This window comes from Halomonas sp. R57-5 (assembly GCF_900070345.1).
Classification (GTDB): domain Bacteria; phylum Pseudomonadota; class Gammaproteobacteria; order Pseudomonadales; family Halomonadaceae; genus Vreelandella; species Vreelandella ventosae_B.
On the sequence record NZ_LN813019.1, the window covers coordinates 1,498,690 to 1,729,375 of the forward strand.

214 protein-coding genes, 5 tRNA genes, 1 pseudogene and 2 riboswitches (1 of these 222 cut by a window edge) are annotated in these 230,686 nt (G+C 53.1%); of the genes and pseudogenes, 118 read left to right on the plus strand and 102 right to left on the minus strand.

The features are described 5' to 3' along the window. Positions 1-177 precede the first annotated feature (177 nt). Together msrA and HALO_RS06765 are read right to left on the minus strand one after the other, a co-directional pair. Positions 178-816: a peptide-methionine (S)-S-oxide reductase MsrA gene (gene msrA / locus HALO_RS06760; RefSeq protein WP_050713218.1), complete on the minus strand. Its 639-nt coding sequence runs from the start codon at positions 814-816 to the stop codon at positions 178-180. A 94-nt stretch (positions 817-910) separates the two neighbouring features. Next, positions 911-1,843, minus strand: a complete 933-nt coding sequence (locus tag HALO_RS06765; RefSeq protein WP_050713219.1) for a LysR family transcriptional regulator — start codon at positions 1,841-1,843, stop codon at positions 911-913. 152 nt (positions 1,844-1,995) lie between these two features. Between HALO_RS06765 and HALO_RS06770 the strand changes: the two genes are divergently transcribed. From HALO_RS06770 to HALO_RS06815, 10 genes are all read left to right on the plus strand, one after another. After that, positions 1,996-3,507, plus strand: a complete 1,512-nt coding sequence (locus HALO_RS06770) for a CoA-acylating methylmalonate-semialdehyde dehydrogenase (RefSeq protein ID WP_050713220.1) — start codon at positions 1,996-1,998, stop codon at positions 3,505-3,507. 26 nt (positions 3,508-3,533) lie between these two features. After that, on the plus strand, positions 3,534-5,204 hold the full coding sequence (locus HALO_RS06775) for a GMC family oxidoreductase (RefSeq protein WP_035584884.1): 1,671 nt from the start codon (positions 3,534-3,536) through the stop codon (positions 5,202-5,204). Positions 5,205-5,435: 231 nt separating this feature from the next. After that, positions 5,436-5,642 (plus strand): cold-shock protein, encoded by a 207-nt coding sequence (locus HALO_RS06780; RefSeq protein ID WP_022522448.1) that lies wholly within the window; start codon positions 5,436-5,438, stop codon positions 5,640-5,642. A gap of 266 nt (positions 5,643-5,908) precedes the next feature. After that, positions 5,909-7,678, plus strand: coding sequence for an SLC13 family permease (locus HALO_RS06785; RefSeq protein ID WP_035584881.1), 1,770 nt, complete (start codon positions 5,909-5,911; stop codon positions 7,676-7,678). A 90-nt stretch (positions 7,679-7,768) separates the two neighbouring features. Then, positions 7,769-8,434, plus strand: a complete 666-nt coding sequence (locus HALO_RS06790) for an alpha/beta hydrolase (protein WP_035584878.1) — start codon at positions 7,769-7,771, stop codon at positions 8,432-8,434. A gap of 46 nt (positions 8,435-8,480) precedes the next feature. After that, positions 8,481-9,179, plus strand: a complete 699-nt coding sequence (locus tag HALO_RS06795; RefSeq protein WP_081899173.1) for a hydrogenase subunit MbhD domain-containing protein — start codon at positions 8,481-8,483, stop codon at positions 9,177-9,179. Next, positions 9,176-10,666 carry a complex I subunit 5 family protein gene (locus tag HALO_RS06800; protein ID WP_035584875.1) on the plus strand — a complete coding sequence of 497 codons (1,491 nt, stop codon included), beginning with the start codon at positions 9,176-9,178 and terminating at the stop codon, positions 10,664-10,666. The genes HALO_RS06795 and HALO_RS06800 overlap by 4 nt, the downstream gene beginning before the upstream one ends. Beyond that, on the plus strand, positions 10,663-12,168 hold the full coding sequence (locus HALO_RS06805) for a complex I subunit 5 family protein (protein ID WP_050713221.1): 1,506 nt from the start codon (positions 10,663-10,665) through the stop codon (positions 12,166-12,168). The genes HALO_RS06800 and HALO_RS06805 overlap by 4 nt, the downstream gene beginning before the upstream one ends. Next, positions 12,165-13,937 (plus strand): complex I subunit 5 family protein, encoded by a 1,773-nt coding sequence (locus HALO_RS06810; protein WP_050713222.1) that lies wholly within the window; start codon positions 12,165-12,167, stop codon positions 13,935-13,937. The genes HALO_RS06805 and HALO_RS06810 overlap by 4 nt, the downstream gene beginning before the upstream one ends. A gap of 36 nt (positions 13,938-13,973) precedes the next feature. Beyond that, the gene (locus HALO_RS06815; RefSeq protein ID WP_050713223.1) at positions 13,974-14,960 is read left to right on the plus strand and encodes a YihY/virulence factor BrkB family protein; all 987 of its coding nucleotides are present in this window, start codon (positions 13,974-13,976) and stop codon (positions 14,958-14,960) included. Between the two features lie 50 nt (positions 14,961-15,010). Here HALO_RS06815 and HALO_RS06820 read toward each other — a convergent pair whose 3' ends face one another. After that, positions 15,011-16,420: a PhoH family protein gene (locus tag HALO_RS06820; protein ID WP_035584865.1), complete on the minus strand. Its 1,410-nt coding sequence runs from the start codon at positions 16,418-16,420 to the stop codon at positions 15,011-15,013. Positions 16,421-16,636: 216 nt separating this feature from the next. Further along, positions 16,637-17,506 (minus strand): LysR family transcriptional regulator, encoded by an 870-nt coding sequence (locus HALO_RS06825; RefSeq protein ID WP_050713224.1) that lies wholly within the window; start codon positions 17,504-17,506, stop codon positions 16,637-16,639. Between the two features lie 115 nt (positions 17,507-17,621). Between HALO_RS06825 and HALO_RS06830 the strand changes: the two genes are divergently transcribed. Continuing rightward, positions 17,622-18,488, plus strand: coding sequence for a cation diffusion facilitator family transporter (locus HALO_RS06830; RefSeq protein ID WP_035584861.1), 867 nt, complete (start codon positions 17,622-17,624; stop codon positions 18,486-18,488). A 101-nt stretch (positions 18,489-18,589) separates the two neighbouring features. Further along, positions 18,590-18,862 carry a hypothetical protein gene (locus HALO_RS06835; protein WP_022522459.1) on the plus strand — a complete coding sequence of 91 codons (273 nt, stop codon included), beginning with the start codon at positions 18,590-18,592 and terminating at the stop codon, positions 18,860-18,862. Positions 18,863-18,924: 62 nt separating this feature from the next. Here the strand turns inward: HALO_RS06835 and HALO_RS06840 are convergent, their stop codons facing one another. Beyond that, positions 18,925-19,110 carry a DUF3008 family protein gene (locus HALO_RS06840; protein WP_035584858.1) on the minus strand — a complete coding sequence of 62 codons (186 nt, stop codon included), beginning with the start codon at positions 19,108-19,110 and terminating at the stop codon, positions 18,925-18,927. Between the two features lie 235 nt (positions 19,111-19,345). Here HALO_RS06840 and ybaK point away from each other — a divergent pair, with 235 nt between their 5' ends. The 3 genes from ybaK to HALO_RS06855 all read left to right on the plus strand — a co-directional run bounded on the left by ybaK (position 19,346) and on the right by HALO_RS06855 (position 22,218). Then, on the plus strand, positions 19,346-19,813 hold the full coding sequence (gene ybaK, locus HALO_RS06845) for a Cys-tRNA(Pro) deacylase (RefSeq protein ID WP_035584855.1): 468 nt from the start codon (positions 19,346-19,348) through the stop codon (positions 19,811-19,813). A 95-nt stretch (positions 19,814-19,908) separates the two neighbouring features. Then, positions 19,909-21,306, plus strand: a complete 1,398-nt coding sequence (dbpA, locus tag HALO_RS06850; protein ID WP_035584852.1) for an ATP-dependent RNA helicase DbpA — start codon at positions 19,909-19,911, stop codon at positions 21,304-21,306. A gap of 33 nt (positions 21,307-21,339) precedes the next feature. Further along, the gene (locus tag HALO_RS06855; RefSeq protein WP_035584849.1) at positions 21,340-22,218 is read left to right on the plus strand and encodes a PA4780 family RIO1-like protein kinase; all 879 of its coding nucleotides are present in this window, start codon (positions 21,340-21,342) and stop codon (positions 22,216-22,218) included. Here the strand turns inward: HALO_RS06855 and tkt are convergent. Then, positions 22,215-24,206: a transketolase gene (gene tkt / locus HALO_RS06860; protein ID WP_035584846.1), complete on the minus strand. Its 1,992-nt coding sequence runs from the start codon at positions 24,204-24,206 to the stop codon at positions 22,215-22,217. The two genes, HALO_RS06855 and tkt, sit on opposite strands and share 4 nt — an antisense overlap. 39 nt (positions 24,207-24,245) lie before the next feature. Beyond that, positions 24,246-25,193, minus strand: a complete 948-nt coding sequence (gene tal, locus HALO_RS06865; RefSeq protein ID WP_035584843.1) for a transaldolase — start codon at positions 25,191-25,193, stop codon at positions 24,246-24,248. Positions 25,194-25,550: 357 nt separating this feature from the next. On the opposite strand from tal, the gene HALO_RS06870 reads away from it, so the two are divergent. From HALO_RS06870 to HALO_RS06910, 9 genes are all read left to right on the plus strand, one after another. Beyond that, the gene (locus HALO_RS06870) at positions 25,551-26,024 is read left to right on the plus strand and encodes an RpiB/LacA/LacB family sugar-phosphate isomerase (RefSeq protein WP_035584840.1); all 474 of its coding nucleotides are present in this window, start codon (positions 25,551-25,553) and stop codon (positions 26,022-26,024) included. A 93-nt stretch (positions 26,025-26,117) separates the two neighbouring features. Further along, positions 26,118-27,848, plus strand: a complete 1,731-nt coding sequence (locus tag HALO_RS06875; RefSeq protein WP_035584837.1) for a dihydroxyacetone kinase family protein — start codon at positions 26,118-26,120, stop codon at positions 27,846-27,848. 38 nt (positions 27,849-27,886) lie between these two features. After that, positions 27,887-28,855, plus strand: coding sequence for a sugar-binding transcriptional regulator (locus tag HALO_RS06880; RefSeq protein ID WP_231896817.1), 969 nt, complete (start codon positions 27,887-27,889; stop codon positions 28,853-28,855). Positions 28,856-29,288: 433 nt separating this feature from the next. Beyond that, a complete protein-coding gene (locus HALO_RS06885; RefSeq protein WP_035584834.1) occupies positions 29,289-30,395 on the plus strand; it encodes an MDR/zinc-dependent alcohol dehydrogenase-like family protein in 1,107 nt (368 codons plus the stop codon). A 58-nt stretch (positions 30,396-30,453) separates the two neighbouring features. Then, the gene (locus HALO_RS06890) at positions 30,454-31,098 is read left to right on the plus strand and encodes a DUF2291 family protein (RefSeq protein ID WP_035584831.1); all 645 of its coding nucleotides are present in this window, start codon (positions 30,454-30,456) and stop codon (positions 31,096-31,098) included. A gap of 9 nt (positions 31,099-31,107) precedes the next feature. Next, positions 31,108-32,655 carry a sugar ABC transporter ATP-binding protein gene (locus HALO_RS06895; RefSeq protein WP_035584828.1) on the plus strand — a complete coding sequence of 516 codons (1,548 nt, stop codon included), beginning with the start codon at positions 31,108-31,110 and terminating at the stop codon, positions 32,653-32,655. A 25-nt stretch (positions 32,656-32,680) separates the two neighbouring features. Further along, positions 32,681-33,793, plus strand: a complete 1,113-nt coding sequence (locus HALO_RS06900) for an ABC transporter permease (protein WP_035584825.1) — start codon at positions 32,681-32,683, stop codon at positions 33,791-33,793. Between the two features lie 78 nt (positions 33,794-33,871). Next, entirely contained in the window at positions 33,872-34,828 is a 957-nt protein-coding gene (locus tag HALO_RS06905; protein ID WP_035584822.1) for a D-ribose ABC transporter substrate-binding protein, read from the plus strand. Between the two features lie 117 nt (positions 34,829-34,945). Further along, the gene (locus HALO_RS06910) at positions 34,946-35,857 is read left to right on the plus strand and encodes a ribokinase (protein WP_035584820.1); all 912 of its coding nucleotides are present in this window, start codon (positions 34,946-34,948) and stop codon (positions 35,855-35,857) included. A 119-nt stretch (positions 35,858-35,976) separates the two neighbouring features. Here HALO_RS06910 and HALO_RS06915 read toward each other — a convergent pair whose 3' ends face one another. Next, entirely contained in the window at positions 35,977-36,453 is a 477-nt protein-coding gene (locus tag HALO_RS06915) for a 6,7-dimethyl-8-ribityllumazine synthase (RefSeq protein WP_035584817.1), read from the minus strand. Positions 36,454-36,550: 97 nt separating this feature from the next. Further along, positions 36,551-36,715: riboswitch (FMN riboswitch) on the minus strand. Between the two features lie 197 nt (positions 36,716-36,912). On the opposite strand from HALO_RS06915, the gene HALO_RS06920 reads away from it, so the two are divergent. The 3 genes from HALO_RS06920 to HALO_RS06930 all read left to right on the plus strand — a co-directional run bounded on the left by HALO_RS06920 (position 36,913) and on the right by HALO_RS06930 (position 40,991). Continuing rightward, complete coding sequence (locus HALO_RS06920) at positions 36,913-37,956, plus strand: AbrB family transcriptional regulator (RefSeq protein ID WP_035584814.1); 1,044 nt, start codon at positions 36,913-36,915, stop codon at positions 37,954-37,956. Positions 37,957-38,042: 86 nt separating this feature from the next. After that, a complete protein-coding gene (locus HALO_RS06925) occupies positions 38,043-39,941 on the plus strand; it encodes an ABC transporter ATP-binding protein (protein ID WP_035584811.1) in 1,899 nt (632 codons plus the stop codon). A 42-nt stretch (positions 39,942-39,983) separates the two neighbouring features. Further along, positions 39,984-40,991, plus strand: coding sequence for a zinc-dependent alcohol dehydrogenase family protein (locus HALO_RS06930; protein WP_035584808.1), 1,008 nt, complete (start codon positions 39,984-39,986; stop codon positions 40,989-40,991). Between the two features lie 98 nt (positions 40,992-41,089). Here the strand turns inward: HALO_RS06930 and HALO_RS06935 are convergent, their stop codons facing one another. Beyond that, on the minus strand, positions 41,090-41,356 hold the full coding sequence (locus tag HALO_RS06935) for a hypothetical protein (RefSeq protein WP_035584805.1): 267 nt from the start codon (positions 41,354-41,356) through the stop codon (positions 41,090-41,092). Positions 41,357-41,530: 174 nt separating this feature from the next. On the opposite strand from HALO_RS06935, the gene HALO_RS06940 reads away from it, so the two are divergent. Together HALO_RS06940 and HALO_RS06945 are read left to right on the plus strand one after the other, a co-directional pair. Continuing rightward, the gene (locus tag HALO_RS06940) at positions 41,531-42,679 is read left to right on the plus strand and encodes a hypothetical protein (protein ID WP_035584802.1); all 1,149 of its coding nucleotides are present in this window, start codon (positions 41,531-41,533) and stop codon (positions 42,677-42,679) included. Positions 42,680-42,718: 39 nt separating this feature from the next. After that, positions 42,719-43,555 (plus strand): mechanosensitive ion channel family protein, encoded by an 837-nt coding sequence (locus HALO_RS06945; RefSeq protein ID WP_035584799.1) that lies wholly within the window; start codon positions 42,719-42,721, stop codon positions 43,553-43,555. A 6-nt stretch (positions 43,556-43,561) separates the two neighbouring features. Here HALO_RS06945 and HALO_RS06950 read toward each other — a convergent pair whose 3' ends face one another. Then, positions 43,562-44,296: a YebC/PmpR family DNA-binding transcriptional regulator gene (locus HALO_RS06950; RefSeq protein WP_035584796.1), complete on the minus strand. Its 735-nt coding sequence runs from the start codon at positions 44,294-44,296 to the stop codon at positions 43,562-43,564. A 221-nt stretch (positions 44,297-44,517) separates the two neighbouring features. Between HALO_RS06950 and HALO_RS06955 the strand changes: the two genes are divergently transcribed. Continuing rightward, a complete protein-coding gene (locus HALO_RS06955) occupies positions 44,518-45,135 on the plus strand; it encodes a LysE family translocator (protein ID WP_172821660.1) in 618 nt (205 codons plus the stop codon). Positions 45,136-45,420: 285 nt separating this feature from the next. Further along, positions 45,421-46,581 (plus strand): tyrosine-type recombinase/integrase, encoded by a 1,161-nt coding sequence (locus HALO_RS06960; protein WP_050713226.1) that lies wholly within the window; start codon positions 45,421-45,423, stop codon positions 46,579-46,581. A gap of 102 nt (positions 46,582-46,683) precedes the next feature. On the opposite strand, the gene HALO_RS06965 is transcribed toward HALO_RS06960, so the two are convergent. Further along, positions 46,684-46,869 (minus strand): helix-turn-helix transcriptional regulator, encoded by a 186-nt coding sequence (locus HALO_RS06965; protein WP_050713227.1) that lies wholly within the window; start codon positions 46,867-46,869, stop codon positions 46,684-46,686. Between the two features lie 186 nt (positions 46,870-47,055). Here HALO_RS06965 and HALO_RS06970 point away from each other — a divergent pair, with 186 nt between their 5' ends. The 4 genes from HALO_RS06970 (at position 47,056) to HALO_RS23305 (ending at position 50,552) form a co-directional block, all read left to right on the plus strand. Beyond that, the gene (locus tag HALO_RS06970; RefSeq protein WP_157693154.1) at positions 47,056-47,538 is read left to right on the plus strand and encodes a crossover junction endodeoxyribonuclease RuvC; all 483 of its coding nucleotides are present in this window, start codon (positions 47,056-47,058) and stop codon (positions 47,536-47,538) included. 52 nt (positions 47,539-47,590) lie between these two features. Then, complete coding sequence (locus tag HALO_RS06975; RefSeq protein ID WP_050713229.1) at positions 47,591-47,974, plus strand: histone-like nucleoid-structuring protein, MvaT/MvaU family; 384 nt, start codon at positions 47,591-47,593, stop codon at positions 47,972-47,974. Between the two features lie 61 nt (positions 47,975-48,035). Beyond that, complete coding sequence (locus tag HALO_RS06980; RefSeq protein WP_157693155.1) at positions 48,036-48,746, plus strand: hypothetical protein; 711 nt, start codon at positions 48,036-48,038, stop codon at positions 48,744-48,746. Between the two features lie 30 nt (positions 48,747-48,776). Continuing rightward, a complete protein-coding gene (locus HALO_RS23305; protein ID WP_197671980.1) occupies positions 48,777-50,552 on the plus strand; it encodes a hypothetical protein in 1,776 nt (591 codons plus the stop codon). Between the two features lie 276 nt (positions 50,553-50,828). Here the strand turns inward: HALO_RS23305 and HALO_RS06990 are convergent, their stop codons facing one another. Beyond that, complete coding sequence (locus HALO_RS06990; protein WP_157693156.1) at positions 50,829-51,611, minus strand: hypothetical protein; 783 nt, start codon at positions 51,609-51,611, stop codon at positions 50,829-50,831. Positions 51,612-53,041: 1,430 nt separating this feature from the next. Between HALO_RS06990 and HALO_RS06995 the strand changes: the two genes are divergently transcribed. The 5 genes from HALO_RS06995 to HALO_RS07015 all read left to right on the plus strand — a co-directional run bounded on the left by HALO_RS06995 (position 53,042) and on the right by HALO_RS07015 (position 59,138). Beyond that, a complete protein-coding gene (locus HALO_RS06995) occupies positions 53,042-55,021 on the plus strand; it encodes a hypothetical protein (RefSeq protein ID WP_050713232.1) in 1,980 nt (659 codons plus the stop codon). After that, complete coding sequence (locus HALO_RS07000) at positions 55,021-55,746, plus strand: OmpA/MotB family protein (protein WP_050713233.1); 726 nt, start codon at positions 55,021-55,023, stop codon at positions 55,744-55,746. The genes HALO_RS06995 and HALO_RS07000 overlap by 1 nt, the downstream gene beginning before the upstream one ends. After that, positions 55,743-56,918 (plus strand): HNH endonuclease, encoded by a 1,176-nt coding sequence (locus HALO_RS07005; RefSeq protein ID WP_050713234.1) that lies wholly within the window; start codon positions 55,743-55,745, stop codon positions 56,916-56,918. The genes HALO_RS07000 and HALO_RS07005 overlap by 4 nt, the downstream gene beginning before the upstream one ends. A gap of 469 nt (positions 56,919-57,387) precedes the next feature. Then, positions 57,388-58,233, plus strand: coding sequence for a restriction endonuclease (locus tag HALO_RS07010; RefSeq protein ID WP_050713235.1), 846 nt, complete (start codon positions 57,388-57,390; stop codon positions 58,231-58,233). A 242-nt stretch (positions 58,234-58,475) separates the two neighbouring features. Beyond that, on the plus strand, positions 58,476-59,138 hold the full coding sequence (locus HALO_RS07015) for a recombinase family protein (protein ID WP_231896818.1): 663 nt from the start codon (positions 58,476-58,478) through the stop codon (positions 59,136-59,138). 321 nt (positions 59,139-59,459) lie between these two features. Here the strand turns inward: HALO_RS07015 and HALO_RS07020 are convergent, their stop codons facing one another. Beyond that, positions 59,460-62,033: a bifunctional diguanylate cyclase/phosphodiesterase gene (locus HALO_RS07020; RefSeq protein WP_050713236.1), complete on the minus strand. Its 2,574-nt coding sequence runs from the start codon at positions 62,031-62,033 to the stop codon at positions 59,460-59,462. 331 nt (positions 62,034-62,364) lie between these two features. Here HALO_RS07020 and HALO_RS07025 point away from each other — a divergent pair, with 331 nt between their 5' ends. After that, on the plus strand, positions 62,365-64,005 hold the full coding sequence (locus HALO_RS07025) for a PilZ domain-containing protein (protein ID WP_231896819.1): 1,641 nt from the start codon (positions 62,365-62,367) through the stop codon (positions 64,003-64,005). Positions 64,006-64,452: 447 nt separating this feature from the next. Here the strand turns inward: HALO_RS07025 and HALO_RS07030 are convergent, their stop codons facing one another. From HALO_RS07030 to HALO_RS23060, 7 genes are all read right to left on the minus strand, one after another. Further along, complete coding sequence (locus tag HALO_RS07030) at positions 64,453-65,703, minus strand: vWA domain-containing protein (protein WP_050713238.1); 1,251 nt, start codon at positions 65,701-65,703, stop codon at positions 64,453-64,455. Beyond that, positions 65,700-66,887 carry an AAA family ATPase gene (locus HALO_RS07035; RefSeq protein WP_050713239.1) on the minus strand — a complete coding sequence of 396 codons (1,188 nt, stop codon included), beginning with the start codon at positions 66,885-66,887 and terminating at the stop codon, positions 65,700-65,702. Before HALO_RS07035 ends, HALO_RS07030 begins: the two co-directional genes overlap by 4 nt. Positions 66,888-66,964: 77 nt before the next feature. Next, a complete protein-coding gene (locus tag HALO_RS23050) occupies positions 66,965-68,701 on the minus strand; it encodes a hypothetical protein (protein WP_157693157.1) in 1,737 nt (578 codons plus the stop codon). Between the two features lie 73 nt (positions 68,702-68,774). Next, complete coding sequence (locus HALO_RS23055; RefSeq protein ID WP_157693158.1) at positions 68,775-69,083, minus strand: hypothetical protein; 309 nt, start codon at positions 69,081-69,083, stop codon at positions 68,775-68,777. Between the two features lie 161 nt (positions 69,084-69,244). Further along, positions 69,245-70,750 carry a hypothetical protein gene (locus tag HALO_RS07045; protein ID WP_050713241.1) on the minus strand — a complete coding sequence of 502 codons (1,506 nt, stop codon included), beginning with the start codon at positions 70,748-70,750 and terminating at the stop codon, positions 69,245-69,247. A gap of 2,089 nt (positions 70,751-72,839) precedes the next feature. Then, the gene (locus HALO_RS23605) at positions 72,840-74,531 is read right to left on the minus strand and encodes a methyl-accepting chemotaxis protein (protein ID WP_050713243.1); all 1,692 of its coding nucleotides are present in this window, start codon (positions 74,529-74,531) and stop codon (positions 72,840-72,842) included. Between the two features lie 80 nt (positions 74,532-74,611). Further along, on the minus strand, positions 74,612-74,878 hold the full coding sequence (locus tag HALO_RS23060) for a hypothetical protein (protein ID WP_157693159.1): 267 nt from the start codon (positions 74,876-74,878) through the stop codon (positions 74,612-74,614). A gap of 237 nt (positions 74,879-75,115) precedes the next feature. Between HALO_RS23060 and HALO_RS07060 the strand changes: the two genes are divergently transcribed. Further along, a complete protein-coding gene (locus HALO_RS07060; protein WP_050713244.1) occupies positions 75,116-75,607 on the plus strand; it encodes a glutathione peroxidase in 492 nt (163 codons plus the stop codon). 20 nt (positions 75,608-75,627) lie between these two features. On the opposite strand, the gene HALO_RS07065 is transcribed toward HALO_RS07060, so the two are convergent. Then, complete coding sequence (locus HALO_RS07065) at positions 75,628-76,014, minus strand: DUF7079 family protein (RefSeq protein ID WP_050713245.1); 387 nt, start codon at positions 76,012-76,014, stop codon at positions 75,628-75,630. A gap of 319 nt (positions 76,015-76,333) precedes the next feature. On the opposite strand from HALO_RS07065, the gene fabV reads away from it, so the two are divergent. The 3 genes from fabV (at position 76,334) to HALO_RS07080 (ending at position 78,981) form a co-directional block, all read left to right on the plus strand. Continuing rightward, positions 76,334-77,545 carry an enoyl-ACP reductase FabV gene (gene fabV / locus HALO_RS07070; protein ID WP_035585703.1) on the plus strand — a complete coding sequence of 404 codons (1,212 nt, stop codon included), beginning with the start codon at positions 76,334-76,336 and terminating at the stop codon, positions 77,543-77,545. A 55-nt stretch (positions 77,546-77,600) separates the two neighbouring features. Continuing rightward, positions 77,601-77,816: a hypothetical protein gene (locus tag HALO_RS07075; protein WP_035584784.1), complete on the plus strand. Its 216-nt coding sequence runs from the start codon at positions 77,601-77,603 to the stop codon at positions 77,814-77,816. A 187-nt stretch (positions 77,817-78,003) separates the two neighbouring features. After that, positions 78,004-78,981, plus strand: coding sequence for a GlxA family transcriptional regulator (locus tag HALO_RS07080; RefSeq protein WP_172821661.1), 978 nt, complete (start codon positions 78,004-78,006; stop codon positions 78,979-78,981). A 19-nt stretch (positions 78,982-79,000) separates the two neighbouring features. Here HALO_RS07080 and HALO_RS07085 read toward each other — a convergent pair whose 3' ends face one another. From HALO_RS07085 to HALO_RS07095, 3 genes are all read right to left on the minus strand, one after another. Next, complete coding sequence (locus HALO_RS07085; protein ID WP_050713246.1) at positions 79,001-79,795, minus strand: SDR family NAD(P)-dependent oxidoreductase; 795 nt, start codon at positions 79,793-79,795, stop codon at positions 79,001-79,003. Between the two features lie 285 nt (positions 79,796-80,080). After that, positions 80,081-80,401, minus strand: coding sequence for an antibiotic biosynthesis monooxygenase family protein (locus tag HALO_RS07090; RefSeq protein ID WP_050713247.1), 321 nt, complete (start codon positions 80,399-80,401; stop codon positions 80,081-80,083). A 92-nt stretch (positions 80,402-80,493) separates the two neighbouring features. Beyond that, on the minus strand, positions 80,494-81,534 hold the full coding sequence (locus HALO_RS07095) for a C45 family autoproteolytic acyltransferase/hydolase (protein ID WP_050713248.1): 1,041 nt from the start codon (positions 81,532-81,534) through the stop codon (positions 80,494-80,496). A 399-nt stretch (positions 81,535-81,933) separates the two neighbouring features. Here HALO_RS07095 and HALO_RS07100 point away from each other — a divergent pair, with 399 nt between their 5' ends. The 9 genes from HALO_RS07100 to HALO_RS07140 all read left to right on the plus strand — a co-directional run bounded on the left by HALO_RS07100 (position 81,934) and on the right by HALO_RS07140 (position 90,773). Then, positions 81,934-83,148: an aspartate aminotransferase family protein gene (locus HALO_RS07100; protein WP_035584771.1), complete on the plus strand. Its 1,215-nt coding sequence runs from the start codon at positions 81,934-81,936 to the stop codon at positions 83,146-83,148. A gap of 50 nt (positions 83,149-83,198) precedes the next feature. Next, a complete protein-coding gene (locus tag HALO_RS07105) occupies positions 83,199-84,263 on the plus strand; it encodes an arginine N-succinyltransferase (protein ID WP_050713249.1) in 1,065 nt (354 codons plus the stop codon). After that, a complete protein-coding gene (gene astA, locus HALO_RS07110; protein ID WP_035584765.1) occupies positions 84,263-85,294 on the plus strand; it encodes an arginine N-succinyltransferase in 1,032 nt (343 codons plus the stop codon). The genes HALO_RS07105 and astA overlap by 1 nt, the downstream gene beginning before the upstream one ends. Positions 85,295-85,316: 22 nt before the next feature. Next, positions 85,317-86,789: a succinylglutamate-semialdehyde dehydrogenase gene (gene astD, locus HALO_RS07115; RefSeq protein WP_035584763.1), complete on the plus strand. Its 1,473-nt coding sequence runs from the start codon at positions 85,317-85,319 to the stop codon at positions 86,787-86,789. Continuing rightward, complete coding sequence (astB, locus tag HALO_RS07120) at positions 86,786-88,153, plus strand: N-succinylarginine dihydrolase (RefSeq protein WP_035584761.1); 1,368 nt, start codon at positions 86,786-86,788, stop codon at positions 88,151-88,153. Before astD ends, astB begins: the two co-directional genes overlap by 4 nt. 163 nt (positions 88,154-88,316) lie before the next feature. Then, positions 88,317-89,216, plus strand: a complete 900-nt coding sequence (locus HALO_RS07125; protein ID WP_050713250.1) for an alpha/beta hydrolase — start codon at positions 88,317-88,319, stop codon at positions 89,214-89,216. Positions 89,217-89,290: 74 nt separating this feature from the next. Then, on the plus strand, positions 89,291-89,755 hold the full coding sequence (locus HALO_RS07130) for a GNAT family N-acetyltransferase (RefSeq protein ID WP_035584759.1): 465 nt from the start codon (positions 89,291-89,293) through the stop codon (positions 89,753-89,755). Between the two features lie 63 nt (positions 89,756-89,818). After that, positions 89,819-90,322 (plus strand): DUF523 domain-containing protein, encoded by a 504-nt coding sequence (locus HALO_RS07135; RefSeq protein ID WP_081899184.1) that lies wholly within the window; start codon positions 89,819-89,821, stop codon positions 90,320-90,322. A 25-nt stretch (positions 90,323-90,347) separates the two neighbouring features. After that, positions 90,348-90,773 carry a GNAT family N-acetyltransferase gene (locus tag HALO_RS07140; RefSeq protein ID WP_035584752.1) on the plus strand — a complete coding sequence of 142 codons (426 nt, stop codon included), beginning with the start codon at positions 90,348-90,350 and terminating at the stop codon, positions 90,771-90,773. A gap of 36 nt (positions 90,774-90,809) precedes the next feature. Here HALO_RS07140 and HALO_RS07145 read toward each other — a convergent pair whose 3' ends face one another. Continuing rightward, the gene (locus tag HALO_RS07145) at positions 90,810-91,193 is read right to left on the minus strand and encodes a winged helix-turn-helix transcriptional regulator (protein WP_231896842.1); all 384 of its coding nucleotides are present in this window, start codon (positions 91,191-91,193) and stop codon (positions 90,810-90,812) included. A gap of 168 nt (positions 91,194-91,361) precedes the next feature. Here HALO_RS07145 and HALO_RS07150 point away from each other — a divergent pair, with 168 nt between their 5' ends. Then, positions 91,362-92,573: a YbfB/YjiJ family MFS transporter gene (locus HALO_RS07150; protein WP_035584746.1), complete on the plus strand. Its 1,212-nt coding sequence runs from the start codon at positions 91,362-91,364 to the stop codon at positions 92,571-92,573. Between the two features lie 83 nt (positions 92,574-92,656). Here the strand turns inward: HALO_RS07150 and HALO_RS07155 are convergent, their stop codons facing one another. Beyond that, positions 92,657-93,586: a DMT family transporter gene (locus HALO_RS07155; RefSeq protein ID WP_035584743.1), complete on the minus strand. Its 930-nt coding sequence runs from the start codon at positions 93,584-93,586 to the stop codon at positions 92,657-92,659. Between the two features lie 98 nt (positions 93,587-93,684). Between HALO_RS07155 and HALO_RS07160 the strand changes: the two genes are divergently transcribed. After that, positions 93,685-94,173 (plus strand): MarR family winged helix-turn-helix transcriptional regulator, encoded by a 489-nt coding sequence (locus tag HALO_RS07160; protein ID WP_035584739.1) that lies wholly within the window; start codon positions 93,685-93,687, stop codon positions 94,171-94,173. Positions 94,174-94,222: 49 nt separating this feature from the next. Here HALO_RS07160 and HALO_RS07165 read toward each other — a convergent pair whose 3' ends face one another. Further along, positions 94,223-95,107 carry a LysR family transcriptional regulator gene (locus HALO_RS07165; RefSeq protein WP_035584736.1) on the minus strand — a complete coding sequence of 295 codons (885 nt, stop codon included), beginning with the start codon at positions 95,105-95,107 and terminating at the stop codon, positions 94,223-94,225. A gap of 88 nt (positions 95,108-95,195) precedes the next feature. Between HALO_RS07165 and HALO_RS07170 the strand changes: the two genes are divergently transcribed. Then, on the plus strand, positions 95,196-95,951 hold the full coding sequence (locus tag HALO_RS07170) for an NAD(P)H-dependent oxidoreductase (protein ID WP_035584732.1): 756 nt from the start codon (positions 95,196-95,198) through the stop codon (positions 95,949-95,951). A gap of 58 nt (positions 95,952-96,009) precedes the next feature. Continuing rightward, positions 96,010-96,687 carry a 5,6-dimethylbenzimidazole synthase gene (bluB, locus tag HALO_RS07175; RefSeq protein WP_035584729.1) on the plus strand — a complete coding sequence of 226 codons (678 nt, stop codon included), beginning with the start codon at positions 96,010-96,012 and terminating at the stop codon, positions 96,685-96,687. Between the two features lie 8 nt (positions 96,688-96,695). Here the strand turns inward: bluB and HALO_RS07180 are convergent, their stop codons facing one another. Then, entirely contained in the window at positions 96,696-98,216 is a 1,521-nt protein-coding gene (locus tag HALO_RS07180) for a sensor domain-containing diguanylate cyclase (protein ID WP_035584726.1), read from the minus strand. Between the two features lie 115 nt (positions 98,217-98,331). Beyond that, positions 98,332-99,315, minus strand: a complete 984-nt coding sequence (locus HALO_RS07185; RefSeq protein WP_035584723.1) for a helix-turn-helix transcriptional regulator — start codon at positions 99,313-99,315, stop codon at positions 98,332-98,334. Positions 99,316-99,463: 148 nt separating this feature from the next. Between HALO_RS07185 and HALO_RS07190 the strand changes: the two genes are divergently transcribed. The 7 genes from HALO_RS07190 (at position 99,464) to HALO_RS07220 (ending at position 106,545) form a co-directional block, all read left to right on the plus strand. Beyond that, a complete protein-coding gene (locus HALO_RS07190; protein WP_035584720.1) occupies positions 99,464-100,099 on the plus strand; it encodes a glutathione S-transferase family protein in 636 nt (211 codons plus the stop codon). Positions 100,100-100,299: 200 nt separating this feature from the next. Then, a complete protein-coding gene (locus HALO_RS07195) occupies positions 100,300-100,785 on the plus strand; it encodes a GNAT family N-acetyltransferase (RefSeq protein WP_035584716.1) in 486 nt (161 codons plus the stop codon). Positions 100,786-100,794: 9 nt separating this feature from the next. Beyond that, positions 100,795-101,706, plus strand: a complete 912-nt coding sequence (locus tag HALO_RS07200; RefSeq protein WP_035584713.1) for a LysR family transcriptional regulator — start codon at positions 100,795-100,797, stop codon at positions 101,704-101,706. Positions 101,707-101,888: 182 nt separating this feature from the next. Further along, entirely contained in the window at positions 101,889-103,298 is a 1,410-nt protein-coding gene (locus HALO_RS07205; RefSeq protein ID WP_035584710.1) for an amidase, read from the plus strand. Positions 103,299-103,405: 107 nt separating this feature from the next. Continuing rightward, positions 103,406-103,633, plus strand: a complete 228-nt coding sequence (locus HALO_RS07210; protein WP_035584707.1) for a hypothetical protein — start codon at positions 103,406-103,408, stop codon at positions 103,631-103,633. Beyond that, positions 103,626-105,107, plus strand: a complete 1,482-nt coding sequence (locus HALO_RS07215; RefSeq protein ID WP_050713251.1) for a sodium:solute symporter family protein — start codon at positions 103,626-103,628, stop codon at positions 105,105-105,107. Before HALO_RS07210 ends, HALO_RS07215 begins: the two co-directional genes overlap by 8 nt. 115 nt (positions 105,108-105,222) lie before the next feature. Continuing rightward, positions 105,223-106,545, plus strand: a complete 1,323-nt coding sequence (locus HALO_RS07220) for a DUF2252 domain-containing protein (protein WP_035584702.1) — start codon at positions 105,223-105,225, stop codon at positions 106,543-106,545. A 21-nt stretch (positions 106,546-106,566) separates the two neighbouring features. Here the strand turns inward: HALO_RS07220 and HALO_RS07225 are convergent, their stop codons facing one another. The 3 genes from HALO_RS07225 to HALO_RS07235 all read right to left on the minus strand — a co-directional run bounded on the left by HALO_RS07225 (position 106,567) and on the right by HALO_RS07235 (position 110,160). Next, entirely contained in the window at positions 106,567-108,366 is a 1,800-nt protein-coding gene (locus HALO_RS07225; protein ID WP_050713252.1) for a GGDEF domain-containing protein, read from the minus strand. 250 nt (positions 108,367-108,616) lie between these two features. After that, on the minus strand, positions 108,617-109,663 hold the full coding sequence (locus HALO_RS07230; protein ID WP_050713253.1) for an SPFH domain-containing protein: 1,047 nt from the start codon (positions 109,661-109,663) through the stop codon (positions 108,617-108,619). A 2-nt stretch (positions 109,664-109,665) separates the two neighbouring features. After that, the gene (locus HALO_RS07235; RefSeq protein WP_035584693.1) at positions 109,666-110,160 is read right to left on the minus strand and encodes an NfeD family protein; all 495 of its coding nucleotides are present in this window, start codon (positions 110,158-110,160) and stop codon (positions 109,666-109,668) included. Positions 110,161-110,368: 208 nt separating this feature from the next. On the opposite strand from HALO_RS07235, the gene copM reads away from it, so the two are divergent. Then, entirely contained in the window at positions 110,369-110,716 is a 348-nt protein-coding gene (gene copM / locus HALO_RS23465) for a CopM family metallochaperone (protein WP_231896820.1), read from the plus strand. A gap of 165 nt (positions 110,717-110,881) precedes the next feature. On the opposite strand, the gene HALO_RS07245 is transcribed toward copM, so the two are convergent. From HALO_RS07245 to HALO_RS07325, 18 genes are all read right to left on the minus strand, one after another. Then, positions 110,882-111,847 (minus strand): tetratricopeptide repeat protein, encoded by a 966-nt coding sequence (locus HALO_RS07245; protein ID WP_035585697.1) that lies wholly within the window; start codon positions 111,845-111,847, stop codon positions 110,882-110,884. A 681-nt stretch (positions 111,848-112,528) separates the two neighbouring features. Continuing rightward, positions 112,529-113,227 (minus strand): hypothetical protein, encoded by a 699-nt coding sequence (locus tag HALO_RS07255; protein ID WP_035584684.1) that lies wholly within the window; start codon positions 113,225-113,227, stop codon positions 112,529-112,531. 113 nt (positions 113,228-113,340) lie between these two features. Then, positions 113,341-113,502: a hypothetical protein gene (locus HALO_RS23065; RefSeq protein WP_157693160.1), complete on the minus strand. Its 162-nt coding sequence runs from the start codon at positions 113,500-113,502 to the stop codon at positions 113,341-113,343. A 116-nt stretch (positions 113,503-113,618) separates the two neighbouring features. Next, positions 113,619-113,909 carry a hypothetical protein gene (locus HALO_RS07260; protein ID WP_050713255.1) on the minus strand — a complete coding sequence of 97 codons (291 nt, stop codon included), beginning with the start codon at positions 113,907-113,909 and terminating at the stop codon, positions 113,619-113,621. Between the two features lie 21 nt (positions 113,910-113,930). Beyond that, the gene (locus HALO_RS07265) at positions 113,931-114,560 is read right to left on the minus strand and encodes a tetratricopeptide repeat protein (RefSeq protein ID WP_172821662.1); all 630 of its coding nucleotides are present in this window, start codon (positions 114,558-114,560) and stop codon (positions 113,931-113,933) included. Positions 114,561-114,622: 62 nt separating this feature from the next. Then, positions 114,623-115,618: a tetratricopeptide repeat protein gene (locus tag HALO_RS07270; protein ID WP_157693162.1), complete on the minus strand. Its 996-nt coding sequence runs from the start codon at positions 115,616-115,618 to the stop codon at positions 114,623-114,625. Positions 115,619-115,779: 161 nt separating this feature from the next. Beyond that, positions 115,780-116,769, minus strand: a complete 990-nt coding sequence (locus tag HALO_RS07275) for a hypothetical protein (RefSeq protein ID WP_050713257.1) — start codon at positions 116,767-116,769, stop codon at positions 115,780-115,782. Further along, entirely contained in the window at positions 116,762-117,304 is a 543-nt protein-coding gene (locus tag HALO_RS23470; RefSeq protein WP_050713258.1) for a hypothetical protein, read from the minus strand. The genes HALO_RS07275 and HALO_RS23470 overlap by 8 nt, the downstream gene beginning before the upstream one ends. A 117-nt stretch (positions 117,305-117,421) precedes the next feature. After that, a complete protein-coding gene (locus HALO_RS07285) occupies positions 117,422-117,874 on the minus strand; it encodes a hypothetical protein (RefSeq protein WP_152561166.1) in 453 nt (150 codons plus the stop codon). Next, positions 117,816-118,415 (minus strand): hypothetical protein, encoded by a 600-nt coding sequence (locus tag HALO_RS23070; protein WP_152561165.1) that lies wholly within the window; start codon positions 118,413-118,415, stop codon positions 117,816-117,818. The genes HALO_RS07285 and HALO_RS23070 overlap by 59 nt, the downstream gene beginning before the upstream one ends. 327 nt (positions 118,416-118,742) lie before the next feature. Continuing rightward, on the minus strand, positions 118,743-118,937 hold the full coding sequence (locus HALO_RS23075) for a hypothetical protein (RefSeq protein WP_152561164.1): 195 nt from the start codon (positions 118,935-118,937) through the stop codon (positions 118,743-118,745). Between the two features lie 117 nt (positions 118,938-119,054). Next, on the minus strand, positions 119,055-119,675 hold the full coding sequence (locus HALO_RS07295) for a hypothetical protein (RefSeq protein ID WP_050713261.1): 621 nt from the start codon (positions 119,673-119,675) through the stop codon (positions 119,055-119,057). Further along, positions 119,672-120,046, minus strand: a complete 375-nt coding sequence (locus HALO_RS07300) for a hypothetical protein (protein WP_035584671.1) — start codon at positions 120,044-120,046, stop codon at positions 119,672-119,674. Before HALO_RS07300 ends, HALO_RS07295 begins: the two co-directional genes overlap by 4 nt. After that, the gene (locus HALO_RS23475; RefSeq protein WP_035584667.1) at positions 120,039-120,581 is read right to left on the minus strand and encodes a hypothetical protein; all 543 of its coding nucleotides are present in this window, start codon (positions 120,579-120,581) and stop codon (positions 120,039-120,041) included. The genes HALO_RS07300 and HALO_RS23475 overlap by 8 nt, the downstream gene beginning before the upstream one ends. 123 nt (positions 120,582-120,704) lie before the next feature. Further along, complete coding sequence (locus HALO_RS07310) at positions 120,705-121,700, minus strand: hypothetical protein (RefSeq protein ID WP_050713262.1); 996 nt, start codon at positions 121,698-121,700, stop codon at positions 120,705-120,707. Then, positions 121,693-125,244 carry a toxin VasX gene (locus HALO_RS23480; protein ID WP_035584662.1) on the minus strand — a complete coding sequence of 1,184 codons (3,552 nt, stop codon included), beginning with the start codon at positions 125,242-125,244 and terminating at the stop codon, positions 121,693-121,695. Before HALO_RS23480 ends, HALO_RS07310 begins: the two co-directional genes overlap by 8 nt. Continuing rightward, the gene (locus HALO_RS07320) at positions 125,241-125,999 is read right to left on the minus strand and encodes a DUF4123 domain-containing protein (protein ID WP_050713263.1); all 759 of its coding nucleotides are present in this window, start codon (positions 125,997-125,999) and stop codon (positions 125,241-125,243) included. Before HALO_RS07320 ends, HALO_RS23480 begins: the two co-directional genes overlap by 4 nt. Then, positions 125,999-128,101: a type VI secretion system Vgr family protein gene (locus HALO_RS07325; RefSeq protein WP_050713264.1), complete on the minus strand. Its 2,103-nt coding sequence runs from the start codon at positions 128,099-128,101 to the stop codon at positions 125,999-126,001. The genes HALO_RS07320 and HALO_RS07325 overlap by 1 nt, the downstream gene beginning before the upstream one ends. 240 nt (positions 128,102-128,341) lie before the next feature. On the opposite strand from HALO_RS07325, the gene HALO_RS07330 reads away from it, so the two are divergent. Next, entirely contained in the window at positions 128,342-129,055 is a 714-nt protein-coding gene (locus tag HALO_RS07330; RefSeq protein WP_081899170.1) for a trimeric intracellular cation channel family protein, read from the plus strand. Positions 129,056-129,247: 192 nt separating this feature from the next. Here the strand turns inward: HALO_RS07330 and HALO_RS07335 are convergent, their stop codons facing one another. Next, on the minus strand, positions 129,248-132,232 hold the full coding sequence (locus tag HALO_RS07335) for a hypothetical protein (protein ID WP_035584656.1): 2,985 nt from the start codon (positions 132,230-132,232) through the stop codon (positions 129,248-129,250). 109 nt (positions 132,233-132,341) lie between these two features. Here HALO_RS07335 and HALO_RS07340 point away from each other — a divergent pair, with 109 nt between their 5' ends. After that, entirely contained in the window at positions 132,342-133,049 is a 708-nt protein-coding gene (locus HALO_RS07340) for a DUF3581 family protein (RefSeq protein WP_035584651.1), read from the plus strand. Here the strand turns inward: HALO_RS07340 and HALO_RS07345 are convergent. From HALO_RS07345 to HALO_RS07355, 3 genes are all read right to left on the minus strand, one after another. Beyond that, a complete protein-coding gene (locus HALO_RS07345; RefSeq protein WP_035584649.1) occupies positions 133,046-133,939 on the minus strand; it encodes a transglutaminase family protein in 894 nt (297 codons plus the stop codon). The genes HALO_RS07340 and HALO_RS07345 overlap by 4 nt on opposite strands. Beyond that, entirely contained in the window at positions 133,936-136,365 is a 2,430-nt protein-coding gene (locus tag HALO_RS07350) for a circularly permuted type 2 ATP-grasp protein (protein ID WP_050713265.1), read from the minus strand. The genes HALO_RS07345 and HALO_RS07350 overlap by 4 nt, the downstream gene beginning before the upstream one ends. Positions 136,366-136,427: 62 nt before the next feature. Beyond that, the gene (locus tag HALO_RS07355; RefSeq protein ID WP_035584645.1) at positions 136,428-139,778 is read right to left on the minus strand and encodes a transglutaminase family protein; all 3,351 of its coding nucleotides are present in this window, start codon (positions 139,776-139,778) and stop codon (positions 136,428-136,430) included. A 377-nt stretch (positions 139,779-140,155) separates the two neighbouring features. Here HALO_RS07355 and HALO_RS07360 point away from each other — a divergent pair, with 377 nt between their 5' ends. Then, positions 140,156-141,637: a circularly permuted type 2 ATP-grasp protein gene (locus HALO_RS07360; RefSeq protein WP_035584641.1), complete on the plus strand. Its 1,482-nt coding sequence runs from the start codon at positions 140,156-140,158 to the stop codon at positions 141,635-141,637. Between the two features lie 4 nt (positions 141,638-141,641). Continuing rightward, positions 141,642-142,652 carry an alpha-E domain-containing protein gene (locus tag HALO_RS07365; protein ID WP_035584638.1) on the plus strand — a complete coding sequence of 337 codons (1,011 nt, stop codon included), beginning with the start codon at positions 141,642-141,644 and terminating at the stop codon, positions 142,650-142,652. On the opposite strand, the gene HALO_RS07370 is transcribed toward HALO_RS07365, so the two are convergent. Beyond that, the gene (locus HALO_RS07370; RefSeq protein WP_050713266.1) at positions 142,649-143,719 is read right to left on the minus strand and encodes a zinc-binding metallopeptidase family protein; all 1,071 of its coding nucleotides are present in this window, start codon (positions 143,717-143,719) and stop codon (positions 142,649-142,651) included. The two genes, HALO_RS07365 and HALO_RS07370, sit on opposite strands and share 4 nt — an antisense overlap. Before the next feature lie 277 nt (positions 143,720-143,996). Here HALO_RS07370 and HALO_RS07375 point away from each other — a divergent pair, with 277 nt between their 5' ends. Then, positions 143,997-145,496 carry a CoA-acylating methylmalonate-semialdehyde dehydrogenase gene (locus HALO_RS07375; protein ID WP_035584631.1) on the plus strand — a complete coding sequence of 500 codons (1,500 nt, stop codon included), beginning with the start codon at positions 143,997-143,999 and terminating at the stop codon, positions 145,494-145,496. 70 nt (positions 145,497-145,566) lie between these two features. On the opposite strand, the gene HALO_RS07380 is transcribed toward HALO_RS07375, so the two are convergent. After that, complete coding sequence (locus HALO_RS07380) at positions 145,567-146,259, minus strand: hypothetical protein (protein WP_035584628.1); 693 nt, start codon at positions 146,257-146,259, stop codon at positions 145,567-145,569. 180 nt (positions 146,260-146,439) lie between these two features. Here HALO_RS07380 and HALO_RS07385 point away from each other — a divergent pair, with 180 nt between their 5' ends. The 7 genes from HALO_RS07385 to HALO_RS07415 all read left to right on the plus strand — a co-directional run bounded on the left by HALO_RS07385 (position 146,440) and on the right by HALO_RS07415 (position 154,096). Continuing rightward, entirely contained in the window at positions 146,440-147,042 is a 603-nt protein-coding gene (locus tag HALO_RS07385; RefSeq protein WP_035584625.1) for a peroxidase-related enzyme, read from the plus strand. Positions 147,043-147,118: 76 nt separating this feature from the next. Continuing rightward, positions 147,119-147,226, plus strand: a riboswitch (TPP riboswitch). Next, a complete protein-coding gene (locus HALO_RS07390) occupies positions 147,216-148,589 on the plus strand; it encodes a sodium:solute symporter (RefSeq protein WP_050713267.1) in 1,374 nt (457 codons plus the stop codon). It overlaps the preceding riboswitch by 11 nt. 71 nt (positions 148,590-148,660) lie before the next feature. Continuing rightward, the gene (locus tag HALO_RS07395) at positions 148,661-150,085 is read left to right on the plus strand and encodes a sensor domain-containing diguanylate cyclase (RefSeq protein ID WP_035584619.1); all 1,425 of its coding nucleotides are present in this window, start codon (positions 148,661-148,663) and stop codon (positions 150,083-150,085) included. Positions 150,086-150,110: 25 nt separating this feature from the next. Beyond that, on the plus strand, positions 150,111-151,079 hold the full coding sequence (gene corA / locus HALO_RS07400) for a magnesium/cobalt transporter CorA (RefSeq protein WP_035584616.1): 969 nt from the start codon (positions 150,111-150,113) through the stop codon (positions 151,077-151,079). Positions 151,080-151,218: 139 nt separating this feature from the next. After that, on the plus strand, positions 151,219-151,797 hold the full coding sequence (locus tag HALO_RS07405; RefSeq protein WP_035584612.1) for an NnrU family protein: 579 nt from the start codon (positions 151,219-151,221) through the stop codon (positions 151,795-151,797). 44 nt (positions 151,798-151,841) lie between these two features. Continuing rightward, positions 151,842-153,032 carry a zinc-binding dehydrogenase gene (locus HALO_RS07410; protein ID WP_035584608.1) on the plus strand — a complete coding sequence of 397 codons (1,191 nt, stop codon included), beginning with the start codon at positions 151,842-151,844 and terminating at the stop codon, positions 153,030-153,032. Beyond that, a complete protein-coding gene (locus HALO_RS07415) occupies positions 153,032-154,096 on the plus strand; it encodes a proline racemase family protein (protein ID WP_172821663.1) in 1,065 nt (354 codons plus the stop codon). Before HALO_RS07410 ends, HALO_RS07415 begins: the two co-directional genes overlap by 1 nt. On the opposite strand, the gene HALO_RS07420 is transcribed toward HALO_RS07415, so the two are convergent. The 3 genes from HALO_RS07420 to HALO_RS07430 all read right to left on the minus strand — a co-directional run bounded on the left by HALO_RS07420 (position 154,063) and on the right by HALO_RS07430 (position 155,787). Then, entirely contained in the window at positions 154,063-154,338 is a 276-nt protein-coding gene (locus HALO_RS07420) for a DUF1289 domain-containing protein (protein WP_035584604.1), read from the minus strand. The genes HALO_RS07415 and HALO_RS07420 overlap by 34 nt on opposite strands. Further along, entirely contained in the window at positions 154,338-154,754 is a 417-nt protein-coding gene (gene arfB, locus HALO_RS07425; RefSeq protein ID WP_035584601.1) for an alternative ribosome rescue aminoacyl-tRNA hydrolase ArfB, read from the minus strand. Before arfB ends, HALO_RS07420 begins: the two co-directional genes overlap by 1 nt. Positions 154,755-154,839: 85 nt before the next feature. Next, on the minus strand, positions 154,840-155,787 hold the full coding sequence (locus HALO_RS07430; protein ID WP_035584598.1) for a D-2-hydroxyacid dehydrogenase family protein: 948 nt from the start codon (positions 155,785-155,787) through the stop codon (positions 154,840-154,842). 109 nt (positions 155,788-155,896) lie between these two features. On the opposite strand from HALO_RS07430, the gene HALO_RS07435 reads away from it, so the two are divergent. The 5 genes from HALO_RS07435 (at position 155,897) to HALO_RS07455 (ending at position 161,272) form a co-directional block, all read left to right on the plus strand. Continuing rightward, positions 155,897-156,511, plus strand: coding sequence for a flavin reductase family protein (locus tag HALO_RS07435; protein ID WP_035584595.1), 615 nt, complete (start codon positions 155,897-155,899; stop codon positions 156,509-156,511). A 223-nt stretch (positions 156,512-156,734) separates the two neighbouring features. Next, positions 156,735-157,934 (plus strand): ABC transporter substrate-binding protein, encoded by a 1,200-nt coding sequence (locus HALO_RS07440; RefSeq protein ID WP_035584592.1) that lies wholly within the window; start codon positions 156,735-156,737, stop codon positions 157,932-157,934. A gap of 59 nt (positions 157,935-157,993) precedes the next feature. Beyond that, on the plus strand, positions 157,994-160,093 hold the full coding sequence (locus tag HALO_RS07445) for a methyl-accepting chemotaxis protein (protein ID WP_035584589.1): 2,100 nt from the start codon (positions 157,994-157,996) through the stop codon (positions 160,091-160,093). A 115-nt stretch (positions 160,094-160,208) separates the two neighbouring features. Continuing rightward, the gene (locus tag HALO_RS07450; protein ID WP_035584586.1) at positions 160,209-160,778 is read left to right on the plus strand and encodes a DJ-1/PfpI family protein; all 570 of its coding nucleotides are present in this window, start codon (positions 160,209-160,211) and stop codon (positions 160,776-160,778) included. Positions 160,779-160,909: 131 nt separating this feature from the next. Then, positions 160,910-161,272, plus strand: a complete 363-nt coding sequence (locus HALO_RS07455) for a ribbon-helix-helix domain-containing protein (protein WP_035584583.1) — start codon at positions 160,910-160,912, stop codon at positions 161,270-161,272. A 10-nt stretch (positions 161,273-161,282) separates the two neighbouring features. On the opposite strand, the gene HALO_RS07460 is transcribed toward HALO_RS07455, so the two are convergent. After that, positions 161,283-162,050 (minus strand): DUF1499 domain-containing protein, encoded by a 768-nt coding sequence (locus tag HALO_RS07460; RefSeq protein WP_035584580.1) that lies wholly within the window; start codon positions 162,048-162,050, stop codon positions 161,283-161,285. A 126-nt stretch (positions 162,051-162,176) separates the two neighbouring features. Here HALO_RS07460 and HALO_RS07465 point away from each other — a divergent pair, with 126 nt between their 5' ends. Then, positions 162,177-162,509: a hypothetical protein gene (locus HALO_RS07465; protein ID WP_035584577.1), complete on the plus strand. Its 333-nt coding sequence runs from the start codon at positions 162,177-162,179 to the stop codon at positions 162,507-162,509. Positions 162,510-162,532: 23 nt separating this feature from the next. Here the strand turns inward: HALO_RS07465 and HALO_RS07470 are convergent, their stop codons facing one another. Next, a complete protein-coding gene (locus tag HALO_RS07470; protein ID WP_035584574.1) occupies positions 162,533-162,766 on the minus strand; it encodes a DUF3820 family protein in 234 nt (77 codons plus the stop codon). Positions 162,767-162,916: 150 nt separating this feature from the next. Here HALO_RS07470 and mqo point away from each other — a divergent pair, with 150 nt between their 5' ends. After that, positions 162,917-164,596 carry a malate dehydrogenase (quinone) gene (mqo, locus tag HALO_RS07475; protein ID WP_050713268.1) on the plus strand — a complete coding sequence of 560 codons (1,680 nt, stop codon included), beginning with the start codon at positions 162,917-162,919 and terminating at the stop codon, positions 164,594-164,596. Positions 164,597-164,695: 99 nt separating this feature from the next. Here the strand turns inward: mqo and HALO_RS07480 are convergent, their stop codons facing one another. Beyond that, the gene (locus HALO_RS07480; protein ID WP_035584568.1) at positions 164,696-165,574 is read right to left on the minus strand and encodes a LysR family transcriptional regulator; all 879 of its coding nucleotides are present in this window, start codon (positions 165,572-165,574) and stop codon (positions 164,696-164,698) included. 133 nt (positions 165,575-165,707) lie between these two features. On the opposite strand from HALO_RS07480, the gene HALO_RS07485 reads away from it, so the two are divergent. Then, positions 165,708-166,133 carry a VOC family protein gene (locus HALO_RS07485; protein ID WP_035584565.1) on the plus strand — a complete coding sequence of 142 codons (426 nt, stop codon included), beginning with the start codon at positions 165,708-165,710 and terminating at the stop codon, positions 166,131-166,133. 18 nt (positions 166,134-166,151) lie between these two features. Here the strand turns inward: HALO_RS07485 and HALO_RS07490 are convergent, their stop codons facing one another. Then, complete coding sequence (locus HALO_RS07490) at positions 166,152-167,045, minus strand: AraC family transcriptional regulator (protein WP_050713269.1); 894 nt, start codon at positions 167,043-167,045, stop codon at positions 166,152-166,154. A gap of 221 nt (positions 167,046-167,266) precedes the next feature. On the opposite strand from HALO_RS07490, the gene HALO_RS07495 reads away from it, so the two are divergent. Continuing rightward, positions 167,267-168,328 (plus strand): NAD(P)-dependent alcohol dehydrogenase, encoded by a 1,062-nt coding sequence (locus tag HALO_RS07495; RefSeq protein WP_035584559.1) that lies wholly within the window; start codon positions 167,267-167,269, stop codon positions 168,326-168,328. A gap of 111 nt (positions 168,329-168,439) precedes the next feature. On the opposite strand, the gene lnt is transcribed toward HALO_RS07495, so the two are convergent. The 5 genes from lnt to miaB form a co-directional block, all read right to left on the minus strand. Beyond that, complete coding sequence (gene lnt / locus HALO_RS07500; RefSeq protein ID WP_035584556.1) at positions 168,440-169,921, minus strand: apolipoprotein N-acyltransferase; 1,482 nt, start codon at positions 169,919-169,921, stop codon at positions 168,440-168,442. 64 nt (positions 169,922-169,985) lie between these two features. Next, the gene (locus tag HALO_RS07505; RefSeq protein ID WP_050713270.1) at positions 169,986-170,885 is read right to left on the minus strand and encodes an HlyC/CorC family transporter; all 900 of its coding nucleotides are present in this window, start codon (positions 170,883-170,885) and stop codon (positions 169,986-169,988) included. Positions 170,886-171,007: 122 nt separating this feature from the next. Beyond that, complete coding sequence (ybeY, locus tag HALO_RS07510) at positions 171,008-171,484, minus strand: rRNA maturation RNase YbeY (RefSeq protein ID WP_035585681.1); 477 nt, start codon at positions 171,482-171,484, stop codon at positions 171,008-171,010. Positions 171,485-171,507: 23 nt separating this feature from the next. After that, positions 171,508-172,587, minus strand: a complete 1,080-nt coding sequence (locus tag HALO_RS07515; RefSeq protein ID WP_050713271.1) for a PhoH family protein — start codon at positions 172,585-172,587, stop codon at positions 171,508-171,510. An 85-nt stretch (positions 172,588-172,672) separates the two neighbouring features. Beyond that, positions 172,673-174,016, minus strand: coding sequence for a tRNA (N6-isopentenyl adenosine(37)-C2)-methylthiotransferase MiaB (gene miaB, locus HALO_RS07520; RefSeq protein WP_050713272.1), 1,344 nt, complete (start codon positions 174,014-174,016; stop codon positions 172,673-172,675). A gap of 198 nt (positions 174,017-174,214) precedes the next feature. Between miaB and HALO_RS07525 the strand changes: the two genes are divergently transcribed. The 4 genes from HALO_RS07525 (at position 174,215) to HALO_RS07540 (ending at position 175,086) form a co-directional block, all read left to right on the plus strand. Further along, positions 174,215-174,290: transfer RNA gene (locus tag HALO_RS07525), tRNA-Asn, on the plus strand. 53 nt (positions 174,291-174,343) lie between these two features. Then, positions 174,344-174,419, plus strand: a tRNA-Asn gene (locus HALO_RS07530). A 62-nt stretch (positions 174,420-174,481) separates the two neighbouring features. Further along, positions 174,482-174,557: transfer RNA gene (locus HALO_RS07535), tRNA-Asn, on the plus strand. Between the two features lie 163 nt (positions 174,558-174,720). After that, the gene (locus HALO_RS07540) at positions 174,721-175,086 is read left to right on the plus strand and encodes a metalloregulator ArsR/SmtB family transcription factor (protein ID WP_035584546.1); all 366 of its coding nucleotides are present in this window, start codon (positions 174,721-174,723) and stop codon (positions 175,084-175,086) included. 85 nt (positions 175,087-175,171) lie between these two features. Here the strand turns inward: HALO_RS07540 and HALO_RS07545 are convergent, their stop codons facing one another. Beyond that, complete coding sequence (locus tag HALO_RS07545) at positions 175,172-177,283, minus strand: carboxy terminal-processing peptidase (RefSeq protein WP_035584544.1); 2,112 nt, start codon at positions 177,281-177,283, stop codon at positions 175,172-175,174. A 138-nt stretch (positions 177,284-177,421) separates the two neighbouring features. On the opposite strand from HALO_RS07545, the gene HALO_RS07550 reads away from it, so the two are divergent. After that, entirely contained in the window at positions 177,422-178,741 is a 1,320-nt protein-coding gene (locus HALO_RS07550; RefSeq protein WP_050713273.1) for a M18 family aminopeptidase, read from the plus strand. A gap of 89 nt (positions 178,742-178,830) precedes the next feature. Here HALO_RS07550 and HALO_RS07555 read toward each other — a convergent pair. From HALO_RS07555 to HALO_RS07595, 9 genes are all read right to left on the minus strand, one after another. Further along, positions 178,831-178,907 (minus strand) — tRNA-Met (locus HALO_RS07555). Between the two features lie 76 nt (positions 178,908-178,983). Beyond that, positions 178,984-180,075: a redox-regulated ATPase YchF gene (gene ychF, locus HALO_RS07560; RefSeq protein WP_035584541.1), complete on the minus strand. Its 1,092-nt coding sequence runs from the start codon at positions 180,073-180,075 to the stop codon at positions 178,984-178,986. Between the two features lie 77 nt (positions 180,076-180,152). After that, entirely contained in the window at positions 180,153-180,752 is a 600-nt protein-coding gene (pth, locus tag HALO_RS07565; RefSeq protein ID WP_035584538.1) for an aminoacyl-tRNA hydrolase, read from the minus strand. A gap of 173 nt (positions 180,753-180,925) precedes the next feature. Continuing rightward, entirely contained in the window at positions 180,926-181,567 is a 642-nt protein-coding gene (locus HALO_RS07570; protein WP_050713274.1) for a 50S ribosomal protein L25/general stress protein Ctc, read from the minus strand. Between the two features lie 96 nt (positions 181,568-181,663). Next, the gene (locus HALO_RS07575; protein WP_009287569.1) at positions 181,664-182,605 is read right to left on the minus strand and encodes a ribose-phosphate pyrophosphokinase; all 942 of its coding nucleotides are present in this window, start codon (positions 182,603-182,605) and stop codon (positions 181,664-181,666) included. Between the two features lie 58 nt (positions 182,606-182,663). Continuing rightward, positions 182,664-182,738, minus strand: a tRNA-Gln gene (locus HALO_RS07580). A 115-nt stretch (positions 182,739-182,853) separates the two neighbouring features. Continuing rightward, positions 182,854-183,708, minus strand: coding sequence for a 4-(cytidine 5'-diphospho)-2-C-methyl-D-erythritol kinase (ispE, locus tag HALO_RS07585; protein WP_035584533.1), 855 nt, complete (start codon positions 183,706-183,708; stop codon positions 182,854-182,856). Positions 183,709-183,722: 14 nt separating this feature from the next. Next, positions 183,723-184,382 carry a lipoprotein insertase outer membrane protein LolB gene (gene lolB, locus HALO_RS07590; RefSeq protein ID WP_035584530.1) on the minus strand — a complete coding sequence of 220 codons (660 nt, stop codon included), beginning with the start codon at positions 184,380-184,382 and terminating at the stop codon, positions 183,723-183,725. A gap of 60 nt (positions 184,383-184,442) precedes the next feature. Continuing rightward, complete coding sequence (locus HALO_RS07595) at positions 184,443-186,206, minus strand: tetratricopeptide repeat protein (protein ID WP_172821664.1); 1,764 nt, start codon at positions 186,204-186,206, stop codon at positions 184,443-184,445. Positions 186,207-186,551: 345 nt separating this feature from the next. Between HALO_RS07595 and hemA the strand changes: the two genes are divergently transcribed. Genes hemA through HALO_RS07620 form a run of 5 tightly spaced genes read left to right on the plus strand, consistent with a single transcriptional unit; the run spans position 186,552 to position 191,092 of the window. Continuing rightward, positions 186,552-187,865: a glutamyl-tRNA reductase gene (gene hemA, locus HALO_RS07600; RefSeq protein WP_035584527.1), complete on the plus strand. Its 1,314-nt coding sequence runs from the start codon at positions 186,552-186,554 to the stop codon at positions 187,863-187,865. After that, positions 187,862-188,950: a peptide chain release factor 1 gene (gene prfA / locus HALO_RS07605; protein WP_050713276.1), complete on the plus strand. Its 1,089-nt coding sequence runs from the start codon at positions 187,862-187,864 to the stop codon at positions 188,948-188,950. Before hemA ends, prfA begins: the two co-directional genes overlap by 4 nt. Beyond that, positions 188,950-189,798, plus strand: a complete 849-nt coding sequence (gene prmC, locus HALO_RS07610; protein WP_035584521.1) for a peptide chain release factor N(5)-glutamine methyltransferase — start codon at positions 188,950-188,952, stop codon at positions 189,796-189,798. The genes prfA and prmC overlap by 1 nt, the downstream gene beginning before the upstream one ends. A gap of 33 nt (positions 189,799-189,831) precedes the next feature. Continuing rightward, complete coding sequence (locus HALO_RS07615) at positions 189,832-190,332, plus strand: Lrp/AsnC ligand binding domain-containing protein (protein ID WP_035584519.1); 501 nt, start codon at positions 189,832-189,834, stop codon at positions 190,330-190,332. A gap of 4 nt (positions 190,333-190,336) precedes the next feature. Beyond that, entirely contained in the window at positions 190,337-191,092 is a 756-nt protein-coding gene (locus HALO_RS07620; RefSeq protein WP_050713277.1) for a HesA/MoeB/ThiF family protein, read from the plus strand. 16 nt (positions 191,093-191,108) lie between these two features. On the opposite strand, the gene HALO_RS07625 is transcribed toward HALO_RS07620, so the two are convergent. Then, the gene (locus HALO_RS07625) at positions 191,109-191,675 is read right to left on the minus strand and encodes a bactofilin family protein (RefSeq protein ID WP_092490820.1); all 567 of its coding nucleotides are present in this window, start codon (positions 191,673-191,675) and stop codon (positions 191,109-191,111) included. 194 nt (positions 191,676-191,869) lie between these two features. Here HALO_RS07625 and HALO_RS07630 point away from each other — a divergent pair, with 194 nt between their 5' ends. Both HALO_RS07630 and HALO_RS07635 read left to right on the plus strand, forming a co-directional pair. After that, the gene (locus tag HALO_RS07630; protein ID WP_050713278.1) at positions 191,870-192,439 is read left to right on the plus strand and encodes a bactofilin family protein; all 570 of its coding nucleotides are present in this window, start codon (positions 191,870-191,872) and stop codon (positions 192,437-192,439) included. 128 nt (positions 192,440-192,567) lie between these two features. Continuing rightward, on the plus strand, positions 192,568-194,250 hold the full coding sequence (locus HALO_RS07635) for a methyl-accepting chemotaxis protein (protein WP_035584509.1): 1,683 nt from the start codon (positions 192,568-192,570) through the stop codon (positions 194,248-194,250). An 80-nt stretch (positions 194,251-194,330) separates the two neighbouring features. Here HALO_RS07635 and HALO_RS07640 read toward each other — a convergent pair whose 3' ends face one another. Then, on the minus strand, positions 194,331-195,098 hold the full coding sequence (locus HALO_RS07640) for a class I SAM-dependent methyltransferase (RefSeq protein ID WP_035584507.1): 768 nt from the start codon (positions 195,096-195,098) through the stop codon (positions 194,331-194,333). 315 nt (positions 195,099-195,413) lie between these two features. Between HALO_RS07640 and nfsA the strand changes: the two genes are divergently transcribed. The 3 genes from nfsA (at position 195,414) to HALO_RS07655 (ending at position 197,985) form a co-directional block, all read left to right on the plus strand. Further along, positions 195,414-196,145, plus strand: a complete 732-nt coding sequence (gene nfsA / locus HALO_RS07645) for an oxygen-insensitive NADPH nitroreductase (protein WP_035584505.1) — start codon at positions 195,414-195,416, stop codon at positions 196,143-196,145. Between the two features lie 97 nt (positions 196,146-196,242). After that, positions 196,243-197,208 carry a zinc-binding metallopeptidase family protein gene (locus HALO_RS07650; protein ID WP_035584502.1) on the plus strand — a complete coding sequence of 322 codons (966 nt, stop codon included), beginning with the start codon at positions 196,243-196,245 and terminating at the stop codon, positions 197,206-197,208. A 132-nt stretch (positions 197,209-197,340) separates the two neighbouring features. Then, positions 197,341-197,985, plus strand: a complete 645-nt coding sequence (locus HALO_RS07655; RefSeq protein WP_050713279.1) for a hypothetical protein — start codon at positions 197,341-197,343, stop codon at positions 197,983-197,985. A 25-nt stretch (positions 197,986-198,010) separates the two neighbouring features. On the opposite strand, the gene HALO_RS07660 is transcribed toward HALO_RS07655, so the two are convergent. The 4 genes from HALO_RS07660 to HALO_RS07675 form a co-directional block, all read right to left on the minus strand. Beyond that, positions 198,011-198,817 carry a PEP-CTERM/exosortase system-associated acyltransferase gene (locus HALO_RS07660; RefSeq protein ID WP_035584497.1) on the minus strand — a complete coding sequence of 269 codons (807 nt, stop codon included), beginning with the start codon at positions 198,815-198,817 and terminating at the stop codon, positions 198,011-198,013. 70 nt (positions 198,818-198,887) lie between these two features. Then, positions 198,888-201,722 carry a bifunctional diguanylate cyclase/phosphodiesterase gene (locus HALO_RS07665; protein ID WP_050713280.1) on the minus strand — a complete coding sequence of 945 codons (2,835 nt, stop codon included), beginning with the start codon at positions 201,720-201,722 and terminating at the stop codon, positions 198,888-198,890. A gap of 34 nt (positions 201,723-201,756) precedes the next feature. After that, on the minus strand, positions 201,757-202,980 hold the full coding sequence (locus HALO_RS07670) for a hypothetical protein (RefSeq protein ID WP_197671982.1): 1,224 nt from the start codon (positions 202,978-202,980) through the stop codon (positions 201,757-201,759). Beyond that, on the minus strand, positions 202,949-203,422 hold the full coding sequence (locus HALO_RS07675; protein ID WP_197671983.1) for a hypothetical protein: 474 nt from the start codon (positions 203,420-203,422) through the stop codon (positions 202,949-202,951). Before HALO_RS07675 ends, HALO_RS07670 begins: the two co-directional genes overlap by 32 nt. Before the next feature lie 349 nt (positions 203,423-203,771). Between HALO_RS07675 and HALO_RS07680 the strand changes: the two genes are divergently transcribed. Then, positions 203,772-204,680: a dihydrodipicolinate synthase family protein gene (locus tag HALO_RS07680; RefSeq protein WP_035584488.1), complete on the plus strand. Its 909-nt coding sequence runs from the start codon at positions 203,772-203,774 to the stop codon at positions 204,678-204,680. A gap of 58 nt (positions 204,681-204,738) precedes the next feature. Here HALO_RS07680 and HALO_RS07685 read toward each other — a convergent pair whose 3' ends face one another. After that, the gene (locus HALO_RS07685) at positions 204,739-205,674 is read right to left on the minus strand and encodes a glycerophosphodiester phosphodiesterase family protein (protein ID WP_035584485.1); all 936 of its coding nucleotides are present in this window, start codon (positions 205,672-205,674) and stop codon (positions 204,739-204,741) included. Positions 205,675-205,823: 149 nt separating this feature from the next. Further along, positions 205,824-206,366 (minus strand): adenylate kinase, encoded by a 543-nt coding sequence (locus tag HALO_RS07690; protein ID WP_035584482.1) that lies wholly within the window; start codon positions 206,364-206,366, stop codon positions 205,824-205,826. 120 nt (positions 206,367-206,486) lie between these two features. On the opposite strand from HALO_RS07690, the gene HALO_RS23485 reads away from it, so the two are divergent. The 3 genes from HALO_RS23485 to HALO_RS07705 all read left to right on the plus strand — a co-directional run bounded on the left by HALO_RS23485 (position 206,487) and on the right by HALO_RS07705 (position 208,213). Continuing rightward, positions 206,487-206,621, plus strand: coding sequence for a PQQ-dependent sugar dehydrogenase (locus tag HALO_RS23485; protein ID WP_231896821.1), 135 nt, complete (start codon positions 206,487-206,489; stop codon positions 206,619-206,621). Positions 206,622-206,799: 178 nt separating this feature from the next. Beyond that, positions 206,800-207,489: a VIT1/CCC1 transporter family protein gene (locus tag HALO_RS07700; protein WP_035584480.1), complete on the plus strand. Its 690-nt coding sequence runs from the start codon at positions 206,800-206,802 to the stop codon at positions 207,487-207,489. A 94-nt stretch (positions 207,490-207,583) separates the two neighbouring features. After that, a complete protein-coding gene (locus HALO_RS07705; protein ID WP_050713281.1) occupies positions 207,584-208,213 on the plus strand; it encodes an SDR family oxidoreductase in 630 nt (209 codons plus the stop codon). A 15-nt stretch (positions 208,214-208,228) separates the two neighbouring features. On the opposite strand, the gene HALO_RS07710 is transcribed toward HALO_RS07705, so the two are convergent. Continuing rightward, positions 208,229-209,212, minus strand: coding sequence for an aldo/keto reductase (locus tag HALO_RS07710; protein WP_035584474.1), 984 nt, complete (start codon positions 209,210-209,212; stop codon positions 208,229-208,231). Between the two features lie 106 nt (positions 209,213-209,318). Here HALO_RS07710 and HALO_RS07715 point away from each other — a divergent pair, with 106 nt between their 5' ends. Further along, entirely contained in the window at positions 209,319-210,260 is a 942-nt protein-coding gene (locus HALO_RS07715; protein WP_050713282.1) for a LysR family transcriptional regulator, read from the plus strand. A 41-nt stretch (positions 210,261-210,301) separates the two neighbouring features. Next, complete coding sequence (locus tag HALO_RS07720) at positions 210,302-210,901, plus strand: class I SAM-dependent methyltransferase (RefSeq protein ID WP_035584468.1); 600 nt, start codon at positions 210,302-210,304, stop codon at positions 210,899-210,901. A 28-nt stretch (positions 210,902-210,929) separates the two neighbouring features. Here HALO_RS07720 and HALO_RS07725 read toward each other — a convergent pair whose 3' ends face one another. The 3 genes from HALO_RS07725 to HALO_RS07735 form a co-directional block, all read right to left on the minus strand. After that, the gene (locus tag HALO_RS07725; protein ID WP_022522593.1) at positions 210,930-211,202 is read right to left on the minus strand and encodes a Txe/YoeB family addiction module toxin; all 273 of its coding nucleotides are present in this window, start codon (positions 211,200-211,202) and stop codon (positions 210,930-210,932) included. Further along, positions 211,183-211,455, minus strand: coding sequence for a type II toxin-antitoxin system Phd/YefM family antitoxin (locus HALO_RS07730; RefSeq protein ID WP_035584465.1), 273 nt, complete (start codon positions 211,453-211,455; stop codon positions 211,183-211,185). The genes HALO_RS07725 and HALO_RS07730 overlap by 20 nt, the downstream gene beginning before the upstream one ends. Positions 211,456-211,638: 183 nt before the next feature. Continuing rightward, positions 211,639-212,409 carry an NAD(P)H-dependent oxidoreductase gene (locus tag HALO_RS07735; RefSeq protein ID WP_035584462.1) on the minus strand — a complete coding sequence of 257 codons (771 nt, stop codon included), beginning with the start codon at positions 212,407-212,409 and terminating at the stop codon, positions 211,639-211,641. A 131-nt stretch (positions 212,410-212,540) separates the two neighbouring features. On the opposite strand from HALO_RS07735, the gene HALO_RS07740 reads away from it, so the two are divergent. After that, a complete protein-coding gene (locus HALO_RS07740; protein ID WP_231896822.1) occupies positions 212,541-213,413 on the plus strand; it encodes a LysR family transcriptional regulator in 873 nt (290 codons plus the stop codon). A 7-nt stretch (positions 213,414-213,420) separates the two neighbouring features. Here the strand turns inward: HALO_RS07740 and HALO_RS07745 are convergent, their stop codons facing one another. Then, complete coding sequence (locus HALO_RS07745; protein WP_035584456.1) at positions 213,421-214,335, minus strand: LysR family transcriptional regulator; 915 nt, start codon at positions 214,333-214,335, stop codon at positions 213,421-213,423. Between the two features lie 106 nt (positions 214,336-214,441). Between HALO_RS07745 and trpB the strand changes: the two genes are divergently transcribed. The 4 genes from trpB (at position 214,442) to HALO_RS07765 (ending at position 218,197) form a co-directional block, all read left to right on the plus strand. Then, positions 214,442-215,671 (plus strand): tryptophan synthase subunit beta, encoded by a 1,230-nt coding sequence (trpB, locus tag HALO_RS07750; RefSeq protein ID WP_050713283.1) that lies wholly within the window; start codon positions 214,442-214,444, stop codon positions 215,669-215,671. 44 nt (positions 215,672-215,715) lie between these two features. Continuing rightward, positions 215,716-216,555 (plus strand): tryptophan synthase subunit alpha, encoded by an 840-nt coding sequence (gene trpA / locus HALO_RS07755; RefSeq protein ID WP_050714138.1) that lies wholly within the window; start codon positions 215,716-215,718, stop codon positions 216,553-216,555. A 170-nt stretch (positions 216,556-216,725) separates the two neighbouring features. Continuing rightward, positions 216,726-217,346, plus strand: coding sequence for a LysE family translocator (locus tag HALO_RS07760; protein ID WP_035584450.1), 621 nt, complete (start codon positions 216,726-216,728; stop codon positions 217,344-217,346). 59 nt (positions 217,347-217,405) lie between these two features. Continuing rightward, on the plus strand, positions 217,406-218,197 hold the full coding sequence (locus tag HALO_RS07765) for a carbon-nitrogen hydrolase family protein (protein WP_050713284.1): 792 nt from the start codon (positions 217,406-217,408) through the stop codon (positions 218,195-218,197). Positions 218,198-218,207: 10 nt separating this feature from the next. On the opposite strand, the gene HALO_RS07770 is transcribed toward HALO_RS07765, so the two are convergent. Both HALO_RS07770 and HALO_RS07775 read right to left on the minus strand, forming a co-directional pair. Beyond that, positions 218,208-218,555 carry an antibiotic biosynthesis monooxygenase family protein gene (locus HALO_RS07770; RefSeq protein WP_035584443.1) on the minus strand — a complete coding sequence of 116 codons (348 nt, stop codon included), beginning with the start codon at positions 218,553-218,555 and terminating at the stop codon, positions 218,208-218,210. Further along, entirely contained in the window at positions 218,552-218,899 is a 348-nt protein-coding gene (locus tag HALO_RS07775) for an NIPSNAP family protein (RefSeq protein WP_035584440.1), read from the minus strand. Before HALO_RS07775 ends, HALO_RS07770 begins: the two co-directional genes overlap by 4 nt. A gap of 74 nt (positions 218,900-218,973) precedes the next feature. On the opposite strand from HALO_RS07775, the gene HALO_RS07780 reads away from it, so the two are divergent. From HALO_RS07780 to HALO_RS07790, 3 genes are read left to right on the plus strand one after another with little or no spacing between them, the layout of a single operon-like run. After that, positions 218,974-219,699: an ArsR/SmtB family transcription factor gene (locus HALO_RS07780; RefSeq protein ID WP_035584438.1), complete on the plus strand. Its 726-nt coding sequence runs from the start codon at positions 218,974-218,976 to the stop codon at positions 219,697-219,699. 24 nt (positions 219,700-219,723) lie between these two features. Then, positions 219,724-220,044 (plus strand): hypothetical protein, encoded by a 321-nt coding sequence (locus HALO_RS07785; protein ID WP_035584434.1) that lies wholly within the window; start codon positions 219,724-219,726, stop codon positions 220,042-220,044. A gap of 43 nt (positions 220,045-220,087) precedes the next feature. Then, positions 220,088-220,447 (plus strand): VOC family protein, encoded by a 360-nt coding sequence (locus HALO_RS07790; RefSeq protein WP_035584432.1) that lies wholly within the window; start codon positions 220,088-220,090, stop codon positions 220,445-220,447. A 13-nt stretch (positions 220,448-220,460) separates the two neighbouring features. Here the strand turns inward: HALO_RS07790 and HALO_RS07795 are convergent, their stop codons facing one another. From HALO_RS07795 to HALO_RS07830, 8 genes are all read right to left on the minus strand, one after another. Further along, the gene (locus tag HALO_RS07795; protein WP_035584429.1) at positions 220,461-221,075 is read right to left on the minus strand and encodes a LysE family translocator; all 615 of its coding nucleotides are present in this window, start codon (positions 221,073-221,075) and stop codon (positions 220,461-220,463) included. 37 nt (positions 221,076-221,112) lie between these two features. Then, a complete protein-coding gene (locus tag HALO_RS07800; protein ID WP_035584426.1) occupies positions 221,113-221,943 on the minus strand; it encodes a helix-turn-helix transcriptional regulator in 831 nt (276 codons plus the stop codon). A gap of 102 nt (positions 221,944-222,045) precedes the next feature. After that, positions 222,046-222,819, minus strand: coding sequence for an ABC transporter permease (locus HALO_RS07805; protein ID WP_197671984.1), 774 nt, complete (start codon positions 222,817-222,819; stop codon positions 222,046-222,048). A gap of 11 nt (positions 222,820-222,830) precedes the next feature. After that, positions 222,831-223,730, minus strand: coding sequence for an ABC transporter permease (locus HALO_RS07810; RefSeq protein ID WP_231896823.1), 900 nt, complete (start codon positions 223,728-223,730; stop codon positions 222,831-222,833). Positions 223,731-223,799: 69 nt separating this feature from the next. Next, entirely contained in the window at positions 223,800-224,855 is a 1,056-nt protein-coding gene (locus HALO_RS07815) for an ABC transporter substrate-binding protein (RefSeq protein WP_231896824.1), read from the minus strand. A 39-nt stretch (positions 224,856-224,894) separates the two neighbouring features. Beyond that, positions 224,895-226,202: an NAD(P)/FAD-dependent oxidoreductase gene (locus HALO_RS07820; RefSeq protein WP_050713285.1), complete on the minus strand. Its 1,308-nt coding sequence runs from the start codon at positions 226,200-226,202 to the stop codon at positions 224,895-224,897. 1 nt (position 226,203) lies between these two features. Then, complete coding sequence (locus tag HALO_RS07825) at positions 226,204-226,902, minus strand: HAD-IA family hydrolase (protein WP_035584416.1); 699 nt, start codon at positions 226,900-226,902, stop codon at positions 226,204-226,206. A 38-nt stretch (positions 226,903-226,940) separates the two neighbouring features. Continuing rightward, on the minus strand, positions 226,941-228,050 hold the full coding sequence (locus HALO_RS07830) for an ABC transporter ATP-binding protein (protein ID WP_035584413.1): 1,110 nt from the start codon (positions 228,048-228,050) through the stop codon (positions 226,941-226,943). A gap of 110 nt (positions 228,051-228,160) precedes the next feature. Between HALO_RS07830 and HALO_RS07835 the strand changes: the two genes are divergently transcribed. Further along, the gene (locus tag HALO_RS07835; protein WP_035584410.1) at positions 228,161-229,120 is read left to right on the plus strand and encodes a LysR family transcriptional regulator; all 960 of its coding nucleotides are present in this window, start codon (positions 228,161-228,163) and stop codon (positions 229,118-229,120) included. A gap of 182 nt (positions 229,121-229,302) precedes the next feature. Continuing rightward, positions 229,303-230,580 (plus strand): DUF3541 domain-containing protein, encoded by a 1,278-nt coding sequence (locus HALO_RS07840; RefSeq protein ID WP_081899166.1) that lies wholly within the window; start codon positions 229,303-229,305, stop codon positions 230,578-230,580. Here HALO_RS07840 and HALO_RS23715 read toward each other — a convergent pair. After that, positions 230,512-230,686: pseudogene (locus HALO_RS23715) on the minus strand (SDR family oxidoreductase) (it continues 598 nt past the right edge of the window). The gene HALO_RS07840 and the pseudogene HALO_RS23715 overlap by 69 nt on opposite strands.

Here is a 230,686-nt window from a genome sequence, read left to right on the forward strand (position 1 = left end):
ATCTATAGATCAACGTTTGGGTCAAAGCGTCCAGCTCCTGGGCGCTTAGTCGACCGGTCTACTTTTAATGTGCAGTCACTCTAGTACAAAATGAGCGTGTTTGCATAATAGCTGTGTTTATTTTCAGGCAACGTGCTAAGCAATCAGTTCCATGATGAAAGCGAATAAGATGCTTTGCTACTCAAACGTAGGCCCGCCGGCTTCTTCGCCCCATACTTCTTCCAGGCGACCGTCGCGACCACAGCTGTAGCGGTAGAACTTATAACGCACGGGGTTCTTTTGATAATAGTCCTGGTGGTACTCCTCGGCAGGCCAGAAGGTGGTGGCCGGTACTATTTGGGTGGCAACGTCTCGGKCAAAGCGTGCCTCCATTTCCGCTTTGGACGCTTCGGCAAGTTCACGCTGCTCGTCATTGTGATAAAAGATCGCCGAACGGTACTGATCGCCCACGTCGCAGAACTGACGGTCGACCGCAAAGGGGTCGATGTTGCGCCAGAAGATTTCTAAGAGCTGCTCGTAGCTGATCTGCTCGGAGTCGTATTCGATTTGCACGACTTCAGCATGGCCAGTACCACCCTTGGAGATATCTTCGTAGCTGGGGTTCTCTAGCTCGCCGCCGATATAGCCGGAAATGGTGGCACTGACGCCGGGTTGGGTGTCGTAAGGAGGTTCCATGCACCAGAAGCAGCCCCCGGCAAACGTCGCTTCTGCATTGGCCTGCTCTTGAGACGACTGGGCTTGGAGTGACGCACTGGCGAGGCCTGCAACTGCCATGATACTGAGCGTTAAGGGGCGCAAAAGCGGAAGTCGGGTCATTGTAGGCACTCCAGTGGTGGTAGCGAGTCATTGCGTGCTGTTGAGCCGATTAGTGGCATCAAGCGCGATTTCCTTACAGCCATTCTGTTACAAGCTAGCCGGGTCGATGTGGCCATACCTCATCCAGTGTACTCAGCGCTGCATTTACCGGAGGCTCGTTGGCGCTTTCGTGTCGCCAAATAAAGCTTAATGCACAGGGCAGTCGAATGTTGTCGGCCACGGCTAGGCCACTCTCCTGGCGTTCGGTCATCGCTAGAGCGTCCCGGGCCAGGCTTAGGCCGACACCTGCGCGCACTAGGTCAAGCATGCAGGCCTCCTGGTCAACCTGGGCCACCCGATTGGGTACTGCGCCGCTTGGTCCAAGCGCCTGTTTTAATAGCCGATGGTGGGCGGAATTTTGGGGCGTGACAATCCACGGCAGCGTGGCCAGGTGCTCCCAGCGGGTATCGATAAGCCGGTTTTCCCAGCCCGCGGGGGCAACCACATGGTAGTGAAAATGCGTTAGCTCTCGCCAAGCCAGCGCCTCATGCCCTTTGCCAGGGGTGAGCCCAGAGGCTAGACCAGGACCTTCGCCGGGCGGCGCTAAATAAAAACCGACATCTAAATTGCCCTGTTCAATGCGGTTAAGCACGCTGCCGCTCATGCCATGGTGCAGCTCGGTTTCTAACTGGGGCGCGCGGGCCATTAAGCGGCTTAAAAAGGCGCCCAGGCGGAGAAATTCGGGGTCGACGATGGTGCCGATTGAGAGCTTGCCGCGCAGCGTGCTGTGTAATGTCCCGGCGGTTTGCTCAAACGCCTGGGCGCTGGCCAGGGCTTTTTCGGCGGCGGGCMGCAGCGCATGGCCATCGGCCGTCAACGCAAGGCCCTGAGGACGGCGGCTAAACAGCGTGAGGCCTAAATTCGCCTGCAGCTGCTTCAACTTTAGGCTAATGGCTGGTTGGGTCAGGTGTAGCTGCTCGGCGGCGCGTGACACGCTGCCCGTTCGTGCAACGGCCACGAAGGCGCGCAGGGTGGCGTACTCTTGCATGATTAGCCTCAAATACTTGTCGTGATATTAGCAGAGCTTATAACTGGCTTTTAAATAACTCAATTGATCCGTTCGCAGTGCCCAGTAGGCTAGGCTGAAGGTAAGCTCTTTGCACACGCTCTCAACATGCGTTCTTAAAACAGGTACTCCTCATGACAACAACAGCGATTCAACACTTTATTAATGGCCAGGTCAGCGCTGGAGAATCTTCTCMCTCTCAGGATGTATTCAACCCCGCCACCGGCCGTGTTACCGGTCATGTATCGCTGGCTTCCCCGGCGGACGTCAATACCGCGGTAGAGGCCGCCCAAGCCGCTTTTCCCGCCTGGGCTGATACCCCACCCATCCGACGCGCCCGGGTGATGTTCAAGTTTTTAGAGCTGTTAAACGCCCATAAAGATGAGCTAGCCGAAGCGATTACCAAAGAGCACGGCAAGGTGTTCACCGACGCCCAGGGTGAAGTGGCCCGCGGTATCGATATTGTCGAATTTGCCTGTGGAATTCCGCAGCTGTTAAAGGGTGACTACACCGAGCAGGTGAGTACCGGGATTGATAATTGGACGATGCGCCAGCCGTTAGGCGTCGTGGCTGGTATAACGCCATTTAATTTCCCAGCCATGGTGCCGATGTGGATGTTCCCGCTGGCAATTGCGGCGGGGAATACGTTTATTTTGAAGCCAAGCCCCCTTGATCCCAGTGCTTCGCTGCTGATGGCTGACTTGCTAAAGCAGGCAGGCCTGCCCGATGGCGTGTTTAACGTTGTGCAGGGTGATAAAGACTCCGTGGAAGCGCTCATCGACCACCCGCATGTTAAGGCGCTGTCGTTTGTGGGCTCCACGCCGATTGCCAACCTGATCTACGAGCGCGGCGCCCGCAACGGCAAGCGTATTCAAGCCTTGGGCGGGGCCAAAAATCATATGGTAGTGATGCCGGATGCGCATTTGGATAAAGCCGTCGATGCGCTGATTGGCGCTGCCTACGGCTCTGCCGGTGAGCGCTGCATGGCGATTAGCGTGGCGGTGCTGGTCGGTGATGTGGCGGATAAAGTTGTCCCAGCATTGGCTGAACGGGCCAAAGCGCTAAAAGTAAAAGATGGCATGCAGCTGGATGCGGAAATGGGCCCCATTGTGACCCGTGAGGCTCATCAGCGGATTACCGGCTATATCGAAAAAGGCGTGGCTGAAGGCGCTGAACTGGTGGTCGATGGTCGTACCTTTGACGCCTCTACGGCGGGGGAGGAGTGCGCCGAAGGGTTCTGGATGGGCGGCACGCTGTTCGACAATGTCACTCCCGAGATGACGATCTACAAAGAGGAAATTTTTGGCCCGGTACTGGTCTGTGTGCGGGTGCCGGATATCGCCACGGCCATTCAGTTGATTAACGATCATGAATTCGGTAACGGCGTAAGCTGCTTTACCGAAAGCGGTACGGTGGCGCGGGAGTTTGGCCGCCGTATTCAGGTCGGCATGGTGGGTATCAATGTGCCCATTCCGGTGCCCATGGCGTGGCACGGCTTTGGCGGCTGGAAGCGCTCAATGTTTGGTGATACCCACGCCTATGGCGAAGAGGGCGTGCGTTTCTACACCAAGCAGAAATCGATTATGCAGCGCTGGTCGGACTCGATTGATGCCGGGGCTGAATTTGTAATGCCCACTGCGAAGTAACGCCCACACGTTACCGGAGCCGACTAATGTCAGAACCCACCAATAACAATTTCGACTATATCGTGATTGGCGCAGGCACCGCGGGGTGCCTGCTGGCTAATCGTTTGAGCGCCAATCCCAATAATAAGGTGCTGCTGATAGAGGCGGGCGGTCGCGATAACTACCACTGGATTCATATCCCGGTGGGCTATCTCTACTGCATAAATAACCCACGCACCGACTGGCTATTTCGCACCGAGCCAGATAAAGGGCTCAATGGCCGTTCGCTGCTCTACCCGCGGGGGAAAACCCTGGGCGGCTGCTCCAGCATCAACGGTATGATCTATATGCGCGGCCAAGCGCGTGACTATGATCACTGGGCGGAAGTCACCGGCGAAGATGCCTGGCGTTGGGAGAACTGCCTACCCGACTTTATCAAACATGAAGACCACTACCGTCTGGACGAGGGCGGCGATGCAGACGCAAAACACCGCGATTTCCACGGCCACGGTGGCGAGTGGCGGATCGAAAAGCAGCGACTCAAGTGGCAGGTGCTGGATGATTTCGCCGAAGCTGCCGTGCAGGCGGGCATCCCGCGTACCGACGATTTTAACCGCGGCTCTAATGAGGGCGTGGCCTACTTTGAGGTCAATCAGCGCTCGGGCTGGCGCTGGAATACCGCCAAAGCGTTTTTACGACCCGCGCTGAAACGCGGCAACCTCACGCTATGGCACTCTACCCAGGTCAATCGGCTGCTCTTTGAGCAAGCGGAAGCACTACGCTGCACGGGTGTAGAGGTAGAGCGAGGGGGCAAAACCCAACATGCTATTTTGACCAAGGAGGGGGGCAATGCAGAAGTGGTGCTCTGCGCCGGCGCTATTGGTACGCCACATCTACTTCAGCTTTCCGGTGTGGGGCCCGCAGAGACGCTGCGAGAGCATGGCGTTGAGGTCGTGCATGAGCTGCCGGGCGTCGGCGAGAATTTGCAGGATCACCTGCAGATTCGTTCGATATATCGGATTACTAATGGCAAAACCCTCAATGCCATGGCCAGCACGCTGTGGGGTAAAGCGGGCATTGGCCTTGAGTACCTGCTTAAGCGCTCTGGGCCGATGAGCATGGCGCCTTCGCAGTTAGGAGCTTTTACCCGCAGTACGCAGGATCAGCCGCACCCCAATATTGAGTACCACGTTCAGCCGCTAAGCCTGGAAGCCTTTGGCCAGCCGCTGCACCCGTACCCAGCGATTACCGCCAGCGTATGCAATTTGAATCCTACCAGCCGTGGCACCGTGCGGCTTAAAAGCAGTGACCCACGCCAGGCACCGGCGATTTCTCCCAATTACCTGAGTACTCCTGAAGATCGCAAGGTGGCCGCGGATTCTCTACGGGTGACGAGGCGTATCGCCGGGCAGCCTGCGTTTGCCAAATACGCGCCGGAAGAGGTCAAGCCCGGCGTCGAGTACCAAAGCGACGATGAGCTGGCCCGGCTGGCCGGTGATATTGGCACGACGATATTCCACCCAGTGGGCACCGCGAGAATGGGCCGTGAGGATGATGCCATGGCAGTGGTCGACGCACGGCTGCGAGTGCGCGGCGTTAGAGGACTGCGGGTGGCTGATGCGAGCATTATGCCAACCATCACCAGCGGCAACACGAACTCGCCCACGCTGATGATTGCGGAAAAGGCCGCGGGTTGGATGCTGGCTGAGCGTCGTTAGCTGCCTAGGTTGCAGGCAATGGCTAGTGGCAAGAGCTATTAACTCGCGTTTTATGGGGGGTGTTGACGGAGGAGGGTGGTTAAGCGCAAAATAAAGCCAGTTGGTTAGCAAGTCGAACGTTGTCAGCAGTATAGAAGCGCCTCTAGCGTTAAATCTGGTGAAAGTCTCTTGTTATACCCACTGCAATTCGGGTATTTCCCGGTTTAATTAGCAACATCGAGGATTTCGATCATGGCAACTGGTACCGTTAAGTGGTTCAACGACACTAAAGGTTTCGGCTTCATTTCTCCTGACGACAATGGCGACGATCTGTTCGCGCATTTCTCTGAAATTCAGGCAGAAGGCTTCAAATCCCTGCAAGACGGCCAGAAGGTTTCCTTCGACGTCACCCAGGGTAAAAAAGGCCTTCAGGCTTCTAACATCAAAGTAGAAGGTTAATTCCTTTACTAAGGTGTTAACAATCACCGCCTAGCGTTGATTGACCAGAAAACCCCGCCGAGCGCGGGGTTTTCGCTTTTTAGGTTTTGTAACCTAAACTTAGCTCACCTCACACCTCACACCTCACACCTCACACCTCACACCTCACACCTCACACCTCACACCATATTCCATTTAGATCTTTAAATGTTTCTAAAAATAACTTTTTAGAATATAGGATTGGCTTCACAATACCGCCATGCTTATTTGTTAAGGATGTCGTGGTTATGTCGCTGGATGCTTGGATAGCGGTAGGGGTGGTACTCACCATCTTCCCGTTAATGGCCTTTTCACGCCTGGGGCCGGACATTATCTTGTTGGGCGCGGTTATTGTGCTAATGACGCTGGGGGTGATTGACCCCCAGCAGGCGCTAGGGGGCTTCTCCAATAGCGGCCTGTTTACCGTGGCGTTTATGTATGTGCTGGTGGCCAGCATTCGTGAAACCGGCGGCATCGACCTGATCATTCGCTATGTGCTCAAACGGCCCAAAAGCGAGCGGGGCGCGCTGGTTCGCCTGTTGCTGCCGGTGGCTTCGCTTAGCGGCTTTGTCAATAATACCCCCGTCGTTGCTACCTATATTCCCGCGGTCATGAGCTGGAGCCGTCGGCTACGCTTGTCTCCCCAGCGGTTGCTGATGCCGCTCAGCTTCGCCTCTATCCTCGGCGGCACCATCACGCTCTTTGGTACCAGCACTAACCTAGTGGTACATGGACTGCTGCTGGAGCGCTACCCGGAGCTTGGCATGGGCCTGTTGGATTTGGCCTGGGTAGGTGTTCCCGTAGCAATCGCAGGTCTTGCTTATCTAGTCTTGTTAGGGCCACGTCTGTTGCCCGCTAGGGAAGGACTGGCCAATGCGTTTGCCAACCCACGCGAATTCACTATCGAAATGGAAGTCGACCCGGCAGGCGTGTTGGTGGATCGTACCGTCGAAGAGGCGGGACTACGCCACCTGCAGGAGTTGTTTCTGGTTGAGATTGAGCGTGCAGGCAACGTGGTTAGCGTTGTTGGGCCGGGCGAGCAGCTCAAAGGCGGCGACCGGTTGGTGTTTGCAGGCACCTCTGATGCGGCAGTGGAGTTGCAGCAAATCCGCGGTTTGATCCCTTCCCGAGACGGCACTTCCAGTTTGGAGAAGGAGTTTAAAGAGCGTCGCTTGGTTGAGGCGGTGGTCTCCAACCAGTGCCAGTTTATTGGCCAGCGAATTCGCGATGGCCACTTTAGGACTTTGTATGGAGCCGCAGTGCTGGCGATCTGCCGTGGCGGTGAACGGGTTAAGGGCAATCTGGGGCAGGTGCGGCTGCAGCCCGCCGATGTGCTGCTGCTTGAAGCGCGGCCCCCGTTTATTGAGCGGCACCGCCAGTCACGGGACTTTTTGCTGATTAGTGAACTCAATGGCGCGGCGCGGCCGATTCATGAAAAAGCGCCGCTAGCGTGGGGCCTGCTGTTAGGTGCCGTGCTACTTGCCACCTTCGGTGTGCTGAGCATGCTCAACGCTGCCATGTTAGGGGCGGCATTGGCGCTACTAACGGGCTGCTGTTCGGTGGGCGCTGCCAAGCGTGACCTGGATACCCAGGTGCTGCTCACCATTGCGGCCTCCTTTGGGGTGGGGGCGGCGCTGCAGAGTTCCGGCGCTGCCGGGGTGATCGGCGGTGGGGTGTTGACCCTGGTGGCGGGTAATCCACTGCTGCTGTTAATAGGCACTTACTGCGTGGTTGCGCTGCTGACCGAACTGGTTACCAATAACGCAGCGGCGGTGATTATTTTCCCGGTGGTGATGAGTGCCTCGGAAAGCTTGGGCGTTAGCCCAATGCCCTATGTGGTGGCCGTCATGTTTGCCGCCTCGGCGAGCTTTTTAACCCCCATCGGCTATCAAACCAATTTGATGGTGTATGGCCCTGGGGGTTACCGGGTGAGCGATTTTCTGCGCCTGGGCAGTGGATTAAATATACTGACGGGCGCGATAGCGCTGGTATTAATTCCCCTGGTATGGCCTTTTTAAGTGGGCTGTGACTATTTTAGGCGCTCTCCCGCTCGCTGTTAACGCGGGTTTGCGCTAGGGTGACGCTTTTTGCATAAGGAATACGACGTTATGACTGCTCCTGGCGAACTGATTATTGAACCGAAAGATGGTCAACCCGCCGATGCCTGTGTGTTCATTATTCACGGCTTAGGTGCGGATGGGCACGATTTTGAACCGCTTGTGCCCGCACTGGCGCTGCCCAAAGATTCCCACGTGCGTTTTATCATGCCCCATGCGCCACGCCTGCCGGTGACGATTAATGGCGGCATGGTGATGCCCGCTTGGTACGATATTCTCGCCATGGATTTGGGGCGTCGGGTCGATGAGGTTCAACTCAAGAAATCCGCTGAGCGCATCCAAGCGCTGATTCAAGAGCAGATTGACCAGGGTATCGATAGCCAGCGCATTATTGTCGCGGGCTTTTCGCAAGGTGGCGCGGTTGCCTACCACGCCGCGCTGACTTTTCCCGCGCAGCTGGGTGGCTTGTTAGCCATGTCGACCTACTTCGCGACCGCCGACAATATCGATCTTGCAGAAGCTAATCGTCAGATTCCTGTGGAAGTTCAGCACGGTAACTTTGACCCCATTGTGCCTGAAAGCCTGGGTCGCAGCGGCGCCGACCGCTTAAAAGAGATGGGCTACGCGGTCAACTACCGCCAATACCCCATGGCCCATGCGCTCTGCCCCCAGCAGGTCAATGATATCGGCAAGTGGTTGGGTTCTCGCCTAAACTAAGCGCCTCCTCCTATTCGTGACCGATGCAAGGATGTAGCGAAAACGAATGATAGCTTTCTTTGATGCGATGAAACCTCTTGAAGCAATGGAAATGCTGCTGGCGCTATGCCTAACGGTGGCGGCGCTAGTGTGCCTGTTTGATCGCCACTTGCTGCGCGCCTGCTGCTTTTTTGTCGCCTTTGCAGCGGCAATGACGCTGGCTTGGTGGCGGCTAGAGGCTCCCTGGCTCGCCGCTGCCGAACTCGTGTTGGGCGTTGTGCTAACAGGAGCCTGTTTTTTTTATGCCCTGGGCCACGTTTCGCCGGGTGTTTCATCCCCTCTAGAGCGCGATAGATTTAGCGAGCCCTGGTCGCGGGTGGCGATGCGCGTGGCGTTGGCGCTGGCCTGGTTTGTCATGGTCGGTGCCGCAATCCGCTATGTCATCGCTGACATGGCGTATTCACCTTCAGAGCATCCACTGCTGCTGGCGGGGGTGGTGATTGCCGCTAGTGCATTGGGAGCTTTTGCACTACACCGTCATTTGCTGCGCCGTTTGCTGGCGTTCAATATTCTCGGCTCGGGGGTATTTATGCTGCTGGCGGGTGTGGCGGGCACCTCGGCGGCGGCTCAGGCGTTAATTAGCGTCGGGCTGTTGGTCGCCTGGCTGGGGACGATGCTGGGGGCGCTGCTAATTCGACAGCTTTTGCACCTGGAAGGGGTCGAGGCCTTAGGGCCTGACGGTAAGCCCAAGGAGGGCGCCAAATGATTTGGCGCTTTGGCCTTTTCGAGAGCACCTTTGAACCTCTTGCTAGTACCCATTGGGCGCTGTTAGCTGCGCTTGGCTTGCCGCTACTACTGGGCATGCTGGCGGCACTCTTTCCTCCTAAGCGGGCATGGCCTGTGGCGCTGGCTAGCCTGCCAGTTCTGGCGTCCGGGTGGATGCTGTTATCTGCTTATGACCAGGCGGGTCTGCTCCGCTGGCAGTGGGAAATAGCCGGTGTTCACTTATCGCTACGCTTAAACGGACTAAGCGTGCTGCTGCTGTTAATGACCCAAGTGATCGGCGTTGCCGCAGCGCTCTATACACCGGGATATCTGCGCTTAAGCGAAACCGGGCCATTGGCACGCTGGCTGTGGCCGCTGATGGGCGTTGTACTGAGTGCGTTGTCGTTAATTTGGCTGGCCACCGATCTGTTGACCCTTTATGCCGGGCTGGAGCTAATGGGGCTGGCGGCGGTTGGCATGCTGATGCTATCGGGCAAAGTGCCCGCACTCGTGGCGGGAATGCGCTATTTGCTGTTGGCGCTGGTGGGTTCTCTTACCTATCTACTCGGGGTCGCGTTGATTTTAGGTCACTGGGGTCGATTGGATCTGCAGGGCTTGGCTGATGTGGTAGAGCCTGGGCCGGTGGCGTGGTTCGCCGCCGCACTGATTGGCGCTGGGCTGGCCTTAAAAGCCGCGCTATTTCCGCTGCATGCCTGGTTGACCCCGGTGCACGAAAATGCCTGGACGCCCGTGAGCGCGCTGCATGCCGCGCTGGTGATCAAGGCGTCGCTATTTATACTGCTGCAGCTGTGGAGCATTCTGCTACCTGAAACCTTCTACGCCCCGCGTGTTATCGCCTGGCTAGGCCTACTGGCGATTGTATGGGGCGGGTTACTGGCCTGGCGTACTGATTCACTTAAAACCCTGGTGGCTTCGTCCACCGTGGCCCAGTTGGGGTATCTCATGGTGGCTTTTCCGCTGCTGCTGGGGCCCGATATTGCGCCGCTGCCCCGGGCGTTAGCCTGGGAGGGGTTTTGGCTGCAGCTAATGGGCCACGCCTTTGCCAAAGCCGCCATGTTTATGGCCGCAGGCAACCTGATACTGGCCACCGGGGAGAGCACGCTCAAAGGCCTGGCCGGTACCAGCCGCCGTTTGCCACTGTCGCTATTGGTGTTTGGCATCGCCTCCATCACCCTGATGGGCCTTCCGCCCAGTGCGGGCTTCACGGCTAAATGGATGCTGCTTCAGGCGATGATCATCACCCAGCAGTGGTGGGCGGTGGCGGCGTTATTAACCGGTACGCTACTCACTGCTGCCTATGTGTTTCGCATGTTTCGCTACTCCTTTGATGAGACAGCCCCACGGCATCGTTATCAACCCTTGGCGCCGGGCATGGATCTGATTGCACTAACGCTTGCTCTGATTGCGTTCGCCCTGGGGCTATTGGCGCATTTCCCTTTGGAATTGATGCACGGAGGTAGCCCATGAATGCCGCCTGGTTACCGATGACTGCTCTGGCCACTTCGCTACTGGTGGTGGTGATTATCTTTGCGCTGCCGGAAGACGCCCGGCGGCTGCGCACGACGATTAACCTAGCGGCGGCGGTGGTTAAAATTGTTCTGGTCGCCCTGATGGTCAGGCGGGTAGCCGCGGGACATGAGGATATTTTTAGCTTTCAGGTAGTAGGGGGCGTTGATTTTGTCCTGCGCAGCGATGCGCTAGGGGTGATGTTCGCCGGGTTATCGTCGCTGCTTTGGCTATGCACCACGGTGTATGCCATCGGTTACTTGGAAGGTTCGGCCAACCGGAAGCGCTTTTTTGGCTTTTTTAGTCTCTGCGTGGCGAGCACGATCGGCATTGCCCTCGCCGATAACCTGTTTACCTTTCTGGTTTTCTACGAAATGTTGACGCTCTCCACCTACCCGCTGGTGGTTCACAAGGGGACGCAGCAAGCCCTCAATGCGGGGCGCGTCTATTTGCGCTATACGCTAACAGCCGGTGTGGTGCTGCTATTGGGGGCCGTGCTGCTGTATAGCCTGACCGGGGATCAATCGTTCTCTTCAGAAGAAGGTCTGGGCGACTATTTGAACGATCACCGTGGCTTGCTGACGCTGATTTTTGCCCTATTAGTCGGTGGGCTTGCGGTAAAGGCGGCTATGGTGCCGCTACACGGTTGGTTACCCAGGGCGATGGTGGCGCCCGCACCGGTGAGTGCACTGCTGCACGCGGTAGCGGTGGTGAAGGCGGGCGCGTTTGGCATTTTGCGGGTGGTTTACGACCTGTTTGGCATTGAGCTGAGCGTGGAGCTGGGCGTTATCACCGCGTTAGCGGTAGCGGCCTCGATTACGATTATCTATGGCTCGTTAAGGGCGATTGCTCAAGAGGAGCTCAAACCACGCCTCGCGTTCTCCACGATTAGCCAGGTCTCCTACGTCATTCTCGGCATCGGCTTATTCGGCCCGTTTGGCACCGTCGGCGCCTTGGCGCACTTGCTGCATCAGGGCTTAATGAAGGTCACGCTGTTCTTCTGTGCGGGTAACTATGCCGAAGAGCTGGGGATTCATCGCATCGATGAAATGGACGGTGCTGGTAAGCGTATGCCGTTGACCAGCATCGCGTTTACTATCGGCGCGTTTGGCATGATTGGCCTTCCTCCCGTTGCGGGGTTTATTACCAAGTGGTACCTCGGCGTTGGCGCGATTCAGGCCGAGATGTACTGGGTCGTCGCCGTGCTAGTGGCGAGCAGTACCCTCAACGCCATGTACTTTTTACCCATTGTGCACCTCTTATGGTTCCGTTCAGGGCCCGCCCATGGCAAAGGCAGTTGGCCCAAAGAGCAGCGTCTAGGCCGTTTTGAAACCCATAGTTGGCTGCTGTTACCAATGATGTTTACCGCCTTGGTGAGTTTGGGGGCCGGGCTATTTGCCGGGCTCCCCTTTAGCCCCTTGGATTGGGCGGCTCGGGTAGCCAACGGGGAGTATCTACCATGATGACCATGCTGCTCGCCCTGGCGCTACTTTGGCCGCTGGTCGTCATCGGTTGGACGCTATGGGGCGCCTACCGCGCTCCGGCTGCTTGTCAGAGCTATTTTTCAGCACTATGGCTAAGCGCCGCTTGGCCCGCGCTGCTGCTAGCCTACGGCGGTGAAGCGCAGTGGACGATGGATGCCTGGATGCTGGGCGGCGAATGGGCGCTTAACTCGCTAAGCCGCCCTTGGCTTGCGTTTACCGCGCTGCTCTGGGGGTTGGCAGCCATCCACGCGAGGGGCTATTTTGCGACGGAACAGGCGAAGGCCCAGGAGGGGGATCAGGATACTCAGCGACGCCTGTTGCGTTTAGCGCTGCTTTGGCCGCTGACACTGCTCGGCAACGTACTGCTGATTATTGCCCAGGATATTGCCAGTTTCTATCTAGGCTTTGCGCTGATGACCTTCGCCGCCTACGCCCTGGTGGTGCATAGCGGAACTGAGGAGGCACGACTGGGGGCCAAGGCTTATTTGATGTTAGCCGTGGTGGGGGAAGGACTCATTATAGGCGGCTTTCTATGGGCAGCCGGCGAAGCTGACACATTAACGCTGCAAGGCCTGCGTGAAGGCATTTTGGTTGCAGAACAAGGTGCATGGATGGCCGCCCTGCTGTGCTTGGGCTTTGGCGTGAAAGCAGGTGTTATTGGCTTGCACGTATGGCTACCGTTAGCCCACCCGGTGGCTCCGGCCCCGGCCAGTGCAGTGCTGAGCGGGGCGATGATTAAGGCGGGACTGCTGGGCTGGATCAGTGTGCTGCCGCTAGGGAGTGAACAGGTTTCGGCCTCATTAGCTCAGTTTGGCCGCATTATGTTAATTGCAGGGCTGTCGGCGGCGTTTGGCGCCGCGCTGTATGGGGTTTTTCAGCGCCACCCTAAAGCGGTGTTGGCATACTCCAGCATCAGCCAGATGGGCATGATGACCGCGCTAGTGGCCATGGGGTTAGTCGCGCCAGCGGTATGGCCGCTGCTATGGCCAGGCTTGGTACTATTTGCCGCCCATCACGCGCTGGCCAAAGGTTCGCTGTTTATGGGCACCAGTATCAGCGAGCACTTGCCGCGCTGGCCGCTGCCGTTGGTTTGGGCGTTGCTGGCCCTGCCGGGTATCTCGTTGGCGGGCGCCATTGGTGCGGGCCTGATCAGCAAGTGGGGCGTGAAGAGTCCGCTGTACGAAATGCACCATGAGTCCTTGATCAAGCTGCTCAGCTGGGCGGCTGTTGGCACGGCGGCACTCGTGAGTGTTGCCCTTTGGCGTCAGTGGCAGCAGCGTCATAAGGGGGGCAGTAACCGCGAGCAGTGGGGCGCCTGGTTAGTCGCCATCGCCGCAGCGCTGTTAACACCGCTGTGGCTTCCACTTCCAGCAGGCAGCATCGAGATACCCCCGCTGAAAGAGTGGCTGGGCATCATGTGGCCCTTTCCGGTCGGGGTGCTGTTCGCCGCGGTGGGTTGGTTATTAACGCGCCCGCTGAAGGGAAAATCACTCCCCGCCGGCGACCTATGGTGGATCTACGCGGGTATTGTAGGCGCTGTGCTGGTGCCATTACGTCAGGTTGGCGACTGCTGCACCCAGATGAAAGCGACAAGCGTGGCGACCGCGCAAAAAACCGAAGAAACGTTGATGGGGCATTTAACGCGGCTGTTGTCTGCTGAGTCCTGGTTGCGTCACCATGCCAGTGGTTTGATGATGGKGCTTGCCGTATTGCTTGCGGCGCTACTGATGTGGGAAGGCCAGCGATGAGACGACTGTGTGGAATGTGCTTGTCAGGAGCCTGCTATGGGTAAGCTCCCTCGCGGTCGCCGCGCGCAGGTACCTGGTGATATACCCCAACGGGGGTGGCACGATATTGCCTGGCGGGTAGTACGCGCCGCGCGCCGTAACCGCCTTACTATGCTGGCCGCCGGTGTGGCTTTCTACGCCTTACTGGCGCTGTTCCCCACCATTGCGGCGGTCATTTCACTCTGGGGATTACTGTTTGACCCTTATGAAGCTGGCCAGCAGCTGTACGAAATCAGTCGTTTTATGCCACCGGATGCTGCCGAATTAATCGATAAGCAGGCCCAGCAGGTAGTTGAGAGWGCGGAGTCAGGTAGCTTTCTGGGTGCTCTAGCCGGGTTGCTGATTGCCATGTTTATCGCTTCCAAAGGGGTGGCGGTATTAGTCATAGGACTGAACGTGGTGTACGGCGAAAGCGAAAAACGCAGCCTGTTACACCGCAGTACGGTATTGGTATCACTGACCTTTGGCTTGATTTTTATGACCCTGGTGTCGCTGGCTTTCATTGCCATCGTGCCGGTGGTCGTCAACGCCCTGGCGATTGACCCACCGCTGAATAAGATCCTGCAGTGGCTGCGCTGGCCCGCATTATTGTTCATGATGAGTATGCTGATTGCGTTGCTGTACCGCTACGCGCCTTATCGGCGTTCGGCCCAGTGGAGTTGGTTAAGCTATGGCACGCTGCTGGCAACGGTGATGTGGCTGTTAGGTTCCGGTGGGCTTTCGCTTTATGTGCGCTACTTCTCTACCTTTAGTGAGCTTTACGGCTCCCTGGGTGCTGTGGTGGCGCTGATGATCTGGTTCTGGTTGTCTGCCTTTGTAGTGCTGTTTGGTGCGGAAGTTAACTGTGAGATGGAGCGCCAGACCTTCAACGACACCACCATTGGAGAGGCGCGCCCGTTAGGTGAGCGTGAAGCATTTGCCGCGGACACTATTGGTGCCCCCCGGTCATTGAAAGACTCAGCAGGAAGCAATGAGACTGAATAATCCCCCCACCCTTTGTTAGCGGTGGGAGGCGGTTGGTTTTAAAAGCAGGTCTAAAGCAGCTCTTCCGCCGCTAGGGCCAAGCGCGAGCGCTCGACGCTTTTCAAGGTGATATGCCCAGCGTGAGGCCAATCGCGGAAGCGCTCAACTACGGCGGCCATGCCGCAGGTGTTGGCAGTGAGGTAGGGAGTGTCAATCTGCCCGACGTTGCCCAGGCAGACAATTTTTGTATTGCGCCCCGCCCGTGTCACCAGCGATTTAAGCTGTTTGGGGGTGAAGTTCTGTGCCTCATCAATGATTAAAAAGGTGTCGTTTAGGGTGCGACCACGCATAAAGCTCGGCGAACGGATTTGCACCCGCGAGCCAATCAACTGCCGCGTGGCGCCGTTATCCCAGCTTGATTCTCCCTCCTCGTTGCGCAGCAGGTTATCCATATTGTCGTGGAAGGCACCCATCCACGGTGACATTTTCTCCTCCTCGGTGCCGGGTAGAAAACCAATGTCTTCGCCCATGGGGATTGGCGCGCGGGTAAACACAATGCGTTCAAACAGTTTGGCGTCCAGGGTTTGCTGAAAGGCCGCGGCCAGGGTCATAAAGGTCTTACCCGTACCGGCATTACCGGCGATGGTGACCAGATCAATATCGGGATCCATGAGGAGGTTTAGCGTGAAGTTTTGTCGACTGTCATGGGCGTGAACACCCCACACGCCGGAGTGATGGCGGTAGTTCGTCAGCAGCTGAAGACGCGCTGAAGAGGGGCCCAGTTCACGAACGATCGCTTCGAACTCCGCCCCGTTTTCGCTATCCGAGACCAGCATGCCTACGTGCCAGTGGCGGGGCATATTGCCAGTGAGTTGGTAGAAAGTGTGGTGATCAAGTCGTTCTACGGTGACGTCAACATTCAACGTTTCCCATAATGAAGCGCCATGCTGGCCTGCGGAGGCGTAGACCTGTGCGCCCTCAATCATGGCGTCACTGTCGGAGAAAGCGCGGTCGTTGAGATAATCTTCCACCGGTACTTTCAGCGCAGCGGCTTTAACGCGCAGGTTAATGTCTTTGGTGATCAGAATGACCGAGGCGTCGGGACGTTCTTCGCGTAGGCGACAGGTCTCCGCCAGTATGCGGTTATCGGGGCTATCGTCGAGGGAATCAAACAGCTTTAAATCGTTATAACATAAAAAGTGCAGGCGTCCTGTGTCGCCACTGAGTCGGGGAATCGGAATGCCGCGTTGGATCTCATCAAAGGTGACTTGGCTGGTAAGGTCGGAGAGCGTACGGCTGATTTGGCGAGCCGTGCGGGCAATTTCACGTACACCATTTTTGTGCTTATCAAGTTCCTCCAGGACGGTCATGGGGATAACGACGTCGTGCTCATCGAAGTGGTAGAGCGCGGTGGGGTCATGAATCAGGACATTGGTGTCCAACACATACAGCCGAGTGGCTTTCTTATCGAGTCGTACCATCGTTGGAATCACTCCTTGGTTGACGGCAACTTCGACACTGGCAGGTGCGTATTACGTCTGGATGACACTTACCAGTGTTCCTCACGTGGCGTGTCCTGGCGTCTCCTTATTTAGCTCTTTTTAATAGCGTGGAAGGCTTTGGCGTTTTTTTCCACAAAAAAGATTTCAACGATATGTCAGCAAGTCCTGAGTATTAGCCTGGTACTCGCCCGGGTATCAGTTCTGGGAAGCTAAGAAGTGCGCCACCTTGTTTAATAAGGCGGTGGCCACCACGCCACGATTATTGCTCTCCACATAGCGGTAATAGTGGCTGTCTAGCACTAGATCGTGATTTAGCATGCAGAGCGTGCCTGCCTCTAGGGCGCCTTTGACCAGCGGGKAGGGCAGCAGCGCCCAGCCGGTAGCGTTGATAACGGCATCGCGAATCACCTCAAACATGGTCAGCCCAAGGTAATTACCTGAAAACAGCGCTTCGCTGATCAGTTTGTCGTCCTGTACATGGGTTAAACACACTTGAGTGTACTGGGCCAAGTCGTCGCGATTAACGCTGGGGAGGCGGCTTAGCGGGTGATGGGGCGCTGCCACTAGCCGCATACTGACGGGGGCCAGATTGGCGGCGTTGGCGTCGATACCTTCAGCGGTATACAGCCCAAAGGCAATATCCACCGTTTGGCGCTGCACAAACTGGGTGTGCTCCTGGGGTGGCACCAAGTACACCGAAATCGCGGTTAACGGAAACTGCTGTTTTAAATCATGCATCACCTGGCGCCAAAACACCTCGGGGAGAGCGTCATCACGGGCAATGCCGAGTTGGCTTTCAACGCCCTGCAAGTGTTGGTGGCAGTGTTTCTTGATCCGGCTGGCGCTGGTGAGKAAACGGTAGCAGTCGGGAAGCACGCTATCGCCTACGGCGGTCAGCGKTAGGCTGTTGCCCGAGCGCTCAAATAGCGCCACGCCCAAGCTGTCCTCCAGCGCATTGACGGCAGCACTTAGCGTGCTCCGTTTTAAGCCGGTATGCCGTGCAGCGGCAGCAAAGGAGCCATGCTCGGTAACATCAATAAAAGCCTGTACCTGTTCAGCGCGCATAGTCGCCTCGTTTAATGCGTTGAGCGCCAGTTAACTTGGCGCTGAGCGATTCGTGATTGTCATAACTCTTCTCTATTATGGCGCACAATTCGCCTAACGTGATGGAGTTATCCGCGTGACCCCCTTTGTTGCCGAGCGCCGTGCGCTAAGATTTTCAGCTATTTCAGCCAGCCTGTTTGCGTTTACCGGGCTGGTGCTAGGGCTGACCAGCGGTTCCATAACGATTCTTTTTGACAGCGGTTACTCGCTGCTGAGCCTGGTGCTGGCGTCGCTATCGTTATTTGCGCTTAAGCAGGCGCGTAAACCTGCAGACGATCACTACCCCTTTGGGCGGCTGACGGTGGAGCCGCTTGCGGTGCTGCTCAAAGGCGTAGTGATCGCGATGGTGTGTATCGTTTCGCTGGTTTCGGCTTTGTGGAGCCTGCTTGACGGCGGGCGACTGGTCACGCTGGATTTGGCGCTGATGTTTGGCGTGGTCAACGTAACCGGCTGTTTATTAACCTGGTGGTGGCTGGCGCGATACGCTCGGGTGGCCCGCTCGTCGCTACTTGCCGCCGAGCTGCGCCAGTGGCAGATGGATACCTGGCTGAGCGCCGCCGTTATGCTGGGGTTTGGGCTTACCTGGCTGTTAACCCAATCGCCCTGGGCCAGCTACGCACGCTTTGCTGACCCTGTCATGGTGCTCATCATTGCAGGCTACTTCCTCCCGATGCCGATTCGTATGGTGAAAGGAGCGCTACGTGAGCTGATGTTTGGCGGCTCATGCAGCAGCGTGCGGCAAGAAGTGGTGGAGGATGTTGCCGATTATGACGTCACCGCTGACGATGTTCGCCTGGCCCAAGTGGGTAGTTTCCTGATGGTCGATATCCAGCTCGACAAGCAGCAGTTCAACGACGCTCAAGAGATTGTCGATAGTGTCGAGCAGCGTTGTAAGCGGCTAAACCTTCGCCCTATTACCAGTCTTACCTTAGTCGCTGGCTGAGGCGGGTGAAAAAAGATTGACGTTCTGTTAAAGGCAGTGCTATTTAGCGCTACCGACAATAGGTGTCGGCTTAATAGTGCTACGTTGAGGGTTGTAAAAACATGCCACTGCGCCGCTGTTTACCCGTACTGCTACTGACCGCACTGGTCGCTGGCTGTGCAAGTTCTACCATTGCGCCAAGCTATACCACCGACAATCCTGATGTTATGCGGATTGGCGGAGAGCGCCCGGCTAACCGCGATGCGAGCGTTGAAAGCGCTGGATCTTTCTGCCTTGAAACCGCCGAACGCTGGAATGAGCATGGCCGTACGCCGGATGGCCAAACGCTATGGGCAAAAGACACCCTGCGTAAAGTGGTGCCTTGCAAGCAGTAGTCKTTAGCAAAACCAAAACCGCCAGCTTCGCTAAGCTGGCGGTTTTATATCAAAAGGGATAGTTAATCCTGTTTCTTTTCCGGTTTGCCTTTGCGCTTTGTACTCGCGAAATCTTCTAGCTCCTCCTCGCTCATGGAGTCATACATCTCTTTAGACGAACCATAAAGTTCACTGGGCTTGGTTTCCCCGCGCTTAGCGGAAAGCGCTGCCCCTGCCGCTTTTTGTTGCGCTTTAGAGGTTGCTGGCATTGCTGATCTCCTTTCGGTTAGCTTCCTTTTACCTACTGCACTATTGAGTATTGCACGGTTGAGCATTTCACTTTTGAGCATAGTAGCTGGAACGCAGCTTTCCAGAAGCATCAATCAAACCTTCCACATGTGCCAATCAGTTGACTTCCATTTGCCTGTCGCGTTATTAACCTACCGGTCGAAGTGTGCCACTCAGTAACGTCATCGTATCAATGCTGTTAACGAAGAGAACGCCATGACTCCAGCTATTAATGGTGCAAAACACGCAGGCATAGCCTTCCAAATCCATGAGTACCACCACGATGCCACCGCGCACTCCTATGGGTTAGAGGCAGCTGAAAAACTGGGCGTCGCGGTGGAGCAGGTATTTAAAACCTTAGTGGTGAAGCTGGATGGTAAGCAGCTGGCAGTCGGTATTGTGCCCGTCACAGGGCAGCTAAACCTAAAGCAGATCGCCAAAGTCGCTGGGGCCAAAAAAGCGACCATGGCAGAGCCGTCGGAAGTGGAGCGCACGACCGGCTATGTGCTCGGTGGTGTTAGCCCACTGGGGCAGAAAAAGCGCTTGGCCACCTTTATTGATCACTCCGCCGAGGCTTTCGCCAGTATCTATGTCAGCGCCGGGCGACGCGGGCTTGAAATTGAGCTGGCGCCTGGGGATTTAGCCACGCTGACTCAGGCAACTTTTGTACCGCTGGCAGCGTGATGGCGATGTGATGGCGGCGCAGTTTGAGGCACTTTCTGGTATGGTGCTTCACATTATAGGTTTGCGGGGCAATACGGCCCCTTCAGGAATTTTCTGTGTCCGACACTTCTTTTGCATCTCTGGCGCTTCCAGCAGCGCTACTGACGAATCTAGACACCCTTGGCTACCACGAAATGTCGCCGGTGCAGGCGGAGAGTCTGCCGCCCATGCTGGCCGGGCGCGATGTGCTGGCCCAGGCGAAAACCGGCTCAGGCAAAACCGCGGCATTTGGTTTAGCGCTGTTAGCTAAGCTGAAAGTGGAGAGCTTCGCGGTACAGGGCTTGGTGCTTTGCCCCACCCGAGAACTCGCTGACCAAGTGGCTGAAGAGCTGCGCCGCTTGGCTCGCGGTATGGCCAATGTGAAAATACTCACGCTCTGCGGCGGCGCGCCTTTTGGCCCGCAGCTCGGCTCTTTAGAGCATGGTGCACACATTGTGGTCGGCACGCCGGGGCGTATCGACGAGCATTTACGCAAAGGTTCGCTCACCCTGGATGCGCTTTCCATACTGGTGTTGGATGAAGCGGATCGCATGCTGGACATGGGCTTCCAGGCAACCATCGATGACATCATTGCCGATACCCCAACTGACCGCCAAACGCTGCTGTTCAGCGCAACTTTCCCGGACGAGCAATCATCGGGCGGGCTAACCGCGATGACCCGCGGCATTTTGCGCAATCCGGTGACGGTCAAAATCGCCGAGGTTCACGACGCCAGCACTATCCAACAGCACTTTTATAGCGTCGCCAATGAAGAGGCGCGATTCGATGCTTTACGCCAACTTCTGCTGGTCTATCGACCCGCCACCAGCGTGGTGTTCTGCAACACCAAACGCGAAACCCAGGCAGTGGCCGAACAGCTGACTGATGCTGGGTTTAGCGCCGTGGCGCTCAATGGCGATCTTGAGCAGAAAGACCGTGACCGTATACTGATTCTGTTTTCCAACCAGAGTGCCTCTATTCTGGTGGCCACGGACGTTGCCGCCCGGGGCTTGGATATCGCCCAGCTAGATGCCGTGTTTAACTACCAAATTGCTCGCGAGCTTGATGTGCACGTACATAGGGTTGGGCGCACCGGCCGTGCTGGCGCTAGTGGCATTGCCTGTACGCTAGTCACCCCGAAAGAGAGCTACCGGCTGGAGCGGCTGGAAGGGTTGCTGGAGCAGGCGATTAAAACGGAACCTTTGCCCAAACCCCAGCACTCGGTACCGTTTGAGCCGCTAATGGCGACGCTGCAACTCGCGGGCGGAAAAAAGGATAAACTGCGGCCGGGTGATATTCTGGGGGCGCTGACCGGTGAAGGTGGGCTGCGCGGTGAGCAAGTGGGTAAAATCAAAGTGCTCGCCCGCAGTGCCTATGTGGCCGTGGAGCGCAATGTGATCCAGCAAGCTCAGGCCAAACTCGAGCGTGATAAATTAAAAGGGCGGGCTTTCCGTGTTCGCCGTATCCGTTATTGAACGCGTACCAAAGAGGAGCCGACGCAGCTAACCATGAAAATCCCTAAGCGATTACAGCCGCTGGTCGATGATGGCATGATCGACGAGGTGCTGGTGCAGTTAATGAGTGGTAAAGAGGCGCAGGTCTACGTAGTGCGCTGCGGTGAGGAAGTGCGCTGCGCCAAGGTGTTTAAAGAGGCCAAACAGCGCAGCTTTAAACAGGCCGTTCAGTATCAAGAAGGGCGTAAAGAGCGCAATAGCCGCCGTTCACGGGCGATGGCCAAAAAAACCCGTTACGGCCAGAAAGAGCAGGAGCAGGCGTGGCTGAATGCCGAAGTCGACGCGCTCTATCGCCTTGCCTCGGCGGGTGTTCGTGTGCCCGAGCCCCACGGTTTTGTCGACGGCGTACTGCTGATGGAGATGATCAGCGACGCCGAGGGCAACGTCGCGCCGCGCTTGGACGAAGTCACGCTTACCCCAGAGCAGGCCGAGACCTACTACGCCAAGGTTATTCAGGACGTGGTTAAAATGCTCTGCGCAGGCCTGATTCACGGCGATCTGTCGGAATTTAACGTGCTGGTCGATGCCTCTGGCCCGGTGATTATCGATCTGCCTCAGGCGGTTGATGCTGCCGGCAATAACAGCGCGGCAGCGATGCTGTATCGCGATGTGGATAACATGCGCAACTACTTCGGCCAGTTCGCACCAGAGCTTCTCTCTACCGAATATGGCAGAGAGATGTGGGCGTTATATGAAACCGGTGAGCTGCACCCAGATAGTAAGCTCACCGGCCACTTCGATGCCGATACTCATATTGCCAACGTCGATGAGTTGATGGAAGTCATCGACGATGCCAAAGAGGAAGAGGCGGAACGCCAAGCGCGTATGCGCGATGACGACGATGATGATGGCGAGATTCCGCAGCCTTACTAATCCAGTAGCTCATTGGCCTGGTTGACGATGTTCTCGACGGTAAAGCCGAAGTGCTTGAACAGATCCCCCGCCGGGGCGGATTCGCCGTAGGTGGTCATGCCGATCACACGGCCTTCCAGGCCCACATACTTGTACCAGTAGTCGGCGTGGGCGGCTTCGATGGCGATACGCTTGGTGACCGCTTTGGGCAGTACGCTTTCGCGGTACTCCGCGTCCTGGCCGTTAAAGCGGTAGGCTGACGGCATCGAGACTACCCGCACCGCTTTGCCCTGCTGCTCAAGCTCGGCGGCGGCGTCCATCGCCAGGGCGACTTCTGAACCGGTGGCAATCAGAATCAGCTCGGGCGTCCCTTCGCTATCTTTCAGGACATACGCCCCGTTTTGAATCGATGCCAGCTGCGCTTTGGTGCGCTGCTGATGGGGCAGATTCTGGCGAGAGAGTACCAACGCCGTGGGGCCCGAGTGACGCTTAATAGCCGCATCCCAGGAGGCTGCTGTTTCCACCGCATCACAAGGGCGCCAGGTATTGAGGTTAGGCGTGGTGCGCAGGCTGGTCAGTTGCTCAATGGGCTGGTGAGTCGGCCCATCTTCCCCCAAGCCAATGGAGTCGTGGGTAAATACGTAAATCACCTGCTGGCCCATCAACGACGCCATACGGATCGAGTTACGCATGTACTCCATAAAGATCAGGAAGGTCGCGCCGTAAGGTACCAGGCCGCCGTGTAGGGCGATGCCGTTCATAACCGCCCCCATGCCAAACTCACGCACACCGTAGTGCAGGTAGTTGCCGCTGGCATCTTCTGGGGTGATCGCTTTGGCGCCTTTCCAGAAGGTCAGGTTAGACGGCGCCAGATCGGCACTGCCGCCCAGCAGTTCCGGCATTTGCGGGCCAATGGCATTTAACACTTCAAAGGAGGCTTTACGCGAGGCAATGGTCTCGCCGCGCTCTTGGGCCTGCTCAATCAAGGCTTCGGTGGGCAGTTCCGTCGGCAGCTGGCGCTTCATGCGGCGGGTAAATTCCCGCGCTTCCGTGGGGAAGGCCTCTGCGTAACGAGCAAAGCGCTCCTCCCACTTCTGCTGGGCTGCTTTGCCAGCGTTGCGGGCATCCCAGGCCGAGTAAATCGGCTCGGGGATATGGAAGGGCGCGTGGGGCCAGTCGAGCTGGGTGCGTGCCAGCGCCACTTCGTCATCGCCTAGGGGCGCACCGTGGGCGTCCTCTTTGCCCTGCTTGTTGGGCGCACCAAAGCCGATAATGGTTTTGCAGATAATCAGGCTCGGCTTATCGTCGTGGCTCTTGGCCAGCTCAATCGCGGCTTTCACCTCTTCAGGCTTGTGACCATCCACATTGGGCACCACGTGCCAGCCGTAAGCTTCAAACCGCTTGGCGGTATCGTCGGTAAACCAGCCTTCCACTTCGCCATCGATAGAGATGCCGTTATCGTCGTATACAGTGATCAGCTTACCCAATTGCTGGGTACCGGCCAGGGAGGCTGCTTCGTGGGAGATACCTTCCATTAAGCAGCCGTCACCTACAAAGCACCAGGTGTGATGGTCAACGATGGTGTGGCCGGGGCGGTTGAACTGCGCCGCCATGGTTTTTTCCGCGATGGCAAAGCCCACGGCATTGGCAAAACCCTGACCCAGTGGGCCAGTGGTGGTTTCAATGCCGGGCGCGTAGCCGAATTCCGGGTGGCCCGCGGTGGGCGAATGCAGCTGGCGGAAATTCTGCAGCTGTTCCAGGCTTAGCTCGTAGCCACTGAGGTGGAGCAGGGAGTACAGCAGCATGGAGCCGTGGCCATTGGAGAGCACAAAGCGGTCACGATCGGCCCACTTGGGGTCTTCGGGGTTGTGCTTGAGGTAGTCATTCCATAGCACCTCGGCGATATCAGCCATTCCCATGGGGGCGCCAGGGTGGCCGGACTTGGCCTTCTGAACGGCATCCATGGAGAGGGCGCGAATGGCATTAGCCAGCTCAAAACGGTTATTCATAGCAGTGATACCTTAGTTGTTATATTGAGTAGCGTGTCGTTAGGCGCGAGCAGTCAAGCGTTGAGCAATCAGCGACTCTAATGTTTGTTGGTCGCTGGCGAAGCGTCGGATCCCGTCAGCCAGCAGCTCGTTGGCCATTGCATCTTGGTTATGCTGCCAACGAAAGCCAGCTTCTGATAGCGGTTTGCATGGTTCAGGGGTGACAGGTGTCTGTTGGATTTTTGAGGCCACCTTTCCCTCCATGCTATTAAGCTCCTCTAGCAGTGCGGGAGAGATGGTCAGGCGATGGCAACCTGCCAACGCTAAGACCTGATCGGTGGTACGAAAACTCGCCCCCATAACGACTGTGTCGTAACTACCAGCGGCAGCCCTCTCGCAAATCCCTTTTACAAATAGCACGCCAGGATCTTCTTCTGGAGTGAACTGCTTACCTGTTGTCTTTTGGTACCAATCGCTAACGCGGCCAACGAAGGGGGAAATCAGATACACCCCTGCATCAAAGCAGGCCTGCGCCTGAGCATCGCTGAACAAGAGCGTTAAGTTGCAGTTGATACCTTCCCGCTCTAGTTGCTCAGCCGCACGGATCCCCTCCCAGGTAGACGCGAGCTTGATCAGCACACGGTTGCGGTTAATCCCCTGTTTTTCGTAGCGCTCAATCAACTCGTAGGCCTTGTGGATACTCGCTTGGGTGTCAAAAGAGAGGTGTGCGGACACTTCTGTCGATATTCGTCCAGGTATCACGTTGGCAATTTGCCCGCCGATGGCAACCGAAAGTTGGTCAACTATCCGGCTCGGGTCGCTCTCATCGCGACATGATTCAGCAAGCACTCTATCGATCATCTCTTGGTAACGAGGTAGTTCGAAGGCATTGAGAATCAAAGAGGGGTTAGTGGTGGCGTCCTGTGGTTGATAGCGCTTTATGGCATCCAAATCGCCCGTGTCGGCCACGACCAGTGAGTGTTCGCGTAATCCATTCAGAAGCGACATTGTCTATTCTCCATAGAAATGAACATCATGTGTTCAAATGATTGACCATTTTTATCGATTTAGTCAAATCGGCACGCCGAATGAATCGATTTTAAGGCCATTGCACAAAAGTATAGTGCCCTATGAGTAATGTTCTATTCCCAGATATTTGTCTTTAGATCAATAATTTATGGTTTTGAATTGAGTTTTTTATCTTAATTGGCTCATAAAAAAGCAATATGATCTTATGATCTGCGTGTTTACAAATGCTCGTTTGGTGATAGATTGAATAGCGTCAGTAGACGGCTGGCAACTGCGTAGTAGTGTTTACCGTTGTTAGTCGTCCGCATTTCTATTGTCCGGAAGGGGAGAGCATGAATGTCTAATGCGACGGCTTCTCTCAGAGTCGCCATTGGCGGTGATGAGGCCGCTTACGATTTGAAAGAGATTCTTATTGGTTATATCCGGGAGTTAGGCTACGAAGTTGAAGATTTCGGCACTTTTAATGCCCAACCGGTGCTGTACCCGGACATTGCCTTTGAGGTGGCCACGGCTATTAAGGAGGGGCGCTTCGATCGTGCAGTACTGGTATGTGGCACGGGAATCGGAGTGGCTATTTCTGCCAATAAGGTGCCCGGTATCCGCGCTGCGCAGGCACACGATACATACTCAGCAGCTAAGGCGCGCACCAGCAATGATGCTCAGATTGTCACGCTGGGGGCGAGGGTGATTGGGCCTGAGTTGGCTAAATCAATAGTGGCAACCTTTTTGGGCAGCCACTTTGCGGGTGGTAATTCCGAATTAAAAATCGCAAAAATTGACGAATATGAGTCTCGATTGAATACTCCGTAACCGTGGKATCGCTCATATTCGTCGACGCTGATTAATAACAACAGCATGCAAGCTGTGATCACGCAGTTTGGCCTCACTCCAGAGGATATAATAATGACACGCCTATTTAATGACCCAAGTGATTTCCCTGAAGAAGCCCGTTTAGGCTTAGTCGCTGCACATCGCGATAAACTGATGGCTGTGCCGGGAGGTGTTGTGCGCAGTACGCGCAGTCAGGCAGGTACAGTTGCGGTTGTGATTGGTGGTGGTAGTGGCCATTACCCAACCTTTGCGGGATTGGTTGGGCAGGGGCTGGCCCATGGTGCGGTCATGGGAAATCTGTTTTGTTCGCCTTCTGCGCAACAAGTTTACTTCGTCGCTAAAGCCGCTAACAACGGCGGTGGTGTGCTGCTCTCTTTTGGTAATTATGCGGGGGATGTGCTGCATTTTGGCGAGGCGCGCGAGCGTTTGATCGCGGACGGCATTCCCTGTGAAATCGTGCTGGTCACTGATGATGTCGCCAGTGCCCCCTTGGCGGAGATTGATAAACGCCGAGGTATCGCCGGTGATCTAACCGTTTTCAAAGCTGCTGCCGCTGCCGCAGAAAATGGATTATCACTGGAAGAAGTGGTGCAAGTGGCGAAGGAGGCTAATCGCTGCACGCGCTCTTTTGGGGTGGCGTTTGAGGGGTGCACGTTACCAGGGGCAGCCGATTCGCTCTTTCATGTGCCCGAAGGCCGAATGGCTATTGGGCTGGGCATTCATGGTGAGCCGGGGATTAGTGAGACGGATATCCCTTCCGCAGATGGCTTGGCAGACATTCTCGTTACCCGATTATTGGAAGAGGTGCCAGAAGGAATCAATATCAAGGGGGCCCGGGTGGCGCCGATACTCAATGGCTTGGGTACCGTTAAGTATGAAGAACTGTTCGTTATTTATCGTAAGGTTGACGAGCTGCTGCAGAAAGCTGGGGTCATCATCGTCGAGCCGGATGTGGGCGAGCTGGTAACCAGTCTTGATATGGCCGGGGTTTCGCTGACGTTGTTCTGGCTTGATAAAGACATGGAGCCGCTGTGGACTGCCGCTGCGGATGCGCCGGGCTATCGAAAAGGCAGCGTGACACCAGCGCAGGCGCTGGATCCGGCCGAAGTCGAGGTGGTTGTTCAAGATGAGATTCCCAAGGCGAGCGATGCCTCGCGAGCATTAGCCAGGGGCGTTGTTGAGGCGCTCGAAGTGCTCGCAAATACGGTCAATGAAAACTGCGAGATGCTGGGCCAGATTGATGCTGTGGCGGGCGATGGTGATCACGGCATTGGTATGCAGCGGGGCAGCAAGGCAGCGCTTGAAGCGGCCAAAGAGGCGCTCAATGGCGGCGCGGGCGCCGAGACAGTGCTGCAGTGGGCTGGTCAGCGCTGGTCTGATAAGGCGGGCGGTACCTCTGGTGCTATCTGGCGGGTGATCTTAAAAGCGATAGGTGAATCGCTTGGCAATGAGCAGCCGCTCTCAGGGCAGCGTCTTGCTGCTGGTGTGGTCAATGCCCGCCAGCAAGTCATGGCATTCGGTAAGGCAGAGTTGGGCGATAAAACGCTTGTCGATGTGTTGGTGCCTTTTGCCGATGCCTTGTCTTGGGAAGCTGAGAAAGGCCAGACAGCTTTGGCTTGCTGGGAGTCCGCTGCACGCATAGCGAGTGAGGCGGCTGAGGCTACCAAGCAATTAATTCCCCGTGTTGGCCGCGCGCGCCCATTAGCCGAAAAAAGCGTGGGTACACCGGATGCTGGTTCAGTTTCATTGGCACTGATTGTTCAGGCGCTGATTCCTGTGTTGAAAAAGTGTCAAGCAAACTGACATGATACATGCCCTCCAACAACTCCTGGATGCCGAGGATGAACGGTCAAGACGCTGCAGATATAGACTTAATGACAGAGATTTCAACGCTCTACTATGTGCAGGGGGAGACGCAGGAAGCGATCGCTAATAGGCTCGGCCATTCGCGTGTGCGAATAGGGCGGCTGCTCAAGCGTGCCCAGGCAGAAGGGATAGTGGATGTTCGCGTGCGCCTGCATCCCGCGGTTAGTGTTGAGATTGAGCAAGAGCTCAAACGGCGCTTTGGCCTGAAGCGAGCGTTGATTGCTCTGGATAATGCCGATCCGGATGTGCAGCGCTCGTCGGTTGCGAGTCTAGTGGCCGACCATTTGTCGCGTAGCTTGACCGATGGCCAGATCGTGGCCGTTGGCATGGGGCGTAACGTCGCCGCGGTGGCGGATAATGTTTTCCTGGCGGAGTCGTTAAAAGTTTCATTTGTGTGTGCAATTGGCGGCTCGCTGCGTGCAGGCGAGCATATGAATCCTGACCATATTTGTCGACGTTTGGCGAGTCGGTTTGGCGGTGACAGTGAGACGCTTTATGCCCCTGCGCTGGTGCAGAATGGTGAGCTTAGGGATGCATTGTAKGAAAACTCCACCGTGCGCCAGACACTAGACCGGGCTCGCCGTGCGGATACCGCTTTGATTGGTGTAGGCGATGTCAGTGAAGACAGTAATATGGTGCGTATGGGGTGGTTTTCCGCCCAGGAGATTGCTGAAGCACGGCTCTCTGGGACAGTGGGCGATATGATGGGGTATGACTTTATCGATATCCATGGGAAGCCTTCTGCCACGCAGATGCAGGGGCGTGTGGKGGGGCTTAATATACAGGATCTCACGCGTATTCCAGACGTTATTGCTATCGCTAGTGAGAATACTAAAGCGGTCGGCATACTGGGGGCGCTGCGTACCGGGGTTATCGATACCTTGGCGACTAGTGTCACTAACGCACACACCATTCTGCGTCTCGATGAAGCGACTACCGGGTAAGTGCGCGCTTAATTTGTATTCAAAATCTAGGACTTCTCGGCATCTTAAGCTTAGGCCGGCCCAACTTTATCTGTTGCATTTATTGGCTTTCCTTAGGCATGTGGGCGCTCTTTGCATGCCTGGTTTCTCCCTTGTCTCCCGCTCCGATGCCAGTGGTATTTGGTAGGTGTTTGTACATTTGCGCGATGCTGGAACATATAGAATGGCTTAGGGCGATGTTTTCACATGGCCGAAATAATAAATAATTTCCATTTTTAAAATTTAAATATAAAAAACAAGCAATTACGTTATTGGTCTAAAGTATAAGATTAGAAAATTCCATTATGGATTGACTCAGCTATGCTTAAAGCAGTTAATTCATATGTACACAGCAAGATCTTTTGTAAAGCGTGCGCCGCTAGCCAAGCAATACAAGATATATTAGGAGTGAGTAATGCATAACGCCGATAACAACAATCACACCGAACTGCCACTAACCATGCAAGCCGTCGTAGCCTACGCGCCTGGTGATTATCGCCTTGAAGAGGTGGACGTGCCGCAGGCGGGAGAGGGTGAAGTACTGATTAAGGTTGAAGCGTGCGGAATCTGCGCAGGCGATCTCAAAGCCTATGAAGGCGCCCCCAGCTTTTGGGGAGATGATACTCAGCCTGCTTATATCAAAGCGCCAATGATTCCAGGCCATGAGTTTATTGGCCATGTTATGGCTTTAGGAGAGGGCGTTAAAAACCTTGAGGTCGGTGATCGCGTTATTTCTGAGCAAATCGTGCCTTGCTGGGAGTGCCGTTTCTGTAACCGTGGGCAGTACTGGATGTGCGAAAAGCACGACGTGTATGGATTTCAGCACAACGTAAATGGCGGTATGGCTGAATATATGGTCTTTCCTAAAGAAGCCATTAATCACAAGTTGCCAGATGAAATTCCGATGGAGAAAGCGGTTCTTATTGAACCCTATGCTTGTTCGTTACATGCCGTTAAGCGTGCGCAGATTGAGCTGGGAGATGTGGTTGTCCTCTCCGGTGCGGGAACCCTAGGGCTAGGGATGATTGGCGCGATCAAAAAGTCCGGGCCTTCCAAGCTGGTCGTGCTGGATCTCAATAACAAGCGATTAGAGCTTGCTAAACAGTTTGGTGCTGACATTGTCCTGAATCCCGCTGAAGTCGATGTTATTGACTACGTTAAAGGCATAACGGAAGGCTATGGTTGCGATATCTATATTGAGGCGAGCGGTGCGGTACAGTCGGTAGAGCAAGGTCTTTATATGATCCGTAAATTGGGTCGCTTTGTCGAATTTAGTGTATTCAAAGAGCCAGTGACTGTTGATTGGAGCATTATTAGCGATCGTAAAGAGCTGGATGTACTGGGTGCGCATCTAGGCCCTTATTGTTACCCACCTGTCATTGAAGGCATTGGTAATGGTGATTTCCCAACGGATCATGTGGTGACCCATAAGCTGCCGTTAGCTGAATTTCATCAAGGGCTAGATCTAATGCGCAATGACCCTAATGCATTAAAGGTTGTGCTTATACCTGACGGGAAGTAGGTAGTGGAAGTTTCTTATTTATAACTTTTTTATAACTACAATGATAACCGGAGTGATTATGTCGGCGACATTAAATTCGGTGCCCGGTGATAAGCGTATAAAAGTCTATGTGGCAGCTGCTTTTGCGTTAGTGCTGTTTGCACTCATGGCGTTTGATACCAAAGTCATTAGTCTTACTGAACTTGAGAGTACGGTGGGGTTTTCACCCCAGCAATTTGCTCAGGAAACATTTCCTGAGATCCAGGCATATGTCGAGAATAACGCTGTAGATGCATCGGTATTGGCGCCAGAAGTGCTTCAAGATGCCAGCGCGGCAGGTGAGAGGTACGGTGTGGCTGCTGGCATTGGTCATATTGTCCCACTCTCTTTATCCGGAGTTGTTGTAGAAGGCCGGGGGGGCGTTTACACCCTTGAGGTTGCTGATGTGCCTTCAGATATCGTCATTCGTGTGCAAACAGGCCCAGCCATTAATGGCACTACGCTGAGAGATACAACCGGCAATATTCAATTTGGCGACTTCACCAATCAGATTGAGTACCAAGATGTCGGCGCAGCGCTCAATGACGAAATGAAGCGTCAAGTGCTGGCGGATATTTCCGGCCAAGATTTAGCCGGAAAAACGTTAGAAGTAGTCGGCTCCTTTACCATGATAAATCCCAAAAACTGGCTAATTACTCCTGTGAGTATAGCGATCATTGAGTGAGGGGCAGCTATGAGTATCGATAGATCAACAGTGGAAGTGGCTCCGCCCGAGGTGATTCTTTCTGCACACAATATCGAAAAACGTTTCGGTGCTGTGCAAGCCCTCAAAGAGGTGAACTTCGATATTTATCGAGGACAGGTGACAACGCTGTTTGGCGAAAATGGAGCGGGTAAATCCACGCTGATGAAAATTTTGTCTGGCGTCATTGCTCAGACGGCGGGTGAGATTGTATTGGAAGGCGAGAGTGTCAGCTTTTCGTCGCCGTCGGATGCTGAAGCGCTGGGGATTACCATTATTCATCAGGAGTTGAGCTTGGCCCCTAACCTGAATGTGCGCGACAACATTTTTATGGGGCGTGAGCTGACTAAAGGAAGAGGCAGCGTCGACTATAAAGAGGAGGCGCGTCAGGCTGAATTGTTAATGGAGGAGCTGGATGAACCGATCCACCCTCTTACCCTGGTCGAAGATCTACGGGTTGGGCAGCAACAAATCGTTGAAATCGCGAGAGCGCTGTCCAAGAACTCTCGCATTTTGATTATGGATGAACCGACTTCCGCATTGAGTGCCACGGAAGTCGAGACGTTATTTAAAGTCGTCCAGGATCTCAAAAACAAGGGTGTCTCGATTGTTTATATTTCTCACCATTTGGAAGAGGCGCTACAGATTACCGATCATGCCGTTGTTCTCCGCGATGGTGCTATGACAGCTTATGCTCCGCGTTGTGATATCGACCTGCAGTGGATTGTTAGGAATATGGTGGGAGAGAGTTTCGATCTTGGCTCACCGCCAACAGGGTATGAGCAGGGCTCCATCGCGCTCTCCATCCAGAACCTTTACGTCAGCGACGATAAAGTGGCAGATCGTTATGTTGTTGAGGACTTTTCGCTTGATGTGCACGCAGGCGAGATTGTCTGCATTTATGGGTTAATGGGTGCAGGGAGAACTGAGTTATTGGAGTGTGTGGCCGGACGAACCCGGCAATCCAAGGGCGATGTTTTGCTCAACTCAAATGATGTCTCGCATTACAACATTGCGCAGCGAATCGAGAGAGGGTTGGTGTTAGTGCCAGAGGATCGTCAGCGTGATGGATTAGTGCCCACCCTATCCGTCGGTAGAAATCTGTCGCTAGCCAGTATCCATGCGTTTACTCGCAAGGGGCTTACGTCATCCCGCTTGGAGGCAGAAATGATTAAATCCGCTATCGATAAGGTGCACATCAAAACAGACGGTGGAGAGGCTGCCATTGGTTCATTGTCTGGCGGTAACCAGCAGAAAGTGGTCATCGGGAAGATGTTGGCGACGCATCCAGACGTCATCATGCTTGATGAACCAAGCCGTGGCATTGATGTGGGTGCCAAAGCCGAAGTATTCAAGTTATTGAGCCAAGGGGCCCGGCGAGGGTTGGCGGTTGTCTTTACAACGTCTGAAGTAAGCGAGTGCTTGAGTATCCCACACAGAGTGCTGGTGATGAGCAAAGGGCGGATCTCTGCTGAATTCAAACCGGGGGTAACGAAAGATGAAATTATGGCGGCCTCGGGCGAATCAGTTGCTGCGTGATTATTCAATCGGATAGGTAATGACTATGTCTCATCACAACATGTCTCATGACAATAATAATGCGTTACAGGTTGAAAAAGGCAGTATCGATATCGTCAAGATTTTGCTGGAAGGTCGGGCTTTTTTCGCATTAATCGTGATCATTATTGTCTTTTCCATGCTCTCGCCTGTTTATTTTTCAACGGGTAATTTTTTAACCATGTCTTCGCATGTGGCCGTCTTTGGCTTGCTAGGTATCGGCATGCTATTTGTTATTCTGACCGGTGGTATCGATCTGTCGGTTGGCTCTACGCTAGCACTTTGCGGGGTGTTCGCAGGTATGTTGCTAGAAGGGGTCGAAATTGAAGCGTTTAACGTGGCTTTCTTTCCTTCAGTGTGGGTCGTCGTGGTACTTACCTGCTTACTGGGCGGCCTCGTGGGGGCTATAAATGGCGTATTAGTTGCCTACTTCAAAGTGCCTGCTTTTGTGGCCACGCTTGGCATGTTGTATGTCGCTCGTGGAGCCGCACTGCTGTTAACCGATGGATTAACGTTCAATAGTTTAAGTGGTGACCCTGCATTAGGTAATACTGGGTTTGAATGGCTTGGGTTTAATAAACTATTCGGTATTCCTGTAGGTGTTTTGATTCTCTTTTGTGCTGCGGTTATTTGCATGTTGGCGCTCAGTCGTACGCCGTTTGGTCGGTGGATTTACTCTACCGGTGGCAATGCCCGTGCTGCAGAGCTTTCTGGGGTGCCCGTCAATCGCGTTAAGCTCTCTGTCTATATTATTTCTGGCGTATGTGCTGCCATGGCTGGAATTGTACTCGCCTCACAGTTGACGTCTGCTGGTCCTACGGCAGGTACTACCTATGAGCTGACAGCGATTGCAGCGGTTGTGATTGGTGGTGCTTCACTAATGGGAGGACGTGGCACGGTTCGAAATACATTATTGGGTGCTTTTGTGATTGGTTTTCTAGCTGATGGTCTTGTCATCATCGGTGTGTCTGCCTACTGGCAGATGGTATTCACGGGCAGTGTTATTGTCTTCGCTGTCATGTTAAATAATGTCCAATACAGCGCTAAAAACAAGTCCTCGAAAAAAGCTGAGAAATCTACAGAGATTAAGCGCGAAGGTTCTAGGGCAAGCGCTACTTAACGTAGCATTGCTTAGAAGTGTGGCCTGCTCAGGCCTACCAATTCAAAGACTAACAATCATAACGATGAGGTAATAATCATGCTTCCTAAAAGTAAAAAAATGCTTTTTACAGCACTCGCCAGTGTCTCGATGCTCTTTAGCGGCTCTATCGTTGCTCAGGATAAGGGGCTGATCTCAATTATTGTCAATGATATGTCAAACCCTTATTGGCAAACGGAAGGAACCATTGCTGAGCGCACAGCAGAAGAGTTGGGCTATGAAGCAAATGTAAGTTCCCATGTGGGTGACACCAACACTGAAAGCAATCAGGTTGACACGGCAATTACCAATGGGGCTAAAGCAATCATTCTCGACCCTGCGAATGCGGACGGTTCCATTGGCGCGGTGCGAAGAGCAATCGAGGCGGGAATTCCGGTATTTATTATTAATGCTGAGATTAACCAGCAGGGGTTGGCCAAGGCGCAACTGGTTTCCAATAATGCACAGGGAGCCGCGTTAGGCGCACAAGAGTGGGCAATGCAACTAGATGGCGAGGGATCCTATATAGAGTTAAAGGGGCCTCCTTCTGATAACAATGCTGCGACAAGGTCCAATGGCTATGAGACGGTGCTTACCCAATACCCCGATCTTAGCCTTGCTGCGTCTGATATCGCTAACTGGGATCGGACGGAAGGGCGCAATAAAATGCAGAGCATGCTCCGTTCTCATCCTGATATTCGAGGCGTCATTAGCGGTAACGACGAAATGGCCTTAGGCGCCATTGTGGCCCTAAAGCAGGAGGGGCGGCTAGACGATGTAATAGTAGGTGGTTTTGATGGCTCGCCAGATGCTGTTGATGCGGTTCGCTCGGGTGAGTTGGCTTATACTGTTCTACAGCCGGTGGCTGTATTTGCAGAAGATGCCGTAAAAATTGCTGATCACTACATTAATACCGGAGAAACAGGATTAGATAGTGAAAAGCAGCTTTATGACTGCATCCTTATTACGCCAGATAATGTAGATAAATATACCTCTCCCTTCGTTTTGGAAGAGTAAGGTTTGGAAGAATAGGTTTTAGAAGAGTAAGCATTAGAAGAGTAAGTGTTAGAGAAACTTGCCTAGAGGCCAGTCAGCTTTAAAGCTGGCTGGCTTTTTGAATAAGAGGGCGTGTCAATGATCTTTAATTTTGGTTCCATCAATATCGATTATACTTATCGTGTACCCTATTTTGTTCGCCCTGGCGAAACCTTGGAAAGCGGTGATTATAATATTGGATTAGGTGGGAAGGGCGTCAATCAGTCGTTGGCAATAGCGCGTGCCAAAGGAAGGGTGAGTCACTGGGGGCGAGTTTCATCGATAGATGCCTGGGTGAGCAGTGAGCTTGAGTCTGCGGGTGTTGGTGTGAAAGATATCGAATTGACCCCAGAGCCAAGTGGGCATGCCATTATTCAAATTGACGCACTGGGTGAAAACGCTATTCTTTTGTTCTCTGGCGCCAATCATGGTTTTACGCAGGAGAAAATGACGGCTCTTGTTGCGCAAACCGCTCCTGGCGACACAATACTTATTCAGAACGAATGTAACGGGCTTGATCAGCTTATTCCATTAGCAGTGAGCCACGGCTGCAAGGTGATATTTAACCCAGCACCAATGACCTCGAAGGTATCATCACTCCCGCTAGACCAATGTGAACTGCTTTTTTTTAACCGTACAGAGGCCGCTGCTTTATTAGAGATGCCAGTAGAGTCGAGCGCTGCAGATTTGCTAAGGCGTTGTAAAGAATCGCTTGGCGATGTCGAGGTGGTTCTTACTCTAGGTAGCGAGGGGGCTTGGTATCAGCGCAGCAGCGAGACCCTTTTTCAACCTGCTTTAAAGGTAAAGGCCATTGATACAACGGCCGCAGGCGATACCTTTGTGGGTTACTTCCTTGCTGCGAGGCAAGCTGGCCTGACGCCCTCACAGTGCTTGCAACGGGCAACAGCGGCGGCTGCCCTGGCGGTACAAGAGCTCGGTGCTGCCAGTAGCATTCCGATGGTGGAAGAGGTTGATAGGCTGATGTGTAGTGTTCTGGAGTATATTGAGTAAGCAAATGATCTTACCACTACGCAATGTCGCAGATGTGAAAACGTTTCTGAACAGCTTAGGCAACGACCAATCATTTAAACTGCCCGCTACCTAAGCGTATCCAGAGGTTAGGCAGTGACCTACCGTAGCCCTTGAATCTTTTTATGATTTTCCAGAGTCATGACCAACGCTTCGGCGGCTTCCTTGCCTTTAGCGCGGAAATGGCCATGGAAAAAATCATGGTGCGTGCTGTGTTCATGAAAATGATGAGGCGTCAGCACAACCGAAAGAATGGGGATTTCGGTTTCCAGTTGCGCTTGCATCATGCCTTCAATGACCGCTTGAGCAACGAATTCGTGCCGATAGATGCCGCCATCAATGACAAAGCCTGCCCCCACAATGGCGCTGTAACGGCCAGTTTTGGCGAGTAGTTTAGCCTGAAGCGGGATTTCGTAAGCCCCTGCCACTTGGAATATCTCTACTTGGTCAGCAGAAAAGCCATGCTCGCTGGCAAGTTGAGCAATAAATGCCTCTCGGGCTTGAGTGACTATATCGTGATGCCAAGACGCTTCGATAAAGGCAACGCGAACTGATGAGGAGTGTTGGGTCTGATTCATGGTCATCCTATGGGGATTGTTTACCAGAACCAGGGCATGAGGCATCCAATAGCACAGCACCCGTATGCGTTGGAACGCTACGGGTAATATCACTAGGAAACCTTCTCTTTTATCCGGACTATAACCGTCGGCTCCGGAATCTCACCGAATCTGCTGTCCTCAACCGTCAAGTTTTAGCCATTGGTTGAGCGCTCGTGGGCTTGTCCGCATCGACTGCGGCATCACCACCGGTGGGGACTTGCACCCCGCCCTGAGAAAGTTCGCCATTAATGGCGGAAGGCATTATACGCTGGCTGGATAGTAGATACAGACGTCGAGACAAATATTTTTAATTAGCAACCAGCGCTTGGAAAGGCGTGACGTCACCCCAGAACGACAGTTAATAGTGATAAACTGGCCATGACGCTTAGCAGGATAAGTATCCTGGCGCTTAGCCAAGGTTGATCATTGGAGGACCGTTTGAAGGGCTACCGTTTTAGTGCAGAGAGTGTAAAGTCGCTTGCGATTTCGCTGGGTATAGGTGCCGTGGGCGGTACGCTGTTTCAACTAACCGGTTTGCCCCTTGCCTGGATGCTGGGCCCGCTGATTGCCAACCTGCTGGCCTCTTCACAAGGCGTGAAGGTCTCGGTGCCCGAGCCGCTGCGTAATGTGTTTTTAGCGGTAATGGGCCTGGTGTTGGGTAGCCAAGTTACGCCGCAGTTAGCGCACCGTGTGCTGGATTGGCCCGTTTCCGCCGCGCTACTATTGCTGGGGGTGGCCGCTTCCACCGCCGTGGCCGCTGCCTGGTATCGGCGCTGCGGGTTTGACCCGGTTAGCGCCTGGTTCGGTGCCTCGCCTGGTGCCATGACGGCGATGATCCTGCTAGGTGAAAAGTGCGGTGGCGACCCCCAACGAATTGCGGTGGCGCAGTCGCTGCGCATCATTTTAGTGATTCTTTTTTTACCGCCGCTATTTTGGGCCTATGAGGGCGGCGGCGAAGGTATTGGCTCTGTTCACAGTGGTTTGGAACATGCCTGGATGCTGCTGTTGATCCCGCTGTTATTGCCACTCGGCCGCTGGCTGCGAATGCCCAGCCCGGCACTGCTGGCACCGCTGCTAGCCGCTGCTCTATTATCCGGTGTTGATATTGCCAGTCTCGCTCTGCCGGAATGGGGCATGAACCTGATGCTGTGGGTACTGGGCAGTGCCATTGGTTCGCGTTTTCAGGGCATGACGCGACAGCTCTTTGGGCGTTATTTATGGCAGTCTGGCGTGGCGACACTGTTAGCACTGCTGGTGCTGGCGCTATTTGCCGAGCTGATTCACCAACTGCTCGGGGTAGGGCGCGATGTAGCGCTGCTGGCGCTGGCACCGGGCGGCATTGGCGAGATGGCAATTTTGGCCGTGGCGTTAAACATTGATCCGGTATTTGTCGCTTTTCATCACCTGTTGCGTATGGTGACGCTGATGATTATTGCACCGTTCTGGGCGCGTTGGCTGCTGCGTCACTCCAATTCTCCATAACATTTTAACGACATCTACACCCTACACACTCACGTATAACAAATTAAAGACCGTCAACACCAACGCCAGTAACGTAAGGAACCCTCATGCTATCGCGTGTTTTACAGCCGTTATTTCGTTACTTCGAAACGCGGGTTAATCCCTACCCGGAAGGCGAGGTTAAAACGCCGCCCAAGGGCTTAATGCCGTTTATTGTCCACTTTTCCCGTCCGATGCTGCCGCTGTTGCTGCTCATGACGCTGTTCACCGCGTTGGTGTCGGCGGCGGAAGTGGTCTTTTTTAGCTACATGGGTCAGCTAGTGGATTGGCTGGGCAACGTTGAGCGGGCAGGCTTTTGGGCTGAAAACGGGCTGTGGCTAACAGGTTTGGGGCTGTTGCTGCTGATCGGCTTGCCGCTGTTGGTGCTGTTGCAGTCGCTGGTCACCCATCAGAGTATTTTCGGTAACTACCCGATGATCGGCCGCTGGTTATCGCACCGCCATATGCTGAGCCAGAGCCTGGCGTTTTATCAGGACGAGTTTGCTGGCCGGGTGTCGCAAAAGGTCATGCAAACCGCACTGGCGATCCGCGAAACTGTGACCAAGGTGATGGGACTGCTGGTCTACGCCATTGTCTATTTCACCGGTGCGGCTTTCTTGCTGGGCCGAGCGGATCTGTTACTGCTGATACCGCTTGGGCTGTGGTTAGTAGGCTATCTCGCAATTATGCGCTTCTTCGTGCCGCGCTTGCGCGATGTCTCCATGGCCCAAGCGGACGCTCGAGCACAAATGACCGGTCGCGTGGTAGATAGCTACAGCAATATTCAGACCATCAAGCTGTTTGCCGATACCGAGCGTGAGCAGCGCTATGCTCGCGACGCCATGGAAGGCTTTATGGTGACTGTTCACCGCCAAATGCGGCTGGTGACTATCATGAGTGTGGGTTTGACGCTGCTGAACACTGCGCTGTTAGTGGGTACAGCGGCTATGGCCATCAGCGCCTGGTACATGGAAGCGATTTCCCTGGGCGTGCTGACGATCGCCATTGCGCTGGTTATGCGTATCCGCTTTATGTCCGACTGGATCTTATGGGAAGTCGCCGGGCTGTTTGAGAATATTGGCACCGTACAGGATGGCATGAATACCATTGCCCAGGAGCCAACGGTGCGCGACGCCCCGGCTGCAGAGCCGCTGAACGTCCCCGAAGGAGAGATCCGGTTTGACGCCATGCGGTTTGGCTATGCACAGGCTAAAGGCGAAAACAAAACCGTGTTTGATGGTTTAGATCTTACTATCGCCCCCGGCGAAAAAATCGGTTTGATTGGGCGTTCAGGGGCGGGTAAATCGACCCTCGCCAATTTGCTGCTGCGTTTTTACGACGTGCAGGGTGGGCGGATTTTGATCGATGGGCAAAACATTGCCGAGGTAACCCAGACCTCCTTGCGCCACCAGATTGGCATGGTCACCCAGGACACCTCGCTGCTACACCGCTCGCTGCGCGATAATATCCGTTACGGCAGCCCCCACGCCAGTGATGAAGACGTTTGGAACGCGGTGTGCCGCGCCCATGCAGATACCTTTATCAATGACCTGGTCGACCCGAAAGGGCGCCGCGGGTTGGATGCTCATGTAGGTGAGCGTGGCGTTAAACTTTCCGGCGGTCAGCGCCAGCGGATTGCGATTGCTCGGGTGCTGCTCAAAAATGCCCCAATTCTGGTCTTGGATGAGGCGACCTCGGCGCTGGACTCAGAAGTAGAAGCCGCCATTCAAGAGCAGCTAGATACGCTGATGGAAGGCAAAACGGTCATCGCCATTGCCCATCGTCTTTCGACCATTGCTATGCTCGATCGGCTGATCGTGGTGGACGAAGGGCGCATCGTCGAAACCGGCTCGCATCAGGAGTTACTGGCGAAAGGGGGGATCTATGCCAGCCTTTGGCAGCGACAGTCGGGTGGTTTTTTAGGCCACGACCTTGATCTCGAAGAGAGTGCCCTCATCTCAAAATAGACCAGTCGTTTTTTAACGACATGCGTTCAATAGGAGGTAGTGATGCAAGCCATTCAGCTACGAGAGCCCGGCGGTTTAGACAAGCTAGAGGTCGTTGAGCTAGCGGCCCCAGGAGAGCCTGGTCCTGGTGAAATTAAAGTACGCCTGCACGCCAGCTCGCTGAATTTCCACGACTACGCCGTGGTCGCCGGGATGATCCCGACGGAAGACCAGCGTATTCCCATGTCTGATGGCGCGGGCGTGGTTGAAGCGGTCGGTGAAGGTGTCAGCGAATTCGCCATTGGCGACCACGTGGTCTCAACTTTCTTCCCGCATTGGCTCGAAGGCCCGGCCAGAGTGGGTGATTTTCGCACTACGCCGGGTGACGGCGTAGATGGCTATGCCCGCGAACTGGTCGTGCGCCCCTACGAGTGGTTTACTCATCAGCCCAAGGGCTATAGCCACGCAGAGTCCGCTACGTTAACCACCGCTGGCTTAACTGCTTGGCGTGCGCTCGTTGTCGATGGCGGTATCAAAGCGGGGGATAGCGTGCTGGTGCTGGGCACCGGTGGGGTATCGATTTTTGCCCTGCAGTTTGCACGCCTGATGGGCGCGCGGGTGATCGCGACCTCATCATCGAATGAAAAGCTGGCGCGGCTGCGCGAGATGGGCGCCGAGCACACCATCAATTACAAAGAGACGCCTGATTGGGGGAAGCGCGTGAAAGAGCTGACCAATGGCGAAGGCGTTGATCACGTTGTTGAGGTGGGCGGTTCTGGCACGTTGCCGCAGTCCATCGATGCGGTAAAAATTGGTGGGCATATCGCCTTGATTGGCATACTCACGGGCCGTGAAGGTGAGGTACCAACGGCTAAGCTAATGGCTAAACAGGCCAGCTTAAAAGGCTTGATTGTGGGTAGCCGTCGCCACCAGATCGAGATGATCCGCGCGCTGGAAACCTTCGATATGCATCCGATCATTGATCGTGAATTCCCGCTGACCGAGATCGCCGACGCTTTCCGCCATCAGGAATCTGGTCAGCACTTCGGCAAGATTTGCCTGACGTTTTAAATCGGTTGGCTTACTTCCAGCTGGTTTACTTGCAACGAAGTGAGCCATAGATAACCCGCTTGCACGCCTTGCTCACTTGCCGGGCGTGCAATTGCAGGCTAATCCGGCAAGCGGCTGTAGACCACACCTTTTACTTCCAATTCCAGTATTTCATCGTAGGGAACCGTAACCCCTTCCACGTCACCCGGCGTGCGATGGCTGTTTTTAATCTCGGTTTCAGGTATCACCTTTACGCCTACCAGCCCGACGTGCTGAATCCGGGCACTAAAGCGATTGCCTTCATGCTCGATCAGTAACCGCTCACCAGCAATACACTTCTCAAGCTTGGCGTGCAGCTCTTCTTCGCTAACGTGGACAACACTCATCGCTTTCTCCTTTAGCTTTTGCCATTGCTTGGCAATAAAAAATAATAGTCCGTTAAGTGCGCTAACTACTGTCTGTAAAGACTTTATTTTAGACCATAAGTTCGTATTTGAGGTTAGCAACTGGGAGCGCCGTGCTAAAGTGAGCGCCTAACGCCAGCCATAAGGACAACAGTCATGGGGGAGCAACCATCATCGGCCGACACGCCGTTGTGGGCGGTCGTTGAGCTAGACCAATTTCGTACCCCTGAGCAGACCCAGGCGAGCCAGTGGCGACGCTCGTTTCGTTCGGCTTCGACGTGGCTGGTAGGCAAAAACAGCGCTGAGCAGCAGGTAAAAGAAGAGCATGAACTGCGTGCGTTGCCCGAGGTTAGGCTAGCGCATTTAGTGCCGCCCATCGATTGGGCGCCCGCCGCAAGGGCTTTGGCGCAGCAGCTAAAAGGCCAGCAAGCGCTGGTTACGTTTTTTATTACCCCGCCGCACAGCGGCCATGTTTCTGTGGTGAGTCAGTGGGCGGAACAGCACCACTTTGCCTGTTTGCCGCCACCCACGCTCAGCGAGCTTGCCGAAGGCGACACTCAGTGGGTAGAGCGTTGTGCCAATCAACGCGAGTGGGCTGTTCCCGCATTAGAACGCTACTTTTTACGCCACACTCAGGGTATTCAGGGCGTACGTGAATTTCTTGAGCGCGCCTTAAGTGGCCGCTTGGGGCAGGGTGTGATTGGCTGTGACAGCTGGGCGTATGCCTACCTACAAGAAGTGGTCGGTATCGAGGGCGCGCCGGTGTTTACCCTTCAATCCATGGAGGGCGAACAGCTGTCGCAGTACTTTGCGAAGATTGCGACCCATGAGGGGCAGTCTCCGTTGGTCTACAGCACGCGAACCGGTAAGCCAGTATTGACTGAATCAGCAACCCAGCATGGCGACAAAGCCCCTAACAAAGAGCTACAGCGCTTAGCTGCTCACTGTCGTGGTCATATAGGTCTTGCTTGGCACTACTGGCGCGAGCGGCTGCGTGAGCCAACAGCAGACGATGAAGAGGCGCTGTGGCTGGTCGATGCCCTCGCCGAGGCAGAACTCTCCACAGATACCGGGGATATCGCCACGCTGGTGCTGCATGCGTTATTGGTTCATGGCGGTCTGGATGACCACTCCCTCGGGAAGGTGTTGCCGTTTTCACACCACGAGGCACTCAATGCCCGGTTAGCTTTGCAGCGCAAAGGGATTGTTTCAAGCAGCGAAGGGCGTTGGCAGATCACACCGTTAAGCTACGCGAGCGTTCGCCAGCTATTGGAATCGCGCAATTATCTGGTTGATCCCCTTTAAGTCGCCGCGCTAACAGCGACAGGCCTGCGGAGGGCACCCATGGACGAACAACAAAAGTACGCACGATTGTTTAACGATATCGATAGCCAAGCGATGATTACCCTTGGGGTGGTGGTGCTATCGACCATTGTGCTGATTATTGTCAGCCAGCGGGGGCTTAACTGGCTGGCCACTCGGTTACACGGGCAAGTGCGTTTCCGCATTTTTGCCTTGGTGCCTCTAACGCGCCTACTGATTTTGATTACTGCACTGGCCATCATCGTACCGATTATTATCGAGCCATCGCTACGTAATATGGTCACGTTGCTGGGAGCACTTGGCTTAGCCATTGGTTTTGCCATGAAGGACTACGTAAGCAGCTTGATTGCGGGTGTTGTTTCGGCGATTGAACTGCCTTATCGCCCTGGGGACTGGGTTAATATTGAAGGCACTTACGGCGAGGTTAAGCACGTCGGTTTGCGCACGGTAGATATTCAGACGCCCGACGATGATTTAGTCGCCGTGCCGCACTTAAAGTTGTGGGATCACGCCGTTTACAACGCTAATAATGGCGGTACCAGCCTGCAGTGCGTGGCGAGTTTTTACCTTCACCCCGAGCACGAAGCAGGCTGGGTACGTAAAGCGCTGCGCGATGTGGCGTTAACCAGCGCCTATCTGAAGTTCGATAAGCCAATTATTGTGGTGGCCGAAGAGAAACCCTGGGGCACCCACTACCGCATACGCGCTTACCCGGTGGATCCGCGCCAGCAGTTTTTGTTTATTACCGATCTAACTGTGCGCGGTAAAACAGTGCTGAGTGCCGCAGGCGTACAGTCAGCGATGTTGCCACCGGATGCTGCCCTGGATGCACGCAACGCGGCAGAATCTTCTTACTAACAGGCCTTAGGCGTCTGTAGACTCGGGCAGCTCACCGCTGTGATAGACGTTTTGCACATCGTCCAGTTCGTTGAGCATGCCTAGGAATTTTTCGAACATCGCTACATCATCGCCTTCCACCGGGGTGGTGGTTTGCGGCAGGAACTGAATCTCGTCTGCCTCAAAGTCAATCTCACCGAAGGCATCTAATAATGCCTGTTTGGCTTTGGCGTAGTCGGTATGTGGGGCAAAAACGGTGATCCGCTCACCCTCTTGCTCAATATCGGTGACATCCACATCGGCTTCCATTAATGCTTCAAGCACGGCCTCTTCATCGCTTCCGGCGAAGGAAAAAATCGCGCAGTGATCGAACATATGGCTAACGCTGCCGGGGGTACCGATTTTGCTCTTGGTTTTGGTAAAGCAGCCGCGCACATCGCCAAAGGTACGGTTGGGGTTGTCGGTAAGGCAGTCGACAATCACCATCACATTGCCAGGGCCGAAGCCTTCGTAACGGGCTGCGGAGAAATCTTCGCCACCGGCACCACTGGCTTTGTCGAGTGCTTTATCGATCACGTGAGAAGGTACCTGGTCTTTCTTGGCCCGTTCCATTAAACCGCGCAGCGCCAGATTGCCATTGGGGTCAGTGCCGCCCGCTTTAGCGCAAACGTAAATCTCGCGTCCATATTTGCTGTAGACCTTGGTCTTGGCATCGGCCGTTTTGGCCATGGATTCCTTACGGTTCTGAAAAGCCCTACCCATGTTGCCGTCCTATGTTTTCTATACGCCCCGCGCTGGGCGTCGGGGCGGTTGTTTTAAAAAAGAGAAAAAGTGCAAAGAAAAAAGTGAGAAAGCAAATTTTACCCAACAGCGTACCATGCTAACAGCGTTATTTAAGGCGCTTGCCGAAGTGTTGCTTGGCTTGGCGTATACTGGCCGCCAGACGCCACATCGTGAATCTTGACCATCAAGGAGGAACAGGCATGCCGTTGACACTTTGGCTATCACTCGCCGCGATTTGTGCCATGGGGGCTATGTCGCCGGGGCCGAGTTTGGCACTGGTGCTACGCCATACGTTAGGCGGCGGGCGTTTTGCTGGGGTGACCGCGGCCATCTTCCATGCCTTTGGGGTGGGCTTCTATGCGCTATTGACCGTTTGGGGCCTAGGCGCGTTAATCGCCGGTTTTCCGCTGCTGTTCCAACTGCTTACCTGGTGCGGTGCGGCTTATTTGGCGTGGCTAGGGGTTAAAGCGCTGCGCGCCGGCAAAGCGGGGGCCTTAGAACCTAATGCGATTGTGACTAGCCGGGGCCAGGCCGCCAAAGAGGGCGTACTGGTGGCATTAGGCAACCCGAAGCTGATCCTGTTTTTTGTCGCGCTGCTAAGCCAGTTTGTGACCCCCGAAATGAGTGGCCTGGCCAAAGCGATCATTGTGTTAACGGCGATGATTATTGACGGGGGGTGGTACGTGCTGGTTGCTGTGGTGCTTTCTCATTCACACATTCTGCCCTGGCTGCAACAGCGTGCCCACTGGATAAACCGCATTACCGGGGTGCTGTTAATCGCGCTGGCGTTACGCGTGGTGGCTGGACCACTGGTGTAAAAAGCATAGCCGTGGCATGGTGATACCCATGCCGTTTGGGGTTTTGTAGGGCGAAGTGATGCAAATTTACGACCAAGACTATCATATAGATTTATAGCTACAGCATGAGACATAAATATATTCTTAAGTGTATGAATTATATAAGTTATTATATATCCGTTTGTCGCAGAGTGTTTTTGGTGTTGCCGTGCATCTTAGAAAATATGGGGTACCATTGGGGTACAGAGCGTGTAATATTCCCAAAATGTTCCATATGATAGTCCACAGGTTCTAAGGGGTACGGCGATGGGTAAACTGACAGCAACGCAGATCAAAAATCTAAAAGCAGATGAGAAAGACTATCGAATACACGATGGGAATGGTTTGTATTTACTTGTACGCAAGACGGGAACGAAAACGTTTTTGCATCGCATCAGAAAGCCGAAAGATACATTTCACAAAATCGGAGCATTTCCAGCAGTATCGTTAGCTGAAGCACGTTCATTCGTAGCTGCTAAACAGATCAGAAAAGATCAAGTTGAATCAGCAATTGATCGTATTGATGAGAAATTCAGTGATGTAGCGGAGAAATGGTTCGATAGTATTCGAGCGAATTACTCTGACGAACATAATAGAAAGATACGTGTATCGTTAGTAAATGACATATATCCTTACATCGGGAATAAACATATAGCTGCTGTCACATCGAAAGACGTTTACTTATTATTGCGCCCACTTGAAGAACGCGGCGCGCCCACTATGGCAGTTAAAGTGAAGGGCTGGTTACATTCAATATTTAAGTATGCTATCCGTAATTTAAATTGTGAAACAGACCCGACTTTATCAGTTGATGTAGCACGACCACCAATCCAACATTCAACAGCGCTGAATGATGCACAGTTGAAAAGATTGTTTGATGAGTTCGAAAATTCAACTGTGCAGCATCGCACAAAAATAGCGAATCGATTGTTAGTATTAACAATGTTGCGTACTTCTGAACTATTCAAAACGAAATATAGCGATATCGATTTTGACAAGAAAATTTTAGTGGTTGGGCCTGAGCGCATGAAGCGTAAAATAGGCCACGTCGTACCATTGTCTGAATATGCAATCGAGCTGTTTAATGAAATGAGACAATACTCAGGTGATAGTGAATATGTCTTTCCACATCCGACAGATAAAAATAAAAATATGAGTTTGACAACTGTATATGCTGCTGTATTAGTAACACGACCTTGGTTGCGTGATTTAAAATTTAGCCCACATGGATACCGCGCAACATCCAGCACGATGTTAAACCAATGGGGTTATCGTTCAGATATAATTGAAAAGCAGTTAGCACATCAGTCGCAAAATAAAGTAAGAGCAACTTACAACCATGCAGATTATCTTGATGAACGCCGTGTAATGTTGCAAGTCTGGAGCGATTACATTCAAGACATAGTGAACAAAGCAACAGTAAAATAATTTCTTGATAGAAGCCCTAACAGAAAATGCCCCTTTTAAGGGGCATTTTCATTTGTAAGTATCCACTATTATAACCATCCACTAAATTTGACAACGATACTCTTACGCAGCTTTACGACTATTGATGTACTCTATAACATCGTCCTTATTGAAACGTTTTCCGAAACCAAATTCATAAATTTTCGGGAATTCGTCATCAGTTCTTACAAGACGATAAATTGTCGACCTGTGAACAGCGAGTAAATTAGCTGTTTGGCTAACAGTTATTAATTTTATGTCTTTATCCATTTGTCCCTCATTATTGGTTCTGAATGTCTAAGTTGTCTCACTGTGTCGCTAAGTGATGCGTCAGTTATACCAGCAAAAATTTAAGCGTCAATAGCTCTATTTTAAGTAAAAATTAGTTCCGCCGAAAGTTTGTTAAATAGCTCCATAGTCTGGAGCTTTCAATAATGAATAAGAATATATGAAAATTTGAAAAAAACTGCTGGTATAGATCAATCACTTACCAAAACGGAAGTCGTGATATTCGATAATGATTCTCAAACGATGATCTATCATGAAGTCATCGAGACGAAATTGAATAAAATAGACGCGCTGGACAGCTTCAAGCGTGTGGTAGAAATTGCATCACGCATAGAATTTCTGTGTGACCTGTACAGCGTGTCATCAGTACGCATTGAAGGGCTTAGTTATGGTAGCGTCGGACAAGCAACAAGGACGCTAGCAGGGCTTCACTACGTCATCATTGATCGATTGATGCGCGGTAGTATAGATGTTGCGGTAATAGCACCTACAGCGCTCAAGAAAGCGGCTACGGGCAGCGGTAGAGCTGACAAACAACAGATGCTTGAAGCAGTACCAAAAGATGATCGTGAACAATTGTCAAAATACGGGAAAACTAAAGGTCGTTTCGATCTTGCTGATGCATATCACCTTGCTTCATTACCATTCTAATATTAATATCAAACATGTGATTGAAATTAATTCATAAATTCAGGGTGAGCACATGGCTAGTGTATTAAGCAATTATATGGAAAAAGAAAAGCTGTTGAAGCAGCTTCAAGAAGAGCTTCATGCGCTTGAAAATAACAAAGAACTGAAGCAAGAATTAGAATTTAAAGACCGCCTAACAGCGCTGATGACTGAGTATGGAAAGGTTTCGCGTGATGTGTGTGAAATGCTTGATCCGACTTACACTGCATCAAAGGGCGGTAAGAAAGCTACAAGCGCTGATGATGGGCGCAAAAAACGTACCTTGAAAGTGTACAAAAACCCGCATACTGGTGAAGTTGTTGAAACGCGGGGTGGTAATAACAAGACTATCCAGCACTGGAAGGCCGAGCATGGTAATGATGAAGTTGTATCCTGGGTTGTAGATGAAAAGCCTTAATAGCTAGATGAGAATGCCCCTTAATTGGGGCATTTTCCGTTTTTCATTAGGGGTAAGCAACGTGATACCTAAATACAGTATAGGCATTATCAAATTCTTTAGGAATGAAGAGTTTTTGGATGATTTGATAAAAGGTATGTTCTATTGTAATACACCTGAATTTTATCGCCTTTCTAAAGATGAAGGAGTGTCTGACCTTCATGAATCATGTATGCATTCTTACCGTAAGGGGCGTGACGAATTTCCACCCGAAATAATAATAAATGGAATAAAATTAACCGGTCTATCTTTAACTGCTACAACAATTCAGGTAGGCGGGCAAAAGGATAAATGGTTGCATTGCTGGTTTACACTTGACATAGTGGATAACCCTGAGTATTTAAGAACCTTAATTCAAGATGTCAATAAGATAAGAAATGAATTTGGTAGTAATTATGCATTTATCTTAAAGAAAGATATTCCTGAATTAGTTAAAAGATTGGGCACAAAAACAGACCTAGAAATAAATTATGGGAAAGTTAAATATTCAACAAATAGAACAGACTGGGGATATGCTTGCAAATCTGATGTTTATGAATATCAGCGAGAATTTAGGTTTTTATTAGGAGAGTGTGAGCATACAAACATAGAATGTAAGAAGGTAATATACGAAGAAGGTTTTGAAGACATAGTTCATAAAAATAAAAAGATAAGTTTAACTGATAAAGAAAGTAATATTGTCCAGTTCTTTTTAAGTAAAGATGAATGCTATAGTTGTGAAGATTATGACTAATTTTAAAGTAATAAGGAACAAGGGGAGTTTATGGGTAATTGCTATGGATTTATATGTTTAGTACCATTTGAAGAAAACTCTACCAAATTCTTTGGGTTCTCTGAACTTTTAGCTGGTCTTGCTCTGATGGTGTTAGCGTGGACAACTGCTGACGCACGTTATAAATTTCGAATCAATACAGCGCCGTTACCACTTCAGGGAATCACATTTACAGTAGTTGGAGCCGTAGGGATTTTAACACTATTAACAGACTTGTGGCGAGCAGAGCAATGGTATGTGCTGGAAGATGTTTACGTAACATCTTCAGTATGGCAAGCAATACTAGGGAGTCTGTTTTTAACAACATTTCTAACTTGGGCATGGTTCGCGTTTATTCGCCCACCGATATATGGCAAGCGAAATTGCAAGCGTTACGCAAAGACACTCTATAGAGCAATTCTTAAAGGAGACCCAATCGAACTAGCCATTATTGCAGATGAGTTGACATATTCGGCAGAATCTTTAATTCACTATGCTACGAATAAAGACGAATATGCACGTTTTAAAAGAATCAAAAAAGAGAAATATTCATCGTTGAAAACTAAACCACATCAAGTTATAACTGTTGCTGATGATATTTTACTTTTGATTGGGGATAAGAGATTTTGTCATGCCATTGTTGAATCATCACCAGTTACAGCATTAGCATTTTTTGAGCAGATTGGCGATACTAAGAAGTATGGTGTAAATATAAGGATTTTTGCACGAAATATACTAAATGAGGCATTGTTAAATAAAAATTCTTTTCTATACCATGAAGCCGAAGTTTATGAATCAGGTTTAATTGGTTATCACAAACCATTAAGCCAAGCTATGTTTTCAAATCATAAAATGGTTGAAAGGATTGGAACACTTTTAGACCCGAATCCATGGAGTAGCGATAAATGGGGTTCTGATCAATGGAAGTGTTATTGTCGTATTACCCTTATGACTTTAACAGACTATGTAGAAAATAGTTTTTGGGATCATTCAACAGTGCTTTATAGTGCTAAAATGCACATTGAAAGTGCTACATCAGATTTATACAAAGTTAATGGTGTTACAAATATATCTTGGCATGACAATACATTGTCGTGTTTGCGTGTTGTTGTACATTTCATTAAAGATGCAGTAAAAATTCTAGATCAGAGAGGTGTTCCAGAGTACTTAGTTTTACGAATTCGAGAAGAATACAGAAATGAAACATTCTATGATTATCTAGCCGAAATGATTTATAACGTTATTCATTCGGCTTCAATGGTACGATCACCTGTAAGCCAATGTTGGTGGATACAGCATAATTCGGTATGGGGCGAATTCTTTAACCTTATGAAAATGAATGGAGAAGCTGGAAAAATAGTTAGATTTAAAGTTCGTCGTTTAATTTATAATGAGATTTTACAAATGAAAGAATTTCCAAACTTTAAGGGGGCTAGGATTTTAGGGTTTTGCTTGAATGTGCTAGGGCTTACAGTGAAAGAGCAGAATATTTTTCAAGAAGGCAAAGCTCTTCATAAAGCAGTATTGTCATGGACGAAGAAAAATTATGCATGGTTACATTCTTACAATCCAAATGTTGCTGAGGCTTGTTTAGTCGAAGGTTTTACCTATGATGAAGTTAATAGAAGGATAGTTAAAACGTATCCTGCTGAAGGCTTAAGACGTGAGCCAAAGCATGTATACTTTTATGTTGATGCCCATGAGAGTGACGATTATAGAAAAAGAGTGCCAAGCATGTCCAGTATCTTAAAACGATGGGCTTCCCAGGTTCGTTCATCGACCAAATAAATTAGGTCTGTCGGCATTTCTGCGTACGTGAGCCATAGTTCTACGGTATCATTGGGTGTTAGCCCAATTTTTGCGCGTTGATTTTGCGACCTAATATCAAACTGTACGTAGTAGCTTAAGTCTTATGCTTGACGTAGTGAGTAAGTGAATCTTTTCAAAAGCTTGGAATTATTCATAGACACCACAACACATCAGAATTGATATTTCAGCATAGTAGAATTTGGGCAAATGAAAATGCCCCATCATTAGGGCATCGCCTTAAACTATAGTGGTTAATCAGAATGAACCATCATCAAGAAATAGAAGCTCCTCTTCAATATTATGAGTAAGTACTTGGCAATCGGTTATTAAGTGATTTATAGAATCAGCAGATAAATTTATTCGTTCACCATCTTTATCAATACCTGCCCTATGTACGCAATGATGCCTAAGTGATACAGCTTTAGCGAGCCATTCTATATTACCAAAATCGATACCTAATACATCTTTGAACATCGGCTTGACTTTGTCAACTTTATGGAATATCACATCTTTTAGATGCATAGCAACAGTTACTTTAATGTTTTCATGTTTCTCGTAAACCTCTTTAAGAGTAAATTTAGTTTTCGAAAACACTGGGTCAGATTCGACAAGCTTTCTAATAAATAGATCAGAGTTGGTAACCGTTTGAATAAATGTAGATGCTAAATACGCTTCTAAAGAAGCAACTGTATGAGCATGGGACATAACAAGTAGGCTAAAATAAGCCTCATTATCAGTTTCAACATTTAAAAGATTTTTAATGTTTCTTACTTCTTTCAGAAACGTACCATGAGGCGATTTAGAATTTAAATACCATTCATACTCTGACCTGTAATAATCCTCCATGTCATGAAGTTCTCTTCTTTCATGATAATCATGGTACTCTTGAACAGCTTTTTCCCATTCTGGTGAACCTTCTTCCCCTGCATCTTCACCAATATTTTCTTCTATCCATTCTACCATTTCCTCATCTTGCCAAGCTTGCATCATTGCTTCTTTTGCTCTCCCCATTACAGCCTCCTGAATAATTAGTGTCATTTTTTAAAACCATAGCATAATAGGTTTAACCCTGCTGCGAACATTCGTTGATTTTGTATTAGATGCATCTTTGAATTTTTGCTGCTGACTAGCATCATAGGTACTAGTTTTGGGTGGGGCTGCTACGTTCTTTCATCTATCATTTAAGCAAAGTCAGTCAGCATTTTTGCGTTGTTAAATCACACCACTTTAATGGCAGAGGTGAGAAATAATTTTGCTCGTTGTTTTTGTGAATGGATATCAAACCGAACGTAATTAACACCTCCGTGAGATTGCCGGAGCAGGTGATCATTTTTTTCTAATTTTGGCCGTTATCCATCGACATTCCTCAGGGGATGAGCCTACGGCATATCGCCCGGCTCCTGACGCGAGCCCCCTCAAAATTTCTCGCACACTACGTCGCAATAAAACGATTCAGGATGTCAAGCTAGCCTAACTTTTCTTATCTCGACTAAGGCTGGGGGAATTACCTGAACATTTCATCTTTGCATCGACAATTAACACGCTCGCCTTCTTGCCAACATTGACGCTGACGCCCGATCTCATAAGCGGGCATGACGTGATCCCACTCGATGCGGCTTKCCCGTATAGGCTGTTTGCGTATCTCGTAGCCACACGATTCAAGCTCAGGGCCTGATTCAAAATCAAACGTACACCTGCAGTAAAACGACCCGGTTTGATCATGGTAAACCTGCTGCTCAGCTAGTCGCTTAGCAGACCTAAAGGTGGATGGGGAAGAAGCGTTCACACTAAAGCTTGTAACAAGAAGCAAACTGACCGAAAAAGTGAACACTGGTCTAGTCAGTAAAAAGGGGTTTATCGTATAAGATTTTGATATTTAAAGACTTTTGCACTTAACTGCCAGATTTATTGCCATCAAGCAACGCCCCGAAACCCTAGCGGACTTAAGAACGAGAGACAGACATGTACGTTTTTGTTAAGCTCAATCGAATCAGTAAGCATGTGCTTATTGCGGTTACCAACACGGGAATTGAATGAAATGTGAAGGAACCTAACCAAGCTAGCTATGGTAATTCTTTTCCAAGCATGGGAACGAAGCAAATCGTATGGAAAAAATTAATTTTTCTTTACACCGTACCTGATTATGAGCTGTCGAAAGAATTTCCTTTACCTTGATACCTGATTTAACAATAGAGTTTCCGCTGACATCAGTAACATTTTCGATCTCAGAAAATGCCTAGCAAAGCTCGGGAGAGGAGCTTGATAGCGATATTTACTATGTTATCGAAACTGCCAGTAAAAATTGTTTTAGCTTGAAGGCCCTAAAGCACAGCTTCGTATGCATGTATCACCATGGAGATATTCTGTACGACAGCCATCAATTAATTTGGGGCATGTCTTTATCCCATTAAAAGATAATTAAATCAAAACTATATATGGCTCTAAGGGGCTCATGAGGGAACTGAAGTATGGAATTCGTCAAGGCACTACTGAGCGGCCCCACAGGAATGGAGTTTATTCTGCGTGCTGTCGACGCTGGTACAGTAACAGACATATTTTTTGTACTGATCGCGGGTTTCTTCATAACAGCGCTGGTCTGTTACAAGAAGGATAAATTAAGAAGCCTAACCCACTATACACCTAACCTTCTTACCTCGTTGGGGATGTTAGGTACCTTTACAGGTATCGTCATAGGCTTATTGCATTTTGACCCTGAAGATATCGATGGAAGCATAAGCTTACTGCTCGGTGGGTTGCAGACAGCCTTTATGACCAGTCTTTTTGGTATGGCAATGACCATATTTTACAAAATCATTACCGGTCTTCCCTGGCTACAGCCAAAGGTAGATTTTGCTAGTGGCCCGGACGAAATCGGCCCAGAGCACATCCATCAGTTACTGCGCGAACAGAACGAAAATCTCTCCAAACTGCATCATGCGATTGCCGGTGATGACAGCGATACGTTGACAGGACAGATTAGGCTTCTTCGGCAGCATCAGGACGATAATCAGAAAGCGCTTGTAAAAGAGACTAGCCGTCAGACCGAGGCCACCGAAGCACTCGGTAAATATGCTGAAGTCCAACGTGAACGTTTTGATGACTTCGCTCGCGAGCTTTCGACACAAATGCATGACTTTGCTGAGATGATGTCAAAATCCGCGACTGAACAAGTAATTAATGCCCTCAAAGAAGTCATTCAAGACTTCAACAATCAGCTGACCGAACAGTTCGGCGAGAACTTTAAAGCCTTGGATGCCTCTGTGAAGTCTCTGGTCGAATGGMAAGAAAACTACCGCCAGCAACTAGGTGAGATGCGTGACCAGTATGCTCAGGGKGTTACCGCCATTACACAGACAGAAGCCAGTGTGACAGTCATCAGTGAAAAGTCTAAGGCCATTCCTGAAACTATGAGTGGCCTCGAAACGTTACTCACCGCCACTCAACGTCAACTTGACGACCTTGAGTCGCATCTGGCCGCCTTCAAAGATATGCGTGACCGCGCTGTTGAAGCTGTGCCGGAGATTCGTCGACAGGTTGAGGAAACTGTCAGCGAAATAAATCAAGCCGCTAAGAGTGCTGCCCAGGAGTTGGTGACTGGAAGTGCCAGCATGAAGGACGAACTTCTTCAAGGTAGCGCGCGTATTAATGAGGAAATGATTGAAGGCGCAAGCGGCCTAAATGAGCGTTACAACCGTGTGCATGAATCCTTACAAGGAACCTCTGACCAGCTTTCGACACAGTCTGAGCAGATTGCCAGACATTTCCGTGAGACTCACGAGGAAGTGAACAGTCATGTCAGAAACCTTGTCGAGCAGCTTACACAAAGTAGCGAGCAGATGGGGAGCCGCATGCAAGAAGGCTCAGAGCGCATTGAAATGAAGATGCAAGAAGGTGCCGATGGAATTGGTAAACGCTTCAGTGATATGCAGGGCACTCTGGAAGGGAATTCCAACACCCTTAAAGACGGTGCCAAACATCTGAGCGAAGAATACCGCAAGGGAATTGAAAGCGCTGAAAAGCAGGTTAAAACGCTGATTGAGCAGATTACCCAGGAACACAATCAGATGACTCGTACATTGAGTGAGGCAAGCGAGGAAACTCAAGATCATCTGCGTAAGACGCAGACTTCAACCAGTGAAGCTCTTGAGCTCCTGCAGACCCAACATCGCAAGGCGCTAGAAGATGCTAGCCAACAGTACCAAACACAGCTCAGCAACGCATATCAGCAGGTTGAAGCAGCCATGAAACAAGCGGTGAATCGTACAGGCGAGCATATTAATGCCCAAATGGAACGAATCGATGAAAGCATGCAGCAAGAGCTTCAGCGCGTTATGACAGAAATGGGTAGTGCACTGGGTCAGATTAGCGGTCGCTTCACACAAGACTATCAGAAGCTTACTAACGAAATGCAGCAGGTGGTGCAGTCCTCTAAATCTGGGGCTAACTGATGAGTCGTATAAATGCACTTTTCGGGCGTGGTAGTGCAGCTGGTAATGAAGAAGAGCATCATTGGCTTAGCGTCTCCGACCTTATGGCCGGTCTGATGATGGTATTTCTTTTGATCTCGATTGCTTTGATGCGTCATGCTCTTGAAGAGCGTGATCGCGTCACTGCTGTGGCTGAGGCTTATCAGGAAACCCAGGTAGCGATATATCAGGCCTTGATGGATGAGTTTGCCAATGACCTCGAAACCTGGGAGGCAGAAATTAATGCCGACACACTGGCACTGACCTTTAAGTCACCAGAGGTGCTATTTGCCACTGGCTCAGCACGTTTGCGCTCTCGATTTGAGAGTATTTTGAGCGATTTTTACCCACGTTATCTAGGAGTGCTCACGCCATTTCAAGAGTTCATTGATGAAGTACGTATAGAAGGGCATACCTCTAGCCTTTGGAACAGTAGTGTGAGCGAGGATGAGGCTTATTTCAGTAATATGCAGCTTTCCCAAGACCGGACTCGTTCAGTACTGAGCTATCTTTATCGATTACCAGAAACTCAGTCACAGAAAGCTTGGGTTAAGCAGACCACTGCTGCCGTAGGATTCTCCTCCTCGCACTTAGTCATGAACGATGCAGGCCAAGAAGATCATGAACGCTCCCGCAGGGTCAGCTTCCGCATCCTGACCAATGCAGAAAGCCAAATTCGTGAAATACTTTCTGAGACGGATTCATGAAGTTTGAGATTGACCTCAGTGCTTTGCGCGCTGCCGCCAGCCGCATGGGCCCACCTGTAGAGGTTGAGCCATTTGATTTCCACAGTGCTAATCCACCATTAGCAAGGAAAGAGATCAAAGAAACTACCACACCTCCTCCAGAACTTGAGATTCCTGAGGGTGGAGTAGAACTCACAGACCTAGGCCAATTAGTCACCGAGAACAACCTGTTGACCTGGCAGGGKCAGCAAGTGCTGCTTTACATCCAGGATCACCGCTCACGCTTTGATGCCGCCCGTTTAGATGGAGCAAAAGGAAATAGGGKGCATATTTCCTTTTGTAAAACACTTGAAGAAATGCGTGACTCTGGACGCTTCGAGCGCTACGTGGTTACGCGAGATCATAGTGAATTTTTCCGTATTACCGGACGAAGTCATGGTTGGCATGAAGAATCCGATACCACTGATCTAAGGGTCTGTAAGCATTGTCTACGCAAGCTAAACTTCGAGGGGTATGCTGTTCCAGGTAACCAAGTAGCCTTCTCAGAATTTTCTTTCGTGAAGTTCTTTGAGCAGTATGAATCATTCTTTCCTTATCACCCCTCGCGTGAGACGGGGGCAGCGGAAAACTACACACAAGACTGGCAAAACGTCTCTCGTAATTTTCGAGAATCACGACAACACACTTGCGAAAATTGTGATGTTGACCTCTCTAGACACCAGTACCTTCTACATACACACCACATCAATGGCGTGCGAAGTGACAATGCTGAGCTAAATTTGATAGCTTTATGCGCTGACTGCCATAGCAAGCAGCCTAATCATCACCATATGGTTGTATCACATAGCATGCGTCAGGAGATTGCGCATCTGCGTCACGTTCAACAAAAAGCTAATGTTGAGGAGTGGCAAAAAGTCTTCAACTTGGCTGACCCCGGCCTTAATGGTTTGCTTTTCCATCTCAAAACACTAAGTGCTCCTTTGCCCAAGGTAGGGCTCGATATTAAAGACGAGAACGAGACTGTAGTAGCTAATATCGAACTGGCTTGGCCTAGTTTCCAAATAGGAATTGCCATTAGTGGGGAAGATGCAATAGCTGCGAAGGCTCATAATTGGCGTATCTATAATGTCGAAAGAAGTCTCGATCAACCTGAAAAACTTGTCTCTCTATTAAGGCGGCAGACCAGAGCGTAATAAACTTCGCGGTCTTCCAGAACCGCCATTGTATTGCGTAGTACCGCAAGGATGCTACTGATCTGGTCGATGGCGGAATCTTGGTGGCTCAGCAGAATTTATGCGCAGCACCCGCTTCTCGCCACGCTGGTAAGCCTTATTTATTATCTGCTATTCATCAGGTGTGAGTGCGATAAAGAGACTTAATATGACGGATTGCTAAATTGGAAGATATGCGCTCATTCTATAAGAGAATTTATAATAAGTTACTTAATGTCAGGTGCCCTTAACGAGGATTTTTCAAGGGCGTTGTTTATTGTTTTTACCTTTGTCTATAATGCTGTAAAAATACTTTAATATGTTGTCGGGTTGATAAAAAATAAGGTGTGGCAGAGTTTTATTATGAAGTTTTTATCAATGTTTGACAGATCAATAAATATATTCGAAAATCTAAAAAGTGGTAGTCAAAAACTCTGAGAGCTATACATATATGATATTTGAAAATCCTTTCGGGTTGGACAGAATTTATCGGTGTGATATACGCCTTGAACCAAATGCATTCGTAAGTGAATACTACAATCTTAGTAACGGATTTCTGGAAACAAATGATAAGTTAACATCCCTATGGGAAAAGCTTTGCAAAAGAAAAAAATTAGAGTTAATTAAAATCCAAAAATTAGACCCAGCTATTGGAGGTGATTTAAATAAATATATTCAAATAAAATATCTAGAAGAAATGGCAGCTTCTGCTGAAGGTGAATCGGAAACTCTTAGATTACTATATCAAGACATATGCAGAATAACTGTAATTCATAAAGAAAATATAAAGAATATGCCTTATATTGCAGATGCATTCAAAGGCAAAAAAATAAAGCTTGCTAATGGTAATCCAGACTTTAGAGCAATAATGAGAATATATAAAAAAGAGTTTGGGCAAGAGGTTAAGTATACAATAATGCCTTTGTCTTTAATAATATTAGAGATATTGGAGCGTGAGAAGAAGTCTATTTCGCCTATAATATCTACATTAGAGACTGGGTTAGCTTTAGAATATAAAGTATCCAACATATACAGAGCATTAGGGTACTCTGTGGACTTTACATCCCTATCAGGAGACTTTGGTATCGACGTTATTGTAACATCGAACAAGGGAAAGTTTGGTGTTCAGTGCAAACATCACGCTTCAAATGTAGGTGTAGACGCCGTTATGCAAGCACATTCAGGCGCCAGATATCACGACTGTCTACATGGTGTAGTGGTAACGACAACAGGATTTACAGTAGCAGCCAAGGAAATGGCAGAAAAACTCGGAGTGGAACTGTTAGTTTTAGCCTAAAGTAAACCACCAACGTTTGCTGAAGGGATTTCAATACTAGTGGCTACACCGGCACGGCTATCGTACTTATCCGATTAAGCGAGGAAGCATAACCATGCACTCCCAATGAGCTCGTGACTTTCTTCTATCTAACAGCATCGTATGGGTATACCTGAGAGAACACACCCCTTGAGTAGGTATAGCTGTATTCATATATGTGCATTTACAACCCATAAGACTACATGTATTATGAATACACTCAAATGAATACATTGATGCTTGGAGATGAACATATGGCAGAGTCGATATTTATTCGCGCTTATCTCCGAGCCTCAACTGATGATCAGAATGCGAGCCGTGCTCGTGCAACGTTAAATTCTTTCATCGAGGAGAAAGGATTCAAGGTGGCGGCGTGGTATACAGAAAATGCTAGTGGTACCAAGGTCGACCGTACCGAACTCTCACGCTTGATTGATGATGCACAGTATGGCGATGTTTTGCTTGTAGAACAGGTCGACCGCCTTACCCGCTTAACAAAACCTGATTGGAACCGGCTTAAAGGGGCGATTCAGAGTGCTGGGTTGCGTGTGGTGTCACTAGACTTGCCAACAAGCCATGCAGCACTGCGGATGTCTAACAGTGACGACTTCACTGGTCGAATGCTTGATKCTGTCAATTCGATGCTAATGGATATGCTTGCTGCAGTAGCTCATAAAGATTGGGAAGATCGTCGCCGTCGCCAACGCGAGGGAATAGAGCAAGCAAAGCGGGAAGGGCGTTACAAAGGTCGTCCTGTAAACGATGCTCTTCATTCACGGATTAAAGAGCTTCGTCTACATGGGCTGAGTATTCGCAAGACAGCTGAAATTGTCGGATGTGGTGTAAGTACTGTTCAAAGAGCTGAAAAGCGTAGCAGTCAGCCCTGAAACTATTATTATGAACTTTCCAGAGCCATTATTTAATCGAAATACAATTCGGACTAAGGTTTGTTCATACATTGGCCTATCGGGAGGAAAAATTAACACAGGGAGCTATTCCTCTCATGGCTCTGAAGTTAATGAATTGTGGAAATTACACGCAAAGAGTTTAAGCAATTGATTTTAAATATATTTCTGGTGCGTTAATAAAGATTGTATACGGCTGATTTTTCACTTTAATCGATCAGAAGAGGTAGCTATTCTTTGACTTAACCATCAACGTCAGCCGCTTATCCAGATAAAATGAAGAATTTTGAATTTTTACATGGCTTACGCTTTGTTAGCGGGCAATATATCTGGGAGTGCTACAACGATATCCCTTGGCATGGGCCTAGCGAATAGGAAACCTTGCAGCAAATCGCAGTTACGACGGACTAAATCCTGCTGCTGCTCGCGCTCTTCAATGCCTTCTGCCACCACGACCAAGTCCATGTGGTGGGCCATGGTGATAATTCCCTGCACGATAGCGGCATTATTGCGGCTGGTTGCTATGTCTTTGATGAAGGCTCGGTCGAGCTTTACTTTGTGAATAGGCAGGTCGCGCAGATAGCTCAAGCTTGAAAAGCCTGTTCCGAAGTCGTCTAGAGCTACCTTAATGCCCATCGACTTAAGCTCGTTGATCAACTCTATGGCCTGTCCGGCACCGTCTAACAACACGCTCTCGGTCACTTCAAATTCAAGAAACTCAGGGGGTAGCCCTGTCTCGGCTAATACCAGTTGGACTTCTTTTAGAAAACCCTCACGTCGAAACTGAAGTGATGAAATATTGACGGCTACCGGCACCACCCGCTCGTGTGAGGCAATCATAGCGGCAACATCTTGGCAGGCGCGACGTAGTACCCAGCGGCCTAATGGGATAATTTGGCCCGTTCGTTCAGCCAGCGGTATGAATACCCCTGGCGAAATCATTCCTTTCTCAGGGTGATGCCAACGGATTAGCGCCTCCAAGCCACGGATACGGCCGCTTACTGCCTCCACGATGGGCTGATAATACAGCTCGAACTGCTCCTGCTGCAGTGCTGTATGCAGGTTATGGCGAAGTAGTACGGCCTCTTCAGTGATCCGTTGCACGTCTCCCTGATACCAATTCCAGGTATTTCGACCCTGTTGCTTGGCGACTTCCATCGCCAAACCAGCGCGCTGCAATAGCTCATGGGCGTGTTCAACGACACCGCAAGTGCAGGCAATGCCAATGCTGGCACTGATATGTAACGACTTGCCATCAATTTTGAAAGGCAGTGTGAATGCGTCCAGGACACGTTCAGCTAACACATTGCCTGATGGACGACTATCCAGGTTGGCAAACACCAAAGCGAATTCATCGCCGGTTAGCCGGGCCAAGGTATCGCTCGGCTCGATTAGAAGCTGAAGGCGCTCTGCTACCTCTATCAGCAATAAATTACCGATGTGATGCCCCAATCCATCATTAACCGTCTTGAAGTCATCCAAACCAAGGTGCATAACCACTAGCATGCCTTGCGACTGTTGGGCGTGCTCGAAGGCTTCCTCCAGACGTTCATCCAGCTCAGTGCGATTAAGTAAGCCAGTCAGTAGGTCATGAGTCGTCTGGTAGGCGAGTTGTGCTTCCTGTTCGCGTTGCTGGGTGATGTCCTGCTGGATGCCAATATAGTGGGTGCAAACGCCTTGTTCATCGAATACCGGGCTGAGCGACAAATAATTCCAGAAGGACGTTCCATCCTTGCGGTAATTGAGTAACGGTGTTTCAACCGACTCCCGATTGGCAATCGCCTGGCGAACAGCCAGGACTGCTTGCCGATCTGTGTCTGGCCCCTGCAAGAACCGACAGTTGCGGCCCAACGCTTCCTCTTGGTTATAGCCAGTTAGGCGGTAAAAGGCATCGTTGGCATAGATCAGCGGCATTTCTGGCTTGCTGGCATCTGCCATGAGCACCCCATTAGGTGTCGCCTGAATGCCTCGTTCCAGCAAATGTCGAGACCCCTCTGCCCGTTTAAGTGCCGTAATATCTTTGCAAATACCATAGACACCGACAATTTCACCATCAACAGACACGGGGAAATTAAGAACTTCGAGATAATAGGCATATCCATCGTGGTGTCTGCCCATGGTCTCGTATTGGCGATAACCGCCTCGCTTGGCGATATCAAAACTAGCCTGGGTGAGTGTCTGATAATCAGGTTCAATAAACTCATTAAAGTGACTCCCGATTAGCGCTTCTGCCGGGTAGCCAGTAATGCGCGACAATGCAGCGTTACCGCGTTGGAATCGCCCTTCTAAATCAAACTCATAAACACCGTCAGGGTGATTCACAAACAGCGAGCGGTGCCATTCCGACAAACTGCGGTGATGACTTGAGTCGCGATCGCGGACGATAGCTAACGCGACGAGCGAAGCCGCCAAGTGCAAAAGATCTTCACTCGTTTCGCTAGGGCAGTAGGGCTGTCGGAAGTAAGTGCCGAAAGTACCCAATAACTCGCCAGTGGCCGTCATCACTGGGCTTGACCAGCAGGCGCGCAACTCTTCTTGGKCTGCGGCATCGCGAAACGCCAGCCAGCGAGAATCCGTGCGAATGTCTTCAGTAATTACCTGTTCCTGCCGGTAGGCCGCGCAGCCAAAGGGGGCCGAACTTGGACCGATAGGCACTTCTTTCAGTTGATTCTGATAACGTCTAGAGAAGCGCAGGCTAGGGKAGAGGCTTAGCGACTGACGAGCCGGGTTGAAGCGCATGAAAGCTACAATGGCATCAGGCAACTTAATTTCAATCCAACTGGCGATGGCATCCAGCGTTTGACCGAGAGGCGCTTGTTGAGCAATCAGCTCATGCACCTTGTGTTGAGCCTCCATCATCGAGCGTTCGTTAAGCATGGCAGCGTCCCCGTGCGATCTATACTAATAGATAGCCTGTTAAAAATTTTGAAGAGAGTGGACTAGTTGCCTGATGCTAGCAAGGCGGTATTGTTAGAGCGCACTGCAAGTACAAAACGTTACGTATCTAGTGATTGTTCTGACAATTAAAGTCTATATAGTCTCATGCATAATAGAAAATACCTATGCCCTTGATATAGGTGAATAATTATCAATACCATTTTCGCAGGTATTATTAATGGCGGCTCCAATCCTGTAMGAAAACCCATCAGCAAGCGTGATTCGATCGCTGCTTCAACACACTCATGAGTTATCTATATATTCCAAGGACATGCCCTATGCCATAAAGGCAGAAGTTATTGAATTGAACCTAGGTACCGGCAGCATGATGCTGGAAGTGGAGTACGCTGGATCAGATATCGAGTGCTATGTAGCCACCGGCAACCTGAGTTTTGACTTGGAGGCGTTGAAAGGGGCCCACAGCAATGAGCGTGAAACTTACAGTCTCAGTAATGTTGCCGCTAAGTTGCTCCAGATAGACAGTACGTTGTATCGCTTAGAGTGCCAGCTACCCGAATCCGTTTTCGTTAAGGAGAACCGAGGCGCCGTTCGTATCCCGTTCATTCTGGGCATGCAGACCCGAGTTGGCATCGAAGTTTATCTGAATGAACTCAACGTGCCAGGCAGGCTTAGAAATCTGTCTATTGGTGGTTGCATGGTCGATATTGACCTGGCTGACAGCATTGCAATTGGCGTAGATCAGGAAATTCCTGGGGTTACGCTGGAGTTTCCTAACGGCGATAGTTTTTTTGCCGAAGGCAAAATCCGTCATATACGCCCCTTCGGTAACCACGGCTATGCGGCCGTCGGTATTCAGTTCATCAACTTGTCGATGCCTCAGACTGAATCACTGTTTAACTACGTGAATGAGTCAGAAAGAGAGGCTGCCTACCGTACCGGCACGAACGACAAAATGGTTAATCACTCCTCCCTATTTATTCCGGGTGCCAAGGAGAAGAAAATCCAACATCGAGAAGCTCAGGAACGTGATAAACGCTCTCGCCAGTCGCCTATGGAACGGGGTGTGATGGACGTGTCTCATCAGCTGCAAGTGGGGTTGATGTACATGAAAACGCGACAGCTGTTCCCAGCCGAGATTTTTTACGATTGCGTTGATACTTTGCGCTACCTAGTGGAACAGGATCGTAAGACGTTTCTCTATGCCCTCGCATTTTTACGCGATGAGCCAGACTGGGTCAGACACGCCGTACAGGKCGCCGGGCAGCTGGCTGACATGCTTCTGACCCGCGACCCACATAACCCTCAAGTGCGGGAGGCAGTGCTAGGTGCCTTACTGCATACCATGGGCAAGCCTTTGTTGATCAGCGCGAAGCTGCCGTCGCTCAAGGTCAACATGAATCCCACCCAAAAAGCGATTCTTAGCGGACATGTGGCGGCGCTGCACGAAAAGATTGGTGAGCTTGGTTGGGAACCAAGCCCCACTTGTCGCGATGTTATCAATAACGCTAACGAACGCCTGGATGGCTCCGGTTACCCGGCTGGTAAGCGTGGCGACCAGCTATCGGATCTGGTGCGACTAGTGTCGGTGATCAAGGCGATTAATAAACTACTCCATGCGCGTAACGGGGAATCTCCACGCCCACCGCTAGATGCTTACCGCAGGATTCATGAGACGGACACGGTTTACGACAAAACTGTGTTAGTGGAGTACATCCAAATTTATGGCTTGTACCCGATTGGCAATTTGGCCAAGTTCTCGGGTGGCTTCCTTGCCTGGGTCATGGACATCAACGGCAAGGGCATGCCCTGCCAAGTTAACGTGGTCAAAAACCTACGTTTCCCTGATACCAACATCAACAGTGTTATCACCCAAAATGACTTGCCGCAGATCGGCAAGCTAGAAGGCATCGTTAACCCTGCAGATTACGGGGTGAAGGTGCTGAAAATCTAGAAGTAGTACTAGGCGCTAAAGTCAGTATGGATAATAACAATGTCTTTGGCGCTTCACCTGAAGACCTTTTGATACAGTCGGAAACCGACCTGTACATTGTTTAGCTTAACCAATATCAGGGTAGCACGTCTCATCACAGCATAAGACGACGACCATGAAAAGCGATTTTCAGGTGGGTAGGTTATCAGCATTTTGAAGAAACTGTATAGCTCGGCCTATACCCTTAGGCATTACTTGGACTTTCAAATATTGAGATTCTATGTGCAAAGTACCATTCTCTCTGTAATACATTGAAGTCAGCAATCAAGCTATGACGTAGTCAACAGCTTGATAAGGAATAAGTGAGCAGGAATGGCAGCAATCGGGGTGGTGTAATCTGTTCATCTATAAAGGCCATATAATAACGACCTTAAAGCGCAGTATCATTGTTGCGCTTTTAGATTGATATTATTCGCTTTTTAGACGAACAGCTTGTCCCCATGGTGCCGGTACCTTGCCGTCTTCCGTAATCACCCACAGCAACGGTAAGCTCGAAGTTATATCGGGTAAACGTCCATAGCCATCGGTAAAGAACAGAAGGCATTCTGGCATTACGTCGTTGGCTCGTTCGAACACAGGGCGAAAGTCGGTACCTCCACCACCCCGCAGCGTAAGTCCATCGCCATTATCACTACCGATTTCTTGCAGCTCCTGTACGTGATTAATGACACGTTCCCGCTGAATGTCTGCATCACACTCGATCAAGTGTATTTCTACGTGCTCAACACTAGTAAGCAGAGCTTGCAGCTCAGCGATAAACATTGGCAACTGACGTTGTGTACTACCACTGGTGTCTATTGCCAACATGAGGGATAAAGCCTTGCCCTGTCGTCCAGGTAGGTAGAGCCCATGTGCAAGATAGCGGCGATTGATTCGACTCCAGGTTAGCTGACATCCGCTGCGGTGTAGAAAAAAGTCGTGAAGAGCCGTTCGCCAGTCAACCCGTGGCTTAGTGATATTTTTCACTATCAGTTCTAACCCTGCGGGTATCGATCCCCATGATGTCTGCTTCGCTTCCTGCAATATCATCTCATGCCAGCGCTGGGTAATCTGACGTGCTACCTCAGTATCGACCCGAAGTGGTGCAAAACCTGGATCAATCACTAAAACCTTGTTACCGCCATCCATAGTGGCGGGTGCAAACAGTTCTTCCCCGTGAATATCAAACGGCGAATCAATGTCGGGACGAGGATGCTTTAGCAACCATTGGTAGATCGTCTCAGCATTACGACCTGCCTGTGCCGGGTAGAACACAGCATCTGATGGCATCGATAGTCCGTCGAGCATCAAGCGGTAATTAGCTTCCGCATCGACGGCTAGATTCCAGCACAGTCGATCACGACCGTACTGACGCATGAAATGCCCCAATAACACATGATAGAGCTCATGCCCCATTACGAAACGACGAAGTGCTGATGAGCATTGAGCCGCAAAGTGGGCATTTACGAAAACATTGACCCCATCGGTGCATGCTGTAGGCACTCGGGAATCCACGACCATTACCAGTTTTAGCCGCATCACAAGCTTTGCTGTGAACGGATAAGTAATCAGCCAGTCACGAATTTCCTGGCGCCATACAGTGTGTTGGTGTGCCTTTGTCGCCTGTTCTTCCGCAGTCGGTTCACGGATAGAAAGGGCTTCTTGTGATGACTTCATCATGATTGCTGCCCTGATCCGTTGACTGCTTCTTGGGAGGCTTGGCGCGCACGGGCGGTAGCGAAGCGACCTTGAGGTAAGCCAAGGTTGGCTTCTGAAGTGATATGTTCCATCGGTACGCCATGTTGTTTAAGCCAACCCTCAAAATCAGGGTGTGCAAACACGCGCTCGGCACGGTTATCGGCACTGGTTTCATCGTTTACTCGAAGCACATCCATCAACATCAATGTGGCTAGGTCGCTGGAAAGCTGTGAACTGATTTCGAAGAAAACTGATAGGCGTTGTTCTTGCAGGTTGGCGTCGTCTTTCCATAGATAGCTTGCCAACGACGTGCAGAAGGTTAGCTGCTGATCAATACGCTCAGGAATCGCGACAGCGATTTCACCACGCAACATCGCTGGAATATCGAAACGGTGATGGTTCATCTGACGAAAAGCTATGAACTCTGTACATGCTGACTCGCCGACAAGTCCAGCAATCATCAATCGTTGTATAACATCATCAAACTCAATATTTGTCTTGAGCAATGAAGACACCCGTTCCCACGAGCGTGGCGAGGGCCACCCACGTTGGCAGTTTGTATCATTCGTCAGTAGGTACTCAGGTTTAAAGCGTAGAAATGCCACTACATCCGTATGCAGTCCTTTAGAGACCGCATAAGCGCCCCAAGTCTCAATATCAGGCTTCATTTCTAAATGCAGCAAGCGATTAGCAAGTGCTGAAGACAAAGGTACAGAAACAGCACGATCTTCTGCGCGGTTACCTGCTCCCATTACTAGCCAGCCCTCAGGAAGGGTATAAATATCTCCCAAGCGACGATCAAGCAGCAACTCGTAAGCTGCCACTTGCAATGAGCGATCTGCCGCCGAGAGTTCGTCAAAGAGCAAAATACCCCGACTATCGGGATCGCTTGGCCATGAGCTCGCTACCAGCCATTTCACACTATCTCCATCGGGCACCGGGATGCCGCGCATATCCACCGGTTCCATCTGGGAAAGGCGTACATCAATGAAGTGAATGTCTAACTGTTGACAGAGCTCACGCACTACCTGACTTTTGCCGATACCGGGGGGGCCCCACAGCATAATTGGTGCAATTTGCTGAGTTGAACAGGGAGACGACCACAGCTGCTGGAGCTGAGCCTCAATGATACGACGGGCTTGAAAAGGACTGGTGGCAAGCGACATAGCGTCTCCTTAATGGTGTGACCCCTGTAGAGTAATGGGCTCACACGACGCCACTTGTCGCTTTCGCTATTTTTAATTCAGCCTATCCGTGAAATCGCCAGGGCTATCGCTTTAGCACGATAGTGATCCGCTTCACGTGCGTTATCGCAACGCTCTTCCCGCCAGTACCAGGGGCGTTGTGCGATGTTCAATAGGCATGCACGAATTTCGGGGTGATGGCATCCAATTCTCGCCAGAACATCTAATAAATCTTGAAGATGTAAAAGGTTTTCACACGCAGCTAAATAAGCACGATCCAATCGTTGATACCGTCCGTAGCGTGCACTTAACATTCGTGCCTGTGGAGCCCAATTAGTAACACTCAAGGGCTCTTTGGTCGCCATGACGTTCATGACCTCACACCACAGATCGAGCTCATCGGTATGCGTTAAGTCGGATTGCCGCGCCATGGCATAAACTACTGTCTGCATGGCCAACCCATCAGGTTTGTTAGAACAGGCTCTCACCATGGCATGGCGATAGTAAAACGCTTCGGGAACTACCGGGGCACATTTAGCCCATAGCTGGTAGTCCGACTGCCAGCCCTCACGACATAAATCATCGGGCAACTGCCACTTCCAATGGCTTAAGGCGATAGCCATTTTAGATGTTGAATCACGCCGACGTTTTGTACGAAACGCGAGATGCATTGCTGATAGATCAAGGCGAATTTTCCAAAGCTGTTTCAGTGGTGCACCTAATTCGCTCAATTTCTGAAGGAGCTGTAACGCCTTTATACAAGGAGCCGAGGGTGACATCGAAGGGATCAATTTCGCCAGTTTTACCATGATCACGTCTGGGTACTGTGGATAAGCMCTCACCAGCGATTTGACCATCGACTCATCCACAACGACGGTAGCAACACCGAGCAATGATTCTGGCACCGCGCCTTCGCACTGTACGGTTGTCTTTGGCGCTAATATCACCTTGTTGAGTGACGGACAGTGCAACACCGATAGCTCAGTGGGTTCATTGATGTCGAGCGCTTCAAGTTTAGAATGGCATAAAATCAACCGTTCGCAGGTCATCTCTATTCGTAAGGTATCCGCCCGTTGTGCGACATGAGACAGATGTAGATTAGTTACACTCCCTGAAAGCAGTGTAAGGGAGTGACAGTCACGCAGATAAAGGCTTTTGGTGGGTGAGTGGACATCCACTGAACGAAGTTCTGGCAATGCCTGTGCTTCGATCTGAGGCTGTTGGCAGCTAAGGGATACTATGGACAAGGTCTCAAGCTGATTACCACCTGAGAGGTAACAAAAACGCAATTGAGGGGCGTCTATCACAAGGTGCGGTGTGTCGGGGGATAATATGATCCAGCACTCAGCATCGAGTGTTAAAGGGGTTTGGGGAATGTCAGTGAGGTGGTGACTGATCCATACACCTTGCCATGAAGCCCCAACACTTTTGACCGAGCACTGCCCTGAAATCCAACAAGCATCAAAATGATTCACCCAACCTTGAACCTGCAAAGAAGGCATGTGATGTCCACTATCTAAGTGAAGAACGGCACCGTTGCCATGTTTAGGGACGTGTATGAACTGCAAGGAAGGGCAATTTTGAAGTGTGATGTGACAGTCTGGCTGGCACTGTGATAAATCCAGATGGGTTAATGAAGTACAGCCCAGCACGTCAAGATACTGAAGTTGTGGAGATACAATGGCGACGGACACACCACGATGTCCGATTAACTCACCACCACCATTGCTATCTACGTCTACCTCAACCAGCGAAATGTGCTTGTCATGACATGTCGGGCTATCGGCTTCCTGCATCTCACACGCTCTCTTCTTTGCAAAGCAACAGAATAGCTGGTGAGAGCGACAAGAAATGGCCTAAAGATAGGCGTTAGGCAGCTATTTTGGATGAGAGTTGGAAGTTGCTAAAACCAGCAGGCCAGTCACTGGGGACAGGTAAATTGGCTTTGTACTGATAATCTAAAGACCACCGGTAAGGACGTGTGGATTCATCACATAAAATGGGAAAATGAAGGCTTAAGCGTTCTGATAAATCACGCTGAATAGATCGTTGTGTAAGGTAAATCCCACGTTGTTCTAGAAGCTGCAGTAGTTCTGGCGTGGTGATGTAACGGGGGTGAGAGGGAATTGATTGGAGAATGGTTATATATCGATAGAAGACACCTGCGAAATCAGACATAGCACTCTCCTCAGATAAAGCTATCGTTTTTTATACGATAGAATTTGGTTACTAATTATAACGCATACGCTTGTTAAAAAAAACTGTAATTGGTTTCTGTTTCACAATACTTGTATAGAGGTAATGAAAGGCGCATATGCGCGCCTTTCATTTATCACTATTTAGTTAGTTTTCTCAGGGTTGCTATTTCTTTCACTTCGCTGCCTATACTTATCAAAGTCAAACAACCTTTTTTCTACTGGATAATATGTTTCCATAATATCCATGTATCTTGCTATGCTTTTAGTTATAGATTTGTGCGTTGATTCAAGCATTTTTTCATTGTATTTTTTCATAAATGTGGATTTTGCTTTGCGAATGCCGGATGGGATTGGTTGATAATTATTAACAATTCCTAGTGCTTTGTTTACATCCTTCAGTGTGTGCTCTTTAATCTCAGAGTTTTTGAATAAACGTTGAATAAATAGGGCGGTTTTTTTGTCAACGCATATGAAACGGCATTGCTTTGTATTAGCCCTGTTTCTTAAAGCTGAACGCATCATAAATTGATATGCTGTCAAATACCCATATTGTGTATAAATCATTTCTGTTGTTGCACCGAAAGCATACATCGTTGACATGATAGAAGGGATGGGTAATGTCGATGAATTAAATAGTGCTGTTGTATAACCAGAGTAAGAGTTATGACCAAAAACAGTAGTTAAAACAGCGGAATTATCTGATTCGTAGTGGTGACGAAATTTTTTATTTGAAAAAGCTATATAATTATCGTTCGCTATTTTAAGCTGAGCTTCAGTAATACGTTCACCTACAGTTTTTAGACTCTTCTTTAGTAGTGTATCTCTATATCCTCCTGAATATTTAGGCAAAAAATATTCAATCAAAAGAGGCTGCTCATGCTTATGCAAGGAGTCGGTTGGAGCTATATTTTTTAAGGTATGACCGAATAGTTCTAAATAATGGAAAGTAGTTGTTTCCTCAAACTTAGCAGATAGAATCGTAAAGTTTTTAAATTGTTTAACAGCCTCGACAGTTAGAACTGATAACGCCTGAATCTGTTTGCATTCACCATCAGATATTAATTCGTAAAGGCCGTTTAAAGTAGATTTGGGAATATATGTATTATGGCAAGAAGAAAGTAAGAAAGTTGCAAAATCTTTAGCCGCTTTATGCTTCCAAAAATCGTCGTCGCCTTTTTTTATAATATATTCAAGATTTTTTAGTTGTGTTTCTTTTATCCGAATCTTTGAGTAGTTATCATCATAGTGTACGAAATCAACATAATTTTGAAAAAGAGAGAAAGTCTCAAACGTACAACTAATGCTGTGTGGGCGTACTATAGATGATGGAAGTTCATCAATAAAAACTTCTGTATCTTGTAGGTTTAAATTGCCACGCATCATTACATTGAACAACGTTTCATGAGTTGTAGCTATGCAAGATGATAGCCCTACTTTCTTTAAAAATGTAGTTGTGCAGTTTGTAAACTTCCCACTATGGATAAGTTCAGTCGGTCTTGATATATGTATTTCTTTAATTTGGTTAGTTGCGTCAGTAGCTTGTTCAATTGAAATTGCAGCATACACGACACGGCTTTTTTCAGAATTAATTTGTTCAAAGGCTCTAGTGGATTTACCAAATCCACACAGTGAAGGATCATAGTTCATTGTAATAACTCCATACATTTAAGTATCTATAAAATATAAGTGTGCATTTTTTCTTCCTTATCAAAGTTATGGACTAATCCTCTACATAAGCTGTGTGGACAGATTTCAAGCAACTGCTATCTGCCTACACAGTTGTGTAGTGAATGACTATTATGTTTACTAATTTGACCAGACGACGAAACGCGATGCCACTATGCCACATTTTTTTTACATGTCAAGTGTCTTGATTTATTCAAAACTATTAGTAATAGGGATTATATAAGATGCAGTATATGAGTATGTGGAAGTGCAATATTGGGCACGTGTGAATGAGCATAGTGAATGCACAGTATTATTTGGTGTAGCATCGTTAAGTATTCAAAATAAGGGGGTAAATTGAGATTGCTGATGAACGTAAGGTAGGGGCTCATGATATTATTAAACAGCTTAAATGTCGTGAATATTTTGTATATGTGCTTGGGTGTTTAGAAACAATACATGTAGGATTATTTTGTGTTTCCTTGTATGCTCAAAAAACTATTATTTGTATGGTAGGTTTTTATTTTTGATAGGTGTAGCGCAGATCGCGCATTATTGGTAATAATTATAACTTGTTTATTTTTTAATAGATGTAACCTTTTTCTTAATAACTTAAGGGTGGCGTTACCTGTTTTGTGTTATCTATTTTGTAATATGCGTTAATATGTGAATTAGTTGTTTGATATAAAAGAAAAAAGCACATCCAATTGATTAAGAAACGCAATTGTCAATACGAATAGCGAACGGGTGTGTCGCTAATGAGTATTGGTGATTGCACGTGATATGTCCGTAAGGGCATACACGGCATAATAAATTATAAAAATATTGATGAATTATTATGATGTCCAACACCGCTACGCTCGTTGTCCATGGGGTACGCGTTACTCCCTCTGGTTCGTAACACTAGCCCTGTTTTTTACATTTCTATTTGACATAAATAAAAAAGGAAAATGGATTGGTGTGTTTGTTCAATGAGTAATAATTATATATGAAACAATAACTAATGGTTGAACTTTGATCGCGTATAGATGTAAATGTTATAAAACTGCCTGTTTGGTTGTTGATATAATAAATGAATTACTCACGTGGTTAAGGAAAATTTTTAATACGAATTGCGAGAGGTGTTTTGCTAATGAAAATTGATAGCTGTACTTGTCATAACCGATAGATAATGAAAGACATACATAACTGAAACAAATAAAAAATTCTTTTGATGTACAACAGTACGTCGTTTACAACGCCATATTGTCGTCCAGCGGATCACGTTGCTGTACAAGCTGAAGCTTGTACGACAAAAAAACTGATTAATTTAAACACAAATGAAGGCACATGTTGTTTTTTGTTGTTATAGCTATACAAGTGTTGATGGTGCGAGAGGTATCTTTTTACACACATAAGATTAGTGGCAAATGGGTTAGAATAGTAAGTTGTCGATTCAAAGTGATTAGTTTGTACCCCTTAGATAGGGCAGGGGAGCACGCTAAAAGTTATAGAGCGAGCAAGAGGGGAAGGCACGAATTTAATTTGTGTTCCATTCGGAGCGCGGTGTGTGGTGCACACAATGGACTGGCGCATATCAGAACTAAGGCGGCTGACGTTCACACAGCAGACAACATAGCAGTTATGCATTCGAATTTTGAGAATTTCATAACATAAAATTCCATTTAATGCTGTCGAAAATAACAGGTATGCCATCCTTGGCATTCGGATTCCTTTCGTTACCCAAAATCACATCCGTGTCGTGACGCATCCGACATGCTTTCTTAGCGGCGTTCCTGGCGTCACATCTTCATCCTAGTGGACTGGTAAATAATATATGTAGGAAATCGACCACAGTTTTTGTAAGCAATCTCTTACAACCGTTGCATCAGCAAAAAAAACGCCCCGATAAAGGAGCGTTTTAAAGTCTTGTGCCCTCCTGGCTTGTGATCGCTCATCCCGAGCGTGACATCCGTTTCTTCAGCAGCTTTCCTGTCACCGACAACTTCACCCTAGCTGACATTAGTTAAACATGCGACTAATGTCTAAATAATATAGGAATATGCTTATTCTTTTTGTCAAAATCGACTATTTAAAATTCCTCCCACTCCAATTCCGCTGCTTTGGGAGTGATAACCCTTCCACTTGTTGGGCGAGCGTGTTTAATAGAAGGCGCATGATTTGGTACAGAATTACGCTGCGGAAGAGCAACACGATTCTCGCCATCAGCTAGCTTGAAGGTAGCAACAGCTGATTCAAGGTGGGCTGCTTGTTCTTCAAGTGAAGCTGCTGCTGTGGCAGCTTCTTGAACAAGCGCTGCGTTTTGCTGGGTTACCTCATCCATCTGAGATACGGCTTGATTAACCTGTTCGATACCATCACTTTGCTCAGCTGAAGCAGCTGAGATTTCATCCATAATATCGGCAACACGCTTCACAGAAGCCATGATCTCTTCCATTGTTTGCCCAGCCCCTTCCACTAGATTAGAGCCCTGCTGAACCTGCCCCGCTGATGTCTCAATTAACGCCCTAATCTCCTTGGCAGCATCAGCGCTACGACTAGCAAGATTGCGCACTTCGGTCGCCACCACAGCGAAGCCCCGTCCTTGCTCCCCTGCACGTGCAGCCTCAACAGAAGCATTAAGTGCCAGAATATTAGTCTGGAAAGCAATAGAGTCGATGACTCCAATGATATCGCTAACCTTTTTAGAGCTTTCTGCTATGTCATGCATTGTCATAACAACTTGTCCGACCGCTTCACCACCACGCGCTGCGGTCGCGGAAGCATCGCTAGCGAGCGTATTGCCCTGTCGCGCATTATCTGAGTTTTGCTTTACTGTCGCAGTGAGCTGTTCCATGCTGGCAGCTGTCTCTTGCAATGACGCCGCTTGCTGTTCGGTACGAGACGATAGGTCGGCATTTCCCCCGGAAATCTCTCTAGCACCAATGTGGATTGATCCGCTGCTGTCACGTACGGATGAGACAGTTTGGGAGAGCCCCGTCTGCATGTACTTCATAGCAGCAAACAGTTGACCAATTTCATTTCGTCCACGATCCGCTATCTTGTGGGATAAGTCGCCTTGAGCGATACGCTCAAAATGATGTACGGCTTCCTGAAGGGGGCGGATGATAACCCGCATCATGCCAATCCTTACCAAGACTACGCTGAGTATAATCAGGAGCAATGCTCCTACGCCCACATATTCAAAGGTCGCCATTGTTGATTGGTAGCCAGTCATAAGGCTCTGACCACGAGTGGAGGCATAGTCTATAAAGGCCTCATTGGCCTGCATATAAGCTAGATTGAGTTGGTCACCTTCACGTTTGGCAGCGCGAAAAGCGTTTTCGTTATTTTGAGTTAGCGCTTCATACTGTGGTTCCAACCCTCTGGTCGCAAGTTGATTGTAGGCTTCTACAACCGCGTCAGCATACGGCTTGCCCAACTCCGATTTGGGGATCGCTATGAACGCATCGAATCGTTCCTGAGCCCTTTCCAGCATTTGCCCCGCCTTGTCTAGATGGGCTTCTGCCAGCGCCTGCTCCCCTTCGTTCAATGCGTCGAGATGATTTAGAAAGAAAAGCTGTGTATCCGCAATGTTCACCTGAGCGCGGTTCAGCATATTCAGCTGTTTCACGTTGATGGTGTTGAGTTCGTCTATCGAGTCAGCACCTATTGAGCTTGATTGATAGCCTAGGGCAGCAATAAGCAAAATCAGGGCTGAGAACAATCCCAGTACAAGCGTAAGACTTGCCTTAATTGTTAGGTTTTTTAATAGGTTATGCATTTATAAGTTCTCGGAATAGGGGATCATTCGGTCTAGAAATTATCCAGCCATTAGGAGTGCGAATGCACTATAAGAAGTATCTAAAGTATGACTTTAGTTCGACTTGCAAAGATTATCGGCAGCCGCAGCACCACATTTAGACTTGGATTAAATCCCTTCGAAATAACATTGATCTGAATCAATTTTTTAAATGCATTTTTTTGACTGCAAGGATGGGGATTGACTAGCAGACGGATCAGTTTGACTTCGATCAGCGCGCCAGTAGCATAACAAGCGCTTAAGTTTTGATAACGTTCCCGTATGACCGATTTGGCGCGACCCTGTCCTTTCGTTTGACCATGACTCATATGTCTCATTTCAAACCGCTATAGCACTAAGCTTATATTTCTGTTGAATACTGCTATCGCTTCTCACTGTCTCGATTGTGAATGTATGATGAGGTGCACGTAAGAATTTTATTCACCATCCAGCAATGGGCTGTTGTGTGCTGGATTTGGGGTAGTTTTAAAATTGGGGTATCGAATGGGGTACTAAAATTATAAAATGCCTTAAAAAGCCAATTGGTTCAAGGGGTTAAAATACACATGTCGATATACGACCAAGACTGCTATACCCACCAAGGGCTGCCGTTCAATCTACGCGTGCTGCGCGGTCAAGTGTTGCTGGTGGTCAATGTCGCCAGTCAGTGTGGTTTTACCCCGCAGTTAAGCGAGTTAGAGTCGCTCTATCAGCGCTACCGGGATCGTGGTTTCACTGTGCTCGGTTTCCCGTGCAATCAGTTTGGCCGCCAGTCGCCGGAAAGCGCCCAAGCGTTTTGTCAATTTGGCGAGCAGCAATTCGGCGTCAGTTTTCCATTGCTGGAGAAGGTTAAGGTCAACGGCAGTGAKGCCCATCCGCTGTTTGTGCTGCTCAAGCGTGAGGCACCTGGAGTCCTAGGCACGCAGCTGATTAAATGGAATTTTACCAAGTTCCTGGTGGGCCGTGATGGCAAGGTGATAGCCCGATTTGGGCCGCGCTATCATGGGCGACCGCTACGTCTGGCATTAGAAGAAACCTTGGATCAAACATACCCATAGTCCCATAAGGCATTATCCCTCTATACCTGCTCGCCCCGCGCGACTGCTACACGATTCATGAGCGCGTTCCAGCGGTGGCGCACCATCATGGTCGTTAAGCCTGAAAACAGCGCCCAGCTTTTGCGACGCCAGCCCTTCAAGCGCATGTTGTGATTGACCAACTGCTTMATCAGCTTGTAGTCGTCAAATTGCCGCCACTCGCTGGCGATCGAGAGCTGGTGGCGGGACATCACCGGGGCCATTTCCAGGCGAAACATCCACTCAAGCTCGTTAAGGGACATATCATAGCGCTCCACGACCTCGACCATGCGCGCGTAATCGCGCTCGCTGGGTTCGCGATCCAGCCACAGCGGGGCTAGCGCCAGCCATAAATCGCCGCGTTCATCTACTAGCTGCTGTGCATTCATGATCGCCTCATGGGAAGTCGTTGCTAACGTAAGTGCTTGCCTACGTGTTTATCATCAGTACTTGTCATAAGTACTTGCCATCAGTACCGACATAATAACTTAGGCGGCTATCGTGACGCGAAAGCGCTTCTAGCTCAAGGGCAGACTATCGCTGAAGAATGGACAATCGCTCAAGAGCGGACAGGGCGCCCAGAGACCGCTAGAATACCCTCACTGAATCATGACATTGCTATGGCAAACGCTATTGCAAAAACTATGGCAAAACGATGTTGCTAGTTATGATGTCAAAAGCAAAATCAATCCGATAACGAGGTTCGATGTGATTATTAAACCCAAAGTGCGCGGCTTTATTTGTACCACTACTCATCCCATCGGCTGCGAGCAGAATGTTCGCGAACAGATTGAAGCGACCCGTGCTCGTGGTTTGGATAAGCAGGCTGGCCCAAAAAAAGTGCTCGTCATTGGGGCTTCAAGTGGCTACGGATTAGCCGCGCGTATTACCGCGGCGTTTGGCTACGGCGCCGACACGCTGGGCGTGTTCTTTGAAAAGCCCGCCACCGATAAAAAGCCGGGCACCGCAGGTTGGTACAACAGCGCAGCGTTCGATAAATTGGCCAAGCAGGAAGGGCTGTATAGCAAGTCGATTAACGGCGATGCGTTCTCCCATGAAGCGCGGGAAGAAGCGATTGAGTTGATTAAGCAGGACATGGGCGAGATTGACCTGGTGGTCTACTCGCTGGCATCACCCGTTCGGAAGCTGCCGGATAGCGGCGAACTGAAACGCTCAAGCCTTAAGCCAATTGGCGAGACTTACCGCGCCACCGCTATCGATACCAATAAAGACGCCATTATCGAAGCGGAAGTAGAACCTGCCACCCAGCAGGAGATCGACGACACCATCACCGTGATGGGCGGCGAAGATTGGGAACTGTGGATGAGCGCGCTAGACGAAGCCGGTGTGCTGGCCAAAGGCGCGCGCAGCGTGGCGTTTAGCTATATCGGTACCGAAATCACCTGGCCGATTTACTGGCATGGCGCTTTGGGTAAAGCCAAAGAAGATCTTGACCGCGCCGCAGCGGCTATCGATACCAAACTGAAAGAGAGCGGTGGTGGTGCCAATGTGGCGGTGCTCAAATCGGTGGTCACCCAGGCCAGCGCAGCCATTCCAGTGATGCCGCTTTACATCGCCATGGTCTACCGCATCATGAAAGAGCAGGGCCTGCACGAAGGCACTATCGATCAGTTGAACCGTCTATTCGGCGAGCAGCTCTACTCGGCTGAGGGGCTACGCGGTGAGTTCACCACCGACGAAGTTGGACGCCTACGTCTGGATGACTGGGAATTGCGTGACGATGTTCAGCAAGCGTGCCAGGATCTTTGGCCGGAAGTGACGACGGAAAACTTATTCGAAATTACCGACTATGCTGGTTATAAGCACGAATTCTTGAAGCTGTTTGGCTTTGAGCGTGACGATGTCGATTACGATGCCGACGTCAATCCTGAGGTTAAGTTTGATGTCGTGAATCTGTAAGCCATCCATTGGGGCGGTAGCGCCGCCCAATTCGACCGGAACGCGGGAGGTGTTTATGGATACTAGGGAAAGCAAAACTCCGGAAGAAGAGAAGCAGCACATTATTAATGAGCGGATACCTGAGGATTATGAAACCTCAAAACCGCATCTACAGCCGGAAGCCAAGAAGCGACCCGATGGGTTGTACAAGCTGCTCCCGCTAGTGGTGATCATTCTCGGCGTAATTGTGGTCAGTATCGTCGTGTTAGGTATTATTAATCGGGGCAACTAGTGCTTAACTAGGCTTTAATTTGCCGGGCTTTGGCCCGGCAAATTGCATTCATGCGTCACGTTTTTGCTGCAGTGGTCATAACGCTGCCATCCGCTACGCAATTGGGTAAGATGGTGGCTTCCCTAGGCCGATGGCGGTTTTTCATGCAGCGTTTCATGCAGTTTTTTATGCAGCTCAGTCAGTTATCATGCTGCCCAACCCGTTAACCTCTCACACAGGCATCACCCGTCGGCGTGTGGCATTTCTGCTGTTGCCGGGGTTTTCGTTATTGACCCACGCCAGTGCGCTAGAACCGCTGCAAATGGCTAACCAACTAAGTGGTCAAATGCTTTACCAAACCGTCACGTTAAGCCTTAACGACGAGCCCGTGCGCAGTGGTGCCCAGCTTTCGCTAATCGCGCAGCATGAGCTAAGTACTGCTCTAGGCCCACTAGACCTGTTGTTCATATGTGCACCGACGCCGCTGCCCTATACGCTTCCTGCCAAGCTGAATGAGTGGCTGCGAGGGCACCAGGGCCATGGCGTAGCGCTGGGTGGTTTGGCTGGGGGCACCGAGGTATTGGCGCGCTGTGGTTTGCTTGAAGGTTATCGGGCGACGCTGCCCTGGCAGCGTTTTGAGGCCTTTTCCCAGGCCTATCCGCAGGTGACGCTTTCTCAACAATTATTTGAAATTGACCGTGACAGGTTGACCTGCGCGGGCGGTACTGCCGCCATGGACTTAATGCTCACGCTGATTGGTCAGCATCACGGTGCTCGCTTGGCGGAGCAAGTGTCGGAGCAGTTTGCCTGCGATCGCATTCGCTTGGCGGACGAGCGCCAGCACGTGCCGCTGCGAAGCCGCCTGGGCCACGCGCCGCAGAGCCTGGTGGATGCCGTGACACTGATGGAAGCCAATATTGAGGAGCCGCTCTCAACTCTGGAACTGGCCGAGCACCTAGGGATTTCCCGGCGTCAGTTGGAGCGGCTATTTAAGAAGTATCTGCAGGCGGTGCCCAGCCGCTACTATCTCGATTTGCGCTTGCAGGAAGCCCGCAAGCAGCTGCGCGAGAGTGACCGGCCGGTAGGCGATATTGCCTTTGCCACGGGATTTTCCTCAGGCGCCCACTTTTCTACCGCCTACCGTCACCATTTCGGCATGACACCCAGGGAAGAGCGCCTGGGTTAGAAGGATAAGATTAGAAGGCTTAGGTTAGCGTATCCACAATGCCGCCTTCCACGCGCAGTGCCGCCCCGGTGGKGGCACTGGCCTGGGGCGATGCAGCGTAAACGCTCATGTTTGCGACCTCTTCGGGGGTCGCCAAGCGCTGAATGATGGAAGAGGGACGGTTTTCCTGTACAAAGCGTGCCTCCACCTCTTGCTGAGAAATGCCCTCTTTCTCGGCCATTTCGCCAAGCATCTTGAGTACGCCTTCTGAGCGTGTCGGACCGGGGAGAATGGCATTCACGGTAACCTGGGTGCCACTGAGTACCTTGGCCAGCCCGCGGGAAACTGACAGCAATGCCGATTTGGTCATACCGTAATGCACCATTTCGCTGGGGATGTTGATGCCCGACTCGCTGGATAAAAACTGAATACGCCCCCAATTGCGCTCGCGCATGCCCTGGGCGTAGTGGCGGGAAAGCCGCACCGCGCTCATCACGTTGACATCAAAAAATTGCTGCCAGGTAGCGTCATCGACTTCAAAAAAGTCCTGTGGGCCGAAGATGCCGACGTTGTTGATCAAGATATCGGTGCTGGGCTGTTGCTCGATCAGCGTTTGGCAGCCTTCAGCAGTGCCGAGATCAGCCGCTACGCCTTCTACATTAGCATTGGGGGTAGCGTTTTTAAGCGCCGCGATGGCCTCCTCAACCCGCGCCTGGGTGCTTCCTGTCACGACCACGTTAGCGCCAGCATTGGCGAGTCCTTGAGCAATCGCAAAACCGATGCCTGCCGTCGAGCCGGTGATAATGGCGTGCTTGCCGCTTAGATCAATATGCATACGTTGGTCTCCTCTCGTCCTGAGTGTCGGTGCTCATCACTATGCAACGCAGCTCAGCGAATAACCGCATAGCTTGCTAATTAGTATGCGGCTCTTTTAGGCTTCTTCAAGGGGAAGGTCTTCAATCGACCAGGTGTTCAGTCGCTTGCTGGGCACTGAGCCAGTAAAAAAGGGGCCTTGCGACCGTGCCCTGCCGCTCAGGCAGCTTAGCAACATCAGTGATGCTCCGGTTTACGCTGTTCCTAGTGCGCCGCCGCTAAATGTTATCTCTAGCCCAACACCCGCTTATGACTCGGCATTCGGCGGCATCACCACCCACTCAGGCTCCTCGAATTCGCCGATCAGGCGGATCTCGCAGCAGGGGGCCGCACGGCGGATGACCTCCTTTATCTCCGGGTTGGGCTGGGCTTCCATGGCGTCGCGGCTGGCCTTGCTGTCCCAGTGGGCGATGGCGATCAGGGTGTTGGGGTCGCCGATCTTTCGATGCAGTTCAGTGCCGCGTGCCCCTGGCGCCTGCTGGATGAGTTGGCTGGCGCGGACCCAGGCGTCGGCGTAGTCCTCGGCACGGTAGCCGTCGCGGATATGCMCTTCGAAGATATATTTCATGGCGCTTCTCCCTGTTACTGCTGCTGAAGCTTTCGATCCTGGTCCATTGTATCCCGCCCCGTCCTGATCCAGCTGCCTCTTTTCTCGCGCCGTTAGTCGAGCGTGATGCTCAGCGTCTGCCGGGTCTCGCAGGGGTAGCCGTGGCGCAGGTGCAGGGTGCGCTTGTCGAGGGCCATCACCACCGCGAACAGGGTCTCCATGCGCTCGGCCTCGGGCAGGTCGACGTCAGTGTGCTTGCAGATCGACATAGGCGCATTGTGATGGTCGCTCAGTACGTCGAACAGCGCGCTGACGCTGGCCTTGGGCGGTGGGTCGAGCAGCTCATCGAGGCGGTGCAGGCGTACATGGGAGTCGGGCTTGGGGAAGTCGGTGACACAGGCGGTGGCGGCCGCGGCGTAGAGGTGGTTGGTATGGGTCACCCGCCCGCCGCTGGGCTCGAGTACCCCCGGTGGCCCGGGCTGGACCTCGAAGCCGGCGGCCTGGCCTGCAGCGCTGGCGACCAGAAAGTGCGCCGGCGAGGCGACGCGGTCTTCCGCGACGATGCGCTGGGCGCTGGTGAAGCCGTCGCTCTCGAGAAGCTTGCGCAGGGCGATGTGGATCGGCAGGCCCTCGCCGCAGGTCTGCGAGCGGATGGCGTTGAGACACACGCCGAGGCCGTGGGCGTTGAGGCCGATCTTGGCCAGCATCCCGGCCTCGCCGACGCTGACCAGCGGCGGGGCGTCGTCCCCCTCTATGTGTAGTACCACCACGTTGTCGAGCTGGTCGAGGCGCCAGTCCCAGKTCTGGGCCAGCCATTGGCGACCCTGCTGGTAGAGTGAGAAGGCAGAACAGCCGCCGCTGGCTTGGGTTAGCGAGATCTCGCTGCGGCAGTTGAGGGTGAGGATATCGTCGCGCTGCAGGTCGGCGCCCTCGGCAATGCCCTCGAGCTCATCCAGGATCGCCGGAAAGCCGCGTTCGATCGCCGGTATAAAGCGGCGGGCCTCCTGCCGGGCTGCGGCCCAGTCGAGGCCTACAAAGTCTTGAAACAGCCTGTCATAGACCTCAATGCTGCGCTGAATCTGTGCGGCGTGGCGCTGGCCATGGGCCACGCCAATGGTATGGCGGCTACCACGCAGGTGGGTTACGTCGAGCATGCGGAGTGCTCCTCGGTGAGGGGATTTACTCAAGCCTACCGCGAACAGCGTTGAAGTGCAGGTGGGTGCTTGGATATGCAGGGTCACGGATTTACTCGCCCTTGATTGCCGACACCGCGCGCCGATGCCTGGATCCCGCGCCTTATCCAACGTTTGAGGGAAGTTCGACGCTGACAGCTACCAAGGGGCATTAGGCGCCCCCAAACGATAAAAAGCGGGTCTAAATACGTCACTGATACCGTGAGGTGCACAAGGACGGATATAGAGTGTTACAAAAGGGGGAGGGTACTCCAGTTAAATGCCGCTATTCATAATTTGCCGTCCCATTGCTGAAAGCAGGTAACCTAGCTAGGCCTTTATACTGTTTTCATTCCTTTCCTCCACTGGAGCTAGCGTGCCATGAGCCATACCCCAAGCCGTCAAGATTACGACCACTACATGACGCCCAACTACTCACCGCAGCAGGTTATTCCCGTGCGTGGTGAAGGTAGCCGCTTGTGGGATCAACAGGGGCGTGAATATATCGACTTCGCCGGTGGTATTGCGGTGAACTCACTTGGCCATTGCCATCCGGTGTTGGTCAATGCGCTAAAAGAGCAAGGCGAAAAGCTATGGCACCTCTCCAACGTGTTTACCAACGAGCCAGCGCTGAACCTGGCCAAATCGCTGGTCGAGCGCACCTTCGCTGATAAGGTGTTCTTGTGCTCCTCCGGCGGTGAAGCCAACGAAGCCGCGCTTAAGCTGGCGCGCCGCTGGGCAGTGGATCACCACGGTGAGCATAAAGATAAGATCATCTCATTTTATCAATCTTTCCATGGCCGCACCTTCTTCACCGTTAGCGTTGGTGGTCAGCCCAAGTACTCCCAAGGCTTTGGCCCGGTGCCTGGTGGCATCCTGCATGCTGACTACAATGATCTGGAAAGCGTGCGCAAGCTGGTCGGTGACGACACCTGCGCGATTATGGTCGAACCCATGCAGGGTGAGGGCGGCATCGTGCCCGGCACGCAAGCGTTTCTTCAGGGCCTGCGCGACCTATGCGATGAACACAATGCGCTGCTGATCTTTGATGAAGTGCAAACCGGCGTTGGTCGTAGCGGCGAACTCTACGCTTACAAGAACTACGGCATCACCCCGGATATCCTCACCAGCGCGAAATCCCTGGGCGGCGGTTTCCCCATTGGCGCCATGCTGGCAATCGACTCGGTGGCTAAATCGTTGGTCATCGGTACCCACGGCTCTACTTATGGCGGCAATGCGTTGGCATCTGCTGTGGCCTTAGCGGCGGTTGAGTTTATCGACACCCCTGAGGTGCTCGAAGGCGTTAAGCGTCGCCACGATCTGTTCCGTGAACACCTGGAAACCATCAACCGCAAGTACGGCGTGTTTAAAGAGATTCGTGGTATGGGCCTGCTGATGGGCGCCCAGATGTCGGATGCCTATGAGGGCCGCGCCAAAGATATTCTGCCGTTGGCGATTGAAGAGGGCCTGATGGCGCTTATCGCCGGGCCGAACGTACTGCGCATGGCGCCTTCCCTGGTCATTCCTGAAGCAGATATCGCCGAAGGCATGGCTCGCTTAGAGCGCGCGATTGAGCGGTTAGTTGCGGCCGCATGAGTGAACAACAGGCTGCGTCAAGCGTGTCAACGGAACAGGGGGCGTCGAGAATGCTAGTCGTTCGACCCGTTAAAGCGTCTGATCTCATGGCGCTGGAGCAATTAGCCGAGCATGCAGTGCCTAGGCTGACCAACTTGCCTGCTAACCGTGAGCGGCTTCAGGAGCGCATTGCGCGCTCCCAGGAAGCCTTTAACGGCGACGTTGAGTTTCCAGAAGATGAGCACTATACGTTTGTGCTGGCGGRCGATACACGCGAGGAAGTGCKGGGCACGGCCACTATCCGTGCCCAGGCAGGCGCCAACGAGGCCTATTACACCTATCGTCAGGAAACGCTGATTCACGCTTCACAGCAGCTCAATGTTCGCCGTGAAGTGCAGACGCTGGCGCTCTCCCATGAAGTCTCGGACGCTACCCTGCTGTGCGCCTTTTCGCTTAACCCTCGCTACAAAGGCACCAGCGCGGAGAGCCTGTTACGCCGGGCGCGGTTGATGTTTATCGCCCAGTACCCGGAACGCTTTTCACGCATTCTGGCGGTGGCGTTCCCTGGCTACTTGGATACCCGCAGCGAATCGCCGTTTTGGGAAAGCGTGGGGCGGCACTTTTTTGCTCGCAGTTTCCAGGATATTAACCACATTGCCGGGGTACGCTCGAAAAGTTTTATCGCCGAAGTAATGCCCCAGTTTCCGCTCTATTTGCCGCTGCTAACGCCCCAGGCGCGGGCGGCAATAGGTCGTGAGCACCCCGCCCACGAAGAGGCGCTGGAAGAGATGCTGGCGGAGGGCTTTGTGCGTTCGCGGCATGTGGATATTTTCGACGCCGGGCCGATTGTCAAGGCTGAGCGCGAGCGGTTGGAAACCTTCCGCAGTGCCGCCTGGCACCCGGTACGCATTCGTCCTGAACACGCGTTGCCCGATGCCGAACCGGCGTTGGTCGCCAATCAAAAGCTGGGTGAGTTTCGTTGTATCGTCGCCCGCTACGCGCTGTCGCCCACGGGCCAGTTAATGCTTTCTCCCGAACATGCCGAGCGATTGGGCGTTACCGAAGGGCGAGCGGTACTGGCCGCACCGCTGACGCTACCCACCGCGGTAGACGCGCTTGATGAAGGAGAGATGTAATGCGCATTCGACCCATTGCCCGTGATGATTTGGATGGGCTTCAGGCGCTTGCGCAGCAGGCGGGCGTTGGCTTTACCTCGCTACCCGATAACCGCGAGTTTTTAGCCGGTAAGATTGAAGCGGCCGCCAGTGCTTTTGAAGAGCGCACCCCAGCGGATGACCGGCTCTACTTCTTTGTGCTGGAAGATGAAACAAGCGGCGAACTCGCTGGTTGCTGCGCTATAGAGGGCCAGGTGGGCCGCGAAGTGCCGTTCTATAACTACCGGCTGGGCACCTTGGCACACTCGTCGGTACAGCTGGACTTGCACCGCACCATCGACACGCTGTTTTTAAGCTCCGACCACACCGGTGACGCTGAAGTGTGCTCGCTGTTTTTGCGTCCAGAATACCGCGGCGAAGCCAACAAACATTTGCGCAACGGCGCGCTGCTCTCCAAAGCACGCTGGCTGTTTATCGCCCAGTTCCGTGACCGCTTCCCGGATAAAGTGCTGGCCGAAATGCGCGGCGTGTTCGACGAAAATAACACCAGCCCTTTCTGGGAGAGCCTGGGCAAACACTTCTTCCCTATGGATTTCAGCGAGGCTGACCGCCTAACCGGCCTGGGGCAGAAGAGCTTTATTGGCGAGCTGATGCCCAAGTTTCCCATTTACACCACCTTTATGGCCGAAGAGGCGCGGGCTTGTATTGGCCAGGTGCATCGTCATACCCGCCCGGCGCTGGAGATGCTTAAGAAAGAGGGACTGCGCTGGGAAGGCTATATCGATATTTTCGACGGTGGCCCGACGGTGGAGGCTTACATTGACGATGTGCGCGCCATCCGTAACTCACGGCTCTGCCAAGTGGAAGTATCCAATAGCGCAGCAGAAGAGAGCGTCAGCCGCTGGCTGGCCGCCACCACTCATATGCTCAGCTTTACCGCCAGTTGGGTAGGCCGTGCCCCCAGCGATGACAACACTATCGTGCTGAGCGCACAAGAAGCGCAGCGCTTAGGCGTTTCCACCGGCGATACCCTACGGCTACTCGAAACCTAGGCGACGTTTACAGGAGAGTTTTATGCACGCCCAACAGCAGCAACTCATCAATGGCGCCTGGGTCGCAGGCGACGCCGAGCCGTTGAGCAAGGTTGATCCGGTTTCCAGTCAGCTGTTATGGCAAGCGGCAACCGCCAGCGCGGAGCAGGTCGACGCCGCGGTCAAGGCTGCCCGCGGTGCTTTCCCCAACTGGGCGCGTACCCCATTTGCCGAGCGCCAGGCGCTGGTCGAACGGTTTGCCGAGGTGCTCAAAAACCGCGGTGAAGACCTAGCCGTGGCGATTGCCTCTGAAACCGGTAAACCGCTCTGGGAAGCGCGCACCGAAGCGGGTGCCATGGTGGGGAAGGTGGCGCTGTCGGTGAAGGCGTATAACGAGCGCACCGGTGAGCGGGAAAAAGCCGCGGGCAGCGCCAAAGCGGTGCTGCGCCATCGCCCCCACGGCGTGATGGCGGTGTTTGGCCCCTATAACTTCCCCGGCCATCTGCCCAACGGCCATATGGTGCCTGCGCTGTTGGCGGGTAACTGTGTGGTCTTCAAACCCAGCGACCAAACCCCACTTACCGCGGATTTCACCCTACAGTGCTGGCTAGAGGCCGGGCTTCCAGCAGGCGTCATTAACCTAGTGCAAGGCGGTGTGCCGGTAGGCCAGGCGTTGGCAGGCAACCCTGATATTGATGGCCTGCTGTTTACCGGGAGCGCCAAAGTGGGCGGTATGCTGCATCAACAGTTTGCCGGGCAGTTGGATAAAATCCTGGCGCTGGAACTGGGCGGCAATAACCCGTTGGTGGTGAAAGATGTCGACGACGAGCGTGCAGCGGTGTTGGCCATTCTGCAGTCGGCGTTTCTCTCTGGTGGGCAGCGCTGCACCTGCGCGCGGCGTTTGATGGTGCCGGAGGGTGCCGTCGGTGATCGCTTGATCGATGCGCTTTCAGAGGCGATCGCTAAGCTGCACGTGGCGGGCCAGTTCGAAGAGAATCCTGCGCCGTTTTATGGCGGTTTGGTCAGCGTAGCGGCGGCAGACGGCTTACTGAAAGCCCAAGAAGAGTTGGAAACTATGGGTGGCACGGTGATCAACCGCATGCGGCGTTTGCAAGATAACACCAGCCTGTTAAGCCCCGCGTTGATCGACGTGACGGGATTGGAGGTGCCTGACGAGGAGCATTTCGGCCCGCTGCTGAAAATCCACCGCTATAGCGATTGGGATGAAGCGCTACAGCTCGCCAACAACACCCGCTACGGGCTCTCCGCCGGTTTAATTGGCGGCGAACAAGCCGATTGGGATGACTTCCTGCTACGTATTCGCGCCGGGATCGTCAACTGGAACCGCCAAACTACCGGTGCCTCCGGCGATGCACCTTTCGGCGGCGTGGGTGACAGCGGCAACCACCGCCCCAGCGCTTTCTATGCGGCGGACTACTGCGCCTACCCGGTGGCTTCCATGGAAGCCGACAGCCTGGAGATGCCCGAGACCCTGCCGCCGGGAGTGAGCCTATGAGTGCCGCCGATATCAGCAGCGTCAGGGAAGTCAATTTTGATGGTTTAGTCGGCCCAACCCATAACTACTCGGGGCTGGCGGTAGGTAATGTGGCGTCTATGAGCCACGGCGGGTTAGTGTCCAACCCCAAAGAGGGCGCGTTGCAGGGTCTTCTCAAGATGAAGTCGCTGATGGACGCGGGCTACGCTCAAGGCGTTCTGCCACCCCAACAGCGCCCCGATATTGGCGCACTGCGCGATTTAGGTTTTAGCGGTAGTAATGGTGAGGTGCTGGCTCGTGCTTCTAAAGAAGCGCCGCAGCTGCTTCGGGCGGTGTGCTCGGCTTCGAGTATGTGGACGGCTAACGCGGGCACTATTACCCCCAGCATGGATGCACCCGATCGCCGGGTACACTTCACACCAGCGAATCTACAATCCAGCTTTCACCGCTATTTAGAACCGCAAACCACCGGTCGCGTGCTGCAGGCAATTTTCCGCGACGAACAGCACTTCGCCCACCACCCGGTGCTACCCGCCACCCCAGCCTTTTCCGACGAAGGGGCGGCTAATCACACCCGTTTATGTGGTGAGTACGGCGAGCCGGGCGTTCACCTATTTGTCTATGGCCGTCAGGCGTTTGGTGACGTGCGTAGCGGTGAGGGGGAGCCAACACGCTTCCCTGCTAGGCAAACGCTGGAAGCGAGCCAAGCAGTAGCCCGCCAGCACGGGTTAACACAGGAGCAAACAGTATTTGCCCAGCAGCACCCGGATGCCATCGATGCAGGCGTCTTCCATAACGACGTGATTGCCGTAGGTAATGGCCCCGTGCTGCTCTACCACGAAATGGCGTTTCTGGATGAAGAAGGCACGCTCAATAAGCTGCGCGCCAAAATGGCCAGCCCGCTGATTCCCGTGCGCGTGCCCTTGGAAGCGGTAAGCATGGAGGATGCGGTAGCCTCGTATCTCTTCAACTCACAGCTGCTATCCAACCCGGATGGCACCATGACACTGGTAGTGCCCGGCGAATGCCAGGAGCGCGAAGCAGTATGGAACACCATCCAAAATCACCTGCTAGCAGGCAATAACCCCATCAGCGAAGTGATCGTCAAAGACGTCAAGCAGAGCATGCGCAACGGCGGCGGCCCCGCCTGCCTGCGCCTACGCGTGGTGCTAACGGAGGCCGAACGTGCAGCGCTCTCTGGCCGCGTGCTGCTCACCAATGCACTGTACACTGACCTGACCGCGTGGGTGGAGCGCCACTATCGCGATCGCCTCGCCCCGGACGATTTGGCCGATCCACAGCTGGCGGAAGAGTCGCTTGCAGCACTGGATGAACTCACTCAACTGCTGAAAATCGGCCCGGTTTATCCCTTTCAACTGGGGTAGGGTGTGATGTAGTGAGGGAAAATAATAAACGCCAGGGCAGTGCCTTGGCGTTTGGGTTTAAAGTTTGCAGCGAAAGCTTAGCCGTCGCTTGCCCGGCGTATGCGATTAGGAGGGAGCAGTGCGACAACATATGCTGACCTTGGTGATAGGAGTATTTTTAATAATGTCGACAGGCACTAATGCGAACGGCTTGGATTTCGAAGCGTTAGTGKCTGAGCAAGGCGCAGCAGGCCCACTGCCAGCACTTCAGCCGTTTGAAGCAAGGGATGGCACCACACTTTCATATCGGCATTATCCAAGTGAATCCGACACGGCGCTGGTGCTCGTGCACGGCTCAGGGACCGACAGTCGATACCTGGCAACCTTTGCTCGCGGATTGGCAGCTTCAGGCGCCGCTGCCGTTTACACCCCGGATATTCGAGGGCATGGGCCATCTCCCGTTCGGCGCGGCGATATCGACTATATCAAGCAGCTTGAGGATGATCTTGCCGATCTTATTGCCCACATCAAAGTGGTCAATCCTCAATTAACGCGTATCGTCGTCGGTGGGCATTCGTCAGGTGGCGGGTTAGCAATACGTTTTGCTGGTGGTACGCATGGGCACCGTGCCAACGCCTATCTGCTGCTAGCGCCTTACCTGGGATACGACGCMCCTACTGTTCGGAAAAACTCGGGCGGGTGGGCAGACCCCAAAGTGACCAGGATCATTGCTATATCCATTTTGAATGAACTCGGTATTAACCACTTCAATAAGCTACCGGTGCTGCACTTTAATTTGCCGCCCGAATACCGCCAGGGCTCAGAAACGCTAGCGTATTCGTACCGGCTTATGAAGGGCTTTGGTCCCGCCAATTGGCAGAACGATCTCAGTTCTATGGCGGCTCCAGTCCTTCTTATTACTGGATCTGATGACGAAGCATTTTTTGCGGAGCGCTTCGAGCCCACTTTGCGGCCCATCGTTCCACACGCTGATATCGTCACGGTGCCTAATGCATCGCATCTGAGCCTTGTTGTGAACAAAGAGGGCATCAAGACAGCTTACCATTGGCTTCAAGCGTTATAAGAGCGAAAATCTCATGTGTATGGGATGGTGGAAACACTTATGGTTCTCACACCTAGCACTAGGATTACGTCAATATGCCCTTAATCGACATCCGTGCTGCACTCGAAACTGATGTTCCGGACATTCAATCCTGCGCACGACTGGCCTATTCAAAGTACATCTGCCGCATCGGCCGTGAACCCGCGCCCATGCATGCAGACTTCGCAAGCCTAATCGACTACGGCTACATAGATGTTGCCATCCTTGATTCACATTTTGTGGGCTATGTTGTGTTCTACCCCGAAGGCGATCATTTTCACCTCGAAAACGTTGCCATACTGCCCGAGTATGGCGGCCTCGGCATTGGGAAGCGATTGATCGATCACGTGGAACGTTCTGCCGAGGAAAAGGGGTATGAAGCCGTGGAACTTTATACGAATGAAGCCATGACAGAAAATCTCACCATGTACCCCAAACTGGGATACGTCAGGGTCGAGTGTCGGCATGAAGCGGGGTTTAATCGAGTGTATTTCCGAAAGCAGCTAAAGTTAGATGGCTGACAAGAAGAGCTTTCCTAGTTGGGTCGATTCAGTGAACGCGTCACTCTTGAGTTCATCACCGTATTGGAGATTGGTGATTTGAGAAAAGTATTAATGAGCGCCTGTCTCTTGGGTAAAAAGGTTCGCTATGATGGTGGTGCCCTTTCCGTGGATGATCAGATCGTTGAGCAGTGGCGTTCTGAAGGCCGAATCGTTTCTGTTTGCCCCGAAGTTGAGGCGGGGATGAGTATTCCCAGGCCGCCCGCGGAGATTTTCCAAGGCAGTGGTAAGGGTGTTTTAAACGGTGAGGTAGATGTTATCGAAAACGATGGGGGCAAGGTGACCAATGAATTTTTAGCAGGTGCCTCTATCGCTTTGAACTTGTGCCGTAAATTCGATACCGATATCGCAGTGCTTGCTGAGTTCAGCCCCTCATGCGGAAGCACCGCTATTTATGACGGCAGTTTTATGGGTAAAAAAGTACCAGGTATGGGAGTCACCGCTGCATTGCTCCGCGAAAATGGAATTCACGTTTTTAGTCAGTATGAGATAGCAGAAGCCAACATTGCACTACTTGCCACAAACTAGTTAAAGCAGCACTAGGAATCGTAATATGACGCCTATTATTCGGCCTACTAACGACAAGGCGTTCGCGGAAAATATCATCATTCAGAATATGTCAGCCTACTATAAACAGTTGGATATGCGCTGGGATACAGCCTTGTTTGATAAGCAGTGGGATGAGCTAGATAGCTATGAGTTAGTCATAAATGCTTCACAAGTGGGGCTGCTCTGCATAAATCACGATGAAATCGCTTACTATATTCGAGAGCTACAAATTGATCAGAAGTGGCGGCGTCAAGGCTTAGGTACAGCGGCAATCCGCTACACGGAGAAAATCGCCCAGCAGGCCGGCATCCGCTTACTTCGGCTCCGTGTGTTTTGTATCAACCCAGCCGTCGCTTTATACGAGCGTATGGGGTTTCGCGTGCGTAAAACCGAGGGCGGGACTCACTATATGGAGAAAAGGATTGATTAGCTGCTCAAACTGAATCGTGTTGTACTCCCTGATGCCTTACTCCTTTACTGTCGCAATGATGTCTGTCATATCGGTCACTTCTAAACCATCCTCCCGTATTAATTTCGTTTCAACACGCAGTCCATCCCTCGTTTGTAGCTGAAGGCGAAGCGGTGTATTGCCAGGTTCTAAGTGCTCTCCGCCCCACTCGCGAAGGGCGATAACCACGGGGAAGAGTGCATGGCCTTTCGCTGTTAGCGCATAGCCTTTGCGGGCTCGTTGTCCTGAATCACGGTATTGGTAGCGCTCTAAAATACCTTCTTGAACCAATCTGGCAAGCCGGTTGGACAAAACTGAGCGAGTAATACCCAGGTCTTCTCTGATTTGGTCGAAGCGCTCAGCACCACATATCACTTCTCGCAGAATCAGCAGCGACCACATATCTCCCACAACCCGGATCGCCTTGGCAAGCGAGCATTCTGAGACGGGAACACGTGTGTGAGAAGTGTGTGTTTCGGTGTGGTTTTTCATATTCCAATGATAGCAAAGTTTGAAAACAGAACTAAGCGCGACTAATCTGAGTCTTTATTAAAGACTCAGGTGGTAGATATGACACAATCTGACTTTCTCCACGAGCGCGATCCTACAGCACTCACAACTGACCTTCGTACACTCGCTGCGCTGGCCTTGGTGCCGGCAATCGGCCTAGGTATTGCACGATTTTCCTACGCATTACTTCTACCCTCTATGAGCTCAAGTCTTGGATGGAGCTATGCCGATGCAGGCTGGATGACCTCGGTAAACGCAGCAGGGTATTTTATTGCCGCGCTGATTTCGGCCCGTTTTATTGGAGTTGTTGGGGCCAATCGAGTCATGCGTACGGGGATCTTCGCATGCGTGATCGCTTTGATCATGATGGGAGTATTTCGCCACACTGCATTGCTCAATATCTCCTGGTTTTTGGCTGGACTAGGCGGCGCTAGTGCGTTTATTGCTGGTGGGGTTATCGCCGCCCAAGTATCCCAACGCCATCCGGCACGAGCGTCGTTTTTACTCGGCATCTTCTATGCGGGGCCAGGTTTAGGCATTGTGCTTTCGGGGGTTGGCGTTCCCTGGGTTCTGAGCCAGTGGGGCGCGACGGCATGGCCTACTGCTTGGTTAGCATTGGCGGCCATATCAGTGGTGCTCGCACTCGGCGTCGTATGGGGTGTTCGCGTCATGCCACAAAGCCGAGTTCAGGCACATGCATTGGCACCATTAGCTTCTATGCAGTGGATGCTGGTTGGCTATGGCTTTTTCGGGGCAGGCTATATTACTTACATGACGTTCATGATCGCTTGGATACAGTCCCACGGTGAGAGTGCCGCGTTTCAATCGCTATTCTGGGTCGTGCTGGGCTTGGCTGTGACTGTCTTCCCTTGGCTTTGGGCTGGTGTGCTGCAAAATCAGCGCCACGGCCGTGCATTTGCGATGCTTAATGGATTGACCCTGATTGGCGCTGCATTGCCGCTTATATCAAGTGCTTGGCCTGTTCTGCTAGTGTCGGCTGCGGTTTTCGGTTGTGCCTTTTTTGGTGTTGTGGCTTCTACGACAGCTTTTGTGCGGAGAAATTGTGATGCTTTGTCTTTGGCGTCGGGTATTGGTGCGATGACGGTCGCGTTTAGTATTGGCCAGACATTGGGGCCAACGTTAAGCGGTTGGTTGAATGATCTAACCGGGGGGCTATCGTTCGGGTTATTAACGTCAGCCGCCTTTTTAATCGCCGCAGCGTTAATCGGTTTGTTGCAAAAAGATTTCGGGGCAGGGCTGTCAGCACAATGAATATCAGGTATGGCTGGCTATCTGCTTACACCATGCCAACGGCGCCCATACTGTCATGTTCGTTTAAGTCGCTCTCGGGTTAATTAGTTAAGTTGTTTGGCTTTGCCAATGTTGAGCAGGGTAATTCCTGCTCCAATTAATAGGGTGCCAAGCAGTAAGCCTTCGGGAGCGGTTTCTCCCTGCAACACTATGGCAACTGGAACACCCACCACGGCGCCAACGGAGCCCAATAGGCTTAGAAACACCGGGCCGCCACTTTTCTGTAGCAGGAAGAGCAGTAAGAACTGGCCTGCGAAGACCACAGCTTGAATGGCAATCAGCATGATCGGCAGGGAGCGGTCTGTTGGAATGTTCAGTGAGAAGCCCGGCAGAAAACCCACGCTGAGCAGAAGGGCGGCAGCGGCGATGAGCATCCCAGGTGCCAGTGCATCGCTGGATACGCCTTCTGGCCAGCGCAAGGTTCTGTAAAGATTGCCGATGGCTAGCAGTACGGGCCCGATTAAAGCGAGAAGAATCCAGAGATAATCGGCATCCGGCGCAGAAAGCTTATGGAAGGCCAGGGTGACGGCACCTGCCAAGGCTGATATTACCCCCGCCGCACGCAACACCTGGAAGCGCTCCATTTTTAATGCTAGCGCGCCGACGTAGGTGAGTAGCGGTGGCAGGGTGATGATTAATGCCACGAACCCAGCACCCACATGGGGGACGGCTGAGAAAAACAGTAGGTTGGCACCCGCTACGCCCAGCAGCCCTGAAATAACGTAATACTCAATGGTACGACCGTTCACTGGCGGTAGATTGCGGCGAAAGGCGGAGAGAACCAACAAAATAAGCGCTGCCCCTGAAATCGACCAGAACAGAAAAGCGAGCGCTGACAGCTGAATATCACCGGCAAGTTTCGCCAAATTAGTCGATAGACCCAACAAGGCGCCACCGGCTAGCAGGTATATCAGTGGGGCAAGCCAAGTTCTTTTAGGTGAGTGTGTTGTGCGGGCAGTGCTTGATAACGTCATTGGCGAAGTTCTCATTGGTACCGTTTTTGAAACTATCTTGATATCAAGTTATGTGCGATTAATCTTGACGTCAAGCTAATTAGGCGCAAAATAGGCTCATGGATCATGTAGACAACATTCTTAAGCAGTGGCGGCTGGAGAGGCCTGAACTAGACGTTGCGCCGATGGGTACCATCGGGCGGGTTAAACGGCTGAACCACACTTTAATGCGCGCAATGGAGAAGACCTGGGCGGAATACGGCCTGACGGACGCCAGCTTTGACGTTCTGGCCACCCTACGGCGAGAGGGGGAGCCCTACGCGCTATCGCCGGGGGATTTGATGGCATCCACCATGGTGACATCGGGCACCATGACCCACCGTATCAATCAACTAGAAAAGGCGGGGTTGATTGAGCGGGTTAAAAATCCTGACGATGGCCGCGGTTTTCTAATCTCTCTGTCCCAGCGTGGGTTTGAGTTAATCGACGAAGCGGTGGCCGCCCATGTGGAAACCCAGGCGCAGCTGGTGAGTGGCCTGAGTAAAGAGCAACGAGAGCAACTTGATGATCTGCTTAAGCAGTTTTTGGCGGGGTTTGAGCAGAAGTGAGGKGCGCCGTAGCGGCAAGCTAGTCACTATTTAATCCGCACATTTAACATTAAGTGGTGAGATTCCTGCCTCGAACCCCCACCGTCATTGCCTCCATGAACGCGCGGACTCTGGCCACATGGCGCAGATCCGGGTGAGTGAGCAGCCAGAGTGGGGTAGTGAGTGCTTCAATGGGTTCGCTTAGCCTGAGTAGCGCTGCATCGGCATCGCCAAGGTAGCAGGGCAGTACCGCAATACCCGCCCCGTGGCGTACCGCTGATTGCATGCCCAGCATGCTGTCCACCCGGTAGGCGGCGCTTTTATCCATCATCCACTTTTCAAGCGTTGCGTCGCCCAGATGAACATCCGGGCCGATCCAGCTTTCTGTTGGCAGTGACGCTGTGCCTAGCGGCAGTGGGGCGTTTTGCCAAAGCGCCTTTTGGCCATAAATTGCCTGGTTAATATCGCCTATCTTGCGGCCTACCAGAGTTTCGGGTGGCTTTTTAGTTGGGCGGATCGCGATATCGGCCTCCCGCCGCGACAAGCTTTGCAGCTGATTGGAGATAACCACTTCCAGCGTGATTTCCGGATAGCGCTGGCGAAAGTTTGCCAGTAGCGGCGAGACCAGCCCCGCGAAAAGTGTATCAGTGGTGGTGATTCGTAAGCTGCCGGTGAGGGTTAAATCCTTCCCTATGATGCGGCGCTCAGCACCGTTGATTTCGCTCTGTACGCGCTTGGCCGAAGCCGCCAGATCATCCCCTGCCAGGGTCGGTGTATACCCCGTGCGACTGCGCTCAAAAAGGGTAACCCCCAGCCCTTGCTCCATCTCGCTTAAACGTCTAAATACCGTGGCATGGCTGATACGCAGCGCTCGGCTGGCGCCGGATAGCGAGCCCTCCTCGGCAATCGCTAGCACAATTTGAAGATCATCCCACCGTATCTGCTGTTCATTCATGCAAGCTTGGTTCTCATTTTTAGCCAATGTTTAAGCGCATATGAACAGGTTAGCCTGTCGTCAAACCAATCGATAGGGGAGGCGTCGTATGAATGTGTTGATTGTCTTGGCTCATCCTGAACGCAAGTCGTTTAATGGCGGCCTAGTGGATGTGGCGGTAAAACAGCTGGTGGACGCGGGCCATACAGTTGAGGTGGATGATCTCTATGCTGAGCAGTTTGATCCGGTGGAGCGCGCCGAGCACTATCCGCATCAAGCTGTTGATGTGGAATACTTTTATCCCCTCAATGAGCAGCGGGCTCACTACCAACAAAACGCATTACCGCAGGATGTTGAGCGGGAGTTGACACGGCTGGAGAGGGCTGACTTGGTGATCTTCCAGTTTCCATTATGGTGGCACGCCCAGCCCGCCATTTTGAAAGGCTGGTTTGATCGGGTGTTGGTGTATGGAGGGCGCTATACAAGCCGCATGCGTTACGATCATGGTTACTATCGCGGAAAGCAGGCGATGCTGTCAGTCACCACCGGCTCGCCGGAGATAGCGTTTCAGCCCTTTGGCCGCGCTGGCAATATGGTTCACTGGCTATGGCCTATGCATGCATCGTTGTACTACGTTGGCTTTGACGTGTTGGCGCCTCATTTGAGCTACGGCATTCAGGGCGGCGGTATTCGCTATCAAGAGGAGACTGCTCTCATTGACCATCTGGAGACCTGCAAAGCAGCCTGGGCATCTAGACTAGTGAGCTTGAGTAGTGAACGACCCATTCCATTTACAGGTTGGGACGACTGGGACGATGAGGGTGTTTTACACCAGACAAACCCGCTGCGATGGCGGCTAGGCTGAGCTCGTGTAGACTCTCACTTGTCTCTACCACCGATCAGTAAAAGGCCCGAGCAGCGCCATGAACAACGCGAAACACCTATTTTCCGATGCTGAGCGGCGTGGGCTCTACCGCGCCATACATGAACGGCGCGATGTGCGCTCGCAGTTTCTGCCTGACCGGATTCCCCCTGAAGTGCTGAGCCGCCTTTTGGAGGCCGCGCACCATGCGCCGTCGGTGGGGTTTATGCAGCCTTGGGATTTCATCGTGATTGAGAGTCGCGACGTCAGGGAGACGGTGCTGGCGATGTTTGAGCAAGAGAACCAGAAGGCCGCCGAGCGCTTTGAAGGTGAGCGTAAAGAGCATTATCGCAGCCTTAAGCTGCAAGGGATTATGGAAAGCCCGCTTAATCTCTGTATTACCTGCGACCGCAGCCGAGGCGGCCCCCATGTGCTAGGGCGCAATAGCATTGTGGAAACCGACCTGTTTAGCACTTGTTTAGCCGTGCAAAACCTCTGGCTGGCAGCGCGGGCGGAAGGGATTGGCGTTGGTTGGGTGAGTATTCTTGACCAGGAGCAGCTGAGCACTGCGTTAAATCTGCCTGAGCACGTTTACCCGCTGGCGTATCTCTGCCTTGGCTACGTGAGTGAGTTTTTAGATCAGCCAGAGCTTGAAGCGCAAGGCTGGCGTTCCCGCCTGCCTTTAAGTGACTTGGTGCATGGCGATAAGTGGGGGCAGCCGTTTAGCAGTGGGTTGTGAGCACGCTTCTATAGGAAGGGCCTGCTTGCTGTGCCCAGTCCATCTGCCCATTGCTTACGGCGTTGGCTTTTATTTGCGTACATGCGCTCGTCTGCCAACGCAAACACCTGTTGGGCGGGAACTTCACTGGAGCTGGCGCAGCCTATGCTCACATGAAGCATGAGTTCTTCATGTTCACCGCTGGCGGTGTCGATAGTGCAGCGCTGTTCAGGCAAGTTTTCTTGGATCAAGTTGGCCATACGCCTAGCTGCCGTTAGGTCGGCAGAGGGGAACAGAATGACGAATTCATCGCCACCGTAGCGAGCCAGTATGTCGCTGTCTCTGCAGTGAAATTGCAGGTACTGGGCAACGCAGGCAATTAGTTGGTCGCCTGCCACGTGCCCATAATGGTCGTTTACGTCCTTGAGCCTATCGACATCCAACATCAGCACCGCAAAATCCAGGTTTGGCGTCTGCACCTTGCCCTGAATACTCATCTGCAGCGCTGATTCCAAAAAACCTCGGTTATAAAGCCCGGTGAGTCCGTCACGCTCAGCCGTTTTCTTCAGTTCCAAATGCAGCAATTTATTCTCGGTAGCCGCCGCCAGCTGGTCGGCAAACAGAGACAGTATTTGCTCCAAACCGTCGTCTCGACTGGGAGCTTTCACAATCAGCCAGCCTTCATACATGCTTAGTCGGCCCGCCATCGACGCGACATAGAGATTCTCGCCTTCCTCTGTTTGTGGCAGTGTGGCCAGATCTCCTTCTTGTCCATAAACGTTTGCCAATAAATATCTTAGGCGTTTTTCATCCTCTGAGCTTAGCCCTGCCACCGCCGCGAAGCGTGTCACTTCTGAACGCTGCCGTTCTTGTAGAAAAACCGCAAATCCGTAGTCGGGGAAGTGGGTCTGTAGGTGGTTTAAGGAGTCAACCAGCAGCGTGTGGATATTGGTCGCGCGATTTGCGACGGCTCCTAGATCAAGCAAGGCGTGAAAGACTCGGTTCTGAAATCTAGTTTCGCCTATGCTGCGGCCAATCTGGCGATTCTGACTGTAGGTGACGCGGCCAATGGTTAGAAAATAGACCACTGCACCGGCCCATTGATAGATGTCTAAACGGTTGCTTACATAGGGACGAAAAGTGAACCCCGTTAGGGCGCTTCCAATTAAAGCTGCAAGAATGAAAAGTCCGGCTGCAATAAGCATTTTCCGCACTCCACCGACCACTAAATTATTCATCAAACAGGCAAGCCCAATGGTGATGGTCGCTAAAACGTAAAAATCCAGTACGCTGCACCAAAAACCAAATAGCAGGCTGTCAAAGAGGAGGTTTCTGAACTCGGCACGCTTGGAGTTCTGGGCATGTGCTGCAAGCGCATAGGCGACGCCGGGCCATAGCAGCAGCAACATCCCAGGTAGAATAAGCGTCCAGCCGCTGCCTTCTGCGACGGCGATCCATACGGTTAGCCCGAAGGTATGGCAAAAGGCAAAAATGCGTGGGGCAATTATTGCCAATGCAAGACGGTGTGGGCGTCTCAAAGAAGGTTGCATTCGTGAGTCTTTATTTAACGTTATTTGACCAACAGACTAGCACCTAAGCGGCTAAGAAGCCCTATCCCGGCGTCAGACGAATAGTTCGTTTCATTCTCATAAGTTGCAGACAGTGTCAGGGCGTATCGATTGGATATGATGAAGCTGTCTCGCAGCTGGCCAGTAAATGGTTGGCGTGCTCGCGAAGTGCCGCTTTGAGGCCATCTGGCTTGAGAACGGTAAATCGAAACGGGAGCTGTGCCAGCCAATAGGCAAACCACTCGAAGCTGTCGGTTCGGGTGGTGAGCAGTAATCCACCGTCAACCTCCTCGAACGGTTCTGTACAGAAAAATTGGTTCTCAACGTCAGCGGACACGGCATGATCGATGTGTAGCACCAGTGATACTTCATGAGTTGGGCCCCAGGACATAAGGCTTTCGCTCAAAAAATCGGCTGCATTGAAGCGAGCGGGGCGTATGAAGGTATCATCGAGTAGGTGCACACCGCTGATACGATCCAGCCTAAATGAGCGCATGGCGCCCCTCAGGTGGCAAAAACCAACGGCATACCACCGGCCCTGTTGGAAAACCAGTCCGTAGGGGTCGATCCGACGATCAATCTGATCGTGCTGCGGAGAGTGGTAAATCAGCCCGACGGTTCGCATGGCTTCAGTAGCTTTCGTAAGAGTCTCAAGTGTACGGTCATCACGGCTGGGTTCACGCCGGGGTAAGATCACCTGAGTGGTCTCACTGATACCGCGCACCCGTCTTTGTAAATTCGCAGGCATCACTCGCTCGAGCTTTGCTTGCACGCTGGCAATGGCAGGCGCTGCGTTCGTCAGACCCAGCTGGCTGGCGGCCACTAAGCCTAGAGAAACGGCGAACGTCTCTTCGTCGGTAAACATCATCGGTGGCAGCTTGAAGCCAGCCACCAGTCGATAGCCACCGTAGCGCCCCTGTTCGGTCACTATCGGCACACCTATATCTTCCAGTGCCGTAATGTAACGCCGTATAGTGCGTCGATCCACGTCCAGGCGTTCGGCCAACTCTGCGCCGCCCATCTGGCCATTAGCCTGAAGCAACTCAAGCACCGCAAGTACGCGTGTTGTGGGGCCTGCCATTAGCGCCTCCCTCCTGAAGCCATCGTTAAAGTCCTGCAGAAAAATGCATTGTGGCTTTTATTTAGGACGGATTATCACCTATTAACACACTAATCTGACTTGGCAGTACCTAATGTCATCGAAAAATAGACTGAAAAAGGAGCCTAATATGTCAGAGCTAACGTTTTACACTCACCCTATGTCTCGCGGGCGCGTGGTGCGCTGGATGCTGGAAGAGGTAGGCATAGCCTACTCGGTAAAAGCGATGGAGTATGGCTCAGAGATGAAAGCCGAGGACTACTTGGCCATCAACCCCATGGGGAAGGTGCCTGCCATCAAACATGGCAACACTGTGGTGACGGAAGTAGCGGCTATCTGCGCGTACCTGGCAGATCAGTTTCCAGATAAAAAGCTGTCACCGCCCCCACAATCTCCCGAACGTGGCGTTTACTATCGCTGGCTGTTTTTTATGGCGGGCCCGTTCGAAATGGCCACCAGCGCCATGACTTATGATTGGAAAATCGACAGCAGTAACGCACAGGCTGTCGGCTGTGGCCAAGTGGAAGACAGTATCAATACCCTTGAAAAAGCACTCAGTGAAAATGCTTATATCTGCGGCGATCAGTTTACTGCCGTAGATATCTTGGTTAGCAGTTATCTCTGGTGGGAAACGATGCAGAAGAACATCCCGCCCAACGAGGTGTTCAAGCAGTACATTGAGCGCATGGAAAGCAGGCCAGCAGCCAAGCGGGCCAATGAGTTGGATGATGAACTGGCTAAGCACTTAAAGCCTGTGACCGCCTGATGAATTGACCGTGCTGCTGCCCAGCCCTTAAGCGAACAGGGCTTGCAAGGTGAGATTAGCCCTATCTGGTTGCAGTTTTTTTGACAGCGCATGGCGGTGAGATCTCTGGCTAGCGGCGTGTGCAGGAGGTATCGGCGCTAGCCAGCCTACCCATATATCGCTACTGTATTTGCTTGTGCTAAATAAGACAGGCGCCACTTATGCAATGCGATATCATTCTCCAGCGGCTAAGAGCCGACGATCCTAACGCTGAAATAGTCGCGGGCTGGACATTTGAATCCTGGGGGCATTTGCACCCGGGGCTAACGCTGGAAAAGGCTATTGAATGGTTAAAGGCCGAATGTGGCCAGGGCGGTGTGCCTTCAATCTTTGTGGCGATGCAAGGCGAAACCCCTGTGGGAACCGCCAGCCTCATTGCTGATGATATGAGTATCCGCCGCGAATTTACCCCCTGGCTGGCCTCCGTATTCGTCGTGCCTGAATGGCGGGGGCAGGGTATTGCCTCTGCGTTGGTACGCCGGGTAGAAGCCGAAGCAGCTGCGCATGGCTTTGAGCGTTTCTATCTCTATACCCCTGATCAACAGGCGCTTTATCGACGGCTGGGTTGGCAGGATAAGGAGGATGTTGAGTATCGGAAAGAGCACGTTACGGTGATGGCGCGGCAGCTAGATAAGCCACAAAACTGAGAGGCGTTTATGATCAGTGGCCGTGCATTGCGCTACTTCGATACCGTGGCTCGCTGCCGTTCTTTACGTCAGGCTGCGGCGCAGCTGCATATCGCCCCCACGGCGATTAGCCGACAGATCGATTTATTGGAACATCAGCTTGGCGCACCGCTAATCGAACGCGGCCCCAATGGCATTAGCCTCACCGCCGCGGGGGAACTGTTAGCCGCCCAAGCTCAGCGTACCCTCCGTGATCTTGAGCGGGTGCAGGAGCATATTGCCGACCTTAAAGGTTTACGCACTGGCCGGGTCAGTTTGCAGGTGGCGGAAGGTGTTGTGGCTGGCCTGTTAGCCCCAGCGTTAGCCAAGATGGGGCAGCGCTATCCTCATTTGAGTTTTGATATCGGCATCGCCAGCGCTAGCCAAATGGTGGAGGCACTGCGCCGAGGCGATGCAGATATTGGTCTGTCATTCTTTATGCCCCGCCATGATGACATTGTGCCCTTTGCGAGTGCCGAGTTGCATCACCATGCAGTGATGGCCCCAGGCCATCCTTTGGCCGCGGCTTCTGAGGTGAGTCTTCACACCTTGGCAGAGCACCGGCTGATCCTACCTGATGAATCCTATGGCGCTCGCCAAGCGCTGGAGCGCGCCGCTCATCAGGCCGGGATAGTGCTGGCTCCCACCTTCAAAACTGCTTCACTGGAAACCCAAAAAGCACTCGCCCTTAACGGCGCAGGCGTGCTGGTATTGCCGCCGATGGCGGTAGCTCGGGAGTGTCAGTTAGGCGAACTCGTCAGCATTCCCTTATCTCCTTTAGAGCTCGAAGCAGCGCGGATTGATCTCTGTGTTTATCGCCATCGCCAGCGCAGCTTTGCCACCGAGGCATGCCTTTCGCTGCTGGCGAGTGCACTGCAAACCCGGCAAGACCCGCCATCCTGAAAGGGCTTGAGCCTGAGAGATATTGAACCTGAAAGATCTCGAAAGAGTAGAGTGCACACAAAAAGTGGACACGCTGCGGTCAATATTGAAATAGCAGAGGGCGCTGTGTGGGTTCATGCTGAGCTTATTGATAACGACTGCCTGATAACAGCCGTCTGACAACAACAGCAAAAGGTGATGTGATGCCTGAACTATACCAACTAACCGCCACGCAGTTGCTAGCGGGCTACCGAACCCATACGTTCTCGCCAAGTGAGGTAGCAGGCGCCCTGGTTGAGCATATCAACAGCTGGGAGCCGCACATTAACGCGCTGTATGCCTATCAGCCCGATGCCTTCATTAAAGCTGCAGAAGCGTCTACCCAACGCTGGGCAAAAGGCGAGCCAAGCGGTGGTTTGGATGGTGTTCCGGTCACCCTTAAAGAGTTGATTGCCACTAAAGGGATGCCGGTGCCGGTGGGCACGGGGCTGGGTGAGCAGGCTGCTGCCACTGAGGATGCACCCCCGGCTGCGCGCCTAGCGGAAGACAATGCCCTGCTGTTGGCAAAAACCACCTGCCCTGATTTTGGCATGCTCTCATCCGGGCTTTCTTCTTTTCATGGCCTAACCCGCAATCCGTGGGATTTGACCTGCAATACCGGTGGTTCAAGCGCGGGAGCGGGCGCGGCGGCCGTCGCTGGGCTTGGGCCGCTGCATGTGGGTACCGATATTGGTGGCTCGGTACGCCTGCCAGCGGCGTGGTGTGGGGTCGTCGGTTTTAAGCCTACGCTGGGCCGGGTACCCATAGATCCGTATTATGTGGGCCGCTGTGCCGGGCCCATGACCCGCAGCGTCGGGGATGCCGCGCTTATGATGACGGCGCTTGCCCGCACGGATCGGCGCGACGCGATGCGCCTGCCGCCCGAAGAGATCGACTGGATGAACCTAGCGCTAGACATAAAAGGCCTGCGGATTGGCGTGATGATGGAGGCGGGCTGTGGGCTGGCGTTGGATGATGAGATTCGCCAACATGTCGAGCAGGCTGCCAAGCAGTTAGAAGCCGCCGGGGCAACGCTAGTGCCCTTGGCACCCGTGCTGACCCGTGAAATGCTGGATGGGCTGGATCACTTCTGGCAGGCCCGCCAGTGGAGCGAGTTGTTAAAGCTCTCGCCAGAAGAGCGTGAGCAGGTATTGCCCGCCATTTTAGCCTGGGCCGACGGCGGCGCACGCTTAAGTGGCGTAGACGCGGTGCAAGGTTTCCAGCAAACCATGATGATGCGACGCGCTACCGAAAGCGTATTTGATGAGGTCGATGCGGTGATTTCACCCACCACACCCAATATCGCCTTTCCGGCCGAGTGGCCATCGCCGACTAATGATCCGCGTCAGCCTTTTGAGCACATTGCCTATACCGTGCCGTGGAATATGGGCGAGCAGCCCGCTATTTCCCTTAACGCTGGGTTCAGTAGCGGCAATATGCCTATGGGGGTGCAGTTGGTTGGCCCGCGTTTTGCGGATCATTTTGTACTCCAGCTGGCGCGACAGCTTGAAGAGCGCTTGGCGCTACCCATGCGCTGGCCAACGCTGCCAACGGATAAAGTGGGGGCACAATAATGCCGTTTTTAAAAACCGTTTAGAACAACCATCGTAAAAAACGGTTATTAAAAAACTGTTGTTAAAAACCGTCTTTAGAACCGTCTTTAAAACTTAGGGGAATACTCATGGGACGATTATTGGTGCTGCCTACCTCTCGGGCGGGCTGGGGGCTGTTAATCGCGTTCGTGGCGCTGGTGCTGGCGGGTACGTGGCCGGTGATTGGGTTAGTGAACCGGGCCACCTTGGTGATGGGCCTGCCGTTGATAGTGGTGTGGAGCTACCTGGTGATTTTTGCCTGCGTGGTGGTGATGCTGATCGGCAACCGCATTGTGGAGCGAGACGACCATGAGTAGCCCCTGGCCACTGTTGATTACCTTGACCTATGTTGCCATTGCGATGGTGATTGGCCTACGCGCCAGGGCAGGGCGCTCCATGAATAGCCTAGAAGAGTGGGGCGTGGCAGGACGCAGCATGGGGCCGGTGACGCTCTACCTGTTGATTGCCGCGGGCAGTGTGAGTGCTTACACCTTTATGGGTGCGCCCGGCTGGGCTTACTCCAAAGGCGTCGCAGTATTTTATGTAGCGATCTACCTTGCTTACCTGGCGTTGGTAGCGTGGTACTTTGGCCCCAAGGTGTGGCAGTTTGGTGAACAGTTTGGTCACGTGACTCAGGCAAGCGCCATTTCCGACCGCTACCAGAGCCCCGCGCTGGGCGCACTGGCGGCACTCGTAATGGCGATCGGCTCTATTGCCTACGCGGTGCTGCAAACCATTGGCTCGGCTTATATTCTGTTTGTGATGAGCGGCGGTTTGATTCCGATTTGGCTAGGTGTCGTGCTGGTACTGGCCTGCATTGCCGTTTACCTCTATGCCAGTGGTCAACGCGCGATTGGTCGCACCAATGCCTTTCAAGGCGTGTTGATGCTGATTGTGGCTTGGGCCGTTKGCCTCTGGGCCGTTCATAGCGCCACCGGCGGGTTGAGCTTTGCGGGCGTGTTTGAGCGTATCCAAGCCGAGCATAGCGAGTTTCTCACTCTGCCCGGCGCGGGCGGCGATATGAGCTTTAGCTTCTGGACGACCTCGATCATCGTTTCGATGTTTTCGTTTATGCCACCGGTATGGACCCAGTGGATGAGCGCCTCTTCGGCGCGCACTATTCGTCGCAGCGCTACTTGGTTGCCCACTTATTATATCGTCATTCTGCCGATGGTTGTTGTTGGTTTTATCGGCATTTTCTCCCTTCCGGAGCTGGCCCGGGCCGATACCGTGGTACTCGAATACGCCATGCAACACTTACCGGTGGCGCTGGTTGGACTGCTCGGCGCAGGCACTCTGGCAGCCTCAATGTCTTCTAGCGAGCCGTTTATTCACTCGGTATCGCTGTCGCTGAGCAAAGATGTGCTTCAGCCGGTGTTAAAACTCTCTGATGGTGTGACCGGCAAACTAGCCCGGCTGCTGATTCTGCCTATTATGTTCTTAGTGGTAGCGCCGTTGGCGATTGCCGAGCCCGGCAGTTTGGTAATGATTCTGTTGGTGGGGCTGGGGTTTGCTTCCCAGGTACTGCCTGCCTTTATCGGTATGTTCTTTTGGCCCCGCGCTTCTCGCTTAGGCGTGATGGCCGGTATCGTGGCGGGCTTTCTGATTACCGTGGCGTTTACTACCCTTTGGCCGCACCCGCTGGGGATACATGCGGGGTTCTGGGGGCTGATGCTCAACCTACCGGTGTTTGTGGCGGTCTCATTGATGACACCGGCTACCCACGAGGAGGTGATCGAGCGATTTTTTCGTATTGCCGCCCCTCGTGGATTTACTCGCTTGAGTCAATAAGTGTAGGGCAGCCACTGACTTAATCTATTCATGGTTATCGACTACCTTTATAACAAAGTGTTTTTTTGCATCAATTTTTTTGCATTAACTTTTGTGCATTAACTAAGGTAATTCGATGAGTCATGCATTGACTGGACATAACCGCCCTCAGCGGGTAATTGAGGCAACCCATCAGGCGAATAAGACCTTGCCAGCGGCCACCCGCCAAGCCAAGTACGCCAAAATGGCTGCGTCGCCCTACCGCTTTTACCGCGGTAGCAACCATCTGTACTGGAATGATGTATGGCACGATTGGCGCTTTGCCCTGTTTGGCGGCTGGCCGGAAACTCAAACTTGGCTGCAAGGCGATGCTCATGTCTACAACTTCGGCGCCTATGGTCATCATGATGATCAAGTCCGCTATGGCATGGATGATTTCGACGATGCGTTGATTGGCGACTACCAATACGATCTGTGGCGACTGGCCATAAGTGCCGTGCTTGATGGTCGTGAAAACGCGGAGTTAGATCCAAAAGCGATCGATAAAGCGCTTAAAAAGTTAATAGAGGGCTATTGCCAAACGCTGGCTGACCACGTCGACGGCAAGCCGGTGGAAGCGGTTACGCTTGATAGCGCCAAAGGTCCACTAAAGCCCTTTATGAGTAAAGTGGCCGATAAACAGAGTCGTGCTCGCATGCTCGAAAAGTGGACGACACTTGATGAGCAGCAAGGCCGCCATTTCGCTGAGCGGCCTGGCAAGCTCGCTAACCTGCCGGCGGATGTGGCCAGCCAACTCCGCCGCTTAATTGAGCAGGAGTATCAGCAAACGCTGCAACACGCTATTAAAGAGAGCGATCCCCACCATTTCCGCGTCAAAGATACGGCACGACGCTTGGATGCAGGTACCGGTTCGTTAGGTGTGGAGCGCTATTACGTCTTGATTGAAGGTGGTGTTGAACACGAGCACGATGACATCATCCTGGATGTCAAAGAGCAGGTTCCCCCTGAAGCGTTTCGACTAATGGATAAAAACCAGCAGCAGGCGTGGCGTAAGTTGTTTCCCAACGAAGCCATCCGTCATGCAGCTGCCTTCCACGCCATTGCCGAGCACCCAGACGCCTATCTTGGTTGGCTAACCATGAACGGAAAGGTGTTTTCGGTGCGTGAGCGCTCGCCGTTCAAGAAAGACTTTCCGACCCATAAGCTCTCGGGAGCTAAGTCATATAGAAAACTGGCAAAGCAGTGGGGAGAAATTCTCGCCCGTGAACACCTGCGCGGTGCTAAGGCGCTTAACCAAGGTGACTCAACACGCTTTGCAAAGGCCGTTTGCCAACGATTAAAAGGTCGTGAAGACCTGTTTGTTGAGGTAGTGTCAACACTGGCGGTGGCCTACGCTGACTGCACAGAGCAGGATTACGCTGTGTTTATCGATCACTTTCTGGCGACGGGTTCTGCATAATCAAACCAATACCATGAGTGATTATTGAGGCTGCTGTTTACCGAGCATAAACCCCTGCTCTTCAAGTGTCTCTTCCCATACCACACAGCGGTTACGGCCGCTGTGCTTGGCTTGATAAAGCGCTTCATCAGCAAGGCGCAGTAATTTCTTAGGGTCTTGAGAGTGATCAGGATACGTTGCAACACCGCAAGAGAGCGTGATTTTACGTAGTGGGGTGCCTTGATGGACAAATGCCTGATGAGCAATGGATGTTAACAGCGCTTTGGCGCGTGATTCAGCAGCAACTCGAGAGGTCGCGGGCAGCAGGGCAATAAATTCTTCACCCCCAAAGCGACAGATCACGTCCATATCCCGTAGGTGGTGGCGCAGTAACAGAGCGATTTCGACCAGTACAGCGTCTCCTGCATCGTGACCAAAATCGTCGTTAATCTGTTTGAAATGATCCACATCCAGCATTAGCACGGAAAGTTGACTGGCATGCTGCTTAACTCGCTGACACTGGTGTTCAAATGCCATGTCGAAATGGCGTCGGTTATGCAGGCCTGTTAACGGGTCTTTGCGTGAGAGTCCTTCCAGTTCTTGAACTAGCCGGTCAAGGTCGGCGGTTCGCGCAGCCACTTGCTGCTCAAGGGTCTCATTGGCCATCGCAAGCTGTTGCTGTGTATGCCGGTAGTGCCACAGAAAAATAGCCGCGTTAGCCAAAGAAAAAGCCAGTGTGCCATAGCTMAAAGGCACACTACGCCAGCCTACAAAACCGTGGGCGACCGCCATGTCGGCCAACAGCAGCGGGGCAAAAAAGGTAAAACTCACTACTAAAAGCCGTTGTTCAAGGCTGAGCCTTTTAAAACGCATGAGCGCAAGCGCCAACATCACGGGAAGCGTAAAGGCTAGCATGACATCAAAGACCGGGAAGGTTAGTGAAAGGCTCAAGACCCCCAATTGAACCAAACCAATTGCAAGAATCAAGTACGCTAAGTGAATAACCCACAAGTGAGTTATCCAACGCCTAGCGGTGCCTTCCAGCCAGTGGCTGAGTAGCAAGCCTAATGCCACTGGCAAGGTGTAATAGCTGCCTGCGCGCAGCGTGTCCCAGGCGAGTGGCCCATCGGCAATGAATTGACGAGCAGGCGTCTCAGCCAGCAGCATTAACCCCGAAGCGTAGGCAAACAAGGCAATTGACCCAAAGCCGCGTCGTTCGGGGCCTATTAGCGCGAAAATAGTGGCCAGGATAGCGAGTACCAATACCAACGCACTGACACCGAGATCCTGGGTGGAGTCGTGGATAACTTGTTTTAGAACCTCAATGCGCTCCATTATCTGAACTTGGCCCCATAAGCCAATACTGGTGTAGTAAGAGTAGAAGCGGAAGGTGAGCGTCTGACCGGCGGCATTCTCGGGTAGATCGATCATGTGCCAGGGCCAACCCGCAAAATCGCCTTTGCCTTGATCGTCAAATTCACCATATTGATAAATGAGCTCGTCGCCTAGATAAACTTGCCCAATCAAATTAATACTGGTGATAAAAAGGACAGGATCGCTCCAATCACCGGCGGGCACTGTAGTGCGTAGCCAGAGGTGTTCGTGCCCGTTGCGACCGGGTGGATTAGAAGGGGTATCGATCGCTTGCCMCTCGGTTGAGTCGCTTTGCAGCCATTGGGGGTGGTTATCAGCATCGAAAGGAGAGTCACCCCAGCGATACTCCCAGCTTTGCAGTGGTTGAGAAGAGGTGTCGGCTTGAAGGCCAACAGAAAACACCAACAGCATGACAAAGGCCATCGTTAGCAGAATGCCATGGCGTAAGACTAACCCACAGGGCAGCATGGTGAGAGTCCTCATCTACGGGTAGCGTTCAATCTACTCATCAATGCAGTCACTTGGCTGATTACCTCGCGTGGATGCTGTGGAAGATCTATAGGCTTGAACCACTAACAGTTTACCTAAAAACTTAGCTTAGGCGATGACATCTACTTCAACGTTGAGCCGCCCGGTTATTTGCCATTAGGGAAAAATAAAACCGAGCCACTCAGTGGCCCGGCCTATCACTTTTTCAGCGTACGCATTGCTAACGCGATTAGTGACCGCTGGCAGCACCGCCTACGATCCCGCTGCGAAAGTCGCTGTCGCTGCGGTTTTTAAGGTGGTTAGCCACGGTATCCTCAGGTGAGCCCGCCATTTCACGGAACATACCCATCGATCCCAGCAGAGCAGAGGACTCGTAAGGTACGAAAACGCGCTCGCCATTTTTTGCCATATTGGGTAACACCTTGATATAACTCTGGCCAAGCAGGTAGCCCACAACTGTGCGTTTATTCTCTTCGCTGTCGCCAATGGCACTAAGCACCAGCTTAATCGACTCTTGCTCGCCCTGAGCGCGCAGAATCGCCGACTCTTTATCACCTTGGGCATTTAGAATTGAAGATTCACGCTGCCCCTGGGCCATGGCAATCGCTGCTGATTTTTCACCTTCTGCTTCTGTAACGGTCGCACGGCGCTTACGCTCGGCAGCCATTTGTAGGCGCATAGCGGTTTCCACCTCTTCCGGCATAGCAATATCCTGCACCTCGACCCGCGAGATTTTGACCCCCCATTTGGAGGCTGGCTCTTCCATCGCCGCCTGGATCTCGTTATTCACTTCAGCCCGGGACTCAAACAGCTTATCCAGCTCCATCTTACCGACCACCGAACGCAGTGTGGTTTTGGCCAGTACTTCTACGGCTTKGCTCATATTTTCTACTTCATAAACGGCCCGCTTAGGGTCGATGATTTGGTAGTAGAGCGCACCGTTGATACGCACGGTGACGTTATCCGTGGTAACGACCGGCTGGCCTGGGAAATCCATTACCGTTTCGCGGCGGTCAATACGGGTTTCGTCTGTGGTGATGGCGGTATAGTCTTCCCCCATTTTGCGATAACGCAGCATGGTGATCGCGCGGGGCTGCTCGATAAACGGAATAATGATGTTAATACCGCTTTCTAGCACGCGGTGGAACGAGCCAAGACGCTCAACCACCATTACTTCAGATTGGCGGATAATGATCAGGCCTTTAGAGATGATCACTACCGCGATCACAACAATAATAAGGCTTATTATTAAGCCTGGGCTAATCGGTAAATCCATTTTTAGGGCTCCTTGCGTTGGGAATTGTCGTCTTGAGAGTCGACATCTGCGGGCTGATGTAGCGTGACCAGTGCAGTGGTGCCCTCAAAACGTCTGAATACGACCGAGGTGCCGCTGGGTAAAGCGGTTTCACCGTTATCAAGTACACGTAAACGGTAGAAATCGCCGTTCACTTTAATGCCCGTGGCATCATCAAAATCGCGGCGAAGGGTAATGTAGTGATTGCCTTTCTCCACGCCTGTGCCCGTTGTGCCATAAGCCACTCCACGCGGAGAGAAGCGCGGACGAATCACCATGATGGATATCGGCAACAATATTCCGGTAAAAATCGCCATGCTGAGCAGTTGCCAGGGAAGCGTTAAACCAAGTGCAGTAACGGCCGCCGTTAGCGCCGCGGCAATACCCAGTGCGAGCAGCACCATCGCACCAGAACTTAGCTCTGCCAAACTCAGCAATAAAGCGAGTACTAGCCAGCTATAAGCCGGGTTCCAGTCCATATGCTCTCCAATGCATGTATGGGTGATGCTTTACAGGGTAACCCACTTGGCACGTCTTGACCTGTGCGCTGCCTGTAGGTTTTAAACTTTAGTTACCACTATTGCTGATAAGGGTACTGTTATGCCGATTTATGCCAACAGCCCGTTGTCCACTTTCTGACCACTCGCTGCATTGAAAATGGCTGCAAGCCCATGTTTAGTAGCTGGAGTGCTGATCGCGCCGTCTGTCTATGCCCAAGAGCACGGTCACCATGGCAGCCACGGCGAGTACAGTACCACTACTGACACCCACGTCGACAACCCTGCCGTAGCCGCCTACCAAGCCGCCAGTGATCGAATGCATGAAGACATGGCAATGGCGTTCACAGGCAACCCCGATGTCGATTTCGCGCAAGGCATGATCCCCCACCACGAGGGCGCCATCGCCATGGCTGAAATTGTGCTGGAGCACGGCGAAGACGACGAGATTCGCCAGCTAGCAGAAGAGATCATTGCTGCTCAAGAGAGTGAAATTGCGTTCTTAAAAGAGTGGCTTGAGGAAAACGGGCAGCAGTAACARGCMCTTTAAACATCGCGGCAGATCGTTAATTCAGCCATGTTACTATCAGATGTCTTTGGCGGCCTGGGCTGSTTCATCCAGCGCCCAGGCCGAAGGCAATAACAGCGTAGCGAGTGTCAGTCCTACCAGTGTGGTCAGTAGATTTGGTCGTTTTTAATACCGTTAGGGCCCAAAGAACTTCATTGGAAAATAGGAGAGAGGTGGTTCGCGATTGAGCCACTCTTCCATCATGCGTTCACCTTCTTCGCGCTGTTCCGGGGTTATCTCATCACTGTCGCCGAAATAGCTTAGTGCGTTCTCGATATGTATGTTCGGCGCTTCTTCATTAACGGCAAGAAGAATGGCCCAGCCTTTAGCGGGATTTCTCTCCGTCTGGCACATGCCGTTTTTCTCTTCATCAGGCTCTATATAGCAATAAGCAAGCCATTGTCTAGCATTGATATGCCCAGCCTCAGAAGCCCTCACCATCCACTGCCAAGCCTCGTCATCATGCCCCTGGTCATGTAGAAAACGCGCCAAGCTACTCATGGCACGTGGATAACCCGCTTCCGCTGCTCTACGATATAACTGCTCTGCTGCGTTCAGGCGCTCAGTATCGTCTGGATAGCCTGCACGGCCATCGCGGACTCGCCCTGCCAGCTTGAATTGTGCTTCCACGTTTCCTGCTTCAGCCGCTTTTTCCAGCCAATACTGAGGCTCAGCATCGTACCCTCGGGTGGCATAAAGCGGGTAGAGCGCAAACATTGCATTTGTGTTGCCTGCTTCTGCTAGAGGCAGGGCATCTGCGATTGCTGCTTCGACCCAGTCATCACCATCGTCTGGGCATAATTGTTGCTTTTCACATGCATCATGTAAGAGCAGCATGGAGTAGAGTTCGCCCTGCTGCGCGGCACGGTAGTACCACTCCTGCGAGTGGCTCGCTTTACCAAGATAAAACATTGCGTCTATGTCGCCCGCTTCTGCCGCTATTTCTAAATAAGGAATGCTCTCTTCGCGCTGAAGGGCATTGTAGAGCCTCATACCTTCATCTTTAGCAGCTTGCGCTTCTTCGTCCAATGCCCAGGCGGAAGATAACGTTAGCGTAGTTAACGTTAATCCTACCAGCTTAGCTAGCGTAGTTAGTCGCATAGTTAACACCATCATGCCTTCGCCCTTCTTCACGTTGTTCAGACTCGATTAATAGAGCGCTTGCTATTTAATTTAATCTTGTGGGTGAATCCAGTATGAAATAATCCGGTCTTCTTCATAATCATAACTTAATTTCATTTCATAGATTCTGTGGAATCTGTCTAATGACCAAAACCATACCTTGTTTGAATACTCACATGTCAACTTTTGTCTAGATTGGTAAGATTCTTTACACTCCTTTATATGCATTTTTTTCCAGTTAATGCGAAGGTTTTTGGCCATCCAGTTAAGCTGTATTATTTCATCTTCGATCCACTCTCTTGGGTCAGTGGTAGTTCGGCTAGTTTTCGAATAAGATGGCCATGCACCATCAAAATCCATTTGGTAAGAGTGATCGTTTTCATCGAATTTGTTTTGTTCCAAATAAGCCTGACGATATATCTCCCTATTGTGAGATGAAAGCAAGTACAATGTCGCTTGCTCATGATCCTGATCCTTAATGGCTTCTATGAAACTGACCATGGTGGGGGGCGGGGGAGGGCCTTTGGGTTGCATGTATAAAAATATTGATACCAAAAACACCGCTAATATGGGAAAAAAATGGTCTTGACTTTCATGTTTTTAAAAAGCTCGCTGGTTGAGCGTCAACCGGAAGTTGTTAGCGCAAGATGCTTTACGGTGTTATGATGAATAAAGTTCTATTCTAAATCGACGTAATTCAGTCTCTACAAGCCTTTTTCTTGCTTCCTCATTATCACAGCTTACTGTACTGCATATATTCTCATTTAAATTATACTGAGAAATTTTGTCATGAGCTTCTAATGAGATGCTTTTGGCGGCTTCGATATCGTCTTCTTGATAATATGCTTTAGCAATTTCAAGCTGGACGATTGCTTTGCTGAGAGAGTTAAGGAGGTCAGGAAGGATTGCCTTTGCTTCTTCAATATTCCCTTGTCTAGCCAGAGAAACCCCATGACTTTCCAAACGATGATTTCGAATTTCTGGTGTAGAAATAGCACTAATTATAATAAGTTTTATTTGGTTTTCAGAGAGCTCTTCAGATGCTCTATCCTCTAGGGAAAGCGCCTCTGAAAGTATATCTTCGGCAGATTGGCCAGACGAAAAAGTAGGATTTTCGAGAATCTCTTTCCCTTTCTTCGTAGCCGCATACCGCGTACGAATTCTTTCAAGCTTGTACCTCGCTTGGCTATAAACAGCAAGTTTATCGCTGATAGAAGCGTCATTTTCCAGCGCGTCTATTTCCGATATATCCTCCATTAAAGACCTATAAAGACGGTTTGCTTCACGCTCCTCCTTTGAGCATCCTGACAAAAGTAAAACAAGAAATAACATGGTGATAAACTTTATCGAAGATTTCATTTATTTCACATCCTTGATGCTGTCTATGGTTATAGGGTTTTAAGTAACAATGGACATCTCAACATGTCCTTGCTCAGGTTCAGTTTGTGTATACTTGCATGCTTTCAAGACTTCTATTGCTGCTGTGGATTCTGAGGGGAGTTATAAACCCGCCTCTGCAATTCATCGAAGCGACACTTCAGAAGAACACAAATACCCACTTCATCACCGTTTTCTGCTGCGATCTCAAGCGGAGGTTGCATTTTTTCCCACTGGTGGATACCCCACAGTTGCATGCCTTCCTCTTTGGCGACTTGTGCCTCTTAATCCAGCGCCCAAGCCGCAGGCAATAACAGCGTCGCGAGTGTTAGTCTTGACAATGTGGTCAGTAGGTTTGATCTTTTTGGTAACATTACGGGCCAAACTTCTCGGGGAACTGTGATAGCGAAGGCTCTTTTGTTAACCACTCATCTTTAATAGCTTCGGCTTCGGCTAATTGATTGTCGCCAAGTTGCGATTTAAAGTTATCTAGAAGTCCTTTCACCATTTCAATATTAGCTTGTTGCCTTAAAGCAGACAAAATCCCTACACCTTTGACAATGTCTTTATTATTCTGACATAGCGCATCCCTTTCAGGCTCTAGATAGCACCAGCCAACTCCTAAACGTGCATCAACATGTCCTTTATTGGATGCTAGCTGCATCCATCTCCATGCCTGCTCAGGTTATCCTAACTCCATAAAATTAAGAGAAAGGTTGTGAATGGCGGGCACGTAACCAAGCTCAGCTCCTTGGTTAAACCAATACTCCGCAGCTTCCAGGCGCTCAGTATCGCTGGTGTAACCCTCTTCGTCGTTGCGGGCTMTCTCWCCSAGCAAGTTCATGGATTCCACATGGCCCGCCTCGGCGGCGCGCCGTAGCCATTTCATCGCTTCGTCTTCATCGGGGTCTTCAACGTAGTAATAAATATCGTAMAGCGCGGCCATGGCGTCGGGGTCGCCTGCTTCGGCTTTGGGCAGAGTAAGCTCCAACGCCGCCTGGGGCCAGTCGTCACCGTTTTCCGGGCACACATCCCCCAGTTCGCAAGCACTACCGTCAAACAGGCGCAGCATGGCGTAAGGGTCTCCGTGTTGGGCGGCTTGGTGATACCAATCCAGGGCGGCTTGGTTCATGCCTCCCATCACCAAGCGGCGGTTCGCCTCGCCCAGGTAATACATCGCCTCGACATCACCCGCTTCAGCCGCTTGTTCTAAATAAGGAATCGCTGAATCGGCTTTCCGAATACCGTAGAGTCGCATGCCTTCCTCTTTGGCGGCTTGTGCCTCATCGTCCAGCGCCCAGACTGAAGGTAGCATGAGCGCTGTAAGCGTTAGACTTACTAGCATAGCCAGAATGGTTGATCGTTTTAGTAACAAAATCAGTAACCAAACTTTTTGGGAAAATAGGATAGCGGCGGCTCACGGTTTAGCCACTCTTCCATCATACGCTCGCCTTCTTCGCGTTGTTCCGGAGTGATGCTGTCCCGATAGACTCGTAACGCTCGCTCTGAAGACGTGCCGGGCACTTCTTCGTTCCTAGCCAGCATAATGGCCCAACCTTTAGCAGGATCCTTTTGTGTTTGACACATTTCACGCCCTTTGGCTTCAGGCTCGATATAACAGGATGCTTGCCATTGCCTGCCATTAATATGTCCTGCTTCTGAAGCCTTGCTCATCCACTCCCAAGCTTCTTCGTGATGACCTAGATGACTCAAAACTACCGCAAGATCATTCATAGAGGGGGCATAACCTCCCTCTGCTGCTTTTCGAAACCACACCTCAGCGGCTTCCMAACGCTCGGTATCGTTGGCGTAACCTTCATCGTCGTTGCGGGCTCTCTCACCCAGCAAATGCATGGACTCCACATGGCCCGCCTCAGCGGCACGCCGTAGCCACTTCATTGCCTCATCTTCATCGGGCTCTTTAACGTAGTAATAAATATCGTAAAGCGCGGCCATGGCTTCGGGGTCGCCTGCTTCGGCCTTGGGCAGGGTGAGTTCCAACGCTGCCTGGGGCCAGTCGTCACCGTTTTCCGGGCAGACGTCCCCCAGCTCGCAGGCGCCACCATCAAACAAGCGCAGCATTGCGTGGGGGTCACCGTGTTGTGCGGCTTGGTAATACCAGTCCAACGCGGCTTGTGAAAGCCCGCGGCTGAGGAGTCTATTCGCTTCGCCCAAATAATACATTGCTTCCATATCACCAGCCTCAGCCGCAATTTCAAGCGGAGGCTGCATCTTTTCCCATTGGTGAATACCCCACAGCCGCATACCTTCATCTTTTGCGGCTTGTGCCTCTTCGTCCAGCGCCAAGGCAAAAGGCGACAACAGCGCCGCGAGTGTCAGTCCTGCCAGTGTGACCAGTAATTTTGATCGCATAATCTCATTCCTTATTTAGCGGCTTTCTGCAGTAGCACGCACGTCTGCAGCAAGCCCTGCGACATAGCTGCGGTAGTTTGTCCTCGCAATTGTTGCATTGGGATTATCTGTGCCTGAAATGAGAGTGTTGTTTGATACAATGACAGTACTGCGCCTACCGGCTAACGCAAACGAATATTCTTTTGATACTTTTCTTCCTGGATTTTCTCTACTTCGGCTTCGCTCATATCCCGCCAATAGCGAGGATTGCGGCCTTTGCGCTTGTCGGCGGCTGCGGTGGTGGGGTCTTTAAAGCGATGTATTTCCAAGGCAGGTACATCCGGTAGCGGCTGGGAAACATCCATATAACGCTGGATAAACTGCCATGCTGCCACCAGCTCGCCCGGCATATTGGTAGGCGGAAACTGGGCATCCAGCTTCTGGCGAAGCCCTGTTTCAGGGTGGTAAAGCATCAGCGAATAGGTAGGGCTACCTTGGGTATCCGGCGAGCTTTCAAGGTAGGCGTCGAATTCATAGATGGGTGCTACTAAGCGCTCTTTCCAAGCTCGTTTTGGGTTATAGATCGTGAAAAATCCATTCTGACGGTTTAGTTGCCAGAGTGGGCCTTTCCTTGCCCCCAAGACAGTAGGATGTTTTTTTGTTAATAGCTCGCCCCCTTTCCATAGTAACAAGAGAATCAGCGCTATTGGTAAAGTGAGCTCAGCCATACCTATTATGGCTAGGAAAGAATCTTTTATTCTTCCATTAAAAATAGCCATAATGGAAATTAAAACAAAAGAAACGGCTAGGACAAAAATACTTAAAAACATCCCACCTTTACCAATTGCCATCATTGTAAAAATAATATTAGCAATGGTTTTGAAATTCGGGGGCATAATAGACTGTTGGTCGTAACGAACTTTCATATTATTAAAAACATCATCATTTATCCCTCCCGTTTCCGCTCTTCGTGCCTCCCATGTCAAAGAAATAGAAATATTATTATAACCATATTCTTCTTTAGTGCCGTTGTCTTGAGTACGTCTTTGCCATCCTAAGCAAGATCCATTTTTACGCTGACGACCAGGATTAGCCTCCTCCCACGCTACTCGTTTAGCCGGTTTGTAGGCCGTATCAGCGTAGTAATCTTTCGGGTTAGGTTGTTCAGACATTCAATGTTTCCTTTACCCAGTAATCACTATTAGACGATGTGCTTTCAAAGACTACTGCCATATTACTGGGCGTTTCCTTTAACGGCTCCGGCGCGGGATAGAACCGATCGTTGGATAGAAAAGGGACTTGCGGTATTTCTCGAAACTGCACTTGTACATCCCAACGGTAACCGATGCCTGTCTTAGGCCCCCATGCACGTTTACCCACTGGCGTATAAACAAAGTAGCGAATGGAATTTGCAGAAAGCTGAGTCAATAGTGGTGTAATCTGTGTTTCAGATTCTTTGACCCAACCGCTATAGGCCGGTGTATTGTGAGTTTTTCCTTCTAAGCGCTTAATGATTGCGACATCTTGTAGCTCAACCCCCATGCCGGGTAGGCCGCTTTTAATTTCAATCACCGTATTGATAGGTGTCTGCTGAAGATGCTCTTGCCGCATTTGGCCCATTAAAAATGACGCAGGCGTGGGGTGATTATGGGTATCGCCCAGTTGGTTCATTAATGCATCGCGCTCATGTGGCTTTCGGCAATTCATACAATCACTCACTGGAACTAATTTAACAGATTAAGCCACGCTACCGTCGAGGCAGGAGCGTAATAGCGGCTGCTTTGAGAGTGTTGTTTGATAGAATGACTGGACTKCGCCTACCAGCTAACGCAAACGAATATTCTTTTGGTACTTCTCTTCCTGTATTTTCTCTACCTCAGCTTCGCTCATATCTCTCCAGTAGCGCGGGTTACGGCCTTTGCGCTGGTCAGCGGCTACCGTGGTAGGGTCTTTGTGGCGGTGTATTTCCAGAGCAGGCACATCCGGTAGCGGCTGGGAAACATCCATATAACGCTGGATAAACTGCCATGCTGCCACCAGCTCGCCGGGCATATTGGTAGGCGGGAACTGCGCATCCAGTTTCTGGCGAAGCCCTGTTTCAGGGTGGTAAAGCATCAGCGAATAAGTAGGGCTGCCCTGGGTATCCGGCGAGCTTTCAAGGTAGGCGTCAAATTCATAGATGGGTGCTACTAAACGCTCTTCCCAAGCTCGTTTTGGGTTATAAATCGTGAAAAAACCATTCGGGCGGCTGAGCTCCCAAAGAGGAGACTGGTGCATTGCAAAAAAAAACATCTGATCTTGTCTTGCTTAAATAAACACCTGCTTTCCAAATAATAAGCATAATTATAGATGATGGAAAAACCCAAATTGCTATGTAGTAGAACCCTATTAAAGGTTTGCTAATCTCAGAGTTTAAGGCCGCTACTGCAAGCATAGTTAAAAATGAAAGCACTAATACAAAAGCACAAATATAAACGCCACCCTTAGAAATTGCTGTGGAGAAATAAATAAATTTTGCTATTTTTTTGAAATTAGGCGGCATTATTGAACTATGATCATACTGGACTTTCATTGTCCTAAAAATATCTTGACCTGCCGCGCCGAGTTCTGAACGTTTAGTCTCCCAGTTTTTAGAAATGGCAATGTTATTATAGCCGTACTCATGCTTAGTGCCGTTATCCTGAGTACGACGATACCATGTTAAACGTGAGCCGCTGATACGTTGGCGATCTGGATTGGCTTCCTCCCATGCTACCCTTTTAGCCGGTTTGTAGGCCGTACCAGCGTAGTAGTCTTTTGGGTCAATTTGATCAGACATTCAATTTTTCCTTTACCCAGTARTCACTATTAGACGATGTGCTKTCAAAGACTWCTGYYATRTTACTGGGCGYTTCCTTTAACGGCTCCGGCRCGGGATARAACCKATCRTTGGATAGAAAAGGGACTTGCGGTATTTCTCGAAACTGCACTTGYRCTGCCCAACGGCATCCGATGCCCGTCTGAGGCCCCAATGCACGTTTACCCGCAGGTGTATAAAAAAAGTAGCGAATGGTATGCACAGAAAGCTGAGTCAGCAGTGGCATAATCTGTGTTTCAGATTCTTTTGCCCAACCGCTAAATGCCGGTGTATTGTAGGTTTTTCCTTCTAGGCGCTTAATGATTGCGACATCTTGTAGCTCAACCCCCATGCCGGAACTTCAATGACCGTATTAATAGGTATCTGCTGAATATGCTCTTGCCACATTTGGCCCATTAGAAATGAGGTAGGCGCGGGGCGGTTATGGGTATCGCCCAGATGGGACGTTAATGCTTCGCGCTCATGTGGCTTTCGGCAATTCATACAATCACTCACTGGAACTAATTTAACAGATTAAGCCACGCTACCGCCGAGGCAGGCGCGTAGTAGCGACTGCCTTGAGAGTGTTGTTTGATACAATGACTGGACTGCGCCTACCAGCTAACGCMAACGAATATTCTTTTGGTACTTCTCTTCCTGTATTTTCGCTACCTCTTCCTCGCTCATATCTCGCCAATAACGCGGATTGCGGCCTTTGCGTTTGTCAGCGGCTGCCGTGGTAGGGTCTTTATGGCGGTGTATTTCCAAGGCAGGTACATCCGGTAGCGGCTGGGAAACATCCATATAGCGCTGGATAAACTGCCATGCTGCCACCAGCTCGCCGGGCATATTGGTAGGTGGGAACTGGGCATCCAGTTTCTGGCGAAGTCCTGTTTCAGGGTGGTAAAGCATCAGCGAATAAGTAGGGCTGCCTTGGGTATCCGGCGAGCTTTCAAGGTAGGCGTCAAATTCATAGATGGGTGCTACTAAGCGCTCTTCCCAAGCTCGTTTTGGGTTATAAATCGTGAAAAAACCATCCTGCCGATTGAGCTGCCATACTGAGGCTTTTCGCATTCCATAAAAAAATTCAGGAGACAATTTCTCAAGCAACCTCCCACCTTTCCATAGGAAAACTAAACTTAAAAAAACAGGTGAAACAAAAATGAATACAGCTCTTATATCTTTTATAAGCTCTTCTAATTCACCCATCAAGATTGATTTAACTGAGAGGCCTAAACTCATAATAAAAAAACCCACAAGCTAAGAAAAGCCCCTCCCTTGCCTATACCCATGGTGGTAAACAATATTCCCGAAATTTTCTTATAACTAGGCGGAAGGATAGCCTGATGGTCATAATGGACTCCAATTTCCTTAAACGCCTCGCTGCCCTCTAAGTTACCCTCAGCTTTTCTAGACTCCCACCTTTCAGAAATTTCAATATTATTATATCCATACTCGTCTTTAGTACCATTATCCGGAGTACGGCGATACCACGTTAAACGCGAACCTCTAATACGTTGTCGATCTGGATTAGCCTCCTCCCAAGCTACCCGTTTAGCTGGTTTGTAGGCAGTATCAGTGTAGTAATCTTTTGGGTTAGTCTGATCAGACATTCAATGTTTCCTTTGCCCAGTAATCACTATTAGACGATGTGCTATCAAAGACTTCTGCTATATCGCTAGGCGCGGCTTTGAGCGGTTCTGGCGCGGGATAGAACCGATCATTGGATAGAAAAGGGACTTGCGGTATTTCTCGAAACTGCACTTGCACATCCCAACGGTAACCGATGCCTGTCTGAGGCCCCCATGCACGTTTACCCGCAGGCGTATAAACAAAGTAGCGAATAGAACTTGCAGATAGCTGGGTCAGTAGTGGCGTAATCTGCGTTTCAGATTCTTTCGTCCAACCGCTATAGGCCGGTGTATTGTGAGTTTTTCCTTCTAGGCGCTTAATGATTGCGACATCTTGTAGCTCAACCCCCATGCCGGGTAGGCCGCTTTTAACTTCAATCACCGTATTGATAGGTGTCTGCTGAAGATGCTCTTGCCACATTTGGCCCATGAGAAATGGCGTAGGCGTGGGGCGGTTATGGGTATCGTCCAGCTGGGTTATTAGTGCATCGCGCTCCTGTGGCTTTCGGCAATTCATACAATCACTCACTGGAACTAATTTAGTACTTTAAGCCACGCTACCGCCGAGGCAGACGCGTAGTAGCGGCTGCCTTGAGGGGGGGGGTTGATACAATGAATGACTGGACTGCGCCTGCCGGCTTTAACGCAACCGAATATTCTTTTGATACTTCTCTTCCTGGATTTTCTCTACTTCGGCTTCGCTCATATCTCTCCAGTAACGCGGGTTACGGCCTTTGCGCTGATCGGCTGCTGCCGTGGTAGGGTCTTTGTGGCGGTGTATTTCCAGAGCAGGCACATCCGGTAGCGGCTGGGAAACATCCATATAACGCTGGATAAACTGCCATGCTGCCACCAGCTCGCCGGGCATATTGGTAGGCGGGAACTGCGCATCCAGTTTCTGGCGAAGCCCTGTTTCAGGGTGGTAAAGCATCAGCGAATAAGTAGGGCTGCCTTGGGTATCCGGCGAGCTTTCAAGGTAGGCGTCGAATTCATAGAAAGGCGCTGCTAAGCGCTTTTCCCATGCTTTTTTAGGATGGTAGATAGTAAACAGACCACTTTGTCGATCAAGTCTCCAAAGAGGGTAACTTTTAGCACCAAAAGCTATATTCGGGTATCTACTACTTAGCCACTCTAAAGTTTTCCATATCAAAAAGGAAAAAGAGGAAATAGGGAAGACATAAAAGAATAAATATTTTAATGCATCAAAATATTCAGCAAACCCTGTGCTTACAAAGGGTATTAATAGCAAGCCAACAACGCAATATAAAAAAAATACCCACCATGGAACAAATGTAGAAAACTTCGCTATAGCCATGGAAACAACAAAAACAATAGCACTTTTTTTATAATTAGGAGGAATTATTAGCATGTGATCATAATAAGCCTTCATCGAGCTATAAGTAGCTTTTAGATCGCCTTTTGATTTGTCTCGATTATCTTCCCATGACTTTGAGATGTAAATATTATTATAACCATATTCGTCCTTAGTGCCGTTATCCTGAGTACGACGATACCATGTTAAACATGATCCGCTGATACGTTGACGATTCGAATTAGCCTCTTCCCAAGCTGCTCTTTTAGCCGGTTTGTAGGCAGTATTAGCGTAGTAGTTTTTTGGGTTAGGTTGATCAGACATTCAATGTTTCCTTTACCCAGTAATCACTATTAGACGATGTGCTATCAAAGACTTCTGCTATATCGCTAGGCGCGGCTTTGAGCGGTTCTGGCGCGGGATAGAACCGATCATTGGATAGAAAAGGGACTTGCGGTATTTCTCGAAACTGCACTTGCACATCCCAACGGTAGCCAATGCCTGTCTGAGGCCCCAATGCACGTTTACCCACTGGTGTGTAAACAAAGTAGCGAATGGAATGCGCAGAAAGCTGAGTCAGCAGTGGCGTAATCTGCGTTTCAGATTCTTTCGCCCAACCGCTATAGGCCGGTGTATTGTGAGTTTTTCCTTCTAGGCGCTTAATGATTGCGACATCTTGTAGCTCAACCCCCATGCCGGGCAAACCGCTTTTTACTTCAATGACCGTATTAATAGGTGTCTGCTGAATATGTTCTTGCCACATTTGGCCCATTAGAAATGACGTAGGCGTAGGGCGGTTATGGGTATCGCCCAGTTGGGTCATTAGTTCATCGCGCTCCTGTGGCGGCACCCGGCGGGCGGTAATAGTAATGTTGGCCAATATGCCTTGAAGGCGGTAGTAAGCCTCTTCGGGCTCTTCCAGCCAGGGCGCTACGCCACGCTGATCACCGAAGGGTCCATGCTTGACCCACTGTTCTAGCGGACCATCAGTCAACATAATGCCAGTAACCGCGCCACCTACCAACAGTGCTAATCCCACCCAGCCAACGGGCCCACTGAATACCAGTAGCATCGTAGCGCCTACCGCAGCCATGCCATACGCCACCGTAGCATCCATATCGCCTTCTTTAAATCGTTCAACAGCCTCCCAGGTCATTGTAACTGCTGCTAGTAGCCCAGCACCTCTAGCAAAAAGCCAGTTAACGGTAACTAAACGTGGAAACATTCGGCTAAAGATATTAGCTTGACCATTATTTATCACCACCTTTTGACTAAAGTTGCTTGTGTGAACAATAGGCCTTAAGACTTCATAACGGCGAGAGAGGTAATCACTTAAATTTAGCGTCGCAAGAGTCAAATCTAACCCTGCAGCAAAAATCCCCAACACTTTCTTGGCTTTTAAGCCAGTTGATAATGCGGCCCCGCTTTGACCCAAGTTCATAGCCTGAAAAGCAACCATTAAGTAAGGCAGCCGGGTGGTTCCAATCGCTCGTTCCGTAAAGCCAATTCGCTCGCGCCCCTGTCTAACCATCTCCGCTGCATCAGAGTCAATAGGGGCAAAAATAAACCGCACTTCGCGGGCTTCGCCTATATCTTTTATTGAGCGTAACCGGCTTTGATTGGTGCCCCCTAGCAGTTCACCATTGGAAGTGCGGTAAATATCTCCATAGAACTGCCGATGCCCATTGCGCGCAATGTAGTTGCGATCCGCACTATCGAGCCCAAACGTCATGCCTGACTGTACATCTTCCACGCCCAACAATACGAAATGGCTCATATCCACATTGCCCGTCGACTGAAAGGTCAAGTCTCCCAACAATGTATGTAGTGCTCCCCGCGATGCGTTGAAAGCGGGCATATAGATTCTGGCAGCCATGGCCGTTCGGTCGCCTTGGTCTGCCACCTGGCTAAGCACGTTCTTGCCGCTTAACGCTATGCGCCCGAAGACGTTGTCCATTGCTCCTGACCAGCGGTTGAGCTCACCAATCGTATTTAAGCGGGCGGCGGCGGCAAGCAATGAGACTTCTACGGTTTGTAGGTTCTCAGTGTCTGGCGGATTCCCGCGTTTACTTTCGTCTGCCAGCGCTTTGGCACGAAAGCGGCCTGTGCCGTCATTGCTTTCCTCTTCGGGKAGCACAAAAGTCTGGTCAACCGGGTGGGTTTCGCTGTCAGGGAAGCACATCGCATGCAGCGGTGCTGTACTGCCCTCTTCAAGCAAGCTGACTAAAGTGCGCTGAGCAGTTGCCGCGTTGGCGGTGTGGAATAGCGTTGGAATTGCTTCACCCACTAAGATATCGATACGCTTTGGGTCTAAGCTCAACGCGGTAAAACATTGCTCGGCTAAGCAGAAACCACTTAAGTAGTCGCTCTCTTCCAAACTGAAGTAGTCTACCAACGCTCGTTGATAAGCTGAATTGCCGATGAGTTCGGCCAGCCGTGTTTGGTGAAACTCCCAAAGCCGATGGGCCACATCTCGCGCTAAAGTGGCCACGCTGGTATGGAATTCGCCGCCTAAATATTTGAGCGCTTGATTGGACGCCAAGCTGCGCAATGGGTTGCTTTCGCCTCCAATGTTTTCGGGCATGATGCGCTTTTGCACCATAATAGCGCTGCGATAGTGGGGCTGTGCAGCGCAACGCTCAAGCAATATCGATAAGTAGTTTTGGGATAATTGCATCTGGCTCAGCGCGTGGCGAAGCTCGAACAGAGGGTCGTCGATAATTAGCCCAGGGATATGACGTTGGCGCGCATCTTCTAAAACATCACCACCATCAGGTAGCTCTTCCCAATTGGGTGGCTCGTTTCCTTCTTCTGATGGAGTCGATGTAGAGCTGCGGCGATACGCTTGGCACACTACATCCGCAGCGGCAGCCCGAAGGCCCACTTCACGCTTTAAAGGCGAGGCATCTCGATTGGCTTCGTTCCATGCACCATTAACCGCTTCTGCGCCTCCTTTGTCGAAGCTTTGTTGTTCGCTTAAAGCATGCTGATAGAGAGACGAAACAGCGCTGCCTGAAAGATCCTCTACCCAAAGTGGTGGGTGAGCAACTTGCAACTCTAGGCAAGGGGTGCGTTGGCGCTGGGGCACCAATTGCTCAGCGGCAAGAAGCTGACCGCTCACAACGCGTTCAGATGGGCTTTGCAGGGTGACCGATTGAAAACGCTGGTTGATCTCCGCCGGGTCTGTTTCCAGGCAGTTAAGCCGGGCCGCTGACCATTGAACGTCTGAAAAGGCTACCTTGACTTCGCCGCTTAGCCAGTTCGAGGCACGACGGGCAGGCAACCATATTTCCGTGAGGGATTGGCCCGTTGCTAAACGTTGGTCATCAACAAAGCCCTCGCTTTCATCGCGGTGCTTTGCCAGGTCTACATCCTTGAATTGCCATTCGTCGGACTCGGACACACCCACCTCAATTTCTCGCCATATAGATCCTTGATAGTGGATATACAGGTAGCCGGGGCGGCTCGGCAGGGCATGAGAGGCATCATCAACAAGGGATTGCCAAAAGGCGAGCGGCACAATGGGCTGAACAACATACTGCTGGAAAACCGTATCACGTTCATGCTCCTGCCAGGGGGTTTGGCCCACACCAGCAAACAGCGGTACACGTATTGGATCACCTTCTTCGCTGGCAATCTCTAACCATACATTACGACCTGGTTCTGCCTCCCACTCCCAGCTGTGGATACGGCTTATTGGTTCTGGCAGATCCTCTTCTTCTACAGCATCTGTTAACCCAGGCTGCTCTTGCTCGTCGTGTTCATCATAAAAAAAGAACCGATGACCTTCAGGGTGTTCTTTGCCAAGTACCTGGATAAACAGTTTGGGTTCTTCGCATGCCTTATGTTGGCTCAGTTCCTGACTCATACGGTGCTCTCTGCCGTGTCGCTAACCGGATTATGATTTTCAGCTGGGAATAACGCTTGTTGTGCTATATCACTGTTCAAGAAACGTTGTCGTATTTCCATATCGTCCAACGACTCACCTGGGCTTCTATACTGTTTAAATGCTCTCGTTAATCGAATATACCGTTCAAGCGCTTGCTCTTGATGCTTGGTCAGTTTTAGCACCTGGCAGGTGGCAGGCATTCTCTCATCCGTTTGATCACCTGCTTCCAGTGCTTGCCACAGAGGGGATGCCGTGTATTTAACTCCCATCTCGTCGCCTTGCCATATCCACTGGTCTATTGGCCCAAACCATTGCCTACTAACCCCTTCAGGATGACTAAATAGCGCAGCAGCAATATCGGGGTGGTAAAACCGCAACATCCCTTTTCGGTTGCCGTAAAATGTTACTTCCAGACAGCTTCGCAAGTGGGCTAATACTTCGTGTCTCGGGGCGCGACTAGCGATAACGACCCCAGGCGCAATTCCCCTTCTTGGATCGGCAGAAAATGTTTCTAGAATGCCTCTAGTAGCTTGGTTCAAAGGCATCATGATAGGGCTACGCTTCAAAAAATCTTTATAACGGGTCTGAAGAAACAACCAATCAAAATCAACATTGGGCAATTGCCGATATAGCGACGATAACGTGTTGCCGCTTTCTTCCAGCACCAGCCAATGCTGCAGCCCATTATTCTGATTTAGCAGTTGCGATAACGTGCTTGCTTGAATGACTTTCATCACGCGACATTATTCCTGCAGGGACAGTCAGCTAACGGGCAGCTTCCATCACGCTGCAATTGGCAAAGTTCAACCAAAGGAATGTCATCAGCCATGGCTTGCTCAAGCCGTTTACCAAAAACAGGCCCCATGGTGACGTCCTCACTTATCTCAGCCACCGCATGCCCAGGCAGTAGGGGAGCTTCCACCGCTTGACCGCTGCCATTGCCGGGGCTACCGCCTGCGTTGATACGTACCTTGGGGCCGACCATGGTGACCCCGCCACCGTCCAGTTTGAGAAAGCTGCCGCCAGCGTTCAGGGTGAGTTCGTTACCGGCTTCCAGCACGACTTTGTGGCCTGCTTTGATGTGCAGTTCGCGGCCGCTTTCGCTGAGCCAGGCTTGGCCCGCGCTGATATGCAGCGTGCCCTGTACCGTTAGGTGCTGCTGGCCTTCGGTGTGCTCGAAGCGGTTGCCGTGCACTGTGTGATGGTCGTCGTTATCGATCTCGCTGATGCGGTCGTTATTGACCTTCAAGAAGCTGTCGTTGCGGATCTCTTCAATGCGGTCGTTGAGGGTTAACAGCTCCAGGTCTTTCTGGGCATGGAGCCAAATCTGCTCTTCGCCCGCTTCATCCTCAAAGCGCAGCTCGTTAAAGCCTTCGGCCTTGTGGCTTTGGGTGCGCAGCACCGTGCGGGTTTTGTGTTCCGGCAGCGGGTAGGGCGCGGTGTTCACGGCGTGGTAGGTACGCCCGGTAACCAGCGGTTGATCGGGGTCGCCTTCCAAAAACGAGACGATGACCTCGTGGCCGATGCGCGGAATGGCGATGCTGCCGTAGCCACCGCCTGCCCAGCCTTGGGCGACCCGTACCCAGCAACTGGCGGTGTCATTAGGTTCCGCGTAGCGATCCCAGGGGAACTGTACTTTGACACGGCCATGTTCGTCGCAGTGAATCTCTTCGCCTTCGGGGCCCACCACAAAGGCCACTTGGGGGCCGTCTACCCTAGGCTTAGGGTTGGGCGTCGCCCGCCAGGGGGTATCACCGGGGATGAGGGTGACTTGGTTGTAATAACGGGTCATACCATTTGCATCACCCTGGGACTCTTTACCGACAAGCATGCCATCTTCTTCCAACGCCTGGGGCTGTTCTCCATGGTGAAGAACGCTGATGGCTTGCCAGTCCCGGTTGAGGCTGTCGGTATCGTGATCGGTCAGGGTGAAACGCAGGCCGGGGGCGAGTTCGGGGAGGTCGCTTTCGGCACTGGCGATGATCGCTTCGCGGCGCAGCTGCTCCAAGCGAATACGGGTAAACGGTTTTCCCGAGGCGTCCTGTTTATAACGGCCAGGATAGTCGTAGTGTTCGTAATCGACTTGCTGCCCATGGTCTTCTACATCGCGACCCAGGTGTTCATGTAGTTGTGCGTAAGCAGGCTTTTTAAAGCTGTAGTCTTTTAGCGTGGCGGTAGCCGCGGCAACTCTTGCCGTGTGGCTGAGTTTGCGAACATGGCGGTTGGGGGCCGTGCCACCAGCGCGGCTGTGGTAGCTGCGCGCGCCCAGATTAGTTAGCACCTGCGGGTCATCGGCAAACACCAACCGGTGAGCGCTCTCCTCGAATTCGTGGAAATAGAAAAGCCCCTCTTCGGCGGCCAGGCGTTCAATGAATGCCAGATCGGTCTCGCGGTACTGCACGCAGTACTCGCGCTCCGGCAGTTCGCGGTTCACGGCAAAGGCTACATCGGTAATGCCGCGCTCGTCGCACAGGGTATTGATGATGGTCAGCGGGTCGACTTTCTGGAAGATACGCGAGTTGTGGCGCAAAGAGAGCCGCCAGAGCGCTGGGCGCATTACTAAGGTATAGAAGGKGCGGCGGTGGCCACGGKCGCCCCGGCCAAACTCACTCACCACGCCACTTAATCGACGCAGCGGTTCGCCATCCTGCCAGATGGTCAGGGTGGCTTCACGATCCAGCAGCTCGGCAGCATCCAGGTTGCCATCGCGGCTGGCTAGGTTTAGCGCCAGTTCAAAGGGCTGGGAGAGCGCTTCGCGGTGTGTGAAGTCGATGACTGCGATGTCGTCAACGCCGGGTAGCGTTAGGGTGAATTGCAAACCGGTACTGAGCGCCATGCCCCCTCCTGGAATAATCGTCAAACGTCACCATGACAAATGAGAAACGCTTAGGATAGCGACCTAGTGATATACGACAACCCCTAGAAGCTATCTGTCGGCAATGTCTTACAAGTCGTGTAGGCAATCTCTTACAAAACAGCGATAAACTGATTAAAAAATGAACGATTATGTGGCTGGTTGTGGCAGCGAGAGTGCTATCCTGCCTGCCTTCATAGATGCGAGCAAAAGGAGAAGGGCGTGTCGGGCGTGGTCTACTGGCTGGATATGGCGGGTGTCATCGTGTTCGCGCTGTCGGGCGTGATTTTGGCGTGCCGGTCGCGCATGGATCCGATTGGTATGCTGGTGTTGGCGGCGGTCACCGGCATTGGCGGGGGCACGCTGCGGGATTTAGTGCTGGGCGTTAGGCCGGTGTTTTGGGTGACGGATCCGACCTACCTTTGGGTGATTTTAGCCACGGTGAGCGTGTCGTTGATGGGGTTTCACTATATCCACCGCCTTTCGCGGGGGTTTTTGCCCATCGCCGATGCGTTTGGGTTGGCGCTGTTTACGGTGATTGGTACGCATAAAGCACTGCTGCTGGGGAGCTCAGGCACGGTGGCGGTATTGATGGGCATGATGACCGGTGTAGCCGGCGGCATGATCCGTGATGTATTGGCCCAGCGAGTGCCCATGGTGCTGCGCGAAGAGGTGTACGCCACGGCGGCGATGGCCGGAGGAATTGTCTACGTGGCGCTGCATGCGCTGGAAGCACCACTGACGATAGCGATTGCCGCCTCGCTAGGCGTTACCCTTGGGCTGCGTTTGGCGGCGATCCATTGGCACTTGGCGTTGCCGGTGTTTGCCTGGGTCACGGTGCCGCCGAAAACCCATGACGAGGCTGCTCCGCTCTCTACGCCGCAAAAGGCTAAAGAGCGAGTGAGGATAATTCGCCGTGAGCGCAAAAAACGCTAGGCTCTGTCTGAAAACTGGCTGCGTTCGACCATACGGCGTTAAAAATCGGCTCGTGCGCGAGTCCGATCAAAGTACTCATTTACAACACGTAAACTCGCGCGCGAGTCCGATCCGTCTTTTCGCCGATTTTTGCCTTGTCTGGCCTTCGCTCGCCGACTTTTCAGACAAAGCCTAAGGGCTAATCATTAACGTCTAATTGTTAGGGCCTCGGGAGCGGTTTGCTTCACGCCAACGGTCAAACCAGCGGCGCGGCTGAATCACCCGCAAGGTGGGCTCGCTGTCGTTAAGCTCCACCCCTAACCCAAGCACGCCAAGCCGGGCATAGAGCGCGCCGTTGGCACTGCGCTCGGCCAGCGTGACATCCGAAAGGAGCAGCAGTGGGCCGCCGGTGAGTGTTAAGTCACTCAGGCTAATTTGCTCGCCGCTGATCGCTAGTTGTGCCGTTCCCTCGATATCGTGAACATTCAACAGTCTTCCTAGCCAGTCGCTGTCCCTTGCCCGGGCGAGAAACAGCCGGGCCAGTAAGCCGGTATCGCGCATCTCAAGGCGGAGCTGGCTGGCGAGGCGAATAGGATCTTCCCAGGCCAGGGTTGCCTCATCCATTGAAAGCTGCACCCACCAACCAGCATCTGAAGAACCATTTTCACTCTGGCGATTAACGTTTTCCAGGCGTAAGAACGAGTCGTCGGCGGTAAAGCGTCGTGTTTCCAGGTCACCTTCGGTTAGCTGTAGATAGAGTTGTAAGTCGCCGCTAAGCCGCTGGTCCAGCAACGCTAGCTCAGCGCCAAAAGCGCGCAGCGTGACTTCGCCCTGGGCGTTTAACCCCTCCAGCAGCCACTCGCTTTCCAGGCTGGCCTGGCCATTCAGTAAGGTAATCCCCGCGCCTTCTGGCAGGTAGCGGTTGTAGCGGGTGAAGTCGGGCACCTCGGTAATCGGCAGCGCAATGCGGGTGATGAAATGCTCGGGCTGGGGGGATTCCAGTACATCGCTAAAGCGCTCGGTTTGCGTGGTGAGGGCGAAGTGGCGCCCTTCCAAGTGAGGACTGTCATCATCTTGGCGCCTTAGCGCAAAGCGGGGAATGCCAAGCGAGAGTTGGGCCTGCTCGGGGCTATCCAATTGGGCGGTAAGCTCACCACGCCCGGTGGCGGTATAGTCTAAAAACGAGACCTCTAGCTGGTCGGCGTTGACCCGCAGCCGAGTGGGTGCCAGTAAGCGGTTATCGCGAAAGGCGCCTTGAGCGGAGAGTTGGCCTTCCCCAGCGATAGTTAAACCGTGCGCATCAGGTAAAAAAGCATTTAAAAAGCTAAGCCGTTGCACGCTGCCTTCAAGCGCAAACTGCCCGCTGGGTACGTTGTCGCGGCGTTGAAGTCGGCCATCGGTCAAGACCAATACGCTCTGTAAGCGCTCACCAGGTTGCTCGATATCGGCCACTTGCCAGCTTAATCGAGCGCCACTGATATTCAGCGCTGAGCCATCTATTGCCGCCTGCTCAATGGGCAGTAAAAGCTGCATATCGCTGGTTAAGGTGCCGCTTTCGTCGCCGTGCTGCCAGCGAGTGGTCAGCGCTTCTCCGGCTAAGCTTACCTCGCCGCTGAGCTGTTCTGAAGCGATGTTGAGCTGGCCGTGACTGGCGGCTTGGCCGCTAAGCAATTGCAACGGCGCAGGGGCTGGCAGCATGGAACCTAAGTAAGTTTGTAGCACGCTGATATCAGGCAGGTGCGCGGCTTGCCAACTGAGTGTCGCGGATGCATCTTCACGGGCTCGTTGTGCATCGATGGGACTCGTGGCGACGACACTGATGTCGGCATCGTCAAGCAGCAGGCGCTCTTGGTGATGCAGCGTGGCCTGGCTAAAATTCAGCGTTGCCTCAATCCTTTCTTGGGGGGGTAGCTGGGCGTTCAGTGAGCCGCTGCCTTGGGCAGTAAAACCAAGCGTGTCGGCTGCTAGTTCAGGGGCTTGAATACTCAGCTGGGCATCAAAAGGTCGCGACCCGCGAATGCTTGCATTGGCCTCGATTTGACCATGGCCAGAAAGGCGAACGCCCTGTCCGTCCAAACTCGTATCCAGGTAGCGGTTAAGCATATCCAAACGGGTAATATCGCCCTGAAGCGCCAGGGTTGCTGCTGTAGGAAGGTCGAGGTGATCCAAGCGCTGATTGGGAATTTGGCTGGCCAGGCGTAGCTCCGCGTGCTCTGCATATGTGTGTGAATCGAGGTGTGAATCGGCTAGCTCTTCTTCTGCTAATACGACATCGGTCAACTGCGTCGAAAAATGCAGCTGATCGTTTTTAACCGCTAGGCGAACTTGGCCCTCCCCGGTAGCCGTATGGCGTGGTGACGGGTTATCCGCCACTATCCAGCGCGGCGAATCACTCGGTGCGCGTAAACGCTGCTCATCAACGGCTAAGCGCAGCTCAGGTGCGTCCAGCATAAGTTCGCTACCGGGTTGTAACTTGCCTGCGGTTAGCTCCAGCTCCCCCGTCAGCGCCCCGCGCCCCTCCAAGGTTAGCCAGGGTAGGGCGTCTAGGTAGGGCATAAAGACATCCCAGGCATCCGCCTGGGCATCCAACTGAAGTTGTGCGGAGAGCGCTGCCAGTAGATTGGGGTTCAACTCACCGCTCCCAACATCGACAGGGTTTATCGTTTTGAGCGTGGCATCTGCGTTAAGATTGATAGCGCTCACTAAGGTGGTTTGATCGCTTAGGCGAACTAAACGACCATTAGTGATAGCGAGGGAAACCTGAGGGATCGCTAGTGTGTCGCGACTTAAGGTGGTCTCTGCGACCTGTAGCTCGCCGTCAGCTTCGAGGGCGATGTCACCAACGGTCAGGCGGCGTATACCCTCAGCATCCAGTGCATCGATATGCAGCTCGCCGCGCAGCAGGGCCAGTAGCGACAGCGAAAGGGTGGCGCGTTCGGCCTCAATCGAGATGGGCAGTGCTTGATCTTCACGGGCTAGATAAAGCCCCTCGACTTCCCAGCGGCCTGGGTTTCGGCTGGCGCCTTTTTCCCAGCGGATATCGACACCTTCGAATTGCGAAATGCGTGCCGGAAGCCATTGGCTATTGAGCAGCCAATAGCTGCCTACCACCCAGATAAGGATGAGAAACAGCAGGCCAATCAACACCCTCAGCAGCAGGCGGGGTAGGCGATTTTTAGCAGTGTTCGCGTCTGACATAGTGGTTTCCCTAGCAGAGAACTCCTGTTGGGGCGTGTTTTGTGGCATTATGCGCGGCGTTGGGCAGTGACGGGTTTTCGATTTCAACGCTAGGCAGGCAACAAACGCCATGTTCAAGGATTTTTACGCGCAACGCGGAGAGTATGTAGTGATCTCTGCAGAGCAGGCCAGTCGCTTCGCCAAAGGCGTGGCGGGTGATTACAACCCTATTCATAACCCGGATGCACGGCGCTTTTGTGTGCCCGGTGACCTACTGTTTGTGCTGATACTCACAAAGTTTGGGTTGTCGCGGCAAATGGAATTTCGTTTCACCAACATGGTGGGCGCTGACACGCCGCTTAAGTTTAGCGAAGCAGAAAACGGTGCACTTCACGTTTGCGATGAGGGCGGCAAATGCTACTTGCAGGTGGTGCGTAGTGGTGACATTACTCACGATCCCGCGGTAGTGGAAGCCTTTGCGCGTTGCTATGTCGCGTTTTCTGGCAAGAACTTTCCGCACTATCTCAAACCGCTGATGGAGCAACATGGGGTCATGTTTAACCCCAAACGCCCCTTGGTGATCTACGATAGCATGGGGTTTTCGCTTGAGCGTTTAGATGGCTTTTCGCCGGGCTTAATGCTGAACCACTCTTCGTTAGAGGTTCACGGGAAACGCGCCGATGCGCTGCTGGAGTTCTCGATTGAATCCGCTGGGGAAGCGGTGGGTGTCGGTTCCAAGAAGCTTGTGGTGAGTGGCCTGTGTGACTACGACGCCGATGAAATGGCCGCGATAGTAGAAGAGTTTTACCGCTTAAAGGCCGCCTACGAGTCGGCCTAGCGTTCCATCGAGGCTATCGGCGGCATCATAGCCTGCGGCATCACATCGACTTCGACTTCCAATTGATGCTCGCCACCGCCATTCATAACGCCTTTGAGCGGGGCGACATCGGCGTAATCACGCCCCCAGGCCAGCACCGGATGCTGCTCGCCAGCCACGGTGCCGTTGGTGGGGTCGAGGGCCAGCCAACCCCATTCAGGAATCCAGGTTGCCAGCCATGCATGGGAAGCATCTGCGCCGATCAGGCGTGGCTGCCCAGGCGGCGGCTGGGTTTCTAAGTAGCCGCTGACATAGCGGGCGGCGAGACCCACCGAGCGCAATGCGCCAATCGCCAGATGAGCGAAGTCTTGGCACACGCCGCGGCGGTTGGCGAGCACTTCGCTTAGCGGTGTCGCCAGCGTGGTGAAGCTGGGGTCGTACTCAAAGGTTTGATGAATCAGTTCATTAAGCGCTAATGCCGCTTCAACGATCGGTCTGCCTGGGGTGAAGCAGCTGTGGGCAAAGCTGGCTAGCTCAGCGTTTCGGCGGATAAACGGTGAGTCGAGGCGGTAGAGCTGAACGTCAAAGCTGTTTGCCTGGCTAAGGTGCTGAGCAACGCTTTCCCACGCTGAGGAAGTAGGCGGCAGTGCTGCCAAGGGCTGTGTGCTTAGTGGTGTTACCACCGTTACATCCAACGTTTGATGGACATCCTCCATAGCGAAATAGAGCACCCGATTGCCAAATACATCGCGGCGCTCCATCTGCACCTGGGGCACAGGGCTGATCTGTAGTTCCGAGGCGCCACATTGCTGGTGCGGCGTTTTACGGGGCAGCACGCGTGCCTCGCTATGGCATAGCGTCACTGGGGCGCTGTAGTGGTAGCGAGTGGTATGGCGCAGCGTGTAGTTCATGCATCAGGCTCCATGCTGACTAACTGGCGTGGCCGCTCCACATGGCTGAAATGACTCTGGCTGATGGCTTCAGAAAGCGCGCTTAAGGGTTCAATCAACGCATCCAGCAGTTGCTCTAAAGCCTCTTGTGCCTCTGGCGTCTCGGCCAAGTGACTTAAACGATCAATATCCGCCAGGTGCAGCGCCGCATTGGCTTGAATCAATAGCCGTCGCTCAGCGTTGCGATAGGGCGATGTGCTGCCAGGCAGGCGATCCATCTGGCGCTCAATGCGCTTGAGCATATAGCCCACCGAGCGGGGATTGGTTTCATCGAATAGCAGTAGATCGAGAATCGCCGCCGGGTGAAGCTCGCTGCGGTAGCGGCGGCGATAGGCGGTAAAGTTATCGGTGGTGGCGAGCACCACTTCCCATAGCGCTAAGCCCGGTGTGTGCGGCGCATTGAGGGTGAGCTTGAGCAGTGAGAGCAAGCCCAGCACACGATCMAAAAAGCGACCAATATCCATAAACCGCCAGCCGTAGTGGTGGGGCATGGTTTCGTTGCACAGCCCAAAGAAGGCGGCTAGCTGGGCCGACAACCCTTCGCAGGCGCGCCTTGCAGCGCTGGCCCCTAAGCTGGGGTTGAAGGTGGCCATGCGCTGGCGCAACTGGTGGACTACCCGCCAGGAATCGTCGCCTAAATGGTCGCGCACGCTGCGCGCATTGCGCATTAGTTGGGCAAACAGCGGCTGCAGTGCCTGGGGGTCCACATCGTCAAATTGGGCCAGCAGTGCGGCGCGCTTTAGCTCAAAGCCAATCAGCGGCGCCTGTAGCCGCTGCTCGTCCTCTTCGTTTAGCGTGGTGATATCGAGCGCTAGCAGCAGTTCATCAAGCAGTTGGTCGGCGATCTCATCTTGGTCGTACTCCATCAGCCTCAGCAGCGCTTCACGTAGCAGTCGGGCGCGGGTATCTAAGCGCTCACCGTAGCGGCCTAACCAAAACAGGCTTTCGGCTACTCGACTGGGTAGGTCGGTGCCGTCACGGGTGGCCACCACCGGTCCGCGGGCCTGGCGCAACTGGCTAACATGGGGCTGGGGAGCGGCGGCGGTGACCCACACATCCTTAACGATAGTGCTGCTTAGTGATGGCAGGCCAGGTTCTCCCACCCAGGCTAAACCGCCGGGCATTACTTGGTACTCACTGGCTTCACTGCTTTTGGCAGTAGCGTTGCTGTGGATCGTGGCGCTGACTGGCGTGCGGGTCACAAAGCAGCGTAGGTTGAGGGTGGTGGGCTCGAGCCGCTGTAGATAGCTATCAAAAACCGGTGCGGTGGCGGACACCGTCGTGGCATCGGCGTTGGGCAACAGCAGGGKTTCACCCAGCAGGTGTTCGCACAGCATCGGTAAGTAATCGGCTAATACAGGGGCTTCCAAAATGCCCACCCCCAAGGCGTTCGATAGCGCTACGCCGCCTGCGCGCATGGCCTGGAGTAGCCCGGGTACGCCCAGCTGCGAATCGCCACGCAGTTCCAGCGGGTCGCAGTAAGCGTCGTCGCAGTGGCGCAGTATCACATCCACTGGCTGTAAACCGCCCAGCGTACGCAGCCACACTTGGGTATCGCGTACGACTAAATCCTGTCCCTCCACCAGCGCGATATTGAGATAGTTGGCCAGGTAGGCGTGCTCAAAGTAGCGTGGGCTGGCCGGCCCCGGCGTTAGTAGGATAAGTGTGGGGTTATCGCGATGCTGATAGGCCATGGCGATCAGCGTACGGTGGTGCAGGTCGAGAAACCCCGCTAACCGTTTTAATGGTGCATTGCGGTACATATCCGGCAGGGCGCGGGCCATCAGTATGCGATTTTCAAGCGCAAAACCGGTGCCTGATGGCGCCTGTAGGCGGTCTGCCATCACCCGCCACTGGCCTTTTGCATCCAGAATGACATCCACACCGTGAAAGTTGATCGCTGCACGGTCATTGGGTAGCGACTGGTGGCAGGGCAGTAACAAATGCGCTGAAGCAAGCAGTTCCTGGGTGGGTAGCCGCCCCGCCTCAAAAAGTGTTTTGGGCCCATAAATATCATCATAAAGGGCGCTTAGCAGGCGACTGCGCTGGGTTAGCCCCACGGCTAATGCCTGCCACTGTGCTTCATCGATCACCCAGGGCAGCGGATCAAGCCGCCACGAACGCCCCTGGGTGTCATCATGCATATTAAAAATCACGCCGTTTTCAGCCAGCAGCCGCTGTATTTCTTCATGCTGCTGTAAGCGCCCAGTAGGGCCCATGCCTTCAAGTGAGCTCAGTAAGCTCTGCCAGCCGGGGCGTAGCTGCCCCTGGCCATCGAGCATGGCGTCAAACGTGCCGGGCTGTCCCTTGCCTAGCTGATGTAAGTAATCCTCAACGAGCCCGTTAGCCACGGGCGCGAGAAGTGAGGGAGAGACAGGGGCCGTCATTATCCTTGTAATCCTGAGAAAGGTGGGCGGATTATCCTGCACTAGCCGCTAAGAGGAAAGCATTAGCTTGGTGTCCAGCGTAAGTCGAGGGTTTGCGGCAGTTCCAGGCTGGGTGTTTCCAGCTTGGGCACCTGATGACCATGGCGATGACCGCTGTCACTAAAACGCCCCAGTCGGCGCGCTTCCGCTTCAAACGCATTAACCGGGAAGGTGTCGAAATTGCGTCCGGTCGGGTGTACCACGTAGTAGGTGCAGCCTGCCACGGAGCGCTGGTTCCAGGTGTCGATGACATCAAAGACCAGCGGCGCGTGTATGGGAATTTGCGGATGCAGCGCAGACGGTGGCTGCCAAGCGCGGTAGCGCACCCCAGCCACCGCTTCGCCGTTTCTGCCGGTGGCTGAAAGCGGCACCCGACGACCGTTGCAGGTCACCACGTAGCGGTCGCCGCTCATGCCACTGACTTTAACTTCCAGGCGCTCGACGGATGAGTCGACGTAGCGGGCGGTGCCCCCGGCAGAGGCTTCTTCGCCCAATACATGCCAGGGTTCGATAGCTTGACGCAGTTCGATATCCAGCATTGGCGTGTGCAAGCGCCCGTGGAGCGGAAAGCGGAACTCCAGGAAGGGGGCAAACCACTCCAAATCAAAATCAAAGCCGTGATGGCGTAAGTCGCTTAACACATCGTCAAGGTCATGCCACAGGTAGTGGGGCAGCATCCAGCGATCCTGCAAGGCGCTGCCCCAGCGCACCGGTTTGGCCCGATAGGGTGTTTTCCAGCAGCGCGCAACAAGGGCGCGGATCAGCAGCATTTGCATCAGCCCCATGCGGGCATGGGGTGGCATCTCAAAGCCGCGTAGTTCCAGTAACCCTAGCCGCCCGCTATCGCTATCCGGCGAGTAGAGCTTGTCGATACAGAACTCGGCGCGGTGGGTGTTGCCGGTTAAGTCAGTCAGTAGGTGGCGCAGCAAGCGATCCACCAGCCAGGGCTGCACTACTTCGCCTTCGGGCATTTGCTGTAGGGCGATTTCCAACTCGTAAAGTGCCTCGTGGCGCGCTTCATCTACCCGCGGGGCTTGGCTAGTGGGGCCAATAAACAGGCCTGAAAACAGGTAAGAGAGGCTAGGGTGGTGCTGCCAGTAGGTGACTAGGCTGGCAAGCAAGTCTGGGCGGCGTAAAAAAGGTGAATCCTCAGGGGTAATCCCGCCAAGGGTGACATGGTTACCGCCGCCGGTGCCGGTGTGGCGGCCATCAAGCATAAATTTTTCGGTGCCCAAACGGGTTTCACGTGCCTCGGCATACAGCCGTTCGGTTTGCGCGACCAGGGTTTGCCAACTGGCGGCGGGCATAATATTCACTTCGATCACGCCCGGGTCGGGGGTGATCATAAAGTTTTCCAGTCGCGGATCCCGAGGCGGTGAATAACCCTCTACCATCACCGGGCAGGCGAGCTCCTTGGCGCACTCCTCAACGGTGCTGAGTAGGTCGAGGTAGTGCTCCAAGCTGGTTAGCGGCGGCAGAAAAATATGCAAGCGGCCATCCCGTGGCTGCACACATAGGCTGGTGTGAATAACACCACTTTCCGTGTCGATTTCCGCCCGTGGCTGCTGCTGAACCGATTCGCCCTCTGGGTGTGATGGGCTCGGGTGGCTGGTTCGACCCAAGCGTTCGGCATCGCTGAGGTGGTGTTGTTCGGCGTTGCGGCGAGCAACTTCGCCGTGAATGTCGCCCAGCTCTGGGCGGGGCGCGAACAGCGATTCCGGTTGAGGCTGCTCTTCTGGGGCAGCCCAAGGCAGCGCCGAAAGCGGTAAACGCAAGCCCATGGGGGAGTCGCCGGGCACCAGGAACAGGTGTTCACGCTTGAGCGGCCAGCGTCCGCTCTCCCAGCGGTGGGCCTGGCTAAGCGAGTGGCGCAGCGGCAGGGCATAGCCAACCACTTCGTCTAAGCCTTGTTCTAATAAGCGGGCTAAACGGTGACGTTCGGCGTCATCTTTGAGATTGGCTTCGCGTGGGTCAACGTTCACCGGTAGCGACTGCTCTTTCCATAGATAGTAGTAGGCATCCTCGAACGCCGGAATCCAGTAGCGTTCGGCCACACCCAGGCGTTCGCTTAGCGCTTTGGTAAAGCGCTGGGCCATTGCATCATCTACATGGAGCTCTGGTGCGCCGTCTAGGCAGGCCAGCCATTGGGGATCACGCCATAGTGGTACGCCATCTTTACGCCAGTAACAGGCGAGCGCCCAGCGGGGCAGTGGTTCCCCGGGGTACCACTTGCCTTGCTGTTGCTGAATAGCGCTGCCGGGGGCGTAAGCGGCCTGGAGCCGGGTTAGCAGTGCCTCAGCGCGTTCGCGTTTGTGCTCGCCCAGGGCTTCGGTATTCCACTGTGGGCTCTCCATATCGTCGACCGAGACAAAGGTGGGTTCGCCGCCCATGGTCAGGCGTACGTCCTGGTGGAGCAGTTCGGCATCTACCTCGTCACCCAGCGCGCAGATACGCTGCCACTGCTCATCGCTATAGGGCTTGGTGACCCGTGGGTCTTCGTGGATACGCTCCACTTCCATGGTGACATCGAAAGTGACTTCACACTTATCCGAAAACCCGGTAATCGCGGCCGCACTGCCGGTCGTCGGGGTGGCGGCGAGGGGAATATGGCCTTCGCCAGCGAACAGTCCCGAGGTGGGGTCGAGCCCCACCCAGCCTGCGCCGGGGAGGAATACTTCGGTCCAGGCGTGTAGGTCGGTGAAATCTACTTCGCTCCCGCTGGGGCCATCCAGCGCTTTAACATCGGACTTGAGCTGAATGAGGTAGCCGGAGACAAAGCGTGCGGCGAGGCCCAGGTGGCGGAAAATTTGCACCAACAGCCAGGCGCTGTCGCGGCAGGAGCCGCTGGCGAACGTTAAGGTCTCTTCGCAGCTCTGTACGCCGGGCTCCATGCGTACCAAATAACCAATATCATCCTGCAGGCGTTGATTCAGCGCGACCAGGAAATCGACGGTGGTAGTGGGCTCGCGGGGAACAGCCTTGAGCCACTCCATCAACCGCGGCCCGGATTCCGTTATTTCCAGATAGGGGCTTAGTTCCTGGCGCAGCGCTTCGGGGTAGGCAAAGGGAATCGTTTGCGCAATGTCGTCCAAGAAGAAATCGAACGGGTTAATCACCGTCATCGGGGCGATGAGTTCGACCGCAATGGTTAACTCTTTACGCGGTTCGGGGAACACCACGCGGGCATTGAAGTTGCCAAACGGATCCTGTTGCCAGTTTAAAAAGTGGTCGTCGCCGGAGAGTTTGAGCGAGTAGGCCTCAATATGGGTGCGGCAGTGGGGCGCCGGACGCAGCCGAATAACATGGGGCGAAAGACGCACCGGGCGGTCAAAGTGGTAGGTCGTGCGATGATACAAGGCAACGCGAATGGTCATGGGCCACCCTCAAAAGAMCCGTTATCAACCGGTGGGTCGGTTGGGTTAAGGAATAACCGAACGTTTCGCAAGTATCGTTCCMCTTTTACTTTTTTGCAGCCGCTATCTTAACTAAGGCGTTTAACTAAAGTGGAAATCACTTAATGCACCAAAATAGCACTGCTTTTATGCACTGCTTTTATGCACTGATATAGAGCATGTGGTCGCTTTAATTGGCTCGTGCTCCCTGTCAAGTAGCGTTTAAGTAAGCGAACGTTGAAATATCGCAAAAGATGGTACGTATTTTGCTCTCAATTGTTTGATTGTTTTGCGCGCGGCAGGCCTACACTGAGCATTGAGGAAGTTGCCGCTTCCACCCCAGCGCCAGGAGAGCGCCCATGAGCCAAGTGAATTGGAATAACTATGCGTGTCGTGATTACTACGATGAGCTGATGGCCGCACCCGGTCAGCCACGCGATTCAGCGGGTGAATTGTGCAACATGTTGGCAAGGTTTAGCGCAGAAGAGTTAGCCGAGCGGAAAACCGCGGCGGAGATCGCCATTCGTACCATGGGGATTACCTTTACCGTCTACTCCGAAGGCGCGATGATCGATCGCGCCTGGCCCTTTGATATTGTGCCGCGGATTATTCCCGCCAGCGAGTGGCGTAAAACCGAGGCAGGCCTCAAACAGCGCGTGCAGGCGCTGAATCTATTTATTGATGATCTTTACCACGATCAAAAAGTCATTAAGGACAAAGTGTTACCCGCCGAAGTGCTGGCGCAGTCGGTTAATTTTCGCCCCCAGTGTGTCGGCATTAATCCCCCTCACGGCGTGTGGGCCCACGTGTGCGGTTCAGATCTAGTGCGCGATGGGGATGGCACGCTGTATGTGTTGGAAGATAACTTGCGCATTCCTTCCGGCGTCTCCTATATGTTGGAAAACCGCAACGTCACCAAGCGGGTACTGCCGGAGTTGTTTGCTTCGGGCAAAATTTTGCCCGTTGATGACTATGTGGCCAACCTCTACGACATGCTCGCCGCGATGTCACCACGGCCTGGGGATGAGCCGCAGGTGGTTGTACTGACCCCTGGAATCTATAACTCTGCTTACTTTGAGCACGCCTACCTTGCCCAGCAAATGGGCGTCGAGCTGGTGCAAGGCAGCGACCTGCTAGTCGATGACAATGATGTGGTGTACATGCGCACCGTGGAAGGACTGCGCCGGGTCGACGTTATCTACCGTCGCGTGGATGACGAGTTTCTAGACCCGGAAGCGTTTAACCCTGACTCCATGCTGGGGGTGGCGGGTCTGATGCGCGCTTGGCGGGCGGGAAAAGTGGCGCTGGCCAATGCTCCGGGTGCTGGCGTGGCGGATGACAAGGTCGTTTATGCATTCGTGCCTGCGCTGATTCGCTACTATCTCGACCAGGAACCGCTGCTGCCCAACGTGCCCAGCTACCTGTGCATGTTCGAAGATGACCGCCGCTATGTACTTGACCATCTTGATGAATTGGTGGTGAAGCCGGCCAATGAGTCGGGGGGCTATGGCATGCTGATTGGCCCGCGCTCAACCAAAGAGACCCGCGAAGAGTTTGCCCGCTTGATTAAGGCGAACCCACGCAACTATATGGCGCAGCCCACCCTGGCGCTGTCGACGACGCCTACGTTGGCGAATGGTTTACCACAGCCACGCCATGTGGATTTACGCCCCTTCATACTCTCTGGGCCTGAAATCCATGTCACCACCGGCGGGCTTACCCGGGTGGCATTGATAGAGGGGTCGTTGGTGGTGAACTCCTCTCAAGGCGGCGGCAGTAAAGATACCTGGATTGTAGAAACCGACGATAAGGCGGCAGTGGCCGCGGTGAAAGGAGCCTAACGCCATGCTGTCACGCGTTGCAGAGAACCTCTACTGGATGGCGCGCTATATTGAACGTGCGGAAGATACCGCACGTTTACTGAGCGTCAATAGTCACCTTATGCTCGATTTGCCGGGGCGCCTGCCGCTGGGTTGGGCGCCGCTTATCGAAATGACCGGCAGCCTGGAAGTCTTCACCGCACGTTATGAAGAGTTTGATGAGCGCAACGTAGTGCACTTTTTATGCGCCGATCCTGATAATGATATTTCGATTATCTCCGCGCTTGCCAGTGCCCGTGAGAACCTGAGAACCACCCGGGATGTGGTGCCCCGGGAAATTTGGGAAGAGGTTAATCAGCTCTATCTTAGCGTCGCCGATCATGCTGAAAATGGCGTGAGTCCACGCCGTCGCGATAGCTTTCTTAAAAGTGTTATTCGTGGTTGCCAGGCGTTAACGGGCCTCATTGAAGGCACCTTAAGCCATGGCCCTGCGCGTACTTTTATTGAGTTGGGCCGTCAGTTGGAGCGGGCCGATATGACCACCCGCATTGTCGATGTGCGCTCCGCCAGCCTGCTGCCACAAAACCCTGAAGAGTTGCTGCCATTCGAAAACCTGCAGTGGATGAGCGTGCTCAAGTCACTGACTGCTTACCAGATGTATCGCCAACAGGTGCGCTTGCGGGTGCGCGGGCCAGATGTGCTGCGCTTTTTGCTACAAGATCCCAATCTGCCACGCTCGATTGCCTGCAGCCTTGAAACCCTGGGTCATGAGCTGACGCTACTGCCACGCCAGGATCGTCCGGCGGCCACCGTCTCGCTGGTGCGCGCCGATGTAGTAGACGCCGATATTCAAGCGCTCGCTCATTCACCCAGTAAGCTGCACTTGTTTATCGATGAACTGCAGATCGGCTTTGCCGCTATCCACGATACCCTCAGCGCCACCTACTTTGTGAATGACGACAGCGTCCCCCGCGTGACGCAAACCCAGACTCAGACTCAAAGCCAGAGCCACGCGGGGGACAACGATAACGACTAAAGCGTAGAGGAATCGCTTTCTAACGGGCTGGCGGCCTGAATGATGTCATGCAGGTACGCCAGTTTTTCGCGCACCGCCGGGGCAAGCACACCTGGCGCTAAATCGAGCAGTCCCATATCACGGTTGAGCTCGTTCACCGCCATGCCTACCTGATGAAAGGCAATCAGCATGCTCTCAAGGCTGCCGTCGTACTCAACGTGGGTAATGCCCATGTGCAGTGCGGTATCCAGTACAGCGACCATGTCCAAGTAATAGGCGAACGTTTCGGCAAAATCCTCCCAAGGGTGCATGGTGGCGTAGGCGGAGATGAAGCGGTTGGGCCAGTCGCCGGGGGCTCCCTGCTGGTAGTAACGCTCTAACGCTTCGGTATAGCTTGGCCGGTGGTGGTTGCCAAATACTGCACGACACGTTTCTTCATCGCGATCCTTAACCAATACGTCCCAGTAGTAGTGGCCAATTTCATGGCGGAAGTGGCCAATCAAGGTGCGGTGGGACTCGTTCATATCGACCCGTAAACGCTCGCGCTCAACGTCGTCGGCCTCTTTGACGTTAATGGTGATATGACCTGCCGCATGGCCGGTATACACTTTCTCCTGGTTGGCGGTAGAGCGCCATAGTCCTTGGTCAGGCAGGGCATCAGCCATAAAAGAGAAACTCAACGGCACTGCAATAGCATCCTCTTGGGTGCCGTGGGGTAGTTTCAGTAAATCAAGGGTATGAAACAGACGCCGTTTGGCCGCCTCAAGTGCTGCCCAACGCTCGCGGTTACCATCAATAGTGAGATCGGGGATCATGGCGTTATAACGGCAGCAGTCGCATAGCGTATCCGCTTGGCCGTGTTCCATTACCMCCATACGATTGCACACGTTCTCAACAGCGTAGTTGTGACACTTCATCAGCGCCGTATCACAACCTGGGTAGATGCAGCGATAGCCGCCGTTATCCAGAGGGGCAACGGCAACGATATTGCTGCAGGCAGGACACCAGCCGACCTCTGACTGGCAGCTAAGGCAGTGGGTGTTTTCATAGAAAAGCGGATTGCCACAGCGGCAGTTGAAAGCCTGCATAAATAATTCCCTGTGTTTAAACACGAGCGTTCGCCATGTGCGATCCGCGAGGCTGCGGCACACTGATAGGCCGAAGCATAGCCAGCCCTGTGACACATTGGAAAGGCTAATTGATATCCTGCCGCAGATTTTGTTGACTCATGCGATACTTGGTTGACGTTAACGTCAACTTGCTGCTATACCCTGTACTCTTGCCTTACCGCGAAGCACTTTTTAATACCGCATTTTTATAACAACCACAGCCATAACAATCACAATTAATAATAGGAGCAACGCTATGTCTGTTCGCGAAATTCCCATGTATATCGATGGCCAGCCCGTGCAGTCGCAAAGCCAGGAGTGGCGCGATGTGGTTAACCCCGCCACGCAAGAGGTGGTAGCGCGGGTACCGTTCTGTACCACTGACGAAGTGGAGCGCGCTATCAGCAGCGCTAAAGAGGCGTTTAAGGAGTGGCGAAAAGTACCGCTGGGTAAACGCATGCGCATTATGCTCAAGCTTCAGGCACTGATTCGCGACAATACCGCAGAGTTGGCGGCGCTGATCACCGAAGAGCACGGCAAAACGCTTCCCGATGCGGAAGGGGAAGTTGGCCGGGGCTTGGAAGTGGTGGAGCATGCCTGTTCGATTACCTCGCTGCAGTTGGGTGAGCTGGCGGAAAATGCCGCTAACGAGGTGGACGTTTACACTATGCACCAGCCGCTTGGGGTGGGCGCCGGTATTACTGCCTTTAACTTCCCGATTATGCTGCCGTGCTTTATGTTTCCACTGGCGATTGCCACTGGTAATACCTTCGTTCTTAAACCCTCCGAACAGGATCCCAGTTCCACCATGCGCTTAGTGGAGTTAGCCCACGAAGCCGGTGTCCCGGCAGGCGTGCTCAACGTGGTGCACGGTGGCCCTGATGTAGCCAACCAAATCGCTGATCACCAGGATATCAAAGCGCTCTCGTTCATCGGCTCTACCCATGTGGGTTCGCTGCTGTATAACCGTGCAGCGGCAGCGGGCAAGCGCATGCAAGCAATGATGGGGGCCAAGAACCACTGCGTGGTCATGCCCGATGCTAATCGTAGCCAAGCGATCAACAACCTGCTGGGCTCAGCCTTTGGCGCGGCGGGCCAACGCTGCATGGCAAACTCTGTGGTGGTGCTGGTGGGCGAGGCGCGTGAGTGGCTGAGCGATATCGTTGATGCGGCGCGTGAAATGAAAGTCGGCCCGGGCACCCAACGCGATGCGGATTTAGGCCCGCTGGTATCACCAGCTGCTCGTGACCGCGTGCTGCGTTTAATCGATGCGGGGGAGCAAGAGGGTGCCAAACTGATGGTCGATGGGCGCAATGTTCAGGTGGAGGGTTATCCCAACGGCAATTTTGTCGGGCCGACTCTGTTTGCTGACGTAAAGGCGGATATGACCATTTACCGGGAAGAGATTTTTGGTCCCGTGCTGTGCGTGGTGAGTGTTGAAACGCTGGATGAGGCGATTGCCTTTATCAATGCCAACCCTAACGGCAACGGTACCTCTATCTTTACAAACTCGGGTTGGGTAGCGCGCCGCTTTGAAACCGATATAGACGTTGGCCAAATTGGTATCAACGTGCCAATTCCGGTGCCGGTTGCCTATTTCAGTTTCACCGGCTCGCGGGCTTCGAAACTAGGTGATTTAGGCCCTAACGGTAAGCAGGCGATCGCGTTCTGGACACAAACCAAAACGGTGACGGCACGTTGGTTTGAGCCGGAAAACGTATCCAGCGGTATCAACAGCACCATTTCGCTTGGCTAATTGAAGCGATTTTAACTGCCGCACATCGGCCCGGCTTTACGCGGGGCCGATGAACCCGATGGCGCAGGGCTTAAAAGTTATCAAACAGAGGCAAGCTCTCTTCAAGCAACTGCTCGATCGGGTCAAGCTGACTTTCGTGTAAAACTAACAGTGACTGCCCGTGCATAAATTCATTAGCGGGAGGCACCAGAAGCGCAAACTCTCCCTCTTCAAGGTGAAACTCATGTATTTCGCGCATACCCAGTGGTGTCATGCATTGAGAGCAGCGATAGTTGTCATCTTCACTGTAAATAAGGCGATGATACATTTTAAACAACGTATAGAGGGCTAAGCCGCCTTCAAACGCAGGCCAGCGCGCTGGGGTCTCGCGAATTTCGCTGGAGAGGTCTTGGCCCTCGGCTTCGGCGCCTGCAATCGCATCGGCTAGCGGGGCAGCAAGAATGGCATCTTTGTCGGCAGGTAGCGGCGTGTTGTGCTTAGAGGCGTGTTCAAAATCTTTCACCGCGCGCTTAAAGTCAGCCACCCCACCGAGAGGGTAGTCGACATGCTGGAGGTCTTCGGGTTCAAAGCCGCCGTTTTCCCAGCCATGGATAACGCGTAGGGTCATTTGACCACGTGTCATTGGGCGGGCAAGTAACATATGCAACATGATACGAATATGCAGCTGACGCTCATCGGTATCATTTTCAAATGCTCGGTAAGGGTCAGCAAACAGCTCGTTTAGACGACCGGGTGTATGTTCCTTGGCTTCGTTATGGCTCATAGCGGTTTCCCTTTGAACGAGCTATTTATATTTTTAGGAGGAGGTCGCAATTCTGCTTAGGTTAGTAAGCCAGTATGGCGAGAGAAGCAACTAAATAAAAGTCTCTTCATTTAGCTTTTTGTTATCCATCGGCTAAACCGTTTTTACCAGATATTTAAATTTAACAATAAAGAGGTGAGTATGTCTGCATCGTTGAGTCGTTTTAATGTACCTGAAACATTGGATGGCCTGCCGGAAGATATTCGCAGTACCATTTTGGCCGTGCAGGAAAAAGCCGGGTTTGTGCCCAATGTCTTTCTGATGCTGGCCCATCGCCCCGCTGAGTTCCGAGCTTTCTTTGCCTATCACGATGCGTTGATGGAGCGCGAATCGGACACCCTAACCAACGTTGAGAAAGAGATGATTGTGGTCGCTACCAGTGCGCGTAACCGCTGCTTATATTGTGTGGTCGCTCACGGAGCATTGGTGCGTATTTACAGTAAAAACCCGCTGCTCGCAGATCAAGTGGCGATCAACCATCGCGTGGCGCCGATTAGTGAGCGCCACCGGGTGATGCTCGATTTCGCCATGCACTGTGCTGTTGATGTCGGTGAAATGACCGATGAGTGGTTCACGCGCTTACTGGAAGTGGGCTTTAGCCAAGAGGACTGCTGGGATATAGGCGCCATAGCGGCATTTTTTGGTTTGTCGAATCGGTTGGTTACATTGGCGGGCACGCCGCCTAATGAGGAGTTTTACTTAATGGGGCGTGTGCCTCGCTCAAGTGCGACCATTACACCTTAAACTTTACTAAGCTGTGATTCTGATTGAGAATAGTTCCTGAATCAGTGTTAACACCGTTCTTAAGCGTACCTACATTCACTGTCGCCAGGGGAGCCCCTACTCAAAAGGGCTGAGATGCGCACTGCGCAGACCCTGGAACCTGATCCGGTTAGTACCGGCGGAGGAAGCGCGACATGCTTTACCTGACGTCAGCCGTGCTTGGCGCGGCGCTGTGCTGCTTTGCTTTTTTAGGCCTACGTGCTCGCTGGGTGGATGGTTCACTTGACGACTACGTCACCGCCCGCAACTCGCAAACGGCTTCTACCCTGGGGCTCTCCTTTCTTGCTTCCGGTATGGGCGCATGGATACTCTTTGCGCCCCCCGAAATAGGCGCCTTTGTCGGCCCGCTAGCCCTTGCTGGCTATGCGCTAGGCTCTGCATTGCCATTTATTGTCTTGGGACTGTATGGGCCGAAGATTCGCCGTGCGTTGCCGGAGGGGCGCAGTATCGCCGAGTTTGCTGAAGCGTGCTATGGCCCTGGTGTACGGCGCTGGGTAACCCTGGTCTCCATCGCCTATATGGCGTGTTTTTTAGCCGCTGAACTCACCGCCATTGGGGCCATCACCGCGCTGCTTTCCGATGTGCCGCCCGCGCTGGTGATTATTGGTGTGGCGCTTACCACGCTGATTTATMCCGCGGCGGGCGGGCTGCGTGCCAGCCTTGCCACTGACCGTTGGCAGGCGTGGCTGTTGCTGGTGCTGCTGTGTGTGGTGGGTGGCATGGCCCTATGGCGGTTGCCCTCTATACCCAGTGAGGCTGCACTCCCGTCTATTCCTATCACCAGTGCGCTCAGCGTAGCGTTAACGCTAGTGATCGCGGTCACCGCCGCTAACCTTTTCCACCAAGGCTATTGGCAGCGAGTATGGGCCGCTCAAGATAATCAAAGCTTGGGGCGCGGCGCCTGGTTAGGCGGCGCGATGACAGTCGTGGTAGTGATGGTGATTGGCGGTCTAGGCGTGTTGGCAGCGATGAGCGGTGTGCCGCTCGGCGAGCCCCCAATGCCATTTTTTGCTCTGTTAAGTGAAGCCCCCGTTTGGCTGACGTTACCTGCCTTGGTGTTGGCGGTGACCTTAGTGGCCTCCAGCGTTGATACACTTCAAAATGGTATTGCTTCGCTCGTGGTGGCACGCAGCGAGCAGCAGGGCGTTTCGCTGGTGGCTGCCCGCTGGGTGACGGTCGTCGTGATGATCCCGGTGGTAGTGATTGCCTTGCAGGGCCTGTCGGTACTGCGGCTATTCTTGATTGCTGACTTGCTGTGTGCCGCTATTGTGGTGCCTGTGCTGCTCGGCTTATGGCAACGCATGACGCCGATGGCGGCCATTATGGGTGGTGTCGCCGGTTTGCTGGGGGCCATTTTGCCTGGTTGGTTAAGCCAAGGAAGCCTGGTGGCCGGGGTAGTGGGCGCCAGTTTTCCGGGTAGTATCCCTACCTTGGGGCCGTTCGTTGGTGCGTTAATCGCCTCAACGCTCACAAGTGTACTACTCGCATGTTTAACCAAGAAACAGTGAGTGTTGGGCAGTAAAAGGCTGATCGCGTTATGCTGGTAGCTACACACCTACCCTGAATGGGTGACATAACAATGAGCTACCCTACAGCATCGAATGAAGAGGCGAGATTAGCCGCTCTTTACGAGCTTGACCTACTTGATACACCTGATGAACCTGCGTTTGATCGCGTCACCCGGCTGGTGACCAAGCTGCTGCATGTGCCTATCTCAACGGTGACGTTGATAGATGCTAAACGCCAATGGATAAAATCACGTGTTGGCGTTGAGGCTCGTGAGACACCCCGAGATGTGGCTTTCTGCGCTTATACCATTCAGGGCACAGAACCATTGATCATTAACGATGCCCGACAGGATCCACGCTTTGCAGACAATCCGTTTGTGAAAGCTGTCGACGGTATTCGCTTTTATGCGGGTATTCCGCTTAGTACGACCAAAGGCCTGACGCTAGGCTCTCTCTGCGCAATCGACACGAAGCCGCGTGCGATCAGTGATCAAGAATTGACGGCTCTGCAAGATTTGGCGGCGATTGTCACTGATGAAATTCATTTGCGTGAGCGACTGGTATTAGAAAAGAAAAGCGCCAAGGTATCCCAGCAAGCACTGAATGAGTTACACCGAAGTATGGAGTGCCAAATCGAGCGGCGTACCAACGAACTCAATCTCGTTATCGAGTCTGCCTATGACGCCTATATCAGTCTTGATGCACAAGACGTCATTCTGGATTGGAATCGGGCGGCTGAAATGATGTTCGGTTGGCCACGCAAAGCGGCGCTGGCTAAGCCAATCACACAGCTTATTTTTCCCACTGGGCTGCCTGCCGCGAATGATCGGGCGGCTATTGAGTTTACCGCGCACCGTTACGATGGCAATGAACTGCCCGTCGAGGTGCGCGTCAAAAAATTGGTGATTGAAGGGCGTGAACGGCGCAGCCTTTTTATCCACGATATTACCGAGCGCCAGCAGCTGGAGCGCCTGCGTAATCAACAGGCTCGTGAAGATGTATTAACCAAATTGCCTAACCGGCGAGCCCTAGATGAACGCTTACCCGAAGCAATGGCTCGCACACGGCGCAGCCAGCAGCCGTTAGCCGTTCTGTTTATGGATTTGGATGGTTTTAAGGCGATTAACGACGCCCATGGGCATGCCAAGGGCGACGATCTGCTACGTGTGATCGCTAAAAAATTAGTGAAAACGATACGTGAAACCGACTATATAGCCCGCTGGGCCGGGGATGAGTTTGTCGTCCTATTGGAGGGCAGTGAGCCCACGGCAATCGAGCAGTTGGCTAATAAATTAGTCAAGGTGGTGGAAGAACCGATGATTGCTGGAGATGCGGCGTTAAACGTCAGTGTGAGTATTGGTGTCGCGCTATATTTGCCCGCCAGCGCCGAGACAGCCAACGAACTGCTTAAGCGCGCCGATGTGGCTATGTATGAAGCCAAGCGCTCTGGAAAAGCCCAAGTACGCATTGCCCTGTCTGTTGATAACGCTAGTTAAGACCTGTAGATATTCAAGGATGACCATGATTCGGACTATTCTGACCACGCCTGAAGGCGAGACCCGTGAGGGCGATGAACACCTGATGACCGTATGGCAATCCACGCCAGGTAGCCATATATGGATCGATATGCAGGGGGAGTCCCAGCAGAGCGAGCGCAAAATTTTAGAGGCGTTTGAGTTTCATCCCATGGCCATTCAGGATGCTCACAAAGAGCGCCATCCGCCTAAAATTGAAGAGTTCGACAACCATACGCTGATTATTTATCGCGGCATCTCCTCCTTCGATGCCGAACTGAACTACCTGCCTCAGCAGGTTTGCTTTTTTGTGGGTGAGCGTTTTTTGGTTACGCTTCATCCTGGACAAGCGCTCTCCATTGAGCGCCTTTTCAACGAGCACGGTAAAGCCCTGCTGGCCCACTCGCCTGAACACGTCGCGCTGCGGATAATGTATATTTCAGCGGGCTTTTATATTGACAGCTTGCTCGAATTTGAAACGGCGTTAAGCGATCTTGAAGACGAACTGCTGGAAAATGGTAATGATGTGCTAATGCGCAAGATCATCACTTACCGTTCCCGGCTGGTTAAGATGCGCCGCATCTTTAGCTACCACCAGGGTATTACCCAGGAACTAACCGCTTATGACTACGAGCATTTGCCTCGGGAAGATAGCGAAACCCTGCACGCCATCAACGACGTAGCGGATCGTTTCGAGCGTCTCTACACCTTGACCCAGATGTATTACGACATTTGCGGTGACTTGGTTGATGGCTATATCTCTATTTCCTCCCACCAGTTAAATATCACCATGCGCGTGCTCACGGTGATTACCGCGATCTTTGTCCCTCTTACGTTTATCGCCGGGATTTACGGCATGAACTTCGAAAATATGCCTGAATTGCGTTATCAATACGGCTACTTTTTTGTTTGGGGTGCCATGCTAGGTATCGGTGGCGTGCTGATTTGGCTGTTTAAGCGCAAGCACTGGTTTTAGGCTAGCCAGTGAGCGACTCGCCAGGAAACGAAAAGTTGACACATACGTAGGTGGTCAGCGGTTGAGTGTGGCATCCTCTGCAGCGACCAAAACTATAAGGCATAAAGCCTAGACTAGCGTTTTAACTGGGAGTTGTTCCATGACCATTATGATTATCGGGCTGCTGATTTTTTTAGGCAGCCACTCTGTACGTATTTTTGCTGAAGACTGGCGTCAGCAGCAGATTGCTCAACGCGGCGAAACCACTTGGAAAGTCGCCTATTCAGCCGTATCCATCGTTGGCCTGGCCATTGCTATTTACGGTTTTGGCCAGATGCGCCTAGACCCCATCTATATCTGGCACCCGCCCGCGGGCATGCGTCATGCGGTGGCGTTGCTGATGGTGCCAGCCTTTATCATGCTGGTGGCGGCCTATGTTCCGGGCAACGCCATTAGGGCCAAGCTTGGCCATCCGATGATGCTGGCGGTAAAAATCTGGGCGTTTGCTCACCTGCTGGCCAACGGGCGCTTAGGCGATATTATCTTTTTTGCTGCCTTTCTTATCTGGGCTATCCTGGCGTTCAAGACCGCTAAAAAACGCGGCCGCTTGACACCGCCTGAGTCGGTTAGTACCTCAAAAATGGCAACGATTGCCACCGTGCTAGTGGGCTTGATAGCGTATGTCGTGTTTGCCTTTTATCTACATACAGCGCTGATTGGCGTCCCCGTCTTTAGCTAACCTGTATTTGATCAGCCTGTCTTTATCGATTTAGGAGCCAGCCCATGGCCGAAACTTCACATACTGCGCCGACTACCATGGCCGCTATGCTATTAACCGGGCATGGTGGTATCGAAAAGTTGGAATACCATCAGGATGTCGCCACGCCGCAGCCTAAGGCGGGTGAAGTACTGGTGCAGGTGACCGCGACGGCGAAGAACAACACTGACCGCAAGGCCCGTGAAGGGCTTTATCCCACCAAGGACAAGGGCGATGTTACCTCCTTTGCCATGGGCGGCACCCCCACGTTAACCTTCCCGCGGATTCAAGGGGCCGATGTCGCTGGCCGCATAGTGGCGGTCGGCGAAGGCGTTGACGTTGAGCGCATTGGCCAGCGCGGGCTGCTTGATTTTAATATCTACGCTGACGAGCGTCGCGATATTAATCTAACCCCGGATTACTACGGCCATGGAGCCGACGGCGGGTTTGCTGAGTATATCGCCGTGCCTGCGGATCAGTTTTATCACGTGCCCAACCCTGAACTGCACGATGCCGAACTGGCCGCAATGGGCATGTGCTCGTATCAGACGGCTTACCATATGATGACCGCTGCCAAAGTGAGTGCTGGCGAGCGTGTGCTGGTCAGCGGAGCCAGCGGCGGCGTGGGCACCGCACTTATTCAGCTCTGCCGCATCGTGGGCGCTATCCCCTATGCGGTCAGCCAGTTAGACAAGGCCGAGGCGCTCAAAGCATTAGGTGCGGAAGCGGTGATTGATCGTGGCGACCTGCCCACCTTTGTTGAGCGGGTGCTGGAAACCACTGCTGGCCAACCGATTGATGCAGTGATGGATTTGGTTGGTGGTGAGATGACCAACCTGTTTATCGACACCATGATTGTTGATATGCAGGGGCGCAAAAGCTATCCGCGCCTCTCTATTGCCGGGGCTAGCGGTGGCAACCTTAGCGAAATGATGTGGACCCGGGTTTATCTTTACCAAGTGCAGATATTTGGCGTTTCCCACGGCACCCGTGAAGAGGCCGAACAGTTAGTGGCGTGGATTCGCAGTGGCGACTTAAAGCCAGTGCTGCATGCGGCATTTAAGCTGTCTGATCTGCATGCCGCCGAGCGCTATTTTGTCAATCGGGGCAGCAACTACCTGGGCAAAATTGTGCTTGTCCCCGACGCCCAGTGGGCCTCCCACGGTGCGCCGTTCGCCCTCGAAAACTCCTCTTCTGCCGCTCAGGAGCGCCAATAGTGCATAACCTGCATACCATTCAGCTAATGGACACCCATGCCGGAGGCGATGTTAGTCGTATCGTCACGGGGGGGATTGATAGTCTGCCGGGCGCCACTGTGCGCGAGCAGATGGAGTATCTGCGCGATGATGCCGACGGTTTGCGGCGCCTGCTGCTGGAAGAGCCCTACGGTATTCCGGAAATGTCGGTTGATTTGCTAGTGCCCGCCACTCACCCAGAAGCGGTCGCGGGTTACATCATTATGGAAGTGATGGGGTACCCCATTTACTCCGGCTCCAACACGCTGTGTACCGCCACTGCGGTGTTGGAGAGTGGCATTGTGCCCAAGCAGGAAGGTATTCAGCGTTTTAAGCTGGAAGCGCCAGCGGGTCTAGTGCAAATCGAAGCAAAGGTGCATAACGGGGTGGTGGAGTCGGTTACCTGTGGCGGCCTGCCCAGCTATATCGATACCTACCGCGATACGATTCAAGTCCCGGGGGTTGGCGAAGTCACTTATTCGATTGCCTATAGCGGTGGTTTTTACGCTTTAGTCGATGCCACTGAGCTGGGCTTTAAGCTTTCCCGTGATGAAGAGCGCGCGCTTTCGGAGTGTGCCTACAAAATTGTCGAAGCGATAAAAGCGCAGCGAGGCTTTTCCCACTACACTCTGGGCGATGTTGGGCCGCTGCCATTTTTGCACTTTATGGGCCCTGAAGAGCAAATAGGGGAGGGGTATACACGTTCACGGTCAACGACCTACGTTCATCCAGGCGTTATTTGCCGCAGCACAACGGGCACCGGCACCTCGGCACGTCTAGCGCTAATGCACTACGAAGGGCGTTTGAATGTAGGTGATAAGCTAGAGACGGTGTCACTGCGTGAGACGGGGTTTATCGGCACCTTCATTGGCACCCATCAGGAAGGGGCTTACCAGGTAGTGGAAAATACCATTACTGGCCGCAGCTATGTATTGGCCCACTCGGATATTGTGATTAACTGTGATGACCCGATGGTCGCGTGTGGCGAGCTACACCATATCTTGCGCGACCGTCACTCGCCAGAAGCCCTGCCTTTAGAAACGTAGCCTTTGGAAACATAGCCCTTAGAAACATAGCCCTTAGAAACATAGCCCTTAGAAACATAGCCTTCGGCGATTAAGCGTTCCCATACCGGGGTCTTTTCGGCCTCGGTCATGCTGCCCCAAACCGCAATTTCATCCAGCGTGCGGCCACACCCTTCACACACCGATGTTGTTGGTTCAATCTGACAGATCTGTATGCAGGGCGAAAGGGGTCGCTGAGCGGGAGGTGCGGCGTCTTTAGTCATTAAGAGGCCGACACCTTACCGCGCAGCGATTTAATTTTGCCCTTACGGGTTTTGTGATCAACGCGGCGGCGCTGCGAACCTTTGGTAGGCTTAGTGGCACGGCGTACTTTTTGCTGCTTGGTGGCACTCTGTATCAGCTCTTTTAAACGCGCTAGCGCGTCCTCTTTATTGAGCTCGAGCTTGCGGTGGCTCTGGGCTTTAATAATGACCACGCCCTCTTTGCTGATGCGCTGATCGGCCAGCGCCATTAAGCGCTCCTTGTATAGCGGGGGCAGCGTGGAACTCAGAATGTCGAAGCGCAGGTGTACCGCTGAAGCGACTTTATTGACGTTCTGGCCGCCGGCGCCTTGGGCGCGAATCTGGCTAATATCAATCTCCCAGTCTGCCAGGGTAACGTTACTTGAAATGGTGAGCATTAATGGCCTCTGTGTTACTCGTGAACCCATAAGGCTAGCACAATTGGCACAGAGGCAGTGGTCGCTACACTCTTATCGCGCTCAATTAACTGGCTAGATTGTTGATCGGCTGACCATTGATATACGCCAGTAGATTGCTAAAAGCATCGCCAAAATAGAGTTCGTAGCTATCTTTCTCTACATAGCCAAGGTGTGGCGTGGCGACAAGGTTAGGCAGCTCTAGTAGCGAGTCAGCCAAAAGCGGTTCCGCGTCAAAAACGTCGACGGCGGCTTGGCCGGGCTGCCCGGCTTTTAGAGCCTGCTCCAGTGTCCCTGGCGCCACTAGCTGAGCACGGCTGGTATTTACCAACAAAGACGTCGGCTTCATTTGGGCGAGGGATTCAGCGCTGACTATACCGCGGGTTTCGTCGTTCAAACGCAGGTGGAGGCTGAGCACATCCGCACGCTGAAACAGATCGGCCTGGGTTTGGGCCACCTCAATTCCGGCATCAGAGGCGCGCTGGAGAGTGCCTTCCCGGCCCCACACCAACACCTTCATTTCAAATGCCTGACCGTAGCATGCTACTAAACTGCCGATTTTTCCGTAGCCAAAAATGCCGAGTGTGCGACCTTTCAGACCTGTACCTAAGGTGCGTTGCCAGCGGCCTGCTTTCAGGTTCTCAACCTCTGCCGGTATATGGCGCATCGCGGCCAGCACCAAACCCCAGGTTAATTCCGCTGCAGCGTAGGGCGAACCGGTGCCCGTCATTACCGTTATGCCATGATGGCGGCAGGCCGGTATATCCACATGAGCGGCACCGCCACCGGTTTGGCTAATCACTTTCAGGTTGGGCAAACGCTTAAGTAGGGCTGCGGTTATCGGTGTGCGTTCGCGAATAAGCACTAGCGCCTCGGCTGCCTTGAAACGCTCACTCAGCGCGTCCAGGTCGGTAAGGGTGTCGTGATAAACCGTTACATCATGGCCTTCGAGCTGTTTGAAGGCATCTAAATGGCGCACACAGTCCTGGTAATCATCGGCAATGACAATCTTCATTAAAAGGTCTCCTCAAACTGGCCTTATCGATAATGGCAAAACTGAGCGTCGTAGGCTGTGCTGTTATAGAGTGATACTAACCTGAAAACTCACCATCAAGGAGCCATCAATGAGTGATTACCTATTAGATGACGCGCCGCTAAGCCCAGGGGTTATTTATCGGCTGCTATCCGGCAGCGTTTGCCCCCGGCCAATTGCCTGGGTATCTACCCAGGATAAGCGGGGAAATACCAATTTGGCGCCGTTTTCCTTCTTTAACGTGGCCAGTGTGAATCCGCCGGTGCTGGCATTTTCGCCATTACTCAATGGCAGCGGCGAACTTAAAGACACGGTGCGCAATTTAAATGAAGTACCTGAATGCGTCGTGCATGTGGGTAGTGAAGGGTTAATTGAGGCGCTCAATACCACCAGCGCCAGCTTGCCGCCGGGCGAGGATGAGTTTGCCCTGGCGGAGCTTGAAAAAGCCGTGATGCCTGGCGTAAACGTACCGCGGATTGCGAATGCTCCTGTGGCGTTTGGCTGCAAACTTTTTGATATGATCCGGTTTGGTGACCAGCCTTTGGCAGGCACGTTAGTGCTGGCTCAAGTCGTCTCAATTCATATTGACGATTCGCTGTGGGACGGCCGCCATGTGGATATGGATTTGCTCAAACCTGTTGGGCGTTTAGCTGGCAGTGATTACATTCGGATTAGCGACCGTTTTGCCATCGAAAGACCCGCATAAAACGCATAATTTAGAGCTTTTGGCGGGCTTGAAATTAATTGTTACATTCTAAGTAATATTTGTTACTTATTAATCAACGATAATTAATCTTTAGTCGTATATTCTCCTGCCGATAGTAATAACTAAAGGCTCGGTAATGTGGCGAAGGTGTGAGGGGTGCACGACATACCTTTGCCCATGCTATTTACGTGGGGAAGTGATCTAGCCATTAAGGAGCAGATCAATGCAACGATTGGGAACCTGGTTATTAAGAGAAGTCTTATTAAAAAGGATTGTATTAACAATAGCTTTATTAGGCGGGGTGTTTGCTCCACTGCTAGCGCAGGCGGAACTGACCTTTGGGATTGTTGCCCCTTCCAGCGGGGGGGCAGCACCGCTAGGGCTGGGCATGCAAAAAGGTATCGAGACCTACTTTGCCGAAGTCAATGCAGAGGGTGGGGTTAATGGCGAAACGCTTGCCTTGATTGCCCGCGATGATCAGTACAAACCGCTGCAAGCCGCCAGTAATACCCGAGAACTTATTCAAGAGGATGAAGTGCTGGCTGCGATTGGCAATGTCGGCACTCCGACGGCTACCGTTACCATTCCCATTTATAACGAATATGAAACGCTGCTTTATGGGGCGTTTACCGGTGCAGGCGTACTGCGTAAGACACCGCCAGACCGCTACGTGATTAACTATCGGGCCAGCTACGTACAAGAAACCGCCGCCATGGTGGATGGGCTGTTGGAAGCAGGGGTGTTGCCCGAGGAAATTGCCTTCTTCACCCAAAACGATAGCTTTGGCGATGCGGGATATAATGGTGCCTCACAAGCGTTAACTGCCCATGGCGTTGATAATATTTCGGCGCTGGCCCATGGACGCTTTACCCGCGGAACTCGCAATATTCACCAGGGCCTAGCGACCATTTTGGAAGCGCCAGTGACGCCGCGGGCGATTATTATTGTGGGTACCTACGGGCCTGCTGCAGACTTTATTCGTGAAGCGAAGAATGACCTTCCTGAGGCGGTATTTCTAAACGTCTCTTTTGTGGGCAGCCAAGCGCTTATGGATGAGCTCGGTGATCTCGCAGAAGGTGTCATTATTACCCAGGTCGTACCGCCCCTGGATGCCGAACTGCCTGCTGTTGAGTCCTACCGCCAGGCGCTGGAAACCCATGCCAATGGTAGCGAACCTGACTTTATTTCCCTTGAAGGCTACCTGGCGGCAAAGCTCTTTGTCGAGGGCGTAAAGGCGGCCGGCGCGAACCCAGATCGTGACGCTATTGTGGATGGCTTGCTCGGCTTGGGCTCGGTGGATATTGGCTTAGAAGAGCCGTTGAGCTTGGGGCCTGATGATCATCAAGCCAGCGATGCGGTATGGCCCACTATTATCACAAATGGCCGTTTCGAGTCAGTGGAATGGGCAAACCTGCTGCCCTAACGCTTACACCACCAAAGCTTACGTTATTTGTAAGACCCTGACACAAGTGAAAACAGATAATGAAAAAAACCTTAAGTATTCGAGCGATGTTGATCAGCCTGTTCTTAGCTGCCGTGCTGGGCGCCGTCGTACTGGCAGCAACGGGATGGACCACCAACCAACGGCTAATCGACTCACAGCGCTATATTACCGGTGAGGTGTTACCGCTTCAGGATGCCAGCATGGGCATGGTGCTCACCATGGGGGCATTTGGTCAACGCCATGCGGATTTGCTTGCTGCAGAGGGCGTGAATGGCCTTGATGAAGTCACTACTCAATCGGCATTAGATGAGCGTTTTCATGATGCGCGACAAGGCCTGCGTGGAGTTGATCAAACGCAAGGATTGAGTGACCTGGATAGCCACTATCAAGCGTTGCTAGAAGGGGATACGGCGCTGGAAGCCGTGCGCCGTGAAGAGCTGAACCTACAAACTCAAATGGCTGAGCGCATTAGTGCGATGCAATCACTCATTTCACAAGTGATGCTGAGCGCTGAAGATATTGCCGGTCGTACGGCGTTAGCGCAGGTTCGTAGTGATCGTGAACAGCGCGAGTTAATGGAAGCCTGGCGCGAAGATGGCATGACCACGCTGCCAACACAGTTGCTCGACAACATGTTTACCGCGCAAGCGGATATCGGACGCCTAAGCGGCAATGCCCGCATGGCGTTGGCGGTACTGTCTGACCTGGGTCGCCAGATGATGCAAACGGATAGCGCCGACGCGCTGGTCAACTTGCGCCACAATGAAATTGCCCAACAGGTGGGGCTGGCTCGCCAGTCACTCGCAGCGATCGCCGATGCACCGAGTACCGGAGTAGAGCAGCGCGCGCTGATTAGTGATTTAGACGATGTCATCGTAGAGCTGGATGGACTGATGGTATCCGATGACAACGCTGTCTATGAGCTTCGTTTACAGCAGTTGGAGTTAAGCGCCCAGGTGCAAGCGGCGCTCACAAATGTTGCCCAAGCGATGACTCAGATGCGTGCGGCGCTAAGTGATGTTGAAGCGTATACCGTCGGTCAGGCTGACAGCGCCGCGACCCAGGCAGAGACGTTAGCAAATGCTGGTCGTTCCTTACTGATCATGGTCACACTAGCGGTTATCGCACTACTTGCGATTTTTGGCTGGCGTACCATGGTACGGGTGCTGGGCCCGCTAGTAGCGATGCGCCATCAAATGGAAAACATCAGTGGTGCCGCAGGCGAAAATGCTGACCTGTCTAAGCGTCTTGAGCTTAAGCGCAACGATGAAGTGGGCCAAACTGCTCAAGCGTTTAATAATATGATGGATACCTTTGAAAGCATGGTGGCGCAAATTCGTGAAAGCGCCGAATCCATTGCGGCCAGCAGCCGACAAATTGCCGCGGGTAATGAGAACCTCTCCCAGCGTACCGACCAGCAGGCGGCGTCGTTGGCGGAAACGGCCTCAAGTCTTGAACAGATTACTGCCACGGTGAAACAGACCGCTGAGTACGCTGATCAGGCCAAAGACGCCAGCGGCAATGTTGACCAGCGCGCTCGTGCAGCAGGCGATGTGTCAACGCGCACGACGGCGGCGATGGGGGATATCCGTGAGGCGAGCGAAAAGATCACCTCTATTATTAAAGCCATTGACGATATCGCCTTTCAAACCAACTTGCTGGCGCTCAATGCTTCTGTTGAAGCCGCGCGAGCGGGTGAGCAGGGGCGGGGGTTTGCCGTGGTGGCCCAGGAAGTTCGCAAACTAGCTGGACGTAGCGCCGAAGAAGCTGCCCAAATTCGCCATTTGGTTGACGATAGTGTCGCCAAGGTAAGCGAGGGTGAGCAACTGGTAAACGCCTCCAGCAAACACCTGCAGGAAATCATTGATAGCCTGGGTGAGGTGACGCGCTATGTTACCGAGATTGCAGGAGCGACCCATGAGCAATCGGCTGGTATTGATCAGATCAACCAGGCAATTTCGCAGTTGGATCAGGTGACACACCAGAATGCCCGGTTGGTGCAAGAAGCGACCACGGCCAGCCATACGCTGGATGATCGTGCCGGGGATATGCATTCACTGGTAGGGCGCTTCCGCGTCAGTGACACGGCAGGGCAGCAGCGTCTCTCTCTCCCACAGAAGGAAGAAGTTACTCAGTAGTAAGCAATTACTACCTGTTGTTGGAAAGCGCTTGCTAGTCTCATCTAACACGCCCCGCGTGTGCTCAAACACTCGATCAATAATCATAAGATAAATAGATAAGAGGAGCACGGAGATGAGCAGCAAGCGCATTTTAATGATCACCGGCGATTTCACTGAAGATTATGAAACCATGGTGCCGTTTCAGGCACTCATGGCCGTTGGCCACCGTGTCGATGCTGTCTGCCCTGGGAAAGCCTCAGGCGACACCGTGGCCACCGCGATTCATGACTTTGAAGGCGATCAAACCTATTCCGAAAAGCCCGGCCACCGCTTTGCACTGAACGCTGATTTCGCCAGCACTAATCCAGCCGATTACGATGCTCTGGTGGTGCCTGGTGGCCGCGCACCGGAGTATCTTCGCTTGAATAAAGAGGTGCTAACCATGGTTCAGCACTTTTTTGAGACCCATAAGCCCGTGGCTGCGATTTGTCACGGCGCCCAGCTGTTAGCTGCTGCCAACGTGCTGGAAGGTCGGCAGTGCTCTGCGTACCCTGCCTGCCAGCCGGAGGTAGAACTTGCGGGTGGCCACTTTGCCAACCTGGAAGTGACCGATGCGGTCACTGATGGCAATTTAGTCACCGCACCGGCTTGGCCTGCCCACCCGGCTTGGCTTGCCCAGTTTATGGCGTTACTGAATAAGTAAGTTTATCCGCAGTGATAACGACGTTTKCGCCCAGCACCCGCTGGGCGTTCTGCGCTTATGTCCGCTATGCTAATGACTCGTGTGGAGGCTAATAGGCCAAGAGACGATGTCTACCAAAAGAGACTACGCCCATGTGTAAACTGTTTATTCAAGCTGACCCCGAGCTGTGGCGCAGTGCGACACACTCGCTGCGTATCGATGGTATGGTCACCAGCGTGCGCATGGAGAATTATTTCTGGCACATTCTCGAAGAGATTGCCCAGCGAGATGGCATGAACACGGCCCAGATGATTACCCGGCTGTATCACGAATCCATCGACGCCGGGCATGATTTGGGCAACTTCACCTCGTTTTTGCGTGTTTGTGCGCTGCGTTATCAAGCGCTTCAATTGAGTGGGGATATCCCCGCCCAGCATCAAGTGCCTATCGCCACCCTGGACGCTGAGCGAATTTTAGCGCGCGAAGGTGGCAATAGGCGTGATCAAATACATTAACGAAAAAGGCCTATTCAAGTCGCGCATCCAGCGCCGCTAAAAACTGCTCGATACGCGCAGCATTGGTACCCACATCGCTGGCGCCAAGGCGTGATGCCGAGCGCATATCCACCTGCACGCCGTTTTCAACGTCGGTTAAGCGAATAACGACATCATCCTCAAAGCCAAACCAGCGCGTGGTCGCGGTAGCTTCTATATGATTGTCGGTAATGCGGGCGATACGCCAACCAGCTTCTTCGGCCTCTGCTTGCGCGGCAGCCAACACCGATTGCGGGGGAGCGGCCAAGACTAACGGCTGGATATTGGGATAAGCGGCTTGCTGTTGCTGCGCGGTGGCTGCGCCGGGATAGTCGACCCCGTTAGGCGCCGCTTCTCGCGCCTCGGCCAAGGCTTCAAAGGCAGGCGGGTTCTGCGTATCGGTGGTGATATCATGAATGGCGGGCACCTGCTGGGCGCGTTGCCAATGTTGCCAGGGTACATAAAGTAGCGCTGCAGCGGCGATGATCACCAGCGTGGCCATTAAAGCGGGCGTAGAACGGCGAGCCAGCATACTCCATAACAGCGCGATAATGCTCACTGCTACCGCTCCTCCGGCGGCATAGACGCCGTTGCGCAGTAAGTTGAACGCCTCGCCGAGGCTGATAAGTTCACCGCGATAAGCCGGCCCGGCGCCTGCCATCATCAGTGCCGCTGCGGCTATCAGTAGAATGGCTAAGCCCGCCAGCACGTTTGGCCAGCGGCCACCGCGAGGGCGCGCCTGGGTTGGTCGCGTTACCATGTTCTCTCCTTAATACAGCGTATTTCGCTATTCTTAGCACACATACTTCTTAGCACAAACACGGCTTAGCAAAAACACGGCGCCAATGGGMAAAGKGACGTGTTAAAACCTGACGATAGGCTATATATGACCGGTAACGCAGCCACTCTCCGCCAGCTACTTCTGAGCGCACCGCGTGACACCTTGCCAATGACGTATCAGCAGGCGGCTAGCGCGCTGGCCCTCACGCCGCCGCGAACCATCGCCCAGGTTACCCAGGCGTTAGAGCGGTTAATGCACGAAGACGCCGCGCAGCAGAAGCCATTTATCTCTGCACTGGTCGTCAGCCGTCGCGGCGATGGTTTACCCGCAGCGGGCTTTTTTGAACTGGCAGTCGCTTTAGGCCGCTTTCCTGCGGATACTGCACAGCATGAGATGGCTTACCGTGCTGAATTTCAGCGTGCTCTGAACGAGCGTTAGAGTGCTGATAAAAACACAAAGCCTTAGATTTCGCCACGTTGGCTAGGCGTTTTCCGCAATGGGTCAAGCAGCGGGCCAAGCCCATTGTGATCGATTTCATGCATCAAATGCAGCAACTGGCCAATTTCCCCAGAGGGAAACCCTTCCCTAGCAAACCAGTTTAAATAGGGGCCGGGGAGATCGGCGATAAGGCGGCCCTCATACTTGCCAAAGGGCATGGTGCGAGTCACTAACTTTTCCAGATCCTCTGGTTTCATAGCTTAAATTCCATTCATTCTCATTTAAGTAAGATTGCATATTTCCGGCTTGACGTATTTTTGTTAGACTTTAGTCGACAAATAATACCCCCCTCGATGCCGGAGACCTAGTGTTCCGGCGCGTCCTTTCTGTATCGTCAGGGACATGACATGCAAAAACGTTTTAGCCTATTACTCTGTTCTCCGCTGTTGGCGCTGGCAGCCATGCCGCTTGCCGCCGATGAGCCTGTTGATGTGGTACTGATTGGCGGCGGCATTATGAGCGCCACGCTGGGTACCTACCTACAAGAGCTTGAGCCTGAGTGGAATATCCACCTTTATGAGCGCTTGGACCAAGTGGCGGAAGAGAGTTCCAACGCCTGGAACAATGCCGGTAGCGGGCACTCAGCCTTTATGGAGCTCAATTATACGCCGGAAGTTGATGGCCAAGTTAAAATTGAGCGTGCCACTAAGGTAACCGAACAGTTTGAAGTCTCCCGTCAGTTTTGGTCTCACCAGGTAGAGGCTGGCATTCTGGGTGATCCAGATTCGTTTATCCAAAGTGTGCCGCMCATTGCGGTGGTTTGGGGGGAGGACGACGTCAACTTCCTGCGTGAGCGCCACCAGGCGATGACACAAAACCCACTGTATGAGGGTATGGAGTACTCTGAAGATCGCTCGGAACTGGCCGAGTGGATGCCGCTGGTGATGGCAGGTCGTGAAGGCAGCGACACCCCCGTTGCAGCAACACGCATGCAGATGGGCACCGAAGTTAACTATGGTGCGCAAACGCGCCAAATGGTTGAGTCGCTGGCGCAAAGCGACCACTTTACGCTGGGCCTTAGCAGTGAAGTGCGTGGTCTAGAGCGCAATGATGACAGTACCTGGAAAGTGACCGTGGCGGATCGCGCCAACGGTGGGGAAACTACCGTGGACTCCCGCTATGTCTTTATCGGCGCGGGTGGTGCTGCGCTATTGTTGCTGCAGGAGTCGGGCATTCCTGAAGCCGAAGCTTACGCAGGCTTCCCGGTAAGTGGCCAGTTCCTTTATACCACTAATCCAGACGTGGTGGCCCAGCACGACGTTAAGGCCTATGGTAAAGCGGGCGAAGGTTCTCCGCCGATGTCCGTGCCGCACTTGGACCGGCGCAATCTGGACGGTGAGCCAGCGCTGTTTTTTGGCCCCTTTGCGGCGGTCTCCACCAAGTTCCTGAAAGAGGGTTCCTGGACGGATCTATTTAGCTCACTGACGCTGCATAACACTTGGCCGGTAGCTGAAGTTGGGATGGATAACTTTAATCTGGTGCGTTACTTGGTTGGCCAGGTACTGATGTCTGACGATGATCGCTTTGAAGCACTACAGAAGTACTACCCTGAAGCAAACAAAGACGATTGGACACTGTGGACAGCAGGTCAACGGGTACAAATTATCAAAGAAGATCCTGAAACGGGTGGTGTGTTGCAGTTCGGTACCGAAGTCGTGACGTCGCAAGATGGCACCATGTCGGCACTGCTGGGCGCATCGCCGGGAGCCTCAACAGCCCCGTCTATTATGCTAAACCTGCTTGACCGCGTTTTCCCCGAGCAGGTTGCCAGCGCAGAGTGGCAGCAAACGCTGACCGACATCGTGCCTTCTTATGGACAGCGCTTGGCGGAAAATCCTGATCTACTTAGCGAAGTACGTGCCTTTACCGCGCAAACCTTGCAGCTAGATGAGCCACTCAATCTTGCTGCCGATAGCGACGCAGAGCAGGCGAGCGAGGTAAATAACGCGCAAGACCAGCAGGACGAAGAGGCAGTTAGCGATACTCCGGCAAGCGAGACGCAAGAAGAAGCTGACAGCGAAGTGTAAAACTGAGTCAACCGCACTTTAATGTTGCTAGCTAAAACGCTATCCCGAACAACAGGGGTAGCGTTTTTTTATTGCCTCCATAATGGCTGAGAGTGGCTATTAAAGCTTCGCCCGCTGGGCGATCTCGCTAATCAATTGGGCAAGCGCCCGGGCGGGTTCGCTCAAGTGGCCACTGGTCGGATGAATCAGCCCTATATCGCGGTGAAACGTACGCTCGCCCAAATCAATCGCCCGCACTCCCGGTGGCCAGCGTTGCTGCGCAATCGCCTGGGGCACCAACGCAACGCCGACTCCTTTGGCGACGAGTTTCACGATGGCCTCTAGTTCATCGACTTCGCAGACCTCGCGTACGTTGCAGTGATTGTCGCGTAGGAAGCGGTCTACTTGCCGTCCACCAAAGGAGGCGCGGTCATAGCGCACGAAGGGCTGGCGGGTGATCAGTTCCTGCCACTGGTCACCATCAATATGGCAAGGCACGATTAGCCGAAACGGCTCATGGGCAAGGGGCGTCCAGCGCAAATCGCTGTGCAGCGTAAAGGGTGGGCGAATAATCACCGCCATATCCAGCTCGCCGGCGTCGACTTGATTCACCAATTCCATGGAGAGCCCAGGCACCACGCGGGTACGGCACTCGCTATGGGCGTGATGAAAACGCGCCAGCGCATCGGGTAGTAGCGAGCGCTGTATCGATGCAATGGCGCCAATATTGACCCGCTGTGTCGCTGGCTGGCCCGCAGTAGCAGCACCCAGCGTGCTGTAGAGGGTGAGCAGGGCGTGGGCTTGCTTTAACGTCTCTTGGCCCCGCGGGGTCAAGATAGCGGCACGCCCTTTACGTTCAAACAGGGCGATACCCAGCTCTTCCTCAAGGCGCTTCATTTGTGCGCTTACCGCCGCTTGGGTGAGGCCAATTTTGTTGCCCGCTGCGGCAAAGGTGCCTTCCTGCGCGACCGCTATCAGCGTTTTGAGCTCGCGGATCATTGATCAATCCTTTTTGTGAATCAGCCAAATAGTTATTGATTTTATTTTCCCATGGGCGGCCCTAGGATGAACACAGCGAGGCCGCATAAAGTGCCCGCGAACCTCACAAAACCTAATAATGTGGAGAATGATCATGAGTCTTTCACCCTTCCATCTGGCGATTCCTGTTTATGATGTAGCGCTCGCAAGAGCGTTTTATAACGATGTGTTTGGTTTGGAAGAGGGGCGCTCCAGCGAACAGTGGGTCGACTTTAATTTCTTCGGCCACCAGCTGGTCATTCATGAGCAGCCGAAAACGCCAGGGCAAGAGAGCGCCCACTCGAATCCGGTAGATGGACACAACGTACCGGTGCCGCACTTTGGGGTCATCTTGGCGTGGGACGAGTGGGAAGCCTTGGCCGAGCGCTTGAAAGCGCGGGATACTCAGTTTGTGATTGAGCCGTATATTCGTTTTAAAGGKGAAGTTGGCGAGCAGGCCACTATGTTCCTGCTCGACCCGTGTGGAAATGCTCTGGAGTTCAAGGCGTTTAAAGATATGAGTCAGGTCTTTGCAAAATAAACGCTGCAACATAAACGCTTAGGCCCGCAATGCTTGCTCCTGACGGCGATGCTGAAGCGGCGGCTCGCCAAAGTAGCGCTTATAGTCGCGGCTAAACTGAGGCACGCTGCGGTAACCTACCGCCGCAGCGGCCTGATTAACGTTGTGATTATCCTGCAGCAGCAACTGCTGCGCTTTGATTAAACGCAGCCGTTTTAAGTACTGGGCCGGGGACGAGCGGGTAATCTGCTTAAAGTGGTGGTGAAACGTCGACGGACTCATATTGGCCTGGGCGGCCAACTGTTCCACGCTAAAGTCGTCGGCAAAATGTCGGTGTAGCTTAGATAGCACCTGCACGATGCGTGAATAGTTTCCATGCCCCAGTACCAGCGCCCGTAAAGCGGGGCCCTGTTCGCCCTTTAGCGCTTCAAAGACCACATCGCGAATGCGTGCTGTGCCCATGGTGCTACACTCCACCGCTTCATTTAGTGTGCGCGCCAAGCGCAGTACGGCCTCCTGCATGCCTTCTGTCATCGCCACCGAGGCCATCGGCAGTGGTGCCTGGGCATGATCACCGGTATCGCCCATCGCTGTTACCATTTCGCTTAATAGCGCGGGATCCAGGCGTACCGATATGCCTAACAACGGCGCTTCCGGTGAGCCGTAGGTTTCGCACTCAAAGGGCAGTGGTAGCGTTTGGACCAAGTAGTGGCCGGGGTCGTAATAGATTTCGCGATCACCGAGATAGCCCATTTTGCGCCCTTGGGCAATGATGGTCAGGCTCGGCTCATAAAGAAGCGGCGTGCGCACCTGGKGGCGGCTTAAACAGAGTAACGACACGCCGGGTAGCGGCGTGTCATTKATACCGTCGCCTTTAATCAGTGGCGCGATAACGGCAGCCAGCGCATTGCCAGCCTGGGGGGTGGAGGCCATGGTTGCTTCTCTCTGGTTTCTGGTGGCTTTTGCATAATCATAATGATTTATGCTGGTTTTTTGTTATTTTATTACGTGGCATCGGAGTAATGGGCAAAAATGGCGTAGCTTCGGTCATCGCTATCATCACGGAATAGGCCAATACTGTTGGCATGCCTCGCACGCGGGGGAAATGCCTGCTGATTTATACGGCAGTCTTTTGATGATAAGGAGTTTCACCGATGAGCCAAGCATTATCTTATGCGGCATTTGCTAACGATAAGCCCTTAGCGCCCTTTACGTTTGATCGTCGTCAGCCGCGCCCCGATGACGTAGCGATTGAGATTCTCTACTGTGGTGTCTGCCACAGTGACTTGCATTTTGCCCGCAATGACTGGGGCATGAGCCAATACCCCGTGGTTCCTGGCCATGAAATAGTCGGCCGGGTGACCTCTGTTGGCGATAAAGTCTCACGTTTTAAAGCCGGTGACTTGGTAGGCGTTGGTTGCATGGTGGATTCATGCCGTTCCTGCGCGGCCTGTAAAGACGGTGTAGAGCAGTACTGTCTGGAAGGTTTCACCATGACCTACGGCAGTGAAGACCGCCAAGATGGCACCATGACCCAGGGCGGCTACTCTGACTCTATCGTGGTGAGCGAGCACTTTGTGCTGCAAATGCCTGACGGCATCGATTTAGCCTCAGCAGCGCCGATTCTGTGTGCCGGTGTGACGACTTATTCACCGCTTAAGCATCACGGCGTGGGTAAAGGCCATAAAGTCGGTGTGATTGGTATGGGCGGATTAGGCCATATGGGCGTTAAACTGGCGAAAGCATTGGGCGCTGAAGTCACCGTTTTCACCCGCTCCGATGCCAAAGTTGACGAAGCGAAGCGTAACGGTGCTGACCATGTAGTCGTTTCTAGCGATCAGGCGCAGATGGACGCCGTCGCTGAAACCTTCGACTTTATGCTCGACACCGTGCCTGTCCAGCACGATCTAAACCCTTACCTAACATCGCTGAAGTATGATGGAACTCACATCATTGTCGGCTTGCTGGAGCCCATTGAGCCTGCCATTGAAGCCTTTAACCTGGTCTTTAAGCGCCGTGTGGTTGCCGGTTCATTAATCGGTGGTATTGCGGAGACCGAAGAGCTACTCAAGCTGTGCGCCGATCAAGGCATTACCTGTGATATCGAAATGCTCGATATCAACAACATTAATGAAGGCTTTGAGCGCATGGAAAAAGGCGATGTCCGCTACCGTTTCGTGATTGATATGGCGACGCTGAAAAATAGCGCCGCTTAAGTTGCCGAACGCCTGCCTAGTCAAGGCAGGCGTGTTTTACTGAGCAGTCACTTAATAAAACAAATGGCCCGCGTCCTACTCAGGRCGCGGGCCATTTTGTACGCGGCTTTATCAGCTTCGCGCCTGACGTGTGCCTCGTGCGGCTACTACGCCCGGTATCAGCATCAAGCCTGCCAGCAACCAAGCAGGCCAACTACCCAAACGGGTGAACGGTGTCAGGCCCTCCATAGCATAGAACTCGCCGGTCAGCGCTGTGGTTTCAAACTGGGGTGCACGTTCAACAATTTGCCCATTAGGGTCGATAATCGCAGTAATCCCGTTACTGGTAGCGCGCACGACATAGCGACCGTTCTCTAACGCCCGAAGCCGTGCCATCTGCAGGTGCTGGTGGGGGCCGATAGATGCGCCAAACCAGGTGTCGTTAGAGACCGTGATAATTACCCCGCTGTCTTGAGCGCGGCGGGCAACCAACTGTGGGTAAATAATCTCGTAGCAGATCGCATTGCCAATATTTATCCCGGCGGCCTGCATCGGTGTTTGTTCTGTTTCACCTTTGGTGAATGTCGACATAGGTAAATCGAAAAAATTAATCGCTCCTCGTAGCACGCTCTCCAGCGGCAGGTACTCGCCAAAGGGCACTAGGTGCTCTTTCTGGTAGCTGCCCTCTACGTCGCCTATGCCAATCACGCTATTGAAGTAGCGTTCTTGTTCGTCGCGCTGAACAATGCCGGTGAGTAGGGCGACGTCGGGCGGCAGGTTAGCTTGCACCCGCTCTAATACCGGGCGGGCCTGAGTCTCCATCATCGGTAGGGCGGTTTCTGGCCATATGATCAGATCGACCTCGTCGGCGACTTCGCGGGTGAGTTCGCTATAAGTATTGGCGGCTTCACGCTGGCCTTCTGGCGTCCACTTAGACAGCTGAGGCAAGTTGCCCTGCAGCAAGGCGACACGGGTGGGGTCGCTGACGGGTGTGGTCCAAAGCTGCGGCAATGCCAGCGGAATTAACCAAATAGCCGCGAGAGGAGCAAGCGCCCACCACTGGCGACGAAGCAATAGCTCAGCGCCAAGCACGCCGCTAAGCGCGACCAGCATCGAAAGCAGGTAGACGCCGCCAACGGGCGCCCAGGCGGCTAGCGGTGAGTCGACATAGCCCGAGCCCAGCAACAGCCAAGGAAAGCCGGTAAACAGATAGGTACGCAGTACCTCGCCCAGTACCCAGGCACCGGCAAAACTGATAAACGCCAGCCGGGCAGAGGTGAAGCGCCGGTATAGCCAGAAGGTGCCGGCAAAAAACAGTGCCAGAACAGTGACAAACAGCGCGGTTAGAAATACCGCTAGCGGTACGCCGGTATAGCCATAGTCGTGGATAGAGACATACACCCAGGAGGTGCCGCTGGCAAATAGCGCCACGCCGTATAGCCACCCTTTAAGAGCCGCCTGGGCGGGGGTTAAGGTATGCAGGCCAACATAGAGCAAACCAATCGCCACCGGGCCTAGCCACCAAAGTTCAAAAGGGGAGGCCGTTAGGGTGGTGAAGCCGCCCGCCACCAGGGCGGCAAGCAGCTGTAACAAAAACGCGGGGGGTAGACCCATAGCGATAAACCTATCGTCGGTAAGGTACGAGGGAGTGGGGGGCGAGCAGCGTGACGCCATGCGCCTAGGCTGGCTTGTTCTCCTGGTCATCATCTTCTTCGTCACCACCACGGGTGTCGCGGTAGGCTTCGAGCAGACGAATGCGCCGGGTGTCGGCATTGAGGATCACAAACCGCCAGCCGCCAAGCACGGTGTGTTCACCACGCCGAGGTAGATGGCCGAACTGCTGCATCACCAGGCCGCCAACGGTATCAAACTCTTCGTCAGAGAACTCGGTGTCAAAGCGTTCATTGAAGTCTTCGATAGGGGTTAGCGCGCGAATGGCAAAGCGGCCATTTTCAATCTCGCGGATATCGTCCTCTTCGTCGGTATCGTGCTCATCTTCGATGTCGCCGACGATCTGTTCAAGAATATCTTCGATGGTGATAATACCAGCGGTACCGCCGTATTCATCCACCACCACCGCCATATGATTATGGGTGTCACGAAACTCTTTGAGCAGGCTGTTAAGGCGTTTTGATTCGGGGATAAACATCGCCGGGCGCAAAATGTCATCGAGTTTGAAGGCGTCACGCTGGGCCTGGGTTTGCGAGAGCAGTGGTAGCAGGTCTTTGACCAGCAGAATGCCTTTAATATCATCCAGGTTTTCACCAATCACCGGGTAGCGGGAGTGGCCGGTTTCCTGAATCAGCGGTAGGTAGCCGTCGCTGGTTTGATCCAGGGCGATGGCTGAAACCTGTGAGCGGGGTATCAGCACTTCACGAACCTGCTGATCGCTGATCTCAAGCGCCCCTTCAATGATCATGATGGCGTCCTGATCCAGCTTTAATTTCCCTGCGGTATGGCGTAAAAACGTCATCAGCTCATCCCGCGAGCTGGKTTCGTCATTATCTCCGGAAAGGGCGCCAAAGAGTTTCTCGAGCCAGGATTTTTGATTGGGGTTGCTCGATCGGTCTTCGCTCATGCGTCAATTCTCTCGTTTGCGGGCAGACAAGTAGCTGTTTTATCACTGAAGCGGGGGATAGTACCAGATTCATTGTTACCTGATTTAACGCAGCCGCTAGCAAATAATAAAGTTGTAGGCGCTTAGACGTCGTCAGAGTAGGGATCCGGGATGTTCAGTTCGGCCAACAGCTCGCGCTCGAACTGCTCCATCTCTTCGGCTTCCTCATCGTCAATATGATCGTAGCCCATTAAATGCAGGATGCCATGCACGACCATATGGGCGTAATGGTGCTCAATCGGCTTGCTTTGCTCGCTGGCTTCTTTGGCCACGACAGCATGACAAATCACCAGGTCGCCCAATAGCGGTAAATCAACACCCGGTGGGCCTTCAAAGGGAAATGACAGCACGTTGGTCGTGCTATCTTTACCGCGATAGTCACGGTTGAGGGTTTGGCTTTCACGCTCATCCACAAAGCGAATCGTCACTTCAAGGCGCTGATCGTCAGGGTGGTGGGCAAACACGCAGCCCACCCAGTGGGTGAGCTGTGCCAAGCTGGGTAGCTGGGGTTCGTTGATGGCCGCCTGACGATCAACGATGACCTCCTTGGCATCGCCCATAGTCGCGTCGTTCAAAGGCACGCTCATCGCGAACTATCCCAGGAACCTTCACGTGCCTGCATGCGTGCGTCACGCTCTTGCTGGCGCGCTTCGCGCTGGGCGCGCTCTTCCACTTCCTGGTTAGATTCGAATATATCGTAGGCTTCGATAATGCGCTGAACCAGGGGGTGGCGTACGACGTCTTTGGCGGCAAAGTGGGTAACGCCAATCCCCGGTGTGTCTTTGAGGACGTCGAGCACCTGTATCAGCCCCGAGCGCTGGCCTTTAGGTAGATCGACCTGAGTGACGTCGCCGGTAATCACCGCGGTGGAGCCAAAACCAATCCGGGTCAGGAACATTTTCATCTGTTCAGGAGTGGTGTTCTGGCTCTCATCCAGAATGATGTACGAGTTATTGAGCGTACGACCGCGCATGTAGGCCAGAGGGGCAATCTCAATCACCTGGCGCTCAATCAGTTTTGCCACTTGTTCAAAACCAATCATTTCGTACAAAGCGTCGTACAGAGGGCGCAGATAAGGATCGATTTTCTGGGCAAGGTCGCCGGGTAGAAAACCGAGCTTTTCACCTGCTTCCACTGCCGGGCGCACCAGCAAGATACGGCGAACTTCCTGCTGGTTAAGGGCTTCTACCGCTGCAGCGACAGCTAAGTAGGTCTTACCCGTGCCCGCAGGGCCAACGCCAAAGTTAATGTCGTGTTCGCGGATGCTGGACACATAGCGCTGCTGGTTGAGGCCACGAGGCTTTATCATGGTGCGCGGTGTGCGCATGATCACTTCATCGCTGCTGCCGGTGCCGTCCTCTTCCTCTTCCAGCGCTTCAAGCCCTGACTCTTGCAGGAATAGGKGCACGGTGTCGGCATCGAGCTCACTCGATGCCGTTTCGCGATAGAGGTGTTCCAACACATTGGCCGCTGCCTTAATGCGGTTGGCGGGGCCCGCCAGTTGAAACACATTGCCCCGATTGCGCAGCGTCACTTCCAGGCGGCTTTCAATCAGCTTTAAATGCTCGTCCTGCTGGCCGCAAAGGCTAGCAAGGCGCTGCGGATCATTGGGTTCAAGGCTTAAGGTGATGATGCGATTGGCCTGAGGTGTTGGCTGGCTCAAGAGTGGGGAACCCCTCGTTAGTGTATGTATCGTTCAGCTTACTGCCCCGCCCGAAGCGGGGCAATGATCTGTGATAAGAGAACGATCAATAGCGCTCGGGTGAGGCAAGCTCACCGCGCAGCGAGTTGGGGAAGGCTTCGGTGATCTCTACATCGACAAAGTAGCCGATCAGCTCGGTGGGGTTGGCAGCGCGGAAGTTAACCACGCGGTTATTTTCGGTGCGCCCTGAGAGCTGGCCGGGGTCTCGCGGCGAAAAGCCGTTAACCAGTACGCGCTGTGTGCTACCTACCATGCGACGGCTAATTTGCGCAGTTTGCTGAATAATCCGCTCTTGTAGAATCGCCAGGCGCTGCTTTTTAACGCTTTCCGGGGTTTCATCCGGCAGGCCAGAGGCAGGGGTGCCGGGGCGTGCGGAATAAAMAAAGCTAAAMGAGTGATCGAAGCCGATCTGATGAATCAGGTTCATCGTCGCCTCAAAATCCTCTTCTGTTTCACCAGGGAAGCCGATGATAAAGTCAGAGGAAAAGCTGATATCCGGGCGGTTCGCGCGGATACGCTCCATCTTCTCAATGTACTCCGCCGCCGTATGGCCCCGCTTCATTGCGTTAAGAATGCGGTCTGAACCTGACTGCACCGGCAGATGCAGGTGGCTTACCAGCTCAGGAATGTCGGCGAAGGCGTCGACTAGGCTGTCAGTAAACTCTACCGGGTGCGAGGTGGTAAAGCGGACACGGTCAATACCGTCAATCGCCGCCACGCAGGCAATCAGCTCAGCCAAGTCGATTTCATCGCCAAGCTGGTTCTCGCCACGGTAGGCGTTGACGTTCTGGCCCAACAGGTTGATCTCACGTACGCCCTGGTCGGAAAGATGGATGACTTCATCCATTACTGCCTCAAAGGGGCGCGAGACCTCTTCGCCGCGGGTATAGGGCACCACGCAGAAGGTGCAGTACTTTGAGCAGCCTTCCATGATTGACACAAACGCCGTTGCACCGTCGGAGGAGGGCTTGGGCAGGTGGTCAAACTTTTCGATTTCAGGAAAGGTGACATCCACCGCTGCAATCTGGTTATTGCCACGGGCATCCAGCATCAAGGGTACGCGGTGCAGGGTTTGCGGCCCGAATACCATATCGACATGGGGCGCCCGTTTGCGAATCGCTTCGCCTTCCTGGCTCGCCACGCAGCCACCAACGCCAATCACTAGGTTCGGGTTGGCGTCCTTAAGTTTTTTCCAGCGTCCCAGCTGATGAAAAACTTTCTCCTGCGCTTTTTCGCGAATCGAGCAGGTGTTTAACAGAATGACATCGGCTTCACGCTCATTATCAGTGAGTTCGAGCTGGTGAGATTCGCCGAGCAGATCCGCCATGCGGGAGGAGTCGTACTCGTTCATTTGGCAGCCGTGCGTTTTGATGAAGAGCTTCTTCGCCATCGGTACCTGTCATCTATGAGTCGTCGGGGGACGAGGATGAATGGAGTATTATCGCGCGGTCGGCAATGGTGATGTCCGAACCGCTATCGTTAGTGGCTGCATTATACGGATTGAAGAAACCAGCGGCTAGCGTTCATCCATAATCGATACTTGACCCTCACGTTTCTATGGGTATACTACGCACCGTGTTTGAGCAGTTCCTCGATAGCTCAGTTGGTAGAGCAAATGACTGTTAATCATTGGGTCGCAGGTTCGAGTCCTGCTCGAGGAGCCAATCACTTGCTGATGTTTATCAGCAGGCTGGCTTCGCTTTAAACACCACAACGTTCCTCGATAGCTCAGTTGGTAGAGCAAATGACTGTTAATCATTGGGTCGCAGGTTCGAGTCCTGCTCGAGGAGCCAAGTTGTGCTGCTAGTGTCTGTTTAGCTGCCTTTTCGACACGTCGTTTTGGGTAGTGCGTTGTTCCTCGATAGCTCAGTTGGTAGAGCAAATGACTGTTAATCATTGGGTCGCAGGTTCGAGTCCTGCTCGAGGAGCCATCTAGTTTTACTCCCTCTCTTTATAATAGTGCCAGTTAGCTAAATGCTAATGGTTTTCCTATTTTGCGCGCTAATTGGAGTTGCCAGCTATTTTGCTTGGCACTTAACGTTAGTCTCTCCAGTGACGTAAACTACGCGGATCATCCATTGGTTTGGGAAGTTCATGGTAGGCAACGTCAACGCGCCCGAGGCGCTGCAAGTATTTAAATGTTTAAGCGATGAGACTCGTTTGATGCTGGTGCTCCTGGTCGCCCAAGAGCAAGAGCTTTGCGTGTGCGAAATGACCCATGCGCTACAGGAGTCGCAGCCTAAAGTATCGCGCCACCTGGCTCAATTGCGCCAGTGTGGGCTGTTAAGTGATCAGCGCGAAGGGCAGTGGGTCTATTACCGGCTTGCTCCCAAGTTACCTGCCTGGGCGCTTGAGATTATTCGCGCGGGTAGCCAGGGCAGTGCCGTTCAGTTGGCAGCGCTCACTAAGCGCTTAACCAAAATGGGCGATCGGCCTGCCCGCCTTGCTGCGCTATGCTGAACCTAAAACAGTTGAAACTAAAACGCCGCCCCCCTGAGAAGGGGGCGGCGCTTTTGAACTCAGCGTATTGTCTAATGGAGTGTCATTAGCGTTTGGCTGCTAGCCGCTGAGTATCTTGCAGGTGGGCGTAGTCAAGTAAGACTTCAGCAGATTCAAGCACGTAGGCACGATCAACTGCTAGTGCTTCGTCCTCTTCGTTTCCAGCCGATGCCTCTGCATCATCTGTCTCTTCCGCGAGCCCCGCGGTGACATCTGTTCGGGCGTCCATCCACTCATCCAACTCTTCTAACCCTAGTGCGCGGCGGCGTTGGTTTTCCAGCGAGAGCTGCTCGGCTTCCTGGGCCTCCATTTCGCGCTTACGCTGTTCGCGATTTAGGCTAACGCTGGTGTGCTGCTCGCGTAACTGACGGGCCAGTGTGGACTGGCGCTCCAGGTAGCGGAAGTTGGGATTATCCTCGGCGCGCGTATCGTGCTGGGTAATCAGTTTGTCCAGCACGGTTTCCGGCTCGCCATAGCGACGGTACTGAACGTCCTGAACGTTGTCCCAGGCGAGCGCATTATCCAGACTGCTTTCGCCAATACGTTCGGGGTCAATCAGCGTCGGGAAGTGAATGTCCGGCTCAACACCACGGTTCTGGGTGCTGTCGCCAGAGATGCGATAGAACTTGGCGCGGGTCAGTTTAATCTGCCCATGGCTCAGTTCGTTCAGGGTTTGCACGGTGCCTTTGCCGAAGGTTTGCGTGCCCAGAACAAGGCCGCGACCGTAGTCTTGAATCGCCCCCGCAAAAATCTCAGAAGCAGAAGCGGAGAGGCGATTGACCAGCACGCCTAGTGGGCCGTCATAGAGCGTACCTGCTTCGCTGTCGCCATAGAGCTGAATACGCCCCTGTGCATCGCGTACCTGTACGGTAGGGCCGCGGTCAATAAACAGGCCAATGAGCGAATTGGCTTCCTGCAGCGCGCCGCCGCCGTTGTTGCGCAGGTCAAGCACGATACCTTCCACGCCCTCTTCTTTAAGGCGCTCGACTTCTTTGGCGACATCGCGGGTAGTACTGCGATACTCCTCTTCACCCGCTTGCCAGGCATCAAAATCGACGTAGAACGTTGGGATGTTAATCACCCCTAGGCGGTGAGGTTCGCCGTTGCGTTCAACTTCAATGACTTCGCTGCTGGCTGCCTGGTCTTCAAGGCTAACGGTATCGCGGGTGATCTCAACTATCTGCGACCGTGTTGTATCCACCGCTTGGGCGGGTACCACATCCAAGCGGACAACCGAGTCTTTGGGGCCGCGAATCAGGTCCACCACGTTGTCCAGGCGCATGCCGACCACATTGACCATCTCGCCCTCTTCCTGGCCCACGGCGATGATTCGGTCAGCGGGTTCCAATACGCCTGCGCGTTCTGCCGGGCCGCCGGGTACTAGGCTGGAGACTTTTACGTACTCGCCATCTGATTGAAGCAGGGCGCCAATGCCTTCAAGAGAGAGGCTCATCTGGATATCAAAGGATTCGCCCTGGCGGGGGGAGAGGTAGCCTGTATGTGGGTCGATGCTGCTAGTGACGGCCGCCATCAGGACGCCAAACACGTCCTCAGATTCGGTTTGCTCCAGCCGCGTCAATTGGCCTTCGTAGCGCTGGCGCAGATTGGTTTCAATCTGTTCGTTATCCAGATCGGTTAAGGCCAGCGTTAAAGCATCGTTTTTGAGCCGTTTGCGCCATAACTCGTCGAGTTCGCTTTGCCGGGATGCCCAGGGGGCCTCCTCACGATCAATCTCTAGGCGCTCGTTGCTATCAAAGTCAAAGTTCAGGCCTTCATCAAGCTGCGCAAGTAGTGACTCAAGGCGCGCTCGCTGTCGGTCACTGAAGCTGTTGTAGAGGTTGAAGGCATCATCCAGCTCGCCATTGAAAAGGGCGTCGGCCATGCTCGTCTCTAAGTGGCGATAAGGCTCGATGTCGCTGCGCAGCAGGTAGGCGCGCTGGCCATCCAGGATGTCCAGATAGCGTTGGAAGGCATCCTGCGACCACGCTTCGTCAAAAGTAATATCAGCATAGTGGCCGTAGCGGAGCGAGTCCGCAATTTCCACTGCCGCCTGGCGTTGTTCATCGGTCGGTTCAAGTTGCGCTAAGGCGGCTGGGCTGGTGATGACCAGCATGACAGCCAGGGCGACCGAACGCGAAAGCGTTGCAAACAAGCTCATCAGTCAAGCTCTCCCGGATTTGTGTACACTCATTCTTCCCTAGACCCGCATATGACCCATGAGTTGCGTAGGTCGAGGGAGTATTGTAGCAGGTCACTTGCACTATGAGACTCAATCATTACTGTTATGAGGATTTCCATGTCGGAGACTTTCAACGCTGATCGTTTAACGCGGTTATGCGATTTTCTGCGCCAATCACCAACTCCGTGGCATGCGGCGGGCAATATGGCTGCGCGATTGGAGCAAGCCGGCTTTCAGCGACTGGAAGAGAGGGCTAATTGGCAGCTCACGCCGGGCAAGCGCTACTACGTTACCCGGAATGACTCTGCGATTATTGCGTTTCAACTGCCTGAGTCTGAATTAACCGCGCTGCGTATGATCGGTGCCCACACTGATAGCCCGGGGTTGCATCTAAAGCCTAATGCCACTCAATGCTCAGCGGGTTGGCTGCAATTAGGCGTGCAAGTATACGGCGGTGTTTTATTGGCGCCGTGGTTTGACCGTGACCTGGGGTTGGCTGGGCGGGTGCATGTGCGCCATGCCGACGGCCATCTGGAAAGCGTATTGCTCAATGTCGACCGGGCGATTGCCATGGTGCCGAGCCTGGCGATTCACCTTGATCGGGACGTGAATAGTGGCCGCCCGCTGAATCCGCAGACGCAAATGGCGCCAGTGTTAATGCAGAGCGAAACGGCGACGCTAGCCGAGTTGCTGGCCCAGTGGTTGGAAGAGCAGCACGGCCTGCGGGCAGTGGAAGTGGTTGATTTTGAATTAGGCTTTTACGATGTTCAGTCGCCGTCACTGGTTGGTGTTAAGCAAGAGCTGGTGGCCAGCGCGCGGTTGGATAACCTGCTTTCCTGCTTCATTGGTTTAGAAGCGCTTCTGGATTGCGACGGCAGTCAAGGCGCGTTGCTGGTAGCCAATGACCATGAGGAAGTCGGCAGTGCCAGCGCCTGTGGTGCCCAAGGCCCTTTCTTGGCGGATGTGCTGAGGCGCATTAATGCTCAAGTCGGCGGCAGGGGGAGTGAAATAGGAAGTGAAGAATCGCTCATTCAGCTGATTCAATCGTCGTTGATGATCTCTTGCGATAACGCCCACGCGTTACACCCTAACTTTCGCGATAAGCACGATGAGCGCCATGGCCCGGCGATTAACGGCGGCCCGGTCATCAAGGTGAATGCGAGCCAGCGCTACGCTACCAATAGCGTGACGGGCGCGCTGTTTCGCGATGTATGCCGAGAGGCGGACGTTCCCGTGCAGGCGTTTGTTACCCGGGCGGATATGGGCTGCGGAAGTACGATAGGCCCGATCACCGCTACTGAGTTGGGGGTGCCCACCATTGATGTAGGGGKGCCTCAATGGGCGATGCATTCGATTCGGGAAACCGCTGGCACTCAAGATGTCGAGTATCTAACCCGCGCGCTGGTAGGGTTCTTAAATCGTGCAAAGCTGAACTGATCCCTCTGCCGCACATAAACAAAAAGCCCGCTGACAAGGTCGGCGGGCTTTTCTATGTTCTTAAGTGCGGATGTTCTTAAATACGTCGTTGGTGGCTACGCCCTGATTTGAACAGGGGACCCCATCATTATGAGTGATGTGCTCTAACCAGCTGAGCTACGTAGCCTTTCAACGGGGGCGAATGATACTGATAACCCCGCCTTTCGTCAATGTTTTATTACTGTTCGTATAAGGACTGCCGTTTACACATTAAAACGGAAGTGCACCACATCGCCGTCTTTGACAATGTACTCTTTGCCTTCCAAGCGCCACTTGCCAGCATCTTTAGCGCCCTGCTCGCCGCCTAGCGATACAAAATCCTCATAGGCGACCACTTCGGCGCGGATAAAGCCTTTTTGAAAATCGGTGTGAATCACGCCAGCGGCTTCTGGGGCTGTGGCGCCCTCTTTGACTGTCCAGGCGCGCACTTCTTTAACACCGGCCGTGAAGTAGGTTTGCAGACCCAGCAGTGAGTAGCCCGCGCGAATCACGCGATCAAGGCCTGGCTCATCCATGCCCATCTCGCTTAAAAACATCGAGCGCTCTTCGTCATCCAGCTCGGCGATTTCGGCTTCCAGCTGGTTGCACACGGGCACCACCAGGGCGCCTTCTTCAGCGGCGATTTCATTCACAATATCCAAGTAGGGATTGTTCTCAAAACCGTCTTCGTTGACGTTAGCGATATACATGGTCGGTTTCAGGGTCAAAAAACCGAAGCTTTTCACTTGGCGTTGCTCATCATCGCTTAACCCAAAGCTCCGTAGCGGCAAGCCTTCCGCAACGTGGGGCTGGATACGATCCAGAATGGCCTTGGTAGCTATCGCGTCTTTGTCGCCGCCTTTTACTGAGCGAACCAAGCGCTGGCTAGCTTTTTCGACGGTATCAAGGTCCGCAAGCGCCAACTCTAAATTGATTGTTTCGATATCGGCACGGGGGTCGACCTGGTTGGCTACGTGGATAACGTTGTCGTTATCGAAGCAGCGCACCACATGGGCTATCGCCTGGGTTTCACGAATATTGGCCAGGAATTTATTGCCCAAACCTTCGCCTTTGGAGGCCCCGGCGACCAAGCCGGCAATATCGACGAACTCCATGGTCGTGGGCAGTACTTTTTGCGGCTTGACGATTTCGGCGAGCTTATCAAGTCGCGGATCCGGCATCGGAACGATACCCACGTTCGGCTCAATGGTGCAGAAGGGGAAGTTCTCTGCATCGATGCCTGACTTGGTCAGGGCATTGAATAACGTGGACTTACCGACGTTGGGTAGACCGACGATGCCGCAATTGAAACCCATAAAATGTTCCTGAGAAAATGTTCTTGAAAAGAGGGTGTAAACGTAACCGCCATTCTACGAGATGAGCTAGCTGGCAGCTACCGACTTAACGCGTCGGGTTTTAAGCTGTGTAGTTGATTCATGGCTTTGGCCCAGTCGCCAGCGAGCGCTAAAGGTAGTGTGGCGACGCATTCATCCAGGGCGCGAACGATGGCTTCGTGTTCGCTCTTGCCGGGCCGCCCCAATACATAGTTCGTGACTTGGCGAGCTTCGCCGGGGTGGCCAATGCCAATCCGTGCCCGGTGAAACTGCTTCTCACCGCCTAGGGCGCTGATAATGTCGCGCAGGCCGTTGTGGCCACCGTGCCCGCCGCCGGTTTTGTAGCGTGCTTGGCCGGGGGGGAGGTCGAGCTCGTCGTGGGCGACCAGCAGGTTTTCAGGGGCAAGCTTGAAGAACTGGCTCAAGGCGGCTACCGCGGCACCACTGCGATTCATAAAGGTGGCGGGGTTGAGCAGGTGCAGCTCATGGTCGCCTAGGCGCACCTTTGCGTAGTGGCCGAAAAACTTTTTTTCCGGGCGCAGCTCTGCATGGGCGCTTTGCGCAATAGCGTCTACTAGCCAGAAGCCGGCGTTATGGCGCGTGGCGGCATACTCTGCGCCGGGGTTACCTAATCCAATAATGGCTGTTACCTGGCTCATCTTCCCACCTCGTACAGAATATCCAGAAGACCAACATTACCTAGAAGACGGTTGACGCTGCGCCAGCGACGGCGCTAAAAAAAATCAAGCGCCGAGGCGCTTGATTCTAACATCATCTTCGCATCGCAAGGGTCATGCAGGCATGACCCTATGGGATGTTTAACGGGGAGTGATTACTCGGCGCTGGTGTCTTCTTCACCTTCGCTTTCACCGTCTTCATCTTCTTCAACACGCACTTTTACTTTGGTGATGCTGAGTACTGCATTGTCGTGCTCTTCACCGTGGGACAGGTCAACCGAGGTGACGCCAGCCGGTAGGGTAAGGTCAGACAGGTGCAGCGTAGTGCCGAGTTCTAGTGCACTGATATCGACTTCCAGATAGTCAGGCAGGTCTTTCGGCAAGCAGCTGATGGCAACTTCGTTGGCCAGTACGTGCAGTTCACCACCTTGGTCTTTGATACCAACACACGTCTCTTCGCCCGTCACGTGCAGCGGCACGTTCATGGTGATTTCGTGAGTCGCATCAACGCGCAGGAAGTCGGCGTGGGTCAGCAGCGGCTTGAAGGGGTGACGCTGCAGATCACGAACAACGACTTKCTCTTCTTTGCCTTCGATCATCAGTTTGATGACCGAGGAGAAGAAAGACTCGTCTTCAATCGCTTTGTAGAAAGCGGTTTTTTCTACGGAGATAGACTGCGCGCCTTTCTCGCCACCGTATACAACGGCCGGCACTTGCTGGTTCGCACGACGCAGGCGGCGGCTCGCACCTTTCCCCAGGTCGTTACGAACGCTGGCTTTCAGGATAAAATCAGACATGGAATTGCCTCTTAGTTAAAGTAAGGAATACGCTGCCGACCGCGACCAGACGACAGCGCTTCCGTGGCCCCAAAAGGGGGCTGTATCGTCAGGMGGTTAGTGGAACATCGCGCTGACAGATTCTTCGTTGCTGACCCGGCGAATTGCTTCCGCGATCAGGCCCGCAACGCTCAACTGGCGAATTTTGCCGCTACGACGGGCAACGTCAGATAGCGGGATGGTGTCGGTCACCACCACTTCATCCAGTACGGAGTTGGTAATATTATCGACCGCTGGGCCTGACAAAATCGGGTGTGTCGCATAGGCCACTACGCGTTTGGCACCGTGGTCTTTAAGCGCTTCACCGGCTTTGCACAGCGTGCCTGCGGTATCGATCATATCGTCGACCACAACACAGGTGCGGCCTTCAATCTCGCCGATGATATGCATTACCTGGGCTTGGTTAGCCTGGGGGCGACGCTTATCGATAATGGCGAGATCGGCATTCAGCTGTTTGGCAATAGCACGGGCACGTACAACGCCGCCAACATCAGGGGAAACGACGACAAGGTCGCTGTAATTCTGACGTTCGATATCATCCAGCAGGATGGGCGAGCCGTAGACGTTGTCAACCGGGACATCAAAGAAGCCTTGGATCTGATCCGCGTGTAGATCCATGGTCATCACGCGGTCAACGCCTGCTTTAACCATCATGTCCGCCACTACTTTGGCGGATATCGGCACCCGTGCGGAGCGCACACGGCGATCCTGGCGGGCGTAGCCAAAGTAGGGCAGTACCGCTGTGATGCGAGTTGCCGAGGCGCGACGCAGGGCGTCGACCATCAGAATCAACTCCATCAGATTGTCGTTGGTCGGTGCACAGGTGGATTGCAGGATGAAGACATCCTTACCGCGCACGTTCTCATTGATCTCGACTGCGATTTCGCCGTCGCTGAATTGACCCACCGTAGCGTTACCCATACGGCTGTCTAAGCTCTCGGCAATTTTTTGAGCGAGTGCGGGATTAGCATTCCCGGCGAAAACCATCAATTTTGACACGCGCAGCCACCTTTGCAGTGTTGGGAATCAGGGGTAAAAACGCAGGCCATTGTTGGGTTGGCTGGGGTACCAGGATTCGAACCTGGGAATGCCGCTACCAAAAAGCGGTGCCTTACCACTTGGCGATACCCCAGCAATAACCTAACGCGCTGACCGGGCGCTTTTAACTGCCCAGAGCGGGACTGTAAATAGCCCAGAGCGGGACTATAAACTGCCCAGAGCGGGATTATAAACAGCCCAGAGCGGGATTATAAACAGCCCAGAGCATCATGTAGGGGGGAGGTGTTGAGTCCGCGTGCTACCCATGTCGGCCAGCGTTGCCCCGCTAATTGCGCGGTTGCTTGCGCCGCTTGCTGTGTTTCGAAAGCAGCAAACAGACATGCCCCCGTGCCGGTCAACCGACTGGGTGCGTGCTGCGCGAGCCAGTGAAGGGCTTCCGCCACTGGCGGATAGCGTTCCTTTACGACGGCTTCACAGTCATTGCGCCACCCCGGCGCTCCCCCCTGCAGTGCGCGCGCCATAGTAATGGGGCGGCTGTCACGTGTCAATTGCGGGTCTTGGAACACCGCAGGTGTAGAGACGCTAATCCCAGGGTGAATAATCACAAACCATGGCGTATCTAGTGTTACCGCCGTGAGCTGCTCGCCAACCCCTTCGGCCCAGGCGCTATGGCCGTGTACAAACACCGGCACATCGGCCCCAAGCTCTAGCCCCAGGTGGGCTAATTCGTCAAGCGGTAGATTGAGCTGCCAAAGGTGGTTAAGCCCCACTAACGTGGTGGCGGCGTTGGAGCTACCGCCGCCCAAGCCACCTCCCATAGGCAGCTGCTTTTCAATCGTAAGTGAAGCCCCTAGTGGGGTGCTGCTATGGCGTTGCAATAACTGTGCAGCACGCATGACCAAATTGTCATCGTGGTTAACGCCGCTCACCTCGCTTGTTAGCAGAATCTCCCCGTCATCGCGGGGAGTAAGCGTCAGGTGGTCGCAGAGATCGATAAACTGAAATAGCGTTTGCAACGCGTGGTAGCCGTCTGCACGACGGCCCACGATATGCAGCATGCGGTTAAGCTTGGCCGGTGCGGGAAGCGTTAATGGGGCGTTCATTTAAACGATGCCCCTTACTCGCTTGCTTGCCACTGATTAACCACCAGCGTAATGCGAACGTCGTCGTAGTTCATGACCATGCGGCGCGGTAGCCACAGGTCGTCGACTTTTTCCCAGTCGCGATAGTCAATTTCCCAACCGTCTTGTTTCAGATGGCTGGGAAAGCCCAGTTCATCGGTTTCTAGCTGGTAACTGCTGGTGTTGTCATTGTCGGGCTCACCGGGAAGGCCACGCACCCAATCGGGCATGGCGCTGACGGGTAGAGCCCAGCCTAGTTGCTCTTCCATTAGTGCTTCTGGCGTTTCTGCTTCAAAACGGCCATCGCTATTTGAGAGTGAGAAACGCCCTTCACGGCCCTCAAGCACGTTGCGTCCGCCGCCAAACGGCCCGCTAATCAGCATGCGGAAATAGTAGGGGGTCTGATTCCAATCCAGGTTGGCGCTAATGTTCTCTTGAGAAGTGCGCAAGCCAGCTTTGCCGACCAGTGTCCAGGTATCGAATGCCTCTACATCAGCCTGCTGGCGTTCCCACTGGCCTGCTTGACGACCACTTTCATCCATGGGGCCTTGGGAGGCACACCCTGCGAGTAAGAGTAGCGCGAAACCGGCAAGCCAGAGGCGCGAAGAGTGTCGTGTTAGTGGCCAGCGGCGGGAAGGGGACGTCAGTGTCAACATAAACAGGCTCCATGTTAGGTAGTTACGGCGCAATGCGCTTAAAGAGTGTGGTTCGCAGAGTTAGGGTGTCTCTGGCGGCGTTAGTTCAGGGTAGCGTTCCAGTAGCTCGTCGATCAGCGGATGTTGGCTCGTTCGTTGCGTGATTTGCTGGATCAGTTGGCGCGCCTCGTCGTCACGCCCCAGCGCTTTCAGCACTTCGGCGAGATGCGCGGCAACTTCCTGATCCGGTAGCTGTGAGTAAGCACTTTCAAGCCAGGGTAGCGCTTCTTCAGGCTGTCCCATTCGGAAGTAAACCCAGCCCATGCTGTCAAGTACGGCGGGATTGTCCGGGTCGGCCTCGTAAGCGCGCTCAATCAGCGCAAAGGCTTCTTGTAAACGTCCTGGCAAGTTAAGGTCGGCCAGTGTGTAGCCCAGCGCATTGAGCGCTTCAGCATTGTTAGGTTCAGTGCTCAATATCTGGCGTAAATCCTGCTCCATTCCCGCAATGTCGCCTGCTTCCCAGTGCCGCATGGCGCGCATATAAAGTAGCGATGTGTCATCAGGGGTACGGCTAATTTCACGGTCTAATAGCGCATTAGCGTCCGCAGGCTGATTGATGTCGTCCAGCAATTGAACTTCGAGCATCACCAATTCGGTAAAGTAATTATCAAAGCGCATCCGCTCAATGCGCAGGAAGGCGCGAGCATCCAGCAGGCGGTCTTCCTCAATCAGCATCTGCGCCGCAGCTGCGCGAGCGGGCAAAAATTCACTGCCTTCGCTGACTTGGCGATAATAAAGCAGCGCATTATCGGTATCGCCTTGCGCTTGAGTGATGGCGCCAAGTAGGTAATAGGCTAAATCCGGCACTTCGGGTTGGCCGATTAGCGGCTGCAGCAAGCGTTGCGCTGGTTCAGGGTGCCCCTCTTCCAAATAGAGTTGGGCTAGCGATAAGCGCAGATCCTGATTGCCGCCGTGGCTTGCGAGTAGTGCATCGGTTTGAACTTCAGCGGCACTAATATTGTTAAGGCGAATTTCCGCCTGGGCCAGCAGTAGGATAAAACGTACATCGTCAGGCGCAAGTTCTAGCCCTTGTTGGGCCGCGCGTTGGGCGGTTGAGTAATCCTCAACCTCCAGTGCCAAGCGCGCTTTAACCAGCCATAACGCCGCGGATTCGGGGTCGAGTAACTCGACTTGATCAAGCCGTCGCTGGGCAAGCGTGGTATCGCCCAGGGTAGCCTCGATCAAGGCGGTGCCCAGCAGCACATCGCTGTGGTGCGGCAGTTGGTCAGCATTGGGACGGGCTAAATGCTCGCGCAGCTGCTGAGCGATTAACGTTAGTGGCGCCTCTTCAGCCACGGCGATTTCGGCAAAGGCGGTGACATCGCCGTGGCCGCCAGCTTCAACAATATCAAGGCGCTGCTCAAGGCTGTCGAGCCAATCACCGCGCTGTAGCGAGAAAGCTGCCAGCAGCCGGTTGGGGGTTTCTGCCTGGGGGGCAAGCTCTCGCCAGCGCAGCGCCGAAGCCTCTATTAATGAGGTTTCATTGCCAAAGCGGGCCGCGAAGGTGGCGCGCTCGGCAAGTGCTGGCTCGCGATAGCGCTTCGCCGCGTCCAGGTAGCCCTGGCTTGCGTAGCGGTAATCACCGCGCTGGCCAGCAAGTTCGGCGCCGAGTAGCGTACTGAGCCCAGCGGCATCCAGCCCACGGGTGATCGGCGGTGCATTGCGCATCGGATCATCGGCCCAGGTGCCGAGGGGGCCGTCCTGTGTGCTAGGCGTGGATTGGCAGCCGCTTAGCAGCAGAGCAGCAGAGGCGGCCACGGGTAGCAGCGCCGAATGCCGGAGCATCGCGCCCACTAGTGGGAAGCCCGAACAGTTAAAACCCTTGAATGCAGGGCCTGATAATGTAAAGCGAGGTCGCATGCGTCTCTCGATTAAGTGGCCGAATGCCCAGCATAGCGGCTTGCCTGCCTGCGGCAAAGTGGTGTGGGCCAGATGATAGCCTGCTGTGATAGAATGTTCCTCCTTGAAAAGGTGGTCAGCAAACTTTATGCCTACTTACGACAGCTTACTTGTGGGTTGTGCTGAAACCACACCAAAGACTTGTTTTAGCAAGCTCTAATTGACGGTGTAGCCACTTATCACAACGGTGGTTGCCGAAAAGTCCGACACACTAGCGAAGACGCATAACGCATGACGCTTCTTGCCCTGGGAATAAATCATCGTACCGCCAGCGTGGCCGTGCGTGAGCAGGTAGCTTTTACGCCAACGCAGCTTGAAACTGCGTTGGCTGAATTGCGTAACCTGCCACAAATCAGTGAAGCGGCGGTGCTCTCTACCTGCAACCGCACGGAGCTTTATTGTGTCACGGATGCGGCTGGCGAGCAGGCGGTACTCAACTGGCTCGGACGCTTTCATAACTTACGCGTCGATGAGCTGACGCGCTGTGCCTACCATTATTTAGACAACGATGCGGCGCGCCATTTAATGCGCGTAGCCGTTGGCCTGGACTCTATGGTGTTGGGCGAACCGCAGATTTTGGGCCAGTTGAAGGATGCCTATCAGCAGGCGCGCCAGTCCAAGGGCCTGGGCGGTGAGCTTGAGCGCCTATTCCAGCACACCTTCGCGGTGGCCAAGCAAGTGCGTACTGAAACAGGGATCGGTAAAAACCCTGTTTCAGTGGCCTACGCAGCCGTTAGCATGGCCAGCCGTATTTTTGATGATTTCAGCCGCTCCCGGGCGCTGCTCATTGGTGCCGGCGAAACCATCGAACTGGTCGCTCGGCATTTGCACGAAGCGGGCGTTAGCCAGCTGACCGTTGCCAACCGCACCCGTGAACGTGCCGAGCTGGTAGCAGGCCCCTTTGGGGGAACGGCAATTACCCTGCAAGAAATCCCCGATGCGCTTGAATATGCCGATATCGTCATCTCCTCAACGGCTGCACCGCTACCTATATTAGGTAAAGGTATGGTCGAGCGCGCACTCAAAAAACGCCGCCACCGGCCAGTATTTATGGTTGATATTGCGGTACCTCGGGATATTGAGCCGGAAGTGGGCGAGTTGGCAGATGTTTTTCTCTATACCGTGGACGACTTGGAAGAGGTTATCCAGGAAAATCGTCGTCACCGTCAAGTTGCCGCCGATCAAGCCGAATCGCTGATTGAGCATGGGGTGGGCAGTTGGCAGCACGAACGACGCATCCGCAACGGTGGTGAACTGATTCGCGACTACCGCCAACATGGCGAAGCGTTGCGCGATCTCTCCCGCGATCAGGCTTTGGAGCGGCTGGCGCGGGGTGAAGACCCGGCTAAAGTGATTGAGCGCTTGGCGCACCAGTTGACCAATCGTTTGCTCCACCAGCCCACTCAGGCCATACGCGATGCGGCTTCAGAGGAGCACCATGACTTGCTGAATGCTGCACCGCGCCTGCTGTTGCCCACCAAGCCAGCCTTTGAAACCACGCCCGCGCCCACGGCTAACCGCCAGAAGGATGATACGCCCGCATGAAAGAGACCTTGCGCCAACGCTTAGACAGCTTTACCGAACGCTTTGAAGAGCTGGCGATGCTGCTGTCGGATCCTGAAGTAATCAATAACCAGCAACGCTTTCGCGACTACTCACGGGAATATGCCGAGTTAGAAGAGCTGGTAGCGGCCTGGCAGCGGTATCGTGATATTGAAACCAATATGCACGAAGCCGAGCAGCTTAGCCGCGATAGCGACGCGGATATGCGCGAATTGGCGGAGATGGAGCTAAGCGAAGGACGGGAACGGTTAGCCGAGCTGGATCTCGAGCTGAAGCGTCTACTGGTGCCGAAAGACCCTGACGATGGCCGCGGGGTGTTTCTGGAAGTGCGCGCCGGTACCGGCGGCGACGAGGCGGCTATTTTTGCCGGTGACCTGTTTCGCATGTACTCGCGCTATGCCGAAAAACGCGGTTGGCGGGTCGAGGKGGTGAGCGCCAGCCATGGCGAGCAGGGCGGCTACAAAGAAATTATTTCCCGCGTCAAAGGCGATGGCGTTTACGCCCAGCTAAAATTTGAATCCGGCGCCCACCGCGTACAGCGTGTACCTGCGACCGAATCCCAGGGCCGCATTCACACTTCCGCCTGCACCGTGGCGGTGATGCCTGAAGTCGAAGATGTTGGTGATATCGACATTAACCCTTCGGATCTGCGCGTGGACACCTACCGCTCCAGCGGTGCCGGTGGCCAGCACGTTAACACTACGGACTCTGCGATCCGCATTACCCACCTGCCGACCGGCGTGGTGGTGGAGTGCCAGGAGGAGCGCAGCCAGCATAAAAACCGTGCCAAGGCGATGTCGCTGCTGGCCGCGAAGCTGAAGCGTAACGCCGTCGATAGTCAGCGCCAGACGCAAGCGGACGCACGCCGTTCGCTGGTGGGCTCTGGTGATCGCAGTGAGCGCATCCGCACCTATAACTTCCCCCAGGGGCGGATTACCGATCACCGCATCAATTTAACCCTTTATAAGCTTAACGAGGTGGTTAGCGGCGAGCAGTTGGATGACGTGATTAGCCCACTGATTCACGAGTATCAAGCGGAACAGCTCTCAGCCCTTCAGGACGTTTAATGACCCTTGATGCGCTGTTACAACAGGCTGCCCAACGGTTGCTCGCCGCGGGTTCCTGCTCGCCGCGTGTTGACGCTGAAGTGCTGCTTTGCCACGTGCTTGGACGCGACCGCACTTGGCTATACACCTGGGGCGATAAAGCATGCCCCTTATGGGAGCAGGCCCGTTTTGATGCGCTAATCGCTGCCCGTGTCCAAGGTACCCCGGTCGCCTACCTTACCGGGGAGCGCGAGTTTTGGGGGCTACGCTTAGCGACTTCTCCCGACACCTTGATCCCCCGGCCCGATACCGAAACCCTCGTTGAGCGTGCGCTTGGCTGTGTGACTCAGCCCACAGGCCGAATGCTCGATCTTGGCTCGGGTACTGGCGCCATTGCCCTGGCGTTTGCCAGCGAGCAGCCCGACTGGCAAGTCGTTGGTGTAGATCTGCGCTTTGAGGCGGTGACATTGGCCACCCGTAATGCTCAGGCGCTGGCGATCACCAATGCCCAGTTTTTGCAAAGCGATTGGTTCGATGCTCTGGAAGCGTTTGAAGAGGCAGATAAGTGTTTCGATATTGTCGTCAGTAACCCGCCTTATATTGCCGCCAATGACCCCCATTTAAGCGCAGGCGATGTGCGTTTTGAACCTCGCTCAGCGCTGGTTGCTGACGCCGAAGGCATGGCCGATCTGTTGCACCTGGTGCACGCTGCGCAGCACTATTTAACCGCATCAGGCTGGTTGTTGCTTGAGCACGGCTACAACCAAGCTGATAAGGTGCGCAGTGCGCTTAAAAGCGCTGGCTATCAAAGCGTTGAAAGTATTCGTGACCTGGGGGGGCATGAACGGGTTACCCTGGGGCACCTTTAATAACTGCCTGATTCATCAGTATTGGATCCTGCCATGAAACCAAAAAATAGAACGCTGGACCGTATCGACCTCAAAATCCTGCGCTGCTTGCAGGAAAATGCGCGTATTTCTTACGTCGATTTAGCCTCTGAAGTGGGCTTATCCACAACTCCTTGCCTTGAGCGCGTTAAGCGCTTGGAGAAAGCAGGGATTATTCGTGGCTACCAAGCCATTCTTGATCCACGTGCCTTGAAAGCTAACTTGTTAGTGTTTGTCGAGATCAGCTTAGAGACACAGTCGCCAGCGGTCTTTGATGAGTTTCGCCGTGCCGTCGAGAAGCTGCCGCAGATCCAGGAGTGTCACCTTGTCTCGGGGCAGTTCGACTACATTTTAAAGTGTCGCATTCCCGAAATGGCTGCTTACCGACAGCTGTTGGGCGATGTGGTGTTAACCCTGCCGGGCGTAAAAGAGTCGAAAAGCTACGTGGTGATGGAAGAGGTGAAAGAGAGCTTCAATTTACACATCCCCGCGTACGAGGAATTTGAGGATAAGTAAGCCGATGATGGATGACCAGGCMCTGCTGCGCTATAGCCGCCAGATCATGCTGCCCGAGGTGGATATCGAAGGCCAAGAGCGCCTCCAATCTGCCCATGTGGTGATTATTGGTGCAGGCGGTTTGGGCTCTCCGGCCGCGCTCTATTTAGCCGCCGCTGGGGTAGGGCGCATCACCATCGCTGATGCCGATCAGGTCGAGCTTTCTAACCTTCAGCGTCAAATTGCCCACCACCAGTCCAGTATTGGCTTAAATAAAGCGCTCTCTGCCCAAGCCAGCATGCAGGCACTCAACCCGCACTGCCATGTGATCGCGTTAGCCCAACATGTAGAGGGCGAGTCGCTTGAATGCTTGGTGGCTTCGGCGGATGTAGTGCTGGACTGCACGGATCGTTTCTCAAGCCGCTATGCGGTCAATGCGGCGTCTCAAAAAGCTAGTGTGCCGCTGGTATCGGGTGCGGCGATTCGTTTTTCAGGTCAGTTGGCAGTCTTTGACCCCCGCAATACCAAGTGTCCCTGCTACGCTTGCCTCTATCCGCCCGACGAAAGTGGCGATGAAGCGCTAAGCTGCTCAGAAAGTGGCGTCATGGCGCCACTGGTGGGCTTGATCGGCTGCTTTCAGGCGGKTGAAGCCTTTAAGCTGCTTAGTGGCGCAGGTTCTGCCCATAAAGGCCTCTCTACCTTTGATGGTTTAAGTGGCCAATGGCGGCACTTTCAAGTACCCCGCGATCCCGCTTGCCCTGTGTGCGCTCAGCGCCGCTGATGCTGCTGAAAGCGCCTTAATCGTTAGCTTTTGCTTCTGTTGTGTCATGCTCTGCGGCGTTCGCACTCGTGGTTGAATGCTTCTCGACGGTTGCTTTTGGCGAGGTTTTGGTCATGCTGCCGATGGCATCGCTAAAGGCGCTTTTTAGCACTTCGTTGTCGGGGTTCATATCAATACTGCCGTGGAAAACACTGCCATCTTCCAGCACCAGGCAGGGGGCAACAATAGTGCCTGAAACCTGGGCGCCCTTATGAATGGTTGCGCGGTGGTGTGCCACCAGGTTACCGGTTACCTCGCCTGATATATGCAATGTGTGAGCAAATACATCGCCGTTGATATAGCCATTGGCGCCTAGGGTAACGGTGTGTTGTTTACAGGTGATAATGCCGCTTACGCGTCCCTCTACCGTCAAATCTTCATCGCTATTAATGTCTCCCTCCACTTGGGKATGGCCGCCGATAACGGAGAGGCTTGGTCGTGCACCGCTGGTTGGCGTGTTTGGCGTTGCCGGCGAGCGTGTATCAGGAGGAATGAGCGTCGCGGCCTTGCTTTCATCTGGGGCATTCTTGGCTTTGTTAAACATAAGGTGACTCCTAGTCAATGACGACGGAGCGTCGTTGAAGAAAGTGTGAGAGAGCACTAAATACCTTAATCGGCTTGTGCGTGGCTCAAAGCCTGGAGTTAAGCCAAGTGAATGGGCTTATTCACGCCGCTGCTATATAACAGAGCGAGTATAACGTTAGCTGGGGTAACCACATCTAAAGCGGCAGGAAGGGTATGGGCATTCAAGTATGGTTTATTGTGCTGGGCGTTGGGGTAATGACGCTGATCGTATGGGATGGCAAGCGCCGTAAGCTAAAACAGCGCTCTTTAAGTGCTGCCAGTATAGCGCACCACGCGCCTGCTGCGGCTAGCGCCCCTATACCAGACAAGCCGTTTGAGGCGATATCACACCCTGCAGCGGAAACCTCTACTGTGGCGCCTCCCGACCTAGGGCATATCCGTGGTGGCAGCCGAATTGGATCGGCCACCCATGTTTTAGGCAAAGTGATTGCCGATGAGCCTGTGTTGATTAAGGGGCGTTTAGAGGGAACGCTTATTGCACCCAATCATCCTGTCTCCGTGACTGCCACTGGCCATGTAACGTCTTATATTGAGGGGAATAGTGTCGATATTGACGGACAGATCGTTGGCACACTTAAAGCCAATACTAAGGCCACGCTGCTGGCTCGGGCGCGCATAGTGGGGGTGGTCGAGGCTCCTCGCTTGGAGTGCATGGCGGGTGCTTKGCTCCAAGTGGACGTGGCTCAAAAAACCAGTCGCCAACGCATAGCCATGGTGTCTTAAAAGCTAAGAATGGTGGTGTATCAAACTATGTGTTGTGTCAGCGTCTAGATTCTCCTGTGGCCCTTTAGTTTGTTTTAGTTTGGCCGATATCCTATTGAATAAAATATAAATATTAAGGAATTAACAGAATGAAGCACCTCTCTATTAAATGGAGTCTGACTGCTGCGTTAGCCCTGCTGGTGCTTATGATTGGTTTGATCAGTGGCCTCGGCTTTTATTCCAATCATAATAGCTCGCAGGCGCTTGAAGAACTGGCGGCCACCAATGTACGGCTCGTTAACTTAGCCAACCGCACACAGGTGCATGCACTTAGAGCGCAAACATTTTTAGACCGTTCAGCAAGTTTCAGTACCCAGGGTAACCCCGAGAAAGGTCAGGAGAGCCTTGCTATGGCAGCAGAGGCGGTTGCTGAGGCAGAGGCACGCTTTAATGAGTTTCGTGCCGTGCCAATCAACCCCGAAGGCACGCTGGCACCTCACCGGGATGCTATTGTCAGCGCTTACAATGCCTTTGTGACGGAGGGCATTGCACCATTGCTGGAGGCCGCTCCTTTTCAAATTCAGCGCAGGCAAGAAGAGCTGGGGGCATTAAGCGCCGAGCTGGATCTGGCGATGGGCGGTTTTATCGCTTATACCGAAGAGCGTGGCGCTAGCGTTCTTCAACAGCTCAATCGGCTGGCGACTATTATTGGTGCCATTGCCATTACCCTTTTAGTGATTTCACTGGTGGCAGTGGTCGTGATTCGGTGGGCGATGATGCGTAGCGTTGTCAGGCCCCTTCGACGTGCCAGTGAGCACTTTGGGCGGATTGCCGACGGCGATCTGACAGGCCAGATTGAGGATCGTGGGCATAACGAAATTGGCCAGTTGTTCAGTGGGCTGTCGGCTATGCAGGAGAAGTTGAAACAACTGGTTATAGCGTTGAGAGGTAGTAGCGATCGGGTTTTCAGCGGGGCGGGTGATATCTCTGCGGGAAGTCAGGATCTCTCTTCGCGCACTGAGCAGCAGGCCTCCGCGCTGCAGCAAACCGCCTCCAGCATGGAGGAGATGTCGACAACGGTGAGTAAAAACGCTGAAACGGCTCAAGAGGCGGATCAGCTTTCCGTTGCAGCGTCACAGTCAGCGGAGTCAGGTGGTGAGGAGGTGGAGCGCACGGTGCAACTGATGCGCGAGATTGCGGCCAGTGCAAGCCAGGTAAACGATATTATCGGGGTGATTGACTCCATTGCTTTCCAAACCAATATCCTGGCGCTCAATGCATCGGTCGAAGCCGCACGTGCAGGCGAGCAGGGTCGTGGCTTTGCCGTCGTGGCAAGCGAGGTGCGTACATTGGCAACGCGAAGTGCTGATTCCGCCAAAGAGATTCGTAGCCTGATTGAGCAGACCACCACGAAAATTAATGGGGGCGCTGAACAAGCGGAGCGCAGTGGGCAGACAATTCACCAAACGGTGGATGCGATTCGCCAAGTCACTACTTTAATGAGCGAAATCTCGACTGCGACGCGGGAGCAGAACAGTGGGATTGAGCAGATTAACGCTGCTCTTACCGAAATGGACTCGGTGACTCAGCAAAACGCTGCACTTGTGCAACAAACCAGCACGGCCGCTAGTTCTTTAGAAGAGCAGGCCCGCGAGTTGGCCGATTTGATGGCTACCTTCCGCATTGATGAGAGCGCTGCCAGCACTACTGCGCTGATGCATAAGGGCAATCCCCCAGGGCAAGCAGCAGCTGGCCTACGCATTGAGCCAGCGTCACGCCAACAGGCGAAGCAAAGCAAACAAGAAACCGTCGATGAATGGGATGAGTTCTAGGTCTTAAATAACTAACAACCGCCGATGATAGGTACTCTTATCATCGGCGGCTGTGTGGCCGCTAATACGGCAGTTTCAGCTTACGTACGGGCTGAAACGCGCAGTCGTACATAGTCTGCCGTCCAGTTGCCTTGCTCATCGCGTAGGCTTTGGCCCAGCAGCGTTAAGGTGTTTTCAAGAACAGCTTCGCGCACATCCTCGTCGAGCCCATGCAAGAAAGGGCTGGCAAAGGTTTCCAGCCATCCCATCATGCCGGTGGGCAGTGGAGTGGGCCGAGGGATCAGCTCAATGCTTTCCACCTTGAAGCCAACTGTTTCCAGCAAATGACCGTACTCGTGAGTGGTCGGGAAGTACCAGGGGTGGCGGCCGCGGGCGCTAATGCCCCGGAACTGCAGAGCGGCAATCAGCGCCGTGCAAATAGCGGCGACATTGCCATGGCCTCCGAACTCGGCCACAAACCGGCCACCCGGCTTCAATGAACGCTTAACGCCTGCTAATACCGCCTGGGGGTCAAGCATCCAGTGCAGCGCCGCATTGCTAAATACGGCATCAAATTCATGGTCGAAAGGCAACTGATGCCCGTCAACGACGCGTGCGGTAACCCCGCGTTGGCGTGCGGCGTTCACCATCTCTTCTGAAGCGTCTACACCGAGAACATCAGCGCCCAGTTGCACGAGGCGCTCTGTCAACGAGCCATCACCGCAGCCAAGATCCAAAATACGTTCGCCGGGTTGAGGCGCTAACAGCTTGACCACTTCGCTGCCTAGCTTAGGTACAAAATTAGCATTCTGGGCGTAGTCGCTGGCATTCCACTCTTGCCCGGGTGCATTTTGAGGGGGATTGGTCATATCGGCTTCCTGGCGTCGTTATTATTCCATCAAGTGTCAGTTGTAAGCGTATAGCCTTAACAGTATAGCTTGCTGACGGCTAACTTATTAGTTAGACATTGAAAATCTAATAAATAATGAGGGATGTCGTGCATCTGTTAGCTGACATATAAGCCTACTTTCATATTCATACTTTTCCCCTTGGTGTGACTGCCGAAGAGGGCTCGTGACAAAGCGCATTGGCAAGGCAGGCGCTAACCCTGTCATATTGTACAAATCTGTTACCCTATATTCAGTTGTTATTCGGTTAAGCGTTACCCAGATAAGCGAGGTTCCATGAACGACGTTATTAAGTTATTGAAATCCCACCGTTCTATCCGTAAGTTTAGCGACCAGCCGATTCCAAAGGCGTTGCTGCTGGAGCTGATCCAAGCCGGGCAGGGAGCAGCAACGTCTAGCCATGTTCAGGCATATACCGTTATCCATGTAAAAAATCAGGCGAATCGCGAGCAGATAGCTGAGTTGGCTGGTGGCCAGGGGTACATTGCTACCTGTGCCGACTTTCTGGTTTTCTGTGCTGATATGAAGCGGCCAACGGAGGCCTCTGAGCGCACTGGCGCAAACGTTGTGCGGGGAATGACCGAGCAGCTTTTGGTAGCGACCGTAGATACCGCGCTAATGGCGCAAAACGTGGCGGTGGCAGCTGAATCCGAAGGGTTGGGGATCTGCTATATCGGTGGTATCCGCAATAATCCCCAAGAGGTTAGCGACCTGCTACGCCTCCCCAAGCACGTGTACCCGGTGTTTGGTATGTGCCTTGGCTATCCGGATCAAGAACCTGAAGTGAAGCCCCGTTTGCCCGTGGAGGCGGTTCTTAAAGAAGACTACTACACTGAAGACGGCGAGCAGGTAGAAGCCTTCGATACGACTATGCAGGCTTACTATCAGGCTCGTAGCAGCAGTAATAAAGATACCGACTGGTCTCGCAATCTCAAGCCTTTGTTTGATAACAAGCTGCGGCCCCATATGCGCGATTTTTTAATCAAGCGCGGCTTTGAAATGAAATAAAGGCGCTGCACGATATTTTTAATAGGATTTTTGGAAAAGAGAACGCTCAGTCGGTCGGTTGAGGTTCTCTTTTCCTCGCTTTCAGGAGCTGTACCGTATGCGTGTATTCTCAAATCCCGTCGGTTCGGGCTCTCTTTGGTTCGACAATCTTGCAACCGCAGACGGGGTTCCCGTCGCCTATGACCCTCAGGCCCGTGCCTTTGTGCCAATGCCACCTTTTTGCATCAATCGCGACGTTATTGGCTGCAACTGGATTGCCCCTAAAGAGGGGGCTTTTTGCCGCTCGTGTTCCATGACAGCACTGGCGCCAGACCCTAGTCTTCCCAACGCTATTCCTAACTGGGCACAAACGGAAGCGGCTAAACGCTGGGTTCTGGATAACCTGGGCCGTTGGCACTGGTTTCGTCCCGAAGACCCAGGCGCGCCGCCGGTGTTTCATCTACTCGCCGAAGGCCCTACGCCTGTCCCGATGGGACACATTGAGGGCGTAGTGACCATCAGCGTGGCCGAGGTAGACCCCGTGCTGGTTACGACGCGTCGTGAAGCGTTAGAAGAGCCTTATCGCACGATGATTGGCCATATGCGCCACGAAATATCGCATATGCTCTGGTGGCGGCTTAGCCTGCGCGAAGATTTCCTTGATGCTTTTCGCGAGATGTTTGGCGACGAGCGCCAGGATTATCAGGCCGCGCTGCAGCGTCACTATATCAATGGGCCACCGTCCGATTGGAAAGAACGCTATTTAACCACCTACGCCTCTGCGCACCCACACGAAGATTGGGCCGAAACTGCTGCACACTTGCTGCATTTAACCGATATTGCCGATAGCTTTGCAGCATCAGACCTCTCTTCGCCGGAGCTGCCTAGCCCACAGTGGGATCCTTATGCCGAGCCTGATGCAGAGCGTTTGATCTACGTGGCTGCGGCGCTGACCGTCGGGGTCAATCACGTCAATCGCTCGATGGGCTTACCAGACCTTTACCCTTTTGTGCTCTCAGAGACGGCCCGTCGTAAACTGGCGTTTGTGCACGACTGGCTGCGCCGGGGCGCGCAGGGGCTGTAACACTGATTGCCATGGCAATAGTGAAGAATTGCCGTGATCATCTATACTGCAGTTCAAGGCTTTATCCACAAACCAATAACAATAAATCCGATGGCGCCGCAAGCCATCGGTCACCCTGCACGGAGACTGCATATGACCCTTAAACGCGCTTACTACCTGTTAGCTGCTTTCTACAGTTTAATAGTGATGATTGGGGTAATTGCCGTACTGGCTGGAGGGGGTAMACTCCTCGCGCCCATTCACTTACTGTTAGGGGCTTTAGCAGTGGTTGGGCTTTGGGGCTATATACTTAAGCGCGGGTTTATGAATCCACGCATGTGGCGACCGTTGGCTGGTGTGTTGGCAGTGGGCATTGTGGTTCAGTTATTTATTATGCTCACAACGCCCCCGTCGAGCGTTTTATTAACCTGGATGCTAACCAGTAGCATTTTTTCCGTCATGTTGGTGATTATGCTCTACCGTTATGGTGATAGAGATCAGCCCCTCTGGGCGTCTGATGAAGAGCGTGCCGCCGCCCGTGAATTAGAGGTTTTGTTAAGCAATAATTCCCCACTAACGGCGATCAAGCGTGATGGAAGTCGTGAGAATAGTGTAAAGGTATCTAAATCGAATGCAGGGTACAAAGCAAGCGTGACGCGGCGTTCCCAAGAGGGCCAAGAGCGCTTTGAAGAGCGCTTTCAATATCCTGAAACGCTAGTGTTTTTCTTAGAGAAATTCACTAGCGTAACGGTTAATGATTTTAGATCCGCATCAGTAGTCGAAAATAATGGAGTTTAATAACTGAGCTTGCAAGTGGGCTAGGCTATAGAGCTGCTACTTTTTTTGTTAGCAGTTCTTCTAGTTGCGGCTCTAATATTTTTCGTATGTGAAGATAAAATGGCATTAACTCTTCATGCATCTCCTTTTCTGCTTTGCTATGGTCGATGTAAAAAGCGTTACGCTTGCCATGCATTTCGATAGATTCTCCGACTTTTGTAAATTTGAATCCGGACATGGAAAGTAGTCTTGGAAGTCTTGGTTCCATCATGGCAAATACGTGACGTTTTTTCATTAAGCCGACGAGCGAGTAAGTTGCAAGGAATAAAGCAATAACTATTAAAGGAAACGTCTTCCTTTCTTGAGCTGTAAATTGGTAATCAAAAGCGCTTGGAGTAAGGGTTTCATGATTTATGGCTTTATGGCGGAATGTTCTAGCAATAGCAAAGCGCGATATTTCACAAATACTCTCATATGGCAGTTTAGCGGGATGCAAAACTTCATGTGGAAGCGTGTGTTCACCAAAATCCTGAAGAGGTAGTCTCTTCATTTTTCCTTCGCCGTAAGGTGCTGGTAATACTAATCTAAGGCAACCAGCTGCTAGTCTCGACCGTCTATGTTCAATCAAACAGTGAATGGAGTGAGAGTCGTGAATGTCAGATTCGGTCTTTTTGTCAGTTAATTGGGCCGGGTGGTAGCCGATTTCTTGACAATAGACTTCGTGGCGGAGCTTATATATTCGGTTTTTTTCAGTTTCAGTGAGGGCAATACTGAAAATAAAATCATCATTAAAAGAGCTGAAAAGATCTGCAAGTGTGTTGCTAGTTTTCTCCTTTTTTTGAGCTGCTTCCATCACTATTTTTCCTTGGTTAATTAATTGGCTGGATGGTTTTTTGCGGTTTGTTTGTTAAAAATAATACGCGTCATTCATGATCTGTAAAGGCTGTCCGGATAGGAACTGGCCGTCCTAAGTGGAATCCTTGGCCATAAGTTATCCCATAAGCCTTGAGTATTGGCAATAGCGCTTCCTGATCAACGAACTCAGCAATCGTTTGCTTGCCAAAACCTTTCGCAATGTCGGCAATAGCACGAACAATAACGCGGCTGTCAGGGCTGATTAGCAAGCTGCGGATAAAAGAGCCATCAATCTTAATATAATCCACGGGCAACTGCCCTAAATAGTGGAAACTGCTAAAGCCTACCCCAAAGTCATCCAGTGCCGTGCGGCAACCCAGGTCGCGTACTGCTTGTAGTACGCCGCGCGCAGTAGAAAAATCAGTAACCGCCGCTGTTTCTGTCACTTCCAATATTAGATGGTGAGGATCAGCGCCGCTGGCAGTCAGCTCGTCTGCCAAATACTGCTTTAGCCCTCCATCGTGAAGGGATTGGCCGGAAAGGTTCACCGCTAGGGTGATACCTCGGTCCTGAAGTTGGCTAAGTGCCTTTAAGCTGTGCCGCAATACCCAACGGTCGATTAAGACAATTTGCCCACTCTGTTCGGCAATAGGAATAAAGTGCGCCGGGGAGATTAGGCTGCCATCCGAGTCGCGCATCCGCAGCAGCACCTCGTGGTGTTTTACGTCTTGGTCTTCCAGGCGCATGATGGGCTGCACCATTAGCTCGAAGTTATCCTCTTCAAGCGCATTGCGTATACGGTCAACCCAGTAAACTCGCTCTTGTAGTTCGTCTTTGGCATTCTCTGACTTGGAAAGTAGATGCCAGTGATGAAGACCGCTCTCCTTAGCTTTATACATAGCCACATCAGCACTAGCCATAAGATCCGCCGGTGTATTGCCATGGGTTGGAAACAGCGCAATGCCAATACTGGCCGTTACCCGGTGACGTCGTTCTCCGACAGTGAAACCAATGCCGTCTAGCAGTTGCACTATATATTGCGCGACATTTACTGCTTGATCGGCGTTGGTATCTTCTAACAGTAGGGCAAACTCGTCGCCCCCCAGACGGGCTATGACGCCACGGCGGCCAAGATTATGGAGCAGGGTGTAGGCAACTTCGCAGAGTAATTTGTCTCCCACATGATGCCCGCTCAGTTCATTTACTTCTTTGAACTGATTTAAATCCAGCAACAGTATCGCCCCTTTTGCCTTAGTAGGGCGCTCAAGAGCGATTTGCAGGGCATGTTGGAAGTAACGCCGGTTGTACAGTTCTGTTAGCGGGTCGCGTTCAGCCAACCAAGTGAGTCGTGCTTCGGCAGCCTTGCGCTCGGTAATATCGAGCCCCACTGATATGCGTGAAACCTTCCTCTCACTACCTGTTTGTAACGGTGCATGATACCAAGCAATAGTATGAATCCGCTGGTCGGGCGTACGTAGCGTTTTTTCCTCTTGTTGGGGATGGGAAAACGTATGCACAGTGGTAGGGACACCCGCCTCGAAGACATCAACGAAGTGCCTTCCAAGTAGCGAGGCTTCATTTAGCCCCAACATCAACTGCGCATACTCATTGGCTAGGCTGATCCGACCAGTGCAGTCTTGAGCAATGATAAATACCTGGGCTGTGTCCAGCAGGCCACTGATGAAATCACGCTCTTCAGCTAACTCTTCAATACGCTCGTCCAGTTGATGGCCGCGCTCCTGAACCTCTCCTTCTAACAATTCAAGTTGGCGCGCTAGTTCGAGCGTGCTGCTCTCAAGCACATCTATCTCGTCGGGAATGCGACGGCGGTGGCTGGGAATGGCGGTATGTATGTCGTTAAACTTCCCGTCGGCTAGGGCAGGGAGCAACCCGGCGACKCTGCGCAGTCGAGCCATTGGGCCCAGCAATATGACTAATAAAAGTAGTTCCGCAGCAATCCAGCCGAGTACGCCGACGAATAACTGAGTGCGAGTATCCTGATTAATAGCCTTAATTTGCTCGGTAATGTCGGATATCAGCAGGAAGTACCCTACATTACTGCGTTCGTTATCTTCTTCCATGCGCACTGCGCTTATTTCTAAATGCCTGCCGCTATGCTCAAGGCTTAGTGGTGCTTCCATTAATCGGCGCACAGGGGCCGCATCTGCCGCTCGCTGTAAAGGTATTAAGCTTTGTTTTTCGCTAGTGAGTGCCAGCAATTGACCATTCCAAGCTTGCAGTTGCCGTGTTGCCGTTACCTGACTGTCTTCAGCGGGCCCGGTAACGAGTAGTGCAACTTCACCGCCAGACACTTCTTTGGCTTGCCGAGTGACATCGGCTAACGATCGGGACAACACGACCATACCGACACTTTCTCCCTCCACTAGCACCGGCACGGCCGCAAACTGCTGGCAGCTAGTTGAACAGCGCAGCGCTGAAAGAGGGCGTTCAGTATTCATAACACGCCTTACCCAGCTTAAGAGGGGAAGCTGTGCTTGTAAATTTCCGGCTCCCCAATTACCCAATACTTGACCGCGAGTATTAATGATTAGAATCTCATCAATCCCCGCCTCAAGCTGTAGTGTGGGCCACTGGGTATCGAGCGCTTGTTCCACCACGGCTGCGTTACCCGCTTGTAAGGGAGAGCCTAAGCTTGCCGAGGCGGCAGTTAAGCCAGCTAACTGGCGTAAACTTTCCGATGAACGAACTAGCGCTAAACGAATTTCTCGCTGCTGGCGCTCATGGTGCTGGCTGCGGCTTTCTTGAAACTGACGAGTTAGGTTGTTGTGGCCCAGCCAGGTAAATAGTGTTACCAGCGCCAACAGCAGTAAGCTACTTAATGCGATGACCCGCCAGGTCAGGCTAAGGCGCTGAGGCATTCGAAAAAAAGTAAATATTTTCATTGCAGTAACGTCCTAGCCAGGATCGTGGGGAGCCTCAAAAACGCAGCGATAGCTGGAACAGCCACATGTTCCAGCGTCGACTGGTCGCTGATGAATCTGGATTATCCTGAATAGGCAGCCAGCCAGTGCCGTCTACATGGTGGTATTCACCTGCCAGCATAACTTGAGGGTGTGGTGTCCACTGCAGTCCAAAGGTCAGGTCATCTGCAAATTGGGTATGCGCTGGGACGTTCCCCCCGGTGCTTTCCTCGAAAGATTTACCGTTGCGGTCTGCGCGATTGCTTGTGAGGCTGTCGTAACGTACAAGCCATTGCCATTCACTAGCAAAACGCCGCGCGTATTGGATATACCAACTTTCACCAGTGACATCATTTACCCAGCGGTTTTCTACGCCGCCAAGTTTCGTTGGTCTGAGGGCGAATTCACCCGTTAAGCTCCAAAGTTCTTCATTATATTGTATTGAAAACACAACTGGGCGAAACCGAAAAGAGACATCTGTCTGTTCTGAAATGCTTGAATCAAATCGTGCTTTTGCTTGAGCAGTACTCAGTGCTGCAACAATACGACCTCCGTCATGCTCATAACGAATTTGTCCTATAGCTGACTGCTTAGCATCGAGTGTACCTGGTACATCTTCTAGACGAAGCGTGCTTCGTAAGTCCTCTCCTGCTTGAGCTTGGCCGATACCTACCTGCGCTCGAAGGACGCCCGTAGCCAGTCTTTCCTCGTGGTAGAGGCTCACACCATCCCCTGAAAGCCCCAGTGACCGTGTGCGATCAAAGTAAATAGATTGGGGCAGTAGAATGCTAGGACGTGTAAATGCCACATCACGTGTCTGATTATAAAACCCGAAGGGATTTTTGAACCTTCCTAGCTGTACACCAAAGGTACGCTGCTGATTAGACACCATTTGGTAATCAATCAGACCGTAATCCAATTTCGGTTCTACATCGCTGCTTTCACCTCCGGCCCGGCGGCTTAACATCTGAGCAGCAACAAGCACATCCTGATGGGGCCTTAAGGATACATTGAGGCCGACTTCTGTGAATTCGAAGCTGCCTTCATCTCGACTGCTGTGGCCGAAAAAATTGTTATCGTCAGTAATAATCAGTGCTTGGCTAAGAAAGCCGTGCACCTGCAGAGTATCCAGAACGTGTTCATCGCTTTGGGCATGAGCAGAGAAGCCCATCACAACGCCGCTAATTAAAGCGGCAATAGCTCGACATTCATTCCATCGAAATGACTTGGACACTATCATCCAGATACTCCCTTTCAAGATAGCCAATCGCACCGGGTGTCGTGGCAACGCGTTCGCGCATCTCTTCCTGATCGTTTACTCGGTCGGGGGCTTGCCCGGTACCTGAGAAGACCATACGGTCCCAAGCCAACTGAAGTTGGTGCGGGTAGGCAGCCAATTGCTCTTTGGCAAAACGAGCATGCACGGGGTTACTATTACTTAATACGAAAACCCTAACCGCTTGACCATCTGGCCATGTGCGTTGGCGCATCGCGAAAATTGCGCGGGTGGTATCTCGGTTTAGCCAGCGGGTAGTGACTTCAGGGTGAGCCACTAAAAAAATCGGCGCTTCCCTAGCGATGGCATTCGTTGTAGCGAAAGCGAGTCCCACCAACAAAATAAGGGTGGTCACTGCCAGTAAGGCCAATCGCAATAGAGAACCGCTTATAACGGGTGATGGCATTGGCGGTAGCTTACTGGTTGAGTGATGTACGCCAGGTTCAAGCACGGTGCAGTTCTGTTCTGCACATGAAAAGTGTATGAATTGATGACGTGTTCTCCCTTGCAATACTAACGGCACTGTTTTTATATTCAGTTCGAACGATGTAGCTGAAAGATATGCGTTCAAAAGCTGTGCCGTATCGCTACGACGCTTACCCAAACACTACATCAATTCAAGAAAAATAACAGGAAGTTATGTCAACGAACAGCGAGGATAAGTTGTGGCTATTCCATTCCCGTCTGCTTGTACATAATAACGAATCGTCTTTGCGACTCGGCGACTGCTACCATCTTAAAAAGGATCATCCACTATGTTCACCGGCCTAAGTGCTTTTCCGCTAACTCCCATGAATGAGCAGAGCATTAATGAGCATGAGTTTGTCCGCCTAGTCGAGTACTTAGCTGAAGCTGGGGTGGACTCCATTGGCGTGCTGGGCTCGACGGGTAGCTACGCTTATTTAAACCGTGAAGAGCGCGCCCGTGTTGTCCAGCTTAGCGTTGAAAGCGCAGGTGGCATGCCTATTGTCGTAGGCATTGGTGCGCTCCGTACTCGCGATGTGCTGGCTAATGTAGAAAACGCCCAGCAAGCGGGTGCCAGCGGGGTGTTGCTAGCGCCGGTGTCCTATCAAAAACTCACTAATGACGAGGTTTTCGATCTATACGCAACGGTCTGCCAATCGCTGAGTGTGCCGCTATGTGTTTACGACAACCCCGGCACTACCCATTTTGAATTCAGCGATGAGCTGCATGGTCGAATCGCCCAACTGCCCCAGGTTCGCTCTATCAAGATTCCCCCGGTGAACAACGATATTGTAGCGGCAACGGAGCGAGTTACGCGGCTGCGCAAGCTGATCCCCTCTGATGTCACCATCGGCATCAGCGGCGACGCGGCGGCAGCCACCGGCCTCAATGCAGGGTGCGATGCCTGGTACTCGGTTATCGGCGGGATATACCCGAAAGCAGCGCTGGCGCTAACTCGGGCCGCTCAGGCAGGGGAGGCTCAACAGGCCAAAGCGCTTTCAGACGCCCTTGAGCCGCTATGGGCACTCTACCGTGAGTACGGTGGCAGCCTAAGGGTAGCCGCCACCATTGCCGAAGTCACCGGCAAAGTGAGCCACCCGTGCTTGCCGCAGCCGCTTAAAACGCTGCAAGGGGATAACCGCAAGAAAGTGGAACGGGTACTGGAGCAGCTTGGTCTAGAATCTGAAAGTAGCAATTAAAGCCGCGCTATAAAAAACGCCCAGCCATGGCTGGGCGTATGAGCGCTTTCAACGATGCTCACTCAACGAGCTCAATCAGGCGATCAGGATAATTGGTGAACAGGCCGTTGGCGCCCATTTCCATCAAACGCTCCATCTCATCGGTCTCATTAATGGTATAGACGTGTACCGGCAGGCCGTTTTCATTCGCTTGGCGGATGAAGTCGGCATCAATAACTTCGCGGCCATCGTAGATGAAGTTGGTGCCCATACCGACCGCGTAATCCGATACCGCTTGGAAATCCTCATCGGTAATTTCTTCTGGCCCTGGGGTTACACCTGTCCACTCCACTAAGCGTGATGCGTCCTCTTCACTGGGGGAGTACCAAACCAGTTGAATCAGCGGAATATCGTCATTGAGTGCCTGCACTTTTAACAGGCTGTCCTGCTCGAAAGACTGCACTAATACGTGGCCATTCTCGACCATCTCGTACTCTTCCAGTGTTTCTACCAGGGCTTCTTCCAAACCTGGGTTTAGCTGTGGTGACTTGGTTTCAATGTAGTAACGGGCATCGTGACCGAAGCGCTCGAATAGTTCATCCAGCGTGAGAATTTTTGCCCCTTCAAAGCTGTCGTCTGATTTGTCAGCGTTGGCCACATTAAACCAAGTGCCGGTATCCAGCGCTTTCAGCTCTTCCAAGGTGAAGTCATTAATCTTACCTTCACCATCGCTGGTGCGATCAATGGCGTCATCATGGAACACCACCAACTCACCATCGGCGGTGAGTTGGGCGTCCAGCTCTAAGTAATCGACCCCCCACTCATGGGCCAGTTCATAGGCTGCCATGGTGCTTTCCGGCGCGTGACCGCTGGCACCGCGATGGGCGATCACTTGAAATGACTCAAGCTCTTTGAGTTGCTCCTCCAGCGCGGTGGACTCCGCCAGCGCGGTGGTTGTGGCAGCACCAGCAAAAAGCCCCAGTGACATTGTGGCGAATAACGAATGACGTTGCATGAAAGTACCTTAATTGAATGTTCGTTCAATAAGCGTACATGGCCTGAAGCGTTAAAGCCAAATGGCGAGAACTGTTCGGTGATTCATCGAGAGCCTAAGAGAGCAGCCATCAAGCGAATACGCAGCGGGGCTATATAGCCACCTAAGAGCTAAGTACCCACTTTGAGACTCTTCACAAACGCTTGCGCTTCTTTTATAGAGGTCAAACGTACAAATTGAATATGCGCATAGCGTGGATTCACCATATCGGCAAAGTAGCGTTTACGGTTTTGCCGCCACGTTTTTAGTGACCATAGCAGAACCGAATCACGGCTTAGAAATGTTTTGCGGAAGCTCTCGTGATTCCCTGTGCCAGGCCAAAGCTCTTCTTGGCTTATGATGCGTTTAACAGCACGGGTGAGGGCTTGGCTAAATACTCGCCAAAAGGGGTAGTCGATCCACACCACCATATCCACATCGCGCCACTTTATATGCCGAGTGCGGTCAAAATTACCGTCCAGTATCCACTCTTGTGGTGAGGCTGCTAAAGCGTTTTCCAGCTCAGGGAAGAACACATCGTCCGGCGCTCCTTGCCAGTTAGCGCGCCAGAATAATTGATCAAGCTGAACGCATGGGGCGTTCAAAGCGCCTGCGAGCTGCTTTGCGAGGGTGCTCTTGCCGCTGCCACTCGTGCCGACCACATTAATCTTCATGGGAGTTCTCTTTAGGTGGCGCAACATTTTAATGAGTGCACAGAGAGGCAGCAAGGGCACCATACGGTGTCAATGAGTACCCTGGTACCGTGCCGCCACTTTTAGAATGGACGCCCTCTATTGCTCGCCTCAGGGATAGCGCTTTACAGCGGTGCGCTGTTCTCGCAGTGGCAGGGCGATATACTGATAGGAACGCTGGTAAATAAAGAAGTGCGCCGGGTACGTTTAACGATGGTAGCGAAGCCGACGATGTAGAAGGCCTGTTTGGTGAGCTAGATGAGCGTATAAGAGATGTGCGAGTAGGCCCATAAGGTGAAGTGGACCTACTTACCGACAGCCCCGAAGGCAGGCTGCTTCGAGTAGTGCCAGAAAAATAGCTCATGGCCCAGGATGCTATTGTTGACTTGGATGTCCCTCACAGAAAGGAAAGCCCATGATCCATACAGAGCACCATCGATCTCACCGTACCGGTTGGCTGCGAGCCGCGGTGATGGGCGCGAATGACGGCATTGTCTCGACCAGCAGTCTGATACTGGGCGTTGCCGCAGCTAATACCACTCAAGGCGATATTATGCTGGCGGGTATTGCAGGCTTGGTGGCTGGTGCGATGTCGATGGCGGCGGGGGAGTATGTTTCAGTAAGCTCGCAATCGGATACTGAAAACGCCGATCTCGACATCGAGCGCCAAGCATTGGCTGAGCATTACGAACTAGAACAGGACGAGCTCGCCGCTATTTATGAAACGCGCGGCTTGGCACCCGAATTGGCACGACAAGTCGCCGAACAATTGATGGTCAATGACGCCCTAGGCGCCCATGCGCGAGACGAGATTGGCATCACCGACCTCAGTCAAGCGCACCCCCTGCAAGCAGCACTCTCTTCAGCCGCGACGTTCACCATCGGCGCTCTTTTGCCGCTACTGGTCGCTTGGTGGGCGCCTCCCGCGCTGCTTATTCATTTGGTCGCGTTGTTCTCACTGCTCTTTTTGGCCTTGCTGGGCGCTATAGCTGCCCGAGTGGGTGGAGCACCCATCCTAAAAGCTGCGGCAAGAGTGATGTTTTGGGGCGCTCTTGCGATGGCATTAACCTCCGCCATCGGGCATGTGTTTGGAGTGATGGCTTAAATGCCTCAACTGCTGCGGCGTACCATGCTACAGGGTTGAATTTCGCCTAAGTGCCAGCATTGATAGAGGGGTAAGCAATTCACAAGGAGTCGTTATGACAACGTTAGTGATTGGCGCGAACGGACAGATTGGCAAGCAGTTTTGCGAACTGGCCCAAAAAGCGGGCACGCCCATCAAGGCAATGATTCGCAGTGAAGAGCAGGCAGCCTGGTTCAAAGAGCACGGCATTGATACCGTGGTCGCCGATTTAGAAGGTGAGTTTGAGCACGCCTTTGATGGCTGTGACCAAGTGGTCTTCACGGCGGGATCAGGCCCCCACACCGGGCCGGATAAAACACTGATGATTGACCTTTTTGGTGCCATTCGTRCCTCCGATATCGCCAAGCAAAAAGGTCTTTCCCGCTACATCATGATTAGCGCTATGCGAGCGGAACAACCACTGGACGCGCCCGAGAAAATGCGCCCCTATATGGCCGCGAAATTTGCCGCCGATGCTCACCTTCGCAACAGTGGTGTTCCCTACGTCATTCTCAAGCCTGGCCGTTTGACCGACGAAGCCGCTAGTCAGCAGTTCGCCAGCTCGTTTGACGAAGCTGGCGATAACCAAATCTCCCGGGCTAATGTCGCTCACGCCCTGCTCCACACAGTGCAGACGTCCAGTTTGAAGAATCAGGAGTACCTACTATTGGATGGTAAGCGTTCAATTGGCGAGATTATTCAGTAGGCAAGTGGCCGACACTCACGCATTAACCCCCTTCATGCCCTCCGGCGTATAGCGCTCACCGGTCACCGGAAGGTCGACGGTGGCGGTTTCCAACTGCTCTTGCTCATCAGTGGTCAGGGTAATGGACGTCGCTGCCGCATTCTCTTCAAGGTAGCGCAGCCGCTTGGTGCCGGGAATCGGCACAATGTTATTGCCTTTGGATAGCAGCCAAGCTAACGATAGCTGCGCCGGAGTGCAGCCTTTGAGCGCTGCCACTTCGCCGATCACGTCGGCGATACGGCGGTTGGCACCCATGGCCTGTTCAGAAAAGCGTGGCAGGTTAGGACGAAAATCGTCTTCGCCGAAATCGCTGGTATCCTGAAATCTGCCCGTCAAAAACCCCCGGCCCAGAGGTGAGTAGGGCACGAAGCCGATGCCGAGTTCCTTGCAGGTGGGCAGTACCGCTTGCTCCACGTCCCGCGTCCACAGCGAATACTCGGTTTGCACGGCGGTAACCGGGTACACCGCATGGGCACGGCGCAGGGTATCAGCGCTGACTTCGCAGAGGCCAATGTGGGCAATTTTTCCCTCTTTCACCAGCTGCCCCAAGCCCTCCATGGTCTCTTCAATGGGGATTTCCGGGTTAACGCGGTGGACGTAGTAGAGATCGATTTGCTCAACACCCAGCCGCTTCAGCGACGCCTCGCAGGCTTGCCGGGCATAGCGGGCGCTGCTGTCCAGGCTGCGTTGGTATTCGCCGGGGTTGCGCACAATGCCAAACTTAGTGGCGATACGCACCCTGGGCTTGTGGCTGGCGAGAAAACGACCAATTAACTCCTCATTATGGTGTGGCCCATACATATCTGCCGTATCGAAAAAGTTGATCCCCAGCTCCACCGCTTGGGCCAATACTCGAAGCGATTCGCTATCGTCTCGGGGGCCATAAAACTCGCTCATTCCCATGCAGCCTAAGCCAATGGCGGAAACGGTTAGGTCGGTTCCGAGTGTACGTTTTTGCATGCTATGTCTCCTGTCATTACTTACGAAACCATGGCTCATCAAGAGATCGTGAGCCGTTTTCGAGCGCTTGTTGAAACGCGCAATAACAGCGTGGCACTATCCAATAATGAAAAAAATGAACGATTTCGGTAAGCCGTTTACCAGTTTTGAAAACCAGATGCCCCGCGGGTGGGTCTGGGATGACACACGAGCCTTTCTGGCGGTGGCCCGCCACGGCACTTTGAGCGGCGCGGCAGCGGAACTCCATCTGGGGATCGCGACGCTCTCCCGGCGTATCGAGCGGCTGGAAAAAGCCTTAAAGCTTCCGTTGTTCGTTCGTCAGCAGTCGGGCTATCAGCTTACCGAGGAAGGGGCCGGGCTAATCGAAAAAGCCGAAGCGCTGGAAGCCGCCGCAGCTGCCTTCTCTAGCGGCGGCGCACTCGCTACGCAACTGAGCGGCAGGGTGCGTTTGGCCACGGCTGAAAACCTTGCCACGTCGTTGATTCTGCCYGCATTGCCACAATTTTATGCTCAGTACCCCGGCATCACACTTGAGCTGGTGACCGATATCTCTACCGTTAATTTGCACCGCCGCGACGCCGATGTAGCACTTAGAATGGTCAAGCCCGAGCGGGGTAATGTCACCCTTCGCCGACTCGGCTCGCTGGGTTTCGGGCTATACGCCAGCCCCAATTATGTAGCGCAGCGTGAGGCTCACCACGATGCTGGCAATTACGACACCGACGCCTTTATCACCTGGGGCGAAACGCAGGCGCACCTGCCTGCCGCTCAGTGGGTTGAGCGGATTCTGCAAGGGCAGGAACCTGCGCTAACTACTACCTCGCTGGCGACCCAGTTAGCGGCGGCGAAAGCGGGGCTGGGGATAGCGGTGTTGCCGCATTTTCTGGCGTTGGRGGCTGGACTGGTGTGTGTCGCTGCGGATATTGGCGTGGATCAGCCCATCTATCTCGTTATTCAGACGGATCTCACCCAATCAGGCCGTACCCGGGCCGTGGCGGACTTTCTGACTGAGCTGGTGGCCAGTAACCGCAAGCGCTTGAGTGGGTGATATAGTCACTAATTACTCACTTTTTATCTTACAGGCCATCCATGACACCCACTGATATTGGCAGCGCCTACGATCAGATCACCCACCTCTGGCAAAGCGACAAATTCAATCTCGCTAACGGGATAGAGGCGCACAAAAGGGCGCTTTCGTTTGTGAAGGGCCGAGGAAAGGCACTCGATATCGGTTGTGGGTGTACCGGCCGCTTTATCGACTTCTTGCAACATGAAGGCTTTACGCCTGAGGGCGTGGATATTTCCGATGAAATGCTGCGCCTCGCTAAGCAGAAGCATCCAGACGTGACCTTTCACCACCAGGATATTTGCCAGTGGCAACCGTCGGCAAAATACGACTTCATCACCGCTTGGGACAGCATCTGGCATATTCCGCTGGCGCAGCAGGAAAGTGTGATGACCAAACTTATCGGAAGCCTGAATAAGGGTGGGGTACTGATCTTCTCTTTCGGCGGTACCGACGAACCTGGTGAGCATACCGATAGTTTTATGGGGCCCGAGGTCTACTACTCTACGCTTGGCACAAACGGCTTCGTATCCTTATTGATGAAGTTAGGCGCGGTGTGCAGACATCTGGAGTACGATCAGCACCCGGAGTTGCATACTTATTTGATAGTGCAGAAAAGGTAGCGTCGTGCTTTTCATCAATTAACTATTATCAGGACTGATCGTAATGTCCGCCGATGGCAAAAATATAAATAGCTTTGTCATCGAACCGGTAGATCAGCCGATCTCTTTGTGAAATGCGCCTTGACCACAAGCCAGAAAGATTGTGTCTGAGTGGCTCGGGTTTTCCGATACCAGCCGTTGGATCGTCAGAGCGGAGCATTTCTTTTAAGAGTTTGCAGAGCGCTTTATGCAGCTTCTTATCTGTTTCACGCATTTTTTCATAGGCTTCCCACGTACGGCCCTCAAATACCAGTGATCTCATTCATCTGCTCATTATCAGGTTGGTATCCTTGACCACGACTATGGGTATCTAGAGAAGCCGCAATTTGTTGCATGAGGTCTCGGTTCTGAAGCACATGCAGTGTTTCTTGCTCTCTTTCCCAGTCCTCAGCGCTAATCACCACAAACGCCTCTCCGGCACGACGGGTTACCTTTAAGGGTTCGTGCTGGCTAATCACTTGTTCTACTACGCTTTTCAGGTTGTCTCTGAATTTGTTAACACTGATAATATCCATAACGTCACCATAATGTACGGAAATTCCGTACAACTATATCTCACTAGCTCCGACAAGGCCAAGCGCAGCGATAGCTTTATCGCTGCGCTTGGCCTAGATTTCCTGAATTCATAGTTGCACGTGCTGGTAATATTGTGCAGCTAATAATACTTTGTCTGAATGATGTTGCTGTCTAAAAATCTGCTAATGGTCGATGTGAATGGTCAGTCCCTCTTTCCCCATAGCAATATGGTCAGCGAGTATATTTTGCTGATACTCCCCACCATTTTGCCGCCGGAATGGAATAGGGGATTCATTAAAAAGATTTTCGAGGCGTAGACGCCAAGCGGCTAGCTCCTTCGCTACGCTGACTTTCGAAAGTTTGCCGGTGCCATACACGGCATGGGTTGGCAGTACATCCATACCTGGGAAAAACAGGGCGCCGTGGGTGATGGGGAATAGCAATTCCTCCAAGGGGCCATTAATACCTCGGGGTGAATAGTCCTCCGCTGGGCCACCCACCATTACCGACAGTAATGCCCGTTTGCCTTTGAGAATACCGTCTCCATAGCGATAACGATTGCCTTCATCTTTGTATCCGTAAGCAAATCCATAGGCGTACACCCGGTCTATCCAGCCTTTGAGAATGGCGGGCATACCAAACCACCACAAGGGAAAGTGGAATATGACGGCGTCGGCGGCAAGCAGCTTGTCCTGCTCTGCGGCGACATCCTGCGTCTGCTGGTGAGTGGCATAGGCGTGCTGCGACTCTTGAATAAAGCCTAGCCGGTCATTATTTATACGGTTGGGGAAATCGTGCTCATCAAACGTCGCTTTCCAACCCATGCCATATAGGTCTGACTGCAGCACGGTTTGGCCTTGTCGCTCCAGTATTTGTACCGTTTCAGTTACGAACCGGCGGGTCAATGATGTGGGCTCTGGGTGCGCATACACAATTAATATGGTCTTGGACACTTTAATGCTCCTACAGGCGAATTTACTTAGTGGATACGCTAGAGATTGTGGGCAAGAATAAGCTATCAATGAAATTAATAGTTTTATGACCTACTATATAAAATATGGATACTAAAAGGCTGGATCTTAATTTGTTGGCGACCTTAGAGGCTTTGCTTGAAGAGCAAAATGTCACGAGAGCCGCCGCACGCCTGCATCTTAGTCAGCCTGCCGTCAGCGCTCAGCTGAGCCGCCTTAGAGATATGTTCAACGACCCGCTGCTAATCCCGGCTCACCGAGGGATGATGCCTACCGCCAAAGCGTTGGAGTTACTTACCCCACTACGTATTGCACTGGATCAGGTGCGAGAGACGCTGATAACGCACCAGCACTTTGAACCTGCCCAAGCGTCGCTGACCATTACGATTGCATGCACCGATTACCTTCAAGCGGTCATTGGTTTGGCGGTCATGAACGAATTAAGGCGTCAAGCACCTGGCATTAGAATCGCCATACGTAGTCTGGAGCCACCCAGGCTGGAAGCTCAAATGGCACGGGGTGAAGTGGATCTTGCACTCATGACACCCGAAGAGGCGCCCAAGGTTTTACGAATCAGGCCGCTGTATGATGAGAACTATGTGCTGGTTGGGTGCTGGAATCACTCACAGCTGAGTGAAGAAATGACGATTGAAGAGTATGTCCAGCTTGAGCACGTAATCGTTTCGCTCAGCGGAGGCGATTTTTCCACTCAGGTGGATCAGGTCTTACAAACATTGGGCTATAGACGCAATGTTGTTCTGTCGACATCTTCATTCCTGTTCGTCCTTGAGATTGTTGCTCACTCACGTTTTGTAGCACTGGTGCCGCGGCGTTTAGTTGCCCAGCGTTCCGACCTTAAAATTGTTGAATCCCCCATTAAATCACTGGGATTCAAAGTCGGTATGGTGTGGCATGAGCGCAATCATGGTCATAGTGCGCATCGTTGGGTGCGTGAGCAAATATCACGTATCCTTTGCGCGAAATAAACGTTGATCAAGCCGTCATATTAGCAGCGTCCAGCCCCAACTCCCGCTTAAGCCACTCTGCCAGTGGCTCGCTTCGGCGCCTATCGGCTTGGCTGGGCAACCACAGGCAGAGGCGAGCAGGGGTTTGGATACTTCCCCAAGGGGCCACCAGCCTGCCACTCCTCAGGTCGTCTTCCACCAATAGCCTCGGCGCGATGGCGATACCCAGGCCTGCCACTGCCGCTTCCATCAAGTAGTAAAGGTGATCGAACCTCTGGCCTCTGCTTAGCGCCGCCTCAAGCTCTGCCAGCTCCAGCCCTTTGGCAGTGGCCCACTGCGGCCACGCCTGGGGGCGGGAAGATGTATACAAGAGCTTATTGGCAAGTAGAGATCCGGGCTTTGTTGCATCGCACTGGGCCGCCAGCTGCGGGCTTGCCACCGCACATATCTGCTCTTCCATCAGCTCGAACACCTCAACACCTGTGGGCCAGGGCGGCTCGGCAAATGCCAGGGTGGCGCTGGCATCCGTTTGCGTGCCCGGCTGCTCGCTTTCACTCACCACTACCTGCAGCTTCAGTTGGGGCAGCTCGCGGTGCAGGCGATCCAGGCGGGGAATTAGCCAGCGCGCCAGCAGGCTGCCAGGGCAGGCCAGGGTGAAGGGCGCCTCTTCGACATCACGCTTGAGCGATGCGCAACTATCTTTCAAGCGTGAGAACGCTTCACCCACACCACTCTGCAGCCGCTCGCCGTGTGGTGTCAGCACAATGCCACGGCCCGCTTTGGTAAAAAGCGCCACGCCAAAATGGTCATCCAAGCTCTTCAACTGGCGGCTAACAGCGCCGTGGGTAACGCTTAGCTCCTCGGCAGCGGCAGTCACACTACCCAACCGGGCGGTGGCTTCAAAGGCGCGCAAGGCGCTAAGCGGTGGCATGCTGTTTTGCATTAATACGTGACTCCAGCTCACATGTTGATGACATCTTATCGATTTTTATCCCGGCCTGCTTGCGCTACTTTCATTGCATTGTTTGATAACGCATTCAGAGGTCGTGATGAATCAACCTGTAGACGTATCCCAGAGCCTGCCCGATGCCAACGGTTTGTTTGGCAACTTTGGCGGCCGCTTTGTCGCCGAAACCCTGATGCCGCTGATTCTTGAGCTGCAAGACGAATACACCACCGCCAAGAACGACCCGGAATTTCAGCGTCAGTTAGCCTACTTTCAGGGCGATTACGTGGGACGGCCAAGCCCGCTCTACTTCGCTGAACGGCTGACCGAGCACTTTGGCGGGGCGAGCATTTATCTCAAACGCGAAGAGCTGAACCACACCGGCGCGCACAAGATCAACAACTGCATCGGTCAGGTGTTGTTGGCCAAGCAGATGGGCAAAAAGCGCATCATCGCGGAAACCGGTGCGGGCATGCACGGAGTTGCCACCGCTACCGTTGCGGCGCGCTTTGGTTTGCCCTGTGTCATCTATATGGGCACCACCGACATCGAACGCCAGCAGACCAACGTGTTTCGCATGAAGCTACTGGGCGCAGAAATCGTTCCAGTCACTTCCGGCACCGGCACGCTCAAAGACGCCATGAACGAAGCGCTGCGCGACTGGGTCACCAACGTTGATGACACCTTCTACATTATTGGCACCGTGGCTGGGCCGCACCCGTACCCCGCCATGGTGAGAGACTTCCAGGCCGTGATCGGTCATGAAACCCGTGCGCAAATGCTGGAAAAGAAAGGGCGCCTGCCGGATTCGCTGGTGGCCTGCGTGGGCGGCGGCTCTAACGCTATTGGGCTGTTTTACCCGTTCCTCGACGACCCAGACGTGAAGATGATTGGCGTGGAAGCGGGCGGAAAGGGTGTTAAAAGCGGCTTGCACGCGGCCAGCCTGAACGGCGGCMCCCCCGGCGTGCTGCACGGCAACCGCACCTATCTGCTGCAAAACGAGGACGGCCAGATTATCGACGCTCACTCAATTTCCGCCGGGCTGGACTATCCCGGAATCGGGCCAGAGCACGCATGGTTGCACGAACAGGGGCGGGTTGAGTACGTCTCTGCCACTGACGACGAAGCGCTGGAAGCCTTCCAGATCTGCTGCTGCCAGGAGGGCATTATTCCTGCTCTGGAGACCGCCCATGCCCTGGCCGAAGTGGGCAAGCGTGCCCCAAGCCTACCCCGCGAGCACTTGATGGTGGTCAACCTCAGCGGCCGTGGTGACAAAGACATGATGAGCGTGGCCCATCACTTGGGCGATAAATTCGGAGTGAAAAGTTTATGAGCGCGATACAGGACAACGCAATGAACGATGTTATGAATCAGGCCATGAAAAACACGTCTCGTCTTGAAAGCTGCTTTGCCGTACTCAAGCAGCAAAACCGCCCGGCGCTGGTCAGCTATCTCACCGCTGGCGATCCGGATGCCGAGACCTCCCGCCGCCTGTTGCACGGGTTGCCAAAAGCGGGGGTGGATATCATCGAACTCGGCATGCCGTTCAGCGACCCCATGGCCGATGGCCCCGCCATCCAGAAAGCCGCGCTGCGTGCCTTGAATAATGGCCAGACCCAAGTCAAAACGCTGGAAATGGTGCGCCGCTTCCGTGAAGAAGACAGCACCACGCCCATTGTGCTGATGGGCTACTACAACCCCATTTACTGCTACGGCGTCGAGCGTTTCTTGACCGATGCCGCCAAGGCCGGAGTAGACGGCCTAATCGTGGTAGACATGCCGCCCGAGCACGACGAAGAGCTCTGCCAGCCAGCGGCGCAACACGGCATTGATTTTATTCGCCTGGCCACGCCGACCACCGATGCCAAACGCCTGCCCAAGGTGCTGGCGAACGCCTCCGGGTTTATCTACTACGTTTCCGTGGCGGGTGTCACCGGAGGCAGTGCTCCCMCCCCAGAACGGTTGGAAGGCGCAGTAGCCGAGCTTCGTGAACATACTGAACTGCCCATCGCAGTTGGTTTTGGCATCCGTACAGCCGAACAAGCGGCCATGATGGGCCGCTTCAGCGATGCAGTCGTCGTCGGTTCTGCACTCGTTGACTGTATCGAAAATGCCAACACGCCTGATGAAGCTGTGGAGCGTGTGCATGGCCTGGTAAGTGAACTGGCGGAAAGCGTCAGGGCTTGCCGGGAGGTGGTTGAGCCGCAAGTTTGCTGATCAGGGTATACGTCCCTTGCTTACCGATTAACGCTGCTGTTTGGAAATGTATCGCCTCTGTTGGGTATCAAAGATTGAGCCAAGCCTTCGTGAACAGCTAATCTAAGCAATTGGGCATACAGTCTAATGCTAATGAAGGGCTTTGCTGCGAGCCTAGAGAGGCGATTTTCATGAACCTGACCACGCTACTGCTGTTTATTCCGGCCTGCTTCGCTCTCAATATGGCGCCAGGGCCTAACAATCTGCTGTCACTGACCAATGCCAAGCGCTATGGCGTTAGGGCCGCTTGTCTAGCAGGTATTGGGCGGTTGGCAGCCTTTGTTGGCATGATTACGCTGGCTGCTACCGGTTTGGCTACGCTGCTTTACACCTCTGAAAAGATTTTCCTGGTCATCAAGGTAGTGGGTGGCCTCTATCTGTTATGGCTGGCGTATCAATTATGGGGTGCCGACAGCGCTGAAAACGATGACGGAGACACCCAGCCCAAGAGCCTGTTTGAGCTGGCGCGACAAGAGTTTCTGCTTGCCGCCGGTAACCCAAAAGCCATCCTGATTTTTACTGCATTCCTGCCGCAGTTTGTGGAGCCCAGCGGCAATGTAGGGCAGCAATTTATAGTGCTAGGTGCGCTGTTTTTGCTGCTGGAATGGGTAGCGATTGCCGGTTACGCCTATGCAGGCAGCTTTTTAAGCCACTGGTTTTCACGCCCCGCCATGCGGCGTTTATTCAACCGCGGCTGCGCAGGCTTATTAGCCAGCGCAGGGGTAGGGTTATTATTGTCTAAAAAAGAGTGATAACGCTTTTGCGCTCGGGGATGAAGTGAACAAAATATTTGTATGCGAGGCGTGTTGAAATGAAACCCAGAGGCACACGCGGCACCACTATCGCACTCGCTCAACTACCCGTAGTAAAAGGTGCAGTGGCCGAGAACCTTGAAATGCACCTTGCCTATATTCAGGACGCCGCCGAGCGAGGGGCTGATCTAGTGGTGTTCCCTGAGCTTTCTCTGACTGGCTATGAGCTTGAGCTACTAGAACAGCTAGCGCTGCCGAAAGATTCAGCGGTGTTCGACACACTTTCCACAGCCGCCGTTGCCCATAATATCGTCGTGATAGCAGGCTGTCCGCTCGTTAGTGAAGGCAAAAAACCGCAGATAGGGGCGGTTATCTGCTTCCCCAACTGCGAGCGAGCATTCTACGCAAAGCAGTACCTGCACGAAGGGGAAGCGGKTTACTGTTCGACTGGCAACGAAAGTTATCTATGTACGGTTAACGGTACTCGAATAGCCTTGGCCATCTGTGCAGACTTCGCCAATCCCTCCCATGCAGAAGCAGCCGTCGCCCAGCAAGCGGATGTGTATATCGCCAGCGCGCTGATATCTGAAGCAGGGTACGAGGTCGATGCGCAGCTACTTGCCTCTATGGCGAAACGCCACCAGATCCCGGTGCTACTTGCTAACCACATCTCCAACACAGGTGGCTGGCAAACCTGCGGTAAAAGCGGCGGCTGGAATGCGGATGGTGAACTCGCGATCACGGCTGATGGCACTGAAGCCTGCATTGTAATTTGCGCTATAAACGGAGGCGCACTCGACGCCTCGCTAGTGACCAATTTACCTATCGAAGACAGCTGCCCATTGGGCTAGCCCGCCCGCTCTATGATGGGTGCGCGTCAAGCGAATCCGCCGGTGCCTCGCGGCGGTCATTCATTCCGTAGTCCCGGATGACGGAAGCGACGCGGAGTCGGTAGTCGGCAAAGATATCCTGCCGGCCTGCTTTCTGGACGGAGCGGTGAGGTCCGAACGTTCGCCACTGCGTCACGGCTTCTTCGTCCCGCCAGAAGGAGAGCGACAGGATCTTTCCAGGATGTGTGAGGCTCTCGAAGCGCTCAATCGATATAAAACCGTCGATATCTTCTAAATGTTGACGCAGTGCGCTGGCAGCGTCCAGGTAGTCCTGTTTTCGATCCGAATGCGGTAGCACTTCAAATATCACGGCGATCATAAAACACTCCAAGGATAGATAGATTCAACGCCCAGTGTGCCGTCCACCACCTCAACGAAACTGCGCTCCTCCTTGAGAATAAACTTCTTCTCTTGAGCCATGATGAAGTTCTCATGCCCGCCTTCGTCAGACTTTAGCCGGGCGCGGTAGGCCTCATAGGTAGCCAGGCTATCGAATGCGATTAGCCCCCAGGCAATATTATTAGTGCCCTCGTAGGGAAGAAAATAACCGATAAGGTGGCCACCGCACCGGGGGATGATTTGCCCCCAGTTCTCGGCGTACGCCTTGAAGGTGTCGTGTTGGAAGGGATCGATCTCGTAGCGGATAAAGCAGGTAATGCTCATGGGGGCTCTCCTTTGAACGGTAGCTAGGACGATACCGCGTTGTCGGCCCCAGGTGGTTCGACTAGAATCGAACCATGAGTGAAGGCCCTAACATTGTGCGCGTTGCAGCGCTTATCGGTGATAACGCCCGGGCGGAGGTCCTCTCCGCCCTGATGTCTGGTCGTGCGCTGACGGCGACCGAACTGGCGGACACGGCCGGAGTTACCAAGCAGACCATCAGTTTTCACCTTGGCAAGCTGCTAGACGCAGGGCTGATCACGGTTGAGCAGCAGGGCCGACACCGCTACTTCAGACTGGCGGGGCCGGATATTGCTAACCTCCTGGAGACACTGATGGGCCTCGCTGTCCACAGTGAGGGGAGCCGCCTTTTTACCGGGCCACGCGATCCCGCCCTGCGCAAGGCCCGTATCTGTTACGACCATCTTGCCGGGGAGTTGGGTGTTTCAGTGTATGAACATATGCTGCGAACGAACATCCTTCATCAACACCCGGGAGGGCTACAGCTCACTGAGCAGGGAAGGGTGTGGTTTAATCAATTTGGCATCGATACAGACGCGCTTGCTTCTTCAAAACGCTCATTTTGTAGGGAGTGTCTCGACTGGAGCGAGCGCAGGCATCATCTAGCGGGCGCGCTTGGCAGTGCGCTGCTTACCCGAATTCAGGAGCTTGGTTGGGCAAAGCGAGAAAAAAATTCTCGCGTTATCGTATTCAGCGCCCAAGGGGAGAAGTTGCTTTGGGCAATGCTCGAACCGCAGAGTGCGCCACCGGTTTCAGCCCAACAAGCCGCTGTCATCTTTTAAGATTCTATAAAACTGAGAGAAATAATGGGAAAGCTCTTTTCACTGGTTGTATTGTTAGCGCTTGGCTATGCCGGTATCTACTTCTATTACGGCGTTGTCGTTGAGCGGGAAGTTCAGCAGCAGCTGGATGACCGCGGCCTCTCTGCCGTCAGCGTGGATAACATTGAGTATGGGGTGCTGGCGCCTATTAACACGATCGCGGATCTCGAAGTAACCGTCACTTATCGCGGCTCTCAAGCGACGCTGGATTTGATAGTCAAGGGTCATCCCTTATTCTCTGACGAGGTAAGTGTCGAGTTCGATGGGCTGCAAGCTCTGCGCTTAGGCATCGGCTTCGGCCAATAGATAACGCCTCTGTCGTCTGAAAAAAACAACTAAGGAGCAGGCTATGAACCAGCATGAAAAGCTCAACTACGCCGAGTTTGCCGCGAAAGATTTAGCTGCAACAAAAGCGTTTTTCTCGGCGGCGTTTGGTTGGGAGTTTGTCGATTACGGCCCTGAATACACCGCGTTTTCCAACCAAGGGCTGGATGGCGGCTTCTACCAAGCGGATGCCTGTAACCAAACCTCAAGCGGTGGCGCACTGCTGGTTTTCTACAGCGCTGACATTGACGCAACGCTTAACAAGGTTGAGAAGAGCGGAGGCGAAATCATTCGGCCCATTTTTGAGTTTCCCGGCGGCTGCCGTTTTCACTTTCAGGAGCCCAGTGGCAACGAGTTTGCGGTCTGGTCGGAGTTGCGCCCCTAATCAAACAGTCAGGTTAGAGAGCCATAGATGTGAGCGGCACCCACACATGCTCATAGCCAATCGATAACGCCACGGCTATCAGCAACCCTGCCATCACCCAATTGAAGCGCTTAACGATGTTGGCGTTTCCAATACGCTGGCCCACTAAACTGCCGATCACGATATAACTGCCAGGCGCGCCAGCGGCCAACATCGCCAGCCCTAACGCCCAAACCACTAAGCTAATCCCCTCAATACCCGCCGCAGGAAACTGCAGTGTGGCAATGGGCAGGGTGGCCAAAATGGCTTTGGGATTAAGCAACTGCATGACCAGCCCATCACGATAACTGACTAGCCGAGGGGCGTTGTCTGGCTCGCTTATATCAACACTTGAACGGGCAATCTTGCTCGCGAGATAAACAATATAGCCGCAGCCCAAGGCACTCACCATAATGAGTGCTTCATCATCGATCCATGCAGCACCCGCCCAACCTAATACTAATAAGTACGCCAGCATCGCAGTACCCACGCCAAGGCAAAACCCAACCGACTGCCTGGCTTGCCCATTGATGCCAATATTCAAGCCAAGCAGATTCACAGGCCCAGGCGAATACATAGCGCCTAGGGCATAGGCGACAATTCCTAACATGATGAAATCTCTATTTAGGTGTTTAGGTGTTTAGGTGTTAGAGCGCAATATCACGCTGGTACTGGTGGGGCGTCATGCCATAAATGCGCTTAAAGCGGCGATTGAAATGGCTGAGATCGGCAAACCCATAGCGCAAAGCGACCTCCGTTAGGGAAGCGCCTAGGTCTAGCGCCGAACGGGCCGCATTGATTCGGCAATTAATCACATATTGATGCGGCGTGATGCCGTAATGCTGACGAAACAAGCGTAAGAAGTGGTACTTGGAGATATGCGCCGCTTGGCTGATGTCATCCAGGGAGATATCCGTATCCAAGTGGGCGTGAATATACTCTTTTGCCAGGCCCAGCAGCGCATCGGGGCGGGTGAGCACCTGGTTGGGCTGAGAAATCCCGCCGAGTTGCACGGTTCGCTCGATTACCTGATAAAGCGCATTCTCCTGATCGATACAGCTACCAGAGTGAGAAGTGACTAAGCGCGCCAGTTCCAAAATGGCATTGCGTAGCCGAATGTCCTGAATAAGCGTGTTATGTGAACGAAAGTCAGCTATGTGCTCATGTCCCAGGGCATCAGCAAACAGAGGCTTAACCTGCTCGGGGTGCGCATACACCATCAGGTAATCCAGCGCGTGCTCTCCGCCCGGTTGGCCGTCGTGAACTTCCTCTGGATTGAACAAAATAACGTTGCCCGGCGGGCTACGATGAAACTGCCCGCCGCTGAAGAAATCCTGACGTCCCGCCAGCGTTACGCCGAAGGCATACTCCTCGTGGGCATGGCGGTCGTAGCTGAAATCTTCAATGGCCGCATGAAGCACCGTCAGCGTTGGCACGTGCTGGCTCTTGATGAATTGAAATCGGCTCGCGTTACTCATGCCGCCCCTCCTGATTAGTCACACTACAAGCTTATGCCAGCACTGCCCCCTAATGCTTGTACATAATTGCTAATCAGCAGCGACAACGAACGGGATAGCGTTTTACATCGGTGCCTGCTTACGTGCCAGCACCAGCAGTAATACAAGCGCGAAGGAAGCGGCTGTCAGCAAGGTGCTGATGGCGGCAATGGTCGGGTCGATCTCGTCGCGCAGCGCAGTGAACATGCGTACGGTCAGGGGTTGGTTCTGGCCACCCGAAATGAAGAGCGCCACCATGGTTTCGTCCAGGGCCTGGATGAACGCAAAGATCGCCCCGGTTACCACACTCGGCATGATCTGCGGCAGGGTGACGCTCATGAAGCTACGGAAACGATTCATACCCAGGCTTCTAGCGACCATCTCCTGGGTCTGATCGAAACCGTGCAGGCCTGCGGTTACCGCGGTGATCACATAGGGCAGCGCCAGCATCACGTCCGCCATGATCAAGCCGGGAATGGTGTAAAGCATTCCCGACAGGGCATAAATGAAGAACACCCCGGTGGCGACAATGATGATCGGCACGATCAAGGGCAAAAGAAGTACGATCTTCAGATAGCGCATAAGCCAGTGTGTCGAACTATTGATGGCATAAGCCGCCGCCACGCCGATCGGTGTCGCGATCAATGCCGTGGAGAACGCCACGATCAGGCTGGTTTTTGCGGCAGACATCCACCCGGGATTATTGAAGAAGGTGTCATACCAGCGAAATGAGAAACTGTTGGGCGGAAAGGAGAGGAAACGGCTGTCCGAGAACGACATGGGCACAACGATTAGCAGTGGCAGGATCAAGAAGATCAGCACCACGACCACATAGCCAATAAAACTTATTCGACACAAGGATAATTTATTCATTTGGCACCCAGTATCTTCTCAAGGGGAACGAGGCGGCTCACCACATAGAAAATGACCAGCACACAGAGCAGCAGCACGACACTAACCGCACTGGCGGCTCCCCAGTCGCTGTACAGTTGGATGTTGCGACTGACCAGCATGGATGCCATGACCGTGCGTCCTCCCCCTACCAGTTCCGGGGKGATATAGAAGCCGAGACACAGTACAAACACCAGGGTCATGCCCGCCAACACGCCGCTGAGCGAAAGAGGGAAGAACACGCGCCTGAAAACGTGCAAGGGGGTGCCACCCAGGCTCGCGCCAGCCTGTATTAAGTCGTTGGGAATTTTCTGCATGGTGGCGTAAAGCGGCAAGACCATAAACGGCAGCAGGATATGTACTGTGGCGATGATTGTGCCCAGCTCGTTATGCACCAGCGCCAGCGGTGCATCAATAAGGCCGACGCCCATCAGCGATTCATTCACCACCCCTGAGCGTTGTAGCAGAATCAGCCAGGCGTAGGCTCGCACCAGAACGCTGGTCCAGAATGGCAGAATCACCAGCGCCAGCACCACCATCGACCAGCGCCTAGGCAATATAGAAGCGGCATAGGCGATGGGGTAGCCCATCAATAGGGCCAGTAGCGTAACGATAAAGCTGATGCGAAACGTGACCCAGAAGGTATTCCAGTAGATGCCTTCGGTAAGGATTCGTTGGTAGTGCTCCAGCGTGAAGCCATCGGCATAGAAGGACTGGCCGATCAACCAACCGAGCGGAATGAGCAGCAGCACAAACACAACGAGCACGGCGGGCGACATCAACAGCAGCATGAGCGCATGTTCGCGGCGCCGATGGCCCCGTGRCGCATCCTGGTGGCTAACGTGAGGATAATGATGGTTGATGGCGGTCGCTTTCAAAGGATGTCTCCTATCGGGAAATCGACAAGCGTTGCCGTAMCCCGCAGGAGGGGCACGGCAACGATGCACTTATCGTTGCATAAACTCCAGCCAACGACGCTCCGCTTCTTCACCCGCTGAGGAGGCCCACCACTCGTACGACATCAACACCTGGCGCTCGGCGTTTTCAGGGAAGCTTGGTAGCTCCTGGGCACGCTCATCGGGAATCTTGCCAGTGTCGAAGGCGGCCGGATTGCCGGGGCCGTAGTCAATATGTAGCGGCAGGTTAGCTTGATACTCAGGGTSGATAGCCGCGTTGATGAATTCGACGGCCGTTTCCTGATTKGTCGCACCTTCAATAATGCACAGATGCGTGTTTTGCAACACACCATCGTTATAGGTGAACTCAGCGCTGGCGCCTTCATTGATGATCGCGCTGACACGTCCATTCCACATCATCAGCATGTCCACCTCGCCATCGTAGAGCAGCTGCGCCGACTGACCGCCAGATGTCCACCAGGTGGTGATATGCGGTTTGATTTCTTCAAGCTTGGCGAAAGCCCGGTCAACATCCAACGGATAAAGCTCTTCCCGCGCCACCCCATCGGCCATTAAAGCAGCTTCAAGTGTGCCCAGGGGGTGGTTGCGAAGGGCACGATTGCCGGGATACTCCTCCACATTCCAGAAGTCCTCCCAGCTTTGGGGCGGATTACCATCGAAGGCTTCGGGGTTGTAGGCCAGTACGCTGGAATAAAACTCATAGGCCACGGAGTAGGGTGTTTTGTACGCCTCGGGCATTGAGTCGGCGTTGGGAATCTGGCTGAAATCGAGTTCCGCAATCAGCCCTTGGTTGCCGCCCCGCACACAGTTCAATGGTGGCGTATCGACCACGTCCCATACCGCCTGGCCGGTGGTGCCTTGCGTCTTAATCATCGGCCAAGCGTCGGGGGCGCTCTCCTGGCGAATGGTGATGCCGAGCGCTTCGGCAACTGGGTCGAGTATGGCAACCGTCTGTGCTTCCTGATAAGCGCCMCCCTGAGAGACGAAGGTAATTTCGCCATCTGCCAGGCTTTGCCCGGCTCCAAGCGCACCCACGACCATTACCGAGGAACCAAGCAAGTATTTGAAGCAGTTAGTATCTTTCATCTTGCGACCTCCAACTGAGTAAATGCTTCCGGCGCCGAGTCAGCGCCCGATTGCATCAAGGAACTGGTAATAACCGGCTACCAGTCGAATACCGACTTCACGTAAGGGGTAAAACGGAACGGCCTTGAGCCGCTCCGTAGCCAGCAGCGCCAGATCAGGGCTTTCACCCATGGCGTAGTCTGCCGCAAACCGCCCGAGCAACGTCGACATGGCCACTCCCGCGCCGTTATAACCGGCGGCGTAGCACACGCGGTCGTCGAATCTGCCCACATGGGGGAGGGCATCGAGCGTCATGCCCACATGCCCCGACCAGCGATAGGCAATGCCGATATCCACGAGCGCTGGAAAGAGTGACACCATGGCGCTCTGCAGGGAATCGAACGCCGCCTGAGAGTCACGCTTCCCAAMCGCCCCGCGTCCTCCGAATACGATCCGTCCATCGACCTTGCGAAACCAGCGCATCATCCGGCGAGTTTCGCCATAGCTTCTATCCTTGACCAACAGGTAGTTCTGCAGCGCCTCCGGGAGAGGGTTAGTGGCGATAATCGAACTTCTAAACGGCACCAAGCGCGTCTTGATCGCGGCACTGACGGGCGTAATATCCGAATAGGCATTAGTGGCCAGGATCACCTGTCGCGCCTTGATCTCACCGCCTGGCGTCGTGATATGAACACCATTATCCAGGCGGCGAATGCTAGKGGCCGGGGTGCGCTCGAAGACGATCTCGCCATGGCGCTGGTTGAGCCCTGCCGCCAAACCCCGCACATAGTCGAGCGGGTGCAAGGTACCCACGCCAAGCCCTAAAACCCCGCCTTTAAATGCCTGCGACCCAGTCTCTTCGGCTACCTCGCCAGCGGAGAGACAGCGCATCGAGTCATCGCCCATTTCTCGCCGCATCCAGTGGGCTTCCTCGGTAATGGCATCCAGGGCCTTAGCCGTATGGGCGCAGCGCAGGTTGCCGCAGCGGGTGAAGCGGGCACTCTCAAGACCATAGTCCTGAATCAAGGCTTCTACCTCATCCACTGAATCATGGCAGAGCCGATGCATGGCGGTGGCAACCGGCATGCCGTGGGCTTGTGCAATGCTGGGAAACGATAGCCGGAACTTAGCCGATACCACGCCGCCATTGCGTCCGCTTGCTCCCCAGCCGATAGGGTTGGCATCCACCACGATGGCGTGAACGCCACGTTCTGCCAAGCGGTGGGCCGCAGTTAATCCCGTGTAGCCACCCCCTATGATGGCAACATCAACGGTCTTATCGCTGGAAAGCGATGCGAAATCCGAGACGGTGCTCGTCGTGTCACGCCAAAGCGAAGCAATGGGGGATCCAGGCTGCGGCCCACTCATATCACACCTTCTCTACGGCGTCGGCCAACGCCTTAAGGGTGGGGAAATGAAAGTCCGGCGTCGTGAGCTGTTTGGGTTCTGGCGTGCCGCCGAATCCCGCTTGTCCTTGACGTCGCTCTATCCAGCAGGTGGTGTAACCCAACTCCTTGGCAATGCCGATGTCGTGGTGCTGACTCTGGGCAACGTGCAATATTTCCGAGAACTTGTAGCCGTGGGCTGCCTGACGACCACGGTTGTAAGCAAAAAATTGAGGATTGGGCTTGGCCACGCCAGCTTCGTCGCAGGTCACGCTATCGTCGAAGGGGTCATCGAGGATATGKGAGTAGCAGGAAAAKGCCGCACGGTCGGCATTGGTCATGGCAACCAGACGATAGTGTTTGCGCAGCCGCTTCAGCGCCGCCACCGAATCCTCAAACGCGGGCCAACGAAGCACCGCTAACTGGAAAGCGTCGGCCGAAACCGTGTCAGCAGGCAGCGTTAACTCCTCAGCCAATGAGCGGTAGACATCCGCCATGGCACTGCTCGAACGCCCCGGGTAACGATCCCGACCGCGCTTGTAGGCCTCGAAAATGGTGTTGTCGTCCATATCCTGGGCCGCAGCCCCACCCAGTCGCCGGACCGCGTCCAGTACCCCTTTCTCAAAATCAATCAGCGTGCCCACGACATCAAATGTCAGAACTTTAAAGTTGGAAAGTTCCATGATCGGCTATGACTCCTGTTTTTTACTTCGCAGTTATGTCAGGCAACGTGTGTCGCCGGAGTGGGGCATCCCGCACGAGGCACGATGATGGTGTCCTCTGGATGCAGTACCACGCTCAAGCGCTCGCCGAGCGGTGGAATCTGTCGCCTTGCGGCGTGGTGGCTGGGTTGACGCAGACTGATAGAGGTACCGTCTTCCAGTTCAAGGAACAATCGCAGGCTATCGCCCTGGTACACGGTCTCAATGACCCGGCATGGCAGGCGATTGACGCCGGGTTCATGGCTACCATCGTCAATTAGCAGTTTTTCAGTTTGAATGGCCAGCAACAACTTCGCATGAGGAGCGATGGGCTTGGCTGAACGCAGCGTGTGAGTGCCGAGCCGCACACTATGCTCATCAATGCGGGTCACCGGTAGCAGGGTGGAATCGCCGATGAAGCTGGCTACAAAAGAGTCTTTCGGGTCGTTGTGCAGCGTTTCGGGAGCGCCGATCTGTACCAGTTCACCATCCTTTAGGATGGCCACCCGATCACTCATGGTCAGCGCCTCACGCTGGTCGTGGGTCACATAAACAACGGTGGCCCCCAGCTTGCGGTGTAAGCGGCGCAGCTCAATCTGCATCGTCTCGCGCAACTGTTTATCCAGCGCCGACAGGGGTTCGTCCATCAGAATTAGCCGTGGCTCGAACACAATCGCCCTGGCCAGAGCGACCCGTTGTCGTTGGCCMCCCGACAGTTGAGACACCCCACGGTCCTGATAGCCATCCAACTCAACCATGGCCAGGGCTTGTTTCACCCGCTCTGGCCATGTGGATTTAGGTAGGCGACGAGCGCGAAGGGGAAAGGCGACGTTTTCGCCAACACTCATGTGCGGAAAGAGCGCGTAACTCTGAAAGACGACGCCGATGTTGCGCTTGTGCGGCGGCATATAGGTCATGTCTTGATCGCCGACCCACACCGACCCTGAAGAAGGCATCACGAAGCCACCTAAGGCGCCGAGCAGGGTTGTTTTTCCAGAGCCCGAAGGGCCCAGTAATGACACGAATTCACCCGGCTCAATATTTAAAGTTATGTCCTTCAGGGCTACCGTACTGCCGTAACGCTTACTGATGGAGCGTATGGCAACACCCACACTGTCTCGCTCATCCATAGGGTTTATCACCTTTCATTGTTGTGATGCCTATCGGTTGCCATTGAGTACAGCAGATAAGGTGTTCGCGGACAATTGCGAAATTCTTGGTAGTGGCATAACCTGAAATTATGCCTACATTGCGCCGACAACTACCCAGTGCCAACGCTCTCTTCGTATTCGAGTCAGCGGCACGCTGCGGTAACTTCACCAAGGCCGCCGCTGAACTGGGGGTTACCCAACCAGCGGTCAGCCGTATGCTTGCGCTTCTGGAGGAGTATCTGGAGGTCAAGCTGTTCTTGCGGACGCCTGGCAAGACCGTGCTGACGGAGAGTGGTGAGATACTTTATCAAGGGGTGATCGACGGTTTTCATAATATCGAAGCGGCGATTCATGAAATCCGAACCCGCAACACCGGTCTTGAAACCGTCACGCTATCGGTCTCTACCGCCTTCACCACCCATTGGTTGATGCCGCGTATGCACAAGCTGCAGGCGCAGCTACCCAACATTGACCTGCGTTTTCAACTGATTTCAGGGTCGGTAAGCGGCTCCGTCGAGGATGTTGATCTGGGGATTCGCTTCGTCACGGGGGAGGACATCCTGCATGACGCCTCGTTGATACTGCCGGAAATACTGGTGCCCGTCTGCAGCCCGGCCTATCGAAAGCAGCAACTCGAATCGCCCGGCAACGATGTCTCCACCACCTTGATTAGCCTCAGCGACAGCCGCATAGACTGGTTTGAGCTTTTGCCCAATTTCCATCTGCAAGCTTATGGAACCACTCACTCGCTGGTATTTTCGGACTATGCCGTCGTGATCCAGGCGGCCCTGTTGGGCCAGGGTATCGCCATCGGCTGGCTGAACATCGTATCCCATTGGCTGGAAACGGGCTCGCTGGTGCCCGCCACCCCCACGGCGATTGCCACAGAACGGCTTTGCCATTTAGTTCACTCGCGCAAAAAACCGCTGAGTGACGCGGCCAAGCAAGTAAGAGAGTGGATAATCGCGGAGACGCAAAATGACGTTGCAAATGTGGCGAAGCAGTATCCAGAGTTGAAGCTTGAATCCTTTCTGGCTAAGGACTTCTGATTTTTCAGTCGATAAAAGCCGCCCACTAGCAACTCAATAGATAGTACGTGGGTGCTAAGCGCTGGTAAGTGGCCGCCACACATGCACAAACCCAATCGTTAGCGCCACGGATGCTTGTACATAATTGCTCATCGACTGTGCAATGATGGCCTAACGATAGTGAACACCACCAAGGATTCGGCATGGGAAAGCTCTTTTCACTGATGGTTGTGCTGGCGTTGGCCGGTTGCGCCATCATAGAGCCGCATGAGGAGCGCGACGTCCAGCGCGGCGTCGGACTGGCCATCCAGGAGGTCTACGAGCGGGCTCTGCCGACGCTGTCCGAGGATAAGCAGCGCCACTTTGCCCAGCGGCTCTACCGCCTGACTGGCGAGCAGCGCTGGTGGGCCCTCAATCATGCCTACGGCGAGCGTCTACTGACGCGGCTCGAGAAGGACATCGTCGGCCTGGCCGAGCCCGGGTACGCGGCTGCCCGCAGCCGGGCGATTGTTGACGACTACTCCCAGCGCACGGCCAAGCAGCGCGCCCGGCGCGCCATGCTGGGTGAGTGGGGGGAAATCGCCTTTGCCCGGGGGCTGCTGTTCCGGCTGGTCCAGGCCGAGTACCACGGCATGCTACCGGCCATTGAGGGCCACGAGCGGGCGCTGGACTACCTGGCTGAGGTCGACTGGGCAGCCTTCCTGACCGACCCCGCGGTGATGGGGATCTATGCTGCTCAGGTGGCCAACCAAGCGTACTTCCTGCATCAACTCGGCGTGATGGACCTGCGCCGGGAGGTGGAAGCAGCCTTCCGACGTCACTACCCGCCTGATCGAGTCGCCGAGCTCGACGACGCCGAGTACCGTAACTGGCTCTATGGCCTGACCCACTTCGTCATCGCTGACAGCCGATACTACCAGCGGAAGGTGGACCTGGAGGTGCACGCTTGGGTGCTGGAAGCGCTGGAGCGGGAGACGGCCGGCATCATGGCTCGGGCCACGGCCGACATCATGGCTCGGGCCACGGCCGACATCCAAGCCGAGGTGGCATTGGCCTTCCTGCTTGCCGACCGCGAGGATCACCCGCTAGTGGGCCGGGTGCGTGAGGCGTTGGTGGCGGCGGTGGACCCCGCCAGCGGCATCATCCCCTCGTCCACGGTGGAAAAGGGACTGGCGGGTGGTGAACACCGCAACGTTCTGGCGATCATGGTGTTGCGCTGGCCGGGCCGGCTGTATCCTGGTCCCGACCTTTCGGAAGGGCTTGGCGGGGGCTCAACTCAGGCGGCTTTCGTTTTCACTTCATCGAACCCAGTGGCAACGAGTTTGCTGTGTGGTCAGAAAGGCGGGCCTAAGGCCAGTCGAGAGCACCGATATCAGCGATATACGCTAGGCGATCTCAATTTCCTGCCACTCTCAAACAACAGGCACGGTGCCGCCATCAATCACATACTCTGTTCCCGTGATGGTGGCCGCCAGGGGTGATGCCAGAAACGCAATCAGGTTGGCCACTTCAGCAGGCTTCGAAGGGCGGCCAATCGGGATGCCACCCAGCGATTCCATGATGATCTGCTTGCCGCCTGCGTAATCG

Excerpts from the sequence above, each read along its gene's own strand:
- HALO_RS07775 (WP_035584440.1), bottom strand. The coding sequence starts at position 218,899 with ATGAGCATTACCTGCTTTATCCGCTACGAGATCGATCCCTTCCAACAC.
- HALO_RS06835 (WP_022522459.1), top strand. The coding sequence starts at position 18,590 with ATGCCACTGCGCCGCTGTTTACCCGTACTGCTACTGACCGCACTGGTC.
- pth (WP_035584538.1), bottom strand. The coding sequence starts at position 180,752 with ATGAGCCAGGTAACAGCCATTATTGGATTAGGTAACCCCGGCGCAGAG.
- bluB (WP_035584729.1), top strand. The coding sequence starts at position 96,010 with ATGAACAACGCGAAACACCTATTTTCCGATGCTGAGCGGCGTGGGCTC.
- HALO_RS23070 (WP_152561165.1), bottom strand. The coding sequence starts at position 118,415 with ATGTCTGATCAAATTGACCCAAAAGACTACTACGCTGGTACGGCCTAC.
- HALO_RS07790 (WP_035584432.1), top strand. The coding sequence starts at position 220,088 with ATGAACCAGCATGAAAAGCTCAACTACGCCGAGTTTGCCGCGAAAGAT.
- HALO_RS06805 (WP_050713221.1), top strand. The coding sequence starts at position 10,663 with ATGAATGCCGCCTGGTTACCGATGACTGCTCTGGCCACTTCGCTACTG.
- HALO_RS07700 (WP_035584480.1), top strand. The coding sequence starts at position 206,800 with ATGATCCATACAGAGCACCATCGATCTCACCGTACCGGTTGGCTGCGA.
- HALO_RS07670 (WP_197671982.1), bottom strand. The coding sequence starts at position 202,980 with ATGATAGTGTCCAAGTCATTTCGATGGAATGAATGTCGAGCTATTGCC.
- HALO_RS07640 (WP_035584507.1), bottom strand. The coding sequence starts at position 195,098 with ATGACCAATCCCCCTCAAAATGCACCCGGGCAAGAGTGGAATGCCAGC.
- HALO_RS07660 (WP_035584497.1), bottom strand. The coding sequence starts at position 198,817 with ATGGAAGCAGCTCAAAAAAAGGAGAAAACTAGCAACACACTTGCAGAT.
- corA (WP_035584616.1), top strand. The coding sequence starts at position 150,111 with ATGATTCGGACTATTCTGACCACGCCTGAAGGCGAGACCCGTGAGGGC.
- HALO_RS07435 (WP_035584595.1), top strand. The coding sequence starts at position 155,897 with ATGAGTGATTACCTATTAGATGACGCGCCGCTAAGCCCAGGGGTTATT.
- HALO_RS07300 (WP_035584671.1), bottom strand. The coding sequence starts at position 120,046 with ATGTCTGATCAGACTAACCCAAAAGATTACTACACTGATACTGCCTAC.
- HALO_RS07615 (WP_035584519.1), top strand. The coding sequence starts at position 189,832 with ATGAAACCAAAAAATAGAACGCTGGACCGTATCGACCTCAAAATCCTG.
- HALO_RS07465 (WP_035584577.1), top strand. The coding sequence starts at position 162,177 with ATGACCGGTAACGCAGCCACTCTCCGCCAGCTACTTCTGAGCGCACCG.
- HALO_RS07155 (WP_035584743.1), bottom strand. The coding sequence starts at position 93,586 with ATGACGTTATCAAGCACTGCCCGCACAACACACTCACCTAAAAGAACT.
- HALO_RS07185 (WP_035584723.1), bottom strand. The coding sequence starts at position 99,315 with ATGGCAGGCCCCACAACACGCGTACTTGCGGTGCTTGAGTTGCTTCAG.
- HALO_RS07480 (WP_035584568.1), bottom strand. The coding sequence starts at position 165,574 with ATGATCCGCGAGCTCAAAACGCTGATAGCGGTCGCGCAGGAAGGCACC.
- HALO_RS07470 (WP_035584574.1), bottom strand. The coding sequence starts at position 162,766 with ATGAAACCAGAGGATCTGGAAAAGTTAGTGACTCGCACCATGCCCTTT.
- HALO_RS07205 (WP_035584710.1), top strand. The coding sequence starts at position 101,889 with ATGCCTGAACTATACCAACTAACCGCCACGCAGTTGCTAGCGGGCTAC.
- HALO_RS07710 (WP_035584474.1), bottom strand. The coding sequence starts at position 209,212 with ATGCAAAAACGTACACTCGGAACCGACCTAACCGTTTCCGCCATTGGC.
- astA (WP_035584765.1), top strand. The coding sequence starts at position 84,263 with ATGCGCATTCGACCCATTGCCCGTGATGATTTGGATGGGCTTCAGGCG.
- HALO_RS07455 (WP_035584583.1), top strand. The coding sequence starts at position 160,910 with ATGTGTAAACTGTTTATTCAAGCTGACCCCGAGCTGTGGCGCAGTGCG.
- HALO_RS06900 (WP_035584825.1), top strand. The coding sequence starts at position 32,681 with ATGTCTCATCACAACATGTCTCATGACAATAATAATGCGTTACAGGTT.
- HALO_RS07140 (WP_035584752.1), top strand. The coding sequence starts at position 90,348 with ATGACGCCTATTATTCGGCCTACTAACGACAAGGCGTTCGCGGAAAAT.
- HALO_RS07540 (WP_035584546.1), top strand. The coding sequence starts at position 174,721 with ATGGTAGGCAACGTCAACGCGCCCGAGGCGCTGCAAGTATTTAAATGT.
- ybeY (WP_035585681.1), bottom strand. The coding sequence starts at position 171,484 with ATGGGCGATGCCAAGGAGGTCATCGTTGATCGTCAGGCGGCCATCAAC.
- HALO_RS06930 (WP_035584808.1), top strand. The coding sequence starts at position 39,984 with ATGCAAGCCATTCAGCTACGAGAGCCCGGCGGTTTAGACAAGCTAGAG.
- lnt (WP_035584556.1), bottom strand. The coding sequence starts at position 169,921 with ATGGGTCTACCCCCCGCGTTTTTGTTACAGCTGCTTGCCGCCCTGGTG.
- HALO_RS07675 (WP_197671983.1), bottom strand. The coding sequence starts at position 203,422 with ATGCCATCACCCGTTATAAGCGGTTCTCTATTGCGATTGGCCTTACTG.
- HALO_RS07360 (WP_035584641.1), top strand. The coding sequence starts at position 140,156 with ATGAGCCAAGTGAATTGGAATAACTATGCGTGTCGTGATTACTACGAT.
- HALO_RS06855 (WP_035584849.1), top strand. The coding sequence starts at position 21,340 with ATGAAAATCCCTAAGCGATTACAGCCGCTGGTCGATGATGGCATGATC.
- HALO_RS07335 (WP_035584656.1), bottom strand. The coding sequence starts at position 132,232 with ATGTCAGACGCGAACACTGCTAAAAATCGCCTACCCCGCCTGCTGCTG.
- HALO_RS07345 (WP_035584649.1), bottom strand. The coding sequence starts at position 133,939 with ATGAACTACACGCTGCGCCATACCACTCGCTACCACTACAGCGCCCCA.
- HALO_RS06925 (WP_035584811.1), top strand. The coding sequence starts at position 38,043 with ATGCTATCGCGTGTTTTACAGCCGTTATTTCGTTACTTCGAAACGCGG.
- HALO_RS07680 (WP_035584488.1), top strand. The coding sequence starts at position 203,772 with ATGTTCACCGGCCTAAGTGCTTTTCCGCTAACTCCCATGAATGAGCAG.
- HALO_RS06945 (WP_035584799.1), top strand. The coding sequence starts at position 42,719 with ATGGACGAACAACAAAAGTACGCACGATTGTTTAACGATATCGATAGC.
- HALO_RS23470 (WP_050713258.1), bottom strand. The coding sequence starts at position 117,304 with ATGAATTGCCGAAAGCCACATGAGCGCGATGCATTAATGAACCAACTG.
- HALO_RS07760 (WP_035584450.1), top strand. The coding sequence starts at position 216,726 with ATGAACCTGACCACGCTACTGCTGTTTATTCCGGCCTGCTTCGCTCTC.
- HALO_RS07340 (WP_035584651.1), top strand. The coding sequence starts at position 132,342 with ATGTTCAAGGATTTTTACGCGCAACGCGGAGAGTATGTAGTGATCTCT.
- HALO_RS07100 (WP_035584771.1), top strand. The coding sequence starts at position 81,934 with ATGAGCCATACCCCAAGCCGTCAAGATTACGACCACTACATGACGCCC.
- HALO_RS07285 (WP_152561166.1), bottom strand. The coding sequence starts at position 117,874 with ATGCACCAGTCTCCTCTTTGGGAGCTCAGCCGCCCGAATGGTTTTTTC.
- HALO_RS07075 (WP_035584784.1), top strand. The coding sequence starts at position 77,601 with ATGGATACTAGGGAAAGCAAAACTCCGGAAGAAGAGAAGCAGCACATT.
- HALO_RS06960 (WP_050713226.1), top strand. The coding sequence starts at position 45,421 with ATGGGTAAACTGACAGCAACGCAGATCAAAAATCTAAAAGCAGATGAG.
- HALO_RS07795 (WP_035584429.1), bottom strand. The coding sequence starts at position 221,075 with ATGTTAGGAATTGTCGCCTATGCCCTAGGCGCTATGTATTCGCCTGGG.
- HALO_RS07450 (WP_035584586.1), top strand. The coding sequence starts at position 160,209 with ATGAGCAGCAAGCGCATTTTAATGATCACCGGCGATTTCACTGAAGAT.
- HALO_RS06870 (WP_035584840.1), top strand. The coding sequence starts at position 25,551 with ATGTCTAATGCGACGGCTTCTCTCAGAGTCGCCATTGGCGGTGATGAG.
- HALO_RS07275 (WP_050713257.1), bottom strand. The coding sequence starts at position 116,769 with ATGTCTGAACAACCTAACCCGAAAGATTACTACGCTGATACGGCCTAC.
- ispE (WP_035584533.1), bottom strand. The coding sequence starts at position 183,708 with ATGAACGCCCCATTAACGCTTCCCGCACCGGCCAAGCTTAACCGCATG.
- HALO_RS07245 (WP_035585697.1), bottom strand. The coding sequence starts at position 111,847 with ATGCGACTAACTACGCTAGCTAAGCTGGTAGGATTAACGTTAACTACG.
- astB (WP_035584761.1), top strand. The coding sequence starts at position 86,786 with ATGAGTGCCGCCGATATCAGCAGCGTCAGGGAAGTCAATTTTGATGGT.
- prmC (WP_035584521.1), top strand. The coding sequence starts at position 188,950 with ATGACCCTTGATGCGCTGTTACAACAGGCTGCCCAACGGTTGCTCGCC.
- HALO_RS07430 (WP_035584598.1), bottom strand. The coding sequence starts at position 155,787 with ATGAAGATTGTCATTGCCGATGATTACCAGGACTGTGTGCGCCATTTA.
- HALO_RS06905 (WP_035584822.1), top strand. The coding sequence starts at position 33,872 with ATGCTTCCTAAAAGTAAAAAAATGCTTTTTACAGCACTCGCCAGTGTC.
- HALO_RS06790 (WP_035584878.1), top strand. The coding sequence starts at position 7,769 with ATGACTGCTCCTGGCGAACTGATTATTGAACCGAAAGATGGTCAACCC.
- HALO_RS23475 (WP_035584667.1), bottom strand. The coding sequence starts at position 120,581 with ATGAATTGCCGAAAGCCACAGGAGCGCGATGCACTAATAACCCAGCTG.
- HALO_RS07595 (WP_172821664.1), bottom strand. The coding sequence starts at position 186,206 with ATGCTCCGGCATTCGGCGCTGCTACCCGTGGCCGCCTCTGCTGCTCTG.
- HALO_RS06885 (WP_035584834.1), top strand. The coding sequence starts at position 29,289 with ATGCATAACGCCGATAACAACAATCACACCGAACTGCCACTAACCATG.
- HALO_RS07255 (WP_035584684.1), bottom strand. The coding sequence starts at position 113,227 with ATGAAATCTTCGATAAAGTTTATCACCATGTTATTTCTTGTTTTACTT.
- HALO_RS07030 (WP_050713238.1), bottom strand. The coding sequence starts at position 65,703 with ATGATGAAGTCATCACAAGAAGCCCTTTCTATCCGTGAACCGACTGCG.
- HALO_RS07405 (WP_035584612.1), top strand. The coding sequence starts at position 151,219 with ATGACCATTATGATTATCGGGCTGCTGATTTTTTTAGGCAGCCACTCT.
- HALO_RS06950 (WP_035584796.1), bottom strand. The coding sequence starts at position 44,296 with ATGGGTAGGGCTTTTCAGAACCGTAAGGAATCCATGGCCAAAACGGCC.
- HALO_RS07730 (WP_035584465.1), bottom strand. The coding sequence starts at position 211,455 with ATGGATATTATCAGTGTTAACAAATTCAGAGACAACCTGAAAAGCGTA.
- astD (WP_035584763.1), top strand. The coding sequence starts at position 85,317 with ATGCACGCCCAACAGCAGCAACTCATCAATGGCGCCTGGGTCGCAGGC.
- ybaK (WP_035584855.1), top strand. The coding sequence starts at position 19,346 with ATGACTCCAGCTATTAATGGTGCAAAACACGCAGGCATAGCCTTCCAA.
- HALO_RS07380 (WP_035584628.1), bottom strand. The coding sequence starts at position 146,259 with ATGAGCCATAACGAAGCCAAGGAACATACACCCGGTCGTCTAAACGAG.
- HALO_RS07635 (WP_035584509.1), top strand. The coding sequence starts at position 192,568 with ATGAAGCACCTCTCTATTAAATGGAGTCTGACTGCTGCGTTAGCCCTG.
- HALO_RS06990 (WP_157693156.1), bottom strand. The coding sequence starts at position 51,611 with ATGACACTAATTATTCAGGAGGCTGTAATGGGGAGAGCAAAAGAAGCA.
- HALO_RS06955 (WP_172821660.1), top strand. The coding sequence starts at position 44,518 with ATGCCGTTGACACTTTGGCTATCACTCGCCGCGATTTGTGCCATGGGG.
- HALO_RS06800 (WP_035584875.1), top strand. The coding sequence starts at position 9,176 with ATGATTTGGCGCTTTGGCCTTTTCGAGAGCACCTTTGAACCTCTTGCT.
- HALO_RS07690 (WP_035584482.1), bottom strand. The coding sequence starts at position 206,366 with ATGAAGATTAATGTGGTCGGCACGAGTGGCAGCGGCAAGAGCACCCTC.
- HALO_RS07785 (WP_035584434.1), top strand. The coding sequence starts at position 219,724 with ATGGGAAAGCTCTTTTCACTGGTTGTATTGTTAGCGCTTGGCTATGCC.
- HALO_RS23060 (WP_157693159.1), bottom strand. The coding sequence starts at position 74,878 with ATGAGTCATGGTCAAACGAAAGGACAGGGTCGCGCCAAATCGGTCATA.
- HALO_RS23055 (WP_157693158.1), bottom strand. The coding sequence starts at position 69,083 with ATGTCTGATTTCGCAGGTGTCTTCTATCGATATATAACCATTCTCCAA.
- HALO_RS06975 (WP_050713229.1), top strand. The coding sequence starts at position 47,591 with ATGGCTAGTGTATTAAGCAATTATATGGAAAAAGAAAAGCTGTTGAAG.
- HALO_RS07190 (WP_035584720.1), top strand. The coding sequence starts at position 99,464 with ATGTCAGAGCTAACGTTTTACACTCACCCTATGTCTCGCGGGCGCGTG.
- HALO_RS06795 (WP_081899173.1), top strand. The coding sequence starts at position 8,481 with ATGATAGCTTTCTTTGATGCGATGAAACCTCTTGAAGCAATGGAAATG.
- HALO_RS07840 (WP_081899166.1), top strand. The coding sequence starts at position 229,303 with ATGGGAAAGCTCTTTTCACTGATGGTTGTGCTGGCGTTGGCCGGTTGC.
- HALO_RS06895 (WP_035584828.1), top strand. The coding sequence starts at position 31,108 with ATGAGTATCGATAGATCAACAGTGGAAGTGGCTCCGCCCGAGGTGATT.
- HALO_RS07000 (WP_050713233.1), top strand. The coding sequence starts at position 55,021 with ATGAGTCGTATAAATGCACTTTTCGGGCGTGGTAGTGCAGCTGGTAAT.
- ychF (WP_035584541.1), bottom strand. The coding sequence starts at position 180,075 with ATGGGTTTCAATTGCGGCATCGTCGGTCTACCCAACGTCGGTAAGTCC.
- HALO_RS06780 (WP_022522448.1), top strand. The coding sequence starts at position 5,436 with ATGGCAACTGGTACCGTTAAGTGGTTCAACGACACTAAAGGTTTCGGC.
- HALO_RS07445 (WP_035584589.1), top strand. The coding sequence starts at position 157,994 with ATGAAAAAAACCTTAAGTATTCGAGCGATGTTGATCAGCCTGTTCTTA.
- HALO_RS06820 (WP_035584865.1), bottom strand. The coding sequence starts at position 16,420 with ATGGTACGACTCGATAAGAAAGCCACTCGGCTGTATGTGTTGGACACC.
- HALO_RS07260 (WP_050713255.1), bottom strand. The coding sequence starts at position 113,909 with ATGCAGCTAGCATCCAATAAAGGACATGTTGATGCACGTTTAGGAGTT.
- HALO_RS06775 (WP_035584884.1), top strand. The coding sequence starts at position 3,534 with ATGTCAGAACCCACCAATAACAATTTCGACTATATCGTGATTGGCGCA.
- HALO_RS07460 (WP_035584580.1), bottom strand. The coding sequence starts at position 162,050 with ATGGTAACGCGACCAACCCAGGCGCGCCCTCGCGGTGGCCGCTGGCCA.
- HALO_RS07355 (WP_035584645.1), bottom strand. The coding sequence starts at position 139,778 with ATGACCATTCGCGTTGCCTTGTATCATCGCACGACCTACCACTTTGAC.
- nfsA (WP_035584505.1), top strand. The coding sequence starts at position 195,414 with ATGAACGACGTTATTAAGTTATTGAAATCCCACCGTTCTATCCGTAAG.
- HALO_RS07320 (WP_050713263.1), bottom strand. The coding sequence starts at position 125,999 with ATGAAAGTCATTCAAGCAAGCACGTTATCGCAACTGCTAAATCAGAAT.
- hemA (WP_035584527.1), top strand. The coding sequence starts at position 186,552 with ATGACGCTTCTTGCCCTGGGAATAAATCATCGTACCGCCAGCGTGGCC.
- HALO_RS06890 (WP_035584831.1), top strand. The coding sequence starts at position 30,454 with ATGTCGGCGACATTAAATTCGGTGCCCGGTGATAAGCGTATAAAAGTC.
- HALO_RS07440 (WP_035584592.1), top strand. The coding sequence starts at position 156,735 with ATGCAACGATTGGGAACCTGGTTATTAAGAGAAGTCTTATTAAAAAGG.
- HALO_RS06910 (WP_035584820.1), top strand. The coding sequence starts at position 34,946 with ATGATCTTTAATTTTGGTTCCATCAATATCGATTATACTTATCGTGTA.
- HALO_RS07080 (WP_172821661.1), top strand. The coding sequence starts at position 78,004 with ATGCTGCCCAACCCGTTAACCTCTCACACAGGCATCACCCGTCGGCGT.
- HALO_RS07310 (WP_050713262.1), bottom strand. The coding sequence starts at position 121,700 with ATGTCTGATCAACCTAACCCAAAAAACTACTACGCTAATACTGCCTAC.
- HALO_RS06785 (WP_035584881.1), top strand. The coding sequence starts at position 5,909 with ATGTCGCTGGATGCTTGGATAGCGGTAGGGGTGGTACTCACCATCTTC.
- HALO_RS07035 (WP_050713239.1), bottom strand. The coding sequence starts at position 66,887 with ATGTCGCTTGCCACCAGTCCTTTTCAAGCCCGTCGTATCATTGAGGCT.
- HALO_RS07685 (WP_035584485.1), bottom strand. The coding sequence starts at position 205,674 with ATGCAACGTCATTCGTTATTCGCCACAATGTCACTGGGGCTTTTTGCT.
- HALO_RS06875 (WP_035584837.1), top strand. The coding sequence starts at position 26,118 with ATGACACGCCTATTTAATGACCCAAGTGATTTCCCTGAAGAAGCCCGT.
- HALO_RS07410 (WP_035584608.1), top strand. The coding sequence starts at position 151,842 with ATGGCCGAAACTTCACATACTGCGCCGACTACCATGGCCGCTATGCTA.
- HALO_RS23605 (WP_050713243.1), bottom strand. The coding sequence starts at position 74,531 with ATGCATAACCTATTAAAAAACCTAACAATTAAGGCAAGTCTTACGCTT.
- HALO_RS07210 (WP_035584707.1), top strand. The coding sequence starts at position 103,406 with ATGGGACGATTATTGGTGCTGCCTACCTCTCGGGCGGGCTGGGGGCTG.
- HALO_RS07235 (WP_035584693.1), bottom strand. The coding sequence starts at position 110,160 with ATGGACTGGAACCCGGCTTATAGCTGGCTAGTACTCGCTTTATTGCTG.
- HALO_RS07195 (WP_035584716.1), top strand. The coding sequence starts at position 100,300 with ATGCAATGCGATATCATTCTCCAGCGGCTAAGAGCCGACGATCCTAAC.
- HALO_RS07180 (WP_035584726.1), bottom strand. The coding sequence starts at position 98,216 with ATGCAACCTTCTTTGAGACGCCCACACCGTCTTGCATTGGCAATAATT.
- HALO_RS06965 (WP_050713227.1), bottom strand. The coding sequence starts at position 46,869 with ATGGATAAAGACATAAAATTAATAACTGTTAGCCAAACAGCTAATTTA.
- HALO_RS07720 (WP_035584468.1), top strand. The coding sequence starts at position 210,302 with ATGACACCCACTGATATTGGCAGCGCCTACGATCAGATCACCCACCTC.
- HALO_RS23305 (WP_197671980.1), top strand. The coding sequence starts at position 48,777 with ATGGGTAATTGCTATGGATTTATATGTTTAGTACCATTTGAAGAAAAC.
- HALO_RS07375 (WP_035584631.1), top strand. The coding sequence starts at position 143,997 with ATGTCTGTTCGCGAAATTCCCATGTATATCGATGGCCAGCCCGTGCAG.
- HALO_RS07200 (WP_035584713.1), top strand. The coding sequence starts at position 100,795 with ATGATCAGTGGCCGTGCATTGCGCTACTTCGATACCGTGGCTCGCTGC.
- HALO_RS07150 (WP_035584746.1), top strand. The coding sequence starts at position 91,362 with ATGACACAATCTGACTTTCTCCACGAGCGCGATCCTACAGCACTCACA.
- tal (WP_035584843.1), bottom strand. The coding sequence starts at position 25,193 with ATGTCGCTTCTGAATGGATTACGCGAACACTCACTGGTCGTGGCCGAC.
- HALO_RS07220 (WP_035584702.1), top strand. The coding sequence starts at position 105,223 with ATGAGTCATGCATTGACTGGACATAACCGCCCTCAGCGGGTAATTGAG.
- HALO_RS07420 (WP_035584604.1), bottom strand. The coding sequence starts at position 154,338 with ATGACTAAAGACGCCGCACCTCCCGCTCAGCGACCCCTTTCGCCCTGC.
- HALO_RS07045 (WP_050713241.1), bottom strand. The coding sequence starts at position 70,750 with ATGAACTATGATCCTTCACTGTGTGGATTTGGTAAATCCACTAGAGCC.
- HALO_RS07545 (WP_035584544.1), bottom strand. The coding sequence starts at position 177,283 with ATGAGCTTGTTTGCAACGCTTTCGCGTTCGGTCGCCCTGGCTGTCATG.
- HALO_RS06935 (WP_035584805.1), bottom strand. The coding sequence starts at position 41,356 with ATGAGTGTTGTCCACGTTAGCGAAGAAGAGCTGCACGCCAAGCTTGAG.
- HALO_RS07160 (WP_035584739.1), top strand. The coding sequence starts at position 93,685 with ATGGATCATGTAGACAACATTCTTAAGCAGTGGCGGCTGGAGAGGCCT.
- HALO_RS07745 (WP_035584456.1), bottom strand. The coding sequence starts at position 214,335 with ATGCAAAACAGCATGCCACCGCTTAGCGCCTTGCGCGCCTTTGAAGCC.
- HALO_RS07495 (WP_035584559.1), top strand. The coding sequence starts at position 167,267 with ATGAGCCAAGCATTATCTTATGCGGCATTTGCTAACGATAAGCCCTTA.
- HALO_RS07365 (WP_035584638.1), top strand. The coding sequence starts at position 141,642 with ATGCTGTCACGCGTTGCAGAGAACCTCTACTGGATGGCGCGCTATATT.
- HALO_RS07010 (WP_050713235.1), top strand. The coding sequence starts at position 57,388 with ATGATATTTGAAAATCCTTTCGGGTTGGACAGAATTTATCGGTGTGAT.
- HALO_RS07770 (WP_035584443.1), bottom strand. The coding sequence starts at position 218,555 with ATGATCGCCGTGATATTTGAAGTGCTACCGCATTCGGATCGAAAACAG.
- arfB (WP_035584601.1), bottom strand. The coding sequence starts at position 154,754 with ATGCTCACCATTTCAAGTAACGTTACCCTGGCAGACTGGGAGATTGAT.
- lolB (WP_035584530.1), bottom strand. The coding sequence starts at position 184,382 with ATGTTGACACTGACGTCCCCTTCCCGCCGCTGGCCACTAACACGACAC.
- HALO_RS07145 (WP_231896842.1), bottom strand. The coding sequence starts at position 91,193 with ATGTGGTCGCTGCTGATTCTGCGAGAAGTGATATGTGGTGCTGAGCGC.
- HALO_RS07835 (WP_035584410.1), top strand. The coding sequence starts at position 228,161 with ATGCCTACATTGCGCCGACAACTACCCAGTGCCAACGCTCTCTTCGTA.
- HALO_RS07800 (WP_035584426.1), bottom strand. The coding sequence starts at position 221,943 with ATGAGTAACGCGAGCCGATTTCAATTCATCAAGAGCCAGCACGTGCCA.
- HALO_RS23075 (WP_152561164.1), bottom strand. The coding sequence starts at position 118,937 with ATGAATTGCCGAAAGCCACATGAGCGCGAAGCATTAACGTCCCATCTG.
- HALO_RS07385 (WP_035584625.1), top strand. The coding sequence starts at position 146,440 with ATGTCTGCATCGTTGAGTCGTTTTAATGTACCTGAAACATTGGATGGC.
- tkt (WP_035584846.1), bottom strand. The coding sequence starts at position 24,206 with ATGAATAACCGTTTTGAGCTGGCTAATGCCATTCGCGCCCTCTCCATG.
- HALO_RS07165 (WP_035584736.1), bottom strand. The coding sequence starts at position 95,107 with ATGAATGAACAGCAGATACGGTGGGATGATCTTCAAATTGTGCTAGCG.
- HALO_RS06840 (WP_035584858.1), bottom strand. The coding sequence starts at position 19,110 with ATGCCAGCAACCTCTAAAGCGCAACAAAAAGCGGCAGGGGCAGCGCTT.
- HALO_RS07650 (WP_035584502.1), top strand. The coding sequence starts at position 196,243 with ATGCGTGTATTCTCAAATCCCGTCGGTTCGGGCTCTCTTTGGTTCGAC.
- HALO_RS07130 (WP_035584759.1), top strand. The coding sequence starts at position 89,291 with ATGCCCTTAATCGACATCCGTGCTGCACTCGAAACTGATGTTCCGGAC.
- HALO_RS06940 (WP_035584802.1), top strand. The coding sequence starts at position 41,531 with ATGGGGGAGCAACCATCATCGGCCGACACGCCGTTGTGGGCGGTCGTT.
- HALO_RS07725 (WP_022522593.1), bottom strand. The coding sequence starts at position 211,202 with ATGAGATCACTGGTATTTGAGGGCCGTACGTGGGAAGCCTATGAAAAA.
- HALO_RS23065 (WP_157693160.1), bottom strand. The coding sequence starts at position 113,502 with ATGCAACTGTGGGGTATCCACCAGTGGGAAAAAATGCAACCTCCGCTT.
- HALO_RS06915 (WP_035584817.1), bottom strand. The coding sequence starts at position 36,453 with ATGAATCAGACCCAACACTCCTCATCAGTTCGCGTTGCCTTTATCGAA.
- HALO_RS07170 (WP_035584732.1), top strand. The coding sequence starts at position 95,196 with ATGAATGTGTTGATTGTCTTGGCTCATCCTGAACGCAAGTCGTTTAAT.
- HALO_RS07395 (WP_035584619.1), top strand. The coding sequence starts at position 148,661 with ATGAGCTACCCTACAGCATCGAATGAAGAGGCGAGATTAGCCGCTCTT.
- HALO_RS07780 (WP_035584438.1), top strand. The coding sequence starts at position 218,974 with ATGAGTGAAGGCCCTAACATTGTGCGCGTTGCAGCGCTTATCGGTGAT.